The organism is Sorangium aterium, assembly GCF_028368935.1.
In the GTDB taxonomy this organism is placed as follows: domain Bacteria; phylum Myxococcota_A; class Polyangia; order Polyangiales; family Polyangiaceae; genus Sorangium; species Sorangium atrum.
Genome location: NZ_JAQNDK010000001.1, coordinates 2994232 through 3224917 on the forward strand (window position 1 = coordinate 2994232; position 230686 = coordinate 3224917).

Below are 230686 nucleotides of genomic sequence, written 5' to 3' on the forward strand. Positions count from 1 at the left end.
GGACAGACCCCGGGGGCGATGCGGCCGGCGGCGACAGCGCGGCCAGCGGCAGCGGGGCAGTCGGAGGAGGCGATGCTGTCGGCGGGGGCGGTGCTGTCGGCGGGGGCGGTGCTGTCGGCGGGGGCGGTGCGGCCGGCGGGGGCGACGCAGCCGACCCGTGCCATGACCCGAGCGCTCACACCGTGTCCTCCGAGCTCGATCTCAGCCTACCCGCCTATGGACCGCGGCCGGACGACGAGCTCACGCCCGCGCTGGGCTCGGACGGGACCAACTACCTGCTCGTCTGGGTCGACAGCCCCTCCGGGGACGACGGCGTGCGCGACCTCCTCGCCGCGCGCGTCGCGCCCGACGGCGCCGTGATCGACACCGAGCCCCTGGTCGTCGGCGCCGGCCCCGGCGACGAGGGCGTGCCGGCCGTCACCTTCGACGGGACCAACTACGTCGTCGTCTGGGCCGACGACACCGGGTTCTACGGGCCTCCGAACGCGCTGAGCGACATCCGCGCCGCCCGGATCAGCCCCGACGGCGTGGTGCTCGATCCGGGCGGGGTCGTCGTCAGCAGCGCCGAGCAGCCGGACTCCTGGCCGATCGCGGTCTCGATCGGCGCGACCACCGTGGTCGCCTGGGCCGCGGAGGGCGACGGCATCCGCTTCGCCCGCCTCTCGCTCTCCGGCGAGGTCCTCGACCCGGGCGGCGTTCCGGTCGGCTCCGGGCCGGTGAACGGCCGCCCGGCGCTCGCGACCGACGGCGAGGGCGCGCTCATCGCTTGGGAAGACGGCGACGTCCGCGCCGCGCGGGTGACCACCGGCGGCGCGGTGCTCGACCCCGGCGGCGTCCCGGTCGCGACCGGCGGCGGATGGCAGCCCGTCGCGGCCTTCGACGGCGAGCGGTACTGGATCGTTTGGAACGGCGACGCCGTGCGCGCCGCGCGCGTGACCACCGACGGCGCGGTGCTCGACCCCGAGGGCATCTCCGTCCACGAGGGCCCGACCGCGGAGCTCGACAACGTGGTGGCTGCCTTCGACGGCGAGGACCTCCTCGTCCTCTGGACGACGCCGCACCCGATCGAGCGCGCCAACGCCGTCGACGTCCGCGCCACCCGGGTGAGCCGCGCGGGGGACGTGCTGGATCCCGACGGCGCGCTCGTGGCGTCCGGCTCGCCCACGTACCATGAGGTCGCGCTCGCGGCCGGCCCCGGGGGCGCCTTCGCGGCCTGGATGCAGGGCGGCCTCTCGGCGCCCTGGGACGTCTTCGGGGTGGCGCTGCACGGCGCCACGCCGGGCGCGCTCCCGGCGCCGGTCGCCGTGGCTCCGGCCGATCAGAGCGCGCCGACCGTGGCCTTCGATGGGCGGAGCTACGTCGCCGCCTGGTCGGACAGCCGCACGGTCACGCGCAGCATCCGCGCGAGCCGCGTCAGCCCTTCGGGGGCTCTGCTCGATCCCGCGGGCATCCTCATCGCCGACACGCCCTGGAGCGACGTGCAGCCGCTCGCCGCCTTCGACGGCCAGAACACGGTCATCGTGTGGGAGGCCTTCGACTGCTGCGGCGCCACCGCGCTCCACGCGGCCAGGCTGAGCCCGGAGGGCGTCCTCCTCGACGCCGCCCCGATCGCGCTGCCGCTCCGCACGAACCTCGACTTCGAGGTCGACATGGCCCTCGCGTCGGACGGGCACGGCGTGCTCGTCGCGGTGGTCGACGAGCTCGGCGAGATCGAGCTCGTGCGCGTGGATCAGGCGGGGGACGCGGAGCTCTTGCCCGCGTCCCCCGCGGGGATCACCGGGAGGCGGGTCGCGCTCGGCTGGAGCGGCGCGAGCTATCTCGTCACCTGGGCGGCCCTGGACGAGGAGGGCGCGCTGCGCGGGGCGCGGGTGAGCCAGTCCGGAGAGTGGCTCGACGCGGCGGGATTCCGCATCTCAGGCGAGGGCGCGGTCGTGGCCCCTGCGGCCCTCGCGCCGCGCGGCGCGGGGAGCCTGGTCGTCTGGGAGGCGATGGACGCCGACGGCGTGGGCCTGTACCGCGCCGAGGTCGGCGCGGACGGGACCGTGAGCCCGCCCGGCGGGGCGCTGCTCGCGGCGGTCGCCGGGGCGGCGGCAGGGGAGCCGTCCGTGGCCTCGAGCGGCGCGCGCGCCGTGGCGGTGTGGCAGGACGACGGCGGGGCGGATCTGGACGTGCGCGGCGCGGAGCTTCCGAGCGGGGGCGCGGCGTCGGAGGTGTTTGCGGTCTCGGCCGAGCCGGGCCGGGAGGCGTCGCCGCGCGTGAGCACGTGCGGCCCGTCGAGCGCGTTCGTGACCTACACCCGGTCCACGTCGGCACGCACCTCCGACGTGCGCGGGCGGCTTTTCGGCCAGCGCTGAGCGGCTCGCCGCCGAAGTTGGTGCGCCGGAGCTGCGGACAATCCTGAAGATCGGCCCGCCCATCGCCGCCGCAGACCACGTTCTCTCTATGCCCGCACTCCAGCGGGACCCTGGCGCAGACGCCCATCGCCTCGCCGAGCCCACACCCGTGGTCGCGTGTGGGGGGCGAGGCGACGTTCGCCGTGAGCAAGGGGCCGGGGTGGCGGCCGTCGGCAAGCCCGCGTCGGCCTGACCGCCGGCGGTAGCCGAGATGGGCAGCGCGATCGAGGTGCTCGCCGCCGACCCCGATATGCCCGCCGCCTGCTCGGTCAGGCACCAGCCCATGTCCCGATATGCCCGCCGCCTGCTCGGCCAGGCACCGGCCCATGTCCCGATATGCCCGCCGCCTGCTCGGCCAGGCACCGGCCCATGTCCCGATATGCCCGCCGCCTGCTCGGCCAGGCACCGGCCCATGTCCCGATATGCCCGCCGCCTGCTCGGCCGGGTGGTGTCCTCGTTTGAGGATTCTTGTCCTAGTTTGACCCCGGGCTTCGCATTGCGGGCGACTCGTGATGGGGTCCTGACGGCGATCCACTGCACCGAGCAGAAGGCGCGCCTCGAGGAGGCGATCGTCCTGCGGTACGCCGGGGAGATCGGCGGCAGCTCGCGGAGCGGGGGTTATGTAGCCTGATTTTTGCCGTCTGGACGGTCGTGTCTGAGCCCAGGTCGCGGTGATGCGACGACGGCATTGCAATTGCGAACGGATTCGCATATCGGTGCACTATGGGAGACCATGTGCGCCTAGCGCTCTGGCGCTGCCGAGGTATTGGGCGATCGCGGGGGGTATCCAGACGACCGTGGGCTCTCAAGGGACCAAGTCTTCTTGGGAAGGGACAAGAATCATGAACCACCGAGCTCGATATACCCTCTCGGCGCTGATCGCGGCTGCCTCGATGAGCGTCGGAGGCCCAGCCTCTGCCGACGTGACCATCTGGGGAAATGTATCGCCTCAGAATCCAACGGACCCATGGGACCTCGGACTGGACCCGCTCCGCGTGGCATCCGGCGTGGTCGAGGTGACCGATGGCGGGACGTTGATCAGCCCCGGCGCAACCGTGCGGGGTAACCACGATCCCGGCATCGTCCTGGTCGACGGGTATGGCTCGACCTGGATCAACAACGGATCCATCGAGGTCGGCGACGATCTCGAGAGCCGGATCGTCATCCGTCACGGCGCCGAGGCGATCACCGATGATCTCGTGGTGGGCATCGGAGGCGACACGAAATCTGGCCGCGCGCTCGTCGAGGGGTATGACGCCACCTTGACGAGCAGGACGACGACCTACATCGGCACGCAGGGGCATGGAACCCTAGAGCTCAGGCAAGGAGCGAGCTTCTTCTCACACGACGTCTACTTCGGCGGCATCATCGGCCGCAGCTGCGGGACCTGCACCGGCGAAGCCATCATTACGGGCACCGCGACGAGGTGGGTGAGCACGGGAGCGTTCGTCCTGGGCATGAGGAGCCGCGGCCTGCTGGACATTCGGAGCGGCCAGCTCTCCACCGTGAACGCGCGCATCGGCGGCGATGGCTTCATGAACAGCCGCGCGAGCGTCAGCGGCTGGGGCGGCACCTGGACCAACCAGGGGCTCCTTCAGGTGGGATCGAACTACGGATATGGCACGCTCACCGTCGGCGCTTATGGGACCCTGACCACAGAAGATACCGAGATCCGCTCGGAGCTCGGAGGTGGCTTCGTCAAGGTGAACGACGTCTATGCGTCATGGCTGAACAGCGGCGGTGTTTCAATCTTCGCCTCTCTGTCGCAGTCTCCGTCGCTCCTGATCGACAAGGGCGCCTCCGTGACGATCGGCGGCCTCCTCCGGACAGCGCTGTTGTTCGGCGGCTATCCCTATCTGGGGCCCTCCGTGCGGCTCGCGAAGGGCGACCTCGTCGCAGGCGCGATCGACGTCGATGCGGGCGACTTCGACTTCGCCGGCGGGCGCCTCGAGACCGGCAGCTTCCTGGGCGATCTCTCCAACACGCAGGCCGGCGAGCTCTCCGTCGGAGAGGTCTACCCTTCGACCGGCATCGCCGGCACCTACAGCCAGGGGCCGGGCGCCGCCCTCCGCCTCACGGTCGCAGGCTCGAGCTCCTCGCCGCTCCTCCAGGTGGATGGGGACGTCAACCTCGACGGGGCGCTGGAGGTCCTGCCGGCCGCCGGGTCTGTGTCGTTCCAGGCCGGGGACACCATCGTTCTGCTCGGCTGGAGCGGTGACCTCACCGGGACGTTCACCTCCGTGAACATCGCCTTGCCGCTCGCCCCAGGGCTCGCCTGGGACACTTCCGCGCTGTACACGACCGGCGAGATCACCGTCGTAACCGCAACCTGAGCGCCGCTGGCTTTCGAAGCAGAGGCGCCTCTCCGCGATGTACCTCCCCGACGGGGAGACCTGGATCTCGGCGCAGGTGTTCTCCCGGCTGCTCACGCCCTCCGGCAGCGTCGAGACGGTCGCCACGGCGGAGAGAGACCGAGGTTGGTGACGAAGGCGTTCACCAGGGCAGCGGATCGTCCTTCAGCTCGCGCTGCCAGAGCGCGCGAATGGCATCGACGGTCTCGGGGGCAAGCCGCGCGTTTGCAGCGGCGAAGTTGTCGAGGGCCTGCTCGACGGACTTCGCGCCGGGGATGACGGTGGATACCTGCGGCTGGGCCAGGATGTACTGGAGCGCGGCGTGCGTCATCGAGGTGCCCGGGGGCAACAGGGCCGCGAGCCGCTCGACGAGCGCGGTGCGGCGGGCGAGGACCTCGGGTGACCAGCGGCGGCGCACGTCGGTGAACTCGGCGTCGCGGCGATACCTTCCGGACAGCCAGCCCGAGTCGAGCGGCACCTTCGCGATCAGCCCGACTCCCCTCTCTTTCGCCGCCGGGAACGCGCCGCCGGGCTCTTGGTGAAAAACGTTGTACAGGACTTCGAGCGCCTTGCTTCGGGTGGTCTCGACGACCGTCTCCGCGTCGACTCGCCAGTCCAGGGATACGCCATAGACCCTGAGCTTTCCTTCCGTCTTGAGCTTCTCCAGCTCCGCGTACTGGGACGAGCACCGGCCATCCATGAGCTCCCGGGGTGGGCTGTGGAGCAACAGGATGTCGACGTAGTCGGTCTGCAGGCGGCGCAGGCTCCCTTCGAGCGAAGGCCGGATGGCGCTGGTATCGAAGTTGGTGCTCCCTTCGGGGCTGCGACCGAACTTGGTGCAGATGACCACCTTCTGGCGGACGTGCTTCAGCGCCTGCCCCAGCAGCTCCTCGCTGAGCCCACGGCCGTGGGCGGCGTACGCGGGAGCGGTGTCGAAGAAGGTGCACCCGGCATCGAGCGATCGGTCGATGATGCGTAAGGCAGCCGCGCGATCATGGATGCCCCAGTCCGGGTTGGCGAGCTGCCAAGCGCCGAGGCCGATTTCACTTACCGATATGCCCGTATCGCCGAGGGGACGGCTGTTCATGGTCGGTCCTTTCTCGACAAGAGGCTAGCCGGCTTGTTGAATCGATTCAATATCCGACATCGAGGAACCGAAGCAACCGTCTGATATCGTTCAGTAACGACGGGATGCCTGGGGCCACCTCGATGAGCCGGCCGGAATGGTCGGTGTCGCGGTAGATGACGCGCGGCTCGCTCTGCTCGATCATCGCGTAGAGCGCCGCTTCGCCGCGCCGTCGGGCGCGAGGGCGCGCCGGAGGTGCTCGGTGAAAGCGCGCACCTTCGGCAGGACGTGGCGGGTCGGGAGCGATACGACCGAGATCGCGACCGCATCGCACGCGGTGTCCGGAAGCACTTCGACGAGCTTCCGCGCCTTGCCCGCGCGCGCCAGCATGAAGTCGCAGAGCCACGCGAGGCCGGCGCCCTCGATCGCCAGCTCGATCAGCGCCTCGCCGTCGTCGACGACGATGCGCCGCGTGGGCGCGATCTCGCGCACCTTCACGCCGTCGCGGAGGCGCCACGGGATGAGCCGGCCGTGCGCCGCGTACCCGAGGCGCACGTGGCGCTCGAGGTCGTCGACCGTGCGAGGCCGGCCGTGCTTGCGCAGGTAGCCGGGCGCGCCGCAGACGAGCATCCGAGAGCGGCCGACCGGGCGTGCGATCAGACCCGAGTCCGGCAGCGTGCCCAGCCGGACCGCGACGTCGATCCGCTCCGACGCGAGATCGGCCGGGTCGTCGCGCAGCACGAGCTCGACGTCGACGTCCGGGTAGCGCTCGGCGAAGCGCGCGAGCACCGGCACGAGCACGTGACGGCCGACCACCGTCGGCGCCTCCACGCGGAGGAGCCCGGCCGGTCGATCGCGCAGACCCGAGGTGGCGCGCTGCGCGTCGTCGAGCTCGCGCAGCGCGGCGCGGGCGCGCTCGAAGAACGCGCGCCCTTCGTCGGAGAGCGTCACCGCGCGCGTGGTGCGGTGGAAGAGCCGCACGCCGACCTCGCCCTCGAGCTGCGTGATGCGGCGGCTGACCGCGGACGGCGTGACGCGCAGCCGGCGCGCGGCGAGCGTGAAGCTCCCGAGCTCCGCGGCCTCGACGAACGCTTCGATCGCTGCGAGCCGGTCCATGTCGCACCTCGATTGATGCGTATCATGCACGAAAGTTGTTCGCCTTCGGCGATGGTTTGCGCTGCGCGCACGAGCCACGGTGCTCTGCATGAGCACCGTGAACGTCGGCGCCACCTCTCCCAGCCCGCGCGCCCGGGCGGTCATCCTCGGAGCGATCACGACGCTCGTCGCGACCGCGATCCACCACGTCTACGGCGGCGTTCGGTACGCGACGCCGTGGCGCCTCCACGGCGCCGCCGTCGCGCTCGCGCTCTGCGTCCCCATCGCGCTGGCGTACGCGGGGTACCGGCGGAGCCCGGGCACGCGCGCCGGCCGCATCTCCGGGGGCTCGCTCGCGGCGCTCGCCCTCGCGTTCCCGGTGACGTCGATCGGGCTCTTCGAGGGCGCATACAACCACCTCGCGAAGAACGTCCTCTTCTTCGCGGGCGCGCCTCGCGACCTGCTCCTCCGGATGTTCCCGCCGCCCACCTACGAGCTCCCCAGCGATGCCTTCTTCGAGATCACCGGCGTCGGGCAGATCGTCCCCGCGGCGATCACCGCAATCGCGGCCCTCGGCCTGATCGGCGACCTGCGCCGCCGTGTCACGAGGCTCGCGACCGGAGCCGTGCTCGGCGCGCGCGAGCTCGTGGGCGTCCACGGCGAGCGGATCCGCATCCCCGATCCCACGCGGATCGTGCACCTCCAGCTTCGTCGCTTCGCGGGCTGTCCGGTGTGCAACCTCCACCTCCGCTCGATCACCGTCCGTCACGACGAGATCGAAGCGGCCGGGATCCGCGAGGTGGTCGTGTTCCACTCGAGCGCCGACGAGCTCCGGCTCCACGCCGACGGGCTCCCCTTCGCTGTGGTGCCCGATCCCGAGAAGCGGTTGTACGCGGAGCTCGGCGCCGAGCCGTCGCTCCTGTCGGTGTTCGATCCGCGCGTGTGGCCCACCATCGTCCACTCGGTGGCGCGGAGCGCGATCGCGATCCTGCGCGGGCGCGAGCGGCCGCCCGCGCTGATCCCGACCGGCGGTCGCTTCGGGCTCCCAGCCGACTTCCTCGTCGCGCCCGACGGCCGCGTGCTCGCGAGCAAGTACGGCGAGCACGCGGGCGATCAGTGGTCGGTCGACGAGATCCTCGCGCTGACGCGTGCGCCTGCGGTGTCGAGCGTGCGCGCGGCCGCCGAGGTGTGCGCGCGGTGATGGAGCACCTCCCGGTGGCTCCGGTGACGAGGACACTCACGGCGGCGGCGGCCGAGGCGCGGTCGGCCTGACGGGACGCACCTCGATCTCCGAGCCGAAGGCCAGGTTCGGGTAACTCTTCGCTATCGCGACGGCGCGGTCGAGGTCGGCCGCGTCGACCACGAGCACCGCGGCGATCGCGCGGTCGGGCGGGATTGGGCTGACGCCGGCGTCCGAGACGACCGTTCCGGCGCCCGCGTCCTCGAGCGGGCACGCCAGGCGGAGCGTGCCCTCCTCGTGGCGCGCGAGCACCCAATCGCGCGCGGTTGCGTTGCGCTTCGGCAGCTCGGCCGCGCTCGTGGAGCGTGTGGGACGAAAGATCAAGACGAACTCGGGCATGGTGCCTTCCTTGGTAGAGTGAGGTTCGCGAGGCGCTCGGGTCTCGACGCGCTCACATTGGCAAGCCCGGTCCTGCCCGAATTGTACGAATTCATCGATCTGCTCGGCGGGCGCTCCCCCATCCGGTACGATCCATGGGTAATGAAGCTCGTCGCACCCAGCGCCGCGCTCGCGCCGTTCGTGCGCGCGTTCATGCTCGTGGAGGTCGACGAGGAGACGACGCACCTGCGTCTGCCCGAGCTGGGGCTCGTGCTCGGCGTGCGCGATCGCGGCGCCGCGAGCGTGCTTGACGGCGAAAGCGCCTCGCGCTTGCCGGACGCGATGCTCTCCGGGATGACGAGCACGGCGCGGCTCATGCGCACCAGCGCGCGCGGCCGAATCACGCTCGCGCTGTTTCGGCCTGGCGGGGCCGCGGCGTTCTTCCCGCAGCCGCTCCACGAGCTCTTCGGACAGACGTCGACGCTCCTCGACCTCGTCCCGCGCGCAGACGTCGAGCGCCTGAGCACGCGCATCGCGGAGGCGAGCGACGACGCCACGAGGGTCGCAGCCCTGGAATCGATGCTGCTCGAACGGTGCCAGACCGCGGTCCTCGATCCCGTCGTCGCTGCGGCCGTGCGCGCGCTCGAGGAGGCGCGGGGCGCGGTGCGCATCGGCGCCCTCGCGCGGCACCTCGGCATCAGCCAGGACCCCCTGGAGAAGCGGTTCAGGCGCGCCGTGGGCGCGACGCCGAAGCAGCTCGCGTCGCTGCTGCGCCTGCGCCACGCCCTGGAGGCTTGGAGGCCCGGCTCGAGCCTCGCCGAGCTCGCGCAGCAGGCCGGCTACTTCGATCAATCGCACTTCACTCGCGAGCTGCGCGCCGTCACCGGCCAGCCCCCCGGGCGCTTCCTGCGTTCCAGTGCGCGACGCTGAGCGCTCGCCAAGCCCGTCTCCGCTTCGATCCCGCGAGGAAGCCCGACAAGCGCACGGTCGAGGCGCGGGGGCGGACGTCATTCATTCTCCGCCGCGCCGTGCGCCAGCACCGTCTCTCCACCATCCTTGTCGAGCTCGATGAGCCGGCAGGGGGTCGCCTTCCGGATCCGCTCTGCCAGCGGGCGGGAGTGCGTCGTGATCCACAGCTGACTCCGGGATGCCGCGTGCACAAGGAGATCCCCGAGCGGCCCGAGCAGATCCGGATGCAGGCTCGTCTCCGGCTCGTTCAGCGCCAGCAGCAGCGGAGGCCTCGGGCTCAGCAGCGCGGCCAAGAGGCAGAGATAGCGCGCCGTGCCGTCCGAGAACTCGCGGGCGTCGAGCGGCCGCGACATCCCTGGCAACCCGAGCTCGACGCGGAACCGCCCCTGCGTCGAGGAGACATCGAGCGACGCACCAGGGAACGCGCTGGAGACGGCATCCTTCAAGGCGCCCCTGTCGCCGATATCGAGGATCGTCGCCAGCGCCGCGGCCAGATCGTGGCCATCGGTGCTGAGCACCGGCGTCCGCACCCCGACCTGCTCCACCCGCAACGGCGCGCCGGAGTCGGTGCGGAAGTGGTGATAGAACCGGAAGTTCATCAGCTGTTGCCGCACCACCGAGAGCAACGGAAAGCGGTGCGGCTCCACCACCTGCGCCAGCACCGACTCCGAACCCCAGAGCGAGAAAGGAAAGGTCACGCGGTGACCGTCCGCGTCGCGCACGAAGGCCGAGCCCGCGGCCCGCTCCAGCATCGGCAGGCGGCGGCGCTTGTCGAGCAACCAGAGGCTCTCTTCCTTGATGTCCGGGTCCAACTGGAACGGCCCTCCAGGCGGCGGCGTGAGCCCGCACTGAAGCTCGTAGACAAGCTGATCCAGCCGCACCCGCAGCGTCATCCGCACCGGGCCCTTGCTGCGCCCGCCAGCCCAGAGCACCGAGGGCATCCCGCCCTCCTCGGCCAGGGTGCGCGCGAAGCTCCCGCTCGCCGCGGCGCCGAGCAGCACCATGGTGCGATAGAGATTGGTCTTGCCGACACCGTTCGGTCCGACGATGACATTGACCTGCGCGAGGGGGAGGGTCAGCTCGCGGATCGAGCGATATCCCGCGACGTGGAGCTCCTGGACCGTCATCCCGCCCAGGATAGCCCAGACGGGTTCGTTTCGGCATCGACCGACGGATTCCTTCCCCCGTGCGTAATAGGGCGGGCTGACCGTCAGGTTCCGGGAGATGCAGAACAGCGTGCCTCCCTCGGCCCCCTCTCGCCCCTGCCTGTTCACGTCTCTGCGCGACGGGCTGCGCTCGCACGCGACGTCGTGCAGCCCAAATCGCGCGGCGGCCAGCGCGCTCTCGCAGCGACCTGGACCGGCGGCCGGCGCCAGCAGGTGGACGAGCACTCGAGCCGCGCAGGCAGCTGCGGACGCTGCACGCTCTGGACGGAACGATCCGCGTCCATTGTGGCCCTCTCGTCTGGATTCCGTTTGACGCCGGATCCCTATTATCAGAAGAATCGTCCGCGTCGCCACGTTGCTCGTCCGTTGTGGAGAGGGAAGAAGGGGACGATGGGCACAAGAAGCCGGCGGATCCCATGGGTGGTCCTGGTCGTCCCCCCGCTCGTCGTCGTACCGGCGCAGGGAGAGGCGTCCGAGTTGAGCGCCGGTGTGAGCCTCGGGTGGCTCCAGGCCGGTACCATTCCGCGCCTCGCGGTGGGACCGCATGCCGGCATGTCGTGGCCCATCCAGCGAGACATCCTGTTCACGGTGCACGACCTGTGCACGATCCTACCCCCGACCCAGGAGGACGGGCTCGGGGTCTACAACCAGACCTCGGTTGACATCGGGTACGCGTGGAAGGACGGCAACGTCAGCGCGGGGCCGTCTGTCGCGCTCTACATCATGCCAGCGTGTGGCGTCACCTTGTGCGGCCGCGTCGGTGGCTTGGCCGTAGGCGCCCACGCGCTGACCAACGCGTACATCGCCGGACCACTGGGGGTGTCGGTGAGCGTCAACGTGGATTGAGTCGGTCGGGGCAGTCTGGTGCTCCCGGGCTATGTGTCCGCCGTCGTTGTTGCTGGTCCTGTGCTTCGATGGAGTGAGAAGTGAACGTGAGAAAAATTCTACTCTTGATCTTGACCATCGCGGTTTGGGCGCTGGCGGCGTGCAACTGGACGATAGGAGACTGCTACCCTGTCGGGGAAAGAACTTCGGGTGCAGGTGCCGGTCCAGGCTCAGAGCCCCGCCCCATCTTCACCTCCTCCGCATCCGGTGACTTCGGGGCCGACCCGCAGGGGGGCGGCGAGCGCAAGATCGCGTGCAACGAGTCGGACCTCGAAGAGGAAGAGGAGAGGTCGAGCGACAGCGACAGCGCGGAGCGACCGACAGCTAGCCCGACGAGCCCGCCAGACCCCTGCCAGCAGAGCGGCGCTCCGACCATGGGGTGCACAGGCAAAAAACTGATCGACCCGCGGGCTTTCGATTTTGTTACCATCGTTGCCTACGATGGGGCAGTCGCGGGTGGTTGGCAGGAGGCAAAGGCATACCTGCTCTTCGGCCACAATCAAGAGGGCGACGATGCGTGCATGGTTCACATTGGGATGCCATTGCAAAGCGTGGTTTGGGGAAAGATCTCAGCGGAGAGGGCGGCCAATATCAGCGCTGATGTGGCGAATTGGTCAGCGGATGAAGCGTACAAAAAGGATGACGGCGAGAATCTCCCTCCTGGCATATTCTGCAGGACGTTCAAGGCTAGAATAACAGAGCAATTTGAGAGCGATTTTTACAAGCCCCTCGGCGCCAGACTCCAGAATCCATGAAGCACAGCGTTACCGAACTACTGGACATTGTCTACCGATACTACCCCCGTGGGGTTGGAATCACCGACGATGTCGACGAACAGCTCCGCAACAAGACCGAAGAGCACGCCCGGCTAGTGGCCGCGCGGATCCAGGCTTCAAAGGACGAGCGCTGGCACGCCATGCGGCGTCGGATCGGAGAACGCTTCCCCGGCATGCTCACGGATCAGTCGCTACATCTCCACAGCGGCGGCTGCGATGGCTGCTATTCCTTCACGATCAATCTGCCACAGTCTGCCGGCCGAGCGCTCTCGTTTGAAGTGAGCTTTTTGGCTCCTTACTACATCATCCACAGTCCGCGCACGATCGAAATAGTGAAGGAGCTAAGGGACTCTTTCACGGTCTCCTTTCGGGGCATGCTATTCATTGTGTCTCGAAGCCCGCTCGATCCCTGGCTCATCTCGAACCCGGACCATGAAAGCCCAAGGACCGTCACTATAACCCGGCGATACGTCACCTTCGATCTATCGCCTGACGAGCAGCCGTACGCGGACTGGATCGCCCACGAGATCGAAGCAACGTTTGGTTGCGAGCGCATGCCGCCAGAGGTCGGAACCGTACTCGTGCCGGAGGTGGCGACGAACCTGCGGATTCCGGGGGAAGTCAGGCTATACGACTGCCTGTTTTCGGATCGCTATACATGGGTGAAGCCATCACCGTCCGAAGTGCCGGCACCTCGCGCAAAGGTCGATGAGAGCAGCCTTACAGATCGGTTTGTTGCGGTGCTTACTGTGCTCCGGGCGCATCACCAGATTGGATTGACTCTCAGGTGGCCTGCGATGGTTAGAAGATTGCCGGAGTCAGATCGACAGTCGGCAGCGGTTTTTTTGTCAGCATCGACGGATGGCTTTCTGCACAAGGACAAGATGCTGGAGGAGCTTGCGCGCATGCGCTCGCACGACGAATCGCCGGAGACTCTCCGGGCCATGGCTGCCAAGCGCGAGCTCGAAGCGCTGGTCACTTCGTGGGACGGAGACGGCGAGCCGGCGGCCGCCATGGTTGCTTGGGCTTCCAGGTTCCTGGCGAGCTGGCCGTTCGACCCGAGACCCGGAGCTTCCTCGTAGCCGTCGTGGAGATTCGCGCCGCCGTCCGCATGTTGCCGAGCCCACCACTGAATGTATAGTACAGACACGTCGGTCCGAGGATTGTGCATCTATGAACCACAGCATTGATGAGCTGATCGATATCGTCTATCGATACTATCCCCGTGGAGTCGGGATTTTGGATGACGGCGATATCGACGTCCAGCAATACGCGGAGACCGAGGAGCACGACCGGCTCGTGCGCGCGCGGATCCAGGCATCGAAGGTCGACCGATGGCACGACCTGCTGCGTCGCATCCAAGACGGATTCCCTGGTAGGTTCATGAACCATTCGCTGCATCTCCCCGCCGGAGGCTGCGACGCCTGTTACTCTTTTTCGATCGACATGCCGGAGTCCACGGGTCGAACGCTGTGGTTCCATGTGAGCTTTCTGGTTCCTTACTACATCGTCCATAGCGAACGCACGATCGATATCGTGAAGCGAACGAGGGACTCGTTCTCGGTCAAGTTTTTAGGACTACATTTCATAGTTCCGCGCAGCCCTTTCGATCCGAGGTTCGTCGCTCGCCCGGACGATGGGCAAAAGTTTGCCATCATCGGGAGGGAATATGCCGCCTTCGATCTGTTGCCCGATGAGCAGCGATGCGCGGAGTGGATTTCCGGCGACATCGAAGCGACCTTCGGTTGCGAACGCATGCCGCCGGAGATCGGGACCGTGCTCGTGCCGGAGGTGATGACGAGCGTGCGTCTGCCCGGGGAGGTTAGACTCTACGACTGCCTGTTCACGGACTATCACAGGTGGGTGGAACCATCGCCGTCTGATGAGCCGGCACCGGGCGTCCAGGTCGAAGCGAGCAACCTGACACAGCCGTTCATCGCGGTGCTCACGGTGCTCACGGCGCTCTACGGCATCTTGTGGCCCCTGATGCCAGAGTTGCAGAGCGGTTCTTGCTACTGCGTGGTGGAGACGGATGGAGTCCTTCGCAAGGACGAGTTAACAGATAAGCTCGCGAAGATTCGCGTGCTCCTTGAGCCGCCGAAGACTTCATGGGGCATCGCTGCCAAGCGCGAGTTCGAAGCTGCTACGCGCGAGCTCGAAGCGCTGGTCGCCTCGTGGGACGGTGAAGGCGAGCCGCCGGCCGCCATGGTCGCCTGGGCGTGGAGCTTCCTGGCGAGTTGGCCCGTGAACTCGGAGCCCATAGCTTCGTCGTAGCACGACTGCTGGAAGGCGCCCCGATCAGCAGAAAAGCCGCCGAGATCGCCAAGAGGTGAGCGGGAGGGCCGTCCGGGCATGTCCCCTCCTACTATGGTTTCTTGGCGTCACGGCCGTTCGCTTCGCTGCCTGCCTTCCTGCAACCGTGGTAGCCATCGTGGAGGTCCGTGCCGTTCTCCCGTGACGTGACTTCGGCTATTCAGGAAACCGAAGCGTTTGGTGGGCCTCGCCGCTCGGCCCCATCGTCGTGGTGCCATCGTGGTTCCAGCTGGTGCCGCCCACGCCCGGCAGTCCCAGCTCGAAGGTGACCCCCTCCAGGGTGAGCTGGTCCTCGTCGAGGTAGGCGATGCCGATTGAGTCGCCGCCGCGCCCGGGGCCGCCGTAGCCGCCCTCGCCTCCGAGGCCGCCGCTGCCCCCCTCGCAGGACCACGTGCCGTCCCCCACGGCGCCTCCTGGTGCGCCTCGGCCGCCATAGCCGCCTTCCTCCGGCTCCCCGCCGTCGCCGCCTTTGCCCCCGTCGCGGGCGGTGATGATGCTATCGCGCACCGTCACCTTGGCGTGGAGCGCCACCATCGCGATGCTCGGTTGGCCGTTCTCGCCCCCTCGGCCGCCCCGCCCCCCGCAGCCGCCCGCGCCTCCGGAGCCGCCGCCGGCGCCCCCCTTGGAGGCCGCGTCGCACACAGCGAGCCCGCCCCTGCGGCCGCCGCCCCCGCCGCCGCCTTGGCCCGGCATCCCCCGGGCGCCGTCGCCGGCCCTGTCGGGGTGCCATCCGGTCTCATCGATTCGCCCGCGGCCCGTGCCGGGTGCACCGGCGACACCCCACATACCGCTCTTCCCGGCGACGCCGTTGCTACAACCACCGTCTGCCCGATTGCCACGTCCTCCTTCCCCATCGTAGTTGGGGTTCGGCTGGGGTACGGGCTCGCCGTCCGCCCCATCTCTAGCGCCGTCCGAGAGCCCGTCGCCTCCCTTGCCACCGGCGCTCGGGAGCCCTCCCTCGCAGGAGTTCACCGGCGGAGCCCCACCCGGAACCGTCGCTGCGGAGCACGCGTCTTCCCCATACTGCCCGTCCGGCCCCGTCGCTGCACGGCCCGGCCATTTCTCCCCATGGTAGCCCCTCAGTCCCTGCTCGGTTTCGATCGAGCTTCCGATGATCTCCACCGCGGCGCCCGACCGAACGATCACCCCGATATGCCTTGGACTGCGGATGAACATGTGATCGATGATCGAGACCCCGTCCGCAGCCCCCGTGTCGCCGGCCCGCGCCGGCTCGATGGTCAGCGGGGTGTGCCCAACGGGCCCAACGAGCTTGGCCGTGCCGTACACCGGATCTGAAATCTCGGGCGGCCGTTCCCATTCCAAGAAGTCGAAGCCTCCATAGAGATCCATCCCGGAGGGCAGCGTGATGGACTCCACGAAAGCATTGCGGGTGAGGAACACCCGACCGCGCCCGGTGCGCGCTAGCTCGATGGCGCGCGGCAGGGTAGTCACCGGCCTGTCCTTCGTGCCGGGATTCGCGTCGTCACCGCCGAGAACCGGATCGTTGACGAACACGCCGCAGCCGTCGATCGCCCGCCCCGCCGCGAGATGCTCCAGGCAGACCGAATCGGGGATCGGATCACCCGCACACGTCGACGGACCGCCGCACGGCGGCGCGCCGTCAGGGTCGTTCACCCCCGGCGCCGTGCCGCAGCCGGCCGCGGCGAGCGGCAGAAGAGGGACCAAGAGGATCGCGGAATTCAGGCGCATCGGCATCCCTCGCTGGCAGCGTCTCGCGAAGCGCGAGTCAATGGGGCGGCTCGCTTGCCGCACCGAAATGATAGAGCTCCCCCCACGGGCCGTCCTCCCCTTTGCCCACCTGGTCCCCCGGGCCGGCGTTCCCCGCGATGCCACCATTACCGGCGGGTCCGGCAACAATGTTGGTTCCGGGTCGAATGGCGAAGTTGGGCACGACGTAGGCAATACCGACGGATGCGCCTCCGAGCCCGCCGCCGGCATCACCTCCACGACCGCCGTTGCCTCCCCAACCGCCAGGGCACCCCGTCCACATGCGAGCGTCAGAAGTCCCGCCCCCATGACCACCAGACCAACCGAACCCCCCCGGTTGGCCCGTCCCGCCCACCCCGCCCTCGCCGCCTTTGCCCGTGATCACGTCGCTGGCCCCAATCGTCAGCTCCGCGCCGTCCAGCACGACAATGCCGATGGCCGCCCCGCCATAGCCGCCGCCATAGCCGCCCCGACCGCCACAGCCGCCGCTCCCTCCCGAGCCGCCGGCGGCGCCCCCCTGGGGCAGCCCAGCTCGGCACGCGACCATCTCCCCACGCGACTTGCTGCCGCCACCGCCGCCGCCCCCCTGGCCGGTGCCGCCCGGCTTCCCGTGCTCGCCCCGGACGCCGATCCATCCGTCCTTGCCAAGGTGGCCCACGCCTACCGCGCCGTCCGCGCGACCGGCGTCGGGACCGTCTGCGCCATCGCCCCCTTCGCTGCATCGCATGAGGTCCGCGCCGAGCCCCGCGTGGCCATCGCGCTCAGAAATCTGCGCGGGTGTCGGCATTCCCGAGGCCCCGTCGCTCCCCGATTCGAGCCCGCCGTCGCCACCATATCCACCGATGGACTCGGTGCCATCGTCGCACACGGTGACCACCGGAAGGGCGCCAGTCGGGGAGTCCGCAGTGCAGGCAGACACCCCGTCGTTGCCCTCAAGGCCGTCGTTGGCCCGCTCGGTGTCTGCGTCCCCGCCCGGCTCCCCATCCTTGCCGTTGCCCGCGACGATCACGCTGTCCTGCACGATCGCCGTGGCCCCCGTGCTCAATATTACCGCGATCGACGACTTTCCATCCGGCGCCGATGCGTCCGCCGCCACGACGCGCACGCCGGCAATCACCGACGTCGTGTCGTCCCCCGCAGGCTCCGCATCCTCCACCCCGAGGACCCTCAGCGGGATCCCCCCCGGCGGCGCGATGATCGTCGGGTGATCCGGCCCGCCGAACGACCCCTCGTACGACCAATCCCCGCCGTCACACCGACGCCCGCCCCAGAGGTCGACCCCCGAGGGCAGCGTGATCGTCTCCGCGAACTCCCCGCCGCACGCGTACACGCGCCGGGTCGCTTCCTCGCCGTCGCCTCGCCCATGCGCGGCGAGCCCGATCGCATGTTGCAACGTCCTCACCGGCGCGCCCTTCGTTCCGGGGCTGTTGTCGTCGCCTTGCTCGCTGACGAACACCCCGCATTCATCCAGCGCGGGCGCTGTACCAGGCGCTCCCTCGCACGGACCGGGCGGAGGCACCGGATCGGGTTCGCACGCCTCGACCTCCCAGCAAGGGTCGGAGTACGGGCACCCCGTCAGCATGCTCGCGCCGCACATGAAGATCGCGACAGCGACGACCGACCTCGCCACGCGCCGGCCTTCCTTCGAACGCATCTGCTCGGCCCCCGATGTCCTCACCACAGCCCCTCGATCATCACGCCGATCTCTCGCCCGGTCGCCACGGGCGAGGCGTGGATCCGATCCTGCGCCGGCGTGAGGCCCAGGAAGGAGAAGTCCGTGAAGAAGGACGCGGCGGTCGCTGCCCCGATCACACCGCCGGCGATGAGCATGGCCGTGCCCACGCCCGCAGACAGGTTGCGCTCGTCTCGGAGGCGGAGCAGGTCAGCGCACGCCGGGCGGTCCGCCGCTTGCCAGCACCTGGACCCGCTCGCCGTCGCACCGCCGTTGAGCCCGTCGCGCCGTTCGCTCAGATCGCCGTCGAGATTCGTGGCCCTGATCATGAGCAGGCTGCCCGCGGACAGGGTGGCCGTCGTGACGGCGATCCCCGCGATGCGCAGTGTCGTCGGCCACGACGCTGGCTGCCCGGGAGCCTGCGGGCGCGCAGGGGGCGATGCGCTCAGCGCCTTGGGCACCGCGGGCACGTTGTCCTTGGCGCTGCTCTCGGCCGCGCGTGGCAACTGGATCGTCATGATCGGCTCGGTCGCTGGCTGCGCGTCCAGCGTCTGGGAGCCTTCCTCGCGGCCCGGTGCTCGGGCCCGCACCATGTGCTTGCCAGGCTCGAAGAACAGTCTGTAGGTCCGCCTGGGTAAGCCGATGGGCTTGCCGTCGATGAGCACCTCGGCATCCGGCGGATCCACCGACAGATAGAGCGTCGCGACGAACGGAACGGCCTTGGCCAGCCCGTCCGCGAATCCCTTTTGCTGCTCAGGAGAAAGCGCCTTGCGCCGCTCAAGGCTCCAAGCCAGGTGCTCCGCTGCGTCACGAAACTTGCGTAACTTGAGCTCGCAAAGGCCCAGCTCTCCAGCGACCTCAGCGGATTCTCGCACTGTCACAGATGTCGAGTCGATCGCCTCGAAGGCCGCCTTGTAGGCGGCGTGTGCCTCGGTCCACTTTCCCGATGCCCGAGCTCGCCGGGCGCGGCGAAGATGGTCCTTTACGATCGAATCGTCGCTTCGTGCGGGGGCCGAATTCCGGTCCTCCGCATGGACCGGATGCGTAGTGCCGACCACGACGCCAAGCATCAAGGATACCCAGAGCGATTGCGCGACAAAACGCATGCACGGACGGTACTTACGCCAGCCGTGGCGCGTCAACGGCGCTGAAAGTGGCATGACCTGAACGTTCCGATGAGAAAATCCCGCCCGTTCGGGGAATGCGGCTATCCCCGCCTATGCTGTCTCAGGACCCGCGCCCACATGTCGCACTCCATCCGACCAATGCTGGAGCCGCCCTGCATTTTCTTGAAGCCCTCCAGACGGCTCAGGTGTTTTACCGGTTATGGGCGAGCCAGGCAGCACCCCTACCGGCTTCGAGTTCTTCCGGCGCCTCGCGCGGCGTTTCGGTGTCCCTGCGCGAGACGCGGAGGACCTCGCGCAGGACGCCTTGCTGCGGGAGCTGGAAGCGAATCAGCGAATCGAGCTCGGGGAGGCTCGGGCGGCCTACGGTGCCGCCATCGTCCGGAACCAGGCGCGGAACCACGTCCGGAACGCACGCCGTCGGGGGGAGGTCCTGACCTCGTTCGACGATCACGAGCCTCAGGCGGAGTGCCCGACCCCGGAAGAGATGCTCCGCAGGCAGCAGCGGGAGGCGCTCCTGCGCGACCTGATCAACCAGGTCGACCCCAAGTACCGCGACGTCTTGATCAAACACAGGCTCGACGAGGTGCCGCTCATCGAGATCGCCTCCGAGCTGGGGCTCAACCCGAAGACGGTGAGTACACACTACCTCCGAGCGCTCGAGGACCTCGAGGCGGCGGTGAAACGCCGGAGGGCGCGGCAACGCTCGCGCGGATGGGACGACGCTGCATGCGTCCCGTTCGCCTTCGATCTGCGGGACCGCGAGGGGTGGCTGAGCAAGCTAGGCCGCCTGAGCATCAAGATCCTGGTGCAGGGAACGGTCGTCGTGCTGACCGGCGCCGTCGTCGCGACGTTGCCGGACTCGCTCAGCCCGGAGTCGTGGTTGCGAGCGGCGGTGGTGCGCACTCCTGCGCCCGCACTTGCGGTGGAGGAGATCGCGCAGCCGCCCCTCCAACTTCCCACGCGCGCGGCCGCCGCGCCGACCGCGCCGACCGTCCAGGAGATCACGCAGCCGGTGCAGGACCGAGATGCACGGGGGCCCGCTCCGTCAGGTGCGCCGGTTCGTCGTACCTCGCTCCCCGTCCGCGCCGTGGTCCCAGCCGTCAGCGAGCGCGAGCAGAGCCTCATCGACGAGGCCCGAAGGGCCGTCGAGGAGCATAACGCGGTCGCAGAGGCAGAGGCGCGCCGCTTGCTTGAGACACATGCACGGGAATTCCCGCAAGGGCAGCTCGCCGCGGAGCGTGAAGCGCTCCTAACGCAAGTTCGCTGAGTCGTCGGCGTCCCTCCGACAGCCAGCGGGCAGTGATGCAGGTGGATTGGGAGGAGGCAGAGCGCTCTCCGCTGAACACGACACTCCCGGGAGTAGGAAGCCATGGGTGAGCGAAGCCGTGCATCGCATTTGGAGGACGTGGGTGTGCGACACGAGGTGCGCGTTTTATTCGAGCCATCGTGCAACACAGTTCCGTGCTCAGGGACAGGCTGCGCCGGCTCAAGGTTCCAGAGTGCGACCGGATGGCGAGCCGGTGCCGCATGTGTGCGGAGACGCGGCATCATCAGATTACGGGCGATTGCCCGCGGGAGGGGGTGAAGCCATGGGTCACCTGTCGAATGAAGACGAGCGCGCCGCCGCGTGCGCGCGCCTGTTTTGCCCGGCTGTCGTACGCGCCGTGCTGCGCTGGCTGCGGAGGCTGGGGGTCCCACTGTGCCATCGTACCGACGTCGCAGGCCAAGTCTGGCTCGACGCCTGGGAGAGCTGGCCCAGGTTCGATCCGAAGCGCGGCAGGCCTGAACGCTGGTTGAACGCGATCACGGTACACGTTGCCTCGCACTATCGCGAGCGTATGCAGTACCGCAGGGAGGAGCTCGTCGATTTGATCGATCTGCCCGATCCAGCGCCGGATGCCTTTGCTGCGATGGAAGCGGACAGCATCAGAACGGGAGCCGTCGACGCGGTGAACGAGCTTGACCCGCAGCTGCGCTTTGTTCTCAGGGCACACGATCTGGATGGGATCCCGATGGCCCAGGTGGCAGAAGACGCGGGGCTACCTCTCTCTACGCTCTACAAGCGACGAACAAACGCCCTCGGTGCGCTGCGCGACTGCCGATCGCCTTCTGCACGACATGAGCCGCAACGTGATCCCCGAGGACGACGGCGCGGCTGAGGGCGCTGGCGATCGTGATGCGCGAGCTCAGGGCGATTGCCCATCATCGCCCGGCTCGTCGTCTCCCGACTCGCCCGCCTCCGACTCGCCGTCTTCCGGCTCGGCCTCCTCCGGCTCGCCGCCGTCCTCTCCCTCCTCTTCTCCTCCGCCGTAGGCGCCGCGGGAGACGGGGAACGGCGCATAGTCCTTCATCTTGTCGGTGCCCGCGTACCAGTACTCCGCGGCGGCGCGCAGCCTCCGCTCGGCGTTCACGACGAGGGTGTACGCGGCGTCGCGGAGCTTGCGCGAGCGCACCGCCTCGAGAGAGAGCGTCTTGTCGGCGAGCATGCGCGCGAGCACCGGCGAGAGCTCGCGGAGGCGATCCGCCGCGGCAGCCTCGCCGCGAGGCGCCTTTTGAACGGCCTCCGCGTGCTCGGAGCAGAGCAAGAGGAGATCGGAGGCGTCCTGGACCAGGTCCGCGTCGCCGCTGCCCGCCCGGATCGCCATGAGCCGCTTTTGACCTTCGGGGCTCTTCTTGAAGCGGAGATCGAAGAAGCGGAGGAGCGATTGCTTGATCTGGGCGGCCTCGGCGGCCGGCTTCTGAAAGGCCGTGACGGCCCGCTCCTGGCGCTGCTGCGCCGCTTGCCAGCGCGATTGCACGACGCGCAGGAGCTCGATCTTTTCACGAAGCCCGCGGATCTCCTCTCGCGTAAGCTGGGGCTCGTCCTCGGCGAACGGAGTGCGCACGAGATCCGCCGCGTCGCGCTCGGCGGCGAGCTGAATGCGGCTCGCCCAGATGACGCGTCGAGCGAGCTTGCCTGGAAAGAGTGAGGCGTTATCGCCGAGCGACTCGGCTTCTCGGAGCAGCTCGGCCTCTCGCTCGGCGCTCAGCGTGAACTCGGGCGCACCGCCCGACGAGCGGTGCGCGCCTCCGGCGTCGCTCGAAGCGCGCGTGTTCTGGGCGTTCTTGGTCCTGGATGAAGCTGCGGTGGTTGCCTTCGGTGCCATGGCGATGAGATGTCTCCTTGTCGAGGTCAGCGCCCCTCCGAGCAGAGGCGCGGTCGCTCAATGAGGAAATCGGCGCCGCCGAGGCTTCGGGTCACCGGAGAGCACGATACCGACGCTTTCGTCGCAAGCTCGCAAGCGTAAGATCGCAAGGAGACAGAGGCGCCGCGCAAGCGGACGCCGAGGCTGCGCAGCAGCGCCGACGGCCACGCGCAGGCGTCGAGCCATGGTAACGCAGGGCACCAACTGGGCGCGCAGGAGGGCGCCGGGGCTACGCAGGAGCCACGTGATCGTACGATAGGACACCAAAGTGGCCGCGCAGGAGGGTTGCCGGGGCCGCGCAGGAGCCACACGATTGTACGATAGGACACTCGAATGGGTGCGCTGGAGGATCACGGGGGCTGCGCAGGAGGACGCCGAGGCCGCGCAGGAGGGCCGCCGGGACCGCGCAGCAGGAGCGCCGGGGCTGCGCAGGAGGACGCCGAGGCCGCCCAGGTGTACGAGCGGAGCCCTGGTACACTTCTGACCGGGAGCTGCGGTGACACTTCGTTGAGCCACGGGCCCCTGCTCCGGGAGGACTGGAAACAGGGACCGGATCCTCGTCGACGCGGCACCCTCGCCGCGCTTTCGAGCCTCCAGGCGGTCGAACAGGAAGGAAACAGCGCCGTCTCGTTCGCGGGGCTCCCCGCCGCTGCCCCCGGGCTGCTACTTTCCCCCCATGTCCTCCGTGCGCCGCTCTGCCGCCGAGATCCTCCGCATGGTGCCACCACGCGACCGAGCGGTGCTGCTCCGGCTCGGCCTCGACCTGAACCATCCAGCGGACGCGGCGCTCTTCGTCGACGGCGTCCGAGCCGCCGACGACGCCATCGCAGCGCAGGAGCGTTGGGAGCGCGCAGCGGTCCGCCGCTCGATCCACACGCGATCGCGTCCCTGATCAGGGAGCGAGCGTTCAGTCGTCGCCTGGCGCCGGAACGCGCGCTGCATGTCGCCGAGCCTCGCGGTGACATCAAGACCGAACCCCCGGAGTGCCCCGTTCCGCACTGCGTGCTGGTCGCGCTCGGCCCAGAGAACGCGCCGCTCGCGATCGAGCGGCCGTCGAACTCAGGAGGACGGAGCGAGGAGATGCGGAAGCAGAGCGCCGGACATCATCGTGCCCCCCGATCACGTTCGCGGGCAAGGTCGACCAGATCGGTCGCGGCCTCGCCCTGGGGAGCTGTCAAGCGACAGAACTTTGGCTCTACGGCGTACTGCAGTGCTCCAGCGGGCATGTAACGTTAGCACTGCTGGAGCTCGCTCGTTCGGTTCTGGACGAAGCGACTCTTGGACGCCAGAACGATCCTGCAACCGCTGAAATTCGTGCACCGCTCTGGCGCATCTCATCGCTCGAGGAAACGCTTACGAGTTGGGCTGAGATCGACGAAGAGGGTCACAAGCGAGTAGTTACAGTCCTGGACGCGATGGGCTCCAAGGACCCAGCCGCCCGCGTTCCTCACGCTGTTCTGGCCTGGGCCGCGCAAGTTTATAACCTCGCGAAGCGAGCTGGTGTGCACAGCTGGCATCGTGCCTCTGCTGTCGCGTTTTGTTCCGCCCGGCCCGTCAAGGTCAGCTGTGTGCTCGCACGTCACTTACTCGAATTATCGAGCTTCTGCGCATGAGCCACCTGAACTAATTACCTTAGCCCCCCTAAATAGGCGAACACGATTCGACAATGAACGAGCGGACTCAGGATTTTATGGAGTCCGGCCCTGGACCCTCCAGCTGCAGTTCTCGCGGCCACCAAGGTTCTACCCGCTGCCGAATCAGGATCGGCTATTTAGACCCACGCTCCGCCTGGCCTCTAAGCACCAGCGTTGTGGCGTCAACACCTCGCTTTATCCTCAGAACGGGCGTTTGTTCCTCCGGGATTTGCTGGAGCTTCAGCTCGGTGCACGCGAGCCGGAACGCTCTCGTAACGGGTTCGTGGAACGCGAGCGCCTGGTAGAAGGAGACGGCGAACGCGATCGCCGCATCGTCGCCAATAGGCTGCCGCATGCCAACGGCGCACTCGACGTGCTGCACCAGCGCCCTGGCGAGCGGCTCGGTGTCGCAGGCATTGAGCACCACGAGCCGTAGGCGGTGCTTGAGAATTCCGATCAGGTCGGCCAGTGCTTTCTTCGAGACAGGGGCGGCGTTCCCTTCGTCATCTTCGAGAAAGATCTGCCCGCGCGTGGAACCGTGGCTGGAAATGTGGAGCACGTGAGGCTTCTCTTCGAGGAGAAATCGCTGCAGCTCACTGCGCCGGACCGCCCATCGCGTCACGAGTTCAAAGGCGTCCCGGTGCTTGCCGACCCCGAGTCGCTCCTCGATCCGCCGCACCTCGCGGGCGAGATGGAGTTGGGTCGTCGAAGTCGGATTGGAGGCGAGGACAAGGATCTTGATGCGGTCGTCGGCCGGCGGTCTGACCGGCTCCGTGGCGGTGGCGGCCGGGGCCGTAGGAGCTCCGGTGCCGCCGGCGGCCGTACCACGTAAGGCGCCGGTGACCGATGCGCTGAGGACGTGCGCCGTCCCGGGCGCGTCGCTCTTGGCGGGGCCCGGAGTGAGCACGCGGCGCTGCCTGCTCACCTCCTTCGCATCGCGTACCGCGGCGGAAGGCAAGTCGAACGGGCCGCGCGCTTCCGCCGAAGGGAAGATCCAGTCGATGACATGGAGACTGCCGGCTCCGTCGCCAACAACGAAGGTATAGCCGTCGGGAGCGACGGCGCAGCTCAGGAGAGGTGCGTGCGCTTCAAGCGTGGCGATGCAGCTACCGTCTGCGAGATCCCAGACTCGGAGAGTCGTGTCCTCCGACACGGAGACCACTGAGCGTCCGTCCGGTGTGACCGCCACCCCGGTCACGGTGCTGATGTGGCCCGTGAGAGTGTACGTTTCCCGCCCCGTCGCGAGGTCCCATACCTTGAGCGTCTTGTCTTCTGACGCTGAGATGGCCAAACGACCATCCCGCGTCACCGCCACCCCGGTCACTCCCAACGTGTGGCCGGCAAGCGTGCGGACCTCACGGGTGCTCGACAGGTCCCACACTTTGAGCGTAGCGTCCTCGGAAGCGGACACGGCCAGACGACCATCCGACGTCACCGCCACTCCAGTCACTCCCAACGTGTGGCCGGCAAGGGTGCGAATCTCGCGGCCGCTCGACAGGTCCCAGATCTTGAGCGTGTTGTCCGACGAGGCGGAGACGATCCAGCGCCCGTCCGATATCACCGCCACCCCGGTCACGCTCCACGTATGACCGGCGAGCGTGCGGACCTCACGGCCGCTCGATAGCTTCCAAACCCTGAGCGTTTTGTCCTCCGACGCCGAAACCGCGAAGCGCCCGTCCGGTGTCACCGCGACCCGCATGACCAGGGAGGTATGTCCCGCCAGCGCGCGGACCTGAGCGCGGGTTGACAGCTCCCATACTTTAAGCGTTTTGTCCCAGGATGCCGAGACGGCGAGGCGACCGTCCGACGTCACCGCAACCCCGGGTACGGCGCCCGTGTGTCCTTCGTGCGCGCAGACCTCGCGCCCGCTCGACAGTTCCCACACCTTGAGCGTCTTGTCATGAGACGCCGAAATGGCGAGACGACCGTCCGGCGTCACCGCTACTTCCTTCACGGGCTCGGAATGCCCAGCGAGCGTATGGACTTCACGGCCGGTCGACAGTTCCCAGATCTTGAGCGTGTGGTCCGATGCTGAAATGGCGAGGCAACCGTCCGGCGTCACCGCAACCCCGGCCACCCAGCCGTCGCGACCGGCAAGCGTGCGGAGTTCACGGCCGCTCGACAGCTCCCATACTTTGAGCGTGCCGTCCGCCGATGCGGAGACCACGAGGCGCCCGTCGGGCGTCACCGCAACCTCCATTACCGAATCGGTATGGCCGGCGAGCGTGCGAACCTCGCGCCCGTTTGCGAGCTCCCACACCTTGAGTGTGCTGTCCTCCGAAGCTGAGATGACCAGGCGTCCCCCCGGCACCACGACCACCCCGTTCACAGGGAGAGCATGACCGGCGAGGGTGCGGACCTCACGCCCGTTTACGATCTCCCACACCTTGAGCGTGCTATCCGCCGACGCGGAGATGGCGAAGCGCCCGTCCGGCGTCACTGCCACTCCGTACACCGAAGAAGCGTGGCCGACGAGCGTGTGGCGCTCACGCCCGTTTGCGAGCTCCCACACCTTAAGCGTGCCGTCCTCCGACGCGGAGACGGCGAGGCGCCCATCCGGCGTTACCGCTACGCCATTTACCTCGGAAGCGTGACCGGCCAGCGTGCGGAGCTCGCAGCCGGTCGATATCTCCCACACCTTGAGCGTGCCGTCGTGAGAAGCGGAAATTGCCGAGCGCCCGTCCGGCATCACCGCGACGCCCCACACCGAGGAGGTGTGGCCCGCCAGCGTCCGCATCAGCGCGTCGGATTCCCGACTGGTGCGGAGCCGCTCGCGAAGCCACGTCCACCTCCGAGCCTTCAGCGTTATCTCGGCCTGCTCCTGCACTTCTTCGAGCCCCAGCTCGAAGCTGACGTTGCGGACCTGCTGTAAGAAGAAGCCGGGTTCCCGCGTCGGATCCCAGCGGCGCAAGCAGTGCGCCTCCCGATCCAGCGGGCGCAGCAACCGCTGGAACCTCTCCCGCCCTTCCGCTCCCGCGAGTTCTTCTCCGAGCCTCAGATCTGCGAGCACGGCGTCCAGCCCCCGGGCCCGGACCTCAGCGTCGAGCCGCCCCGCCTCGCCGAGCGCCTCGCCGAGCTGCCTCGCGCACACCGCGGCAAACGCCTCGCGCTGCTCGATCCGCGCCGCGGCGAACTCCCGCACAAGCGGGTGCAGCCGAATCGCCTTCTGCGTCAGCTCTTCCACAAGCGACCACTCTGAGAGTTCGTTCAGCGCCAGCTCGAGCGGCGCCGGATAGCCATCCTTCGCCTCGTCCGAGAGTCCGGTGAGGTGCGCGAGCGTCGCCCGCGACACGTGCGCCGCGTTGCGAAGCAACGCCGCCACCTTCAGCGCGTGCCGTGCCTCAGATGTCGCAAGCGCATCCCACTGAGCTCGCAGCGTCGCCTCTACCACGGCGGCGTGCTGTGTCGCCAGTCGGAGTGAATCCACCTTGGCGGTGTCGGTCGTTGTCAGCCCACCTTCCCGGCGCAGCCGCTGGAGGTAATCGGAGAGCGCGAGACCCGGTGACTTGCCGAGGTACGCGGCCGCCAGGACGATCGCCAGCGGAAGGTGGCCCAACGCGCCGCAAATCGCTCGCGCCGCCTGAATCTCATCCGCGCGACCGCCTTCGAGGAGCGACCGTCGCGCCTTGCTTGAGAGGAGCAGACGGAGGGCAGCGTCCTCGCTGAGCACGCCGACGGAGGCGGTCTCGAAAGGGGCATCAAAATCGCGCCGACGGGTGGTGAAGAGCAGGTCGCAAGGCAGCTCCCATGGGATGATGCCGGCCGTAGGCTCACGTAGCGAGAGCGGCTCTGCGACGTTATCGAGGATCACAAGCGCGCCCGGATGCTCCTGAAGGTATCGCTCGAACGCACGCAAGCGCTGCACCGGGCGCTCCGCCTCCGAGGGGGTGTCCTCGCGAAGCCCCAGCCTCTCGGCGAGGGCTCCGAGTTCGGCCACGAGGGGTGCTGCCGCATTCACCCAGTAAACGCCGCCTGGGTAGTCGCTCCGGCGGCGGTGGGCATACTCGACGGCGAGCTGGGTCTTGCCAACGCCGCCCATCCCGACGAGCGCCACGCGCCGGACGCCGGTGGTGCCGTTTTTCAGGAGCCGGTTGAGACGCTCGAGATCGGCATCGCGACCGACGAATTCCGGATCCATTGCAAAGGGCACCAGGAAGGGCGCCCTTTGCTCCGCGAAATCGCGGAGCACGGGGTTGTCGCGATTCCTCCGGCGAGCCTCTTCGAGCAGCCGCTCGAGCTTGCCTCGCGCCTTCGCCCACTTGAGAACCTCAAAGACCGCCGCCTGCAAGTTGGTCTCGGACGCGATCGCATCGAGGTCCTCATTGAGGCCGAACAAGATCAACCGTTCGAACTCGACGCGAGACGGGAACGCGTCGAGTAGCGCCTCCTGGAAGCTCTCCAACCGCGCACCGTCCCACTTCCCCGTCGTCCCCATGAGCACCTTCGCCAGATCGTTCCGCCGAGGCTCGCCGCGCCGTCGCCGGCAGAGCCCACCTTCCCTCACCGCGGCCGCCCTCACTCGAGACGAGCGCGCGAGGCCGCGGCGCGCCGGAGGACTTCCGCCTCATCGGGAGGCGACGCGGGGTGGTGCGAGAGACAGAGCGGCACTGCGATTTTGGTCGGCGCTGGCATCCCCTTGCCGGCCAGGTAGAAGCGTCCGGAGGCTAGCCGTGCCACATCGACCTTGGTGGCGCCACGCACACGGAGCTGCTCCTCCACCGTGTCGATCGCCGCCGGCGAACTCGCCTTCCCATAGAACTGGGTGCTCGCGTTGGCGATCACGTTGTGATCGATGCTCTTCGGCGCCTGGGTGGCGAACACCACGCCGAGCCCGTACTTGCGCCCCTGCGCGACCAGGCGGATCAGGCTCTCCTTGCAGGGGGTCGAGCCCTGAGAGGGCACGAAGTCCTTCGCCTCGTCGATGACCAGCAGACCGCGGAGCGGCCGGTCGCTGGGACAAGGGTTCTTCTTCACCCACGTGAAGAGAGCCATGGCGAGCTGGTTGACGAACTGGAGCGGCGCATCGAGGCCCGGCAGGCCCACCAGGCTGAGAACGGAGACACGAGCGCGTGCAGAACCCAAGCCGAAGAGGATGCCGGGATCGAGCGGCTCGCCCTCCTGATGGAGGAGGGGATTCGTCTGCACGGCAGCGCGCAGCGAATCGCAGAGGGCTGTCGCGACCTTCCTGGCGGTGGAGATCTTGAGGCTGGCCTCCTCGGGCAAGTCTCCGAGCAGGTCGAGGAAGGAGGTGAGGTCGCCGCCACCTTGCTGCGCGAAGACGCGGAGCGCGGAATCGAGGATAGCGCGCGCCTTATCGTCGGTCCTCTTGCCAGCCATCGCCGCCAGCGTGGACGCCGTCATCGCGACCGTCTGCGTGAACTCGTCAGGCTCGTGCGCGACGGCGGCGAAGTCAGGGAGCAATCCCAGGTACAAGGGGTTGCCGTTCGACCGCCCGGGCGTCCACACGATCACGTCCGTCTGTGCGTGGTAGCGGGCGGCCTTCTCGGTGTCCTCGTCCGTGAACGACGTGGGGCGCACGGGCCATGGCTCGCCTAGTCGGGCGAGATCGTTGGCACCGTCGACGACGATGGACGGGATGCGGAGCAGCGCGGCCTCCTCAATGAGCCGCCGGAGCAGCACTGTCTTGCCCGAGCCGGCGCCGGCGAGCACGACCACATGCTGTCTGAGATCCTCGGCGAAGAGCATCTGCGATGCGGCTAACCGCTCGCCAATGACCTGATGGCCGACAGCGATCACGGGCCTTGCCGCCGGGGTCGGCGCGGGTGCGGGCGATGCGGACGCCGGGTGGGGAGCGTGCGCGGTCGCCTGACGCACCGTCGAGGTCGGCGTGGGTGCGGGCACGGGCGACGCGGGGATCGGGTTGGGAGCCTGCACGGGCGACGGCGAGGGCTCCGCCTGCGGCGGAGAGGCAACGGGCGCCGTGGTCTGCGGAGAGCGCCCGAGCCAGTCGACCACGGGCTTCATCAGGGCGAGCTGCGAGGCGGGACGGCGCGCACGCAGCCACTGGTCGAAGGTCTCGCGCTTATCCCCCTGTGCTTCGCGCAGCCTGGCGAGCGCGACCAGAGCGCGGAGGTCGTCGTCGCTCGCCGGGATCAGCTCGGCTCCTGCTGTTCGCGCCTTGGTCATGAGCGCGGTCGTCTTGGCGCCGCCCGGCACCGGCGCGTTGCGCACGAGGAGCAGCTTGCGGAACTCGAGCTGGCGATCGATTCCCGACGCGGTCACGGCCGCGGTGAGCCGCGCCTGAAAAGCGATGGCATTGTCCTTCCATAGGGCGCGCAGGCAGAGGTGCCGCTCGCGGTCGTGCTGGGCGGTGAAGATCTGGCGCACGCGCGCGTGGAGGGCCGGGTAGCCGCGTCCCCCGCCGCTCTCGGCGTCAATCGAGAGGTGCACGGAGGGATCGTGCGCCTGCTCGGTGACCACGAGCTCGCAGCCAGTGAGCAGGAGCTTCCCCAGCTCGTCCTCACCATCCGTGGCGGGCGTGTCCTTGGGGACCTTGACCGACGTGCGGAGGCGCTCGAGCTGCGTGTCGAGCGCTTCGAACTCGGGGCGATGAGGTACGGCCGTCGGGTTCCGCGGTGGCTCCGTGCCCGAGAACGTGGCGAGCACGCTCACCCATCCGTCGTCGACGCACTTGCGACGGTGCTGCTCGCAGCGGAGGAGGAGTTCGCGGGGCGACTTCCCGGTCGCCGTGACGAACGCCGAAGGCGCAAACGGCCACCGAGGATACGGCGGCGTGAAGCCGATGCGTGAATAGCTCGGGTCCAGACGCGCGCTCACGATCTGCTCTGCCGTGACTGCGTCGCGCAAGTTATGGAGCGGGCGCTGATCTTCGTAGCGATGCGTCGACGACTTGAGCGCGGTGTCCTTGAGCTTGCTCCACGTCTCCTGCAGGCAGGAGACCACCGCCAGCGCGCGGCGCGTCACGTCGCGCAGCTCCATCAGCCCGCGGCCCACGCTGTCGATGATGCTGCGCGAGACGAGCTGTCGAGCGGTGTACTCTCCAGGCAGGTCGCTCGCCGTGGCGAGCACGTGGTGCTCGGTCACGATCGCGTCGAGCTGATCGAGGGCCACGACCATCGGGCATCGCAGGCTAATCAGCCACGAGAGGCCCTCGACGACGGCGCTTGGCCTCTTCTCGCGGATGTTGAAGCCGAACACCTCCATGGCGCTCTCGTCGACGCCGTAGCCCTGAAGCCAGGCGTATCCGAGGTTCGACAGCTCCATGTCGTTGGAGTTGAGCAGCACCAATGCGCGGAGCGTGTCGGCGTGCTTCAGCGTCTGGGCCCTGTGCGTGCGTCCGAGACGCTGCACCAGCTCATCCATCTCCCGGGCGAGCCTAGGCGGGCGAAGCGACGCGAGCTCGTGGGTCAGGGCGGCACCGTCGTCGCCTCGCGCCTGCGCGGCGATGTGCTGGACGACGAGCTGCGCTTGGGTGCGGTCCGTCGCGTCGGCAGGTCTCTGGAGAGAGTCGATGAAGCCTAGGAGCGCCGTCTCCCAGAAATCGCGGACGTCGCTCATGTCGACCAGGATGAAGCTCGCCGGCACGCCTAGGACCTCGCGCCGGATCGCGGACAGCAAGTGCGTCTTGCCGATGCCCGCGGGGCCGACGAACACCCAGCCGAGCGGCGAGCCCGTCTCCGTGCTCGCGGTCATCGACCGGACCTTGGCAAGCACCGCCTGCCGCTCCTTCTGGTGGAGCGAGGGGACGTCGTAGCGCGGGTCGTGCCAGACGCTGTCCATGCTCTGCGTCCACTGGAAATCGACCGCTTCGAACGCACTTAACGCATCCATCGGGTCACCCCTCGATACAAAGCAGATCACGTCGTTCGCCGGAGACCCGGAGCGCCGCGGCATCGTCCTCCGGGCGGATCCGCTGCGGGTCGTCGATCGGGTAGAGCACCGCGCCGCCCTTCTCCTGCATTCCGCGGAGCACCGCATCGACGGCCTCGACCTGCTCGTCTCGGAGCTGCGCGCGGAGGAGGGCGAGCCTGACGTACTGGTTGAGGGCCCCTCCCGTCACGTGCAAGTACGCGGCCCGGATCCGATCCTCGAGAGCGGCAGGAGCGGCTTCGCCGGGCGCGGTCGGAGCGCCTTCGCCCGGTGCCGGTCCGGTCTGAGGCGCGACCGCTGTCGAGGCTACCCCGTCTTGTTCCTTGTCGGCCGGCCGCGGTCGCATCAGGTGGGCGAGTGCGAGGTTGTGGTACTCTAGGTAAGCGCCAACCTTCGCAAGGAGCGCCGCGAGCACGGGCGCCGCGGCTTTGGTCTGCGAGAGGCGCGCCCCGAGTCCCTGGTGGTTCGCCCACTCCCACCCCGCGTCCGTAACGTGGAGCTTCGACCCCCACGTTGGGTCCTTCTTCCGTGGGCCCTTCTCGACCGTGATCAGGCGGGCGCTCTCCAGTCCCTTCACCTCGGACCTATCGAGCTCGACGGAGCGTTGGCTGGCGGTCTTCCCGTCGCCCATGATGACGAGCTCCCACAACGCGAGCGCCTGCTTCCCCGTCAGCCCTCCGTTCGCTTCCCGCGCGTCGACGCTTTTTTTTCGCTTCTTGGGCGCGCGACTTGTTCGTTTCCTGGTCGAGAGGTGCTTCTGCCCGTTGTCCTTTGTCGTCATGGCCCCTCGTGGTTCACGGTCTGCGGAAGGTCGAGCGCTCCGGTTGATCTTGGCCGGAGGACGCCATCGCCCAGATGGCGAACGAGCTCAATCCCCTCCGCAGCATCGCTCGGATGGCATGGAGACGACCAGAACAATGAGACCTCGTCGCGGGGGTGCGCGGCGGCGCGGCTCGCCGTCTAGGTGGGGGAGGCGCGCCGATCTCGACAGGAGCCCACGCGTCTTCCGCGGCGGTCAGAGCGCGCGGTGCTCGGCCAGCGCCTCAGGCGCTGGCGGCGGCCTCTCTCGTAGCCGGTCGAGGTCCACCGAGTACTCCGCCTGGAACCGCGCGAACCGATCGGGATGGCACGTGAGCAGGATGATCTGCAGCTCGCTGGCAGCGTCCCGGAGGATCTGCACCATCGACAGGAACCTTCCGTCGTCGGTCCATCCCATCGTATCATCCAGGATGAGCGGGAGCGGCCGCTTGTCCTTCGCCATCACGCGAGCGAGGCTCAGGCGGACGATCACCGAGAGCTGCTCGCGCGTGCCACCGGAGAGCTGGCCGAAGTCCTCCTCCGTGCCGCGGCGCAAGACTTTATCAAGCTTGAGATCCCGTGTCATCCGGATCTCAGTCCCCGGGCGCAGTTTGGAGAGGTACGGCGACGCCTCCTTCAGCACGGGCGCGAGGAAGAGGCGCTGCGACTCGGCATAGGCGTCTTCCACGACCGTGGACAGGAGGCGGGCGGCGCGGGCCTCGCGCTCGATCCGCGCGAGCGCTTCGGCGGCGTCAAGCTGCTCCACCTGCGCTGCCCCGAGCTCCTCGAAGTGCCCCTCCACGGCGGCCTGGTCGAGCAGCGTCTTCCGTTGCAGCATCTTGTCGTGCAGGTCGGCGATACGCTGGCGGTGCGAATCGATGGCTCCCTTGGCGCGCAGCACCTCACCGCGGAGCAGAACAGGGGCCGCCTCCTCGAGCTCGGCTGCAGCGCTCCGAGCGCTCACCAGCGCCTGTTCGAGCTCCCACTGTGCCGTCGTGTTCCGCTGCCAGAGGTTCGTGTCCGGCACGATCTCCCGCAGGGCGGCGAGCTTGTCGGTCACAACGTGAAGCCGGGCGACCTTCTCATGACGAACGGCCGCGGCCTCACCAAGAGAGCTCTCCAGCACGCGAAGCTCTCGTTCTGATCGATCCGCGGCCTCCGCCGCGCGCTCCGCGTTGGCCTCCCGCGTGCGCACCTCCTCACGCCCCTCGTCTATCGCGGTCTGCAGCGCGGCGAGGTCTGCTGGCACCTCCTCGCCAGCGGTCGCGGAGTGTGCCGCCTCGGCATTCCCGAACGCTGCGGCACGCGAGCGCAATGCGTCCAGCCCGTCCGGCGCCAAGCTCCTGAGCTGCTTGCGGAGCTCGGCGATCTGCACATCCAACGCCAATCGGGCGCGGAACCGCGCCTTCGCGGCATCGAGGTCGGCCACGTCCGCCCGCTCCAGCGCCTCGCGGAAGCGCCGCTCGAGCCCGTCGACGTCGAGCCCGCTACCAAGCTCTCCGGGGATGATCTCCCAGGTGAGGTTCTGCACCGTCTCGGGTCGCACGGCTCGCGTCACCGCCCACTCGCGCCGGGGACCCGCGGCGACCGGGCCGGTGATGGCACGAACGCGAGCCTGTAGCCTCTCGATCGCCATCTCTGCGTCGCCCAGCTCACGCTCGAGCGTCGCGAGCCGTGCGAGCGCGTCTCCGGTGACGCGGTTCTGCGAGAGCTCGACCTCGATCTGCGCGTGACGCGCAAAAGCGCTCCTCGCGTCAGCGAGGGCCGTCTCGGCGGCTAGGCTCTGGGCGCGAACCTCCGCCACCTCGGCACGGAGCGTCTGGACCCCCCGTGGGGCCACCTCGACGAGACGCTCCTCCGCCTGCTTCCGGGCCGCGTCGAGCCGGACCCAAGCGCGGGCCGCCTCCGTCGCGTCCGCCACGGTGCCGATCCCGAGACCCTGGAGGGTTGCCGCGAGGTCGCGCTCGGCGCGGTCGAGCCTGGCCCGCGATTCGGCGAGGTCCTCGCCGCGCGGTTCGAGCTTAATCTCCGCGACTTCGTCGAGGACCACGGTCGTGCCCCGCGTCAAGGTGAACGCCGTGCGCTGGCCCGTGATCAGCCGTTGCGATACCTCCTCACCCCCGGCGCGAATGCGCAGATCGGTGAGCGCGAGCATCTCCATGCGCGTGCCGATCGCGTCGCAGGCGGCGCGCAGGATGGCCACGTCCTGTTCTCGTTGCCGGAGCCCGTCCATCGCCGCCTCATCGAGGCGGTTGGCCGCGAGGCCGCGCAGGCTCGCCTCGCGCTCCCGGTCCGCCCGCGTGGCCTCGTCGAGCGCGGACTCGAGCCGCGCGCGCTCAGCATGGTGCTCTCTCACCTCCTGTTCGAGCGCATCCAGTCCCTTCGGGGCCAGCCTCCTCATCTCAGTGCCGAGCGCCGCCTCCTCACGCTCGGCCTGGATCCGCACCGAATGACGCGCCCGCGCCGCCGGCACGTCCGCGACGCCGAGCGCGAGGAGCGCCTCCTCGAGCTTCGTCCGCCGCTTCTCCGCATCCGCAAGCGCCTGCGCGAGACCGGGGCGAGCCGGTTCGATCTCGAGCATGCCGAGCCCAGGTACGTCGATCGTCGCCGGACATCCGGCCGAGCGGATGATCGCTTCTCCCTCGGCCGGGAACACGACGATGCGGGTTCCATCGGCATCGAGTCGAGCGCGGAGGGCGGCCGTCTTCGCAGCGAGGCATTCGAGCTGCTCGCACACGCGCTCGTCGATCGTCTCCGTCTCCAGGCGGCGCGTTGCCTCGGCGATGTCGTCGTCCACCTCTTCGGCCGCTCGCAGGTCCTTGGCTGCACGGGCGGCCTCGTCGCGCCGGCGTGCCCGGTCGAGGTCATCCGTCGCGGTGTGCAGTGCCGCCCGCGCCTCGAGGACCGCCGTCCTCGCTTGGCCGGCGACATCGCGGGCAGCGGCCGCCGCCTGCTTCGCGTCCTCCAATGTCTGCGACAGCTCGCCGGTGGCCTCATCGATCCTTTTGATCGCCGCATCGAGCTGCTCTGCCTCGCGCGCCAGCGATGCGCGGGCGTCGACCTCTTGCTGAACCGCCTGGACCACCGCCCTGGCCGCCGCAACGCGCGACTCGGCCTGGCGCAAGAGGCCCTCGAGCTGGTTCAAGCGGTGCTCCGCGGCGACTGCGTCGGAGTGCTCCCGCTCGAGTCCCGGGAGCTTGTGCTCGGCCTCGCGCAGCTGCTGGCAGAGCGCCCGGTGCTCCGCCGCCAGGCTCTCCACCGCAGCCCTCGCCTCCTCGATCTTCTTCACGCGAGCGTTGGCCGCCTTCAGCTTCTCCTCGGCTGACCGGTATTCGCCCGTCGTCGTGCCGGTCCTGTGTGTGAAATAGCGCGCGGCATGCTCGAGCACCCGTGTGCGCACCCGCTCGCCATGCTTGCCGCCCAGCACCTGTCCGACCTGCCTGCCGATGGTTTCGGAGAGCGTACCCCGCACGGTCTCGTCGAGGACATCGCCGGGATCGGTGTAAGCCGTCTCGTCCTGTGCGACCCACAGGAGCCCCCACAGCCCCATGTCGCTCCGCGTGCTCCCAGTCCTGCCTGGGCGCCGCCCGTCGAGCCGCGCCAGCAGGAGATCTTCCGCGTCCGCGCCGTGCACGACCGTACCCTCGCGGTGCAGGCGCACCTCGGCGAAGCGATTTTCGATGAATCGCTTGTGCACGCTGACGCGTTCGCCGCCGATATCCAGCTCGACCCAGATCTCGGGAGCGTTGCGCGTACCGTGCGTCTGGAGGGCTCTGATCTTCTGGTTCTTGGCGTCGTGCCGCTCGAAGAGCGCCGCCCGCAGGGCCTCGACGAGCGTAGACTTGCCTGCCTCGTTCCGGCCGCTGATCACGTTGATTCCGCCAGCGAAGGGCCCCACATCGAGGCGCTCGGTGAGAGCGCCGACATGCTGCACCGAGAGACGGACGAGCTTGATCCCGTGGTTCATGACACCGCCCCGTGAAAGTAGTGGAGCAGACGAAGCGCTCGGGAGCGCTCCACTTCCGATGTCCCTTCGATCTCGCCGCGGAGCCGTGCGACAGCCTGCCCGAGCCAACCTTCGGTGGGGAGGGTCGCCACATCGGCTTCGCCGAGGAAGGTCTGCAGCTGCTCGTCGCGCACCCGCAGGAAGCGGAAGCGGTCGCGCGCCTTGTCCAGGATTTCGGCGTCCAGACGGGCTCGCACCGACGCGTCGATCCTCCCCGTCAGCGTGAGCTCGAGCAGGGTGGTGTCCTTGCGGGCGAACCCGTCGAGGAGGCGCTGGAGGCTGGCGAGATCGGCATCTCCGTCGAGGCGGAGCTCGGCCTTCTTCCATTCGAGGCCGGCCACCGGGTGCGGTGTCACACGCGGCACCGCGCCGGGGCCATCGATCTCCACCTCCAGGACATTGCCTGGGTCCTTCTCCTTGAACCTCGTCGCCTCCGGCGTCCCTGGATACCACGTACGGTCGTCGATGCGCAGGAGCCCGTGCCAGTCGCCGAGCGCGAGATAGTCGAGGCGGGCGCGGGCGGCGCGGTCCGCAGGTATGGCGTTGTTGAGGGGCTCGCCGTCGCCCACCAGACGCTCGAGGACCTCCTTGATGCCGCCGTGCGCAACGCCGATGCGCACGTGGCCGCTGGGGCCGAGCTCGGGCGTGAGATGCTCGGTGGCGTCGCCGAGGCTTTGCCGTTCCAGGAGGGGACAACCGAGGAGCGCGACCCCCTCGCGAACGATCACCGGCTCGCGCGAGCCGAGGACGTGGACGTGGCGCGGGCACTCCCGTCGCCAGACGTCGCCGCGGTAGAGGGCATCCGAGCTGAGCGGATCGTGGTTGCCAGGAAGGAGGTAGATCGGCACGGAGATCTGGGTCATCGCCTCGAAGGAGAGGCGCAGAGTATCCGGGCGCAGGCCGTGGTCCTCGAAGACGTCACCAGCGACGATGACGAACTCGGCCTTGGTTTCGCGGGCGACCGCACCGATGCGGTGGAGCGTCCGGAGCCGCTCGTTGCGCACTATGGCGCCTGCGTCCCCGGGGATGAAGCGGGCGCGCAGGCCGAGCTGCCAGTCCGCGGTGTGGAGGAAGCGGGTGGAGGGAGGCATGGGAAAACGAGCAGGTGGTGATAGAGGCTGCTGGCAGTCCGAGGAGCCGGTGCCTCGCGCCTCGCTCAGTGCCCCCATGTTTGACCGCGATCGCTGGGCAGACGCCATCCGCAGAGTTGCGGACCCGCCCACGCGTTGCCTGGCGGGGCGCGATGGCGCCCTGCCGTTCGTGTCACGCGCCGCGTCTCGCCCGGTACCGGAGCATCTGGCGGCTTTCCACGCCAAGCTTCTCGAAGATGTGCTGCACGTGCTTCTTCACCGTGTTCAGGCTGCAGCCTAGCTCTTCAGCGATCTCATGATTGCTCAGCCCACGGATTATCGCGGAAACCACCTGGCGTTCGCGAGGCGTGAGACGTGCGTCCAGCACGGTGGGCACCTGTGGGGCGGGATGGACCATCTCAATCTGCTTGGCAGGACGCGCTTCCTTTGCGAACAACCAGCAGTTGCGGACAGCGTTGGCGATCGCTGGGGTGAGCAACTGCAACATCCTCTGCTCGCGCTCGGTGAACGGGCGCCGCCGCTTCCGGTACAGTGAAAGCCCGCTCTGAAGACCACCGCTAGCGTGCAGCATGACGGCGATCACCTGCTCGATCGGCGAGCCCAACTCGCGCGCCCGGTGGTACATCATGTTCCGCTCGAACGCCCGCCTGTCTATCATCTCGGAGTCGCACACGACGATTTGCATCTTCGCCTGCACCGAGCTGTGTACGAAGTCGTGCGGCGCCATGGCCTCGTAAGATCCGAAGAATGCCGGGGGCAGGTTCTCGGCGATCCACTCGTACTCGCCGGCGCGCTCCGACCAGGTCACAGCGAGCGCGCCATAGTCGGCCCCGACGAGCGGCAGGAGCAGGCGGTACGCATCTTTCAACACCGAGTGTAGGTCGAGCGACGCCCCGAGCGCGCCGTTCAGGTCCCACATCGTCTGCTGCTCGCGTTTTCCGAGCCCCATCCCCTTCCACATGGCGCCAGTCTACCATGAGACCGGGCGGCGGCAGCTCAGGGGCAGCCGAGAGAGCGCAGAAACGCCCTGGTGTGCACGACGTCGGCGAGCTCCACGACGAGCGGCAGCGAGCAAACGGTGTAGCCCCGTTCCCGTATGGGCCCCCCCATGTAACGCGCCGCGAGATGGGCGAAGGTCTCCAGCGTGCGCGGAAACTTCAGCCCCTGGAGGTCGCCAGCGCGTGCCCGGGCGCGCTCCGCCGGGGTGTAGAGCGGCCGCGTCGACGGTCCGTCCGCGTTCGCGCCAGGTCTCGGCGCGATCCGCCAGCGAGGGCTGACGAGGCCGCGGCGCTCTGCGATCCGGTACGCCACCTCCGCGTCCTCGAGAGCATCTGTCTCCGCGTTGCCCGCGCCAACCCAGTGCGTCAGACCAACGCGCAGGCTCTCGCGGTACATGGCGAGATAGAGCTCGCACAGCACGGCCGTTCCCCGGTGCTGCGGGACGATGCACATCCGCGACACCTCCGCGAGCGAGACGCCTGCCGCCACGAACGGACCGAGGTCGTAACGCGAGGCGAGATCGATGCCGAGCGGCTGCCCGATCGCTCGTGCCACGTCCAGGTTATGCCCGATGAGGCGTGCGGTCGCGACTGGGGCATCATCGACATAAGCGATGAAGTGAAGCGTCGTCTCAAGATCGTCGTAGATATCCATCTCCCAATCGATGGTGGCAGCCTCATAATTCAGGAGCCCCTTCTCTCTCACGAACACCTGATTTCGCACGCGCTGAGCTTCCGCGATCCTCGTCGGGGTATCAGCGACACTGACGCGAATTCTCTTCTTCATGGATCCTCCTCCAAAAAGGTCTGGTGAAGCGGGCAGACGGAGGCATAGGCGGCGCGCGCACCGCTCCTCGCAGCGTGCGCGCCGCTACCCCCGCTGCGGCCGCTCCTGGTGGTCGAGCGCTGCCGGTTCAGCGAGGTGACGAGAAGAATCCGGGGAAGTACAGCCGCGTACGGCGCGCCGAGCGGAGGATCGCTTCGCTGTCCTCCGGCGCAGTGAAGCCGCGCAGGATGGTGGCGAGCCGGGCGATGTGGCCATGGTCCGCCTCACCGTGTGCCCGCAGGAACGTCACGGCTCCCTCGATCCCCGGGATCCGGCTCCTCAGGAGGAGGTTGCGCACGGTGCTCGACGCCCTACGCGCAGAGAGCGCCTCGAGCACGTACGCGGTGCCGAGAAAGGCCGCACCGGAGCCCGTCTCCGCCTCAAAGCGGTGACCGAAGATGTACGCCTGGACGGCAACGTTAGGACCCGAGCTAGCTGCCCCGAATCCGAGCGCCGCGCGATCGTCGCGCGCCCAGGCGTCATGACCGGCTTCCTCCTCGGACTTTTCGATCAGCAGGCGCGCCAGGAGGGGGTGCCGGTGCATCGTGAGCAAGCGCTCGCCCGACGCGCGGAGCAGCTCGTGGGCCACTCCGACGTAATGATGCGTCTGCTCGAGATACTCCGCGTAGTGATCGGCGGCGATGGTCCCGGCGAAGAGCGTCCGCGCAATCGGGTGTTTATCGAGACTGTCGATCAGTTTGTCCGCCTCGCGGTCGAGCCTAAAAACGAGGTCTCTCATGGCCTGATGTCTCCTTGACGGCGGAGCGGGACGCCCCGGAGCGGGCCGTCGTCATCGCCGCCGCGGAGCCCCTCAGAGCAGCCGGCAGGCCAGCAACAAAATCCTGCAATATCGATATGTTACGCTTGCGGGCGGACGGGACTCGGAGCCCGATTTGCTGCAAACTGCGGCAGCACGAGGCGGGTCCACCCGCCCGCGCCCGTACTCCCAAAAGTAGTATTCCGCTCCTAAGCGGGCAGGTGCACGATGGGTGGTGAGAGCGGCACCGGAGGGTCGAGCATCCGGTGTCGGGGAGCGACTAGCCATGCGAGAGATGAAACCCCAGCAGATCTTCCACTCCGAACGCCTTAGCGACCTCAGTGACCTCCGGGCGCGCAGCGTCGAGCTATGCGCCTCCCAGCACGCGCCCGCGGAACGACGGACGAGCCCGGTGCTCACCCCTCGCCAGCGCGACGTGGCCGCGTTGCTCGTCGGAACAGGCCTGTCGTACAAGCAGATCGCCGCCCGGCTCGAGCTGAGCGAGGGGACCGTCCGGACGCACACGGAGCGAATCTATCGGGCTCTCGGCGTTCACTCGCGCCCTGAGCTTACCGTCGCCCTCCTGCCGCCGGGCCGGGGCTATCCGCTGGCACCGCTAGCCTGATCGAAACCATCGTACAGTCGGCTCGGCAGGAGCAGTTCAGCTCCTCTCCGATTCGGTAGGCTCGCTCTCGATCCGCAGGAGGAACATGGCGTACACGACCAGCCTCGACCTCGAGCCAGAGGTCGAGCAGCGAATCAAGCAGTTGGCCGATGTGGACGAAGACGTGCTCGTCACGGGCCCGAGCGGCTCAGGGAAGAGCGCCTTGGCCCGGCGAATTCACGATCTCAGCGTCCGCCGGCGCGGGCAGTTCATTCCCCAGAACTGCGGCGCGATCCCCGGGGAGCTGGCGGAGAGCACCCTCTTCGGCCACGAGCGCGGGGCGTTCACGACCGCGCACACGGCCGCGCCCGGCATCGTCGAGGCGGCGAACCAGGGAACGCTCTTCCTCGACGAAATCGGGGAGCTCCCGCTCGCCGTCCAGGCCAAGCTGCTCACCCTGCTCCAGGATCGCAGGTATCGCCCGCTGGGCAGCGTCAAGGATCGGCCCGCGAACTTCCGGCTCATCGCCGCGACGAACCGGGATCTGCTCGAGCGGTGCAATCAGGGGCTCTTCCGCGAGGATCTCTATCACCGGATCAACGTCCTCCCGCTCACGCTGCGCCCCTTGCGCGACGCTCCTGAGCGGGTGCAGCGGATCGCGGCCGAGGAGGTGAAGCGCTTGAACATGCCCGAGGAGCTCGGGAGCCAGGTGCTGTCCGTCGTGAAGCGCCTCACCCTTCACCCGGCGGCGTGGCCCGGCAACATCCGCGAGCTCCTCACCTTCGTGCGGCGCTGCGTCCTCGGCGTGGAGGCGGAGGAGCACCGGATCCTCGGTGAGTGGGCGCGCTGGCGGAGGTCCGAGAGCGCGGAGCGCCTCACGGCGCTCGCGCCGAGCGTCAGCCCGTCGCTGGCCGACCGAGAGCGCTACGCCGGGATGATTCATGAGCTCGCAGGGCGCGGGGCTCGCCCGAAGGCCGCGGTCTCCCGGAAAGGCTCCCTTGAGCTCGCGTCGCGCCTCCTCGACGTCTTCCCCGAGCCGCTCCCCATGGACGATGTCCAGGCCGTGCTGGGGGCGCGTGACCGACGCACGCTCACCGCCAACGTGGAACTGCTCGTGAAGCACGGGCTGGTTCAGGTCTCCGCCGGCGGTGTCGTGGCGTCGTGGCCGCCGGCGACGTCGGCGCTCATCGGGCTCCGTCAGAGCGAGAGGATCCCCGCCGGGCCCGGGGAGATCCTCTCGCTTGCCCGTGGCGATCGGATCCGCATCGAGATCACCTCGAAGCTCGCCGGGACGCTCGGCGTCATGCTCGTCACCCACGGGTCGGGAGGCACGTGGGCGCCGGAGGTGATCGTCGAAGGGAAGGAGCTGCGCGCGTCGAAGACGACGGCAATTGAGATCGAGCTCGACGGCGCCGGGGGACTCGAGCAGATCCTTCTACACGTCGGGCCGCCCGGGCGCCGCGGCGGGCGCCTGGTCGAACCTACGCTCACCGCGGTCATCATGCCCGATTCCGCGGCGCTGGAGCGAGGCCGACGGATGGCGCTCGAACGGTGGCACGACGGGTGGCTGGCCGAGCACCTCGTGTTCCACACACAGGGCAACTGAGCGAGGCGCGCAGCCAGGCTCACGGTGCTCCCCTGACGAGCGTACCCCGCCAGAACAGCGCGCGGCCGCACACACGCAGCAGAAAAACCGAGCTACCAACACTGAGCGAGAGTCAACATGGCAGCAAAAAAAACGGCGACGGCGGCTGCAAAGACGACCGGCGTCGGCGCCCACCGCCCCAAGGTCCAGCACCTCAGCGTGCTGCTCATGAAGATGGGCATCTCCTCGAAAGGGAACGCGCTAAAAGAACCGCAGTCTGTAACGTCGCACGCGATCGACACGAAGCTGCTTCCAAACAGCTCATTCTACACCGAGACGCAGCGACCCAAAACCCCGAAGTGGGTAGACTTCGTAGAAGAAGGCCTAAAAGGCAAGCTGTCCATCCATGGGACTACCGTATCGGCGGTCCTGTTTGTAGAGACCGGCGGACGGTGCTTCGCGTTCACCTTCGGCTTCGGTCGCAACCTGTTGAGGCCAGAGTCAATCGAGCGTGACTTTGGCCTAAAAGTCGTCCTCAACAGAGTCGACCCAGAGAATCTCAGAAGCATCGACCTCAAGAATTTCGAGGCGCTCACCATTCATACAAGGCGCCAGACCAGCCGAGGCTCGACGCTCGATACATTCGGAATTAACACGGCGCAGGATCTCCTTCGCTCTGTCACTGGAAACCCTGAGGATCAGAGGTTCGCGAAGCGCGTCGCTGGTTCGGACGGCCTCGCGCTCGCGGCGACGTTGACGCTCCAAGATCTTCCCCAGAAGTGCGCGCAGCTTCTCAGCGCGTACAATGACACCAGGTACAAACAAAGGTTTGAATTCGTCGATCAACTGAAGAGCATCCGCGATCCTAGCATGATCACAAAGCTCGATCAGGCGCTCGAGCAAAAGCTACATACCAAAGATTTCACAGGCATACACCTGGCCCCGCCAGAGCCCCAAGACTGGGAAAACGTCGAAAGCTTCAACTACTCATTCGATCGAAAACAAACATTCACGGATCTCGACATCGATGACTACATCTCGGTCGTCGGCCGACCTCCAACGGCCGACGAGCTGAAGAAACACGTCATTGGGGTCACCTACAAGGGTTCGAGCCACAGCGTCAGAAAATGGACAGTGCGTGACTCTCTGGTCTGCGAAATCACCATCAATGGGCAGATATTCGTACTGTCCAGCGGCGACTGGTTTGAGGTTGCGAGGGACTTCGCGGACCGCATCCTCAACAGGGTCAAGGAGCTCACAAGCTCGTTCTCGCTGCCCAAGGCGAAGCTCGGCGAGCGGGAGGCATCGTACAATAAGCGCGTGGCGAACCAAAAGAAGTACGCTCACATGGATTGCAAGCTGAACAATACCTACGGGACACCGATCGAAGTCTGCGACCTCTTTACGATTTCAAAAAAGTTCATCCACGTCAAGAGAAATCGAGTATCGGCCACACTCAGCCATTTATTCGCTCAAGGGGTCGTATCGGCGGAGGCATTCGCCTCAGACGAGCGTTTCAGACACGAACTGAGGCGCCAGCTCCGGTCCCTCGACGCGACCTTCCTCTCCTTCATTCCGGCAGCAGACGCTCGGCCTATCCCGTCCGAGTATGAGGTCGTGTACGCAATCATTACCAAACCAGACCCGAAGTGGCCTGCTTCTCTGCCGTTCTTTAGCCAGCTCAATCTGGTCAATTCGAGCGACCGCATCAGCAGGATGGGGTTCCGTGTTTCTCTGGTGAGAATTGACGCGACCTAGCTCCGCGGCTCAGAAATCTCGCCATAAAATCCGCAGCGCCACAAAGATTCACCTTGACTAACGCGAGAGCATCGCGCTTGCTCTAGATGCGATTCGACGATGCGGCCAAGGCGGAGGGAGGCAGGCCGAGATCGCGACGCCTGTACAGGGACCACGCTGCGAAGGGCAGCGTCCGATCATCCTCGCGTACCGCCAGCTCGAGCATGCGCGACTTATGACCAGCGCAGTAGTTCCGGCAGGTGTCCACGTCTCCGCAAGCCGCGGCACCGTCGCGACGAGAGCGCTAAGGGCTGCGCGCGCCGACTCGGCGTTTCGATAGGTTGCGGGACGCCCGTGGCGGCGCGACGCGTGTTCATTTGGCGATGTACGAGCGCTCACATGGGAACAAGGAGACCAAGGATGGAATCGTGGGGCTTCATCACGAACTCCTAGCAATCGCTTAGCGGCATGGCATCTGATGACAACGCCCCGGTGCTCAAGCCTGCGCGGATCTCACCGCCCCCTCCGCTCGCGCTCGCGAGCAAGGTCGAGCACTTCGGCCGCAGCCTCGCGCTGGGATTGCGTCAGCCCTCCGAGCAGCCGCCCGATCGCCTCATGCGCTACGCGCGCCGTCTCTACATCCCCCGCCACAATAGCCGCCGCCAGCCCCTCCCCGAGCTGCACAAGCAGCGTCGTCCTCACCGACGCCGCCCTCGCCCCCACCCCTTCCCCCCAACGCTCTTCCCCCGCCCCGCCTACCCCGATCGAATCGCCACGCGCCCCCTCCGAATCGCCACACCCTCGCTCCAACCGCGTCGATCCGTCGCCGCCCCCTCCGATTTCCCAAGCGATTTTGCCGGTTCGCCCCGTTCCCCCGCCCCAGAGCGCCTTCTAAATCCACCGCGTCCGCCATTTCGCCACGGGCCAAGAGGAGGCGCTGCGCCACTTCCTCGCGAACACGACGCACGACGTGATGACCTCGCTGACCGTGCTGCGACACCTCGCGACGCTCCGGCAGCGCGCGGCCGACGGCGGGCCTGTCGAGCAGTCCGGCCCGCGCGACGCTCGAACGCTCGAACGCCCGAGCGCAGGCGTGCAGGAATGCTGCTGCTGCTCGACCCGCCGACGATGAGATGCGCCGCGCGCCGTGCGCCGGCGCCGCAGTCACACATAGATCGCGAAATTGCCGCGCGCTCTTCACACAAGAGAGCGTACTGAAATGTGAGGCGATTCATGGTGCCGAGGCGAGCCATGGCCGGGAGCGGTTGTCGGGGAGCACGATCATGAGCGCGCTCCCGCGCGGCGCCGTGACGCCGCTGAAAGGCGCCGCGGCCGCCGCCATCGCCTGGCGCACGCAGGGCCGGCACTACATCACCGTCATCGCCAAGGCGAGCTTCGCCTTTGCGATCGATGCGGTGATGTGGCGGACCGATCCGCAGGAGATCCTCCCCGTCGAGGTCCACCATGGCAAAAACCCGGCGCGGAGCGTCCGCTGGAGCGGGGACCTCGCGCCCTACCTCGGTCGGGCCGATGTGGTCTTCACCGGAGATGCGCACGCGCCGCGCGGCACCGAGGTCCAGTCCTTGCCGGTGCGGCTCGCTGTCTACAGCGCGGGCGGCTGGGTGCTCGACAAGCGCCTCCTCGTCCGCGACAAGGGCCCTTTCCGGCAGATACCCCTCGTGTACGAGAGGGCGGTTGGCGGCGCGAACGGATGGGAGAACCCGTTCGATGGGGAGCCGATGGACGGCCCGGCCAGCATCCTCGACCTCCAGGATCCCGCACGCCCCGCTGGCTTCGCGCCGCTCGCGCGCGCCTCGCCGGTGCGCCGTCGGCTGCTCGGCAGCACCCCTCGCAAGGCGCTCGAGGGGCCGAACGCCGACATCCCCGCGGGCTTCGACTGGTCGTACTTCCAGGCGGCGCCTGCGGACCAGCGGATCGCATTCCTGCAAGGCGATGAGTGGATCGTGCTCGAGCACGTGAATCCGGCGGCTCCACGGCTCCAGATGCGCTTGCCCGGGGCGCGCGGGGTGGCGCGGCTCCGGGGGCTCGACGCCGCGTCCTCCGCCGCGGCAGACGGCGAGCTGCTCGAGCTCAACGCCGACACGCTTCGCATCGACGGCGTCGAGCAGCGCTGCACGGTCGTGTGGCGCCGGGTCTTCCCCGTCTCCGGTGAGGACGCCCTCGCGGCCGTGCGGATCGTGGCCGGCGTCGAGATCGAAGGCGAGGAGATCGCATGGCCCGACATGCCCCTCGAGGAGCAGGAGCGCGTGCAGCCGGCGCATCCGCCTTCCCTCCGCCTGGACTCCCAGGAGACCGCCCGGATCGAGGTCGCGCCCGACGGCGCGGGCGAGGCGCGGCTCGCCCCGGAGCTCCCGATCAGCCTCTCCGCCGAGGACGTCGAGCTCGTCGATCCTCCGCCTCCGTTGTCCGCCGCGTCCCTCTTTCGAACGCTCGCGCTCCCCCAGGAGCCGGACGAGCCGTCGATGCGCGCGCCGGCGCTCCCCTTCGGGCCCGCGGCCCCTGCGCCGGCGTCGCAGGACGAGCTTGAACCGGTCGCAGCTCAACTCCCTGCCCTCTTCACCAGCACGACGCTCCTGTCGCGCGAGGACGAGGCGCGGATCACTGTTCAGCCCGCGACGCCGTTTCCTGCCGCGCCGCCGCTTCCGCCGCGCCTCGCGCCCGAGCTGCCGATCCCTGGCGCGCCCTGGTCCGGCGAGCGCGCTGCGCGGGCGCCTTCCGCGCCCGTGGAGCCCGCGACCTCCGCGACCTCCGCGCCGACGGCGACCGCGTGCTTCGAGGCTCCCCTCGACACCACCACCACCGCCGTCCCGGGGCTCGTCTCGGAAGCGTCCGAGCCGCCGGCCGCGTCTCGCTTCTTTCACGAGCTCCGACGCGACGGCGACGGCGACGCAGTCCCGGAGCCGCTCCCGCCGCTCGGCGAGGGCGACGAGGTCAGCCTCGAGCGGTGCGCGATCGTCGCGGCCGAGCTCGCAGAGCGGCCGGTCCCCCGGGCCGACGTGCTCCGCGCGCACGGCCTCTCCGATGAGCGCTGGGGGCAGGCCGAGACGCGATGGCAAGAGGCGATAGCGGAGGAGGCCCGACGCCGCGAGCGACCGCTCCGCGATCGGTTCGATGCAGCCTATCTCGCCGCCTGGGAGGCCATCCGCGGCGTCTTGCATCCGACCGATTACGCGCGACTCGTCGTCGCGACCGAGCGCGACGGCGCGGCCGCGGCCCTCGACTCGCTCGCCATTCGACGCACCGTGTGGGCGCAAATGAAGCGGCTCTGGGCCAGGCGGCTCGCCGGCGATCCACGCCTGAGAGCGCACGTCGAGGCCGAGATCGCGACGCTGCGCGGAGCTCCGCGGCATTCCGCGGAGAGCAACGCCCCCGCGGCGCAGGCCGGCTGATGCGATACGATGTCCGCTGTGCGGATCGCACGACGGCGACACGCCGTCGTGACATACAATCATCGCTTTGCTTTCCAGAAATGGCCTCTATAGTCGACGTTCTTCCGGCGCCAGGAGCCAACGCGCACCGATAACGGGGAGTTACAATCATGCAAGATGCGTTCACCGTCAGCGCCAGCGCGCTCCCCGCCGCCACGCGGGTCATTGGCTTTCGAGGGGCAGAGGGGCTGTCGAAGCCGTACGTCTTCGAGATCTATCTCGTGATGACGAACTACGTGGGCCAGGATCTCGACCTCGCCGACGTTGTGGGTACGAAGGCGACACTCCGCCTCTCCCCGTCGGACGGCGGGGCTCCCTTCCTCGTGAACGGCATCTTCGCGACGATGGAGCTCATCCACGCGTTCGGCGAACGCTCCGTCTTCCGCGCCGTGCTCGTGCCGCAGCTCTGGAAGCTCACCATCTCCCTGCATAGCCGGATCTTCACCGACCAGACGGAGCCCGACATCATCAAGACGGTGCTCTCGGGCGCCGGGGTCTCGGACTACGAGCTCAGGCTGATCGGCAGCTACAAGCCGCAGGAGCACGTGTGCCAGTACCGCGAGAGCGACTTCGACTTCATCTCGCGGTGGATGGAGCGCGAGGGGCTCTATTATTACTTCGAGCAAGGGGACGGCGGGGAGACGCTCATCATCACCGACGACAAGGGCGTCCACGCCCCGCTCGGCCAGAAGGCGGTCCGGTATATCCCGCAGTTCAGCGAGCACAGGGTCAAGGGAGAGGTGCTCTGGACCTTCACGTGCCGGCACACGTCGATGCCGTCCAGGGTCCGCATGAGCGACTATGATTACAACAATCCCGCGATCGAGATCTCCGGCAGGGCGCCCGTCGCGGCGAACGGGCTCGGCGAGATCAGCGTCCACGGCGCGCGTTTCTTCACGCCGGCCGAGGGCAGCCGCCTCGCGGCCGTGAAGGCGCAGGAGCTGCTCGCGGGCCAGGTCGTCTACCACGGCACCGGGGCGGCCTTCACCATGCGCCCCGGGTACACGTTCGAGCTCGAAGAGCATCCGAGGCCGGCGCTCAATGCGGTCTATCTGGCCACCGAGGTCGAGCACTGGGGCAACCAGACGGGCTGGGCGCCCGAGCTGATGCAGATCATCGGGCTCACCTGGGACGATGTGTACCGGATGGAGGTCAAGGCCGTCTCCTCGACCGTCCAGTACCGGGCGCCGCAACGGACGCCGTGGCCTCGTATCTACGGGACCGAGCACGCCCTCGTCGACGGCCCGGCGGACAGCGAGTACGCCCAGATCGACCAGCACGGTCGCTACGCGGTCAAGCTGAGCTTCGATGAGAGCGACCTCCGGGGCGGCAAGGCCTCGACCTGGGTTCGCATGCTCCAGCCGCACGGCGGCGGCACCGAGGGGTTCCATTTCCCCCTGCGCAAGGGCACCGAGGTGATGTGCACCTTCCTCGGCGGGGATCCGGACCGCCCCGTCATCGCCGGCGTCGCCCCCAACGCGCTCACGCCGAGCCCCGTCACCTCCGCCAACAGGACGAGGAACGTCATCCAGACCGGGGGCAGGAACCGCATCGAGCTCGAGGACCAGGCGGGCTCGCAGCGCATCACCGTCAGCACGCCGACCGAGAACACGATGCTGCGCATGGGCGCGCCCAACGATAACCACAATTTCATCTCCAGGACGGACGGTACCGCCCTGATCAAGACGGGCAAGTCGCTCGAGATCCAGACGGGCACCTGGAGGAAAGACAACGTCGACGATCAGATGGAGACCGAGGTCGGCGGTTACCTGAAAGAGACCGTCACCGGCGCCGTCACCCTCGAGTACAAGGACATAAAGACCGAGACCGTCACGAAGGCCGTCACGGAGATTTACAAGGACACGAAGAGCGAGACGGTCACCAAGCCCGTCACGGAAAAATATCTGGACACCCAGACCACCACGGTCACCAACCTGCGCAAGTCCGAGCACGGCACCGAGGAGACGACCGTCCACGGGAAGGTCACGGAGAAGTACGAGGGCCATCACGAGACGAAGGTGACGACGGGCGGCCGGTACGAGGAGACCACCGGCCTTCAGCACGGGAAGTTCAACGACGGCTGGAAGGTCGAGATCCCGGGCGGCAACGTCGAGCACATCGCGACGGGTGACTACGTCATCCAGGCAGAGCACTTCAGAGCGAAGGGCAAATCCGACTACCGCGAGATTCAGGGCGTCAGGATTCAAAACACGTTCGGCGGCCTGATCAACCTCACCTACGGCTTCGGCACCCTGAACGTCGTCGCCCCGCAAAGGACGGAGCTGGTCGTGGGGTTGAAGGTGGATGTCATCGCCGGGCTCAAGGCGGAGGTCATCCTGGGCTGGAACTACAAGAATTCAAAAGGCAAGACGGACGTCACCTTGCTCGACATGAAGAACTCGGCCGTCAAGATCGGCACCTCGGGGATAACGCTCAGCAGGACTGCTGCGGCCAAGGTGACCTCGACGGGGGCTCACGTCTGGCAATCCTTCATTCACATGTTCCACTAGCCGCGGCGCCCAGCAGAAGACCGCGGGAGCCTGCAGCGAACCTCATGAAGACCATCAAGCCGAACCGGCTGGGGCTGCTCACCAAGGTGTTCGAGAACGACGGCGAGCCGTACCTCGTCGTCACGCTCCTCGTCTTCTTCCCGTTCGAGACGCCGAGGCACCTGCTCCATGAGCAGAGCCTCTGGAGGTTCGCCGGCACGGAGCTCGGGAGCGACGCCATCCTCGACGAGTGCATGCCGAAGCTCCGGGGAGAGCTGCTCGTGAACGGCCGCTGCTTCACCGCGGGCGCCGTGCCGCGCGCCGCGTGCTCGGTGCGGGTCCAGCTCGGGGCGATCGACAAGACGCTTTACGTCGTCGGAGACCGCCGCTTCGGTCTCCTGGGGATGACCGATCCGGAGCCGTTCACCGAGATGCCGATCACATGGCAGAACGCCTTCGGCGGCGAGGGCTACGCGCCGAACCCGATCGGCAAAGGCTTCGCGCCGGTGCGCGGCGAGAACGGCTCGGTGCATCCGTTGCCCAACATCGAGGATCCGCGCCGCCTCGTCCGGTCGCCCGGCGACCGGCCCCCGCCCGCCGGCTTCGGAGGTTACGATCCGACCTGGCCACAGCGCTTCTCCAAGGTCGGGACGTACGATGAAGCGTGGCTCAAGGAGCGCTTCCCCGAGCTCGCCAAAGACCTCGACTGGAGCTTCTTCAACACCACGCCGCCGGACCAGCAGATCGAGGGGTATTTCCGGGGCGACGAGGCGTTCGTCATCGAGAACATGCACCCCGGGAAGCCCCGGATCGAAGGGGCGCTGCCGGGGGTGGCGGCGCGGTGCTTCATCAACCAGAAGACCGGCGAGGGGGAATCCTTCCGGGAGATCGCGACCCGCCTCGACACGGTCCGGCTCTTCCCCCACCACGAGCGCGGGATCCTCGTCTATCGCGGGGTGCTCAAGATCCGTGAAGACGATGCGGCCGACGTGCTCCACATCGTCGCGGGCTGCGAGGCGATGGGCGAGCCCAGGCCGGTCGAGCATTACCGGACCGTCATGGCCCAGCGGCTGGACAAGGAGAAAGGGCACCTCTTCCTCCTGCGTGACGCGGATCTGATGCCGCCTCCGCAGCCGGACGCGGGGCCGCTGCCGGACGACCCTCAGGCCGAGATGACGAGGCTGCTCCGATCGGAAGGGCTCTTGCAGAAGCGCGCCCGCGCGAAGGCGGAGCGGCAGATCGAGGAGATCAAGGCGAAGATCCGGGCGCAGGGCCTCGATCCGGAGCCGCTCGTCGCCCCGCTGCCGCCGGACGACGACGCGATCGAGCCCAGCCTGGACGAGCTGCCGGCATACGTCGAGCGGGCGATGACCGAGGCCGAGAAGGTCAAGGCGGACGCGGAGGCGCGCCGCGCGGCCGAGGAGCAGAGGGCGCGCGCCGAGTGCGCGAAGCACGGATTCGATTATGACGCGATCATGGGCGAACGGCAGAAGGAAGCCGGCGGCCCGCCCCGGTTCTCGGCCAAGAAGGAGCTCGAGCGGCTCGAGGACGTCGCCCAGATGGCGCGGAACGGCGGAGTCGAATGGCCGGAGCTCGAGGCGCAGCTCGGTGACCCGGAGCTTGCGGCGCGCCTCTTCGAGGTGGAAGAGCAGATGCGCTCTGCCTACCGGAAGCTCGCTCACCACTACCCGGCCGCCTCCCGGCTGGGAGGCGAGGAGGCCACTCGCGTGCGGGAAGAGGTGATTGCCGGGCACCGGACCGGGGAGAGCTTCGCGGGGCGCGACCTCACGGGCGCCGATCTCTCGCACCTCGACCTGTCGGGCATCGATCTCGAGGGCGCGCTGCTCGAGGCCGCGGTCCTCACGGGCACCCGGCTGTGCGGCGCGAACCTCGCCAACGCGGTCCTGGCAAAGGCCAATCTCCTCGGCGCAGATCTCACCGGGGCGAACCTCGCCGGCGCGAACCTCGGCGGAGCGAACCTTTGCGACGTGAAGATGCGCGGCGGGCTCGACCTCACCGGCGCCGTGCTGGCCAAGGCCAACCTGTCGGGCGCCGACCTGACCGGCGCGCGCCTGTCGGACGCCGACCTGTCCCAGGCGACCTTCGACGGGGCCGACCTCAGCCGCGTGACCGCGCGCAACCTCGTCCTCATCAACGCCGACCTCTCCGGCGCCCAGCTCTCCGGCGCAGACCTCGAGAAGTGCACCTTCATCGAGGTCAACGTGGAGGGCGTCGACTTTCGCGGCGCGAACCTCCGCGCGTCGGTGTTCATCACCGGCAAGGGCGACGGCGCCGTCTTCCGCGGCGCCAAGCTCGACAACATCCGCCTCATCGCAGGCTCGTCGTTCACGGGCGCCGACTTCCGCGGCGCTTCGCTCGAGCAGGCCAATCTGAGGGGCACCTGCCTCCGAGGGAGCGACTTCACGGAGGCCAACCTGCGGAGCTCCGATCTCAGCGAGTGCGACCTCACGGGCGCTCGCCTGGATCGCGCCGTCGCGGTGGGCGCCATGCTCACGCGGGCAGACCTCTCGGGCGCCTCGCTGTCCGGAATCGATCTGATGGAGGCCGTGCTGCAGAAGGCGAAGGTCGACGACGCGAGCTTCGAGGGCGCCAACCTGTTCCGCGTCGACGCCGCGAAGATGCGCGGAAACGCCGCGACGAGCCTGAAGGGGGCCAATGTGAAGTACGTGCGCTTCGTCGCGCCGCCGGAGAACCATGGACAGAAATGATCTGGTCGAGCTGATCCAGGGCGGCGAGATCATCTCCGACGTCGACCTCTCGGGCGTCGACCTCTCAGGCGCCGACCTCTCAGGCGCGATATTCGACAAGGTGAGCTTTGCCGGCGCGAACCTCTCTGGCGTTCGGCTGAAGGAGTCGACCGCCACCGGCTGCTGCTTCAGCGGCGCGCGCCTGTCCGGCGCCAACCTGCACCTTGCGGCGATTGTGGACTGTGATCTCACGGGGGCGAAGCTGGACGGCGCCTCCCTTATCGCAGCGCAGCTCACCGGCGGCGATCTCTCCTGCATCGACCTGAGCGGAGCAGACCTGACCCTCGCGAGCGTGATCAACACGAGCCTCTCGGGCGCCCGGCTCGCGCGCGCCAACCTGGACCGCGCCGCCATCCTGGACGTGCGGACCGAGCGGCTCGACCTCTCGGGCGCCGTGCTGAAGCAGACGGCGCTCGTGCGCGCCGATCTCTCGAACGCGACCCTCGGCGGCGCCGTCCTGGAGCTGGTCGTGCTCGTGGAGGGGAAGCTCGCGGGCCAGGACCTGCGCGGGATGACGTTCACGATGACACAGTTCACGGGCGCCGATCTCAGCGGCTGCGACTTCTCCGGCGCGACGCTGACGCAGTGCGGTTTCAAGGACGCGAACCTCTCCGGCGCCAAGCTCGACGGCGCGCTCGCGGGCCGGGCGCTCTTCGTGAATGCCAACCTCACCCGCGCGAGCCTCGCCGGGGCCGTGCTCAAGGAGTCTGTCTTCGTGGGCGCTCGCCTCATCGAGGCCAACCTCGCCGGCGCCAACCTGGAGATGTGCATCCTGACCCGGGCCGCGTGCGCGGGCGCGCGCTGGAACGGCGCCAACCTGACGTACGCCGACCTCTCCCACGCCGACGTCTCGGCCGGCGACTTCTCGAGGGCGACCCTGTTTCGAGCGCGCCTCCATCGGATCAAGGACGAAGGGGCCCTGTGGTCCAACCGGGCGGCCGCCCTCGGCGACGACGCGGATCTCGCCGAGGCGGAGCAGTGGCAATCACGGGTGTTGAGCAGCAGCCGGGGGAGCTCGGAGACTCCGGCCATGGGTGTCGAGACGTCTACGCGTTGACGAGGGAATCATGCGCAATCTGGCGAGAAAGCAGGAGCCGAGGGCTCTGGTCACTCAGGAGTTCGGCACCGTGGTGCGCGCCGACGGCGCGGCGCTCGTCGTCGAGACCGACGCGGGCGAATTCAGGGCGAAGCGCGCCAAGGGGTGCCTCCTCGAGCCCGAGGCGGGCGACCTCGTGCTCCTTGCCGTGGCGACCGACGGGCGTTGCTACGTGCTCTCCGTGCTGGAGCGGGAGGACGGCGCGCCCGGGAGCATCGTCGCGGACGGCGACCTGAACATCAAGCTGCCTGCCGGTCGCCTCGGTGTCGCCGCGCAGGACGGCATCGGCCTGGTCTCGGCCAAGGAGGTGGCGGTGGTCTCGGCGGGCCTCTCGGTGAACGCCGTCGACGGGAATGTCGCGCTGCAAAGCCTCTCGTTCGTTGGGACGCTCCTCCGCGCGGAGATCACGAAGGCCAAGGTCTTTGCCGGGAGCCTCGACTCCGTGCTGGAGCGGCTCTCGCAGCGGGTGAAGCGCTCCTACCGCACCGTCGAGGAGAGCGAGCAGCTCCGGGCCGAGCGGGTCGATTACGTCGCGAAGAAGACGATGAGCCTGCGCGGCGAGAACACGCTGGTGACGGCGCAGGAGCTCGTCAAGATCGACGGCGAGCAGATCCACCTGGGTTGAGGAGGCATCATGTTCGCGAACACGCAGATGGGCGGGATGAACCTGGGGTTTCCGGACGTGTGCCTCACCCCGCCGGTGCCTGCCCCGATCCCTTATCCGAACATGTCCTTTGGCCCGGTGAGCGCGCCGGCCGCGTACAACGTGCTGTTCATGTGCGCGCCCGCGCATAACCTGCTGACGACGCAGCTCATCTCCGTCGGCGATCAGCCCGGCGTCGCCCTGGGGGTCGCGTCCGGCTCGGTCATGGGGCCTTCCCGCCACATCACCGCCGCGTTCACCTGCCTCGTCGGCGGCATGCCGGCCACCCGGCTGACCAGCATGAGCCTGCAGAACTCCACGAACTGCCCCGGAATGCGGATCGTGCCGAGTCAGGTCAAGGTGCTCATCCTGTCCCCCTGAGGGATCTGAGCCGCCTGGAGCCGGTCGTGCGATCTACGGCTGGGACACCGCGATGACGACGTGCCTCTCACCGCGCGCGGACTCGGAGGATCGATCTCAATCCGCGCAGCAGAGCACGCCACCGCCCGCCGCTCCAGGCTTGATGACCTGATTGGACTCGTTATAGCCGTCGCCCCCGCAGTCCCAGGGCCCTTTGAGGGCTTCGCAGAGATCGCCCGAGGTGCGGTCGAGCACGCCGCAGCTGGCTGGCCTCCTGCCGACGGAGCCGCACCCGAAGAGATCGTTTGCCGTGACTCTTGAGGTGGCACAACCGCGGGTGCAGCTCCCTCCGGTGCACACATCCGGATCCTCGTTGTCCCCCAGCGTGCAATACGCACAGCCGGTGCTCCCCTGGCGCGTCGCGAAGAACAGGCCGGGCTCGGCCGCCGCGCCGTCGCAGCCGGTAGGCGAATGGAGAGCGACGTCATCCGCGCCTTTGCAGATATGAAACCCCTTCGCGCACAGGTCGCTGGCGCTGCAGCCGAGGCCCTCGGGGTTCTGGCCGGTGTTGCCGCCGCCGAACCCACATCGAGGTAATGGATCGATCAAGATACCCGGTACGGTGAAGCCGCCTGCGCACCCGGCGATCAACGGATAAATGTCCTCCTCGACAAATGCCTCGCGCGTGCCGTCGCTGCAGCCGTTGGTCGCTGGCACGCAGCCCTCGTCAATCTTGCCGTCACAGTTGTTGTCGAGTTCATCGCCGCACACCTCGGGTACAGACCGTATATCGGGGATACAAGCGAGCGCGCCGTCCACACAAAACACGCTGCCGTTCGCGCAAGGGCCCGTCTGCCCCGTAAGGCAAGCGGCGCCGGAGGTGGGGATCTCTTCGTCGATCTGACCGTCGCAGTCGTCGTCGAGGCCGTTGCAGAGTTCCTCGGAGCAGGGCGCGCCGGCGCCGCTGGATGAGGCAGAGGACGACGACGACGCCGACGACGCGCCCCCCTCGCCCAGAGGTTCGAACTCCAGCAGGCTGGTGCGCGCGCCACAGGCGACAAGCGCAAAGGTAGGGACGAGGGCGAGCGTCTGAAGGAAGGGCGCGCGCATGGTGCTGATGCTCCGTTGCATGCTAGACACGACGTGCGCTCCGGTGCAAAGAAATCAACGACGGCGGCTCCGCCCCGACAAGCGGCGGGCCCCCAGCTCTCCGAGGTTCCGATGAGGTTTGCGCATTTCGTTTCCATCCTTGCCACCACGGTCGCGCTCGGCCTCTCGCACGCCCCCGCGGCGCTGGCCGACGACGCCGCCGACAAGGCCCTGGCAGCGACCGAAGCGGCCATGAACAAGGCCAAGACGCTCTACTTCGAATACGAGGCCAGGACGACGGAGAGCGGCAAACCCGACAAGACCGTCGGCCTCAATGTGTGGATGAAGGGCGAGAAGCGCCTCGCCGAGTTCACCGCACCCGCGGACCTCAAAGGCACCAAGGTCCTCATCCTCTCTCCTTCCGAGATGTACGTCTATCTGCCGTCCTTCGGCAAAGTCCGCCGCATCGCCAGCCACACGAGCGATCAGGGCGCCTTCGGCATGGCCTTCAGCCAGGAAGACCTGGCCACGCAGAAGTACGGCAGCTACACGCCGGCCGTCAGCTCCTCCAGCGGCAAGGAGGTCAAGCTCACGCTCACCCCCAGGAGCGGCCAGACGACCTCCTACGCCAAGATCGAGATGACGGTCACGAAGGACAAGAACGTCCCCAGCGAGCTCAAGTATTACAACACCGAGGGCAAGCTGGTGAAGACCGAGACCCGCAGCGGCTACTCGTGCGACGGCGACGTCTGCACCCCCGGCACCCTCAAGATGGTGGACCACACGAAGAACCTCACCACCACGCTCACGCGCAAGAAGGTGAAGGTGAACGAGTCCATCAACGACGACACCTTCTCCAAGCGCAACCTGGAGAAGTGAGCGACAGGGCTGTCGAAAGCCACCATCTCCCCCGCCCGCCTCTCCGCTTCAAAAGACTCATTCCCGGGCTTTGAAGCCCCTGAAAGTCGGTGCGCAGGAGGGCGCCGAGGCCGCACAGGAGGTCGGCCGGCTCCCCGACAGGGCCATGAAACGCTCCTATAGAAGCGATCGGCTCGACCCATCGGCTCCCAGCCAGTCCGGCGCAGCGAGAGGGCTCCTGAGAACATTTGGTGCTACCTAGGATCCAACACACCAAGCGGCGTTCGATCGCCTCACTCCTCACCTGGCGCCATCGGAGCGACCGCTTCCGATCGATGGATCGTTGTCTCGAACGAGGTCAGGATATGGCCGATTTGTTGCTCGTCGACGATAGCCACGACATCAACGAAGCCATGGAAATGCTGTTGACCGCCGAAGGGCACCGGGTGCGGATTGCCACGGACGGGAGGGCGGGGCTGCGCGCGCTGGAGGAGCGATTTCCGGATCTGATCGTCCTCGACGTGGAGATGCCGGATCTCGACGGTCCGGGGATGGCGTGTCGGATGCTCATCGAGAACAGCGGTCGAGAGAAGATTCCGATTGTCTTCGTCTCCGGGGCCGAGGGTCTCCACGAGATCGCGAGGCGCATCGGCACTCCTTACATGCTCGGCAAGCCCTGCGATCCAGACAAGCTCCTCTCGATGCTCGCTCGCGCCCTCGAGGAGCGGATCGCGCCGCGCCCACCGTAGTGATATCGCCGGGCGCGTATGGCTGCTTGCGACGCCCGACCGGCGTGGTCAAGCTCAGCGCCGATCATGAGCTCTCTGCCAGAGTGCACCTCGAGCTCGCCTGCCGTACGCTACGGCACAGCCCTGATTTCCGGCGTGCTCGCGCTTCTCCTTGCCACCCAGGTGCCCCCGGTGTGGGCCTTGAAGCTCCCGCTCGTCTTGTTCTACGGGGTGCTGATCATCACCAGCGCCTGGGTCGGCGGGCTGTGGCCGGGGCTCCTCTCGACGGTGCTCTGCATCGTGGGGGCCGTCTACTGGATCGAGCCCCATGGAACGTTGCGGGTCGGCCATCCCGCTGATGTCGTCGGCCTGGTCCTGTTCCTCTTGATCGGCGCGACGCTCAGCGCGTTCGGCGAGAGCGTGGCGCGGGCGGTACGCGTCGAGCGCGCCTCGCGCCAGGTGGCCGAGAACGCCGCGGCAGCGGAGCGCTCCGCCGCGCAGGTCAGGGAGCACACGCTCGCGATGGTCGCCCACGATCTTCGGGATCCGCTGGCCGTCATCGATCTGAACGCCGGGCTGATCACGAGGGCCTCGACCGCTGGAGCGGGCGTCGAGGTCTCGCGGCGCGCGGCCGTCGTGCACCGGACCGTGCAGCGGATGAACCGCCTCCTCCGCAGCCTGCTCGACACGGCCTTGATCGACTCCGGAGGGCTCGCGCTCGACCTCGCGCCCGAGTCCCCGGCGGCGCTGCTCGCCGAGGTGGTCGAGACCCACGCCGATGAAGCAGAGGCGAAGCACATCCAGATGCGCTCCGAAGCTCCGGCGGGGCTCCCCCCGGCGCTCTGTGACCGCGATCGGATCCTCCAGGTGCTCACCAACCTCACCGTCAACGCGTTGAAGTTCACGCCGCCCGGCGGGACGATCACCCTGCGCGCCGGCGTGTCAGGCCGCTTCGTACGGTTCAGCGTGACCGACACGGGGCCCGGGATCGACGCCGACAAGCTGCCCCGGATCTTCGAGCGCTACTTCGGCGAGCGACGCACGCAGAACGGCGGGCTCGGCCTCGGCCTCTTCATCGCGAAGGCGATCGTGGAGGCGCACCACGGCATCATCGAGGTCGAGAGCAGCGTCGGAGAGGGATCCTCCTTCGCGTTCACGGTGCCCCTCCTCCACCAGGCCTGCGCCACGGACCAAGGCCTCGGCGCAGGCTCGATCACCACGAGCGCGAACCACTCTCCCGCGGCGTGACGGCGCGAGACACGCGCCCGCCCAGCGTTCAGCCCCCGCCGCCGCCGACCTCGCGCCAGCGGATCTCCACCCGCTTCGCGCCGAGCTGCGTCGCGAGCGCCGTGATCTGCCGCTCGGCCTGCGCCTTCGCGCGCGCCATCACGTTCCCCTCGAGCGCGGCCTTCTCGATCGCCGCCGTCGCCTCCTTCCGGGCCCGCGCCTCGAGCTGCTCGTTGCGCCGTGCGAGCAGGCTGGTCGACCGCGTGTAGACGTACGTCTCGTCCTCGTCGAGCCGGGTCGAGAAGACCTCGGGCGCCGGCAGCGTGAGCCGCGCGACCCCGGTCTCCGGATCCATCGCGACGTCGCCCTCGCCGATCCGCGCGAGATCGACGCCGATCGTGACGTGGCCGACCGCGACGAGCAGGAGAGCGTCGGTGGCCTGCACCAGGCCGAAGAGGCGGCTCTGCCGGTCGGCCAGATCCACGACCTTCTCGACGTGCACCTCCGTGGTCTCGAGCCGCGCCAGGTCGCGGATCGCGATGACGAGCGCAGGGGACGGCCGCGCGACCACGCCGCTCGAGGGCGCGGGAGCGCCGAGGCGCGGCGCCACCACGAGCGCGCCGAATCCGACCGACGCGAAGAGCGCCACGACGAGCAGCGCGATCCGCGCGGCGCGGCCCGCCGGCGCGCGGGGGCGCGGGGGGTGAACTGCGACCGAAGCGTAGGGGTCCTGGAGCGGGCCTTCCATCGGGGTCTACCTTGGAGGACCACGGGCGCGCAGCAGGCGCCAGCGGCGGCTCGGCTGGACACACCGACCCGAGGAGCCGCGCGTCCTCTGGAGAGAGTACCGAGAACTCGAAGGCCGGAGGGCGAGAAGAATCGATCAGCCCGCCCGCGCGGCAACGGCTATGACGCCGCGGGCAGCCTCACGCCGCGCGCGCCGCTGACCGCGGCGGCGCCGCCGCCTGCTCCGACCCCGAGGACGAGAGCGCCTGCTCGAGCATCCAGTCGTCGATGTCGCCCTCGGCCGCGTGCTCCAGGGCGAGCCTCACGTCTCGGTTGGCGCAGCCCTCGGCCGCGATCCGGAGCCGCTCCTCGGTCTGGCCGTCGCGCGAGCCCGCGAGCGCGAGCGCGGCCCCGATGCGGAGCTCGGCCGGCGCGCCGCCGTCCTCGAGCACCGTGAACGCCTGCTCCCGCGTGAGCTTCGCCGTCCGGTAGTCGGCGCCGGCCTCGCCCACGAGGCGGCGCAGCGCCGCCCGCCAGGCGGGCGCAGGCAGGCCGCGGCGCCCGAGGAGCGCCACCGCGCGCCCCGCCTCGTCGGCGCCGCGCCCGCTCCGCTCCCGCAGCAGCGCGAGCAGGTGCTCGCGGCGCCGCTCCGCGAGCACCATGCTGAGCCCGGTCTCGCTGGGATCGCGCAGCAGCTGCGGCGGCACGAGGGTGAGCGAGAGCTCCTCGCCCCCCGCGAGCGCGAGCTCCACGCCGAGCGCCGTCTCCTCGACCCGCTCGATGCTGCCGAAGGAGATGAAGCGCTCGCCGGCGTCGTCCCGCAGCGAGAGCCCGTCGCTGCCCGCCACCAGCACGCGGCGCGCGGAGCCCTCCCTGAGCAGCGCCGCGAGCACCCACGCCGAGGCGCCCGTGACGACGCCGAGCGAGAGCGCCACGTCGAAGTCGAGCACCGACCAGCAGATCAGCGACATGAGCGCCGCGACCCCGACGAACAGGCCGCGCCGCGGCAGCGACGGCGCGTCTTCATAGAGCCGCGCGCTCCACGTGCCCCGCGCCCGCCCGGCGGCGATCACGCCGAGCAGCCGCTCCGCGTCGACCGGATCGTCGACGCGCACCCGGATGACATCGCCGTCGTCGGTCTTCAAGGCGACCTCGCCGCCGGAGCTCGAGAGCCGCGCGCGCGTGAGCGAGAGGAGCGGGAACGAGCGCCGATCGCCAGGGCGCTCGATCCACAGCGCGTTGCTCACCCGGACGACCGCCGCGCCGGACGAGCCCACCGCCGCCCAGAGCCACGCGATCGGCGTGTAGAGCAGGCACGCGAGGCAGAGCAGCGCGAGCAACGACCCGAGCAGCGCGAAGGGCACCATGACGGCCGCCACGATCGGTCCCGCGAGCGGCTCCACGAGCGACGCGACGGAGAAGACGACGAGGAGCCACGCCAGCGCCGACGAGAGCAGCCGGCCGATGGATCGAGCATCGGCGTAGGGCTGGATGAGGACCCCACACCGCTTGAACACGCCGTCGCTGCCAGCGGTCCCAGCCACCCCACCACGGTGAAGGCACGCGCCTGCGAGTTCAAGCGCACAGCGCAATTTCAACGCAGAAGGAATCCCTGCGCTGCCGTCCCGGCGACCGCGCTCAGTACGCGTCCGCGGGGGCGCGCGCGTCCGCGGGGAGCGTGAGCGGGAGCATCTCCACGGCCGCGTCCCCGCCGGCCAGCCACTGATACCGCGCCAGGTTCGAGAGGACGCGACCCACGTAGGTGCGCGTCTCGTCGTAGGGAATGCGCGCCACCCACACGTCGGTGTCCCGGTCGATGCCCCCATCGAGCCAGTGCGACACGGCCTTCGGACCGGCGTTGTACGCCGCCGCCGCGAGCGGCAGGCTGCCCTCGAACGTCCGGAGCAGCTTGCCGATGTAGAAGCCGCCGAGGCGCAGGTTGAGCGGCGCGCTCTTGAGCTGCCCGAGGTCGAAGCCGAGCGAGAGCTCGCCGGCCGCCTTCTCGGCCGTCGACGGCATGAGCTGCATCAGCCCGACCGCGCTCGCGGGGCTCACCACGACGGGATCGAACGCGCTCTCCTGGCGCATCAGCGCGTGAACGAGGCCCCTCGGCAGCCCGTGCTGCGCCTCGAGCGCGCGCACCTCGCCGGCGTACGGCTCCGGATAGACGCACTCCCACGCCCAGCGTTCGGCCTGAGAGGGCGCGCGCTGGAGCGCCGCGGCGGAGACCGCCTGCGTGCCCACGCGGTAGCGGCGCTTCGCGGGCGAGAGCATGCCGTACATCCGGCAGAGCGCCTCGCTCTCCTGCCCCGCATAGGCCGCCGTCGCCTCTCGCTCGTTCTCGGCGAGGTAGCTCTCGGCGTCGCCGTCGAGCCCCATCGACGCGAGGAGCGCCGCGGCCGGCGGGAGCTTCACCTCCACCGCCCGGGCGTCCCCGAGGGACGCCGCGACGAGCAGCGGCGGCATGGGCGCGCCCACCGCCGCGAGGCGCGAGCGCGAGAGCAGCGCGCCCCACGAGAGCGGCTGCTCCCGCATCACCTGCGTCCAGAGCCGCACCGCGCCGTCACGGTCGCCGCCGCGCAGCGCCGCGAGCCCGGCGAGCTCGCGCAGCCGCGCCGCGTCGGCCGGCCTCGCGTCCCGCGCGAGCTGCTCCAGCGGCCGCCGCGCGCGCGCGGCGCCGCCCGTCGACAGCGTCGCGAGCGCCCGCTCGTAGGCCGCGTCGTCGCGCCGATCGCTCCGCGGGTAGGCGTCGAGGAACCGGCCGTACTGCGCGACGGCCTCCGCGTAGCGCCCGACCTGCATGAGGAGCCGCGCGGCGAGCAGGCTCGAGAGCTCCCCCCAGCGGGTCTTCCGGAACCTGCGCGCGACGGCGAGGTGCCGCTCGATCGCCTCCGCCTCGCGCCGGAGCCGCGAGAGCGAGCGCGCCGCGAGGTGCAGCTGCTCCGCCTGGCGCGCCGACGGCGAGGCGGCGACCTTGAGGAACGCCGCGGCCGCGGCCTCGTAGTCGCGCGCCTGGTAGAGCGCCGTGGCCCTGCGGTGGTGGAGCTCCGACGCCGGCACGCCCGACATCTTGTCGAGCTCGGCGATCGCCTCCGCCGCGCTGCCCCCGGCGACCATGGCGTCGACCTTCTGGAGCCGCTCCTCCGGCGAGAGCTGCCCCGGCAAGGCGGCGAGGAGCGCCGCGGCGTCGCGCCCGTCGGGCGACGACGGCGCGCTCTTCACGATCCACCGGAGGTCGGCGTGCGCGAGGGCCGCCGCGGCGGCCTTCTCCGCCGGGCGCTCGGCGGCGTCGCGCACGCCGAGCAGGACGCGCGCCCGCGCCATCCGCGCCGCGGCCTCGTCGCGCGACCTGCGCGCGCGCTGCGCCGCGGCCACGGCCCGATCGGCGAGCGCGCGAGCCTGCTTGAGATCGCCGCCCTTCAGGGTGGCGAGCGCGGCGCGCGCGAGGCCGGGCGCGCTGCCCGAGCGCTCGAAGTACGCCGCCGCCACGTGGAACGGCCCCGCGACGAACGCCGCCTCCGCCCGGTAGCGGGCCACCTCGCGGGCGAGGAGCGGCAGCTCCTGCTCCAGGCCGTGGAGCAGCTCCACCGCCTTGCCGTGATCCCCGAGCTCGAACGCGACGCGCGCCCGCGCGTACTTCATCGAGGGCAGCGCGCGCTGCTCCATGGGCAGGGCGTCGAGCCGCTCCGCCGCCTCGGCCCAGCGCTCGAGCCGCACCGACTCGACCCAGGCGCCGTCCACCATGGGCGGCGCGGGCGACGCGAGGGCGAGGCCCGCGGGCGGCGCGAGGGCGAGACCCACCGGCGGCGCCGCGGACGGCGCGGCGCGCGCGGTGCTCTGCGACGGGGGCGGCCCTGCCGCCTGGTGCTCCGCGCACGCGGCGAGCGAGAAGCCGAGGACCCACGCGGCGGCCAGGCGGCGGCGCGCTCCCCCTGAAGACGGCTTCGGTGGCGACGGAGCCCGTTTCATAGCCGACCCGGCGCGGTGGACGACCCGCCGGCAGCGCGCCGTGAGGACGGAGCCCCGCGGGACGACGGCCTCCGCGCGCAGGCCGCCCGAACCGCAGCGCACGCGCTGCCGACCCCTCTAGCTAGCAAGCTTGGGCCCGGGGTCGCAAACAAAGTGTCGGGGCCGACGCGATCCACCGCTTCCCGATCTCCACATCCTCCTCGAACAGGAAGGCCGCGACCTCGTCGAGCGAGCCGGCGCGGTTCGGCGGCGCTCCCAGACGGAGCGCGGCGGCCTTGCCGAACGCGGCGACCACCGGGTGCGGCGAGCTCGCGAGCCGCAGGAGCTCGGGCACGAGCTCCACCGCCCCGAACGCGCCCGCGACGACCGCCGCCAGCGGCCGAGGATCCGCGGGGCAATCGTGGCTCCACGACAGCGCGGAGCGCAGCGCCGCGACCGTCTCGGGCGCCGCGGCGCGCGCCGCCGCCGCCGTGCGGTAGCCGCCCCCCGGCAGCGCCAGCTGCGCGTCGCCGCGGCTCGTCGCGCACATGCCGTCCGCCGCCTGCAGCAGCGCCGCGGCGATCGGCTCGGTCACGCCGTCGCCCAGCACCGTCAGCCCCTCGAGGTCGGCGGCGACGGGCCGCGACGCCTCTTGCGCATACCCCTCGAGGTTGGCGAGGAGCCGCTCCAGGTCCACCGCGCCCGCGGCGCGGCCCGCCAGCACGTCGCGCTCGGTGTGCACCGTCACGAGGCTCGACACGATGGCCGGCGTCCCGCCGCGCATCGTGTGCGACACGTCCACGCTCACCCGCTGGACGGCGGGCCACCGCAGCACCCGCGGCTCCGTGTCCGGGTCGACGACGATCCCCCATGGCACGACGGCCATCGTCACCTCGCGCGCGCCGCGCTGGATCGGGGGGCGGTGATCGGCGCGGACCAGCGCGAGCAGCCCGAGCGCGCTCCCCATCGCGATGAGCCCCAGCGAGAGCGCGTGGCCCCCGGCGCTCCAGACGGCCGCGGAGGCGCCCGCGAGCCCCGCGGTCCCGGCCGCGGCGAGCGCGCCGGTCGAGCCGGGCTCCGGGTGGAGCCACACGTAGCGGAAATCCGGCGGAGGCAGCTTGCGCAGCACGGTGACGACCCCGGACGACGAATCTAGGCTGCGGCGCCCCCGCGCGCCACCGGGTGCGCGGGGGCGCCCGCGCGCACCCGAGGCATGCCACGGCGCGTCGGAGGCGCTCGCCGCGCCGTCGCCGGCCGCTCGCGGCCGCGCGCCGACGTCCGCGCGCGCCACGCGACGGCGGCGTTCCACGCGCGCTGCGCGGTGGTAGCTTCGCGGGCGGTGCTGCTCTCCCGCGTCCGCCTCGTCCATGTCGGCCCGTTCGAGGATCTCTCGCTTTCGCTCGAGGACGCCGCCGGCGCGCCGCGCCGGCTCGTGGTCCTCTTCGGCGGCGACGGCGTGGGCAAGACCTCGATCCTGTCGGCGATCGCGTCGACCCGGCCCGGGTACGCGGTCGCGCAGCCGAGGCCGCGCGGAGACGACGGCTCGCAGCCGCTCGTGGTCGCCGACTGGATGCTCGGCACGGACGACCCGGCGCGCGCGCACCCGCTGCGGGTCACGAGCCCGAACGCGCGCCTCGACGAGCCCGAGGAGGCGGCGATCTTGCGGAGGAGGGAGCAGTCGCTGTTCGAGCGGCGCGCGGCCGAGGGCGGCTTCGTCCTCGTCGCGCTCTCGGGAGCGCGCTGGTTCTCCCGCAGCGCGATCGTGCTGACGACGCCCGAGCGCACCATCCTCCGCTACGACGTGCGCGCGGCCGCGAGCTTCGACGACGCGACGCGCACCGACCTCGCCCGCGAGGCGAAGCAGGTGCTCTCGTTCGTCCCGATCGCGGCGGCGATCGCGCGCGACGGCCGGAAGAGCCGGCCGGAGGCGCTCTCGGACGCCTGGCCGGGCGCCCAGGCAGAGCGGCTCGGCGCGCTCGATCGCGCGCTCAAGGGGGTGCTCGAGGCGCTGCTCGAGGGCCACGGCGTGACGTACGCCGGCGTCGATCCGCTCCGGCTCGAGCCGATCTTCGAGCGCGCGGACGGCCAGCGCGTCGACTTCGACGATCTCGGGCGGAGCGCGCGGCACACCGTCGCGTTCGGCGCGCTCGCGCTCCGCGCGCTCGCGTCCGCGCACCCGAGCGGCGATCCGCGCCTCGCCGAGGGCGTCGTGCTGATCGACGACATCGAGGCGCAGCAGCCGGTGCACCGCCAGCGATCGCTCGCCGCGCGCCTGCGCGCCGCGCTGCCCAACGTGCAGTGGATCGTCACGACCTCATCGCCGGCGATCGCGCTGGGCTGCGAGCTCGCCGACGTGATCGCGCTCCGCCGCGAGCCCTCGTCGGGGCGCGTCGAGCTGCACGAGGGCCCGGACGCCGTGCTGCACTGAGCCGCGCGGCGCGGCGCGCCTCCGGGCCGCGGGCGGCGCCGCGCCTCGCTGCGCGCGCTCCCAGGCTGCTGCGCCGCGCGCGTCAGGCGAGCGGCACGGCGAGGAGCACGATCTCCTTGCCGCGCACCTCGATCTTGTAGCGCATGGGCTTTCCGTGCTTCCGCCCGAGCTCCTGCTCGCTCGCCTTGAGGCGGGCGACGAACGCGTCGCGGGTGATGTGGTCCACCGGATCGCCGAGCGACTTCTTCGCGGCGATGTACTCGGCGAAGATGCGCGCGTAGTAGGCGTCCTCCGGCTCCTCGAGGAGCGCCTTGGCGTCGGCCGGGATCTCCTCCACGGACAGCGCGGCCATCCGCTCGTCGACCTCGAGGGCGTCCCGGAAGGACGCCGACGTCGGCGCGCGCGACGGGCGCCCCTCGGCGTCGGTCTCGTCCTCCTGCACCCCGAGCAGCTGGTTCAGGAGCGAGTTCAGCCGGAACACGAGCCCGCCGAGCTCGGCGTGCTCGATCTGGAACCGGAGGTCGGTCCGGCCGTTCATGATCGCGAGCAGGCCGTCCTCGATCTCGGAGACCGGCTGCGAGATGTACGCGTCCAGGAAATACCCGGCGATCACGACGAGCACGAGCCCGAGCGCGGCGACGCCGAGCAGCGGCCAGAGCAGCGCGCTCGCGAGCCCCGGCGTCCTGAGCTGCGCGATGCTGAGGAGCACCGCGCGCCGCCCGTCACCGTAGCCGTCGAGCGCGTGCCCGACGGCGCTGTACTCGCCGGCCAGCCCGCCGATGTCGACCGTCTGCCCGGAGCTCAGCGCCTTCAGGGCGCCGTCCTTCGCCGGCGACGCCGTGAGCGCCGCGACCAGCTGCGGGGAGGCGTCGCGCGATTTCGCCACCACGTCGAGGCCGTCGCCCGACTGCGTCGCGACGACGAGGACGCGCCCGCTCGTGCGCTCGCTCGCGTTGGTCAGCCGCTCGTCGTTCAGCGCGGTGCCCACCGCGACGGCGCCGATGATCTGCCCGGCGTCGCTGCGGATGGGCGCGTAGGACGCGAGCAGCTGCTCGTTGCGCGCCCGGCTCACCCACACGTCCGAGCCGGTCACTCCCTGCTCGATGGCGAGCTTCAGCGACGGGTAGACGGCGCCGAGGTTGTCTCCGCGCATCAGCGCGGAGGCGTTCCGTCCGAGCACCACGCCCTTCGTGTCCACCAGGACCACGAGGGAGGGCGGGGTCCTGGCGAGCTCGGGCGAGGCGGCGACCGCCTCCCGGATGGCGTTGGCGGCGCTGGTGGCCGCCTCGGCGCGGGCCGGGGCGGTGCCGGCGTTGAACGGCTCGCGCAGCTTCGGGTCGCTCGCGTGGGAGTCGAGCCACCGCTCCAGCACGAGGCCGTCCACCTGGAGCTGCGCCATGGCGGCCGCGAGCGCGCGCGGCGCCTCGCCGGGGCGCCCGATCTCCGCGAGGGAGGCGCGCGTGAGGGCGTAAAAAAGCCCTCCGACCATGAGGACAATCACGGCGAAGACTGCGATGATCTTTCCGCGCATCCTGCGTCTCCACTCCTTCTTTCCGGGGCTCAGGGCAAGCTACCATCCGCTGCGGCGCTGCTACAACTCTCCACCCAGCTCATGGTGCACTTGAATCAGCCGCACTCCGAAGCCCCGCGCCTCTACGTCGTCGACGACGCGCTGTTCGAGCAACATCGCTCGCGAGGCGCGCACCCTGAGCGCCCGGAGCGCCTCGAAGCCGCCCGCCGCGCCATCGAGCGCTGCGCCGCGGCCGGCCTCTCGCTGGAGCACGTGGCGTCGCGCGACGCCACCGAGGAAGAGCTCGCCCGGGTGCACGCCCCGCGGTACCTGGAGTCGCTCGGCCGGCTCAGCGGCCACTTTGCGGCGCTCGACCCCGACACGTACGTGGTCCCACGCTCGGTCGAGGCGGCGAAGCGCGGCGCGGGCGCCGCGGTGGCGCTTGTCGACGCGGTGCTCGCCGGCCCCGGCCGGCTCGGGGTCGCGCTGCTCCGCCCGCCTGGCCACCACGCCACGCGCGACGCCGGCATGGGCTTCTGTCTCCTGAACAACGTCGCCGTGGCGGCGCAGGCGGCGCTGAGCAGCGGGCTCTCGCGGGTGGCGGTCGTCGACTTCGACGTGCACCACGGCAACGGCACGCAGGACATCTTCTGGGACGATCCGCGGGTGCTGTTCTGCTCGCTGCACCAGTGGCCGTTCTATCCCGGCACCGGCGCCGCCAACGAGCTCGGCGGAGGCGACGGCACCGGTTACACGGTGAACGTACCGCTGTCCGACGGCGCGACGGACGCGGTCTACGAGGCGGCGTTCGACGAGCTCCTCCTTCCGGTGCTCGACGAGTATGCGCCCGAGCTGATCCTGGTCTCGGCGGGGTTCGACGCGCACGAGCGCGATCCGATGGCGGCGATGAAGCTGTCGCGCGCCGCGTACGCGGCGATGGGCCGCCGGCTCGCGGCGATGGCGACCGCGAAGGCGGGCGGGCGGCTCGCCATCTTCCTGGAGGGCGGCTACGACCTGACCGCGCTCGAGAGCTCGCTCGCGGCGGCGCTGCTCGCGGCGTCCGGCCGCGAGGCGGCAGACGACCCGGCTGGAGCGTCGGTGCCGCCGGCGCATCCCGCGCAGCGCGCGCCGATCTCGACCCGCCACCGCGCGGACCTGGACCGGGCCCGCCGGGCCGCGCTGCGCCGGTGGACGACGCTCTGAGCGAGGCGACCGGCGCGCGCCGGGGAACCGGGGCCGAGGCGTGAACGGGGCCGGCGCGGCGCCGGCGGGCCGCTGTCCCGCGGGGGCCCTCTGCTGGACGAGTGGAGGAGGCCGGCGCCTCCTTGGGGGTCAGGGCGGGAAGCCGGGGCGAGGGGCTCGAAAGGTGGCCGGTTCCAGGGGTGGGGGCTCGAAGAGCGACACGCGGTGCGTTTCCGTGATTGCACTCTGCGCGGAGCTGAGTATTCTGCCAGGCCTTCGCAGCCCCACGGGCCGCGAAGAACGGTGGGTATAGCTCAGTTGGTAGAGCACTGGATTGTGGCTCCAGTTGTCGCGGGTTCGATTCCCGTTACTCACCCCAGGTAGAACAGGCCGAGGCCGCCCAGCAGCGGCAGCCTCGGGGCCTCGGCTGCGCGAGAGCACGAAGACCGAGCGGCAGGCACGCTGATTCGTGCCCGCCGGGCTGCGCACCGGAGCTCCACGAGTTCGACCGCGGCGCCTCGATCGGGAGCGAGCGGCGACCGGCGCATCGCGAGAGAGCGCGACGTCGATGATCGCTCACCTGACGCGCGCCATGGCCTCGGGCCCCGAGCGCCGGCTCGACCCTGCCGAGCCGCCGCGCCCGCCCGCGGAAAGCGACGCGCGCTCTCCGCGCCCTTCCTTCCTCCAGCCATCCACGAACCGAAGGGCGTTCCCCCTGGCCGACGCCGCGCGAGCGCGACCCGATCCCGGTCCGAGGCCCGGCGCCGCGCCGCCCGAGATCATCCATGAGCGCGCCCGCGTGCCAGACCGCGAGCACGCTCGCACGCCATCACGAGCACGCTCGCTCACCACATCATGGACGAGCTCGCACGGCGTCGTGAATCGCTCATTTCGATAAGCGCTCTTCACGCCCCGGAGATATCGATTCATGGAGTTCTACCCACCACAGTGAGCCATTGACCATTCTCCCGGAGACAGCAAGTCTCATTTTTGTAACCAACTCGCCACAATACCCGCGTAGCGTCGGCGCGCATGAAAACCACCCTCCCTGGGAGCCGCGCGTCGACGGCGCGCCTCATCTCCGCCGTGTTCATCGCGATCAGCGCACCTCAGCTCGCGGCGTGCGCCGTGGATTCGAGCGATGCTGCGGATCCTACCGAGTTGCCGGCCCCCGGCACCGTCGATGTCGTCCGCCCGCTCACGCTCTCGGAGCGCGCTCGCGTGCCCGAGAAGGAGCCGGGGTTCGTCGCTGCAGCGCTCGAGGAGCACGAGCTCGTCATCACCCATGACGGCAGCATGGCGCCCTTCGCCGCGGGCGACGTGCTCGGCGGCACGCAGGGAGGCGGCTACCTCGCCCGCGTCGTGAGCGTGCGCACGATCGACGCGACGCGTGTGGCGCTCGCGACGACGCCCGCTCCTCTGACGGAGTTCATCACCGAGGGCCATTTCCACGTCCACTACGACGCGCGCGAGTATGCGCGCGCCATCGACGATCACGTCGCTCGCACCCGCGAGCTCGGCGTGGAGGACGACGAGCAGATCGCGAGCGCGGCGGAAGCCCTGAAGATCTCGTCCGGCGCCTCCATGAAGCTCCTCGAGCTCTCCTCGGCCTCGCTCCCGGCGTCGTGCGGGGTCACCGCGCACGGGACGGCGGCGCTCGACGTCACGGCCGAGCTCTCGCCGGCGCTCGACCTCGAGGTCCATGTCGGCCCGAGGAGCAAGCTCAACCCGGTGCCGGAGCTGAAGCAGCTCCGCCTCGTCACGTCGGGCCAGCTCGACGTGAGCGCCAGGCTCCAGGGCGCCGGCACGGTCACGGGGACCTGCTCGGTCGACCTCCTGGAGCTCGCCGGGGGCGCCCTGAGCATACCGCTGCCGACGCTGACCTTCTGGGTGGGCCCGGTCCCCGTCGTCGTCACGACGGACGTCGTGCCGAGAGCGAAGGCGGATCTCGGGCTGTCCTTCACGGCCGCCGAGGTGGACGCCCAGGCGCAGGCGACCGCCGAGATCGAGGCCGGGGTCGACTACCGGAATGGCAACTGGAGCACGATCTGGGAGCCGTCCGGCTCGGCCTCGGGCTCGGCCTCGATCGGAGCGCCCGGCCTGATCACGGCGTCCGGCAAGGTGAGCGCCGGCGCGGAGCTCCGGGCGCGCCTGTACGGCATCGTCGGCCCGAACGTCGGAGTCCAGGCGTACGCGCGCGTCACGGCGGAGAGCGCGCCGCCCTACTGCTCGTACGACGCGCGGGTCGACGGCGGCGTGCGGGCCTACGCCGAGGCGGTGGCAGGCGTGTCGGTCGGCCCGCTGGATCTGACGCTCAAGCGCCTCGAGCTCGTCGATCTCGAGCTCCTGCACTTCGACGGACCGCGCGCCTCGGGCCCGCTCCGCGACGCGCCCGAGTGCGACGCGGAGCCCTGATCGCGCCGCCCCTCCCCGCGCCATCCGTCCGGGAGGCGAGGCGCCCCCGCCTCCCGCGCGCGGGCTAGGACGCCGCGCTCAAGGGTCCGCGCACGCGACGTAATCACAGGACGCCTCGTTCACGCACTCCTCGGTTCGCTCCACGAGGTCATTCCCCTCGAGGCCAAGGCACGCGGTCTCGCAGCTCGTCTTGCTCGGCGGCGGAGTATCGTTTTCCTCCGCGCAGAGGATGCGGTGCTTGCAGAGCTCGCTGCATGCGTTCAGGATCTCTTCGTCTTTGCACCCTGCGGCCCCTGCGGCAAAGAGGCCGAGGACGGCGGCGATGACGGGCAAGATCGATCGGAGTTCTGCGTTCTTCATGGGCAGCTCACCTCGGTTGTGGAACGGCGACTCTCCCCGGTGGGCGACCCGCTGCCGACCGGCAGCCCGCGTCAGCGCACGAGAAGAAAGCGAGCGCGCGACCCGGCACGGTAGCAGCGCTTTGCAGGAGGCCAGCGCGCCTCACCATGAGGCCACGCCTCCGCGCCGAGCATAGACGAATCCCTGGCCGCCGCCCACCGCGCGACGGCGCGCGAAACGCCGAAACGCGAACACCTCGGCCCCGCGCCGACGTCATCTCGGTTCCCGCTGCCGCCCCCGCGCGCCCCGGCGCTGGCCCGATGCGCCGGGCGTGGTACATTGCGTCATCGCGGCTCCTGACGCGCCCTCCCCGATCGACGACGAATGCCCTCCAAGGAATCCGACACCCTGCTCGAAGCCGATCCAGGCGAGCGAGCGGATCGCGAGACGCCCGACTCCACGCGGCTTCCTCTCGTGCTCTTGGTCGACGGGGACAGGAGCATCTGGCAGCCGCTCGGCGCCCTCCTCTCGAAGCGATATCGCCTCGTCGTATGCTCCTCGGCCGTGGACGGGGTCGCCGCGTTCACCGAGGACACGTGCGCGGTGATCGTCGATGTGCGGATGTCAGGGCAGGAGGGGTTCTGGGTCTGCGACCAGATCCGCAAGTTGCAGCCCGAAGTGCCCGTCATCTTCTATTCGGCTCATCAGGACGAGAAGGACTCGTTCGAGGCCATCAACGCGCACCGGCCCTTCGCCTATGTCGATAAAGACGGCGCCGAGGAGAAGCTCCTCGACGCCCTCGAGAAGGCGACGCGGATATTTCAAAGCACCCTCCGCAGCAGGCGGATCATCGAGCGGCTGCAGCGCCGCCGGCTGGAGGCGATCTGACGCCTCGGCAGGGCGAGCCGCGCCCGCGCGGCGATCGGCGAGATCTGTGGCGCACGCTGATCCAGCTGGCGCTGAGCCTGTCCGCGCTCTTCGCGGGGATCGCGCTCGCGGCGCACCTCGCGCGCGAACAGCTCGACGCGCTCGGCCGCGGGTTCGTGGACCGCTTCGGCCTCGCCGGGATGTTCGTCGGCACCTTCCTCGCCGATGCGTTCTCGTTCCCGATCCCGCCGCAGTTCTACATGCTGACCGCGATCACGTCGGGGGGCTCGCAGGTCGCGCCCCTGATCGCCATCTCGGCCGCCTCGCTCGCCGGCGGCTGCACGGGTTACCGCCTCGCCGGCCGCATCGCGCGGCTCCGCCTCTTCGCGGCGCGCATCGAGCGGACGCGGCCCAGGATAGACCGGCTCTTCGAACGTTACGGGTACTGGGCGATCGCGATCGGGAGCATCTCGCCGATCCCCTTCTCGATGCTCTGCTACCTGTCCGGGCTGTACCGGATCCCGCTGCGCTACTTCTTGACCATGGTGCTGTTCCGGGTGCCTCGGCTCCTCCTCTTCTACGCGCTCATCCGGGCGGGATGGAGCCAGTGAAGCCGGCGGCGTGGGCGCTACCTGGGGCTGTCCGTCTCCTCGGACGACGGGTTCACCCTGACGCGCTCCAGGATCTGGTCGACCATGCCGAGATCGATCCCGGAGCGCTCCACGACGTTCCTTGAGAACAGCCGAGTCGCCTCCTTCGCGAGCTCCTCGTCCGGGAGGAACGGCCGCGCGGGCGACCGCGGCGCCGGCAGGCCGATCTCCTTCTCGAGCTCGGAGATCGCCCGGATCATCTCCTGGTAGCAGGCGGAGGCGATCTGCACGGCGAACGGGAACACCTGGACGTTGCCCCGGCCGGCGCGCACGGCGTGCAGCGTCGCGGCGGCCTGCTCGGCGAACTGGCGACTCCCGTACGCGTTGGCCATCTGCGCGTACATCGCGATGGACTCCTGGTCCGCCGCGAGGTCCTCCTCCTTCGTGCGCGGCGCTCCGGACGAAGGCACCGACGACCACCGGACGATCATCCGCGCGTAGTCGTCGAGCGCGCGCCGCTGGAGCGCCAGTCGCTCCAAGAGCGCTTCTCGCCGCTGTCTCTGGAGCTCCGCTCTCTCCTCGTGCTCGGCCCGCCGCTCCGCGCTGAGATCTGCCGATCTCCGCGCCAGGTAAGCGCCGATGAAGAGGGCGACGCCGTTGCTGACGGCGATGAAGAGCATCTCCAAGATCTTGGGATCCATGCCGGTGCCCACGACTTCTATCACGTTCGCGCTGAACGCAGTGATATGCCGCATGATGCGGAGAAAAGTTGGCCGCCGCCCTCCTCCCGTGCAGGTGCGCCGTCATCCCACAGGCGGCCGGGGCCCCGGCTCGGAGCCGCGCGGGCAGGCGTGATACGATGGTCGCATGACCGGTTCACTCGACGCCGGGGCCGGCCCGCACGTGGCTGTGCTCGCGGGCCCGCTGCGCGAGGCGCTGGAGAGGAGCCTCGCCGACCGGCTCGCGCGCTGCCACGGGGCGGAGCTCAACCTGGACAACGCGTTCTGGGGCGCCCCCGAGCCACGCGACCTCGGCGAGGCGCTCACCCGGTTCGGGCCGACATGCGTCAACGTCGTTGTGCGCATCTTCGAGCGACTCCGCGACATCGACCCAACGCTCGACCTGTGGAGGCAGATCAGGTATCTGCGCAACGTCTGGTGCGGGGGGAGCGCCGGTTTCAAAGTGGTCTACGTGGAGCCGGCGGCCATGCGCGAGCGCCTCGACCACCGCTTCGCGGGAGCGGGCGGCCGCCGCGTGGCGCGCGACACGATCCTCGGGGGGATCGAGCACCAGCGGGGCGCGCTGCTCGGCTCGCTCGCGGCGAGCGTCGCGGAGCTCTTCCGGGGCGGCGAGCCGCGCGACGCGGACAGCTGGCGCGAGGTGCACCGGCCGGATCAGGAGGCGGTCCACCTCTGCGTCGGCAAACACGAACCGCGGCCGCCGGAGCTCGACGACATCCACCTCGACTGGAGGTCGCCGGTGGTGGGCGTCGACGAGGAGAGCCGCCGCTGCCGGTACGGGCTCCGCATCGGCGTGGTCCACTGGGTGCAGGCGCGGTTCGGTCTCGGCAAGCCGGTGTTTCCGTTCCAGAGCATCGATGACAGGGTCGCCGCCCTGGCCGGGCGCCGCGAGGCGCCGGCGCGCTGGGCCGAGTTCGCGGCGCGCTGGCGCGACGCGCGGTGGCCGCTCGCCCTCCGCGGCGGCGACGGCGCAAAGGAGGCGCAGGCGTGGCTTCGCGAGTGCGACGAGCTGGTCGCTGCCCAGCAAGCGGGCGCGTGAGGGGCCACAGGCGGCCGGCATGCCCTACCCCGCTCCCGACGGCACCCAGCTGATCGAGCACCTCGGCGCCGGCGCCACGTTCGACGTCGCGCTTGTCCGGCTCGGAGGCTCGCCGCCCGGCCCCACGCTCGTGTGCAAGCGCCTCGTCCCCCGCGTCCTCCACGAGCGCGCGGGGCGGGCCGCCATGGTCCGCGAGGCGAAGGCCCTCTCCCTCGTCCGCCACCCTGCCCTGCCCGCGCTCGCGCGCGTCGGCGCCGATCGCCATGGCCCGTTCCTCCTCGAGAGCCGGCGCGAGGGCACCTCCCTCCGCGACGTGCTCGACGGATGGCGCGGCCGCGGCCGGCCGCCGCCCGCGTCGCTCATCACCCACGTCGCCAGGGCCGCGATCGAGACGCTCGCCGAGCTCCAGGAGCTCGAGGATGCCGGAGGCCCGATCCGCTTCGTTCACGGCGATCTCGGCCCCGATCACGTGCTGCTGGGCCCGCTCGGCGACGTCGGCCTCGTCGACCTCGGGGCCGCGCGGTTCCGCGACATGGATCCGGACCTCGAGACCGCCGACCGGGGCACGGTTCCCTTCGTTGCCCCCGAGATCGCCCGCGGCGAATCCCCGCCGACCCAGCGCGGCGACGTCTACTCCATGGCGGCGACCCTCGTCGCCTTCGCCACCGGCGCGCCCCTCACGCGCGCGCGCGAGCAGGCCGCGGCGCTCGTCGAGATCAGCGAATCCGGCCTCTGCCTCGATGCGCTCTCCGCCACGGACGCGCTCTCGCCGGGCCAGCGCCGGGCGCTCGCTCGCGCGCTCGATCGCGATCCGGAGCGCCGCGTCGGGACGGCGCGGGCGCTGCTCGACGCCTTCGACGCGGCCGCTCCGGATGGCCCCGAGGCGGCGCGCTGACGCGGCCCTCCTGCGCGCCAAAACCGTGGACGCACGCGGCGCATGAGATAAGTCTCGCCCGCATGAAGCCCCACCTAGGTCACGACAAGCTCGGCCTCGACACGCTCGCGATCCACGCCGGACAGCCGCCGGATCCGACGAGCGGCGCGGTCATGACGCCGATCGTCCTCTCGAGCACCTTCGCCCAGGAGCGGCCGGGCCACCACAAGGGGTTCGAGTACTCCCGCAGCGGCAACCCCACCCGCAAGGCGCTCGAGGCGTGCGTCGCCGCACTCGAGGGGGGGCGCCATGGCTTCGCGTTCGGCAGCGGCTCCGCGGCGACCGCGACCCTGCTCCACACGCTCCGCCCAGGAGATCACGTGCTCTCGGGCGATGACGTCTACGGCGGCACCTTCCGGCTCTTCGACAAGGTCATGCGGCCGATGGGCCTCGCCTCGACCTCGGTCGACATGAGCGACCTCGACGTCGTCCGCAAGGCCCTCACCCCGGCCACGCGGATGATCTGGATCGAGACCCCGACGAACCCCATGCTCAAGATCTTCGACATCGCAGGGCTCGCCGAGATCGCGCGCGCGCACGGGGCGCTGCTCGTCGTCGACAACACCTTCGCAACGCCGGTGCTCCAGCGGCCGCTCGACCTCGGCGCTCACGTCGTGGCGCACTCGAGCACCAAGTACCTGAACGGGCACTCGGACGTCGTCAGCGGCGCGCTGGTCACGTCCGAGGACGCGCTCGCGGAGCGGGTCGGGTTCCTGCAGAACGCGATCGGCGCCGTCCCGAGCCCGTTCGACTGCTACCTCGTGCTCCGCGGGATCAAGACGCTCGGCGTGCGCGTGCGCCAGCAGTGCGCGTCGGCCGCGCTCATCGCCGAGCGGCTCGCCGAGCACCCCGCCGTCCAGGCGGTGCACTATCCCGGCCTCGCCACGCACGCCGGCCACGCGCTCGCCGCGCGGCAGATGCGCGCGCCCGGGGCGATGATCTCGTTCCTCGTGCGCGGCGGCCTCCCCGTCGCCTCGCGGTTCCTCGAGCGGCTCGCGATCTTCGCCTGCGCCGAGAGCCTCGGCGGCGTCGAGTCGCTCGCCGAGCACCCCGCCCTCATGACCCACGCCTCCGTGCCCGCGGCGGCGCGGGAGGCGCTCGGCATCGCCGACGGCCTCCTCCGGCTCTCGGTGGGCCTGGAGGCCAGCGAGGACCTCTGGAACGACGTCGCCCAGGCGCTGGACGACGCGCGCGCGACGGGCACGTAAGCGCGCGTGAACACGCGCGGCGCGGCCGCCGTTTGATCGCGGGCCCCCGAGTACGATAGAAGCGAGGAGCGGCCTCGGGGCCGCCACCTACCACCGGAGCTTTCCATGCGTCTCGCTCGCCTCGGCTTCGTGCCCGTGCTCGGCCTCCTCCCCCTCCTCGGCCTCGGCTGCAGCGGCGCGGAGCCGTCGACCCCGCGCGGCGCCTACACCATGAACTTCGCCGACCCTGGCGCCGACTGCTCCGCACCGGGGCACCGGGCGATCCTCGGCGAGGTGTCCTCTGACCAGAAGGTCCGGCTGGTCACCGACGGAGAGGACGACGCCTCGGTCGACTGTTCCGTGTCCGGCTCGGGCACCTTCTCCGTCTCGGCGGTGGCCAAGAACCCCGCCGAAGCGGCGGAGATCCACGTCAAGATCGACGCCATCTCCCCCGCGGCGACCCAGGACGCGCCGGCCACCGGCAGCATCAGCTTCTCCTCGGCGAAGACGGGGGGCCAGACCTTCTACTCCGATACCGCGGCCCCGTGTAAGTTCTGGTTCGCGGGCAAGCAGGGGGTCGACGCGGGCAAGATCTGGGTCGGCTTCGAGTGCCCGGCGATGCTGAACGAAGGCGAGATATGCCAGCTCAGGCTGGGCGTCCTGGCCTTCGACAGCTGCGGAGGCTGAACGGCGCTGGCGGCTAGCTGTTGACAGGCGGCGCGCGGGGGGGCGCGCCCCGCGCGTCAGCTCTTCTCGGAGCGCGAGGCCGACACCGCGGGGACCGTCGACCGATCGCCCATGCTGACCTGCTGCGAGTCGGCGGGCGGGCCGATCGTCGCGCTGTTCGGGAGCTCGGCGTCGTCCTGCTCGTCGATCCGGATCACGAGCGCCGTGATGTTGTCCTCTCCGCCGTTCTCGTTCGCCTTGGCGATGAGGCGGCGGCACATCTCCGGGACCTCCTCGGTCGAGCTCACGATGTGGAGGATCTGGTCGTCCGAGAGCATCCCGCTCAGGCCGTCGGAGCAGAGCAGGTAGACATCGCCGGGCTGCGGCTCATCGCTGAGCAGATCCACGGAGACGCTGTCGTGCATCCCGAGCGCGCGGGTGATGACGTTGCGCGGAAGCTCGGCCCGCTGCTCCTCGGTGAGCTCGGGCATCGCCATGATGTAGTCGTTGAACAGCGAGTGATCGCGCGTCAGCTGGCTGATCGAGCCCTTGCGGACACGGTACGCGCGGCTGTCGCCGACGTGGCCGACGTAGATCCGGTTCTTCTTCTTCGAGAAGAGCGCCCCCACGACCGTCGTGCCCATCCCGGCGCAGTCGCGCGACCGGATGCTGCGCTCGAAGATCTGGCGGTTCGCGACCCGGATGCCCGCCTGGAGCCGGTTCTCCTCCTCCGACAGGCTGGTGTCGAAGTGGAATGGCCAGGTGGCGTCCTCCCGCGACGTGGACCGGAAGAAGTCCGCGATCGACTCGGTCGCCAGCTTGCTGGCTACGTCCCCCGCGCGGTGGCCCCCCATGCCGTCCGCGACGATGAACAGATCGTACTCCGACAGGACGGCGTAGCTGTCCTCGTTGTGGTCGCGTTGGAGACCAACGTCCGTCATTCCTGAAGCGATCGCTCGCATAACCTCGGGAATCCTTGAGACGGCTCCGGGCCTTCGGCTTCGAACACCAACCATTTCACGCTAGCGAAAACCTGTCAAGCAGGGCCTCTCGCACCCGAATGGGCGTCTTCAGAGCCTTCTCGCGCCTTCTTGTCACGCCCTCGCACGCCCACTCGCCGACCTTCCCGATCCTACCGACTCCGACCGGGGGGACCGCAAGCCTCTTTTTCACTTCTTTGCTTCACGGGACGGCCCATTGTGAGCTGGGCTGGTCCCGGGCGCGCCTCGCCCCGCGGCGCTCGGACGCGAGCGCCGGCGCGGGCACGGTCGCGGGTCACGCGAGCGCAGGACAGCGAGGCTGCGAGGCATCATCAGGCCGGGCCGGGCTCGGCGCGCGCGGCGTCACGACACGAAGGGCGCTGCCGGCGGGCGACGCCGCCCACCGCGCATCGCGCGCTCCTCGAAGCGCCTGGCCCCATCGCGCGCTGCGGGAGGGGCGGCCGCACGGGGCTCCGGCCTACCAGGCGTCGGTCGCCGACGCCCGCCCGGCCGAGAGCCCGCTCACACGTCCAGGATGTCCTTTTCCTTGCCGGCGATCACCGTGTCGACCAGCTTCGTCCCCTCGGCCACCACGTCGTCGACCTTCTTCTTGGCCCGGTCGGCCTCGTCGCCGCTGACGTCGCCGTCCTTCTCGAGCGAGTCGATCATCTCGTTCGCGTCCCGGCGGTGCTTCCGGATGGCAACTTTACAGTCCTCTCCGTTCTTCTTCGTCAGCTTCACCATCTCCCTGCGCCGCTCCTCCGTCAGCGGCGGGATCGGGAGTCGGATGAGATCCGCGTCCACCTGGGGATTCAGGCCGAGATCGCTCTCCCGGATCGCCTTCTCGATCGCCTTCACCTGGTTCTTCTCCCAGGGCTTGACGCTGATGAGCCGCGGCTCCGGCACGGACACCGTGGCCATCTGCACGATCGGCGTCGGCACGCCGTAGTAGTCGACGCGGATGCCGTCGAGCATGGCCGCGTTCGCGCGCCCGGTGCGCACCTTCGCCAGGTCTCGCCGGAGAGCTTCGATGGCCTTTTCGATCCCGTCGCGCAGCTCCTTGATGACGTCCTCGAGCATGATCCGGCTTCCTCCGTGTGGGGCTCGCCCAGCCCGCCCTCTTCGCGGGCGGGGGCGGAGCTTACCGCGTATTTCCGGGCCGGCGGAGAAATCGATCCGCCCGACCTCGCCGGCGTCGCGGTCGGAAGAGCGCTCGCCTCTGCCTGCCCGGGCGCACGCGGACGCGCGCGCGTCCGCGTGCGCCCGGGCGCCGCCGCGCCGCCCACCCCCGTCGAGCACGCACCTCCGCTGTCGCGATCGTGCCGAGCTGTAGTAACTCTGGGAGGCAGGGCGACCCGATGCGCGATCTGGACTGGAACAGCTTCGACGTCCTCGTCGTCGACGACGAGCAGGACAACCTCGACGCGTTCCGGTTCGCCTTCAGGAAGTCGTTCAAGATCCATTATGCGCTGGGCGGCGACGAGGCCCTCTCGCTCCTCGACCGCCTCGATCCTGCGGTGATCGTGGCGGACCAGCGAATGCCGGGGATGAGCGGTATCGAGTTCCTCAAGCAGGCGAAGGAGCGGCGGCCCGACGCGGCGGGCGTGCTGCTCACCGCCTACGCGGACATGACGGTGCTCATCGACGCGGTCAACTCGGGCGCGGTCGACCGCTACGTCCAGAAGCCCTGGAACTCGAAGGAGCTCGCCGTCATCCTCCGGCAGGCGATCGCGGGGGTCGCCACCCTCCGGGAGAACCGGCGGCTGCGCGAGCAGCTCGCGCAGTACGCGGGCTACCTCGAGCGCGAGCAGCGGGACCCGATCGATTTCGGCGAGATCGCCGGCGAGAGCGAGGCCATGCGCGAGGTCGCCGCCCGGATCGGCGAGGTGGCGAAGGCGGCGACGCACGTGCTGATCGAGGGAGAGGAAGGGGCGGAGAAGGAGGTCGTCGCCCGGGCGATCCACGTGGGCTCCCCGCGGGAAGAGCAGCCGTTCGTCAAGGTGACCTGCGCCGCGTTCCGGGGCGACACGCTCGAGCGCGAGCTGTTTGGCTGGCGGCGAGGCGCCTTCGACGGCGCGTTCGCCGAGCGCGCAGGCCGGCTCGAGCTCGCCCACCGGGGGACGATCTACCTCGACGAGCCGGCGCCGCTCACGCCCTCGCTCCAGGCGAGGCTGCTCCGCGTGCTCACCGACGGCGAGATCGAGCGGCTCGGGTCGACGGAGACCACGCGCGTCGACGTGCGCGTCGTGCTGTCGCTCACGCCCGGCATCGACGAAGCCTGGGCGCGCGCGGGCGTGCTGCCCGAGCTCGTCTCCCGGCTCTCGGTGTTCCCGCTCCGGCTGCCGCCGCTCCGGGAGCGGCGCGAGGACATCCGCGCCCTCGCCGAGCACTTCCTGCGCAAGGTCGCGCGGCGCAACGCCCGCGCGGCCACCGCGCTCTCGGACGAGGCGATCGCGAAGCTCGCGGCGTACGCGTGGCCGGGGAACACGCGGGAGCTGGAGAACGTGGTCGAGCGCGCCGCCATCCTGTCGCGCGGCGACGTGATCCTGCCCGAGCACCTCGCGTTCACGGCGCGCGCGCAGCCGGCCGAGCCGCCCGCGCGCGCGCCCAGGGCCGCCGCGCCGGCGGAGCCGGAGGCGGACCCGGCCGGAAAAGAGCCCGCCGCGCCGGCGTGCGTCCGGCCAAGGCTCGACCTGAGCTCCCAGCTCGACGACATCGAGCGGCGGGAGCTCCTCGCCGCGCTGGACCGCTGCGGAGGGAACAAGGCGGAGGTCGCGCGGCAGTTCGGCATGCAGCGCACGACCCTCTATTACAGGCTGAAGCGGCTCGGAATCGACAGTTGAAGACGGTTGAAGACGCCTGAAGACGGTCGATGACGGTCGACGCTCCCTGACGACACCCGACGGACGCTGACGGCCCCGCCGGGACGCCGCGGAGCGTGGCCGCGGCGCCTTGCCACAGTCGACTCCGGGGGCGACTTGCGGCAGATTGCGTCGGCATGCTGAAGGTCGGCGAGCGCGCGCCGGAGATCGACACGCTGGCCATCGACGGCCAGCGCTTCGTGCTGTCGGCGCAGGGTGGGCTCTGCACGGTCGTGTACTTCTTCCCGAAGGCCTTCACGCCCGACTGCACCGTCGAGGCCCAGCTCTTCCGCGACAACCACGCCGAGATCGCGCTCGCGGGCGCCAGCATCGTCGGCGTCAGCACCGACGACCACACGACGCAGTGCCGGTTCGCCGAGGCGCAGCAGGTCCCTTACCCGATGATCGCCGACCGCGATCGCAGCGTGTGCCGCGCCTACGGCGTCCTCTGGCCGCTCATCGGCCTCGCCCGGCGGATCACCTACGTCATCACGCCCGCCCTGGAGATCGCTGCGGTCTTCCACCACGAGTTCCAGGCCAGGAAGCACCGCGACGACGTGCTCTCGTTCATCGACAAGCGCTTCCGGGCGGCGCGCCCCCGCGCGGAATGAATGAGCGCGGAGCCCGCCGTGCGCCCCACCCCCGAGCCCAGCGAAGGCGCCGCGCTCCTCGACGGAGCGACGCCGCTGCCGCGTGACTTCTACGCTCGCCCCGCGCTCGTCGTCGCGCGGGCGTGCATCGGCAAGGTGCTCGTCCACACGACGCCCGAGGGCACCGCCGCAGGACGCATCGTCGAGACCGAGGCTTACCGCGGCCCGGAAGACCTCGCCGCGCACAGCGCGGGCGGGCGACGGACCGTGCGGACGGAGGTCATGTTTGGCCCGGCGGGCTATGCGTACCTGTTCCAGCTCTACGGCATGCACTGGGCGTTCAACATCGTCGTGGCCTCGGAGGGAGAGCCGCACGCTGTCCTCATCCGCGCCATCGAGCCGATGATCGGCCTCCCGCTCATGAGCCGCCGGCGGGGCGTCGCGCCTGGGCGGATCGAGCTCACCAACGGGCCGGGGAAGCTGTGCAAGGCGCTGGGGCTCGACCGCTCCGCGTACGGGATGGATGTCTGCGGAGCGCAGCTCTCGCTGCTCCCCGGGCTGCTGGACCCATCGGCAGGTCGCCTCGCATCAACGTCGACTATGCAGGTGCGTGGGCGAAGAAGCCGTGGCGATTCTACGAACGCGGCAATCGCTATGTCTCCGTTCCGCCTCGCCATTGAGAGGGCGTGAGGGCGCGAGCGCTCGAAGCGCTCGCGCCCGGGCCCAGGATCGCGCGACAATGGGCGCATGGGATTCTGGCCTTTCGGGGGGCGTGAACCTGCCAACGTCGAGAGCGCGTCGCAGGTCGTCACGGCGGACACGCATCGGGAGACCGTGCGGGGAAAGTTAACGCTCTATTTCAAGGAGCCGCAGACGCGGAGCGCCGCGGACAGGGCCGCGGAGCGGTGCGCGCAGCTCGCCGGAGACCTGCTGCGCGAGGCCGCAGAGCACCAGCCGCTCCTCGGCAAGGAGGCCGATCTCGCCGCGGCCATCGCGGACCGCGCGCCGCGCGGCATCCCGGGGCTCCGCGCGATCGAGCTCGCGGCGCTTCACGTTGTGACCGAGCGCACCACGCAGTCGCGGCGCGGCGAGCCGACGTCGGTCCAGGATCCCACGCGGACCGTGGGCGCGCGCACGCAGTCGAACAAGCCCTCGCCGGTCGGCGTGAGCCGGCCCACCGGCGTGTCGCCGGCCAGCAGCCGCGCCCTGTCGCAGGCTCCCGGCGCGCCGCCGGCCGTCGGTCGCAACACGCCGTCGAGCATCCCGCCGCCCATCAGCGTGCGCTCGCCGCCGAGCTCCGGCGCGCCACGCTCCCGCGCTGGCGGCGCGGGCGCCGCGCGGGGGTCGAGCCCGGGGCTTATCGGCTCGCCCCCCACCGTGATCGCGGCCGCGCTCGCGCCGCTGCTGCGCGACGCGTCCACGCGGCTGCTCCTCGGATGCCTGCGGGCGCACGACCTGATCATCGTGCGCCGCGTCGCGATCGATCCGGGCGCGGCCGATCAGCTGGCCGCGCTGTTGCCCGTCTCGGAGGCGCCGCCGGGTGAGTTCGAGGCGAGCCGGGCCGCCGAGCTCTCCCGCTGGCACACGGTGCTCGGCTCGCCCGTGATCAGCCAGCTGCGCACGGAGTCGTGCGCGATCAGCGCGCAGAAGGCCCGGGCCGCGCTGGGCGCCGCGAACATCGCGGCGGGCGTCGCGGGGGAGCTGATCGACGCGCTCTGCCGCACCGCCTTCCCGGGCCTCGCGCTGTCGAGCGCCCACATCGATCGCTACGCGGAGCAGGATCTGAACGAGCTGGCGGCCGAGAGCATGGCGCGCATCCTCCGGCACCCGAACTCGAAGCCGCTCCGCCTCGCGCTCGGCCCGCTGCTCGACGCGGTGCACGGCGATGTGGACGGCATCTCCCGCCTCGCGAAGGCCTCGCTCGGCAGCGCGCACTGAGGCCGATGCCGCCGCTCGGCACGTTCCCTTCTCGGCGAGCTGGCGCTAGGAGGCGTGGGTGCGACACCATGGTCTCTTCGATGAGCTCTCGTTCTCCCGCAGATCGCTCCGCGCCCACCTGCCCCTGCTCGTCGCGCTGCTCTGCGCGTGCGGGTCGACCGAGCGCGCCGTCCCGCCGCCCGTCACGAAGGCGGCCGTCGTGAGCCCGGCCGACGCTCGATCCGGCGAAGCGGGCGCCGAGCAGGCGCTCGCGGCCTTGTCGGCGCGCGTGCTCGAGGAGTACCTGCGCGACGAGCCGGTCCGCGCCACCGAGGCGGGGGACCACCGGTACGACGCCGCGTGGCCGGACGCCACCGAGCAGGGCGAGGCCTCGCGCAGGCGCACGATCGAGGCGGCGCTTGCCGAGCTCGGAGCGCTGCCCACGGCGAGCCTGGGCGTCGAGAGCCGCGTCGACGCGGCCATGATGGAGAACCAGCTGCGCTCCTGGCTGTTCGCGATCGACGAGCTCCGCGAGGCGACGTGGAACCCGATGGTGTACACGGGCCTCATCGGCGACGGGCTCGATCCCCTGATCACGAGGAGCTTCGCGCCGCTCGAGGAGCGCCTGCGGAGCCTCCGGGGTCGCCTCTCGGGCGTCCCCGCGCTCGTGCGGGCTGCGGAGCAGCGCCTCACGGCGGCGCCGCCGCGCATCCACACCGAGACGGCGATCGCGCAGAACAAGGGGCTCATCGCGCTCTGCAAGTCCGAGCTCCCGGCGCTGTTCGCGTCGGTCCCGGCGCAGCAGGCCGAGCTCGACGCGGCCGCGAGGGCGGCGGCGGCGGCGCTCGAGGGCTTCCAGGCGTTCCTCGAGAAGGACCTGCTCCCGAGGAGCAACGGCGACTTCCGGCTGGGGCGCGCGCGCTTCGAGAAGAAGCTCCGGTTCACGCTGGACGACGCCGCCATCGACATCGACGGCGTTGTCGCGAGCGCCCGCGCGCTGCTCGCAGCGACGCACGCCGAGATGCTCGAGACCTCGAGGGAGCTCTGGCCGGCGCTCTTCGGGAAGCAGCCCTTCCCGAGGGTCGAGGCGCAGGACGAGAAGATGGCCGCGATCCGGAAGGTGCTCGACGCGCTCGCGGCCGATCACCCCACGAACGCGACCATCGTGAAGGCGTCCGAGGAGCTCCTCGCGAAGGCGACCGACTTCGTCCGCGCGCACGACCTCGTGCGCATCCCGGAGGAGCCCTGCCGGGTGATCGAGATGCCCGAGTACCGCCGCGGCGTCGCGATCGCCTACTGCGACGCGTCCGGCCCGCTCGAGGCGAAGCAGGAGACGTTCTTCGCGATCGCGCCGACGCCGAAGGACTGGCCGAAGGCGCGCGTGGACTCGTTCTACCGCGAGTACAACTCGAGCATGCTCGCCGACCTCACCGTCCACGAGGCGATGCCGGGCCACTTCCTGCAGCTGATGCACAACAACAGGTTCCCCTCGAAGTTCCGCGCGGTCTTCTCGAGCGGCCCGTTCGTCGAGGGGTGGGCGGTCTACACCGAGTGGCTGATGGCCCACCACGGCTTCGGCGGCCCGAGGGTGCGGATGCAGCGCCAGAAGATGGTGCTTCGCATGTCGGTGAACGCCCTCCTCGACCACGGGGTGCACGCGGGCACCATGGGCGAGGAAGAGGCGCTCGCGCTCATGACGAAGGACGCCTTCCAGGAGGAAGGCGAGGCCGTCGGCAAGTGGCGGCGCGCCCGGCTCACGAGCGCGCAGCTCACCACGTACTTCCACGGCTTCACCGAGATGATGCGCCTGCGCGCCGAGCACGAGCGCAAGCCAGGCTTCACCGAGCGCGCCTACCACGACCGCCTGCTCAGCCACGGCTCGCCGTCCGTGCGGCACCTCCCGGCGTTGCTCGCGCAGGAGTAGCGGTGAGGCCGCGCGCGGCCGATAAGGGCCGCGCGCGGCGGAAGGTCACACTGGAGTGATCGAGCCGCCGAGCTCGACGAAGCGCGCCTTGGGGAACGCCTTCTGGCAGGCCTCGAGCTGCCAGTCGCCCTTGAAGAGCACGACGTGGTTCCCGTGCACGTCGAGGGCGCCGTAGCCGTAGAGGTTCGACTCGAGCTCCGCGAGGGGCACCGGCTCGCCCTCGACCCAGCGGGCCAGGCTGAACGAGAGCCGCTCGATCCGGGCGTCGACGCCGTACTCGGCCGCGAGGCGGTGCTTCACGACGTCGAACTGGAGCTCGCCCACGACCCCCAGGATCGCCTCGCCCTCCCGCCCCTCAGGCGGCCGGAAGAGCTGGACCGAGCCCTCCTGCGCGAGCTGCTCGAGCCCCTTCTTGAGCTGCTTGCGCTTCATGGGATCGATCATGACGACGCGGGCGAACTGCTCCGGCGGGAACTGCGGCAGCGGGGCGTACTTCACGGGCGAGCCGCTGCAGAGCGAGTCGCCGATGAGGAAGAGCCCCGGGTCGAAGACGCCGATGATGTCGCCCGCGAAGCCGTCCTCCACGAGCGTGCGCTCCTGGGCCATGAACTGCACCGGGTTGGTGAGCCGGATGTCGCGGTCGAGGCGCACGTGGTGCACCTTCATCCCGCGCTCGTAACGGCCGGAGCAGACGCGGAGGAACGCGATCCTGTCGCGGTGAGCCCGGTCCATGTTCGCCTGGATCTTGAAGACGAACGCGGTGAAGCGGTCGTCGTCCGGGGCGATGGGGCCCTTGTCGCTGCCGCGCGGCGCGGGCGGGGGCATGAGCTCGATGAAGGCGTCCAGGAACTGCGGCAGGCCGAAGTTGGTGATGGCGCTGCCGAAGAACATGGGCGTGACCTCGCCGCGGGCGAGCTTGTCGCGATCGAGCGCGTCGCCGGCGGCGTCGATGAGCTCGATGTCCTCGCGCAGCTGGCGGGCGCCCTCCTCGTCGAGCGCCTCGACGAGCTCGGGCGCGTCGAGCGAGACGACCTCCATCGGGGCGATCTCGGCGCCGTGCGCGACGAGCTCGAAGAGGAAGACCTGCTTGCGCTCACGATGGTAGACGCCGCGGAACTTGCCGCCCGCCGAGATGGGCCAGGTGACGGGGTAGACGCCGATGCCGAGGACCTCCTCGACCTCGCCGATCAGCTCGAACGGGTCGCGACCGGGGCGGTCGAGCTTGTTGACGAAGGTGAAGATCGGCATCTGCCGGAGCTTGCAGACACGGAAGAGCTTCTTCGTTTGCGTCTCGACGCCCTTCGCGCAGTCGAGGATCATGATGGCAGCGTCGGTCGCCATCAACGCGCGGTAGGTGTCCTCGCTGAAGTCGGCGTGGCCGGGGGTGTCGACCAGGCTCAGGAGGCGGCCCTTGTACGGGAACTGGAGAACGCTGGTCGAGATGGAGATGCCGCGCTCGCGCTCCATCTCCATCCAGTCGCTCACGGCGTGGGCGCGCGCCTTCTTGGCCTTCACGGCGCCGGCGAGCTGGATGGCGCCTCCGTACAGCAGGAGCTTCTCGGTTAGGGTGGTCTTGCCAGCGTCGGGGTGGGAGATGATCGCGAACGTCTTTCGACGGGCGATCTCGCGGGTGAGCATCGGGTCGGGCACAGCGGCGCGGCAGGATAGAGTCCGTGGGGGCTGCGTCAACCCAAGGGGCGACGGAGCCAGGGCGGGCGGTGGTGGTGCGCGAGCGGGCGGCGGGGGTCCCCCCACGAACTCGGGCCTTTTGGGGGGCTATGGGCGCGCTGGACGGGAGACTCGGTCAGAGAGGGGGCGCTGCGGGGCGGGCCGGCCCTCGGGGTTCGTGGGGCCCACCCCCGCCGCCCGCTCGCGCACCACCCCCGCCCGCCCTGGCTCTTTGTAAGGGGGCCTTTGGAAGGGGCGGGGCGGCCGATGGGGGTCGTGGTCCCGGCGGGGGTCGCGCGCGGGATGACGTGGCTCGGGTCTTTGTAAGGGAGCGTTATTTCGGGGCGCGAAGGGAGAGGGAGACGGTCACGCCTACGGGGTCGGCGCTGGGGGTGCCGATGGGCTTGTTCTTCAGGAGCTGACGGATGCAGCGCTGCGCGTCGGGGGTGATGCCCCGAGAGTCGAGGATCTCGACCCCCTCGGCGCGGCCGCGCACCCGGACGAGGAACTGGACCTTGATGCTGCCCGACGCGCCAGAGAGGCCGCCATTGTCGGCAACACACTTCGCCAGGTCGGGGGCGACCTTTTCTAGACGCTTGGCCACGTTCGGGACGTCGCCGTTCATGAACTCGGGCTCCTTGACCTCCACGAGAGGGGGCGGGGCCGACACGATCGATGCGTCGGGTACGCCGCCGTCGATGGGGCCGGCATCGCCGGGAACACCGCCGTCGGGAGGGAGGGCGCCGCCGTCAGGCGGCGGGGCGCCGCCGTCGGGAGGGGGCGGCTCGGGCTGCGGCGACGGGGGGAGCCAGCCGGCATCCGCCTCGCCCGGCTCTAGGCACCGCACGAAGCCACGGTGAGGATCCTCCAGCGCGCCGTGCGGACACCGCGGAGCGCCGCCGGCGTCAGGCGTCGCCGCCGTGATCCACCCCTGATCCGGCGGCTCCTGCCGCGGCGGCGCGCCGCCCTCGGCGACCGCGCCGACGCAGGCGCCGACAGCGCCCATCGACAGCGCCACAGAGATCGCCCACTGACCAAGACGCCCACCTGCTGCTCTCCACCGCATCGGCCGGTGTGATACTGCGGAACGGGCGCGCGTACAGGAGAAACCGCGGCGAGCTCGTCGAGGCTGCCGCAAGGCGCTCGCCCCCGGCGACGACCGGGGCCCCGAAGGCCGCGAAAGCAGGCTCAGAGGGCGATGTGGGCGAGCGATCCCGCCGAGGCGTCCCAGAGCGCCTGTGCCCGGGACAGGGCGTTGGCATGCGCCTCGGTCCCCGCGGCAGGCCCTGTCACGGAGATCACGCCGCCCGCGCCGAGCTCGATCCGCTCGATCCCTGCGTCCGGGAGCTCGTCGCGGAGCTCCCTGGTCATCCGCTCGCCGATGCGCTGGAGCAGGCGCGCGAGCCGCTCGGGCGTGATGTCCCGGAACACGAGCACCTGCGGGAGCGTGAGCTCCGAGACGAGCCGAGCGCGGTCGGAGAGGCCCTGCTCGCCGAGCCGCCTCTCGACGAGCGCCGCGAAGACGCTCCCGTACGCCCGGTCGACCTGCTCCCGCCGGAACCGCTCGTCGATGGCCGGTCCGAGCCGCGTCTCCAGCTGCGCAACGCCGTTCAGCCCGTTGGCGAAGCGCCCCTCGTTCTGCGCGAAGTACTCCCCCCGCGCGCGCAGGTCGCTCGCCAGCGACGCGAGGTGCTCGCCCATCGTCGATAGGGCGCGCAGCACGAGATCGGTGAACTTGAGCTCCTCCCGGATCCAACCCACGTCGGTCACCCGGTCGGCCATGAACGGCCAGACGACGAGGTTGTAGTAGTTGTTGAAGTCGAGGAGGTACTTCAACCGATAGAGCTCGAAGGAGCCGAACACCGGATACATGCGCTCATAGAGACGGAGCGTGCTGTCGTACTTGAACCGGTAGTACGCGTCGTAGGCCGCGACCCTCTCCTCGAACCCGGCGCGGTCGCCGCGGACGTCGGAGAGGATCATCTGCGTGATGAACTCGTTCGCGGTCGCGATGAAATCGGATCCGGGGCTGTAGAAGGGATCGGTGAACGCGCCGGCCTCGCCGGTGACGGCGTAACGGTCGGTCGAGAAGTACTGCTCGGCGTGGTACGGCAGGTGGGCATAGCTCTGGAAGTCCTCGAGCTCCGCCCCCTCGAGCAGGTCGCGCGCGGCGCGGTGGGCGCCCAGGAAGCGCTCGAACTCCGCGCGCGTGCGCGGCCCGGGCAGCGCCCCGGCCGGCGCGTTCCCGGCCGGCGTGTTCCCGGCGCCGATCCGGTCCTTGTCGAACACGACGCCCACGCTCATCAGATCGCCGGCGAGCGGGATGAACCAGATCCAGTACCCGTCGTACATGAAGTGGTTCGTCGACAGGTGGCGCGACGTGTACCGCGCGCGCGACCGCCACGCCGCGTCGGTGACCGCATCGAGCCCCGCGACGCCGCGGTAGCGGCCCCACGCGGCCGCCGTGTTGAGCCGCGCCTCCTTGTGCACCTTCACGCCGAGCTTGCGGAAGAGGACGTGCCGCCGACCGGAGGCGTCGCACACCCAGCGGCAGGCGACCTCGCGCCGCTCACCGCCCTGCTCGTAGACGACCGTGTGCCGCCCGCGCCCGTCGATCGCGACGTCGACCACCTTGGCGCCGAGCTCGACCTCGGCGCCCGCGGCGCGGTTCATGGTCACGAGATCGCGCTCCAGCCGCGCGCGCTCGAGCTGGAAGCTCGGGTGGAACGGCATGTGGTCGGAGCCGATCTCGCTCATCCGGGGCAGCGGGAGGTCCTTGCCCGGAGAGTCGAAGAAGAAGCGGAGCCCGTTCTTGGGGAGCTGGTGCTGGTAGAGGTACGTGCCGAGGTTCAGCCGGCGAACCATGTAGTTCGCCGCGACCTCCACCGTGCTCTCGCCGACCTTGTAATCCTCCATCGCCTCGGCGGCCTCGAGCACGAGGACCCCGAGGTCGGGGCACGCGAGGCGGAGCTGCCGCGCGAGGAAGCCGCCGGCGATGCCGCTGCCGATGATCACGATATCGAACGTGCGCATGACGAGAGCCCTTATACCGCGGCCCCGACCGGCGGCGCGGGCTCTCCGAGCAGCTCGGCGCGGAGCGCGCCGGGCATCGCTTCCACCTCGTCCGGGCGGAGCAGCCCGTCGCCGTGGATGATCGACGCCGAGAGGCGACCGCCGAAGCGGCTGAAGATCACCTGGAAGCCGGGCGGCGCGACGACCGCGGGCAGCGGGTACGCCGAGCGCACAGGGAGCCCCGCGAACCGCTCCACCGTCACAGCGCCGGGGTTCGAGACGATCAGCGAGGCGAGCTCTCCCTGGAAGGGCTGATCCCCCAGCCAGCGGTAGATCGGGCCGGGGAGCCAGCGGGCCAGATCGAGCGCGGCGATCATGGCGAGATCGAGCCTGTCGCGCACCACGGCGCGCTGCTGCTCGGCCAGGCGGGCCACCGCGCGCGCGTCGTCGTGGAGCTCGTCACGGCCGAGCGAGAGCAGAGCCATCGTGAGGTGATTGCCGAAGAGCCGCCGCGCGCCCCCCTTGGGGTCGAGCGAGAGGGGCAGCGGGATCACGTGGTGCGGCGGGGCGAAGCCGCGGGCCGCGAGCGCCCGGTCGGCGAGCCGCGTCGCCGCGATCAGCATGAGGCTCGTCTCGGCGAGCCGCGCTCGCTGGCGCGCCCGGAGATCGAAGGCGCGCGTCTCCTCCGCCGAGAGCGTGAGCCGGAGGACGCGAGAGGCCGAGGGCCGCACCCCAGGACAGGCGCGCGCGAGCGACAGGATGGGCGCGCGGCCGAGCGACAGCACGTGGGCCTTGTACGCGCGCGCCAGCGCGACCCGCTCGTCGCGGTCCATGGCGGCCAGCAGGCGCTCCGGCGCGTCGTGCCGCTCCTGCCGCGGCGGCGGGTCGTCGGGCGCGTCGCCGCTCCCGGAGCCCAGCCAGGCGACGAGCCGATCCGCGCCCCTGCCATCCGTCAGCGCATGGTGGTGGCGAAGGACGACCGTGTCGCCGTCGCCCACCTCGCGCACGACGTCGAGCGCCCACGGCCGCTCGGCAGAGGTCCGGTCCGCGAGCAGCGCCTCGATGCGCGCCGCGCGCTCGCGCTCGCCCTCCACCTCGTGGAGGCGCAGCCCTGGGGCGCGCCGGTGGTGATCGACGACCCAGCGGGGCCGCCCCGCCCGCCCGAGCACGCTGTTGTCCAGCCGGAACCGGAGCTCGGGGAGCGCCCGGGTCGCGCGCTCGAGCCGCACCGCGAGCCGCGCCAGGTCGAGGCGACCGTCGAGCTCGAGGACGAACAGGCAGTGGTTGCCCGCCTGGCCGCGCGATCGCATGGCGCGATCGTTCATGAGGTGGAAGAAGTCGATCCCCCCGAGCAGAACGGGCGATGTCATGGTCTCCGCGAGGCACCGCCGGTCAGGGACGAGCCGCGGGCGACCCTAGCAGCCACGCGGGCCGCACGACAGCGCCCACAGGCGCAGGATCACGCATCGTCGCCACGTCCGCCGCGCGCCCGCGCAAGATAACGAAAGTATCCACGCTGTGGATACTTTGTTCGTCTTATATTCCTGGAGTGAATCTTTCGGCGATCGACGTCAACCTGGTGATCGCGCTCGACGCCTTGCTGCAGGAGCGCAGCGTGACGCTCGCGGCCCGCCGGGTGGGCCTCAGCCAGCCCGCCATGAGCCACGCGCTGACGCGGCTGCGTGAGCTCTTCTCCGACCCGCTGCTCGTCCGGGTCGGCCGGCAGATGGCGCTCACCTCGCGCGCCGAGGCGATCACGCCGCAGGTCACCGCGATCGTCCACGATCTCGCGGGCCTCTTCGGCGAGACGGCGCAGGCCTTCGACCCGGCGACGAGCGATCGCACCTTCCGGATCGCCGCCACGGAGTACGTGGAGCTCGTCCTCATGCCGCGGCTCAACGCGGCGCTCGCGCAGGGCGGACCGAGGCTCGCGCTCCACCTGCTCCCGCTCGACGGCCGCGCCGTCGACGCGCTCCGGAGCGGCGAGATCGATCTCGCGATCGGCGTCTTCCCGCAGGAGAGCCTCCCCTCCGACCTGCGCCGCGCGCCCCTCTTCGACGATCGCTTCGCGGGGCTCGCGCGCATGAGCCACCCCACGGCGCGCGGGCACGTCGATCTCCAGACCTACGCGGCCCTCCCGCACGTCGTCGTCCCCAGGGGCGGCGCCCACGACGGGGTCGCGGACGATCTCATCGCGGCGCGCGGGATCGCGCGCCACGAGGCCATGACGGTGCCGCACGTGTTCCTCGTGCCGCACGCCCTCACCGCGTCGGATCTCGTGGCCACCGTGGCCACGCGCCTCGGTAGGGCGTTCTCCAGCCTGGTGCCGCTCCGCTCCTTCGACCTGCCGTTCGAGCTGCCGCCCATCGAGATCGCGATGGCGTGGAACAGCCGGACCGAGGGCGATCCCGCGCGGGCGTGGCTGCGCGGCGTCGTGACGGACACCGCCCCGACCCCGCGCGAGGCGGCCCGGCGCAAGCGCGTCTGAGGGGGTCGAGGGCGCGGCGAGGCGCGCCGCGCCAGGGGCTAGCGGCCGAGCGCCTCGGCGCGGTTCACGATGCGCGGCGTGAGGAAGATGACGAGCTCGTTCCGCGTGTCGCTCGCGCGGCGCCGCTGGAAGAGGAGGCCGAGGACCGGGATGTCCCCGAAGAACGGCACCTGATCGAGGTTCCGGCCGGTGTTGCGGGTGAAGATCCCGCCGATCACCGCCGTGTGCCCGTCCATGATCAGGAGGTCGGTCTCCGCCTCGCGCTTCAGGATGGTGGGGTCGCCGCGGGCCGACGTCTGGTTGAAGTCGGGCTCGTCGCGGTTGATCTTCACGTGCATCGCGACGCTGCCGTCCGACGTGACGTGCGGCTTGACGAGCAGCTGGAGCTTGGCCTCCTGGAAGGTCGTCTGCACGCCCTGGGCGCTGATCTGCGAGAACGGGATCAGCGTCCCCTGGCTGATCCGCGCCTCCCGGTTGTCGAGCGTGAGGATGCGCGGGCTAGAGACGACCCGCAGCATGCCGCTCGCCTCGGCCGCCGAGAGGCGGACGCCGAGGTTGACGGTGTTGTTGATCGAGCCGAGCGTGAAGCCGAGCGCGCCGCCAGATCCGGCGCCGACGACGGCCGGCAGGTTCACCGCGAAGTTCGGGTTCGAGACCTGGCTCGCGAACGGCGAGAGGCCGCCGGTCGGGCTGTTCGAGTCGGTCGCGCCGCCGGCGATGCCGATCGCCGAGGGGAAGACGAGCCCCGTCGGGTTGCCGGTCGCCGCGCTGAACGTCCCGTCGCCGCCCCACTGGATGCCGATGTCGCGCACGTAGCGGCTCGTCGCCTCCACCACGCGCGCCTCGATCAGCACCTGCGGCGTCTGCGTGTCGAGCGAGCGGACCAGCTCCTCGATCTGGTTCAGGTTCCCCGCGACGTCGCGCGCGATGAGCACGTTGGTCCGCTCGTCGACCGCCAGCGAGCCGCGCGGCGAGAGCATGTCCTTCGAGCGGTCCTGGAGGTCCTTGGCGTCCGCGTAGTTGATCGGGATGAGCCGCGTCTCGAGCGGGGCGAGCTGGAGCTCGCTCTTGCGCCGCGCGATCGCGAGCTCCCGCTCCTTGTTGAGATCGGCGATCGGGGCGACGCGGATCATGTTGCCCTGCCGGACGACGCCGAGGCCCTTGGCCTGGAGCACCGTCTCGAGCGCCTGGTCCCACGGGACGTTGCGCATCCGGATGGTGACCGTGCCGGTCACGTTGTCGGCGGTCACGATGTTGACCCGCCCCACGTCGGAGATCAGCCGGAGGACGTTGTGGATGTCCGCGTCCTTCAGGTCGAGGTCGATGCGCCGCCCCGTGAACCGCCGCTGCTGCCCGGCGATCGCGGGCATGAAGGCGCCGGCCTGGTCGGGCTCGACGAGCGACTCCTGGCTGCTCGCCGCGCCCTCGAACGAGGTCTCCACCTTCGGCGCCGCGTCGTCGAGGAGCGCCTCGCGCGCCACCGTGCGGGTCCGCCTCGCCGCGCCGCCGTCGGCGCCGATCCCCGAGAGCGCCGTGGGCAGCGCGCCCTTCGCGACGCTCAGCACGAGCGCGTTGCCCTCGCGCGCGACAACGCCCGAGGCGCCCTCGGCCTGCTCGACCTCGACGACGACCCTGGAGCCGTCGCTGTTGCGCCGGAACGTCGAGATGGCCCGCACCGGGCCGCCGAAGGCGCCGACGTCGAGCTTGCGCTGGAGGGCGTCGGGGAGCCGGACGCCGCTGAGCTCGATGACGCGGCGCCCCCCCTTGCCCGTCGACTCGCGGTAGCTCGGGATCGACGAGAGCTCGATGACGACCCGATCGAGCGTCGCCTGGTGCTCGAAGCGCACGTCGGTGATCGCCGCCGGCTCGCGCGCCGGCGCCGCCGCCGCGGGGCCGGCCGGGGCCCGCGCCGCCATCGGCGCCGTCGCGTCGGCGGCGGCGAGCTCGATCACGAGCGCGCCCTGCTCGGCGCGGATCCGGTAGGCAGCCGGACGCGCGAGCTGCACGAGCACCCGCGTCGTCCGCTGGGTCGCCTTGCCGAACCCCTGCGTCATCACCCCGGCCACGATCGCGTTGCCGCTCGTGATCGCGCCGGACGCCCCGCCATCCTCCGCGCCCTCGAGGTCGACGAGGAGCCGCTTGCCGCCGTCCGCGACCCGCGCCGAGAAGCGCGGCTCGCCGCTCGTCGCGACCACGATCTCGGCCTTGCCCTCGTCCGGCGCCGTGAGCCTCACGTCGCTGACCTTGATCGGGGCGGCGGCGTCTGCGTCTCCCGCAGGAGCGCCGAGGATCAACATCACCCCGAGTGCCGCAGCACGGCGAAGCGCGCCCCGCCTCGGGCGATAGTCTCGATTGCTCTTCATTGCACTCCCGCTTCGCGGTGACGCGAGATCTGCGTCACGCTGCCGGGAGGCTACTTCGGGTGCCCGGCGCGGGCCCAATTCGTGGCGGTCACGGGGCGCCGAAGCCCGACTCGTTCGCCTCGCCGAGCGGCCTCAGCGCGATCACGCGCGTGGTCGGCGGGATCTCCGGGTGCGACGGGTCCTCGCGGATGAAGACGACGTCCGAGTCGCGGATCCGATCGATGCGCCAGTTCACGGCCACGTCGACGCCCGTGGGGCCGCCGGCGTGCACGATCTCGGCCTTGCCGACGAAATCGCCCACCTTCACCACCCACCCGAGCCCCGTGGGATCGGTGAGCAGCGCGCGGGCGGGCGCGCGCGAGACGACGCCGACCAGCCTGAGCTCGTCGAGCGCGAAGCGATCCACGAGGACCTGGCGCTGGATCGTCACCCGACCCCGGGCCTGCGTCGCGAAGAGCGACTCGAAGCTCCGGAACGGGTCGCGGCTCCGGTCGCTCTCGGAGAAGTCGGCCTCCTGGAACTCCCGGAGCGGCAGCGGCGGCAGCTCCGGCGCGCCGGCGTCCGCGGCCGCGGACGCGGCGCCGGCCGCGGGCGCGCGCGGGGGCGAGGCCGAGGCCGGCGCCCCGGCCGGGCGCGCCTGGGTGGACGAGGTCATCGGCTCTTCCTCCCCGCACCCCGCGAGCGCGAGGGCCGCGGCGGTGGTCGCCCCGAGGGCGAGCAGCAGCATCCGGCCAGGCGTCACCGGACACCTCCGCTGCGCCGCTTCACGCCGCTCGTCGCGGTCTCCCCGGCGCGCACGGCGCGGAACGCGGTCGCGAGGCACTCCACCTTGATCTCCACGTCGGTCCCCACGACCTTCGGCTCCTTGATCTGGACCTCCTCGAGGTTGATGATGCGATCCAGCTGCCCCACGCCGTGGAAGAACTTCGCCACCTGGTGGAACTTGCCGGAGAGCGTCAGCTGCATCGGCACCTTGGAGAAGAACTCCTGCGGGATCTCCTCGGTGGGGCTCCATGACGTCAAGTTGACGCCGGAGACGGTCGCGACGCCCTGGATGGCGGAGAGGAAGGCCGGCGTCTCGGACTCGTCCGGGAGGATCTTCTTCTGCTCGCGGCTCATCTGCTCGCGGCGGGTCTTCTCGTCGAGGTCCTTCTGGTAAGCGGCCTTCGACGCCTGCGCCTTGGTGAGCTCCGCCTGGAGCACGCCCTGCTTCTGCACGGCGCCCTCGATCTGCGAGTCGACGTCGGCGTAGAAGCCGACGAAGTACAGGATGCCGACGAGCGCCGCGAAGAGCGCGCCGACGCCGAGCTTGGCGAGCGGCGGCAGCCGGTCGAGCGCCGAGCCGGCCTGCGCGGGCATGGGCTTCGTGGCCATCAGTACCTCACCTTCAGCTGCAGCGCGAACGAGACGAGCTCGAGCCGCGACTCCTTCTCGTTCTCCTTCTTCCCCGGGAGCAGCTGCACGTCGTAGAAGTACGAGGACAGCTTCAGCCGCTGGGCGAGCTCGTAGACGTCGGTGCCGTCGCGCGCGAGCCCCTCGATGCGCACGATCCGCTCGGACTCCACGTAGCTCGTGAGCCACAGCCGGCGGCTGTCCCAGGAGGGGTTGTAGACGGCGAGCGGGTTCTCCTTGCGGAGCTGCGCGAGCTTGTCCGGGTCGGCGGTCGGCCCCTTGCCGTTCGTGAGCAGCTGCGCGAGCTCGAGGAGCACCGCGGTCGGCCCGCTGCGCGCGGCCTGGAGCTTCGCGATCGCGTCCTCGCGCGCGCGCAGCACCTCGAGCGCCTTCTTGATCTCCTCGTGGTTCGCGACGAGCGTGCGGATGTCCTGGATCTGGCTCTGGAGCAGCGAGTTCTTCCGGTTCTGCTCGTCGAGCTCCTCGACCTTCGTCTGGTGGAAGAGGAAGAGCGCGACGATCTCGAGGATCACGACGCCGAGCGTGACGAGCAGCCACCGCTGGCTCGCCTGGGGCGCGGCCCCGCGCGTGCCGCGCCGCTGCGGGAGAAGGTTGACGCGAATCACGAGCGCTTCTCCCGGTCCTTGCGCATCGCGAGCCCGAGCGAGACGCAGAACTGCGCCGCCCGGAGCCGGAGCAGCTCCTGGTTGACTTCCTTCGCTTCCACGGTGATGCGCTCCATCGGCTGGATCAGCTCGACGGCCACCCGGGCGCGCCGCCCGATCGCGGCGGGCAGCGCCGGCAGGTTCGACGAGCCGCCAGTCAGGTAGATGCGGTGCATGTCGCCCTCACCGCTCGTGGCCAGGAAGAAGTCGAGCGAGCGCTGGATCTCCCCGGCGATGGAGTCGCACACCTGCTCGATGGTCTCGATGACCTGCGCGGGCACGCCGCCCGGCCCCGAGGTCACGCTGGCGCACTTGAACTCCTCGGCCTGCTCGAAGCTGATGCCGAGCTTCCGCTGGATCTGCTCGGTGATGTAGTTGCCGCCGTTGCCGATGTCGCGGGTGAACGCGCTCGCGCCGCGCGACACGATGTTGATCGACGCGAGGCTCGCGCCGACGTTGATGATGGCGAACGTCTGGTCCGGCGGGATGCCGCGGTTCACCTCGAACAGGTTCTGGACGGTGAACGCGTCGATGTCGACCACCATGGGCTTGAGCTTCGCCGTCCTGGCGATCTGGGTGTAGTCGTTGATCTCGTCGCGCTTCGCGGCGACGAGCAGGAGGTCCATCTGCCCGGCCTCGGGGCGCCGGCGCAGCACCTCGTAGTCGACGTGGACGTCCTTGATGTCGAAGGGGATGTGCTGCTCGGCCTCCCACTGGATCTGCTCGTCCAGCTCGGCGGCGGTCATGAGCGGCACCGTGATCTTGCGGATGATGACCGCCTGACCGCTGATGCTGAGCGCGATCTCGCGCTGGCGGATCTTGGCCTCGGAGAAGGCCCGGCCGAGCGCCTCCACGATGGCCTGCGCGTTCATGACGTGGCCGTCGACGATGGCCTGCGGCGCGAGCGGCGCGTACCCGAGCCGCACGAGGCCATAGCCTCTGCGGCCTTCCTTGATCTGAGCGATCTTGATCGCGCTCGATCCGATATCGACCCCGATCAAGTTCTTGCCTTCCGACATCCCGTCCGTCCTGCTCCGCGCCCGCCGTGGTGAAGCAAGGGAAGCCCGGGCTGCGTTGCCCGGCTCCCGGGCGCCCGATCCCCTGTGATCGCCTCTGGTCGCTTCTGGCGAAGCTTCGCACCACCGGGGATCGCTGGGCAAAAAACCGCTTTACGCTCGCCTCCTGCCCGCCTATCGAAGTTCGACACGCGGTGCTGCGCCGCCGGTCGGGCCGGCGAGCGCGCGCCAGCCCAGGGTAGCACCGTCCGGGGCTCGGTCGTCGGGCACGGATGACGTCAGGTCAGAGTCCCCTCATGCATCCGGAGTTCTCCCGTTTCTGCGGCATCGGCCCCCGCGCCGGGGCCGCGATGGAGCCCACCTCTCGGTCGTCGCGCCCATCGCGGCTGCGATGTGCGCTCGCCGCCCTCGCGGCGGCGTTTCTCCTGAGCGCCGCGCCCGGCACGGCGGTCGCCGAGGACGGCCAGCACACGGTCTACGCCGGCCAGACGCTCGGCAAGATCGCGAAGCGGTACCGCATCACGGTCGACGCGCTCCGCGAGGCGAACGGGCTCAAGCCTGGCCAGCGCATCCACCCGGGCCTCGTCCTCGTGATCCCGGAGCGGGGTGAGCCCGGCGCGCGCGCGCGGTCCACGCGCGCCGCGCCCGGCCGGGCCGCCGCGCTGCGCGACGAGCGGGAGCGGAGCCGCGGCGCCAGCGCGAAGGAGCGCGACGCCGAGGCCGGTCCCCGGGGGAAGGGGTCGGCGAAGAGGGACGCGGCGAAGGCCGATCCCCGGTCGATGCCGCCGAACAAGCGCTATGCGCAGCGACCCAAGCGCCCTGGGTGGGTCCGCCTGGCGCGAGGCGCCGAGCGGCTGGACCTCCAGCTGCTCACGCCGAAGGGGCGGCTCGTGCCCAAGGCCCTCCCCAAGCTCAGCCGGCTGATGCGCGCGTCCCCCACCGCCTCGATACCCATCGATCCCCGGCTCGCCACGCTGATAGCGATGGTGAGCGACCACTTCGGCGGCAGGACCCTCCGCGTCGTCAGCGGTTATCGCCCCTACTCCCCCACCCAGTACACCCCGCACTCCAACCACAACCACGGTCGCGCCGTCGATTTCATGGTCGAGGGCGTGCCCAACACCGTGGTCCGCGATTTCTGCCGAGGTTTCCGCAACGCAGGTGTCGGATATTATCCCAACTCTACGTTCGTTCACCTGGACGTCAGATCAGATAAAGTCTACTGGGTGGATTACTCGGGGCCTGGAGAGGCGCCGCGCTACGAGGGAGCGAAGGGTTCCGTCGCGGCCGATGAAGCGGCGCGCGATGTCCCTGTGTCCGCGGAAGAAGAGGTGTATGGGTCAGGCGAGCCCCGTGCCCCTCAGCCGCAACCCATGAATACTACAGGGACAAACTCGGACACGGCGCACAGCGGCGGCGGGACGGAGAAGGGCCTGGGGTCAGGTTCACCCACCCTTGCTCCTGAAACTTCGCCTGCGAAAAGGTGAGCTGTCGCGGCCGCTGGCTATAATCCACACACTGAACATCCGCACCAGACACAATTGCACGGCTCTGCCTTGCACGCTGCGAGAGTTGTGGCACCAATCCACCTCACGTGCAGCAATCGACCCGACTGCAGCGGGAGGGGCACGCTCCTCCCATGTCGCTCCCCGCATGCTGTGACGGGGGCGAGTTCGTCCAGCCGGTCGCCCTGGGCGCGACGTGTCCGGTCGTTCCGTGTGAGCACGCGCTGATCGAGGCGCCTTCTGCCCTCGGCCTCGATGGAGCGCCGAGCATCGCGGTGCAGGGGGCGGGCGCGTCGCTCGCCCACGAGCTTTGGGAGTCCGCGGAGGTCGCGTCAAGGTGCGCGCACGACATTTGGGAATCCGTGGAGGCCACGTCTGCCTGCGCCTACGAGGGTCCGTGGCGGTCGCTGGCGCCGGAGGGCGAGCCGGACAGCGGCTCGCATAGCCCGCCGCGCTGTACCGACGCGGCCTGCCCGGGCGGGCCGCGCGACCACGAGCCGACGTGCACGCCGCTCCGCCCGGAGGTGCTGCAGGGGTACTTCCCGCTCGTCCGCAAGCTGGTGCGGCAGGTGTCGCGCCACCTGCCGCCCAACGTGCAGCGCGACGACCTGCTCAGCGCGGGGATGCTCGGGCTCGTCGACTCGATCCGCAAGAACGGCGGGAGCGACGGCGAGACGTTCGCCGGCTACGCGAAGCTCCGGATCCGCGGCGCGATCGTCGATGAGCTCCGCGCGCAGGACTGGCTCTCGCGGCGAGCGCGCGAGGCGGTCGAGGCGGAAGCCGCCGGCAAGGTCGGCGGCGCGACCGTCTTCGTGAGCCTGAGCGAGGTGACCCCGACCGAGGAGTCGGTGCACATGTCCGGCGAAGACGATCCGATCGAGGCGATCTCGGCGCAGGCGACCCGGCGGGCGCTGTCCTTCGCGATCGCGCAGCTCCCGGAGCGGGAGCGGCGCGTGATCGGCATGTACTACTTCGAAGGGGCGAAGCTGAAGGACATCGGCGCAGAGCTCGGGATCGGCGAGCCCCGCGTCTCGCAGCTGCACACGCGCGCGCTCGGCATGCTGCGAGGCATGCTGTCCCACGCCTGACCGCCGCCCGCGCTCAGGGGGCGAGCCGGCGCGCCCGGCCGGGCATCGCGACGCCGACCGCGAAGAGCGCGGTCTCCTCGTAGGTCTGCTGCAGGGCGGGGTCGCCGGAGGCCCGGTGCACGAACGCGTTGCGGTGCGCGCCGCGATCGAGCGCGACCGCGCGGGCGCAGCCGAGGTCGAGCAACGCCTCGGTCGTCGCCTCGTCGCTGTCGAAGGTGGTCGTGGCCACGAGCAGCGTGCCGTCGTCGAGCACGCAGGCAGCGCTGCGGCGGCGCATGGTCCCGATCTCGCGCGCCTCCGGCCGCAGCCTGCCGTCGTCGGCGGTGAGCGGCAGCTCGGTCGCGTCCGCGCCCGGCGCGAGCGGGGCGCCGCCCGCCGGGCGGATCTCGATGCGGCCCTGGCGGACCAGCAGCAAGCCTCCCTCGCCGCGGAAGCGAAGGCCGACGGTGCCGCCCACGGCGAGCCCGCGCGGGCCCCGCCGCCGACCGGTGCCGACGCCGATCGCCGCGAGGACCTGCCGCCGCTCGTCGGCCGGCACCTCGGCGTCGAGCTTCGGCGCGCTCCGCGGCGAGATCTCGCGCGAGCCGGCGCGGAGACGGAACAGGAACCGGTCCGGAGCGAAGGCGTGGACGCGGACCTGCGCGCCGAGGTGCACGGTGTCGGCGGCGTACACCGCCGGGCTCCACGCCGGGGGCGGCTGCGCGCCGCCGTCCTCGGTCCAGCCCGCGCTCTCGCCCGGCAGCGACAGGTCCGGCGCGGGGGCACCGTGCGTCCAGCGCGACTCGAAGAAGAGAAAGGGGCGCGGCGACGCGGCCGAGGCGTGCTCCGGCGGCGCGATCGACATCGCGGGCGAGAGGCGCTCGGCGGTCAAGATGCCGTCCTGCTGGGGGCTCAGGAAGGCGACGCCGAGGGGGTCCGGCGCCCTGCCCAGCGAGACGCCGGAGAGGCACCCGGCGCGCTCGAGCGCCGCCCGGAGCGCGGCCGCGTCGAGGGCGCTGCCCCACGCGTGGACCACGAAGCCGCGGTCGGTCATGCACAGCGCCGCGCGCTCGACGATCAGGTCGTCGCCGTCGTCGGGTGAGAGCGCCGCGCTGGCGGGGGCGCGCTCCGCGGGAGGGCCGGCGAGGATGGCGAGCGGGGCCGCGGCGCTCCCTGCCTCGAAGAGCGAAGGGCCCTGCCAGAGCGCCCAGGGGAAGCGCGTGGATCCCTCCGCGCGGGGCGCGCCGGGGCTCGAGGCCGCCGGGCGCTGCCAGAGCGCCCAGGGGACGCGCTCGACATCCCCGCCCGACGGCCATGCGCCGAAGTACGGCCGGCCCGAGAGGTCGACCCCGAGCGTCGCCGCGCCGTCGCGCGGGGGCACGATCGCGCGGCCGCCGACGACCATGCCGAGCGCCTCCGCCCCCGCGCGGGGCGCGCCCGGCCCGCGCGGGGAGGCGCCGAGGCCGATGGCGCCGCGGAGCGTCGACGCGTGGGGGAGCTGCCCCGTGCCGCGCGGGCCGACGGTCGGCCTGGGCGCCTCGTATCCCGCCTGCAAGGTGAACCGGATGTGCCGCGTGTCGATCGCGAGCAGGTGGACGCGCAGCTCCGGCCGCCGCGGATCGGGCCGGAGGGTCGTCGCGGCGAACGGGCTGGAGGGGCGCTGCGGATCGTCCTCGACGCCGGGGAGCGCGCGCGGGAGCGAGGGCGCCACCAGCACCCAGGCGCCCTCCCCCGGGAGCGGGGGATCGACCGCCGGCGCGACCGGCGGCGGCGGCCAGAGCGAGGGCCACCCCTCCGGCGCGGGCTCGGGCGACGCGGGGCCTCGGGTCACGTACGCGGCGGCCTGCGCGGCGCGGACCCTCGCCGTCGCGCGGTCCGCGGCGAGCGCGAGCCGCTCGACCGCGGCCGCCGCCGTCGGACCGAGCAGGCGCTCGGCGGACGGCCCGGCGAGCTCCCCGAGCGAGGGGATGCGGCGCGGGAGGTGGTGCGCGCGGGCGACGAACGGATCACGTCCGCCCGTGTCGACCTCCCCGGTGCTGGCGTTGAGCGCCGCCGGGACCGCCTCCGGCCCGAGCGCCATCACCAGGCCCTCGTCGACGAGGTCGAGCCGCGCCGACGCGGGCGGGTTGTCGAACGAGATCTCGGTGCGCGACGCGCCGTCGACGCTCCCGGTCTCGAGCCAGCCGTCGATCGCCGCGCGGAGCCGCTCGCCGAGGGGCCGCGCACCCGCGCGCCCATCGCCGCCAAAATCGAGCTGCGTGATCCCCTGCACGACGCCGAAGGCGGAGGTGGTCACCGCGACGCGGCTGCCGCGGGCGACGAGGCCGCGATCATCGCCGAGGAACGTCTCGGTCAGGTTGCGCACGCCGTCCAGGCTCACCGGCCGGCCGGAGCGGGTGAGCCGCACGCGCGCGCGGTACAGGTCGGCGGCGCCGCGCCCGTCAGGCGCGCGCTCCGCGTCGGGCCCGCGCTCCGCGTCGCCCGGGCGCGGGACGCCTAGAAACAGCACCCGCCGGCCCAGGAGCGCGTCGGACAAGAACCCGCCGCGCTCCTCCCAGACGAAGTCGTCCGGGCCGACGGCGCCGCCGATCGCCTCCCCGAGCATCCCGGCGATGGCGTCCGCGGTCCGCGCCGGCGGGGGCGGCGCCGAGAGCCGCGCGACGGCCCCGAGAAGAGCGATGCCGAGCGCGATCGGGAGCCGGCCGCGCAGGTGATCGATCCAGGGCGAGAGCGGTCGGTCCGTCATCCCTGCGCGCGCGCGCTCCCTCCGGAAGCCGCGCCGGCCTGGGCCGCCGCGGCGCGCGGGCGGATCCCGAGCAGCTGGCGCGCGCGGTCCGGCTCGACCACCTCGCGGCCGACGCTCCGCGCGAAGGCGGCGGCGCGCGCGACGAGCGGCGCGCTCCCCTCGGCGAGCACGCCCTTGTCCAGGTAGATGTTGTCCTCCAGCCCAACCCGCGCGTGCCCGCCGAGCTGCATGGCGAGCTCGGTCATCGGGCGCTGGTGGCGGCCGACGGCGGCGACGCCCCAGGTGGCGCCTTGCGGGATCTGGGTGATCATGAACCGGAGCACGTCCTCGCGCGCCGCGATGCCGCCGGGCACCCCCAGCACGAACTGGAAGTGGAGCGGCTCCGCGAGGAGCCCCTCGGCGACAAGGCTGAGCGCCTCATGGATATGGCCGACCTCATAGCACTCGAGCTCGGCGACGCTCCCCCCCGCGCGGATGCGGGCCGCCATGTCCCGGATGAGGGGCCGGGTATTGTCGAAGATCCCGTCGCCGAAGTTGAGCGTGCCGCAGTTCAGGGTGGCCATCTCGGGGCTGCAGAGCAGCGGCTGGGCGCGCTCGTCGACGCCCATCCCGACGGCGCCTCCGGTCGACGTCTGGACGATGACGTCCGTCTTCTCGTGGATCGCGGCGATCGCCTCGGCGAACAGCGCGCGCGACTGGCTCGGCGACCCGTCCGGGTTCCTGACGTGCAGGTGGACCACCGACGCGCCCGCGTCGCGGCAGCGGGCGGCCTCGTCGGCGAGCTCGCGCGCCGTGATGGGGAGGTGCGGCGTCTGCGCCCGGGTCGTCTCCGCGCCGACGATCGCGGCCGTCAGGATGAGGGCGCTCTGCGGCGGCGTGACAAGGATCCGGGGGGGCGGCGTGATGATCGGCCGCGGCTCCGGGAGCTGCGCGTGGTCCGGGGGCGGCGCCGAGAGCGCCGGCAGGACGAGGCGCGGCCGACGCTGGAGCTCCTTCGGGACGACACAGGTGCCGAGCGCCCGGCACACGATGATCGGCTCGGCCAGCGCGTCGGCCGCCGAGGGCGCCACCCCCGCTTCGCGGACGCTGGCGACGACCTTGCGCGCCTCGAACGCCATCGCGCGCGACGTGGCGCCGACCTTGGTGACCACCCCGGTCGCCTCGATGAAATCGCCTGCTCGGACCGGGGCGAGGAACTCGACCGCCTCGTACGCGCGGAAGAGCCCCTCGTCGCCGTCGAGGCGGATCAGGAGCTCGGTGGCGACGTCTCCGAAGAGCGCGAGAATACGCGCTCCATCGCACAGCTCGCCCGCGTAATGTGCGTCGTGCGCGCCCATCCTGACGCGCAGCGTGACCGTGAGACCAACCCCTGTGCTCATGGGCGTGAAGACTCAACAGTCGACAGTCGGTAGTCAACAAGGGAAACTGCCCCCGCCGATGAACCTTGTAGAAGCCAGAAATCTCCCGCGCCACGTCGGAATCATCATGGATGGCAACGGTCGCTGGGCGGAGCTGCGCGGCGAGCCGCGCGAGGCCGGGCACAAGGCCGGCAGCGCGGCCGTGCGGCGGATCGTGCGCGTCTGCCGGAGGCTCGGCGTCGAGGCGCTGACCCTGTACGCGTTCAGCGAGCAGAACTGGGCGCGGCCCCAGAACGAGGTCGACGCGCTGATGGGGCTGCTGCGCGAGTACCTGATGAGCGAGCGCTGCGAGATCCTCGAGAACGACATCCGCCTTGTCGCGATCGGCGACATCAGCCGGCTCCCCGAGGGCGTGCGCGACGTGCTCGACCCGCTCCGGAAGGCGTCCGCGACGAACCGGCAGATGACGCTCGCGCTGGCGCTGTCCTACGGGGCGCGCGAGGAGATCGCCGCCGCGGCGCGCGAGCTCGCGATGGAGGCGGTCGCCGGCAGGCTCGATCCGGAGTCGATCGACGGGGAGCTGCTGGCCGCGCGGCTGCCGAGCCTGAGCGTGGGCGAGCCGGATCTCATCATCCGCACCGGCGGCGAGCAGCGGCTCTCCAACTTCCTGCTCTACGGGGCCGCATACGCCGAGCTGTCGTTCACCGAGCGGCTGTGGCCCGACTTCACCGAGGACGACCTGTTCGCCGCCATCGCGGTTTACCAGCGGCGCGACGGCGCCGCCCCGCCCGCGCACGACGGGGAGGGCGGCTCCGGGGGCGAGCCGTCGTCCACGTCGCGCGCGGATGCGCTCGACGCGGAGCGGCCGTGGCGCGCGCGCGAGATCGCCGCGCCCGCCTCGCATGCTTCCCACGACGGCTCACGGACGGGGGTCTGAGATTGGCTGCTTCCAACCTCGCGATGCGGGTCACCACCGCGATCGTGGCCGCTCCCCTGCTCCTCTCGCTGCTCTACCTCGGCCCGAGCTGGGGCTGGGCGGCGCTCGTCGCGGCCGCCTCCGCCATCGGCGCGCTCGAGCTCTTCGCGATGACGCACGCGGACGACCGCGTCGCGCGGGCCACCGGCGTCGCGCTCACCCTCGCCGTCCTCGGCGTGATCTGGCGGTTCAGCGGCTCGCCGGGCGCGCTGCTCGCGCTGATCTTCCTGCTCCCGTTCGTCGCGATGCTCGTCACGCTGGTGCGCCTCGGCGAGATGCGCACCGCGGCGCTGCGCGTGCTGGCGATGACCTTCGGCCCGCTCTACGTCGGCGGCGGGCTCGGCGCGCTGGCGCTCCTCCGCCGCGACGCGGGCGCCGACGGCCCCTCGTTCGTTGTGCTGGCCCTGCTGCTCTCCTGGTTCTCCGACACAGGCGCCTATTTCGCCGGCCGCTTCCTCGGTCGGCGCAAGCTCTACGAGGCCGTGAGCCCGAAGAAGACCGTCGAGGGCGCGCTCGGCGGCCTGCTCTTCGCCGTGATCGGCGCGCTCCTTGCCCACTTCTGGTTCCTCCGATCGCTGCCGCTCGTGGACGCGGTCGCGCTCGCGATCGTCGCGGGCGGCCTCGGTCAGGCCGGAGACCTGGGGGAGTCCCTGTTCAAGCGCTCCTTCGGGATCAAGGACTCTGGCGGGATCGTCCCCGGCCACGGCGGCATCCTCGACCGCGTCGATGCCCTGCTCGTCACCGGGACCATCACATATCTGTATGTCCTGTGGTCGAGGTCCTGAACGGCGTCGCGCGCCGTGCGCGGTGCGCGGTGCGCGGTTCAACGACCGCGCATCCATCGATGCGCGACACCCACATCGCACGCACGCGCCGCCTCGCCGCCCGACGCAGCTTCCCCGCCGTCAACGCGGCGCCTCCTCGCACACTGGCGGCCTGACGCATCGCCCCGCCCGTCCGGAACCACGATGACGCATCGCATGGTTGCGCCCGACGTTGAACGGAAGGGCTCGGCGCACTAGAAAGTTACATAGCCATGGAAGAACAACTCAGTACCAAGAACACGACTCCGCCTGTGAGCGTCCCTGCTGTTCCGAGCCACAGGCACAAATACGAGTTCTTCAAAGTCGTCCAGGGTTATCTCGACGAGGCTGCCCGGCTGATCGAGCTGCCGGGTTACATCACCACGATCCTGAGCCAGCCGAAGAACGAGATCATCGTCAATTTCCCTGTACGGATGGATGACGGCAGCATCCGGCTCTTCAAGGGTTACAGGATCCAGCACAACAACCTCCTCGGGCCGTTCAAGGGGGGCATTCGATATCACGAGACGGTGTCGCTCGACGACCTCAAGGCGCTGGCCGCGATGATGACGTGGAAGTGCGCGCTCATGAACCTGCCGCTCGGCGGTGGAAAGGGGGGAATCAAGTTCAACCCGAACGAGGTGTCGCGCGCCGAGCTCCAGCGGATCACCCGCCGCTTCTTCCATGCGCTCGGCGGAAACATCGGCCCGGAGACGGACATCCCGGCTCCCGACATGGGCACCGACGCAAAGACCATGGCCTGGGCCATGGACACGTACATGAACACCGTCGGACAGCTCTTCAAGCAGGCGGTGAAGGGCGTCGTGACGGGCAAGCCGGTGGCGTCGGGCGGCACGTACGGTCGCGAGAAGGCGACGGGCCAGGGCGTCGTCCACTGCATCACCGAGTGGGCCGAGGACAACGACGTGAACCTCGGCGGCTCGACGCTGCTCGTGCAGGGCTTCGGCAACGTCGGCTCGAACACGGCCGTGCTCCTGTCGAAGCTCGGCGCCTCGACCGTCGCGGTCGGCGATCACACAGGGTATCTCTACAATCCGGAAGGGTTCAATCCGCACAAGCTGCAGGACTACGTGAAGAAGAACCGCTCGATCGCGGGCTACCCCGCCGGCAAGCCGATCAGCCGCGAGGAGTTCTTCCGGCTCAAGGCGGACATCTTCATCCCGGCGGCCCTGGAGAACCAGGTCGGCGTGGAGGAGGCGAGCTGGCTGCAGGTCCGCCTCGTGGCGGAGGGCGCGAACGGGCCGTGCACGCCCGAGGGGGAGAAGATCCTCCTGGAGCGCGGGATCCATATCCTGCCCGACGTCCTCGCCAACTCGGGCGGCGTCACCGTGAGCTACTACGAGTGGGTGCAGAACAAGCGCTCGGAGACATGGACGCTCGAGGAGGTCGACTCCCGGCTCGAGAAGGCGATGAAGCGGGCCTACCGCGAGGTGACCGAGATGGCGCGGCAGAAGAAGTGCACGCTGCGCCTCGCCGCCTATGCCGTGGCGCTGCAGCGGCTCGCCGCGGTCTATGGAGAGCGCGAGATCTTCCCCTGAGATGCGCTTATCCGCGCTCCGCCGGCCCGCCGTCCGGCCGACGGCGGGGCGCTAGACCTTGGCCCGACCCGGCCCGTCCCCCGCCCTCGGCGCGCGCGTGATCTCGGCCGCCCGGCCGGCGACCCGGAGCGCCGTGCCCTGGACGGCGTGTTTGTATTTGACGTAGCCGAGCGCGAGAAGCCCTGTCCCGCGCGGATCCTCGACCTGGCTCGTGACGGCGCCGACGGCCGCGCCGTCGAGCAGCGCGATCTCCGCGCCCGCGGGCACGCCGCCCTCCCCCTCCACGGCGAGCTGCACGAGCCGCTTCTTGGCGTGACCGCGCGCCTGGAGCATGAACACCGTCTCCTGCCCCAGGTAGCACCCCTTGTTGAACGAGACGGCGCGCTCCTCGATCGACGCTTCCTGCGGGAAGTTCTGGTCGTCGAAATCGACCCCGAACCGCGGGACGTTGTTCTCGACCCGGAGCACCTCCCACGCCGCCGCCGTCACCGGCACGACCGGGCGGGCCTCGCCCCCGGCGAGGAGCGCCTCGAGGACGGCGCCCTCGGCCTGCCGGGGCGCCACGAGGAGCGCGCCCCCGAGGCCGGTCCAGTCGACGATCGCGGCCTCGGCGCCGGCCGCGCGCCCGGCCGCCGCGAGATCGGCGGACCGCGGGCCGTGGGCGAAGACCCAGGCGTGCTCGCCGGAGGCGTCCTGGACCTCGGCGTCCTCCATGATGAGGTAGCGGTCGAAGATCTCCCGGAGCTGCTCGACGCGCTCCCGCAGCGCGCCGACGTAGATGCGATCGGCCGCGATCACGATCCACACCTCGGCGAAGATCTTCCCGGTCTTCCCCACGTTGAGCCCGTAGGCGCCGCCCGCGGGAGGCGCGGCCTTCGCCCCGGCAGGCAGCGGCTTCTGCGGCGCGAGATCGCAGGTGACAAGGCCGTTCAGCCAGGTCTGCCGGTCCGATCCGGTGACGATCAGCGTCCCGAGCTCGGGCATGGCCTGCACGAGCGCCCCTTCGCGGAGCGCGCGCCGCCGCTCTTCCAGTTCGTGAGCGTTGCTCATCGAGGCCGGATCGTGGAGGAGGGAGCCGGCGCCGTCGAGGGGCGGCCCGAACTTTCAGCGCTCAGGGATCGACCTCGGCGACGAGCGCCGGGAACTGCGCCGACTTGTGGACGCCCGGCGGGACGATCGCCGCGTCGACGTGACCGACGAGGCGGCGGAGCGCGTCGGCGTCGGCCGAGAGCACCTCGGCGACGACGGTGAGCGCCCTCGGGAGCGACGCGACGGCTTCGATCACTTCGTCCGCCGACGCGCACCGGAGCAGGACCGCGCGCGCGCCGACCTTCGCGGCAGCCTCGGCCCCCTCCTTGCTCTCCGCCAGCGCGAGCGGGAGCATCCGCATCGTCCTCGCCCCCTTCGCGAGGCGGTCCCAGTCGTCGAGCGGCAGCGTCGCGTCGATGCAGACCCCGTCCGCCCCGTGGTAGCGCGCCGCGAGGGCGCCGTCGCGATCGCTCACCCGCGACAGGCAGAGCGACGGCACGGTCCTCGTCGCCCGCGCGGCCCCCTGCATGGCGAGCCCTGCCTCGGCGAACGCGAGCGCCGAGATGTTGAGCTCATGCAGCCGCGCCGCATCCTCCGCGGGCGCCTCCGAGCCGACGAGCCCGACAAGAGCCATGTTCTTCCTCCGGGTGGAGAGCACCTGGAGAAGATCGCGTGTGGACGGGACGATCGATCCTGCATCGAAATCCGACATGGGGAGGGCCGGTAGACGAGACGAACGCGCGGGTCAAGCGAGGGATCGCTCGGGGTCCTCGAGCGCGGGTCGGGAATCCATGGCTGGAACGTCCTGCACGCGCATCCACACGGCCGTCTGATCGCCCTCGTAGCAGACGCTGCCTTCGTGACGGAACTCGAACGAATAGCGGATCATGTGCCGCTTCACGCCGAGGCGGGAGCGCGTCGCCACGCACGTCGCCTCGATGGGCGCGCCCGGCTGGACCAGCTTGCGAAAGACCACCCGGTGGATGTTGGTGCCATAACCGATCCAGCCCTCGCGGTGGCGCAGCCCGAGCAGGTGGTAGGCGTGCACGAAGCCGAGCATCCCCGTCGCGTGCACCATGATGGCGCCGGCGACGTGGCGCGGGTGCAGCAGCGGGTGCGCCCGCTGCGCGTCGACGAGCGGCATCGGCCTGTCGGTCGGCATACGGCAGCGCACGAGGCCCTTCTCGGCGTCCACCTCGAGGAGCTCGTCGAAGAAGAGCACCGAGGGGTCGTAAGGGAGGTCCGCGAGGAACTCGGCATCGAACGGACCGAGCTTCACAGGAGGGGGCGCGCCGGTGGCCGCGCCGGGTGCAGAGGTCGTCATCGGTTGGCTCTGGGATCCCGAATCCCCCCGAGCCGGCTCCTAGCAGCGGCCGATCGCGTGGGCAACGCCGACCAGCGCCCCGCGGCGTGAGGCGCGGGGCCGGCGGCCTCGGCGATGCCTGCCGGCGGGCTCAGCGCACCGCGGTCGCGGCGCGCGGCGGTCGCGGCGCGATCGCTCCCTGGACGGCGCGGCGCGCGTGCGCGTCGTCGGCCGCGCGACGCCCGGGCGCACAGGCGTCCTTATTTGACGCGTTGCCCGACGTCGCGTAATCCACTCGGCCATGTCAGGCAGTCGTGGTCCTCGCGGGCCTGCGGCGCTCGCGCTCAGCGGGTCGCTCCTGGGACTCGCGTTCAGCGCCTCATCGACGTTCGATTACATCCGGCACCTCGACCGGCAGGTCCACGACCTGCACTGCAGCTTCATCCCGGGGCTCGGCGCGCAGGCGGGCGCCGACACCGCGTGCCGCGTGGCCATGTACAGCCCCTACTCCGCCCTGTTCCGCGAGGGCTTCTGGGGCGGTATCCCGATCTCGCTGTTCGCCCTGGGCGCGTTCGCGTTCTTCGCGGCGTTCGCGCTCTATGTGCTGCTCTCGGCCGAGCACGCGCCGCGGCGCGCGGCGCACTTCCTGTTCGTCGCGGGCCTCACGCCGCTCGCCGTGTCGCTCATGATGGCGATCATCTCGGCGACGCGCCTCGGGGTGTTCTGCAAGACGTGCGTCGGCATGTACATCTCGTCGGTCCTGCTCGCGGCCGGCGGCGTCTGGGCGTTCCTCGAGGACCGCAGGGCGGCACGCGCCGCGGCCTGGTCCAGCGCGGCGCCGCGCGCGGCTGCTCCAGCTGGCGCGGCCGGGGTGGGGCCCACCGTGCCCGCGGCGCCCCTCGGGGTCGACGCGCCGGGCGGGGCCGCCGCAGCGCCTGCCCAGCCCGCGCGCCGCATGGGCTCGCTGCTGCTCCTGCCGGGGTGGCTCGTCGCGCTCGCCGTGTGCACGGTGACGCCGGCGCTGCTCTACGCGAGCGCGCTGCCGAGCTACGCGAGCTACATGACCGGCTGCGGCAAGCTGGAGAAGCCGACCGAGCCGAACGGCGCGCTGCTCCACGTGACCCGCCCGGGCGCGGTGCAGCCGGCGACGATCTTCGTCGATCCGCTCTGCCCGACCTGCAAGGCGTTCCACCAGCGGCTCGTGTCCGAGGGGGTGTTCGACAAGCTCGACGCGACGCTGGTGCTCTTCCCGCTGGACAGCGAGTGCAACTGGATGCTCGACCGGCCGGTGCACCCGGGCTCGTGCCTCCTCTCGAAGGCCATCCTGTGCAGCGATCACCGGGCGATGGATGTGCTCGAGTGGGCCTACGAGAACCAGGAAGAGCTGCTCGCCGGCGCGAAGGCGGGGGCGGGCACCGCCAACGTCCAGGCGGCGATCCGGCAGCGCTGGCCGGGGCTCGACGCATGCATGGACTCGAAGGAGACGGCGCTGCGGCTGAACCGTATGCTCCGCTACATCGTGGACAACAAGCTCCCTGTCTCGACGCCACAGATGTTCCTGGGCACGACGCGGCTCTGCGACGAAGATACGGACATCGGGATGTCGTACGCGATAAGGCAGCTCGCGCCGGCGCTCCGGACGAAGTGAGGTGTTCATGAGAGGCGCAGGGATCATCGGGATCGTGGCCGGGTGCGCGCTTCTGGTCGCGTCCGGGGTGACGGTGCACAGCGAGGTGCAGGCCGCGTCGCAGCGCCTGAAGACGGGCCTGGCCGCGGCGGTGAAGCCGGCCGTGGCCATCGCCAACGACGCCGAGGCGCCGTATTGCACGCCCGCGTTCAAGACGGTGCTCCAGCGGGTGCTCAACGCGTGCGGCCTCGTCGGGGCGGAGGCGCGGCGCGGGTGCCAGCCGGCCGACGTGAAGACGCTCGCGTCGATCAGCGACGACGACTTCAACGCGCTCTTCACGCCGCTGAAGCAGCGCGGCGGGGTCGTGATGTTCGACGACGCCTCGGAGAAGCTCGACGACGACGGGAAGAAGATGATCGAGGAGATGTGGCTCGATCGGCGCGGCGCCCGCTATTTCTTCATCGTCGCCCGCGCGTCGAAGACGGGGGGGCCGGAGTTCAACCGGACGCTGTCGCACAAGCGCGCGAACAGCGCGTTCTTCGACATCTCCGACAAGTTCAAGGAGCAGGACCTGGACAAGAAGGTCGGGATGCTGTGGCTCGGGAACGAGTTCGCGCAGCTCGGCGCGGAATACTGCCAATGGAACGTCTCGCGCAAGAACAAGGCATGTACGGCGGAGGCCATCAACCGGAGCGCGTTCGTCTCGTGGGTGGACTGTCAGCTGTGAGCACCGCGAGGAGGAGCGGCGCCCTCCGGAGCGCCTTCGTGGCCCTCGCGCTGGCCGCGGGGCTCGCGGGCGGGTGCGACGCCGACAAGAAGGCCGATCTGCCGCCGCCTCCGACGCCCGGTCAGGGGCGGAGCAACGCGGTGACGGCGCCGGGGGCCGCGGCGCCCGCGAGCGCCACGGCGCCGGCGAGCGCCGCGGCGGAGGCGGCGCCGGCCGCCCCGCGGCTCCTGTGCGCGGGGCAGTCGCCGCGGCCTGCGCCCTCGTCGGGCGGGCTCACGGCGGTCGCCGCCGCCGGCGCGGAGAAGCTGCCGGCGCACATCGGATTCGGCGTCGGCAAGTGGGTGTGGGTGAACTTCTGGGCGGCGTGGTGCAAGCCGTGCATGGAGGAGATGCCACGGCTGCTCGGGTGGCAGCAGAAGCTGCGGGCGGCCGGCGTGCTCGTCGACCTGGCGTTCATCTCGATCGACGACGACGAGCGGCAGCTGTCGCGGTTCCTGGAGGCGCAGCCGGGCACCGGGGTGCGCGCCTCGTACTGGCTGCCCGACGGGCCCCAGCGGGCCGGGTGGCTTCGGGCGCTCGGCGTGAAGGAGACGACCGAGCTGCCGATCCACGCGATCGCGGCGCCGAGTGGGCAGGTGACGTGCGTGATCCAGGGCGCCGTCGAGGACAGCGACTATCCGACGATCGCGGCGCTGCTCGGCGGGAAGAAGTAGCCTCCTGCCAGCGGCAGCTCTCCTGGGCCGCGTGGGGCCGGGAGACCGCTCTTCCTCGAGGCCCGGAGCCTGACGGAGTTGGCCCTGGACCTCGGCTTCGCCGATCACAGGCCTTCCGAGCTGTTCCAGAGCGCCGCGCGGCAGCCAGATCAGATCACCTGCGGAGCCGATCCAGTGCGCCGCATGGCGGCCTGAGAGAGGCGAGCAGCGCTCTCCCACATATCCATCGCTTCCGCAGCGACCGCCGCTGCAGCGACGACCTCACCGGCGGCGGACATCGTTCCTTCCAACTCCCGCCTGACGCGGACGAGATCATGGTGCGTCGAGCGCGCCGAGCCCTCCATCGGCGCGTCCGGGATCATCGCAAATCAATCGGATCGATGCGGCAGCGCGTCTCGCGCGCTGCCCTGGTGAGGCGCAGCGGATCAAGCTGGCCCCCGCACACCTGAGCCGCCGATTGCCTCTGCCTCATGTTCAAGCGGAAAGCATCGTACCGTATCCTATATCCATACTGAGGCTATCACCACTTGACATGGCCCTGTCCGCGGCGGCGGCAACGGTGATCGACGCCCATCACCCCGAGGCCCGCGCGAAGCGATCGAGGGCCTCGCGCACGCTGCTCAACGTGGTCAGCCCCCTCACCTCGAAATCAGCGTGCACGATGGTCCTCGCCAGCTCGCTCCCGATCCCCGTCAACGCGCAGCGTGCGCCGAGCAGCTGCACCGCGCCGGCCAGCCGGAGCAACCACCGCACCGTGTCGATGTCCATTCCGCTCAGGCCGGTCACATCCACCACCACACAACGCGCGCCGCGCTCCGACACGGCCGCGAGCAGCGCGTCAAGCACCCCCTCGCTGCGCTCCGTGCTCATGATCCCCACGAGGGGCAAGCAGAGCACCCCACGTCCCACCTCGATGATCGGGCTGGAGATCTCCCGGATCGCGGCCCGCTGCAGCTCGATCGTCGTGCGCGCCTCCTCGAGCTCGTCGCGGTAGACCGCATTCCGGCGCCGCTCCCGGACGAGCACCTCGAGCATGGCGTTGATTCCTTCATGCACCGGAGCGAGCGAGTCGTCGGCCGGCAGCGCCTCGAGCCTCCCATTGTACGCGCCCTCACGAACCTCGGCGAGGAGCGCGAGAATGGACGCGAGCGCCTGGTGTCCCTTGTCATCTGCCACAGGAGAGCTCACCTTCCCCCCGCAAGCTTCCATGGCATACCACGGCGGGCGGTGAGCGGTCCACGGGGGCGGCGCGCGCCTGATCGGCTCCGACCGGCTCCGCCACGGCCCCCCGTTCGACCGCCGCGCTCCGCGCCGTGCGGCCGGCGCGCGTGACCCGGTGCACTCGGCCTCGACGATGCTGAGCAGGTATTGCTACGATGATCGTCCGGCCGCGCGGCTCGCGCCCGTACCGCCTGCCGACAGGGGGGCTCATGCAAGCGTTCAAGGCAATACGAGAGGATATCGAGGTGCGCGGCCAGGCCCTCGTCGGCCTGACCATGGCGACGGGCTCGTATTCTGGCCTGGCGCTCAAGATCCTGGCCAGGCACGGGATCCGGGAGATCGACGTCAATGCCTGGTACCCGCAGCAGGTCTGCCTCGACGTGTACCGGGACGTGCTCCGCGAGATCGGGCCGCAGACCATGTTCCAGATCGGCAGATACATCCCCGACAACGCCCTGTGGCCCGAGGAGATCAAGGACGTCGAGGCCGCGTTCCGCTTCATCGATATCGCTTATCACATGAACCATCGCCTGAACGGGGCGGCCATGTTCGATGTCCAGACGGGCGCCATGGCGGACGGCATCGGCCACTTCCGCTGCGCGCGCGTGGGCAAGCGCCGTATCGACGTGGTGTGCGACACCCCCTACCCGAGCGAGAACGACCGCGGCGTCATCGTCGGCTGCGGCCGCAAATTCGAGCCGACGCTCGACGCGGTGCTCGACGAGAGCCAACCTACGCGCCTGCGCGGCGCCAGATCCTGCACGTTCATCACGACCTGGTGAGCCCCCATCGCCGTCGGCAGATTGGTTGGCCCGTCGGCAGGTTTCGACGCACGCCGCACAGAGGACGCGCGCTTACACGGTCAAGGCCAACGTCGTTCGCGCTTGAGCTGCTCGCGCAGGGTGGAGAGCTCCGGTCCGGCCATGGCCTCGAGGGTCGCCTCGCGTTCCGGTGACAGGGCGATGCCGAGCACCTCGCAAAGATCCCGGACCGCGATTCGCAGCGCCTGGGTGTGCCCTTCTTTCCTGCCCTCGCTTCTGCCTTCTTCCCGGACCGCCTCGATGTCTTCATAGCCCCTGCGCTGGAGCAGGTTGCGCAGGGTCGCCTCGTGCGCGGCCTCGCGGTCGTAGAGCGCCTCGACGAGCACCGGGTTCTTCAGCACGCCCGGCGCGAGCAGCGCCTCGCCCGGCAAGGCCACCCGCGCCGGCAGGCGCCGGGGCCTCGGCGCGCCGGCGCTCGCCTGCGCCCTGCGCTCCGGCGCCTTCTGCCTGGCCGAGGTGGAGGCATCATAGACCTCGACGCGACGTGCGCCCTGAAGGCGCACCACCCAGATCCAGCGCGTGCCGGCCGCCAAGAGCTCGTCGATCTTGCTCTGCAGCTCCATCTCGTCCTGGCCGGTGTCCGCGTACTCGACGGCGAGCGGCGGCGCTTCGGTGGCCCAGCCGGGCTCGTCCGGGATGGGGCCGACGGCGATGTCGGGGGCGCGCAGCATCTCCGGCTGCGGCGAGACGCCGAGATCGACGGCGGCAGCCTCGGCGAGCGGATCGCTGTCGAGCACGCCGAACCCGGTGCCGTTGCGCCGGCCGCCGCGGCGACCGCTGGGCAGGCACTCGACCAGCTGGCCCTCCGACAGCTCGTAGGGGTCTCCCGGGCGGAGCTGGTCGGCGGTGACGGGGTGGCGGGGCGGTGCAGTCATCGGAATTCTCATGTGGATCTATTCCGGGTAGGGCCCGGCGTCGATCAGGCCGCGTGCGAGCCGGCGTGGCCAGACGTCTGGCTGTCCATGGGCAGACGTCTGGCTGTCCGCCTGCGTGGACGGACGCCGCACGGCAGCCGCGCGCTTACAGGGTGAAGACCAGCGTCGTTCGCGCATGAACTGCTCGCGCGGACCGGAGAGCTCCGGTCAGGTCATCCTTCCGCTTCATCCCCAACGGGTCTGCGCGTGCTTCGCGCGCGCTGTCAGGCGACGGCGCTCGAGGAACCGCCGAACGCATCATCACCGCGCTTGCGCACCTCGACACCTGAGCCGTGCGCCGGCAGACGTGAGCGCCACCTCGATCAGCGGGACATCGCCTCGCCAGCCCAGGGAAGCGACTATCCGACGATCGCGGCGCTGCTCGGAGCGAAGAAGCGGGCGCCCTCGTGCGCGAGCAGCCACCGCTTCCTCTCCAGGCCGCCGGCATAGCCCGTGAGCTCTCCGCCGGCCCCGATGACCCGGTGGCACGGGATGATCAGACAGATAGGATTCCGGCCGTTCGCCAGGCCGACCGCGCGGGACGCCGACGGCTGGCCGAGAGACACGGCGATCTCGCCGTAACTCCGCGTCGACCCTGGAGCGATGCGCCGGACCTCCGCCCAGACGCGGCGCTGGAAGACGGTGCCGCCAGGCTCGAAGGGGACGTCCGCGAGCGCGCCGAGGTCGCCGCCCAGATAGGCCCTCAACCGGCCGGAGAAGCCGCAGGGATCCGCGGCGCTGTGGAGCGCGACCGCGCCATACCGCGCCTCCAGCAAGCGGCGGAGGCGCGGCGCGCAGTCCGCGAAATCCAGCGCGTGAATCGCGCCGCCCCCGGCGGCCAAGAGCATGACCCCCATCGGCGACTCCACCTCATCCAGCGAGAGATCCATCCGATACCTCCCTCTCTGCGGGCCGCGCGCCCTGCGCGTCCGCCGTCCACAACAGCACCGCGGCGTAGGCGCGCCACGGCCGCCACGCCTCGGCCATCGCCGCGAGATCCGCGCCGGAGATGCCGCCGAGCGCGCGCCGCAGGCCGAGATCCGTCGCCGGAAACGCGTCCGGCTCGCGCAGCGCGCGCATCGCGATGTAGTGCGCTGTCCACGCGCCGACGCCCGGGACCGCGCAGAGCGCGCGCACCGTCTCCTCCAGGCCGCGCGAGGCGTCGAGCGCGACCTCGCCGGAGGCCACGCGCGCCGCAAGCGCCGTGATCGTCGCGGCGCGGGCGCGCGGCAGGCCGAGGTCCGTCAGATCGGCCGCGGCGAGCGCCTCGGGCGCCGGGAAGACGAAGCGGAGCCCCTCGGCGCCCTCGGGCAGGCCGCCGCGGACCGCGAGCGGCTCGCCGTGCCGCTCGACAAGGCGGCCCGCGAGCTGCGTCGCGGCGCGGACGCTCACCTGCTGGCCCAGGATCGCCCGCACCGCGAGCTCGAAGCCGTCCCACGCGCCCGGCACGCGCACGCCCGGCATCGCCAGGACCCGCGGGGCGAGCCGCGGATCGGCGCCCAGGTGCGCGGCGATCGCGTCGGGATCGGCGCCGAGGTCGAAGAGCCGCCGCAGCCGCTCCGCGCAGTGGATGAGCCCCTCGGTGCCGGGCAGCCGCAGCCGCGCGAGGAGGTACGGCTCGCCGGCCTCCGGGCGCACCTCGACGACGCCGTGCCCGCCAGCGACGCGCACCGTGCGGCGGTACGCGCCGGGCTCCGCCGACTCCACGCCGGGGATCGCGCGCGCCCCGAGGAAGCCCGCGAGCGCGCCCCAGTCGAGCGGCGGCCGGAACGGGAGGCGGAGCGCGATGTCCGGCGCGCCGCCCGCCCCTCCCCCGCCCCGCTTCGACACGGCCTTTCGCAGCTCGCGCGGCGAGCGCTCGTAGGCGGCGCGGATCGCGTCGTTGAAGCGGCGGACGCTCGAGAACCCCGACGAGAGCGCCACCTCGGTGATGGAGAGCGCTGTCTCGTCGAGGAGCTTCTTCGCGAAGAGCAGGCGCCGCGTCTGCGCCACCGCGAGCGGGGACGCGCCCACGTGCCGCAGGAAGAGCCGCCTCAGGTGGCGCTCGCCCACGCCGAGCCGCGCCGCGAGCGCCGGGGCGTCCGCGTCGTCGAGCGCGCCCTCCGCGATGAGCCGGAGCGCCCGCGAGACGAGGGCCGACGTGCCCAGCCACGCGGGCGTCCCGGGCGAGGCCTCGGGGCGGCAGCGCAGGCACGGGCGGTAGCCGGCCTCCTGCGCGGCGGCCGCCGAGGGGAAGAACACGCAGCGCTCCCGCCTCGGCGTGCGCGCGGGGCAGATGGGGCGGCAGTAGATGCCCGTCGAGCGCACCCCCGTGAAGAAGCGACCGTCGAAGCGACGGTCGCGGGTCTCGAGCGCGCGGTAGCACGCGTCCTCGTCGATGCGCATGCAGGCGTCGTAGCGCGGGTGCCGGCGCGGCTCTGGCGCTTTTCGGACCTGTGAGGGCGGACGGGCCCTGCCCCCCGGCCACCCCGGCTCGCCAGGCCGCCGCTGCGCGGGACGCGCGGGACGTCACGGAGCGCGCCGGCCCAGGGGGTCGCCGCGGAATGGTACGCTCGGCGCGGCATGAAGAGCGTGTTCGACACCCTTGCCGCCATGGGGCACGAGCAGGTGCTGCTCTGCGCGGACGAGCCCGCGGGCTACCGCGCGATCATCGCGATCCACAGCACCACGCTGGGCCCGGCGCTCGGCGGGACGCGGCTCCTCGGGTACGCGAGCGACGAGGAGGCGCTGGTGGACGCGCTGCGCCTGTCGCGCGGCATGACCTACAAGAACGCGCTCGCCGGGATGCACGTCGGCGGCGGCAAGGCGGTCATCCTCCGGAGCGGCGCGGAGCCGCTCGACAGGGAGCGGCTGTTCCGCGCGCACGGGCGCTTCATCGAGCGCCTCGGCGGCAGGTTCATCACCGGCGAGGACGTGGGCACCACCCCCGCGGACATGGAGCTCATCCGGCGCGAGACGCGCCACGTGAAGGGCCTCGCCGGCGAGGGCGGCGACCCGTCGCCGTGGACCGCGCGGGGCGTGCTCCGCGCGATCCAGGCCGGGGCCCGCCACCGGTGGGGCAGCGACGAGCTCGCCGGCAGGACCGTCGCGCTCCAGGGCTGCGGCAGCGTCGGCGGCCGGCTCGCGGCGGAGCTCCACCGGCTGGGCGCGCGGCTGCTCGTCGCGGACGTCGACCCGGATCGCGCTCGCCACGTCGCCGCCGAGCTCGGCGCCACCGTCGTGCCGCCGGGCGCGATCGCCTCGGTCCAGGCCGACATCTTCGCCCCGTGCGCGCTCGGCGGCGTCCTCGACGACCGCGCCGTGCAGGAGCTGCGGGCCGAGATCGTCGCGGGCGCGGCCAACAACCAGCTCCTCGAGCCGCGCCACGGCGACGCGCTCGCCGCGCGCGGCGTCCTCTACGTCCCCGATGTCGTGGCCAACGCAGGCGGCGTGCTGAGCGGCGGCGCGGATCTCTTCGGCTGGACCCGCGCCGAGGTCCACCGGCGCGTCCAGGCGATCTACGACACGGTCCTCAGGGTCCTCGAGATGGCGGCGAGCGAAGGCGTGTCGCCGCAGCTCGCCGCCGAGCGGCTGGCCGAGGCGCGCCTCCGGGAGCGCGCCGCGGCCGGGTGATCGCTACCGCGTCAGCGCTCCTGGTCCGGGCGCCGGCTCGGCGGCCGGGCCGTTCTTCAGCGCCTTCACCGACTCGACCATCAGCGACACAGCGAGCCCGATCAGCGCGAGCCCCACGACGCCGTTCATCGTCGTCGCGTTCAGCGCGAACCCCTCGGTTGCCACGGCGGCGAACGCGGTCCGCACCTGGAGGATGAGCGCCCACACCGTGATCGTCATGACGAACACCATCGGGATCGCCGTGTACCAGATGCGCCGCTTCTCGCGGTGCAGCCAGACGGTGACCGCGAGGAGCGTCAGCGCCGCGAGCAGCTGGTTGCTCGTGCCGAACAGCGTCCAGAAGTCGAGGTACGCGGGCCGCACGCCGGGCGCGGGCGGGCGCGCGGTCATGATGAACAGCGTGGGCGGCGCCAGCGAGATCGCTGTCGCGGCCGCGGACGCCGCGCGCCCCTTCCAGTTGAACAGCTCCTGGAGGATGTAGCGGCTGAGGCGCGTCGAGACGTCGAGCGTGTCGAACACGAACGTGGAGAACGCCATGGCGCCGAACGTCGCGGCGAACAGGAAGTGATCCTTGCCGATGATGACGGTGAGGAACCTGCCGATCCCGTCGCCGTAGATCTTGCCCGGCCCGGGCAGCTTCGTCCCCTGCGCCACGATGACGAGCGTCGCGAGCGCGATCAGCGCGACGAACGCCTCGGCCAGCATCGCGCCGTAGCCCACCGGGTGGGTGTGCGTCTCCTTCGAGATCTGCTTCGACGTCGTCCCCGAGCAGACCAGCCCGTGGAAGCCGGAGCAGGCGCCGCAGGCGATGGTGACGAACAGGAACGGGAAGAGCATGCCGGTCGCGCCGCCGGCGTTGAACGTGGTGAACGCGGGCTGCCGCAGCTCGAACTCCCCCGGGTAACGGAGGTTTCCAAAGAAGATCCCGATCACGCCGACCGCGAGCGCGATGTAGAGGACGAACCCGCCCAGGTAGCCGCGCGGCTGGAGCAGCAGCCAGACCGGCAGGAGCGAGGCGATGAGGCAGTAAACGAGGATGATGAGGCCGAACGCGCGCTGCGGGTTGTCGAGCGGCAGGACGAACGCTGTCGAGATCTTGGTGCCGAGCCAGACGACGCCGAGCGTCGCGGGCACGAAGATGAGCGTGGTGAGCCAGAGCGGCGGCTTGAGGTACTTCTCGACCACGCCCATGACGATGGAGAGGCCGAGGTAGGCGGCGCTCGCCGCGGCGACGGCGCCGCCGGGGTTGAACTGGAACGTGCCGCCCTCGAACTCCTCGGTCTTGCCGACGAAGGTGCTCGCCGTGATGTCCGTGAAGGCGACGATCACGTAGGCGAGCGCGAGCCAGATGAAGATCATCATCGACAGCCAGGCGCGCCGGCCGATGTGCCGCTTCGCGATCTCGGCGACGCTCTCGGCCTCGTGGCGGACGCTCGCGATGAGCGCCGAGAAGTCGTGCACCGCGCCGATGAACACGACGCCGATCGCGATCCAGAGGATGCACGGGAGCCACCCGAACGCCTGGCCGGCGAGGATGGGGCCCGCGATCGGCCCGGCGGCGGCGATGGCGCTGAAGTGCTGCCCGAAGAGGTAGAACGGCTTCGTGGGGACGTAGTCCTCGCCGTCGTTCACCTTCACGGCGGGCGTCACGGCGCCGTCGTCGAGCGCGTAGTTGCGCGCGACGATCCTCCCGTAGAAGCGGTAGCCAAGGCACAGCACGACGATGACGGTCAGAGCGAGCAGCGGCAGCACGCGGCGGAGTATACGCGCCTTCCGCGGGCGACGGTGATCCTGCAAACGAAGGGGAAGGGCGGCGGTGGGTCGCCGGACGGGCGCAGGCCCCCGCCCATCACGGCGCTTGAAGCGTCCGGACTCGACGCCGAGCTACACCTCCTCGGCGGCGCCTCGGGGCTCCGGGTCGATGCAAGCGCTGCGACGCCGGAGAGCCCGATGGCGCCCGTCCGGAGGAGCCCCCTCGGAGACGCGCGGCCTCAGAGGCTGGCGTTCATCGTGTCCCAGTAGCTGTGCAGGCCGCGGAGGTTGTTCCCGCCGTCGACGAACACCGTATCGCCGGTGATCCAGCGCGACTCCTCGCTGCAGAGGAACGAGACCACGGGCGCCACGTCGGTCGTCTCCCCGATCCGCCCGAGCGGCGTGCGCTCGAGGAACCTCTGGGCGCTGAGCCCCGTCGTGAGCCCGAAGTCGTCGACGAGCGGGGTCCGGATGAGCCCCGGCGCCACGACGTTCACCCGGATGCCGTGGCGCCCGAGCTCGGACGCGGCCCCCTTGGTGAGCTGCGCGAGGGCCGCCTTGGAGGCGCAGTAATGCGACAGGCCGTCGGTCGCCAGGACCTGGTTGATGGAGCTGATGTTGACGAAGGCGCCAGGCTGCTTCGCGGCGATGAGGCCGCGGGCGACCGCCTTCATGAAGAGGAAGGGGCCCTTCAGGTTGATGTCGATGACGCGGTCGAAATCCTCCTCCGGCAGGTCCGTCAGGAGCGCGAGCGTGGCGATCCCCGCGTTGTTCACGAGGATCCCCGGCAATCCGAACGCCGACGTCGCCGCCTCGACGGCGCGCGACACGTCTTCTGCGCGGGACGCGTCGCCCGGGAAGGGCAGCGCGCGTGCCGGGCCGTCGGCCGCGCGGTTCAGCTCCTCGGCCGCCGCCTCGACCTTCGCCGCCGTCCGGCCGAAGAGCAGCACGTTGCTGCCCCGGCTCATGAGATCTCTCGCGATCTCGAGGCCGATCCCCTGGCCAGCCCCGGTGACAATTGCGCTCTTGGAAATAAGCTTCATCTCGACCTCCGTGGATGCGGAAAGCAAATCTGACGTCCTCGATTGCCTAGCAGAACTTCGGCCGGCCGAGCGCCGATCTCGCTCAGGCCGTCAGCATCATCGGCGCGCGCACCTTCGCGGCGATCTCCTCGCCCCGGAGCCGCGCGACGAGCGCGAGCGCGAACGCCATCGCGGTGCCCGGCCCCTGGCTCGTGACGAGCAGCCCGTCCTCGACGACCGGGCTCGCGAGGAGCTGGCCGTGCGCCGACACCACGTCGTTCACGGACGGGTGGCACGCCATCCTGCGGCCCTGGAAGAGCCCGTGCGCCGCCAGCGCGATCGGCGCGGCGCAGATCGCCGCGACGACCCGGCCCGCCTGCGCCTGCGCATGAAGGCGCTCCCCGACCGCCGGCGAGCTGGCCAGCCGGTCGGCCCCGCCCTTGCCGCCCGGGAGGACGACCACGTCGAAGTCGCCCGTCACCGCGGAGAGATCGGCGTCCGGCACGAGGCGCACGCCTCGGCTGCAGCGCACCGGGCCCGGGCCATCGAGCCCGGCGAGGACGACCTCGACCTCGGCGCGGCGCAGGACATCGACGATGATCGTCGTTTCCATCTCCTCGGCTCCCTCGGCAAGGATCACGAGCGCTCGCGGCGTCTTCATGAGCGTCGGCATGGGGCCGCGGGCCGCCGGATGCAAGCCGGACGCACCCCGGACGCCGGGGGGCGCAAGCCGGACGCAGGCTGAGCGAGCGGATGCAAGCGAATGCAAACGAATGCGAGCAGATGCAAGCCCATGCATGCAGATGCAAGCCGCGCGAGCGCGTGCGCGCGCCGGCGGAGACGGGCGGCGCGGAAGCCCCTTTGCCTGGGCACGGCGACGCGCTAGGAGCGGGGCATGGCGGAGCCGTCCGACGATCCGTTTGGCCTCTCGGGGCAGACCATCGAGGGGAAGTACCGCGTCGCCGCCGTCATCGGCGACGGCGGGTTCGGCGTCGTCTACCGCGGGATGCACGAGGGCTTCGGCGAGCTCATCGCGATCAAGTGCCTGAAGCTGCCGGCCTCGCTCGACGCCGCGGAGCGGGACGCGCTGCTCGAGACGCTGCGGGGCGAGGGGCGGATCCTGCACCGGCTGTCGCGGGCCACCTCGGGCATCGTGCAGGCGCTCGACGTCGGCGCGTTCACCACCCAGGCCGGCGTGTGGGTGCCCTACCTGGTGCTGGAGTGGCTCGAGGGCCAGACGCTCGGGCAATACCTCCGGGAGCGCCGCGAGCGGGGCGAGGCCGGCATGTCGATCGCCGAGGCGATCCAGCTGCTCACGCCGGCCGCGCGCGCGCTCGCCGTCGCGCACGCGCACAAGGTCGCGCACCGGGACGTGAAGCCGGCGAACCTGTTCCTCACCCAGGTCGGCGGGGCGCGGACGCTGAAGGTGCTCGATTTCGGCATCGCCAAGGTGCTGTCCGATCACCCGACGTTCACCGAGGCGCTCGCCGCGACCCGGCAGGGGCCGAGCGCCTTCACGCCGCGCTACGGCGCGCCCGAGCAGTTCAACAAGGCCCGCGGCGCGACGGGCCCGTGGACCGACGTGTTCGCGCTCGGGCTCATCTTCGTCGAGCTCGTGAGCGGCAGGCGCGCGCTCGAGGGGGACGACCCCACGCAGCTCTACGTCGCCTCGGCCGACCCTGCGGTGCGCCCGACGCTGCGCGCGCGCGGGCTCCCTGACGCGCCCGAGGCGATCGAGCGCGTGCTCGACAAGGCGCTCGCGATCGAGCCCAAGCACCGCTTCACGAGCGCAGGCGAGTTCTGGGACGCCCTCTCGGCCGCGGCGCACGGCGAGCGCGCGGGGTCCTTCGCGGGTCGGGGCGGTTCCTCCCCGGAGCAGGCGGCGGGGCAGTCGACCGCGGAGTACGCGGCAGCGCAGGGGCTCGGCGTGGCCGTCGGGCCGAGCGAGCCGACGATGCTCGCCGACGCGCACGCGCCCGCCCCGGCGCGGCCTGCCGTCGTCAAGGTGAGCCAAGGCGCGAGCGGGCCGCAGGCCGCCGGCGCGAGCGGGCCGCAGGCCGCCGGCGCGACGGGCGGCGCGGCGCCTCGGGCGCGAGACGGGGCCGGCGCGCTGGCGACGGGGGGCTCCAGGACCGCGCAGGTCGAGGACTCCATGATCGAGACGGTCGCGCCGGCCAGACCCCCTGCGGCCGGCGCGGCCCCGCATCTCGGCGCGGCCCCGCATCCCGGCGCCGCCCCGCACCCCGGCGCCGCCCCGCACCCCCAGGCCGCGGCGGGCGGGCCGCCGCACGCCACGCCGCCGCCGCACGCCGCGCCACCGCACCGTCGCAGCACCGCGCGCGCGGCGCTTCCCTGGTTCGTCGCGGCGCTCGTGCTCGGGGGCGCCGGCGCGACGGCGTATGTCCTGACGCGGGCGCCCGACAAGAAGCCGGCGAAGGCGCCGGCCGCGCGCACCACCGCGGCATCGTCCGCCGGGCGTACCGCGCCGGCCGCGGCGGGCGTGCCGGCGCCCGCCACCGCCGCGCCGACGGCGAGCGCCTCGGCCGCGGCGCCTTCCGCCGAGCCCGCCGCGCCCGCGGCGCCGCCGGCGGACATGGTCTTCATCGGGCCCATCTCGACCACGATCGGCGCCGCGGGCGAGGCGCGCCAGGTGACGCTCACCCGCGGGTTCTACATCGATCGCAACGAGGTGACCGTCCGCGCCTACCGGGCCTGCATGCAGCAGCGCATGTGCTCCACGGCCGATCACGTCTCGCTGACGCCCGAGCTCCTGCCCGGCGCGCAGGCGCCGGTGGGGCCCGAGGAGCAGCGGGAGGTCGAGCTCTGGACGCGGCGCTGCAACGAGCCCCGCAACGCGACCGGGCACCCGATCAACTGCGTCGACTACTCCCAGGCCGAGAGCTACTGCCGCTTCCGCGGCCGGCGGCTGCCCACCGAGGCGGAGTGGGAGGTCGCCGCGCGCGGCGCGGCCGGCCGGGCGTTCGTCTGGGGCGACGAGGCGCCGGCCTGCGAGCGCGCCTGCTACGACCGCAACGAGGGCTGCCTGGCGCGCGGCGCCGACGTCTCGACGTGCGCGTCCGGCGCCCACCCGAGCGATCGCACCCCGGAGGGCATCTACGATCTCGCCGGCAACGTGTCCGAGTGGGTCTCGGACGGCCTCGTCTTCCCGCCGCCCGGCGGCGAGAACCCGCAGGGCGACCCTTCTTTCCCGCTGAAGGTCGTGCGCGGCGGGAGCTTCCTGGACGGCCCCGAGAAGCTCTCCGCCACGTACCGCACCGCCGCGGCGCCCGTGACGGCACACGCGTGGATCGGCTTCCGCTGCGCCATGGATGCGCCGGCGCAGGACGGCGCCGCCGCGCAGCCGCCCGCCCCCGCGCCGCAGGCTGCGCCGGCCGAGCAGGGAGCGGCGGCGCCCTGAGCTGAAGCGCTGAGCCCTCGTCCTCCCGCGCGGCATCGCCGGATCCGGTGCCGGGAGTCCGCGGATCATCGATCCGACAGCGCCCGGGCGGGGCGTTTAGCTCGATTCCTGAGCGCTTTTTCTGGATCCTGGGTAGATCAATCTGGTTCCCAGAGTCGATTCTCTCGATGTGGCTTTCGATCACCTGGATCCTAGAGAATTAATTCTGAACGGAGCTTTCATTTAGCCAGGATGCAGAGTTAATTTTCTAGATTCCGCCTAGATTTAGTTAGTTTCCTGGCTGAGATGCCTCGGTGCCGCTGATCCCGGGGCCCCGCCAGGCCAGCGCCGAGCCGCCGCCCAGCTGACCGACCACGACGAGATCCGCTCCAAGAGCGTCGAACAGAACCTCCCGTCACCACGCAATCGAGGAGCTACTACTTCGCCCAGAGGACCGAGAGGTCGAGTTCGATCGCCTCGAAGGGGGCGACGCGAACGCGGGCGGCGTCGCGGTGGATCGGACCGCGCTCCCAGCTTCGACTGGACACGAGAGAGAGCACCTCGAGCGTGCGCGCGATCGGGTCGACCAGCCACGCGTACCGCACGCCCTCGCGCGCGTAGATCGGCATCTTCTCCGCGCGGTCGACGTCCTCGGTCGACGGGCTCAGGAACGTGCAGCGTGCCGCGAACGAGCTCCGCCACCTTGTTCGGCGGGACGGCCTCGAGGTCGGCGTACGTGGCGCGGCGCTGCTTCTCGGCGGGCTCGCCCATGGGCGAAGCCTGCCCGGGGCGGGACGGCGGGGCAAGGCGGGGCAACGTGGTGCGCAGCGAACCGAAGTGGCGGGACCGCGCGCGTCGCGACGCCTCGTTCATGGGTCGAAAGAGCGGGGCGAGCGCGGCGCAGAGCGCGAAATGGGGCGCATCGGCGTGCCGCGGGCACACGTCGCCCTCCGGGCGTTGGTCCGGCCCGGGATGCTCTTGCGGCTACGCCGCTTCCCCGAGCGCCTTGCGGCGCAGGACGGTGCTCTTCAACGCTCGGGGCTCCGGGTCGCCTACGGCGCCCTGCGCCCCGAACCCACAGTACGGCGGTCCTCGGTTGGGTGAGCGGCCTGGAACGTCGGTCGGCTCGCCGAGCGCGGTGAGGAAGCGGGCGATGTTGCTCGGCGCGGTGATCATGACGACGAGCTTCATCCTGCCCTTGCAGGCCGGGCACTCGAGGACATCGATCGCAATCGTGCGGCGCAGACGCTCGGCGCGGGTCGTCGACCGCCCGGTAGCCGCCCCGCTTGCGTCTGCTCTCCGCATCGGACGTCGTCGAGCGCACCGTCACCCTCCGCCGTCAGGAGGTCACGGGGATGCCTCCGAAGTAGAGACTCCGAGCGTCGCCGGCGGCTTGTCGCACGCACGCCGCGCGCCGGCCGGGCCCAGAAAGAGCGAGCCGGTCGGAGGGGGATGCGCCCCTGGAGGCCCGGACGGAAGCGCTGCGCGGAGGGTTACTCCAGCTCGATGAGCCCGCAGGCGATGCGGCCGCCGGCTTGCGGGTCTGCCGCGGCGTGCACCACGATCGCGTACTTCGTCACGTCGGTGGCCTCGTCGCCACCGACGGTCCAAATATCGGTCCCGCGCTTGACCCTATGCGTGCCCTGGCCAGCCTCATCGCACTTGAAGCTGCCGAGCCCTTCGCCGTTGGGGATCCAGTGGGCGCCCGCAGCGTCACCGTTGTTCTCGCAACTCTTGTTCTGGTGGATGTGCGCGGAGTGCTCGCCGGCAGGGCAGCCGGACACCGTGATGGTGAGCGTCACCTCCTCTCCGGCCTGCGTGAACGTCGCAGTCCCGGTCAGACCGCTCGAGTTCAACCCCTGGAGCTCCGCCTCGGCCCGCAGGGACTCGCCGCCGCCACTCCCGCCATCGCCGCCGCCACTCCCGCCATCGCCGCCGCCGCTCCCGCCGTCGCCGTCGCCGCCGCCGCTTCCGCCGTCGCCGCCGCCGCTTCCGGACGCAGAGGTGCTCGTCGAAGCGTCGCCGCCGCCCGAGCCGCTCGCGGCCGACGTGCTCGCGCCGCTGCCGGAGCCAGCGGACGACTCACCGTCATCCCCGCACGCGGCCAAGAGAGCACTGGCACCAAGGGCGAGCAACGAGAGCTTCAACCATCGTGACATAAGTCTCCTTTCCTCAGCGCGACCCGAGCGGGCAGGCAATTGCCCCCGGATGCGGCCAAGCCATCGAGGGGACCAGTATGTCCCAACACGGCGAGCGTCCAAGCAGCTTTGCTACAAAAATCACGCATCGATCGACTTTTCGGCGGGAGAATTGCGCTGATGGTAGAAATATATAGTCCTGCTTACCGAGCTCGGCGCTTGAGCTCGCCGTGAGCGCTATCCAGCCTTGAGCGCCCCGGTGAAGGAGGCTGTCCTGGCAGCGAGGCGATCGCAACCTGCGCCGCCCAGCGATAGCGCATAGGTAAAGGAAGCGCCCGCCGCAGTACCGGCCGAAGATCGCGGTGTCGATGGTCCCGGGGCTCGGAAGGCTGGCAGGGTTCGGCCAGCTCGTGTCGTCGTCGCGATCGACGACCCCGGCGGCCAGGCATGCCCCGCCGCGCTCGTCGATGCCCAGGTCGCAGGCGTCGCCGGTCTGATTGCCGTTCAGGTCGAGGATCGAGCGAGCGAACCGATCTCACCGGCGTGGAGCTCAGCCAGCGTCAACCCGCAGCAGGATTGACCTCGCGGACGCCAGGTTCCTAGGATGCCTGGCCCCTGAAATTTCAGGAGGGCCATCCATGACATTCATCACGCTGGCACATTCCTCGGGCAACCGCCCGCCTCTTTACATTCGACCTCTCGCCATCGAATCTCTATTACGAGAGGAGAAGGGAACGCTCCTCAATGAACTTCATGGGCGACGCTACCTGGAAAGTCGCATGGTCGAATCCTTGTCAAGTACCATCCAAGGAGACGACCCATTCGCAAAAATTCCATTCTCAAAGAACTCGATACGCACATGGGGACATATTCGCCTCAGCGCAATCGAGTACATCACGAGCATCAACGACGCAACGACGGTCCACACGTCAAGCGGCCGAGATTACATGGCCGCAGAGTCGCCGAGCGAGTTGATGGCCAGGTTCCCCGACGAGACATTCGATTGCATGCACAGCAACGAGGGACAAGTCATTTACTTTCGTCGCGAGCGATTGCTCGGAGCGTCTCCCCTCGAGGCTTCGTCCACCTACGTTTACACCTTCGACAGCCGGGAGAGCGTGCACAGCGACCAGCTCGAGCCGAACTGGACGACGAACATGACAGTCGCTCAGGTCAAAGGCGGTCGAGCATTCTTCCGGGCGAACCGGATAAAAGGATTCCGGACGGACCGAAGCGGAACCATTGAATTACACGGCGCAGTCAAGCTTGCAGGCCTACCGGCCGAGGCTGTGCTGAAAGCATGCCCGATCGCGCACCCGGTGTCTTTCGCGCAATGCGCCGCCGGACAAGGCGGATCGGAACATCGATACGATTGGGTGCTGGATCGGGACACGATCCACGCGATTGTCCCGAGAAATCTGGGGTTGGGCCTGGACACCCACATCGGCACCCCATTTCTAGGCCTCGACACGGTCGATCCGATCGACAAACTCATAGCTCAGCTTGATTTGACGCCATTCATTCGACTGACTCGCAATTCGGACGGACGCGGCACGAACGTTCCATCAGACTACAACAGGCAGCATCCGTGGGCCTACTATCGCCCGGAATCTATCCTGGCCATGGAAGCGAGAGGCCATGAAACAGCAATCACGACGAGCACCCATTCGCACGTCGTCGACGAAACACCGGAGGAAGTTCTACGCTCATTCATTCATCCAGAAAGGCGATAGAACGTCTTACAGCTCGAACGGCCTGGCCTCCGGCAACGGCGTGCTCGAGGCGACCTGTATGTGCGGCTCTGGACGCGCGCCCGCGACAAGCAGCGTTCGCTGGAGGAGGCCGGGCTCGCCGACCCCGACCTGGCCACGGCGCCGCTGTCCCGAGAGGGGCTCCTCCGATGGTACGTCGCGTCTTCGACACATCGAGGGCCCGGGTCGAGCCGCTGCTGGCCGAGGAGCCGAGCAAGCCCGCAGAGGACCGCTCGTCTGCCCGGCTGAAGGCGGTTTACACGACCATCGAGGTCCACGATCCCAGGAACGCCGACGGCTCGCCCGCAGAGACGGACGGCATCATCTCCGCGTCGGTGCGTGTTGATGATCGCGGCAATCCGCGGGGGTTCGGTGAAGTTCACCGGTGAAATCCGCGCCCGGTGTCGGTGAAGTTCACCGGTGAAGAGGCGGCTCAGTGCTTCTTGGCGCGGCGCTGCTTGATGCGGGAGGCGCTCAGCTCCTTGGCTTCCTTGAGCCGGTAGCTCTCGGCCTCGATCTCGATCACCTCGGCCCGGTGCACGAGCCAGTCGACGAGCGTGACGACGCAGGCGGCGTGCTGGCCGCGCGTGACGGGGCGGCCGTTTGGACGAGCTCAATAGTGTACAGCTATACGGTAGGATGCCTTCCGCTTGGTGCCAGTAGTGTACAGCTATACGGTAGGATGCCTTCCGCTTGGTGCGACGTCGCGGTAATCGCAGGCGTTTCACGAGTGGAAGGCCTGTCTGATCGCATAAGGCCCGTTCTGTCGATAAGCTCGTACAGTCGGACTGCACGAGCCAGGAACGGCTCCGAGAATCTTGACTTTGCGGAACGCGTTTGCTTGTCCTATCCGCCAAAGCGCTTGACGACGCTGAGCGGCTGGGCGAGGACAGAGTCACCATGAGGCGTTGGCTACTGGCTTTGGGCGTGTGCGTTTCCACCGCGGCGTGTGGTAACGGATCGGATGGGGACGCTGCCGCGAGCGGGGGCGCGGTTGGCACGGACAGCGGTGCGACGGGCGGCGGGGGCACGGCCTCCGGTGGTGCGACGGGCTCTGGGGGAACGGCCGAAAGCGGCGGCGCATCCAGCGGCGGCGCATCCAGTGGTGGGGCTGGCGGCTCGGCGCCGGGCGGCTCGAGCGGGGCCACGGGTGGCGCGGCTTCGGGCGGGCAAACGGGCAGCGGCGGCCAAGGAAATGCCGGAAGCGGCGGCTCGACCGGTAGCGGCGGCTCGACCGGTAGCTGCGTCGGCGACCCGTTCCCCACGGCCGATCCTACCAAGACGGGCCCCTTCTCGGTCACCGCAGACAAGAACGTCGGCCCCCTCGCCGGCGTCGTTCCCGATCCGATCTATGGGGACGAGCAACAGCGCTTCAACGTGTACCGCCCGAGCAATATCGCAACCAGCGGCCACTGCCATCCGATCCTGATCTGGGCCAATGGCTACCGGGACAATCCGGAGCAGAAGCCACCGAAATGCGTCGTCAACTCCGGCAGCAATCAGTGGTGCGGACAATACGGACCGATCGTCAACCATCTCGCGTCCCACGGTTTCGTCGTGGTGGCTTCTCTCAGCACCGCGACCGCCGATGGCGATCCTCTTCCCACGACCGCGGGCCTCGATTGGATCTTGGAACAAGCCGAGGATGCGAGCAGCCCGTACTATCACGCCCTCGACACCACGAAGATCGGCCAGCTTGGCCATTCCTATGGGGGCATGTCGACTTGCAAGACGGCCTCCGATCCCCGTTTCTCGGCCCTCGGCACGATTTGCGGCACCACTGCCCTCAAGGGAGTGCACACCCCCATGTTGTTCTTCTGCGGGGGGAACGACTCCACGGTGAAATGCAGCGGGGTCCACGATGTCTTCAAGACAGTCACCGATCAGCCCGCGTTTTTCCTCAACGAGCTCAAAGCGGATCACGGTAGCTGGGTCTATCAGGGCGCAAATGGCGTGTCCCTGTCGTCGGCCGCGGCCTGGTTCCGCGTTCATCTGATGGATGACACAGCGAACAGGAACTTCTTCTACGGCGACAACTGCAAGTTCTGCACCGATGGCCGCGCGCAAGCAGAGCAGAACGCCCTGATGAAGGTCCCCTGAGCGACGGGGCCGATCTGGCTAGGCTTCACTGACTCACGAACGTCGTCACGCTCATGGCTTCGAGGGCCATCGGGAGCGTGGCGTCCGTTACGGTGACGGGAGTTCCTTCGGCCCAGTTCTTCGAAGCGGCGGTCACGAAGGGGACCATCGCGCTTGGCGCGGTGCCGCCTGCGAAGGCGAGCGCGGCCCAGATCGGCGTGGGTGCCGGCGGTGAACGGTGAACGCTGCCGATCATGGGGCCGCGGTCTTCACCGATCGGACGCGGGACGCGATGATCACCGACAGTGCGTCCCGAGACCGACTGACAGGCCCGCCGGGCGGTTCGGGCGTGGCGCATCGCCCCCGCGGGGCGCCGGCACCACCGGCACGAGGATTCCGCTGCCATCATATCATCGAGAGTCGTCTCGCCTGCGGCTTCGCCTCCGTGGGCCTCATCGCCTCCGTCTCCCGGCTTGCCGATGCCACGTAGTGATTTCGGAGCAATTCATCCCTGGGTCTCAGCGCCAGGGAGATGAAGTGGCCTTCCACCTCGAGCGCGAGGCGCCGCTCGACGAGCTCACCGAGCAGCCGCAGGACCTTTTCCTGCTGGAGCCCGGCGGCCGCTGCCGCTCGCCCTGGCTCCATGCCGGCGTGGCACAGATCATAGATGCACGCCAGCTCCCCATCGAGAACCGTCTCGACGAGATCCCCGGAGCGCTCGTCCCTGATGAGCAGCTCGCCCGGGCTCACCCGGTGGACTTCCATGGCCGGGATCCCACGCTTCCACTGGACGTGCTCCTCGTACCACCCGGCAAAGCTACGCCAGCCTTCCATCACGCCGGGCTCAAACCATCCCTCGGGCGCGGAGTAGCCGTAGTATGGCACGAGGAATCGCTCGACGCCCTCCAGTCCTTCCAGATAGGTATCGGGCCTGAGCCGCGCCATCTCATCAGGACCGAGCTGGTTGAAGAGAGGGCTTCCATAAGACAACGTATAATCCGACAGGCTGTAGCTCCCCAGGTGAGGCGTCTCCTCGATGATCCGCTGTGTCTCGGCGATATCATCCATCGTCGAGCGGGGGTGCCCGATGATCAGGTTCGAGAGCGAGCGGATGCCCAGCTCCTTCAGCCACTTTTGAACGAGGATGTTCTGCCGCGCCCTGGTCCCCTTGTTCATTCGTCGGATCAGCGACGAGGACAGGGACTCGATCCCGACCTGAGCAGCATCGACCCCGGCCAGGGCCAGCTTTGTCCAGAACCGTTCAGGGTGGTGCGCCCGGAGCTCCATCGTCGCTGGAATCTGGATGTTGAGCCGTATCAGCTCATCGGCATAGCCCTCCGCCCACGTGTCGCAGACGTTGTCCATGAACAGGATACGTCGCACCCCGTAGCGCTTGATCATAGCCAGCACATCCTTGACGATGTCCCCCGCGAGCCGCTTTCTGAAGCCCTCCCAGTTGACGTTGATGCCGCAAAAATCGCACTTGGCGAAGCATCCCCGGCTCCCCTCGACGGGAAGCAGCACGTTCTTGCTGAACGGTCGGATCGCCTCCGCGCCCCGGAACACCCTCCTGATGGCCCGGAAGTACTCCTCCAGATCCGGGACGCCGAGGTCTCGGATGGATACGAGCTGCGAAGCGAAGTTCGCCGGATCTCTCTTGAAGAGATCCATCTGGTTGGTCTGGATGTCATAGATCCCCTGCACCTCGCCGGGGATGCTGTCGTGGAGACGCTCCATCTCGCTCAGGGGGGTGCGCAGGTAGGCGCCCGCGAGCAGCTCCAGCTTCTTCTCCCCCTCTCCGAGGACGCCAAACCCGCGGATACCTAGCCGCTTCAGCACGTCGGCGACGCTGGTCGCCGCCGCGCTCGCCCCGCCGAACACGAAGACGCACCTGTGATCCGGGTACCTCTGGCCCAGGTAGAGGGCGCAGTAAATGGACGAATAGACCTGGTTGTAATTGAGCGTGAAGCCGACCAGGTTCACGCCGTTCCGGATGAGCTCCGGCCCCAGCGCGGCGTCGATGTACCTGTGCGTCGCGCTCCTCAGGCGGGTCAGCGAGCGCTTCGTGAGCTTGACGCGACCGCGCTTCGGAGCGTTCACGATCGAGAGCAGCTCGTCGAGGGAGGGGGCCCCCTCGACGGACCCGCGCGGCCTGATGAACCGCTCCAGAGCGAGGAGGAAGTACGGGAACTCCCTGAACTCCGAGAGCTCGGAGTACAGGTCCGACTCGCCGGCGTCGAGGAACACCGAGCAAAATGCAGAGTATGTGTTGGTCGTGAAACGGCCGGGGAACGCGACATCGAGGTGCGCCTTCAGCGCGCCGAGCTGGACCGAGGGAACATAGACATCGGCCCACGGCATCGACACCAGGTGTGTCTTGATCCTCATGGCGACCCCCCATCGATTGAATTCTTGTTTCCCGTGCCGCGAATCGCCGCTCTCTTCCTGAACATAGCGCCTCGATCACGCATCTCGCGGCCTGCTCGATCGAACCTGCCGGGCGTCCTTCGCGGACGGCGTATACTTCATGGCCAGCGTGAACCGCGACACGGGGCACACCCTGCTCGGAATGCCCGCGCAGTGCCATGTCGCGCCCGGGAAGATCAAGACGCGCCCAGGGGCCGGCAAGACAGCCAGGTTGAAGGCCCCCGAGTCGTCGTAGAGCATCGTCTCTCCCCCCCATTCGCGGTCCCAGCGCGGGTTGGCGTAGTAGAGCACCGTCACGTCTCGGCGACGCGGCTTGCAGTCGACGTGCGGGTAGTTGACGTCGCCGTAGGACGTCTGGTTGACGTACGCCTTGTAGAGGTGGTGGGGCACGTCCGCGCAGCACTGCTTCATGAGGCCGAAGACGTCCTCGTAGAAGAAGAGCGACTGGAACGCCTCGAGGTCCACGAAGTGCGCCACCATCTTCGGGAAATGATCCGCGCTCGAGCTGAGCTGCCCTCGGTAGTAGACGTAGGACTCCGAGAGGGTCCGGTAGACCTGCTCGATCTTCTTCTTGCGGAAGAGGTGATCCACGAGGATGACCTTGCGTCCGTTGACCGTCGTTTCTTGTATCTTCATCGCCCGCGATGTCTCAGGGAACAGAGGCCAGCATCCGGGAGGGGACGGGGAGCGCCGTGAAGCCCTATGCGCTGACGAATCCATGGAACATGGTATGTAGATCCTCCATGTACTCGTCGAAATCCTCCCACATGCGCGAGAGGAGGAGGCCACGACGGCCGAGCTCCTCCGCCTCCCTGGGGTTGCGCGCGACCCATTCGAGCTTGCTGGCCAAGGCTTCGTGGTCCCTCGGATCCGGCACGAGGAGGCAGTTCTCTCCGTCCACGAGGCCCTCCTTGTAACCTCGTTTCTTGTGGATATCACCCGACAGGACGAGGCAGCTGCCGCACGCGAGCACCTCTCTCGGTACGCCCGGCGTGTGGTAGTCGATGAAGAAGTCTCGCTCCAGGAAGCACGTCGCCGTGGTGGCGTTGATGAGGCTCGGGATCACCCAGTTCGGCATGAACGGGAGCAGCCAGACGTTCTCCTCCACCCGGTTTTCGCGGATGAACGCGGCGAGCTCGCGGCAGCTTTTCTCGGCGCCGCCGCACATCATGATCGCCTGGACGTCGACGCCCCGGCGCTGCACCATCCCCAGCGCCCGGATGAAGTCGAACATGCCCTTCGCATGATCGATCTTGCCGTACATCCCGAGCGTGGGGACACGGGGATCGAACGTCTTCGGGGCGGATTCGCGGAAGCACGCATGGAGCCAGTCGTGGCCGGCGAGCGCCTCCGCCAGGCGCTCGTTCACGTCGAGCCTCGGCGCGCCGGGGCGGAAGCAGTGCGTGGGGAGGGAGTCGGAGCCGAGGTGGTAGAGCCGCCTCTTCTTCACTCCGAGCCCCACGAAGAGGTCATCGAAGTGCTTCGCCGTCACGACCCTGTGCGCCCGCTTCAGGATCTCGGCGTAGGAGGTCCTCAGCCACGGCCTCGTCATCAGGACCGAGATGTCGCTCCCCGCGTGCGCCAGGACGCAGGGGACCCCCGTCCATTGCGCCGCGAGAGATGCAGCCATCCCGTACGGTTCCAGGTAGTAGGCGTAGATCAGATCGCAGGCGTGCTCCCTGACGATGTCCGTCGCCATGGAGGCCAGCTTGGTCACGTACGGGTTCGCCCAGGGGACGTAGAGGTCGTACGCAGGGCGCTCCGACGAGACGCAGCGGACGGAGCCGCCGTTCGCGAAGCGGATGTGCAGCCGCCGCTTGTCGGATGGGGTCATGACCATCCGGTAATCTGCCTCTGCTTCGTCGGCGTTCGTGACGACCCAGACCTGATTGCCGCGCTTGGCGAGCGCATACGCCATCCAGTAGGTCCGGGTGCTGACGCCCCCTTGAATGGGTGGGAACTTGCTGATGATGCAGATCTTCATCGCGCAAATCTCCTCGCTGCAGGCGCAGGCGTGCCCGGCGTCCGCCTCAGCTCAGCTCGCCTCTCAGCAGATTGCAGGGATCCTCGGCGGCTTGCTTCGAGAGCCGGTGCGTCATCACGCTCTGCCTGTCGCGGGAGTAGTAGATCGCGTAGATGGATTCTCCTCTGCCCTGAAGGACGCTGATGCGATCGATGGCTGGATACAGGTCCATGACGTTCGAGGCGAGCTTCATGCAATAGAGGTGGCCGCTGTCGTGGATCCCGAAGCGGGAGGTGTCTACCTTGAGGCGCCCCGTGATCCGGGGCCGCGCCTGATGAAACTGCGCGAGGGCGACCGCCCGCTCCACCCTCAGGAGGTCTTTGTACAGACATGCGCCGTCCAGGCGCTCCGCCCATGAATACAGGACGCCGAAGATCTTCTTGATCATGGCGCCTCGATCGGTATCCATGCTCACTTGAGAATAGAGGCAGTCCCAGAGCCGCCGCCTCCTCGCCGTGAGGCCGCAGAACACCGGGTAATGGCTCTTGACCGAGCGCTGTATCGAAGCCCTGAACGACGTGGCGATGCTCGCCAGGCACGACTCGCTGTACTGGGATAGCTCGTCGCCGAGCTCAGCTCCCTCGACAGGCCCACCCTGGACGAGGCTCCTCAGGTAGCGCTCCTGCCAGCGGGCGACGCTCGCGCGGCTCATCGCTGGCACATCCCTCGAATCCGGACGAGATCATCCCACACCCTGGGCAGGTCCTTGAAGCGCGCCTCGCGCTCCAGGATCACGGCCTCCGGGGTCACCCGTGTCAGGAGGTGCTCCAGCAGCTCGAAGACGACCTGGGGGACCTCGTGGTCGTGGCCATCATAATAGTAACCGTCGTGCGAGGAGCCTCCGGCGAGGTGGAGCTGCCTTATACGGTGCGCCGGCATGCGATCGATGAACGCCCTCGCGTCCAGCCCGTGGTTGAGCTGGTCGGCGTACAGGTTGTGGAGGTCGAGCAGGATGCCGCAGTCGGCCATCTCGACGGCCCGGGCAAAGAAGTCGTCGTGGGCGATCGTCGATCGCTTCAGCTCCCACATCGTGGCGATGTTCTCGAGCAGGAACGGCGCAGCGAGGCCCTCCTGAAAGAGCTTTATGTTCTCCACGAGGATCTGCAGCGTCTCGTCGGTCCGCAGCAGCGGCAGGTTCTTCTCGAGGTCGAAATCGCCGATGCGGCAGGACGTCATGTGATCCGAGCACCAGCGCGGGGCCAACCGATTGACGATGTCGCGACGCTGCCGCGCGTTGCGGTCGAGCCGATAGTCGGCGCTGCCCAGCGAGTTGCAGGCGAAATGAAAGCAGTACGACGTGCCGAAGTCGGAGAGTAGCCGCTTCATCTGGCCCCTCTCGAAGTGACTGTAGATGTATCGCTCCGGCTGTATTTCCAGGAAGTCGACGAGCCCCTCATCCCTGGCTCGCCACAGCAGGTCGTGAAGCTCCGGATGGTAGCTCATGCCGATGTGAACAGCCATCGGATCACTCCCGTGAGGAGGCCGCTGCCGCGGGCGATGAGACGTTCCTCGGGTCCACGACGTCTGCCCGAGAATCCGTGAATCCGGCTCGCCCGTCGCCGTGCGACGACATGGGTCGGGACGGGCGAAATCGCGAGGTATGCAGGGGGAGTCCTTGCAGGCGGTCGTCCCCTCCGGGGCGTGTCGTGTCACCCAGCGGCCGGAGGGAATGGCGACGCACCTCCAGCACTACGGCTAAATTTTGGTCTTCTTGCTCGGCGTCGGGTCGTGCCGGCAAACGTGGGCGCTGGCGGCGGGCTTCGGGATGCTGATCTTCCGCGTGATGGGCGTCGGATCATGTCGGCAAACGTGGGCGCTGGCGGCGGGCTTCGGGACGTTCACCTTCTTGGATCGGGGCGTTGTAGACATCCGAGGTCTCCTTGGAGCAATGGGCGATGAGCAGTACGCGGCGGTGCAGCGGCCGCAGGAGAGGTGGCCCTCACAAGTTACCGAGAATCCGCATCTGTCCGCAAGAAGAAGCGCCTCGCGCGAGCGGGCCCGGGGCTGGCCCCTAGCTCTCTTCCTCGTCGGTCGGCCCGTCGGCCGGCTCGGTGAGGGACTGGAGCACCTCCGCTGCATCGATCTCGCGGAGCCGCTTCACCAGCGCCTCGACGCGGGGCGCGATCCCCTCTCGGACGGTTGCAGCAAGGTGCGCCCCCCCTGCGGGGCAGTCTCCCCGGAAGGTCAGGTCCTCGGCGCACTCCCGCAGCGCGTCAGCCACCATCACCTCGACGAGGCGGTGCCAGGTGATCCGGTGGATCCCGGTGGAAATGTGGAGCGAGGGGCCCTCGACAGCGGTCGCCTCGTGGAGATAGCCGCGGGGGATGTACAGCGCTCCACCCGGCTGCATTTCGATCTCGCCCCAGCGCGGGGTCATCTCGCGGAGCTCGGCGGTGCGGCAGGCGTGGTGGCGGTGCAGCGGCGCCTCGAGGAGGGGCTCGTAGATGGTCCACCGCTTGCGCCCCTCGAGCTGGAGCACCACCACGTCGTGGGTATCCCAGTGGCGGGGGAAGGTCTGCGCCCCGCCCGGCGTGAGGTAAAGGTTCGTGTTGGCCTGGGCCAAGAGCGCTCCGGACAGGGCGCTTGTGAGCGCACCGACGGCCGGGAAGCAGTCCTGCACCCCCGCGAGGAGCAGGCTACCCCCCTCCACCTCGAAGAAGCGCCGCACCCCCGCGCCGTCGAGCGCAGCGTCGGGCTCCGCCCGGAGGAAGCGTTTGGCGTCCACGTACTCCGACGTCGCGTCGATGAAGAACACCTTCTCAGGATGCACCCGGCCTTCCGCTATCGCGTCCAGCACCGCCTCGACGGTGGGCAGGTCGGCGAGGCCATCCCCGCCCTTCGGCGGTGAGGCGAGGGGCCAGTTCGGCGAGCGCCCGGAGGTGCGAGCGCCGCGGAGGAGATCGTCGAGCGAGCCGGGGATCAGCGACTCCATGGGGCAAGGCATGAAAAACGCCGCGGAGGACAGGAGACGCCAGGGCGGTCGTTCCTGTCAAGCACGGCCTGCCCGTGGGACCTCGGGGCGACAGTCCCTTCGCGCGCCTCCGCCGCGATGATCCTCAGCCAGCCACCCGCACCGCCAGCGTCGCTCCCTCAGCGCTCGCCAGCCGGGCCAGCAAGCGCTCCTTCACCGCAGCCCATTCGCTCGCCAGGATCGAGAACAGCACGCTGTCACGCAGGCTGCCGTCGGCGCGCCGCATGTGCGACCGCAGCCCCCCCTCCCGGGTCCCGCCGATGCGCTGGATGGCGGCCTGGGAGCGCAGGTTGCGGACATCGGTCTTCAGCTCGATGCGCTGGCAGCCGAGTTGCTCGAAGCCATGCGTCAGCTGGAGCAGCTTGGCCTCCGTGTTGACGCGGGTGCGCTGCCACGCTGGCACGATCCAGGTGCCGCCGACCTCGACGGACGGCAGCGCGGCGTCCACCCGGCGAATGCTGGTGCCGCCGACCAGCTCGCCCGTCGACGCGAGGCGGGTTCCGAAGGAGATCGCTTCTCCGCGGCTCTGCATCGCGAGCGCAAGGCGGATGACCTTCTCGACGTCCGCCGCATCGCGCATGGAGTAAGGGATGAACCGCCAGACGTCGGGAGCGGACAGCGCGGCCCGCTTGATCTCGGGCAGCTGATCTTCGGACAGGGGCTGGAGCACCACGGCTTCGCCGCGGAGCGTGCTCGGGGTGAGGTGCATGTGGGTTCTTTCCGGGAGGCCGACCCCACCAACGAGCCGCGCCTCTCCCGGATGTTTAGCGCAGGCTGGTTGCAGCATTTCGTCCAGATGTGCGTTTATACTTCGACCAGATGGGTCCCTCTCCGAAGCCGCGCAGCGCCGTCTCCCGCGACGGTCGGCGCACGCGCTGGGTGCCCGTCGCGCAGGCGCTGCGCCGGGCGCTGGCGAGCGGCAGCCGCGTGGCGGGCGAGCTGCTACCGTCCACGCGCGAGCTGGCGAGCACCTATGGGGTGCACCGGCAGACGGTCATGGTGGCGCTGGACGCGCTATGCGCGGAGGGGCTGCTGTGCGCGGAGCCGCGCCGTGGCTATCGCGTCGCCCCGCCCGAGCCCGGGCCGCCTGCGCCGCGGCACGAGGAGCGCAGCGCTACGCGCTACCAGTTTCGCGTCGTGCGCGACCCCGGGCCGCCCCCCGCGGCGCTCGGCCAGGTGCGGTATCCGCTGCACGCCGCGACGCCCGATCCGGCGCTGTTGCCCCTGCGCGAGCTTCGGGCATCGTACGCGCACGTGCTCGCGCGGCGCGGCACGAGCGCGCTGCATGCTGCCGACGTGGACGGTAATCCGGCGCTCGTGCGGGAGCTGCTCGCCTACTTGCGGCGCGCGCGGGCGGTGCAGTTCGAGCGCTTGCTGGTCACGTGCGGCTCGCAGGAGGGCATCGCGCTCGCCGCGCACACCTTGCTCGGACCCGGCGATGTCGTGGCCGTGGAAGATCCAGGATACTTCCCCGCCTGGCGGGCGTTTCGAGCGGCGGGAGCCGAGGTGGTGCCCGTCCCGGTGGACGCGCGAGGCCTGCACGTCGGCGCTCTCGAGCGGCTGCTGCGGCGGCGGCGCGTCCGGCTCGTGTACGTGACGCCGAATCATCAGTATCCGACCACGGTCACGCTCTCGGCGCCGCGCCGCCGCGCGCTGCTCGACCTCACCCTCGCGCACGGCGTGCCCATCCTCGAGGACGACTACGATCACGAGTACCACTATCGCGGCGAGCCTCAGCCTCCGCTCGCCGCCAGCCCGTCAGCGCCGCACGTCCTGTACGTCGCCAGCCTCTCGAAGCTGGTCGCGCCGGGCGTTCGCGTCGGCATGGTGTGCGGCAGCAGCGAGCTGCTCGACGTGCTCGCGCGGCAGCGCCAGAGCAGCGTCAGGGCGGGGGACGGCGTGACGCAGGCAGCGCTCGCCGATTGGATCGCGGAGGGAGGCTTCGAGCGCCACGTGCGGCGTGCCCGGCGCGCCTACGCCGAGCGCCGCGACGCCGCGCTCGAGTCGCTGGCGCGCGCGGCGCGCAAGGTCCCTCTCGAGGTCACGCCTCCCGACGGAGGCCTGGCGGTCTGGACGCTCTGGCCCCGGCACCCGATCGTGGAGCTGGCGCGCCGCGCCCTGGTACGCGGCGTCGCCGTCCTGCCGGGCCCGCTCGCCACCCTCGAAGCGAGCAGCGCGGGCATGCGGCTCGCTTACGGCCGGGTCAGCCCCGCGCAGTTCAGCGCCGCGGTGAGCATCCTGGTCGACGAGGCAAAGCGGATGTGATCGGTGGCTCCCGAGGCACTCACGTGCTGAATTCCTGCATCTCCGTACTACGAGCCTACGGTTCGCTCGAAAGAAGAGGGCTTACCTTCATCGTCAGGAGGGGGATAATCTCTCGGATCTTGGGGAGCTGCGTTCTATGCGCCGGGAAGACGAGGTGGACCGGAATAGGGCCGCTCGACCAGTCCGTGAGGACCTGGGTGACCTTCCCGCGGCTGATGGCTTCCCGGATGAGGTTCTCGGGGACGAAGCCGATTCCCTCGTGGGCCTTCATCAGCTCTTCCATCGCCCCGAACGAATTCGTGCTCGTGGTGATCTTTGGTTTGGCTTTGGCCTTCAGGCCCGAAGCCGTCTGCAGGTTCCAGACGGTTTCGGAGCCGGCCTTGTCCGAGGAGAGAAAACCCAGGCACGAGTGCGCGCGCAGATCCGCCGGACCGGTGATCCGGGCGGACTGCCGCAGGTATTTCGGGCTCGCCACCAGGATCAAACGGCCGAGGCCCAGCCTCTTCGCTTTGAGGCTCGAGTCCTTCAGGTGGCCTCCGCGGATCGCGATGTCGACGCGGTCCCGATGAAAATGGACGAGATCGTTCGCGATGAGGATCTCGACGTTCATCTGCGGAAATCTCTTTCGGTACTCGACCACGGCCTCGGCGATTTCCCGCGAGGCGAACTCCGCGGGACAGGCGAGGCGCAACGTTCCGCTCGGCTGCGCCTGAGCTCCGTGCGTCTCATCGAACACGTCGACGAGCTGACGGACCGCGGGCGCGCTCTTGTTGAAGTACTCTTCGCCCGTGTCGGTCAGGCGCAGGCTTCGCGTCGTCCGCGTGAGCAAGCTCACGCCCAGGGCCTTCTCCAGGGCGGCGATCCGGTCGCTCACCGTGGAGGCGGGCATTTCCAAGCGCTTCGCGGCCTCGGTGAAGGAGCCCGCGGTGACGACCTCGACGAAGATCCTCGCGGCGTTCAGGTCCAAGCTCATCATCCGCTGCCCCGTACAGACTATCCGGATTGTCCGACCTGGTCAACTTCGTTCGCCGCGACGATAATGGAGCCAACGGGAGATGACACATGAAGAAGATCTTGGCGCCTGATGCCCTGGAGCAGCTCTTCACCGAGGCGCGCTCGTATCACGATTGGACGGACCAGGACGTGACCGAGGACGATCTCAAGACCATCTACGAATTGTTCAAATGGGGACCGACATCGGTGAACTCGATGCCGGCCCGCTTTCTCAACATCCGCTCGAACGAAGCGAAGGAGAAGCTCTACCCCGCTCTGATGGAGACGAACAGACGTCAGGTCAAACGCGCCCCCGCGACGATCATCGTCGCCTACGACGAAAAGTTCTACGAACGGCTCGACGAGCTGTGGCCCGCGTTTGACGTCAAACCGTACTTCACCTCGAATCTCCAGATGAGCCACGAGACGGCTTTCCGGAACAGCTCGCTGCAAGGGGCTTATCTCATGCTGGCCGCACGAGCGCTCGGGTTCGACGTCGGCCCTCTCTCGGGATTCGACAACGCGCTCGTCGACGAGCTCTTCTTCAAGGGCACCTCGCTGAAGTCGAACTTTATCTGCATGATCGGCCACGGAAAACCGGAAGGGCTCTACCCGCGCGGCCCCCGGCTCGATTATGAGACATCAGTGAAGACAGCTTGAACTTCGATTTTTTCGCACGCGAGCTGGTCGGTGTGTAGATGGGCGCGTAGGCCGCCGGAAGCTTGGCCCACGGCGCAACGTGCACCGCGCCGGCTCCAGCAGAAGCAACAGAAGCGGCACCCGAAGCCGACATGGCCCCACGACCGGGCGGCGCTCGTGCCAGCACGCACCAGCCCCTTCGCCTCCGCCCCCGGCGGGGCCGGCTTCACGTACGATGGCGAGCGCCATGAGCAACCCGGAGATCGAGGCAGCGCTCGCGCTCGCGCTCGAACGCTGGGAGAAGATGTTCCCCGTCGAGGACGAGCGCGCGAAGCTCGCGAGCTGGGATCCGCCGCACTTCGTGCCGGGGCTCGGCCTCGTGGCGGCGTTCAGCCTCTTCGAAGCGCGCACGAACCGAGGGCCGTCCGGCGAGCTGATCGTCGTGCCGCTCGCGCGGATGGGCGAGCCCGCGGCGGCGCTCGACGAGCTCGCCGCGACGCTCGAGGGGCTCAGGTCTCGCGGCGTCGCCTCGCAGCTCGACGCGCCGCTCGAGGCGACGGTGGGCCTCGCGCCGGCGCGTTACACCGAGGGCATGTTCGCGACCGACGAGCTCGGGGCGCGCCGCCGCGCCGAGGCGCTCGCGTCGATGAACGCCCGCTTCGAGGCCGTGGCCACACGAATGAAAGAGGTCTATGGCCTGCGGCTGCCGCGCTACCTCGCGACCTTCGCGGCGTTCTGGCGCAGCCTCGACGACATGGAGCGGCAGGGGATGAGCCACCTGGGGCGCTCGCCGGGCGGGATCATGATCTGGTTCGAGGACGGCGGGCTCGAGCGGAAGACGCGCGGCAGGCTCGACCCGCGGCTCGAGTGCCGGTTCCGCGCCGACCCGCCCGAGCTGGTCACCGTGATGTGGGGCGACTCCGACGGGCTGCACCATGGCCTGTGGTACGACGACCCCGCGGATCCGCCGACGTGCATCGCGCACAACTACGCGCGCGACTCCGCGGAGACCTGGAGAGACAGCGAGCCCACGCCCCTCGCGGTGCTCGCCGCCCGCGCGCGCGAGCTCATCTCGAGCCCTGACGAGGAGGAGCCGGCGCCGCTGCAGGTGTACGCCGCGCTCGCCGCCATCGAATGGTTCGAGGAGGCCGACCGCAAGGCCCTCGCCGAGGACCCGCCCGCGGAACGCTGGCTCGAGGCGGATCGCATCCCGACCCTCGGCACGTTCGGGCCCGCGCTGCCGCCCGGCGCCGGGAGCATCCGCGTGGGCTCGCCCGACGAGCGCGTGAAGGCGTGGAAGACGCAGCCGCCCCGCGTGCAGAAGTGGATCGAATCGGCGAAGCGCGATTGCGCCGAGGGGCGGCCCGCGGCGGCGCTGACGTTCGGGCTCGACCTGCACTGGCTCGATAAGGAGGAATACCGCGACGCCGCGCTCGAGCTGCTGGTGATGGCGTACGAGAAGCTCGGGCGGCGCGCGCACGCGGAGACCGTGAAGGTGCATTATGCGCACCGCGATCTCCGGAGCGTGGGGGTGTTCCTCCGGCCGGGCGAGGAGGACGGCGCACCTTAGCGCTGCGAGCCGCTCCGAAACGCGCGGGGCGCGTCGCCCGCGGGACAGGCGTGCTGGCGAGGCCGGCGATGCGATCGAGCAAGCGATCCATCACGTCTCGGATGACGTCATGTCCGACGCCATGGTGTCGAGCGATGCGGTGAATGTTCACGCGACCCCGCGCAACGAAGGCCGCGGAGGCCAAGAGGACCATGCGATCGACTTGGAGATTCGGAGCCGCCCTCACGTGCGGGATCGTGGCGCTGCCCGCGGGCGTCGCGTGGGCGGCCAGCACGCCGTCCTGGGAGGCCGTTCCCTCGATGATCACCCCTCGGGCCGAGCACTCGGCCACGGTGCTTCAGGACGGCCGTGTGCTCGTCGTGGGTGGATTCACGGAGGTGGACGACGGGTCGCCGGACGCAGCGCGCACGGCGGTGGGCCTCGCGGCGGTCGAGATCTACGACCCCGCGACCAGGACGTGGTCGCCTGCGGCGCCGCTCTACCAGGGTCGGCACGGTCACGCGGCCGTCCTCCTGCCGGACGGACAGGTCCTCGTGGCGGGCGGCCGGATCAGACGCGAGCAGAGCGGGACAGAGCTCAGCTCGGCGGAGCTGTATGACCCGACGAACGACACCTGGACCAAGGTGGGGTACCTGGCCAAGCCCCACCCCGCGCCCTCGATGGTGCTCGTCGACGGCAGGCCCGTGCTGGTCGGCATGGCCTGGTCCAACTCGCTGTTCATCGACGAGCTGAACGCGGCCGTCTACGATCCGACGTCGCGCTCCTGGACGCCAACGGCCTTGTGCCGCGAGTCGACGATCAACCCGGTGAGCGCGACGCTGCTCCATGACGGGCGGGTGATGTCGGTCGGGAGCAGCTGCAGCATCTATGACCTGGAGACCCGGCTCTGGACCAACGAGCGCAGGCCTGTCCTGTCGACGTCGAGGTACAGGTACCCTGACGCGATGACGCTCGCGAGCGGCGGTGTCCTCGTCACGGGAGGCACCCTCTCCGGTCCCGACCCGGCGGTCCACGCCTTCTCGCAGGTCTACTTCCCCCAGGAGGACCGCTGGGCGGCGACGTCCGGGTCCTATGCTCCGGCCTCGTCGTGCGGGACGGCCCCGAGCTCGAGCAGCATCCGGGGGACGCGCACATCGCTGCTCCCGAGCGGGAAGGTGCTGCTGACCGGAGGCCTGGAGACCTGCGGCACGTACACGTTCTACGGGACGAAGGCGCTCTTCGACGAGGCGACCCTCGCCTGGTCGAGCCTCGACCTGGAGTCGCCGGCCACCCTGGCGCGCGCGTTCCACTCCTCGACGCGCCTCGAGGACGGCAGCGTGCTCCTCGCCGGCGGGTACGTCGGCGCCACGACCCCGACGGCGTCGGCCGTGCTCTTCCACGAGCGCTCGCCGCTCGGCGCGGGCTGCGCGACGGACAGCGACTGTGGCAGCGGCTCCTGCGCGGACTCGGTGTGCTGCGACGCGCGCTGCGACGGCCCCTGCGACGCCTGCGCGGCCGCGTCGGGCGCATCGCAGGACGGCGCCTGCACGCCGGTCACGGGCGCCGCCTGTGACGACGCGGACGCGTGCATCGCGGGCGGCGTCTGCGAGGCGGGCGCGTGCGTCGGGGGCGCGGCGGCGCCGGACGGGACGCCATGCAGCGACGGCGACGTGTGCTCGACGGCGAGCGCCTGCGTGGCCGGCGCCTGCGAGGGGTCGAGCCTCGCGGTGTGCCTGCCCGCCGACGAGTGCCACGAGGCGCCGGCGTGCGACCCCGCGGCCGGGTGCGCGGCGCCCGGACCCGCGCTGCCGGACGGCACCCCCTGCGCTTTCCCGGGCGCCGAGGATCGGTGGCAGGAGACGGCGCGGATCGACGCCTCCATCCTCCCCGGGTTGCAGACCACGGTCCTCCTGGACGAGACGGTCCTCGTCATCGGCGGGGCCCCGGTGCCCGGCCGGAACCAAACTCGGCGTGTCTGGACTCGCTACGATCCGAGCACGGGCGCGTGGGCGCCGACCGCGACGATCGACGGCCTGCGGAGCGCGCAGACACCCACATTGCTTCCGGACGGGACGGTCCTGGTGATCGGCGACAGCCCGTTCGTGAGCACCGACTTTGGCCCTGCGCCGACGAGGCGATTCGACCCGGCGACGGGCGTGTGGACGCCGGCCGCGTCCACGGTCGCGCCGCGCTTCTTTCACACCGCCACGCTGCTTCAGGACGGCCGGGTGCTCGTCGCCGGCGGCGACAAGCCCGGCGGTGCCGGTGGTGTCCTGGTCGAGGTCTACGATCCGGTCGTGGACACGTGGACCGCGAGGGCGCCCATGAACGTCGCGCGCCAGAACCATTCGGCGACGCTGCTCCAGGACGGCCGGGTCCTCGTCGCGGGCGGCGCTGACGGGTATCCCCCCGAGAGCCCGGATCACCACCTGACGAGCGCGGAGACGTACGATCCGGCGACCGACACGTGGACGCCCGTCGCCTCGATGCGCTGGGCTCGCATGCGGCACACGGCGACGCTGCTTCCGGACGGCCGGGTGCTGGTGGCCGGAAGCTGGGGTACCGAGAGCGGCAAGACGGTCGAGATCTACGATCCTTCGAGCGATACGTGGACCTCGGCGGCGGAGATGACGACGGCGCGGAGATCTCCTGGAGCGGCGCTCTTCGCCGACGGTAGGGTCATGATGGCGGGCAACTCGCATGACGAAAGCGACGGCGCCCTCGCCGCCGAGCTCTACGATCCGGCGAGCGACACCTGGGCGCTCGGGCCGGCGCTGGACGTGATGGTCAACGACCACGCGACGGCGCTGCTCAACGATGGCCGTGTCCTGATCGCCGGCGGCAACGCCGGTTCTGTGGTCGCGCCTTACCAGAAGATCGACCATGCGTGGCTCTACGTCCCGGCGCAGCCCGCGTCGCGCGGGGCGTGCCAGGCGGGCGCCTGCGTGCCGGGTGGAGACGGCACAGGCGGAGACGGCGCGGGCGGCGGCACAGGCGGCGACGGCGGGGCGGGCGGCACGGGCACAAGCGGTGATGGCGGTGGAATCAGCGCTGGCGTCGGCGGCGACCCAACCGGCGGAGGCGGCGCGAACAGCGGTAACGGCGGCGACCCAACCAGCGGTGGCGGCGGCGCGAACAGCGGTAACGGCGGCGACCCGACCAGCGGTGGCGGCGGCGCGAACAGCGGTGGCGGCGGCGCGAACGGCGGTAACGGCGGCGACCCGACCAGCGGTGGCGGCGGCGCGAACGGCGGTAACGGTGGCGACCCGACCAGCGGTGGCGGCGGTAGCGCAACCGGCAGTGCCAGCGCAAATGCAACCAGTGGCGCCGGCGGCGATGCGACCAGCGGCGTCGGCACCGGCGCAGCCGCCGGTGGCGGTGGCGAAGGCGGCGCTGCCACCGGCGGCGACGGCGGAGGTGCCAGCAGTGAAGTTGGCGCCACATCCACCACGACCGCCGCCGGCGGCGATGACGCCAGCAGCGCCGGCACCGGCGCAACCGGCGCGCAGAGCAGCGGCGGCGGCGACCTCCCGAGCGCAGGAGGGGGCGGCGGCTGCCACATGACGCCAGGCAGCCAGGGCGCGCCGGCCTGGCTGCTCGCCCTCGGGGCGCTCGCCACCGCGCGGCTGCGCCGGCGCCTCGCGAGGTCCAGCCGCACCTGAGTGGCGGCCGGCGATTCAACCCGGGCAGTGATGCAAAAGTGGTGCGCCCCGCGTCGCCCGCCCCGGCGCCCGCTGGCGCGATCGCCATGGAGGCGCACGCGCCACGATCGAGCTCGTCAGACGTCCACGTCCTCGAGGCCGCGCGCCGCATCCGAGCCCGCGCCGCATCCGCCTTCACGATGGAAATCTCCCGCCCCACGATATTTATTCTCGCGGTGAGCCGGTTCGAGGGCGCGCCGCTACTGCCTGACAGACGTGCGCCTGGCTGGCTGGGTCGAAGGACCCACCGAGTTCCTTGCGGCCCCCGCGGACATCCGTGGCGGTCGCCGTGCCGGGATCTGGGCAACGCAGATCGTGGGCGTCCGATGTGATATTGACTCCACTCCAGGTCATCTGGTGGGCCGTCGCCGCAGTCCGGGTGTACAGGGACCTCGCTGCCCGCTGCCTCGCGCGGCTCACTCCGAGGGTGTCGGCGACGATCGCACCACACCCCGCGCTGGGGCCAGCGCAGCTTGCCGGAACGACCCCCCCGGCGGCGCGCGCTGACCGCCTTGCGCCGGGAACCTCCGCTCGGTACTGTGCTCGCTCATCACGACTGATCTGCGAAGTCACGAGCCCTCGGAGCGATGACGTCGTGCGTAGAGCCAGCCTTGCCATCGCTCCGTCAGAGCGTGGCGGTACTGACGCAAGTGAGGTGGCTCGCGCGCTCATCGAAGGGGAACCATGGGCGGCAACCGCGGTGTGGAACGCACATGCGCCCAAGGTGTTCCGGATCGTCGCGCGCGTGCTCGGGCCCGGCGCGGATGCAGAGGACGTGACCCAGGAGGTCTTTGTTCGCGTGTTCTCCAGAGTATCCGGGCTGAGAGACCCCGATGCGCTGGGGAGCTTCGTGTTCTCGGTGACCGTTCGACTCCTGAAATGGGAGCTCCGCCGCAGGCGCGTGAGGCGCATCCTCCAGCTCACGGACACTGCCGAGCTCCCGGAACAGGCGGTCGAGCCGGCGGACAGCGAGGCGCGCGAGGCGCTGGGCCGCCTCTATGCGATCCTCGACACGCTGAGCGCAGACGACCGGACCGCGTTCGTGCTCCGCCACATGGAGGGGATGAGCCTGCCGGAGATCGCGGAGGCTACAGGGATATCGCTGGCCACCGTGAAGCGCAGGCTCAGCCGGGCAACGGAGCGCGTGTCGTCCCAGGTCGAGAAGGACACGTCCCTCGCCGCTTACTGCATGAGAGCGGAGGCGCAGGATGACTCTTGACGAGGAGAAGGACCCGGCGCTCGGCCCGGAGGCCGCGCGCGCGGTCGAGCTGGCTCGCCGGTCGCTCGGCGCGATGTCGCCCCAGCAGCGTGTCCAGGGGCTGCTCCGCGTGACGGAGCGGACGGCGAGGCGCCCGGGCTTCCGCCTGTCGCCCCTCCGGGCCGGAGCGCTCGCGCTCGCAGCGGCCGCCGCGGTCCTTCTCGGCGTCAACGTGTGGCAGCGAGGAGCGCGCTCCGATCGGCTCTCCTACGAGGTGGAGGGCGGCGCCGTGCAGCAGGACGGCTCCGTCCAGGCGGACACGTCGAGCCGTCCGAAGGTCCGGTTCTCCGATGGCACCGAGGTGCAGCTCGCCGAGATGGCGCGCGCGCACATCGTGTCGGTGGACGAGCAGGGCGCCAGGGTCGCCCTCGACCGGGGAGAGGTCCACGCGCGCGTGGTCCATCGGTCGGAGGCGCAGTGGCTGTTCGACGCGGGGCCGTTCCTCGTGACTGTGACCGGGACGGCCTTCGCGCTTTCCTGGGCGCCGGAGGACGAGCGCCTCGATCTGCGGCTCGAGAACGGCGCCGTCATCGTCAGCGGACCGCTGTCCGGCAAGCCGATCGCGGTGCGCGCCGGGCAGTGGCTGACCCTGCGGCAGCGCACGGGAGAGGTCCTCCTGCGCGATCTCGATCTTCAGCAAGGCGCGGAGGCGTCGCCGGCGCCCGCCCCGGCGCCGCCCGACCGCGCCGAGGAGCCCAGCGCAGCGCCGGTTCCGGATCCGCCCGGGACCCCCGCGGGCCCGACCGCGGCGGCGCTCTCGGCCGAGCCGAGGCGCGACTGGGCCGGGAAGCTCGCGGCGGGGAAGCTCGACGCCATCGTCGACGAGGCGCAGCGCCGCGGGCTCGGCGTCTCGCTCGCGGAGAGCAGCAACGAGGAGCTCTCGGTCCTCGCGGACGCGGCGCGGTACACGAGGCGGAACGACGTCGCGCGGCAGGCGCTCCTCGCCCAGCGCCGGCGCTTTCCGGCGACGCAACGGGGCAAGGAGGCGGCGTTCCTGCTCGGCCGCCTCGCGGAGGCCCAGGAGGGAGGCGCCGCGGCGCTCGCCTGGTTCGAGACCTACCTCAAGGAGGCTCCGCAGGGGGCTTATGCCTCCGAAGCGCTCGGGCGAAAGATGGTGATCGTGCAGCGGCTCCACGGCGACGCGGAGGCCGAGGCCGTCGCGCGGGCGTACCTGAGCCGGTTCCCGGGCGGAACCTACGCGCAGGCGGCGCGGGCCCTCGCTCGAACGCCGTGAGGCTCGCGCGGGCGCAGGCGCTGGCCGGGGCCCTCGCGCTCCTCCTCTGCGCGGCGAGCCCCGCGGCGTCGGGGGAGCCTGCGCGCGTGGTCCTCGTGCGGCCAGGCGCCGCCGATCCGTCGATCTCCGAGGCGCTGATCCGCATCCGAGGGGAGCTCGTCGCCGACGGATTCGACGTGGAGGTCCTCGATGCGCAGTCGGCCTCCGCCCCCCGGCCAACGATGGACGACGCCGGGCAGCAGGCCGGCTCTGCGGCCCTGATCGGGCTGTTCCTGGCGCCGGATGGTCAAGCCGCCGAGCTCTGGGTGGTCGACCCGCGGACGCACGAGACGCTCGTGCGGCGGATCGACACGCGCGGCGAGGCGCGGGAGCACATCGTCGAGGTGCTCGCGGTGCGCGCCGTCGAGCTGCTCCGCGCGAGCCTGCTCGAGCTCCTGATGTCCTCGCAGCGCGCGCCCGCGCCCGCGCCCGCGCCCGCCGCCGCGCCGCCCCCGAGCAAGGTGAGCGAGCAGGTGCCTCGACAGGCGGAGGAGCCGCGCGTCCACGCGTCGCGCCGATCGACCTGGGGCGTCGAGCTGGGGGGCGGGCTCCTCGCGAGCCCGGGCGGCATCGGCCCGGCGCTGCTCCTGGTCGCGCGTCTGCGCTTCGCGCCGATCGGTCCGCTCGAGGCGCGCCTCTCGTTCGCCGGGCTCGGGACGGCGCCGCGCGTGGTCGGGCCGCAGGGCAGCGCGACCGTGCAGCAGCGGTTCGGGCTCGTCGAGCTCGCGGCGCTCCCCTGGCCCGAGCTGCGCTTGCGCCCGAGGTTCTCGGTGGGCCTCGGGGCGTTCCACGTCGCCGTCGACGGCGAGGCATCGTGGCCGTACCGGGGGGTCCACAGCGCGCAGTGGGCGTTCGCCGCGGACGCCGGCGCCGGCGTCGAGCTCGGGATCGTGAGGCGGCTCCACGTCGTCGCCGAGGCGCACGCGCTCGTCGCGCACCCGTATCCGGTGGTCCGCTTCGTCGAGACCGAGGCGGCGCGCGGCGCGCGCCCGGCGCTGCTCGGCAGCCTCGGCCTCGTGGGGTGGCTTTGATCGAAGGACGAGCGGCGTCACGGCTCCGGTTCGCCGGTGGTGCCCGCACCGGCGTCGGCGCCGGTTCCGACCGGGTTCAGCGTGAACAGCTGGCTGCTGCCGCCGCTGGAAGCCGTCTGGAAGAGGGCGGTGCGGTCGGTCGGCGGGGAGCCGTGAGCGTCGATGACCTTGCCGCTGAGGCGCGACGTGATGCGGACGGCACCGCCGCCGAGATCGGTGACGGACCATTGCTGGCCGGGATTGCCGTTGCAGGTGAGCTGGACGATGAACGCGCCGTCGGCGGTCGACCCGCCGCGGACGTCGAGGCACTTGTCGCTCCTGACGCTGCGGATCCGGTAATACCCGCCGTCCACCGCCTCGAAGCGGAAGTGCTGGTTGGTGCCGCCGTTGCAATCCCAGAGCTGCAGGACGAGGTCGTCGGCCGTATCTACCGCGGCGTCGACGTCCACGCAGCGCCCGCTCTGGACGCCGACCAGGGTGTAGCTGGTGCCCGTCGAGAGGTCCGCTGCGTCTGGCACAACGGCTTCACGCCCGACCTCGAGGCGTACGTCGACAGGTATCTCCTTGGTAAGGAGGACGTCGACACGGACATCCTGCGCTCCAAGTTCACGATCGACACCGACACCTGGATTCCCTGGGAAACGCCTACACTCCAGTAGTCGTGCTCGTCGCGAGCCGCGCCCGCAACCAGCCGCGCCTCGCCAAGAACGCCGGACAGAGCCAGGCGGTCGAGGGTGGGTGCAGCGCCAGGCGCGACGAGGAGCAACGACGCGATCGAGACAGCTCAAGGACCCGCGTCGCGCGCGCGGTACTCGGCGATCATCTCCTTCGTCACGTCGTGATCATAACAGAGAGGCGCTGAGCCTCCCGGCCGCGAATAAGCGCTGCGCTTGCCGCATTGCCTGCCCGCTCGATCGGTATCGTAAGGACACGGGCAGCTCCCGCTGTACGCCGCTCGTGACTCGGCGATGAGAGCCTTCCGGATCGCGGCGTCCGTCTTCGGGGCATCTGCCTTGGCCGACGACGCTGCAAACATCGCCATTCCAACGATGAGCCAGTACCCATGCCGCGTAAACTGGCATCGTACCGACCCTCCGGAACCTCACAACACGTTCTTTCGTTCAGGTGCCCCCGTGTGTTCACATCGGCTGAACGGCTCCCTCGTGGGGCCGTCACCGCCCTCTGTGCCAACGTCGGTTGAGACAGGCTCCCACTGGAAATCTGTGGTGAGAGGGCGGAGAATGGACCTGACCCGCGCCGAAGAACACCAGGCGATCGACGCGCAGCGCCTTCGCCTCGTTCTCGTTGCCAGACGCCCGGGTTACCCAGCGTGCGATCGACCTGCTCGACGCCACTCTTCACCGTGATCTTCGCCAGATTCGCGTAGAATCGAGCGGAGTGAACAGGTCGTCGACGTCATGTGGACCTCTCATCGATGCACCGCAGCGGTCGCTCACCCAGGCCGGTGAGCAGCTCGATCTGCGCGCGGGCTGTCAGGTCGTCGAGGCGACGGTGGATGTCGCGGTAGGGTATTGGAGCTCCCTGGCCACCGCGGTCTGGATGAAGACGACCCACCCGCACCACGCCGCCTCCCTGAGGGCGGCGATCGTGGGGGCCCAGGCAAGCTCCCCGTCCCGCAAGGTGTGGCTGCTGCAGATCGTGGCCCCTGAAGCCATCGTACCCGACACGCGCAGCCGCAGCGCTCTCGCCGGGATGTTGTGTTCGGTGGATGGCATCGTGTCCCACTCGGCGGTGATCCACATCGGGTCGGGCTTCCGCGCGTCCATCGTGCGCAGCATCGTCACGGGGCTCAACGCCCTGGGACGCCAGCAGTTTCCACATTGTGTCTTCGCCACCCTCGAGGAAGGCGTTGCCTGGCTGGCCACCCACGGCCTGCCGGACCGCGCGGCCGCCCATCGCGACCTCTCGGCGTTCCATGAGGCCGCGGTCGCGGGCCAGCTCACGAGCGTTCGGACGTGAGCGCCCCGCCCAGAGCATCGTGACCTCGAGCCTCGCGTTCCCGCGCGTCCGCGGCGCCACGTTCTCGACCGATCGAGAGACGTCTCCTCGTCTTGACGGGCGCGCCGCGACCAGGGATCCTCGCTGGCATGCGTTTCGCCGCGTTCGGGGTGATCCTGTTGCTCGTGGGCAACGCGCACGCCCAGTCGACGGCGCCGGCGCCCGCCGTCGACACCACGCGGCGCGACGTGGGCACCGGCCTCTCCGTGGGCGGGCTGGTCCTCGGCTCCGTCGGAGCAGGCATGTTCTTCCTCACCCGAAAGAGCGGCGACGATTCCTGCGGTTGCGCGTCTCGCGCATGGGTCTTTCCCACCGTGCTCATGAGCGTCGGAGGCGCGATGACCCTCACGGGTGTACCGCTCTGGATCACGGGTCAGATCAAGCTCGATCGCGCCACGACCCAGGCGGAGCTGCAGCTCGGTCCGCTCGGCGGAAGCGTCCGGCTCCTGTTCTGAAGGCGCGCGACGCTCGCCCCGCCGCCTCCGCCGTCACGTGACCGCGGGTCCCGCGGCGAGCCCGCCGCTCACCGCTCCACCGGCGCCCCGTCGCGTATCCCGAGCGTCTCCTCGCGCGCCGACAGGCACGCCTCGCTCCCCACGACGAACGCGCGGCAGTTGTCCGGCCTGATCTCGTAGATGGCGCAGCGCCGGTCCTCGCAGAGGTGCTGGCACCGCCCGCTCGCCGCGAAGCGCAGCGTGATCTTCCCGTCCCGCGCCCGCCGCACGTAGGTGCGCCCCGTGAGGTCGCCGCGCCCGGCCTCTCGGAAGCGCGCGAGGTCCACCTCGTCGAGCACCACGTTGGCGTCGTGGCAGCAGGCGCCGCACGCCAGGCAGTCGAGCGCCACCTCGCGGAGCGCCCCGGGGTGCGTGCTGTCGCGCTCGCACCAGTCGAGGACCGAGCCCTCGTACTGCCGCTTCACCCGCGCCGTCGCGAGCCCCTTGGCGGGCCCCTCGCTCACGCGGCGAAAGCGCTGCTGCTCGATCGACAGGAGCGACCACAGCCCGAGCTCCGTGAGCTTCCCGTCCTCGCCGATGGAGAGCAGCAGGTCCACCCGTTCGTCCGGCAGCACGATGGCGGCGTGCCCGCCGGCCCTCACGTGCGCCGCTGCGCGGCTCAGGAAACGCGGGCGAAACCGCCGCCAGACGGGGCGAGACACGACGTACGCGGACATCGGGGCGCATCTTCGCGCTCCAGCCCCGCGCTGCCAAGCCCCGCCCTCGCTCGACGGCCGCGCTGCGCTATGTTGGAACGGTGCGACATCGCAAGAAGATCGTCATCGTGAAGACCGGTGAGCCCGTCCCCCCGGTCCTCGAGCGGCGCGGTCAGTTCTCCGTCTTGATCGAGCAGACGATCGGCGCCGCCTGGAGCGGCGGGTACGCCACCGTCGACGCCCGCACGGACGAGCTCCCCGCCCCCGACGCCCCCGAGACCGCCGCCTTCGTCGTCACCGGCTCGTCGGCCAACGTCCCCCACCGCGAGCCCTGGATGCTCCGCTGCGAGGCGTGGCTGCGCGGCGTCGTGCAGGCCGGCACCCCGACGTTCGGCATCTGCTTCGGCCACCAGATCCTCGCCCAGGCCCTCGGCGGCGAGGTCGTCCGCAACCCGCGCGGCCGCGAGATCGGCAGGATCCGCGTCCAGCGCCGCGCCGACGACCCCCTCTTCGACGGCCTGCCGTCGAGCTTCGAGACGCACGCGACCCACGTCGACACGGTCGGCACGCTGCCCGAGGGCGCCACGAGCCTCGCGTTCACCGAGCTCGACGACCACCAGGTCATCCGCTTCACGAGCGCCTGCTACGGCGTGCAGTTCCACCCCGAGATGGACCACGACGTCATCGCCGGCTACATCGCGTGGCGGCGCGAGATCCTGCAGGCCGAGGGCCACGACGTCCCGGCGCTCCTCGCTCCCATCGCGCCGGATCAGCTCGGCACACGGACGCTGCACAATTTCATCCGGCACGTTGTCGTGCGCGGCGCTTGATCCCTACGCTGCCGACCTGACCGGGGTAGTCCATCCCCTGACTGACGCGCCGGTCATCTCGACCTGACGCGCCGGTCAGTCCCCGCGCGACCTGGCCCGCCGACCGCGCGGCGGGCTCGCCCGCTCCGGCGCCTCGCCGGGGGCGTCCCTCGCCGCGGGCGCGGCGCGCTCGCCCTCCGGGCGCCGCGCCTCGAGCCCGGCCGCGGGGTCCATCCGGAGGTAGCCGCGCCGCAGGAAATCGTGGAGCGCCGTGACGATTCGCTCGCGCGGGCGGGCCTGCTCCTCGAGGGCGTTCTCGAACAGCACCTCCTTCAGCGCGCCGATCGTGAACGTCGCGTAGAGCTCGGTGTCCCCCGGCTCGATGACGCCGAGCCGCTGCCCCTCCGCGAGGCTCTGCTGCAGCAGGAGCTTCACCTCCTGCCGGAAGGCCCGCAGCTCCTTGACGAACGCCGGGTCGAGCCCGGCCGCGTGCGACAGGAGGATGCTCGTCAGCGCCGGATCGTCGAGCAGGACGGCCACGATCGCGCGGATGTTGTGCTTGACCTGCGCCTCGACGTCCGCCGACGGGTCCACGCGCAGGATGGCGCCGCCGAGCCGCGAGAAGAGGCCGCGCACGAGCTCGCCGAACACCGAGCGCTTGTCGGGGAAGTAGAGGTAGAACGTCCCCTTCGCGACCTTCGCGAGCGCGACGATGTCGTCGACCTTCGCCTCGTGATACCCCTTCTCGGAAAACACGGTACGCGCCGCGCGGAGGAGCGCTTGGCGGCGCTCGGCCTTGTCCATGGGCCGGTCGCTTTACCATCACCGGCCCGCCATCTGGGGATCGATGTCTCCCCTCCGGCGTCGAGCAGGCCCGCCGCCTGAAAAGTTCCGGAAAGTTCGCGGCACAGCGCACGACACGCGGACGCCGAAGGGAACGGCGCGCAACCAAACGCAACCAGCCGCAACCGCCCGCCATCGAGCGCCGCGTCGGAACCTTGCACCCTGGACGCAGCGACGGCCCGAGATGGCCGAAGAACAGCGTTGCGCGACGACCAAGACGCACCGGATTGCTTGATTTCCAGGGCACCCCGTTGTAGCCATCACGACTGACCAGCCAGTCAGTCGGACGCTGGGGACCGGCGACGGCGGTGGGAGGAGCCCCGATGGGAAGGCAGATCCAGGAACCGGTCGTGGTCGGCATCGACGTCGGCTCGACGACGGTGAAGGCCGTCGTGCTCGATCCGCAGACGCTCGAGATTCTCTGGAGCGACTACCAGCGGCATCAGACCAAGCAGCCGGAGAAGGTGCTCGAGCTCCTCGAGACCATCGAGGCGTCGTTCCCCGCGTCGCCGAGGGACAGCTGGCGGGTGTTCATGACGGGCTCCGGCGCCGCGCCCCTCTGCCCGGGCCTCGGCGCCAAGTTCGTCCAGGAGGTCAACGCGGTCACGCTCGCTGTCGAGAACCTGCACCCGGACGTGGGCAGCGTCATCGAACTCGGCGGGCAGGACGCGAAGATCATCATCTTCCAGCGCGACGAGAAGACGGGCGACAAGACCGCCGCGCCGTCGATGAACGACAAGTGCGCCTCCGGCACGGGCGCCACCATCGACAAGTGCATGATCAAGGTGGGCCTCCCGTCGACGGAGGTGGTGAAGATCCACTTCGACGACTCGAAGCTCCACCACGTCGCCGCGAAGTGCGGCGTCTTCGCCGAGACGGACATCGTGAACCTCGTGAAGAGCGGCATCCCCTCGACGGAGATCCTCTGCTCTCTCGCCGACGCGATCGTCCTCCAGAACCTGTCGGTGCTGACGCGCGGCTCGACGCTGAAGCACAAGGTGCTCCTGCTCGGCGGCCCCAACACCTACCTCCCCTTCCTCCAGGAGTGCTGGCGCAAGCGGATCCCCGAGACCTGGGACGAGCGCGGCTACAGCTGGCCGAAGGACCGGCCGGTCGAGGAGACGATCTTCGTCCCGGAGAACTCGCAGTACTACGCGGCGTTCGGCGCGTGCGTGTACGGGCTCAAGGAGGCGCCGGAGGTCGGCCTCTACGCCGGCAAGGCGGGGCTCATCGAGTACATGACGAACGGCAGGAAGGCCCGGCTCGGCGAGAGCGCGGGCCCGCCGCTCGTGAAGACCCGCGACGAGGTCGACGAGTTCCGGAAGCTCTACAGCATCCCGAGGTTCACGCCGATGAAGCTCGCGCCCGGCCAGGTGGTGCGCGGGGTCATCGGCCTCGACGGCGGCTCCACCTCGTCGAAGGCGGTGCTCATCGACGAGGACGGGAGCATCGTCTGCAAGGCCTACCAGCTCTCCAAGGGCAACCCGATCCAGGACGCGAAGGAGCTCCTCTCCCAGCTCCGGCAGTACGTGCTCGATCAGGGCGCGACGCTCGAGGTGCTCGGCTTCGGCGGCACCGGGTACGCGGCCGACGTGCTCCAGGAGTGCATGCGGGCCGACGTCAACATCGTCGAGACCGTCGCCCACATGATGAGCGCGGTGAAGTTCTTCGGCGACGTCGACGTCATCTGCGATATCGGCGGACAGGACATCAAGGTCCTGTTCATGAAGAACGGCGATATCGCGAACTTCCGCCTCTCCAACTCGTGCTCTGCGGGCAACGGCATGCTGCTCCAGGCGATGGCCGACCAGTTCGGCCTGAAGGTGACCGACTACGCCGACACGGCGTTCGGCGCCGAGCTCGCGCCGAAGTTCAGCTACGGCTGCGCCGTCTTCCTCGACACGGACCGCGTGAACTTCCAGAAGGAGGGCTTCTCGAAGGAGGAGCTGCTCGCCGGCCTCGCCCAGGTGCTGCCGAAGAACGTGTGGCAGTACGTCGTGCAGATCCCGCGGCTCGCGGCGCTCGGCACGCGCTACGTGCTGCAGGGCGGCACGCAGTACAACCTCGCGGCGGTCAAGGCGCAGGTCGATTACATCAAGGAGCGCGTCCCCGGCGCCGAGGTGTTCGTCCACCCGCACACCGGCGAGGCCGGCGCGCTCGGGGCCGCGTTCGAGACGCTCCGGGTCGTGAAGCGCAAGGGCCAGTCGACGTTCATCGGGATCGACGCGGCGATCGCCCTCGAATACACGACGAAGAACGACGAGGAGACGGTCTGCCACTTCTGCCCGAACGAGTGCAAGCGGACCTTCATCGACACGAAGCGGCCTGACGGGACGACGAGCCGCTACATCTCGGGCTTCTCGTGCGAGAAGGGCACCGTCGAGAGCGAGCAGGCGATGCTCGCGCTCGTCGCCGAGCGGAAGAAGATCGCGAAGCAGTTCCCGAACCTCGTCGACTACGAGTCGAAGCTCGCCTTCCGGCACTTCTACGCCACGGCGCCGCTCCCGGAGGACGGCGCGCCGGTGAAGGACACGGTCGTCAAGAAGGGCTTCCTCGGCATCCGCCGGGTGGAGACGACGCGCCCGTTCCGGCGGAGCGGCATCGAGGTGCGCGAGCGCCTGCGCCGCGTCCGCATCGGCATCCCGCGCGTCCTCAACATCTACTCGACCGGCCCGTATTACCGCGCCTACTTCGAGGCGCTCGGCGTCCCCAAGCAGAACGTCGTCTTCAGCGACGCGACGAGCGAGGAGATGTGGGTCGAGGGCGGCAAGTACGGCTCGATCGATCCGTGCTTCCCGTCCAAGGTGGCGCAGGCCCATATCCACAACCTGCTCTTCCACCACCACTCGGACGAGAAGAAGCTCCATTACATCTTCTTCCCCATCCTCACCCATGTGCCGAGCTTCGGCGAAGGGGTGATGGACAAGACGAGCTGCCCGATCGTCGCGGGCGTGCCGGACGTCATGAAGGCGGCCTTCACGAAGGAGGTCGACTTCTTCAAGACGCGCGGGATCGAGTACCTCGATCCCGCGCTCACGTTCTCCGAGATGACGCTGACGGCGCGCCGGATGTTCGAGACCTGGGGCCCGCGGCTCGGCATCACCGAGGACGAGAGCGATCACGCGCACCGCGAGGGGATGCGGGCGCTCTCGCAGTTCGAGCGCGACCTCCAGGACAAGGGGCGGGCGATCCTCGAGACGGTCGAGTCCGAGAACCGGGTCGCCATCCTGATGATCGGGCGGCCGTACCACTCCGACCCGGGCCTGAACCACGGCATCCCGGAGGAGTTCCAGGTGCTCGGCTATCCGATCCTCTCGGTGCGGTCCGTCCCGCGCGACATGGAGTACCTCGCGAGGTACTTCAAGGACGAGATCGCGACGGGCCAGCACCCGCTCGACATCAACGACGTCTGGCCGGAGAACTACTCGGCCAACAGCGCGCAGAAGGTCTGGGCGGCCAAGTTCGCCGCCCGCCACCCGAACGTCGTCCTGCTCGATCTCTCGAGCTTCAAGTGCGGCCACGACGCGCCGACGTACGGGATCATCGACAGCATCGTGAGCTCGAGCGCCACGCCGTACGCGGCGCTGCACGACATCGACGCCAACAAGCCGGGCGGCTCGATCAAGATCCGCGTGAAGACGTACGCGCACAGCCTCAAGCTGCACGAGGAGGCGCTCGAGGACGCGGCGAAGAAGAAGGCGCAGCTGGTCCAGCGCATCGAGGAGAAGCGGCTCGAGCTGCTCCAGCTGAAGCGCGACCAGCAGGCGGCGCGCAAGATCACGGATCCCGCGCTCGAGCGGGAGATCGCGGCGCTCGCCGAGAAGGTCCGGAGCTACGTCGCGCCGGTCTCGCCCCCCGAGGCGCAGAAGACGGGCCTCGTGCAGCTCAAGAAGAAGCAGTCCGACGGGACCGTCGTCCCCCTGGAAGCCTGAACCACGTCGAAGGTCGAGGGGGGGACGGCGGGGCCGCCCCTTCCAGCATCCAAGCGAAGGGAAGCCACGCCATGCAACACACGAGCACGACGAGCACGACCACCACGCAGAAGACGCGCCTTCCTCTGGTGGGCGAGGCGCGATCCACCAAGACCGACGTCGACATCGAGGCCGAGCTCAGGGCCTTCGAGGAGGCCGAGCGGGAGCGGCTCGGGCTCAAGGCCGAGCGGCGCCAGTGGGTCGACAACATGCTCAAGCCGAAGATGACCAAGAAGGAGCGCGACAACGTGACGCTCCTCATCAGCGGCCTCACCGCCGCGCAGGACTTCCTGTGCGAGGGCGCGCTGAAGGGCCTCGGCTACAACGTCCACTACTTTGGGATGAGCGACAACGCGGGGCTGCAGACGGGCAAGGAGTTCGGCAACCGCGGCCAGTGCAACCCGACGTACTTCACGGTCGGCGGCCTCGTGAAGTACCTCATCGACCTGCGCGACAAGCAGGGGATGTCGACCGAGGACATCATCAAGAACTACGTGTTCCTGACGGCGGGCGCGTGCGGGCCCTGTCGGTTCGGCATGTACGTGACCGAGTACAGGAAGGCGCTCCGCGACGCCGGCTTCGACGGCTTCCGGGTCATGCTCTTCCAGCAGACGGGCGGCCTCTCGCAGGCGACGGGCGACGACGTCGGGCTCGAGATGAACCCCGCGTTCTTCATCGCGATCATCAAGGCCATCGTCTGCGGCGACACGCTGAACGCGCTCGGCTACCGGATCCGGCCTTACGAGGTCGAGCCGGGCGCCACGAACCGCGCGATGGAGAGCGCGAAGCGCATCCTCTACAAGGCGCTCTTCGAGCAGACGAACGTGTTCAAGGCGCTCTACGAGGCCCGCAAGGAGTTCGAGGGCGTCCGGGTGGACAAGCTCCGGCCCAAGGCGAAGACGTCGATCATCGGCGAGTTCTGGGCGATGACGACCGAGGGAGACGGCAACTACGCCCTGCAGAGGTTCCTCGAGAGCGAGGGCGGCGAGAACGACATCCAGCTCACGACGGCGTGGCTGCTCTACAACATCTGGGAGTGCGCCCGAGACACCCGCGAGCGGCGCGACCTGCGCGGCGCCGACGAGGGCAACTACGGCCTCGCCGGCCTGGACGAGTTCGGCGTGGCGAAGCGCCTCGCCACGATGCGCCTCGCCGAGGGGGCGCTGCGCGTCGGCTTCCAGGCGTTCGCGCTGCCGCTCGGCCTGCTCGACTACCACCTTCCGGACATGGATCTCGTGGCGGAGGTGGCGAAGGACTACTACTCGAACGACCTCCGCGGCGGCGAGGGGCACATGGAGGTCGGCAAGCTCATCGTGAACGCCGTGAAGTCGAAGGCGCACGTGACGGTGAGCGTGAAGCCGTTCGGCTGCATGCCCTCGTCGGGCGTCTCCGACGGCGTCCAGTCGCTGATCACGTCGCGCTACCCCGGGACGATCTTCTGCGCGGTGGAGACGAGCGGCGACGGCGCGACGAACTTCTACTCCCGCATCCAGATGTACATGTTCAAGGCGCGCATCCTGGCCGAGCAGGAGCTCACCCGCGCCTACGAGGAGGCGGGCGTCACGGAGGCCGAGGTGCGCGCGTTCCTCGCGAGGAACCCGAAGTACGCGAGCCCGCTCCACCACGCGCCGCACCGCGTCGCCGGCTCGGCCGCCAACCTTGTCTACGAGGTGGCGCCGCTCATCAAGCAGACGGCCGCCGAGCGCGCGGTGGGCAAGGCCAAGGCGGCGGCGGGCGCGCTCCGCGACGCCGTGATGGCCGCCCCGGCCAAGGCGAAGGCGGCAAAGGAGTTCCTCACGGACCCGGAGACGCTCGCCCGGGCGCGCGAGGACGTCGCGCTGCTCCGCGACATCGTCGGCGGCAAGGCCGCGGAGCGGTTCAGCCCGCTGGTCAAGCGCCTGGCCGGCAAGGCGTACTTCGAGAACAACCCCGAGGTGAGCCACGTGAGCCACGCGGCGAACAGCGTGGAGCCCATCGCCGCGGAGTGAGGCGGACGAGGCGGACGCCGCCGGGCGAGCTGCGCCCGGCGGCTCCCCCGGCCTCTCGCGCCTCTCGCGCCTCTCCGCGCCTCTCCCCGATCGACGCACCGCCCCACCCCCCGCGCGCCGTCCGGCCGCGACGCACGCGCGAAATTCTGCTAGATATCGCGCGCCATGACCGAACTGCGCTCGTTGTCTCCCGATGCTCTTGCCTCGCTCACCCGTGAGCTCGAGGCGCGTTTCGCTGCCTTTGAAGCCCGCGGCCTCAAGCTCGACATGACGCGCGGCAAGCCGTCGTCCGAGCAGCTCGATCTCGCGAACGGCATGCTCGCGCTGCCCGGCGCGGGCGACCTCATCGCCTCGGACGGCTCGGATACGCGCAACTACGGCGGCCTCGACGGCCTGCCCGAGATGAAGGCCATCTTCGCCGAGATGCTCGAGGTCCCCTCGGAGCAGGTCATCGTCGGCGGGAACAGCAGCCTGACGATGATGCACGACGCGGTGGTCCGCGCGCTCGTCCACGGCGTGCCGGACGGCAGCGGCCCCTGGGCGAAGCAGCCCAAGGTGAAGTTCCTGTGCCCGAGCCCCGGCTACGATCGTCACTTCGCGATCTGCGAGCACCACGGCATCGAGATGATCACGGTCGACCTGCGCGACGACGGGCCGGACATGGATCAGGTCGAGAAGCTCGTCGCCGAGGACGCGGCCATCAAGGGCATGTGGAGCGTGCCGAAGTACTCCAACCCCACCGGCACCACGTACAGCCCCGAGGTCGTGCGCCGGCTCGCGGCCATGAAGACGGCGGCCCCGGACTTCCGCCTCTTCTGGGACAACGCCTACGCGGTCCACGACCTGTACGCCGAGGGCGACAAGCTCGCGAACATCGTGCCGGCGTGCCAGTCCGCGGGCCACCCCAACCGGCCGTTCGTCTTCGCCTCGACGTCGAAGATCTCGTTCGCCGGCGCCGGCGTCGCCGCCATGGCGTCCAGCCCCGCGAACGTGGCGGACGCGAAGAAGCACCTCGGCATCCAGACCATCGGTCCGGACAAGGTGAACCAGCTGCGGCACGTGCGGTTCTACAAGGATTACAAGGGCCTGCTGAGCCACATGCAGCGGCACGCCGAGCTCATGCGGCCCAAGTTCGAGGCGGTGACGACCACGTTCGAGCGCGAGCTCGGCGGTAAGGGCATCGCCAGCTGGACCTCGCCGCGCGGCGGCTACTTCGTCAGCCTCGACACCCTCGACGGCTGCGCGAAGGAGGTGGTGCGCCTGGCCAACAAGGCGGGCGTGAAGCTGACCGGCGCCGGCGCGACGTACCCGTACGGCCGCGATCCTCGCGACCGCAACATCCGGGTCGCGCCCTCGATGCCGCCGCTGGATCAGATCCGCGTCGCCATGGACGTCGTCGCGGTCTGTGTCCAGCTCGCGAGCGTCCGCAAGCTCGCTGGCTGATCTCCGTCATCGCCGTCATCGTCGCTCGCCTGCATTGCGATCGACGCACCGCAGTGCAAGGGTGGGCGCTCCCTCCTCCTGGAGCGCCTCACCATGCAGCAACTCACCGTCGAAGGTCAGCAGAGAGTTTCCGACCTGTCACAGCGCTATTTCGTCAGCACCGACGCGGTGATGACGCTGTTGCAGGCGCTCGTGAACGGCCATGGAACGATGGCGCAGTTCTACCACCCCGAGCTGGGCGGCGGAGGGCAGTGGATGCAGGGCGGCATGACCATGGTCGGGGACATGTTCAACAACGGTCTCAAGGCCAAGGTGGACGGCCTGTGCTCCGAGCTGTCCAGTCTGCTGGCCAACCAGCCCTTCGTTCCAGCGCCCGCGAGCTATCCATCGCAGGGCGGTCAGCAGCAACAGCAAGGTGGCAGTGGGGGTTTTGGGGGATCGCCGGTCAGCCTGTTCGTCCCGGGGTCGGGAGGGGGCTCGGGCAGCTGGTGGCCCGGGGAGCTCGGCGTGCCGAGCTCCAGCGGATCGCAGAACAACGTCCGATATGCCTACTTCCCCGGCGCGCGGCGCCTGGCCGTCGAGGTCAACGGGCGCGTCAGCGTCTACGACACGCTCGATCACCAGATCGGCGGCGTGTCGCAGCAGCAGGGATCAGGGTCGTCGGTGACGTTCACAAGCCAGTACGGCGTGGTGAGCGTGCTGAGCTTACCAATCATCTCCGGCGACCTTGCCGTGAAGCAGGCGCCGATCGCCCCGGCCGCTCCGGCGCAAACGCCCGCTCCGGCGCAGGCGGACGCCGCCCTCCCCCGCCCTGCTCCCGCGCAGGAAGGGGATATCTTCGCCGCCATCGAGCGACTCGCCGATCTCCGGCAAAAGGGGTTCATCACCGAGCAGGAGTTCGCTGCAAAGAAGACAGAGCTCCTCAGCAGGATCTGAGCGCGAGGAGAGGACGGTCGCCGAGGGCGACGAGGAGCGGGCGGCGAGCGCCGGAGAGGAGCGCTCGCCATGCTCCGTCATCCCTCACCCGCCGTGACAGACCGCTTCGACGTTGTGACCGTCAGGATCGCGCACGAACGCACCGTAGTAGCCAGGGTGGTACTGCGGCCGCGGCCCCGGCGGACCGTTGTCGACGCCTCCAGCCGCCAGCGCGGCCCGGTAAAACGCGTCGACGTCGGCCCTTGTCTTCGCGACAAAGGCGACATGCAAGCTGCCCTTCAGGGGGGTTCCCGTGCCGATCCAGAAGTCCGGCTTCCCGTCGGCCCCCAGGCCGGCGTGGCTGCCCGCGCCCCCGGTCATCTCCGGCGTGATCTCCATCAGGAGCCCGTAGCCAAGGGGGGCCAGGGCCGCCTGATAGAAGGCCTTGCTCCGCTCATAATCCGATACTGGAAAACCGATGTGGTCGATCGCCATACGCGCCATCATCGCCCAAACGGGCGCGCACCGGCCGAAGAAATGGGGCTGCTGCTCCTTCTCCCTCGTACCGAGGCACGCTCATCCAGCGCTCTGCGCGCCATTGCGATAGGCCACCTCGGATTGCCGTCTTCGGCAAGAATTCGGCGCTGCGCGCCACGGCCGCCCGGACGTCGCCCCCATTGTCCGCCCGGCGCGACGTTCAGCGGGCGGCACGCAGCCGGGCTTACCGCGCGGGCCGCGCGCTCGCGCGCTCGAGGCCGCGGAGGACCTCCTCGAGCGCTTCCTGGGTGATGAGACCCACATGCCGGAATACCTCCCGACCCCCTGCGTCCAGGACGACGACGCTCGGCACGTGGTGCAGCCCGGCGAAGGGCCCCTCTCCGGCGATCGTCGGGGCGTCCGCGAGCGCGACCGGGTACGGGAGCTTGAGCGCCGCGACGAAGGCCTCGACGAGCGGCCGGTTCTCGCTCGCCTCGAGGACAAGGAGCGCCGCGTTGACGCGCGGCGTGTGATCGCGGAACAGCCCCGCGAGGAACCGCGCTTCCGCCTGAGACGCCACATCGTAGGTCGCGACGAAGCCGATCACGCTGAACCTGCCCGAGAGCGACCCGGTCGAGAGCTCGCGGCCGTCGAGGGTCTCGTACGAGAAGCTCCGCACCGGGCCGGGCGCCGGGGCCGCCGCGGCGACCGGCGGCCCCGCCGCTGGCTCCCGGACGGCGTCGCCGCCCCCGCCGCAGCCGATCGCGATCAGCAAGAGCGGCGTGCAGACCGGCGCGAGCGGCCTCATGGCAGCGGATCGCCCTCCAAGTGCGCGTCGAAGAGATCGGCGCAGAGCTGCAGCGAGGGTGGGAGCTCGGCGCCCTTGCGCTGCTGCGCCAGGACGGCATGGCACAGCTCCTCGATGACCAGCTTGATCGGCGTGGCCTCGAGCTGCGCGCCGTCGAGCAGGATCCCCGGACCCGGCGCGTCCTCCGCGCGGACGATGGGATCGTGCCGCGCCCAGGCGATGCCGTCCTCGGGGAGATAGCGGCACCAGAGCACCCGGACGAAGCGCAAGTAGAGCGGCGTCACAAGCGCCACCACGCGATCGCCCCCCGCGGCGACGCCGCGCAGCGCGAAGCCGCTCGCCGGACGCGGAGCGCGCTCACCTTCCCCGATCGCGACCTCGATCCGCTCGCGGCGCCCGGCGTCGCTCTCGACCGACAGGAGCGGGGCATAGATCGCCACCGCAGGGACCTGCAGCTTGGGCGCGTCTTCGGCGAGGACGTCGAGCCACGCCTCACGCGCCTCGGGGCCGAGCTCCCCGTACACGTGGGCCGCAGCGATGGCAGCCTCGGCGTCGGTCGCGAGCGCGGCGAGCCACTCCCGCCAGGCAGCGAGGATGCGCGGGTCGAGCAGCGCGCCCGACGGCGCGGGTAGGCCCTGCGCCGCTCCGTCTTGAGCGGCAGCGTCCAGCGAGGGCTCCTCGACGAGATCGACCGAGCTCGAGTCGCGGCGCTCCGTCATGCCACCCTCAGCGCAGCGCGTCGCGGCGGCGCGCCCCGACATCGCGCTCGAGATCGAGCAGGAGCTCGGCGAGCTCGTCGCCCCGACCGAGCGGCGCCGCGAGCGTGATCTCTCCGCCGCGATCCGCGAGCAGGAGCGCGACGCCGTCGCTCGCCTCGACGATGCTCTTCACGAACACGACGTCCGCTGGATGGACAAGGACGTGCTGCACCAGCATCCCGGCGCTCGCATCCGCGATCGAGAGGGGGCCGCGCGCGGGCCCGAGCTGCCCCGCGGCCCCCGAGGGGTGCCCGCCGGCCGGAGACGCGGATGCGACTCGCCTGGAATTGCTGTCGTTCCGGCCCATGGACGGCGGAGCTAAGCACCGCTCGCCGGAGGGATCCAGCGGGCACACCCGGCGGGGATGGCCAGCCTCCTCGCCGCGTCAAGATGCCGCGTCCCTCCCTCGATCCGCGGGCGCCGTGGCGTTCTCGAGCCCGCCAAAGCGCAGCGAGATCGTCGGGCCGCTCACCTTCACCCCTCCATGATCCGCGCCCGCGGCTCGCCGGCGGCGCCATCGGGAGCGTGACGGGCCGCGGGCCCGAACCAGACGAGAACCGACGAGAACCGACGAGAGCCGGCGAGAGCCGCCGCCGCGAGCCGGGGCGGACGGGCTCTGGGGCCCACGGCGCGCACGAGGATCGCCGCGCGGGGCGAAAGCGCCGCGAGGGGCGCTACACTCCCGCCGATGTCAGCCTCACGAGCCTGCAGCGAGCGAATGGAGGAGCGCCGCGAGACGTGCCCGGCGCCGCAGCCGAAGACCGCCGTCGACGACGACGAGCGCGAGCACGACGAGAACGACGAGAACGACGGCAAGCTCGTCGACCTGCCGCCGCTCGGGCACGATGAGGAAGAAGGGGGCGACGAGGGCTTCGACGACCTCCTGCAGACGCTCGACGACGCGGAGCAGGGGCTCGACGACGCGAACGCGAGCGACCTCGAGATCGGCGTCGAGCTCGCCCTGGACGACAGCGGGACCGGGGAGGACGAGCCCGCGGAAGAAGGCGTCGATGTCGGGGCGCTCCACGAGGGGATCGCGGACGCCGACGCGGGCTCGTGGCTGTCCGATGAGGCCGTCGAGCAGAGCGACGCCGAGCAGGACGATCTCGACGATCACGGCGGGGCGCACGGCGACGACGGCGGCGCGGAAGGGACGGGAGACGACCCGGCGGACGACGTGGACGAGGGGGAGCTGCCCGCGCTCGACGCGGACCAGGACGGCGCCTACGAGGGCGAAGATCTGCTCGCAGAGCTGCCCGATCTCCCGGACGACCAGGCCCCCGTCTGGGATGCGCTGCCCTGGGTCGTCGTCGAGGACGCGGGCGCCGCCGTCCCGTGCAGCACGCTCGCGGTGACCGGCGGCTACGTCGTCGCGGGCAGCGCCGGCGCAGAGCCCGGGCTGACGGGCGAGCCCGCCGCGCGATCGGGAGGCCGCTCGCGCCGCGCGGAGCGAGCGGGCGCCGATCGCGGGACCGTGCTCGTCGTCGACGCGGGGGCGCTGTCCGCGCGCCGCGCCGGCATCGACACGTCGGCGTCCTCTATCGCTTTGTCGGACAGCGCGATCCTCATCGCCACGCGCCGCGGCAACCTGCTGCGGAGCGACGACCGGGGGAAGAGCGCGAGCCCGCTCGGCGCGTGGGGCTCGGGCGGCGCGCCGGTGACGCTCGCGACGACGCCGGGGCGCTTGTGGGTGCTGGCCGGCAAGACGCTGTGGTCGCCCGCGGCCGGCGCGGTCGTCCCGCCGCCGGAGACCGGCTCCGCGGCCACGGGCTCGCCCCGCCGCGACGGCGCGCCGACGCCGTCGAAGGGCGCGCTCTCCCTGACGCCCGGGCCCGCGCTGCGGGACGGCGTGCTCCGGATGAGCGCGAGCGAGGGGGTGATCGTGGCGCTCACGAGCGCGGCCGAGGGACCGCAGCTCGAGCGGCTCCGCGGCGACGACGAAGGCTCGCCGGTCGTGCCGCTGTCCGGGGCGGCGCGGCGCGCGGCCGAGGCCGACGACTGCCGGCTCGCAGCGGCGGCCGGCGGTCGCTCGATCGCGATCTCCGGCGCCGGGCTCCTCTGCGTGTCGCGCGACGGCGGCGAGACGTTCCGCGTGCTGGAGGGGCTCGCTATGGTCGTCGCCCTCGCCTTCGCGGGCGACCACAAGGCCTCGCCGCTGCTCGCGCTCGTCGCCCGCGAGGGCGAGCGCCGGGCGCAGCTCGTCCACGTGCCGTCGAACGCCGCCCCGACGCTCGTCGCCGAGCTCGGGGCGACGCCCCCCGGCGCCCCCGAGGAGGAGGCCGCGTCGATCGGACCTGCGGCGATCGCCTGGGACGCGTCGCGCGAGATCGTGTGGGTCGCGTGCTGGGCGGGGCTCGTCGCGCTCACGCGACAGAGAAAGCACTGACGGTCGTCCTCCGCCTCGCGAGCGGCGACACGAGCGCCGGCTCGCCGCGCTCACGCGTCGCTCGCCGAGCGTCGGCTCGCCGCGCTCGCACGTCGCTCGCCGAGCGCTGGCGGCGCGCTCAGCCGCCGACGAACGACGCGTGCAGCAGGCGCTGCGCGGCCGCGACGTCCGCGGCGTCGACGAGGGCGCCGAGGCGCAGGGGGCCCGCGACCGTGAAACGCGGCGCGATGCCGGCGCGCCCGAGGACCTCGACGAAGCGCGCGAGCGGCTCCGCCGTCGCGGAGAGCCCGTCGCCGACGACGCTGACCGCCGCGAGCCCCTCGACGAGCTCGAGCGACGGCAGCAGCGCGGCGAGCTTTCGCCTGGCCCCCTGCCACTCGGGCACGTTGAGGAGCGGGATCACGAGCGCGCCGCCGCCGTGACCGAAGGAGAGATCCCGGAAGCCCAGCCCGAGCTCGCCCGCCGCGCGGAGGACCTCGTCGAGCCGGAGCCCGCCGTGAGCCCGCGCGAGGACGACGTTGCCCTCGGCGACGATCGCGCGCGCCGCGAGCGCCTTCGGCGCCGAGCCCGGCGCGAACCGGCGCACCACCGTCTCCCGCGCGCCGGGGCCGGTATCGAAGGTCGACCGCGCGTACAGGGCCACGCCGGATCGCCGCGCCCACTCGACCGCCTGGGCGCAGACGACCTTCGCGCCGCACTCGGCCATCTCCTGGAGGACCGCGCAGTCGAGCTCGGGCAGGTGGCGAGCGTCCGGGACGACCCGCGGGTCGGCCGAGTACACGCCGTCGACGTCGCTGTAGATCTCGCAGCGCTCGGCGCTGAGCGCCGCCGCGAGCGCCACGGCCGTCGTGTCGGAGCCCCCGCGGCCGAGCGTCGTGATCTCACGGCGGTAGCTCATCCCCTGGTAGCCGGCGACGATCACGATGCGACCGCGGGCGAGCTCGTCCTCGATGCGGAACGGGCGGACCTCGATGATCCGCGCGTCGAAGTGGCGATCGTTCGTGAGGATGCCGGACTGGGAGCCCGTGAACGAGATCGCCTCGAAGCCCCGCGCCTGGATGGCGATCGAGAGGAGCGCCATCGAGACGCGCTCGCCGGTCGAGAGCAGCATGTCGAGCTCGCGCCGGGGAGGATCCGCGGCGGCGCTCGCCGCCTGCCGGGCGAGCGCGAGCAGGCCGTCGGTCGTCTTGCCCATCGCGCTGACCACGACGACGACGTCGTTGCCGGCGCGCTTCGCGGCGACGACGCGCTCGGCGACCTTGCCGATCCTGTCGACGTCGGCGACCGATGAGCCGCCGTACTTCTGCACGATGATCGGACGGCCCGCCCTCGCGGGCGGGGCGCCCGGCTCGCACGGCGAGCCCTCCTGCTGGGCGCGGTTCGACGGCTGCTCGGCCATGCTGCACCTCCAAGCGCTGCGCGCGCTGCGCAAGAGCTCGGGCTATCACGGGCGCGGCGCGCGGGCCAAGCGCGCGGCTCGCCGCGAGGGCGCGGGCCGTGAGGGAGCGATCAGGCGAGCTCGCTCTGGAGCAGCATCTCGTAGAGCTCCGCCTCCGAGGCGCGCCCCTCGGCCCGCGCCCTCGCGGCGAGCCGCGCGAGCACGCTGCGTCGCCGCGGCGCGACCTCCTGGCGGACGGCGGCGTCCCCCTCCTCCATCCGCGCCGAGAGCAGGGCGAGGAGATCGAGATCGCGACCGAGCCGCTCGAGCGCATCGGCGAGCGCCATCGCCACCGCCTGATCGGCGGGATCTGCGCGGAGCCGATCGGCGAGCCGCTCGGCCAGGAGCTCGTCGTCGACGCCGAACGCGCGGGCCAGCGGCACCTGCCCCTCCGCCAGCGTGACGCTGCTGGGGATGGGCGCCGTCAGGTCGGTCGACGTGTCGGTACCATCGAGCGTGGGCATCTCGTCGATGATCCCGGGGTCGACCGGCGCGGCCTTGGGCGGGGCGGCCGGCGCGCGGGGGCCAGGGGGAGGCTTGTTCGGCGCCGGGGCGACCACCACGGGCTCGGGCGGGAGCGTGCGCCGGCGCGGGGCGGCGACGTGGACCTCGATCCGCTGCTCGGCCGCGCTGGGCCGCTGGACCGGGACAGGGGGCGCCGCCGGGGCAGGCGCGATCGGCCGCGCGATCTCGCCGGAGACGCGGCGGAACGCGGCGGTGATGCCCGGATCGCGCGGCCGGAGGCGCAGCGCGAGGCCCAGGTGGCGCTGCGCCGCGAGGAGATCCCCCCGGGATCGCTCCTCGATCTCGGCGGCCTCGGCGAGCAGGGCCGCGACGGCGGCGGCGCCGTCGCCGAACGGCGCTCCCCTCGCGCGAGCGGGGCCCGCGTCGTCGGCGCGGCCCTGGAGGGCGAGCTCCACCGCGTCGCGCAGCCGCCCGAGCGCGACCGACGCTCCGCCGAGATCGCCGAGCCCGGCGCACCAGCGGCCCTCGAGCAGCCGCGCCTCCAGCGCCTCCGGCACGCCGGGCGGGACGCCCCGCACGCGCGCGATCGCCGCCGGCAGATCCCCCGCGATCTCCGCGAGGCCGCGGCCGAGCTCCAGGTCGAGCGCGCACGCGGGCGCGCCGCTGCGCGCGGCGAGGGCGCGCGCCCGGGCGAGGAGGTCGAGCGCGCGCCTCCCCTCCCCGGCGGCCCGCAGCGAGCGCGCCAGGCCCGCGACGACGTCGGGGCTCTCCGGCGCGTAGCGCAGCGCCCGCTCGAAGAGCACCCGCGCGTCGGCGACGTCGCCCCGCGCGAGGAACGCCTCCGCGGCCCTGCGAGACACGGCGTGGCGCGCCTCGGCGCCGCGCGCGGAGGCCTCGAGGTGCTCGGCGTCCGCGAGCGCGCCGCGCACGTCCGCGACGTCGAGCCGCGCGTCGAGCCGCGCCCACCGCAGCGCCTCGATCCCGGGCGCGCGCGCGACGCCGAGGTTCAGCGCGTCGAGGCGCACGTCGACAGCGTCCGCGAGCGCCGCCGCGCGCAGCCATGCGAGCGCGGCGAGCGGGCCGTAAGGCTCGGCGTGCGCGGCGCGGGCGAGCGCGGAGAACGCGCCGTCGCGATCGCCGACCGCCTCGAGGAGCGCGCCGCCGAGGAGGCCGGCGTCCACGGCGGGCATGGCGTCGACGACGGTCGAGAGGGCCCCCTCGGCGCGCTCGCCGATCACGAGGTCGAGCCAGGCGAGGCGCGAGGAGATCTCGGGGTGCCGCGGGGCGCGCTCCAGCGCGGCGAGGTAGGCGCGGCGCGCCTCGTCGAGCCCGCCCGCGGACGCGAGCTCGTCGGCGGCGCCTGCGAGCTCGGCCACCTCGAGCGCCCTGAGCGCGCGGTCGCCAAGCGCGGGAGGCGCCGCGCCCAGCGCGCCCTCGGCGCAGAAGCGGCCGGCCTCCGCGCTGACCACGGCCCACTGCACCCCCTCCACCGCGGGCGCCCTCGCGCCCGCCGCGGGCAGGAGCAGGCGGACGATCCGCTCGACCGCGGCGTCCAGAACGATCGCGCCCTCGACGAGGCGCCCGTGCGCGCCCGCCATCATCGACAGCGCCTGGAGCGCGAGCGCGTGCGGCGGGGCGGCGAGGCCGATGCCGCGGGCGCGCTCCGGCAGGAGCCTGAGCGCGCGCTCCGCCGGGGCCACGGCGACGTCGAACGCGAGCGCCGCCTCGCCGGATCGCAGCGCGACCAGCGCGCCGTCCTCGATGGGCGCGATGATGAGCTGCGGCGCGCCGTCGCCGAGGAGGCCTCGGAGCCGCGGCGCGGCCCAGCCGGCGAGCTCGGTCCCCTGCGCCTCGACGGAGAGCCGGACGAGCTGGCCGCGCCGGTGCCGGAAGCGCGCCACGCCGCCGGAGAGGTCGACGGGGAACCGGATCCCGGCGAGCCGCACCACGAGCTCGGTGACGCGGAGCGGACCGAGCGCGAACGGCTCCCCGAGCTCGATGGCGAGCGCGCCCTTGCTGACGGCGAGCCGGAGGACGGGACGGTCGTCGGGCGGGCGCGGGGCCGCGCCGCCGCCGGGCGCGAGCGCGCGGATCGACGGCGCAAGGCCCAGCGCGCGCGCCGACCGGCCGCGCCTCTGTCCAGCAGCCATACCCGCCAAGGGTATCAACCCGGCGGCATTTCAGGCGAGTTCACGGCGATCGCGCCGGACGAGGCGCGGCGGGGCGGGTCAGACGTCGCCCTTGGCGAGCTTGTCCTTCATTTTCTGGATGAGCGCCGGGAGCCCATCCTTCTTGATGATCTTCGTGAACTGGGCGCGGTAGCTCCCCACCAGGCTCACGCCCTCGGTGACGATGTCCTGCACGAGCCAGGCGCCCCCCTTCTGGGAGAGCTTGAAGGCGATCTCGACCGGCTCCTCGCGCGCGTCCTTCTTGGAGACGGCCTTGGTCTTGACCGTCATGACGCCCTTGCTGTCGGTCTCGCCGAGGTACTCGACGTTGAAGTCGAGCGTCTTCTTCAGGTTGCGCTCGTAGGCCTTGCGCACGAGCTGCTTGAGGAGCTCGCTGAACTGCTTCTTCTCGGCGTCGGTCCGCGCGGCCCACTCGCTACCCAGCGAGGCCTCCGCCAGCGCCGAGTAATCGAGCATCTCGTCGAAGACCGCGCCCACCTTCTTCTGGTTCTCGACCCCCCCCTTCTTCAGGAGGTCGAACAGGGCCGTCTGCCTGGCCTTGACGACGTCCGTCGCCGGCCCGGCGCTGGCGAGGCCCACCGGGCCGAGCGTGAGCGCGAGCAGCGAGAACGCCGCCGCGAAGAGATGGTTCATCCTGCGTGTCACGTATGGTTCTCCTTCTGTGCCTGCGGGCCGCGAGCGCGCCTCGGGACGCTTCTACTGCTCACCCTGTCCTTCGGCAAACGGCATGGCAAACGGCCTGCCAGGTCGGACGCAGGCCCCGGTGGCCCGGCGACGTCGCATCCCTGCTCTCCATGAACACCGCGAAGAGAGACAGCAATCCGCCTGCACTGGCCCGCTTCCCAGGGGCAGACGGCGGCCTTCGCGGCCTATTCACGCGCGGAGGCGGGCTCGGCCGCGATCTCTCGGCCGGGCGCTCGGGAGAAGCCGCGCGCGGCGGCGGCGCGGGGCGTGAACGGAGCGCCACGCGTCCCCTGTGACGATGACGACGCAGCGGGCGCGATCGTGGGGCGAGCTCCGCGTCAGCCCGCCGGGCGCGATCGTGGGGCGAGCTCCGCGGCGACGGCGAGGCGCTCGGCGTGGCCTGCGTCGGATGGCCGATCCGGGATCCTCACCCGGAACGCGGTGCCCTCGCCCTCGCGGCTGTCCACCTCGATCGCGAAGCCGTGGTCGTCGAGGATCCGCTTCACCACGGCCAGGCCGATGCCCATGCCGTGCGTGCGGGTCGTGAAGAACGCGTCGAAGAGGCGATCGCGGGCGCCCGCGGGGATGCCTCGCCCCTGGTCGCGGATCTCCAGGAGCCACGCGCTCGCGTCGCGCCAGAGGCGCACGGTCACGACGGCGCCCGCGGAGCTCGCCTGGATCGCGTTCCGCACGAGGTTCCAGACGACCTGGCGCATCTGGGCTGCGTCGGCGGTCACGGGCGCGGACGACGGCCCATCGAAGCGGACCTCGACGTCGACGCCGCGGCCCGAGCGCCCCGCGAGCACGACGACGTCGCGCGCCGTCGCCGAGAGGTCCACGCCCTCGAGCGTGGGCACCCGCGGGCGCGACAGATCGAGCATGTCGCCCACGAGGTCGTTGAGGCGCGCGGTCTCGCGCTCGATGATCTCGCAGAGCTTGCGGTCCTCGTCGGAGAGCGTGCCGCCCGTGCGGAGGAGCTCGATGGATCCGGCGATCGAGCCGAGCGGGTTCCTGATCTCGTGGGCCAGCCCCGCGGCGAGGCGGCCCAGCGCCGCGAGCCGCTCGGCCTGCTCCGCCCGCGCGGTGGCCTGCACGAGCCGGCCGCCCGTCGCGCGCAGCCGCTCCGCCAGGTAGCTCGCGAGCAGCGTGACCACCACGATCGCGAGCAGGTTGACGAACATGGGGTACCGCAGCTCGCCCCACTGCGTCGCGTACGCCCCGGCGGGCTGGTCCGGCGGCACCCCGACGAGGTGCAGCCCGAGCGCCGCGCACAGGACGAGGTACGCCGCCGCCCCCGACGCCGCGGCGACGATGGCGCCGGGGAGCCCGAGGAGGATCGCCCCCGTGAGGCAGGTGAGGCCGTAGAGCGACGTCGCGCCGCTCGAGGCCCCGCCGGTGATGTACACGAGCGCGGTCCAGGTGATCTGATCGGTCACGAGCTGCGCCCGCGCGATCGCCCGGAGGGCGCGGTTCATGCGCAGGAACACGGCGTAGATGCCGGAGACGCCGTACGCGGTGGCGACCGTGACCAGCGCGACGTTGCTGGAGAAGCTCCCGGGGGTGAAGCCGCCGAGGTACACCGCCGCGGTCACGACGAGGAAGACCGTGAGCACCGCGAGGCGCAGCGCGATGAGCCAGGTGAGCCGGCTCGCGAGCGGCGCCTCGGCGCCGGCGGGAGCGCCGGACGGGAGCAGCATCGCCGGCGTCGAGAGGCGGGCGTCGCGCGACGGCCCGGCCTCGGCGTGATCTCGCGGCGCCCCGGCCTCGGCGCCCGGGCTCGCCGGGGAGGCCGCGGGCGACATCACTCCGCCTTGATCTTGCCGGCGAGATCGAAGATCGGCAGGTACATCGAGATGAGCACGACGCCCACCATGCCGCCGACGATCACCATGAGGAGCGGCTCGAGCAGCGACGTCAGCGCGGCGACGGCGACGTCGACCTCCTCTTCATAGAAGTCGGCGATCTTGTTGAGCATGGTGTCGAGGGCGCCGGTCTGCTCGCCGACCGCGACCATCTGCACGACCATGCCAGGGAAGACGTTCATCTCGCCGAGCGGCTCGGCCATGTTCTTCCCTTCGGAGATCTTCTGGCGGGAGTACATGAGGCCCTCCTCCACGACGACGTTGCCGGCCGTCTTCGCGACGATGTCGAGCGCATCGAGGATCGGCACGCCGGAGCCGAGCAGCGTGCCGAGCGTGCGCGAGAACCGCGCGACGGCGATCTTCTGCATGACCGGGCCGATGATGGGGAGCCTGAGGATGAGGCGGTGCACCATCCGCTTGCCGGCCGGCGAGCGGTAGAAGTAGGTCGCGCCGAAGGCCGCGGCCGCGGTCAGGACGACGATGAGCGGGAGGTAGGTGACGAACGTCTTCGAGACCGCGATGACGATCTTCGTGAGCTGCGGGAGCGCGTCCTTCGCGCCGAACTCCGCGAACATCGTCTCGAAGGACGGGATGACGAACGACATCAGCACGATCATGACGACGACCATGATCACGATGACGGCGATCGGGTACGCGAGCGCGCCGCGCACCTGGCGCGCGAGCTTCACGCGCTTCTCGATGTAGATCGCGAGCCGGTTCAGGATGCTGTCGAGGATGCCGCCCACCTCGCCGGCCTGGACGAGGTTGACGAACAGGTCGTCGAAGATCTTCGGGTGGCGCCGGAGCGCGTCGCTGAACGTGGCGCCCTGCTCGACCGTGTTCTTGATGTCCTTCAGCGCCGCCTGGAAGACCTTGTTCGGCTCCTGGTTCGAGAGGATCTCGAGGCACTGGACCAGCGGGAGGCCCGCGTCGATCATCGTCGCGAACTGGCGGATGAACTTGACGAGGTCCTTCGCCTCGACGCCCGAGCCGAAGTTCAGGTTGAGGCTGAACTGCGCCCCCTTCTTCTTGACCCGGGTGGGGTTGAGCTGCTGAGCGCGGAGGCGGTTCTGCACCGCCGCCTCGTTCTCGGCCTCCATGGTGCCCTTCCGGATCTCTCCGGTGCGGCCGCGCGCCTCCCAAACGAACTCCGCCATAGTGCTCCCGGTCTTCTCCCTGGTCCACGACGGGCGAGCCGACGCGCCGGGGCGGCCCCGCCTCGGGGGAGGCCAGGATAAAGTTCCAGGCGGTCCAGGGTCAAAGACGGTGGGGCGTTCTCTGATCCGGCGGGCGGGGCGACGCGACGGGGAAGGGAGGGGGGAAAGAGAAGAAGGGAGAGGGCGCCGCGCCGAGCGGCACGCGCCGGCGGGGGTCTCCGCGCGGCGGGGGCGGGCGGGCGCTCGGCCATCCGCCAAGACCGGAGCGGGAGAGCTTGCGCTGAGAACACCGCCCGGCATGTCTCCCTTCGGGCCATGCCACCTGGAACGTTTCGTCGCGCGCCACACAAGGCGCGCCTGAGACGCCGCGCCTCCTGAGACCGGATGGCACCTCGGTCGGTGCTCGCCGCGCCCACCCGCCCCCGCCGCGCGGAGACCCCCGCCGGCGCTCACCTCGATCCAGCCCTCGCGCTTCCATCAGAACGGGTGGCCCTGAGCCATGGGCCCGGATCGCCGGGGCTCACCCACGGACACGAGGGTGTGCCATCTGGACAGGGGGTGGGTCATCTGGACATGAGGATGTGCCATCTGGACAGGGGGGTGGGTCATCTGGACATGAGGGTGTGCCATCTGGACAGGATGATGGGCCATCTGGACAGGGTGTGTGTCACACGGACGTGGGACAGATCCACCCGGACGGCACAGGTCGCCGGCGCGGGATCGTGAGATGGATCTCCTTGTCCGGAGGGCGTGGCGGCAGGTCCGGAGGGCGTGGCGGCAGGTCCGGGTGGGTCACCACTGGCCGGACGCAGAGGCTCCGCCGCGCTCCACGAGCGGCACGAGATGCTCCCTCACCTCGCGCACGAAGCGTGCGAGGCCACACGCCGCGCCGCTCGCTTCGAGGCGCTCAACGAGCACGTCGGCCCAACGCGCGTCCGCATCTCGCCCCGCGATCGTCAGCATCGCGAGGACCCGCTTGGCATCCTTGCGGTTCGCTTCGTTCTTCGAGGTGAGTCGCTCGGGCTGCACGCAGGGGTCGAAATGGAGCTCGCGGCGGAGAGCATCGAGCCGCTGGCGTTCCGAGTCGTCCTCGGGGACCCACGCCGCAACCAACCAGGCTTCGATCTCGGGCTCTGGAAGGGCGCCGAGGACGACATCGAACGGCCAGCTCCCAGCCGCTACCGCTTGGGCGAAGCCCTCGGCGCGCTCCGCCCTGCCGTCCAGGTCCCGCGCGATCACCACGGCTACGGGAGGCTCGACCTCCTCCGCGAAGAGCAGGAGCGCGGCTCGGTGCATTTGCGCATCTTCCTCGGCCCGCTCTCCTTCGAAGGAACCATAGATGCGGAGGCCGCGCTCCCGAGCGCGCTTCCACGCGCCGTGGAGGTCGAGCCAGCCGAAGCCCTCCACCCCCTGCCAGCTCCGGCACGGTGAAAGGGGATCCGTCATCGAGCCTTGACACGCCTCGACGGTCTCTTTCACCCACGCGATGCGGTCGATGAGCATGCGGTCGATGAGCATGCGGTCGACGAGCTTCTGGATGATCCGCGTGTCGCCGGCGCTCTCGGCGGCGATACCGATGCCGACAGCGCTCACTCTCGCCCCTCGCTCACCCATCCCTCGCCGACGAGGCTCCACAACTCACCCGGGCGAAGATAGGCGCCCCGCTTCTGCGCTGTCGGGTGCTCGTCGAGCCGGCGCAGCAACGAGCCCCGCGCTCCGCGGCTCATGACGAAGACCTCCTCCATCCGCAGCTCGTCGAGAAGGAACGGCGAGTGGCTCGTCGCCACGATCTGCAGGTGAGGCGTCGCGTCGAGGACGCCACGGAGGTGCGCGACGAGCTTGCGCTGCGCTACCGGGTGCAGCGCCTTGTCCAGATCGTCGAGCAGGACGAGGCGCGGCGCGTCGAAGCGCACCACCGTGATGAGGCCGAGGGCAAGCAGCGTCCCCTCCGAGAGCTGACCGGCCGGCACCCACCCCAGTCCTTCCCACTCGACCTCGAAGCGGGCGCCGGTGACGTCGCGCGACTGCTCGGCCCAGAAGTCCTGACCATCGAGGGATATCCGTTGCTTCTCCCGGCGCCGGACGCGGGCGGGAAGCGCGCGGATACGCCGCGCACCGGGGACGATGGTCGCCAGATCCCGCTCGATCGCTTCCAGAGTTCCGTCACGCAGCCCCTGCAGGTACTGCAACACAGAAGCCAGACCCTCACCGTCGTGTCCGACGCCCGGGATCTCCTCTTCCGAGTAGTGCTCCGCAGCCAGCGTCTCGGCGTGTAGCTTGAGACGGACGACCGATCCGAGCTTCGCCTCGCGGGGGCCCCGAAAGAAGAGTCGTTCTTCCTGGTCGTTGCTGGGCGGAACGAGCTGTATCTCATGCCCTTTCTTGCCGAACCACAGGTGGAACCGCTCAGGTTCCGGCTCGTCCTTCGCGACCCCTGCGCGAAGAGCGAACCGCCTTCCGTCCTCCAGGACGGCTTCCAGCTCGAGCTCGGTGGCGTCCGGCTTCGCAACCAGGTCATCCACCGCGCCCTTGCCCCTGAAGAGCGCCTCCGAATGGATGGTCGCCGACCCCCCAGGCTTCGCGGCGGCGAGCTGGAGCAGGTAGTGCATTCCCTCCAGCACGGTGCTCTTGCCCACGGCGTTCGGGCCGACCAGCACGTTGAGCCGACCGAGAGGCAGGCTCACGTCTCGAAGCAGCTTGAAATTCTTGAAGGTTGCTCCCGTCAGCATCGCCGCTTTCTCGTTAACCCGAGATCGGGGCCGGGTACAGGAGCCTACCCGCGCCCGCGCTCCGCCACGTAGCGGACCGCGCCGTGCACCTCGCGGAGGAGCGCGCCCTGACGGCGCTCGACGCGCACGAGCTCCTGGTGGCCCTCCCACGTGCCGACCGGCGCGACAAGGACGCCCCCGTCGCTCAGCTGCGCCTCGAGCGCCGTGGGAGGCTCGGTCAGCGCGTAGGTCACCGCGACCTTCCAGGGCCGCTCCGATGACGAGGTCGGCCAGCGCGCGAGCACGCGCTCGGCGAGCGAACGCCCGTCACCGCACAGCAGCGTGACGCCCGCGCCCTCGTCCGACGGCCCGGCGGCGCTGGCCGCGAGCGCATCGTCGCCGCCCTGGCGATCGGGCCGCGCGCCGAGCAGACGAACCGCGCGCGCGTGCAGCATGGCGTCGATCTCGATCGAGGCGACGTGCCCGGTCGGGCCGACGATGCGCCGCGCGAGCGCCGCCCCGTAGCCGGTGCCCGTGCCGAGCTCGAGCAAGCGATCGCCCGGGCCGAGATCGAGCAGGCTGTACGTGAGCAGGTACGCGTGCGGCGCGCTCACGGTCGCGTGCCCCGCGCGGTCGAGCGGAAGCGGGGTGTCGTCCGCTGACGCGGCGAGATCCTCCGGCAGGACGAAGCGCTCGCGCGGCACGAGCAGGATCGCGTCCAGGTAGTGGGCGAGGAACTCGAAGCGGCGCGCGAGCTCCGCCACGAGCGGCGCCCGCGCAACACGCCCGGCCTCGGCGAGCTCGACGTCGCACGCGATGGCCGCGTCGAGCCGCTCGGGGACCGGCTCCCAGCGATCGGGCCGGCGATCGTCGTACCTCGCCGCGAGCGCGGCGAGCGGCGCGACGGCGGCGCGTGTTTCGGTGCCCACGGGAGAAGCCACGGGGAGATCCTGAAGCAGGACCGGCCGTGCGGCTCGGTTTTTCGGGGAGCGCGTCGCGATTGTCCATGCGTCGTCCGGCTCATCCGCCGAGCCATCCGGCCGGCCACCAGAGCTCGTTTGACACGGGCGCCCTGCCCTCCTCATCCTCGGCCATGACCCCCGTCGATCTCACGGCGATCGCAGCGCTCGCGATCGAAGCGCATCGGGCCGCGCCGTGCGCGTGCGTCGCAGCAGCCGTGCGCACGCGAGACAACGTCCGGTACGGAGCGGGCGCCGCGGGACGCTTGTGGCTGGAAGACAGCCCGCCGGCAGGCGCCGGCGGCGCGACGCCGGCCGCGGCGACGGGTGATGCGATCTTCGATCTGGCGTCGGTGACGAAGCCGTTCACCGCGCTCGCGTTCGCCCGGCTCGCCCGCGCCGGCAAGGTGAGGTTCGACGAGCCGCTCGGGCAGGTGCTGCCAGAGCTCGCCGGTACGCGGTCGGCGCGCGTGCCGCTCGAGCTCCTCGCCGCCCACCGCGCCGGGCTCGAGGCGCACCGACCGCTCCATCCGCCCGGCGACGACGCGCCGATCGATCCCCTCGGCGCGCTGCTCGCCTGCGCGAACGGGCGCCGCGCGGAGTGCGAGGGCGACCCGCCCGCCGGCGGGTTCCCGCCGGTGTACAGCGACCTCGGGTACCTGCTGCTCGGCGCAGCGGTCGCGCGGCGCGGCGAGGCCGAGCTCGACGAGGTCGTCGCGCGCGAGGTGACGGGCCCCCTCGGGCTCGCGGTCGCGCCGGTCCGCGCGCTCCGGCGGCGCGATCCGCGGTTCGACGAGCGGGTCGTCCCCACCGAGGACGTCGCGTTCCGCGGGGGCATGATCCGCGGCGCGGTGCACGACGACAACGCGTGGACGATCGCGCGCGACGGGATGGCCGGGCACGCGGGCCTCTTCGGCGACGCCATGTCCGTGGCGCGGCTCGGGGTCGCGCTGCTCGAGGCGCTCGCGGGCGAGCGCCCGGAGTGGCTCTCGCGCGACGAGGTCCGGCGGCTGATCGCGCCGCGCCCGGGCGGGTCGCTGCGCGCGGGGTTCGACGGCAGGAGCGGCGAGAGGCCGAGCTCCGGCGCGCGCTTCGGCCCGCAGACCTTCGGCCACCTCGGCTTCACCGGGACGAGCCTGTGGATCGATCCGGAAGCGGAGCTCGTCGGCGTGCTGCTCACGAACCGCGTCCACCCGACGCGCGCCTCCGACGCGATCCGTCGCGCGCGGCCCGCCGTCTATGACGCGATCGCAGAGGCCATGGCGCAGGCGCGATGACGCGAGGACGGATGGCGCGCCGCATCGCTCCCGCGTTTTCGCGGGCCGGCGCGGAGCGATGCTAGGCTGCCGCGGTGTCACACGGCGCCGTCCCCGAAGAGCTGGGCCCGTCCTCCGGGCTGGTTCGCTCGCCCGCAGAGCCGCCGCGCGCGCCCGGCGAGCCGCACCCCGGCGTGGTCCAGCGCGAGCACGATGCGGACGGCGCGCCGAGGCCTCCCGACGCGGGCCACGCCCCGCCGCCCGGGTCCGCCAGGGCGCCGCGGCGCGCGCAGACCCCCGCCGCGACGCCGAGCTCGCTCCGACAGAACGCCGCGCAGAGCGGCCGCTTCATCCGCGCGTACCTGACGACGTTCACCGTCCTCGCGAGCTACCTCTGGTTCTTCTTCCTCCGCCGCCTCTTCGGGGAGACGTGGGCGAACAACCGCGTGGACGAGGTCCACGCGAGGAACGCCCGCCGCATCGAGCGCACGATCGTCGAGCTCCAGGGCCTCTTCATCAAGGTCGGCCAGATGCTCAGCATCATGGCGAACTTCCTCCCCGCGACGCTGCGCGCGGGGCTCGAGGGGCTGCAGGACCAGGTGCCGCCGCGCCCCTACGAGGAGATCGAGGCGCGCATCGCCGAGGAGCTCGGGCGCCCCATCGGCGAGGTCTTCGCCCGCTTCCACAGGGAGCCGCTCGCGAGCGCGTCGCTCGGCCAGGTGCACGAGGCGTGGCTCATGGACGGCACGCGCGTGGCCGTGAAGGTGCAGCACCGCGACATCGACGAGATCGTCCGCCTCGACCTGCGCACCATCCGCCGCATCATGGCGATCGTCGCGCAGTTCGTGCCCGTGCAGGGGCTCGACGCCTACCACCACCAGATCCGCTCGATGATCCTGGAGGAGCTCGACTTCGTGCGCGAGGCCAGGAACATCGTGCGCATCGCCGACAACTTCGCGAAGCAGCCGCAGGTCCGGTTCCCCCGGCCCATCGAGGCCTACTGCACGCGCCGGGTGATGACGACGACGTTCGTCGAGGGCATCAAGGTGGGCGACGTCGCGGCGCTCGACGCGCACGGCGTCGATCGCAAGGCGCTCGCGCGGCAGATCGTGCAGGTCTTCTGCCAGCAGATCTTCATCGACGGCATCTACCACGCGGATCCGCACCCGGGGAACATGCTGGTCGGGCCGGGCGGGGAGCTCATCCTGCTCGATTTCGGCGCGGTCGCCGAGCTCTCCCAGGAGATGCGCGAGGGCATCCCCGAGTTCCTCGAGGCAGTGATCCGCCGCGACACGGAGGGGATCATCAAGGCGCTGCGCAAGATGCGCTTCTTCTCGCGGCGGGACGCCGTCGACGTCAGCGAGAAGGTCGTCGAGTTCTTCCACCAGCGCTTCCAGGACGAGGTGAAGCTCGAGTCGTTCAACCTGAAGGACATCAAGCTCGACCCGCAGAAGGGCATCGAGAGCCTGATCGACCTCCGGCGCATGAACATCGGCCTGAAGGAGCTCTCCGGCGCGTTCCACGTGCCGCGCGACTTCGTGCTGCTCGAGCGCACCCTCCTCCTCTTGACCGGCGTCTGCACGCAGCTCGATCCCGACCTGAACCCGATGGACGTCGTGCGCCCCTACCTGCAGGACTTCGTCCTCGGCAGCCGCGACTGGGCCCAGATCGCCCTCGAGGCGGCGAAGGACATGGGGATCAAGGCGCTGACGATCCCGGACGACCTGCGCAAGTACCTCACGCGCGCCAACCGCGGCGAGGCCGAGGTGAAGATCCGCGGCCTCGCCCAGGCCGCGTCGCTCGTCTATACGGGGGTGCGCCAGCTCATCTACGCGGCGCTCGCGATCGCCGCGGGCTTCGCGGGGCTGCAGCTGTACCTGGCTGGCCAGGCGGCGCTCGCGCGCTATTGCCTCTACGGCGCCGCTGCGGCCGGGGCGCTGCTCGCAGGGAGCCTGCTGTTCACGAACCGAGGGTGACGACACGCCATGAGCTCGATCGATCTGTCCCAGTACGAGGCCGACGTCGCGGCCGCCGAGGCCGAGGTGACGCGGATCAGGGAGGAGAACGCGGAGCTCGCCGAGGAGTACCGCGGCGTCCCAGCGGAGGACGCGCGCGAGATCCTCCGCCGCGGCGCGGCGTCGCTCGCCGCCGCGCGCGACCGCTGCGAGGCGGCGCGCGTCGCGCTGAAGCTCGCGCAGACGACCGGCTCGCCGCACGGGCTGCTCGCGAAGGGCGGGGTCGTCGCGGGCTCGGTGGCCGTCGCCATCCCCGCCGGCTCGTCGAGCAGCGAGCGGGCCCGCCTCGTCGAGGAGGCGCTCTCGGTCGAGCTCGCCGGCGCCGCGCGCGACCTCGGCGTGGTGCTCGCCGCGCCCGCCGAGCGCTACACGCGGGAGCGCCCCGGGCGCGACGCGGAGGGGCGCACCATCCTGGACGTCTCCGGCCACGTGGAGGGCGACCTGCTGATGCCCGCCGTCTCCAAGGCGGCCAAGAACGCGCGCAGGAGCTGAGCGCGGCGCACGAGCCGAGCGCCGCGCACGCGAGCCGAGCTCCTCGCATGCTCCACGCGCTGTGCTCCGCGCGCTGTGCTCCGCGCCGCGGCGCTCAGGCCTTGAACGCGGCGATGATCGCCGCGGCCCGCTCCTCGACGCGCCCGCGGAGCGGGGCGAAGCGCGCGTCCGCGCGCGCGCCGTCGAGCACAGCGCAGCGCTGCATCCAGAACGCGTCGAAGAGCCCCGCGTCCACCGCGCCGGCGAGCACGCGGAAGAGCGCGTCGTCCTCGCCGAGGAAGGCGAGGATCTCGGCGTACATCTGGAAGAAGAGCGGGCGCAGCCGGCTGCCCGGCTCGGAGCTGTCCGCCTTCGCGCTCAGGAACGCCCGCTGCTCGTCCGAGAGCCGCGACGTCGCGAGCACGTCGCGGTAGATGCGCGCGTACTGGATCGGGATGGTCTCCGTCGCGAGCGGCAGGTCGTCGATGGAGAACGCGGCGCCGCGCCACAGCCCGAAGCGGGCGCGCATCACCGCCTTGTGAAAGCGGCTCGACGGGTCCTCCGCCGGCAGGTCGAGCAGCACGCCGGCCGCCGGCCAGTCGCCGAGCAGCGCGCGGCCGCGCGCCAGCTCCCAGCGCGGGAACGGCTCGCTCGGATCGAGCGCCAGCGCCGTGTCGAGCCGGAACATCGCCTCGTCGACGAGCCCCGCCTCGAGGAGGATGCGGCCGAGCAGCTCGTGCGCCTTGGCCAGGCTCGGCGCGCACTGGAGCGCCTTGCGCAGCGCCGGGACGGCGCCGACCGGATCGCCCGCGCTGAAGCGGACCGTGGCGAGGGCCACCCACGGCTCGCCGAGCGCGGGGGCCAGCGCGATCGCGCGCTCGGCGGCCTGCTGCGCCTTCGCGAACTGCGCCGCGCCTTCGCCGCGCGCGCCCATCAGCCGCGCGAAGGCGATCGCGTAACCGGACAGGATGCTCGGATCGTTCGGGGAGAACGACAGCGCCTCCTCGAAGAGCGCCACGGCCGGCGCGGCGTCTCCGTACCAGAGGCGACGCATCTGGTGGCGCGCGCGCAGGTAGAGATCGATCGCGCGCGGGTCGCTCGGCGACTCGCGCTCGCGGCTCGCGGCGTCGACGGTGAGCGCCGCGGCGATCGCGCCCGCCGCGTCGTCGCTCACCGTGAGCAGCGCCTCGGGTGAGCTGTCGAACCGCTTCGCCCAGAGCTGAAACCCGTCCTCGACGCCGATGACACGCACGGTCACGCGCACGCCGCCAGGCGGCATGCGCGACCCCGGCCGCGAGTACGGCGCAGGGGGCTGCGAGCGCGGCCCATCGGGCCCGTAGCCGCCGCCGCCGGTGCGGCGGATCGAGCCCTCGACGACGACCTGCACGCCGAGCTCGCGGCCGACATCCCTGGGATCGCGGCCGTCGAGCCGCACCCGTGAGACCGCGGCGCGCGGCCGGACCTTGAGGCCGGCGGTCATCGACAGGGTGTCGGTGAGGTCCTCGGTGAAGCCGTCGGCGAGGTATTCGTCGTCCGGCGCGCCGACGTTGCGGAACGGGAGCACGGCGACCGTCTTCAGCGACGACGTCGGCGTCGGCGCGGGCGTGGGCACGGGCGCCGCCAGCGTGGGCGAGTTGAGGCGACGCTGCGGCGCCGTGACCTCCTCGACCGGCGCCGCGGCGACCCGGGTCGGGTTCTGCTCGATCGGCTGCGGCGCCGTCGGCGCAGCCGTGGCGGCGGACGCGGCGATGGCGGACACGAGCGACTGCGCCGGCTGCGGGGCGATCGACAGGCGCGAGCGCGCGAGCAGGAGCGCGCGGTGGGCCTCGGCCGCGCTGGCGTAGCGATCCTCCCGGCGTATCGCCATGCACCTCAGCACGACGTCCGCGACGGCGAGGGGCACGTCCGGACGGACGGAGCGCGGGTCGGGCGGCGGAGACTTCAGCCTGGACATGGCGGCCGCGATCGCGCCGGCGCCCGGCCACGCGCGGCGGTGGGTGAGGCACTCGAAGAGGATCATGCCGAGCGCGTAGATGTCGGTGCGCGCGTCGAGGTCAGGCTCGCCGGTCAGCTGCTCCGGCGACATGTACGCGGGAGAGCCGAGCACGAAGCCCTGCGATTCGCCGGCGCTCGGCCCGGACGAGGTGCGCGCGATGCCGAAATCGGTGATGACGACGCGCCCGTTCCTGTCGATGAGCACGTTCTCGGGCTTGAGGTCGCGGTGCACGATGCCCGCCGCGTGCGCGGCGCCGAGGCCGTCGCAGAGCGAGCAGCCGATGCCGATGGCCTGCTGCGACGGCATCGGGCCCGTCCGCGCGAGGACGCTGTGCAGCGACTCGCCCTCGACGCACTCCATCGTGAGGAACTTCTCGCCGTCGTGGTCGCCGAAGTCGAACGTCCGCGCCACGTTCCTGTGCGTGACGCGGCGCGCGAGCTTCACCTCTTGCCGGAAGCGCTCGATCATGCCGGCGGAGTCGGCGAGATCACGGCGGAGCATCTTGAGGGCGACGATCTCGTCGAGCTCCACGTCGCGGACGCGGTACACGCTGCCCATGCCGCCGGTGCCGAGCAGGCCGAGGATCTCGTAGCGCCCGGCGATGCGCTGAGGCGCCGCGACGAAGCCAGACCCATGGCTCGGCTCGCTGCGCGGCTCGGCGCGGGGCGTCGGCTCGGAGGCCGTAAATCGCCTGTCGCTCACCCGCTCAGTCTACCCACGCTGAAGGGCAGAAGTCAGCGCGAGCGAACCACCGGACAGAAAACATGAAATTCGCCGAGTCCCGCTCACCTCGACATACCTTCTTCCCGCTTCCGCTCCTGGCGTCGCTCCGTTATATGTATGCGCTCCGCGGGTGGATGAATGCAGCATCGCACCAAGCATGAGCCGTCGTCCTCGCTGCTGGAGGTGAGCCTCGATCCGGGCGAGGCGCTGCTCGCGGAGGCGGGCGCGATGGTCGCGCGGTCGCCGAGCCTGCGGACGGAGGTCCGGCTCAACGCGGGCCGCGGGGCCGGGCTGCTCGGGCGGCTCAAGGCGTTCCTCGTCGCGCTGCTCCGGAAGCTCGCGGGGGGCGAGACGTTCTTCGTGAGCTGGATCGAGGCGCCGGAGGGCGGGTGGGTGTGGCTCGCCCCGCCGCTCAGCGGCGGCATCAAGCACGTCCGCCTCCAGGGAGAGACGCTGCTCTTCAGCGCGGGCTCGTACCTCGCGAGCGCGGGCGACGTCGACGTCAAGGTGCGCTGGGGTGGGCTGCGCGCCATCCTCGCGCGGGAGGGCGTCTTCTTCATCGAGGCCTCCGGCGTCGGGGATCTCTGGATCACGAGCTACGGGGCGATCGAGGAGCTCCCCTGCGACGGGTCGCTCGTCGTGGACAGCGGGCACCTCGTCGGGTTCGACGCGTCGCTGGCGCTCAAGATCAGGAGCCCTGGCGGCGGGCTCACGGGCCTCATGGTCTCTGGCGAAGGCGTGGTGTGCGAGCTCTCGGGCACCGGCCGCGTGCTGATCCAGTCGCGCAGCGCCGGCGCGCTCGTGGGGTGGCTCGCGCCGCTGCTCCCGCCCTGAGGGAGCGGCGGAGACGTCCGATGCAGGTGAATCTCCTCTACCGTCCCTCCCAGGCCCTCGCGCAGTGCTGGCTCGAGCCGGGCGAGCGCGTGTTCGCGGAGAGCGGCGCGCTCGTGGGCATGTCGACGAACGTGCGCGTGGAGACGCAGTCGGGCGGCATCATGTCGGGCTTGAAGCGGATGCTGGCCGGAGAGTCCTTCTACAGGAACGCGTTCGCCGCGGAGGGCGGGCGCGGAGAGGTGCTGTTCGCGACACCGCTGTCCGGGGACATGGCCGTGCTGGAGGTGGGTGACAGGCAATGGTGCGTCCAGAGCAGCGCCTATGTCGCGTCCAGCCCCGATGTCGACGTGAGGACGCGCTCTTCCGGCCTGCGCGGCTTCTTCTCGGGGGCGGGGCTCTTCGCGCTGGAGACGGCGGGGCAGGGTCAGATGATCATCGGCGCGTTCGGCGCGCTCGAGGAGCTCGAGGTGAGAGGCCACGTCGTCATCGACACGGGGCACATCGCAGCGTGGGAGTCGACGCTCGCCTGCCGGATCGGCAAGAGCACGTCGACGTGGCACGGCACGTGGCTCTCGGGCGAGGGCCTCGTCTGCCACGTCGAGGGGAACGGCAGCCTGTGGGTCCAGTCGCGCAACGCCGGCAGGTACGGCGCGGCGATCGGCGCGCGGCTCGCCCCGCGGCAGCCCTAGAGATCGGGGGACGGCGTGCGCGACGAGATCCGAGGCAACCCCGAGTTCGGCGTGCTCCACGTGACCTTCGAGCACGCCGGCGAGCAGATCGTCGCGGAGAGCGGCGCGATGGTCGCGCGCGACCCGGCCATCGACGTGAAGACCAGCCTGCAGGGCGGGCTCGCCAGCGCGCTCAAGCGCAGGATGACGGCCGGAGAGAGCCTCTTCCAGGACACCTTCACGGCGACGGCGCCCATGCAGTCGATGCGGCTCGCGCCGGCCCCCGAGGGCTCGATCGAGCGCCTCGTGCTGCGCTCGGGCATGGAGGTGTTCCTCCAGTCGGGCGCCTATCTCGCCTCCACGCCCGGCATCACGCTCGACACGACGTGGCAGGGGGCCAAGGGCTTCTTCGCCGGCGGCCTGTCGCTGCTCCGGGCGTACGGCGAAGGGCTGATCTGGTTCTCGAGCTACGGCGGTATCCACGCGATCGACGTCGGCCGCCAGCACGAGGGATATCTCTGCGACAACACCCATCTGCTCGCGTTCACCGAGGGCCTGAGGTATCAGGTGCGCAAGCTGGCCGGCCTGAAGGGCCTGTTCCTGTCCGGCGAGGGGCTCGTCTGCGAGTTCCGCGGGCACGGGAGGCTCTGGCTGCAGACCCGGAACCCGGGGGCGCTCTCGGCGTTCCTCCATCCGTTCCGGCCCGTGGGCGGCGGCCACTAGCTCCGCCCGCCAGAAGGCCGGCCAGTCCTTCCGGGCTCGCCGCGCGGGCGGGCGGCCTGCCTGGCCCGCCCGGCGCTCGCTGCGCGCGTGCCCCGGCGCGCGCCTCGGAGCCGCGCGCATGCCCCCTGCGCGCGCGAAGGTCCGAGGAACGCTCGTGGATTTCGGCGCCGGCGACGGCGCGGTCCCGGCCGCCCGCCGTGGGCCGGCGCGCCGTCATTGCCTTCCCGGAGGCGGACTCGCTAAAGTAGTCCCGCCTCGCTGAGGAGGCTCGTACGGCGAGCGGTGGTTGCCACGGATCCACAGGGGCTCGCGGGGCGAGCCTGGCCCCGCCTGAGTACCCCGAACCCGCTATGTGGAAGCTGACGATCGAGGATGACGAGGGGAAACAGACGGGGCTCCCCCTCGCCCATGAGGAGTACGCGCTCGGACGCGGAGAGTCGAACTCGATCCGGCTGACCGATCGCAACGTCTCGCGCACCCACGCCACGCTGGCCAAGAACGGCCAGGGCTGGCTCATCCGGGATCTCGACAGCTACAACGGCACGTACGTCAACGGCGGGCGCGTCCAGGGTGAGCAGCACCTGCGCCACGGCGACCTCGTGCAGCTTGGCGACTACCGCATCGAGATCGTCGATGAGGCGCTCTCGTCTGCCGTGACGAGCCCGACGCCGCCGCCGGGCAGCCGCAGCACGGCGCACCTGCCGCTCCACACCCGCCCGAACCGGCTCGTCATGGTCGTCGGCCCGACCCCCGGCGCGGAGTTCCCGCTCGACGGCGAGCGCTCCACGATCGGGCGCTCCGAGGACGCGACCATCTCGATCAACCACAGCTCCGTGAGCCGCCTGCACGCCGAGCTCATCAGCCTCGGCAGCGGCCGCTACGAGGTCGTCGACAAGCAGAGCGCGAACGGCGTGCGCATCAACGGCGTCGAGCTCAAGCGGGGCCTGCTCGAGGCGGGCGACGCGCTCGAGCTCGGCGACGTCCGCCTCCGCTTCGTCGCTGCAGGCAAGATCTTTCGCGCGGGGCCGGACGGCGGGCCTGGCGTGGCGCCGGGCGCCTACGGGAGCGTGGCCCCTTCCGCGCAGTCGTCCCGCTCGCTCGGCGGGGCGAGCAAGGCGATGGGGCTCCTGCTCGCTGTCGCCTTGATCGTCGTCATCGCCGTGATCGTGGCCACGCGCGCCCGGTCGCACGGGTCGACGACGCCCGAGCCGGACGTGAGGCCCGCGGCGCCGGCGCTGGCGGGCAACGACGCGCAGATCCTCGACGCGGCGCAGGAGCACCTCCTCTCGGGGAACATCGACGCCGCGCACCGGAAGCTGCAGGAGATCGCCGAGACGTCGCCGGTCCGGGAGACGCCGCGCTTCAAGGAGATCGAGGAGCGCTGGGCGGAGGGGATGTTCCGGCAGGTCGAGGAGGCCGGGACGAAGGCGGAGAAGCTCGCGCTGCTCAACGAGATCGCGAAGACGACGGGCGTCCCGACGGCGCTCCGCGCGCGGGTGGCCGAGATGCGGCGGCAGGTCGACCCCGAGGCGCCGCCCGAGCCGGAGCCGGTACCGGCGCACGTCGGCTCGCCGCCGTCCTGGCTGCCGCAGCAACCCGCGCCCACGCCTGCGCCTGCGCCCACGCTCTCGGCCTCGGCGCCCGCGCCCTCGGCCTCGGGCGCCGCGCCGGCGAGCTCTGCCCTCGATTCGAGCTCGTACCCCGCGCAGCGGCGGGCGCTCGAGCCGAAGGTCTGGAACGGGAAGGCGTCGGCCAGCGAGATCAAGCTGCTGCGCGCGATCTGCATCCACCAGGGCGACGCCGTCTGCCGCGACAAGGCGACCGCGGCCCTGGACAAGCTGGACAAGAAGGGCCTGTAGCCGCCGGGCGCTTCCATTCTCCTTTCCGCGTGCGTCGATGACCTCCAGGAGCAGCACCAGGGCTCACGAGCCGGCCGTCCGCGAGCCGGATGTCCGTGAGGCACACGTCCACGAGGCGCCGGAGCCTGGCGGGCGTGATGTTCCTCCCGCGGAGCGCGGCGGAGGCGCCGTGCGCCCCGTGCGCCCCGTCCCCGAGGCCTCGCCGGCGCGGAACGGGCTCGCGTCGCCGGCTGCGCGGGCGATGGCGACGCTCGCCCTGCTCGTGCTCGTCCCCTACGCGCACCCGAGCCTGTCGCGGCTGCGGGTGCTCACGCCGCTGCCCGAGGGGGAGGGGCTCGTCGTGGTCCCGGCGCCGGCGCCGGTGGCGTCGGTCGGCGAGACGACGCTCGCCACCGAGACCACCGAGCAGGCCGAGCTGCGCCAGCCCGAGGAGGTCGCGCTGCCGGCCGCGGCCGCCGAGCTCGTGCCGGCCGCTGTCGCCTCCGAGGGCAAGCCGCCGCGGCCGATCGAGGACCCGAGCGGCAAGGCGATGACGCCGTTCTTCCGCGCGCTCGCGGCGGTGGAGCGCAAGGCGCCGCAGTCGATCGCGCGCATCACCTACTTCGGCGACTCCATCGTGGCGAGCGACTTCGTGACGGCGACGCTGCGGCGCAAGCTGCAGAAGCGGTTCGGGGACGCAGGCCACGGGTTCATGCTGATGGCCAACGCCTGGCCGGGATATTTCCACAACGACGTTGTCCGCTTCGCCGGCCCTGGCTGGCAGGTGAGCCGCGTTGTGGGCCCGTTCGCCAAGGACGGGCTCTACGGGCTCGGCGGCGTGTCGTTCCGCTCGCAGGGCGCGGGGGTGTTCTCGCGCTTCGGCACCGCGGAGTCCGGGACCTTCGGGCGCGCGGTCTCGCGGTTCGCCGTCGATTACCTGAAGCACCCCGAGGGCGGGCGGATGGAGATCAAGATCGACGGCGAGAGCCGCGAGATGATCGACACGCGGGCCGACGCGGCCACCTCGGCGATCGCGACCTACGAGGTCCCGGACGGGCCGCACGCCATCGAGGTGCGGGCGCACGGCCCCGGGGTGCGGGCGTTCGGCGTCTGGATGGAGCGGGACACGCCGGGGGTGGTGCTCGACGCGATCGGCATCCAGGGCTGCCGCATCCGCTTCCTCGACAAGAGCGACGACGCCCATTTCGCGGAGCAGCTGCGCGCGCGGAGCCCGTCCTTGACGGTGTTCCACTACGGCATGAACGAGAGCGAGGACGGCGAGCTGTTCCCGCTCGATCAGGTCGAGTCGACGATGAAGGCGGTGCTCGAGCAGGTGACGGCGGCGCTGCCCGGGTCGTCGTGCCTGCTCGTGGGCCCGATGGATCGCGCCGACAAGAAGGGCGAGGTGTACCGGAGTCGACCGGTGATCCCGAAGCTCGCGGCGATCCAGCGCAGGGTGGCCGGGCAGGTCGGCTGCGGCTACTTCGACACCTTCGGCGCCATGGGCGGCTCCGGCTCGATGGGGATCTGGGTCCAGCGTGGGCTCGGCGGCGCCGATCTCGCGCACCCGTCGGGCGCGGGGGCCGAGGTCATCGGCCGCTGGCTGTACCTGGCCTTGATGGAGGCCTACGAAGGCTGGAAGGCGAACGCCGCGCGGCCCTGAGGCTACGCGGCTTCGCGGTCGCCCGACTTCGGCGCCGCCGGCTCGTCGGCGGCGCGCCGCCTGTGCTCCCGGGCGATGCCGGCCACGACGCCGAGCCACACGAGCGCGAGGGCGATGTTGACCATCGCGAAGTGGCGTGTGGAGAGCGCGAGCACCTGGCCGGCGATCACCCCCACGGCGGCGAGCACGTCGCCCGCGCGGACGACGAAGGTGTCGATGGCCGCCTTGGCGCTGTACTTGGCGTCGCGGCCGACCGGCAGGAAGAGCGCCTGCCGCGCGGTGTTCTGGATGGAATAATCGGCGCTGTTCTCCGCGATCTTCGCGACGCGCACGACGGCGAGCGCCGGCAGGACGGCGAGGGACGCGTAGCCGAGCAGAGCGATGGCCGGGAGGATGAACAGGGCGAATCGCACGCCGAGGTACTTGAAGATGCGGGAGACGAAGAAGAGCTGCAGGACGACGCCGAACGTGTTGACCCAGTAGAAGAAATCTCCCTTGAAGGTCCCGATGATCGCGCCGAGCGCCGCCTTTTTCCCCTTCTCGGTGCGCGGGTGGACGAGCCCCGCCTCGGCGCCCTCGACGATCTTGCCGCCGGCCTCGACGTCGAACGCGCCGCCCTTGACGGCGGCGATCTTCCCTTCGAGCAGGCGCGACGCCTGCGGATCGACGAGGTAGACCGGCGCGCCCGCCGCGAGCGGCGCGCCCGGGGCCGCGCCGGCGGGGGCCGCGTCCGCCGCGCCGCGCTGCTCGCTTCTCGGATCGAGCGCGCTCGTGGCGGACTCGATGAGGGTGCGATCGAGGATGTACTCGCCGGTCGAGTTCACCCAGTTGAGGACGAGCGTCAGGCCGGCGATGAGGAGGAGATAGCGGTCGCGCGCGATGATCTTGAAGCCGCCCGCCGCGCCCCCGGGCGGCGCGTCGGCCTTGTCCGCGGCGCCCTTCGAGCCCGCGAGGTCGTCGCGGTGGACGAGGTAGGTGAGCCCCAGGCAGGCGAGCAGCACGCCCGCCGCGAGGAGCATCATGTTGTACGGGCCGATCGGCACGTAGACGCGCTTCGCGATCTGCGCGCCGAGCATGGCGCCGAGGGAGCTCCCGATGCCGACGATGGCGAAGAGCCGCTTGCCCTGCTCGGGCGTATAAACATCGTTGGCGAACGACCAGAACTGCGCGATCACGGTGAGGTTGAAGCAGCCCACCCACAGATAGAAGGGCACCCCGAGGGGGACGCCGAGGCGCGCGAGGACGAAGAAGAGGACCAGGTTCGCGGCGAAGAAGAGCGTGAGCGCGGTGGTGAGCTGCATGCGCCCGAAGCGCCTGGCCAGGGCGCCATAGGCGCGGACCACGCCCACGAGGAGGAGCGCCTGGCCCGCCGCCGCGTAGGCCTTCACCTCGGGGCCGTCGAGGTCGAGCCGGCGCCCGCCGATCTCGAGCCCGCCGCCCGCGAGGATCAGCGGCTCGCGGACCACCTTGAGGAGATAATAGCCGGTGAGCAGGAGGAATACGTTCAGCGTGAGGACGAGGACGCTGAAGCCCTCGCGCGGCTTCACCTCGGCGAAGATCGAGAGGAGCCTGTGAAGCACGCCCCGGGACCGTGTCTCGTTCTCTCCTGTGCTCGCCACCCGCCGCTCCATCCCGGGAAACCCGCCGTCCTGGCGGCACCGGAACCGGAACAGGACCGATCCCGAGCGCGCGAGGCTATCGAGCCTGGTCCCGGCCGGCAACCTCCCTCTCGCGGCCGGGCGTGTGAACCGCCGCGTCCGCCGCGTCCGCCGCGCCGTCGCGTGGACGCTCGACAGGCGCGCGCCGCGCAGACAGGCGTCTCTCGGGTCGTGAACTCCGCTATGCTCCCGCGCCGCGACGTGTTTCCGTGCGAGAAGCGAGGCGGATTGGGCACCAACGAAGAGGGACCGACGCGCGCGCTCGGCACGGCCTTTCGGCGACGCGCGGCCGCGCTCGCGAGCTGCGCCGCGCTGTCGCTCTGTGCCGAGGCGCAGGCCGCGCCGCAGGCGGAGGGCGCCACACCGCCGCCCGTGCTCCCGGGGGCTCCGCCGGCGGCTCCTCGCGTATCGGCTGAGCCTGCTACTCCGCCGCCCGTGCTCCCGGGGGCTCCGCCGGCGGCTCCTCGCGTATCGGCTGAGTCTGCTGCGCCGCCGCGGCCTCTTGCGGCGGCGCCGCCGGCGTCCGGCGCGAAGCGCCCTGTGCCGGATTACGATGGTCGCCCGGACGAGGCGACGAGCGCCGGCGACGTGCTGCTCTGGGTGCCGCGGGTCGTGTTCTTCCCCGCTTACCTCGCCAGCGAGTACCTGGTTCGGCGGCCGCTCGGCGTTCTCACCGTCGCGGCGGAGCAGGGCGAATGGATCAAGGAGCTCAAGGACATCTTCACCTTCGGGCCGAACGACAACATCGGCATCGTCCCGACGGCGCTCTTCGACTTCGGCTTTCGCGCGAGCGTCGGCGTTTACTTCTTCTATGACGACCTGTTCGTCCCCGGCAACGAGCTCCGCGTCCACGCCGCGACCGGCGGGGTCGACTGGTGGAGGCTCACGGTGGCCGACCGGATCCCCCTCGGCGGGCGCGCTCACCTGAAGCTCCGCGGCGAGGGGGACATCCGGCCTGACTGGCTGTTCTCCGGGATCGGCCCGAGCTCGCTGGAGCGCGACTGGGCCCGCTACAACGCCCGCAGCGTCGAGGGGACCGCGACGCTCCACGCCGATTTCGGCGCGTTCAGCTTCGTCGAGGCGACAACCGGCGCGAAGACCGTCGACTTCCACGACATCTGCTGCAAGCCGACGGTCGGCTTCCGGGTCGCGCACGGCCGTTATCCGATGCCCCCGTCGTACGACACGGGGTATACGGCCTACCGGATCGGAGCCCGCGCAGGCCTCGACTCGCGCCGGCCGCGCCCTGCGCGGGGCAACGGCGTCCGGCTGGAGCTCTCCGGAGAGCACGCCGCCGACCTGGAGCGGCCGCTGGAGAGCCGGTGGATCCGCTACGGCGGCTCGCTGGGCGGGTTCGTCGACCTCACCGGACACGATCGCGTCGTGAGCCTCGTCCTCTCGGCGGCCTTCGCCGACCCGCTCGGCCCCGCGGAGGTCCCCTTCACCGAGCTCGCCGAGCTCGGCGGCGACGCGCCGATGCGGGGCTTCCGCGAAGGGCGCCTCCGCGGGCGGAGCGCCGCCGCGGCGACGCTCGAGTACCGTTATCCGATCTGGGCGTTCGTCGATGGCACGATGCAGGTCGCCGCGGGCAACGTGTTCGGCGAGCACCTCCGCGACTTCGATCTCGACCTGCTCCGCATGTCGTTCGTGCTCGGCCTGCGCACGAGCGGCGAGCGCGACCACTCCATCGATGTCCTGATCGGCTCGGCGACGGAGACCTTAGAGCAGGGGGCCGGTCTACAGGAGCTGCGGTTCATGGTCGGCGCCACCCACGGCTTCTGAGCGAGCGGCGGTCACCCGCTTCGGATACGGGCCCATCTCGACGTTTTCGGTGCTCAGCGCACCGGAACCGCCGCTCGGCAGGGCGTGTCCCGGGGGAAGCTCAGTTGGGCGGCTCGGCGTCGTCGGGGCGCTCGATGCCGACGAGCTTGTAGCCGCGGCGGGGACCGAGGTCGTAGAGGTGGGCGCGCAGCGGACCGGGCGCCTGCCCGTTCAGGACATCGATGATGGCATAACGCGAGGGCGCGTCGTCGGGCGCGCCGCCGTCCGCGGCGATGTGGGGGAGCGAGAGGCACACGCCGCCGTCCGGCGAGGGGCGCACGACAGGCCGCGTGTGCAGGGCGAGCGACTCGCCGGCGTACATCGCGGCCTCGTAGCGGAGGTCTTGCGGGCGCGCGACGCCGGTGCGCCGCGCGAGATCGACGCCGCACAGCGCCACCGGCGAGGCCAGGGCGACGTCGGCGATGGGCGACAGGCGCGTCAGGTACCGCGCCATGATCGCGCGCTGTCGCGCGAGGAGCTTGCCGATCAGGAACGCTGTGTGGCGCGGCGCCGTGAAGTCGCCGGTCCGCACGGCAGCCTCGATGAGCTCCGGCGTGAAGCGCGCGAGCGCCCGGGCGGCCCAGGCGCCGTCGAGCTCGGTCATCCGCCCGAAGGCCGGGTTGGGGTAGCCGCCGCGCCAGGCTTCCGGCCGGAAGTCGCGATCGCTGAAGAAGCCGAAGATGTCGCCCTGCGGGTCGTGGCTCGCCCGGTCCCAGGGCCGCTCGGGGATGCCGAGCGTCACGAAGTCGAGGAGCGCGTACTCGGCGTCGAAGTAGAACGCGTGGCCGAGGCGCTTCGAGATCTCCTCCCACTCCCACTCGCTGCCGAAGCAGTCGCCGAGATCGATGTAGTAGTGGCGCACGTGGCCTGGCGACGCGTCCTTGTCCTTCGGGTCCTCGGCGAGCCAGACATCCATCGAGTTCTGCTCGCGCGAGTCGAAGTGGTTGAGCCAGGCGGCGAGCAGGCGCCCCCCGCGCAGGTCGCGGCGGTCCTCGTGCGGGATCACGTCGTTCGGATCGTCCTCCCGGGTCCCCTCGTACCTGAACGGGCCGATCGCGCGGCCCGGGAGCCAGCGCGAGGCGACCATGCGGACCCGGTCGCCGCGCTTCGAGGCCTTGGCGAGCACGCCGTCGAGCGCCGCCTGATCGAAGGGCCTGGCGACGCCGCTGTTGTCGGTCACGGTGAGGCCGGGCGACAGCTTCAGGCTCGACGGCTTCAGGTAGACAACGCTGTCGCACGGCGCCCAGAAGCCGGCGGCGTGGTAGAGGCGCGCCGCGATGGCGGTCGCGCCGGTGGCCCGCTCGGGCTGGTCCGAGGGGTCGGCCTTCAGCATGAACTTGCCGACGCCCTCGACCTTGATCCGGAAGCCGGGGTTCGCGCCGTTCGGCTTGCCCATGTCGATGACCCAGGACCCGTCCGGCGCCTCGGGATCCAGCGTCTTGTCGCCGCACGGCCCGCGCACGAGCTCCTCGACGGAGAGCGGCCGCTTGCCGATCCGGTTCGTGAACCAGCTGGAGTCCGGCACCTCGTCGACGCTGTTCACGTTGACCGCCTCGCCCCCTGGATCCACGGCGAAGAACCGCGTCACCGGGCGAAAGACGAGGTTGTCGGCGGCGTCCCACGCGAACGAGGACTCGTAGGGCGCGGGCGAGCAGAGGCGGTGCTGCGGATCGTCGCTGGGCGCCTCGGGATCGGGCCGGCAGGGCAACGAGACGGGGCTCAGGTCGGCGTCGCGCCAGACCGGATCGCGCAGGGGGAACCGGCGCACGTCGCCGCTGCACGCCGCGCTGAGCAGGGCGAGCAGCGGGAGCGAGCAGGTGAGCGGCGCCTTCAGCATCGGCGGGTGATGGTAGTGGAGAGGTCGCCGCTCGGGGCGGTTTTCGGCGGAGCGAGCGCGGGCGAGCGGCGAGCGGCGAGCGTGGACGACGGCGGGCTCGTCAGAAGCCTTCTTGCCGGAGCCGCGCGATCACGGAGCGGTAGAAGTCGAGATAGAGCCAGGGGTTCCCGTCGCCCGGACTCTGTCCGAAGAGCTGGCCTATCTCGTCGAAATGGTCGGCCGGGATACAGCCCCAGAAGTCCCCCCATCGCGCGTCCCGCGCGCGCACCAGGCCGTCGTTCGGGAACGACTCGCCGATGCCGCCGTCGAGGAGGGTCTCCGTCAGCGACAGCAGCGGGTGGACCGGGTCGAGGCCGTCGTCGAACTGCGCGACGAAGGGCGCTGGATTGAGCGTCGAGCAGTCCCTGCCGCCGCGCGCGCGGTTCGTCCGCCCGCCGAAGGAGGCATAGTACACCCCGGGAGAATCGGTGAACCTCGCGTTGAACTCCGCGATGCCGGGCGTCGAGAACTGCTCGAGCGCCGCGAAGACGCTCGTCTCGTTGCCTATCTGATCGTAGAGCGGCGCGCCGATGGCGTTGATGAGATCGTCCAGGATGTCCTGCAGGCGCTCATCGGCGACGAGCTCGAGCGCCACGTCGGCGACCTTCGAGCCCAGGTGCGGTGTGGCGACGGTGACGATGGAGGCGACGAGATCGGGCCGATCATGCGCCACCACGCGGGCGTCGAGCCCCCCCTGCGAGTGGGCGATGATGTTCACCTTCTCGTGGCCTGTCGCCGCGAGGATCTGCTCGATCCGCGCGAGCAGCTGCGCGCCGCGGACCTCGGAGCTGTTGAACGGGTCGACGGAGGGCGTGAAGACCGTCTCGCCGCCCTCGGCGAGGGCCTCTTTGAGGTTGTAGAAGTAGCTGACGTATCCCGCGCCCGCGAAGTCCTCGAATCCGAAGAAGCCGTGAGCGAGCACGATGGGATACGGCGGGCCGAGCTTCCCTGACGGCCAGCCGCCGCCGGCTTCGCCCGGGTCGTCCGGCGAGCCGGACGAGCCCGACGAGCTCGTCCAGACGCCCGAGGCGGAGCCGCCGCCCGCGCCCGTGAGCACTTCGCCGGTGCTCGCCGGCGGATCGAACTGCTCCCCGGCCGCGCTGCAGGCCGCGAGGAGAGCACTGGCGGCGACCATCACACACCCTCCGAGAGCAGCGGACACTCGCCGTCGCCTTCGACGAGCACCCGTGTGAGACTTGCACTTACGCGAACCCCCAACACACGATGACGAGAATGCCGACGAAGAAAGATCCAGCACGACCACCTCCTGCCGGAATCAGCTCAGACTCTGCTGATGGGATGCTGATGTCAAGCGCTGTCGGAAATTTGAATCCTTCGAGGCGTGCAGCGCATTGCGTCGCGGGCAGCGGGGGGCCTTCTGCCAATGCACCACGTGGTTTGACGCCGTGGTGGCGCATTGCGTCGCGGGTCGACGTTGTTTTTCCATGCGGAGGGGCGGGCTGGCTCCGGTAGGTTCGTCGGCCATGCGATCTGTCCAGAGCTCGTTTGCGCTTGTCCTGATGGGTACCCTCGTCGCTTGCGGTGGCGCGGCGCCTCCTCCGTCGGAGCCGGATCGTGCGGAGGCCGAGGCGGCATCTACGGCGCCGGCTGCGAAGGACGGCGGCGAGGCGGCGGAGGGTGAAGGTGGGAAGAAGGAGGAGGACGCGGCGGCCGAGGCGTCACGGCAGATCCCGACGACGTGCGAGCAGCGGGGCAACGAGTGTTTGCCGCCGGTGGCGTTCGTAAAGCGCCTCTGCAGCGGGTTCCATCCGGACGTGGCGCTCACCCTGTTCGCGAAGGGATCGCCGTTCACGCGCGGGTACCTGACGCGGGACACCGACGCGGTGAACGCCTCTGGCGGGTCGTCCTCGAACGACAAGCTGGTCTTCGATGAGGAGGTGCTGATCCTCTATCACCGGGAGCCGGAGACGGGGGGCATGGTCGTGAGCGGAGCCGGGGGCGGATACGAGGTCCTGCGATGGGACGGGACGTGCGCCACGCTGATGGCGGAGGAGGTCCGGCAGCACGTGCCGCCGAAGCCGAAGTTCGCGGCGATCCCGTGGAAGAGCCTCGATCAGAAGACGCGCGACGCGTTCCTGGCCGACGAGAAGACGGGCAAGCTCATCATCGAGCGGAAGAGAGAGTGCAAGGGCGCGACGATGGGGGCGGTCACCGCGAAGTGCGAGAAGGTCGACAAGCAGATGGCGGCGGCGCTGATCGAGTACGTGCGCGGCGGAGGGGCGTTGCCGACTCCGGGTCCGCTGCCCTGAGGGGCGGAGGGGCAGCGGCCCTGGGGTTAACCAAGAGCGCGCTACATTCTCCTACATCCGAACGTTTACGTGAACGTTTACGTGGTCGTGAACGTTTACGTGGACGTGGTCGTGGTCGTGGTCGTCAACGATAGGCCGTGAACGACCACGACCACGACCACGACCACGTCCACGTTCACGTCCACGACCACGTCCACGTTGGTGACCGGGGGCGGGTGGGACGGCTGCCGGGCAGAGCCGCGGCGGGCGGGTCGGCTACTCCGGCTTGTCCTTGGGCGCCACGTAGTCGGGCGGGAGCTGCGCGGCTTCGTTCCCGCCGGTGAAGAAGTACTTGTCGAGCTCGGTCATCCAGATCCGCTGGCCGGCCTCGGAGATGAGGTCGAGGCGGTACTCGTTGATGAGCATCTTCGAGTGCTCGAGCCACATCCGCCACGCCTCCTTCGAGACGTTGTCGAAAATCCGCTTGCCCAGCTCGCCCTTCAGCGGCGGCTTCTCCAGCCCCTCCGCCTCACGGCCGAGCTTCACGCACTGGACCATCCTCGCCATAAGTTGCCCGACTCCTTTTCGCGGGCTTCTTAGCCGAGCCGCGAGGAGCCGTCGAGAGCGGCAGGCGCACAGGCGAGGTCAGCGGGGGGCCAACCTGATAGCCGAGCCCGAGGAGCCGTCGACCGCGGCAGGCGCGCGGACGAGGCCAGCGGGGGGCCGAGCAGGTAGCGGCCCGACCAGAGCGGCAGGTGGGGCCAGAGCGGCAGGTGGGGCGAGCGGGCGGGCAGGCGGCAGCAGACTGAGGCCGGTGCAGGAGGGCGAGGAGAGGGCGGAGGCCAAGGCCGGTGGAGGCGCGTGGTGGCAGCAGCCGCCAGGAAATCCGGAAGAATCGAACGGGAACGGCCTCGACCGGCGCACGGCGCCGTCCGCGACGGCGGCAGCGACGGAACGATCTGACACCGAAGGGTTGACGCCAGCACGGTTTCTAGCAATATTCGGTCCGTCTGAACGAACCACGAGGGGGCGATCGGCTTCGACGTGGGGACTGAAGGTCTGTCTGCGTGCTGGCGGCTCCTGCTCCGCCTATCAAGCGGGACGTTACAAGTGCGAACGACAACGCATACGCTGTCGCGGCCTAATAACCGCTAAGCCATCCGAGGAGAAGGTCGTCCTAGTACTCTAAGGGTGTCAACCACAGGGCTGGGTCGCGTGAGGACGCCCTCGATAACGCGGCCGAGATTCAGTGAGGGATAGGTCGTAGCCGAATCTACGAACGCCGTCGCCGGCGCATGGCGACTACGCACGTGAACGAAGGTAGACTGGATGCCTTGCGGACCCGGGTTCGATTCCCGGCGCCTCCACCAAGAAGACACGGCGAGAGCCGTGTCTTCTTGCTTTTGTGGGATCTGCGTGTGACCTGATAAAATTTGGCGGGGGTCTGGGCGGGGCTGGACGGTGTGAAGCAGGGCACCGGTAGCGGATAGCCATAGCCGAACTGGCGGAACGGAACGGGGCGGGATGGCCGACTCGGGGCCCGCGAGCCGGATCCCGAGTCCGCCCTACTGGAAGCCGGGACCAGTGGAGCAGGGCCGGATGCAGGTGGACCGGCGGTGACCCCGATCCCCCAACCTAGCCGAGACGAAGCTGCCGGGCGGGCTCCTCTTGACACGAGACGGTATCTCCGCTGACCTCGCAGAGGGAGGTGGCCATGGGGGTGGCTGTACGCGTTCGGTAGAGCACATCCTGAGGGTGGATCGAGCGGTAATCAGGACCAGAGAGACGCTATCTCGGCGCGGACCGCACCGACCGGCGAGTGGGGTTGCGCCGCCCGGTCGTCTGTCAACGAGACGGTCGTCTCGTTGTCAGTCTTCGCGAACGCTCTGGACTCCAAGCATGACGACGACGCCCGTACCCTCCACAGAACGCTCCAGCGGGAAACCATCGCGCTTGGCGACCCTGGAGTATCTCGACCGCGACGCCGCCCTCGCCCCCACCAGGTAGCAGGATCCGCGGGGTTGCCGATGCCCCGCCCTCGCCGGGTCTCCGCAGCGGCGGCCTATCTTCGGAGATGCGCAGATAGGTCGCGGAAGTCGCTGCCTATTCACGGGAATACGCAGATATGCCGCGGAGCGTCGCGACCTATTCGCGGGAATACGCAGATATGCCGCGACGCTTCGCCGCCTACATGCTATAACCCGCCGCTAGGCCCTGCGACGCAACTGATTGCGACGTTAGGCGAGTTGTAGCCGCCGCCGAGCCACATCACCCGCAACGCTCGCACAGATGAAGATCTGATAGGAGGCAGCATGGTAGGACGACGGGGCAAAAACTTGCGTGAAGGCGATCTGGCAGAGGGAATTGGAATCGAGCTTCTGCGGACCTTCTCTGCGGTTGCGCCCGTCCCTCGCACGGAGGACACAGGGATAGACGCGATATGCACTCTTCTTCGCCCTGAAGGACGCTTTCTGGTCGCCGAGGATTCCTTCCTTGGACAGATCAAATCTGCCTCTGTACGCAAGCTTGAATTTGAGACTGAGTCGTACGCCTGGCTGCTACGACTCAACCTGCCGCTCTATATCGCGAGCGTGGAACTCAAGTCTGCAACAATCGAGCTATTTACCATGCAACGCGCCGTGGACCGAATAGACGACGGATGGCATGGTGTCGTCGCATATCTCGACGCCGTGGAAGGTGACGATGGCGAGGACTACGACCACGGCCCAATCGTCCGGGACGGCGTTCACCACGTCTGCTTGGGCCCTCCCATCCTTCGTTGGTCAGCAATGGACGCCGCTTCTAACGAGTTCCGCAAAAACGCGTACGACGTGACCAAAAGGTGGATCGAGTTGGAAGCCATGAACATAGCACTTCGACCTTACAGGTGCTGCAATGTTCCGCGGTGGAGCACGAATGGGCGCCCGGAAGTGACGTATTCGCGCTATGGCGCCCAGCTCGATTCGCCGCTCGTGGAGGACTTTGGAAAGCGCGTTGGAGCGGTGTTTATGAAGCTGGCAAACGACTCTAGCCCGTCCGATTCCGCAGCACTTCTTGCCACAATCCAAATTCTTCGTCGCAACGGATTCGGTGGGCGTGAAATTCAAATCGCTGAACTCGTCCTCCAGCGAACCGTCGGTAACCGTGAGCTTGTCAGTGAGTGATGCATTTGCAGATACTCAACGGGTGCAAGCGCGGTTCAGCTTGCTCTGTGCTGCAGACCGACAAGCATCGCCTAACTCTCGGATGGATCCGACGGCGCTTCGCACCGCGGCTCATCCGTGCGTTAGGCCGCTTACGCGCCGGAGTGCTCGACCTCCTTGTCTCTGCTGCAGCGAGCAGCCGCCCGATGGTCTCGTGGGCGATGCGCGGCCTCGACGTCGCCCGCCGCGAGCGCGAGCCCAGCCGGGGCTACCCGCCGCGCCGGCTGCGCTCGGCAGCGAGGTCGATGACGCCGGCCGCATCGGCTCCCGGCGCGCCGAGCAGCCGCCCGATGGTCTCGTGGGCGATGCGCGCGGCCTCGATGTCGCCCGCCGCGAGCGCCGCCCTCATACCGTCCGCGAGCTGGCCCAGCAGCACCGTCCGCGGGTCCGCCGGTTTCGTCTGTGATTCGTCCGGCTCACGACGTTCCGCGCACTTAGCCGCCGTCGATGGCACGCTTGCCGCTCCCGTCGCATGCGGAAACCTACGCGATCCCTGCGGATCCCTACCCTCGGCAGGCGTTTCGATTCCCGGCGCCTCCACCAAGAAGACACGGCGAGAGCCGTGTCTTCTTGCTTTTGTGGGATCTGCGTGTGACCTGACGAATTTTGGCGAGGTCTGGCGGGGCTCGACGGTGTGAGACAGGGCACCGGCAGTGGGTGGCGATAGCCGAACGGGCGGAACGGAACGGGGCGGGATGGCCGACTGAGGGGCCTGCGATCCGGATCCCGGGTCCGCCCTGCTGGAAGCCGGGACCAGTGACGCGGACGCGGAACCGGTTGTAGGTGGACCGGAGGCGACCCCGATCCCCCTACCTACCCGAGACGATGCAGCCGAGCGGGCGCCTCTTGACACGGGACAGTAGCTCCGCTGACCTCGTAGAGGGAGGTGGCCATGAGGATGGCTCGACCGGCCATGAGGGCCGGAGAGACGCGCTCTCGGCGCGGACCGCATCCGTCGGCGCGTAGGGTTGTGCCGTCGGATCTTCTGTCAACGAGACGGACGTCTCGTTGACAATCTACGCGAGCGTTCTGGACTCCAGGCATGACGACGCCGCCCTCGCCCCAGGTAGCAGGATCCGCGGGGTTGCCGATGCCCCGCCCTCGCCGGGTTTCCGCAGCGGCGGCCTCTCTTCGGAGATGCGCGGATAGGTCGCGAAAATCGCTGCCTATTCACGGGAATACGCAGATGTGCCGCGGAGCATCGCGACCTATTCGCGTGAATACTGAGATTGGCCGCGGCGCCTCGCCGCCTACATGCTATAGACCGCCGCTAGGCCGCGCAACGCAACTGATTGCGATGTTGGGCAGGCAACGGGGCAGCTATCTACTTCGGGTGACGTATGACTCACACCAAGGTCCTCCTCAGTTACATCGCAGCGGCGCTTGCATCGAGCCTTGTATCGGTTTCCTGCTCGCGACGCGAACAGTCGGAACCCGGACGAGACGAATCAACTGCTCCGTCGCACGCGCCTTCCGTAGCGAGGTCCGCGATCTCGGATCCCGTGGAACCAAGCCCGGAGCCCACGCTTCAGCCACAAGCCGCGAACGACTTACCTCAACCTACGCCTCGCTCCCCTCCGATCCTCGAGGCGGACCCGAATTCGAAGGGAGTGAGAATGGGCAAGCCGCTTTTTTCCTGCTACTACGTGAGTTTTGCCTGGGGCCTTAGTAAGCATCACGGGCACGTCATTGATGATCAGGGCCGGATTTGGTTCTATGACCTGGGAAGGACCTGGGATCCCCAACCCGCCGGGGACGGACTCTATCTTGAGACCGGGCTGAGAGAGCGATTCAGAAATCCCGTCCTCCAGTCGCGCCGCGTTCCTCCTGCGCAGCTGGCCGACATGCGGAAGAAGGCGGAGATCGCTCGAGGCGGTCTAATCGAGAAGAAGTCCATGGCGCGTGATGCGGGCAGCGCCGGCTGCGAGGCCTACCTGTGGGAGAGATCCGACGCGTACCGGGAAGTTAAGCTCGGCACCAGTGGCGGCTATGAGATTCGCAACTCCAGCTTGGAGGCCGGCCATCTCCAAGAGTGGCTACGGGAAGAAGTCGGCATCGGCATCCCTCCGCAGTCCCGGCAGAAGTAATGGCTCCGAAGCGTACACGAAGCTGCCCAACGAGGCCATGCACCCGACCGGCGCGGTCGCTCGCCTCCGGCTCGCTCGCGCGACGGCGGGTGATGGCCAAGTCGTTAGGCCGCTTACGCGCCGGAGTGCTGGACCTCCTTGTCTCTGCTGCGCCGACCAGCCGCCCGATGATCTCGTGGGCGATGCGAGCCGCCTCGACGTCGCCCGCGGCGAGCGCCGCCCCGTCCGGCGCTACCCGCCGCGCCGGGTGCGCTCGGCGGCGAGGTCGATGACGCCGGCCGTGTCGGCCCCCTGCGCGCCGAGCAGCCGCCCGATGGTCTCGTGGGCGATGCGAGCCGCCTCGACGTCGCCCGCGGCGAGCGCCGCCCCCATGCCTTCCGCGAGCTGGCCGAGCAGCACCGTCCGCGGGTCGGCCGGTTTCGTCCGCGATTCGTCTGCCTGACGCGGTTTCGCGCACTTAGCTGCCATCGACGGCACGGTTGCCGCTCCCGTCGCATGCGGAAACCTACGCGATCCCTGCGGATCCCTACCCTCGGCAGGCGTTTCGATTCCGGCGCCTCCACCAAGAAGACACGGCGAGAGCCGTGTTTTCTGCTTTTTGTGTGCCCTGCGTGTGACCTGACGAATTTTGGCGATGCTGGATTGCTGCGTGGCTGAATGTAGGTGGGACCATCCGAAACGGGCGCGGCGGGTAGCGCAAGGGCACGGGCCTTCACAGAACTCCACCGCGGGCACCAGGCCGGCGGGGTGAACCCCGGTCCGCGCCTGTGATGCCGGACCCCCGGACCCACCAGCGAGGCTGAGTGAACGGACGCCGTCCGGTGTCCGTCCAAGTTCAAATAAGCTGAGTAGCCTTCGGCTCGCCGAATCGACCGCTAGATCGCCCGCCCAGACCACTGCGCCAGGTATGATGGCGACATGACACAGCGCGACATCTCGCTTGCACTCAGCCTCGCCCTCGCCCTGGCCGGGTGCAGCGGCACCGGGGAAGACCCAAGCTCTTCAGAGGCACAATCCGGAGTGGCCATTGCTTGTGATGCTGTTACCTGCGAACAGGTTTGCTGTCCTTTATCGGGGAATTGCGCTGAAGAGACAGGCATATGCTTGGACCCAACAACCGGCCACGGCGTCTACATGAAGTGCGACGGGCCAGAAGATTGCACCAATGGGAAGGTATGCTGCATCGGCGTCGGAGCCGCTTTTTACGGCAGCACCCAGTGCATCGCCCCCTCCGAGTGCTCCGAGTCATTCCAGCAGATCGCGTGTCATGGTGGAGGGGACTGCCCTACAGGAACGATCTGTCAGCCAGCCGAGAGCGCAGATATATTTGTGCCGACACTACTCGGCTGTCAGTAACTGGCCTGTGTGGCTTGGTACCCGGGACGACTCCCAATGCAAGGCGGGCCGACTCTGCTTCAGCCAGTCGCGCCCTCCCCGGGAGGAGGCCGAGCAGGCAGATGCTGCCGCACGGTTGCAGGCGGCGCTGGATCCTGCCCTGACGTCCTGCTCATCCTCTGCCCCTTGCATTACCGCGCCCTCTCATGCCGGCGCACGTCTATCATGGTGCCATTGGCCTAGTCCTGAAAGCCCATCGAGACGGCTGCGGCACCGGGTTTGCCCGGGTTCGCGTTCAGATCGCCGGCGCCTCCACCGTCACCAGGGATGCCGAACTTGATCGGAGAGTCGGATTCGACGTTGGGGCCCTGGTCGGCGGTATGGGCCACCGCAAGAGAGTGTCCTCCGTGGCCTCCACCGCCCCGGCCGCCGTTGCCGCCTTTCCCGCCATCACCACCACGGCAGCCTGGCTGCGACCCAGCCCTGTTGCCTCCGCCAGTGCCGCCGTACCCACCCACGCCGCCGTACTGGCCCTTTCCGCCTCGCCCGCCGTTGCCGCCGCGACCCGTGATGATACTGGTTTTACTCACGTGGACGCTGGCGTGGTAAGACAGAATCCCGATGCTGGATCCGCCTGGACCGCCGCCCTTGCCGGGCTCGCCGCCGCAGCCGCCAGCACCGCCGGAACCGCCCGAAGCGCCGCCCTGTGCCGCTCCTGTGCCGCAGAACATGGCTCCGCCGCGCGAGCCGCCCCCACCGCCGCCGCCGTAGCCGTGCTGCCCCGTCTGGCCATTCTCGCCAGCGCTGCCTTCTAGCCCTGTGTCTGTGAGCCTCCCCTGCCTGACGCACCGTTACCGTTCGCGCCGTCATCCCCCACCAGGCCGCGCGTTCCATCTGTGCAGGACATGACGTCTTGCCCAGTTCCACCCAGGCCGTACGCCATCGGGTTGGTGACTGGCACAGGGTCGCCACTCTCGCCGTCGCCACCATCGCCCTTGGTACCGACGCCGCCCATCCCGCCTGAGGAAACGCCATCGTCACATGAGGTGGTGACCCGCGCCCCTCCCGTCACGACGTCCGCAGAACACGCCACGGCTCCCGGGTTCCCTGGTGCGCCCTCCCGTGCTGATTCGGCGCCTCCGTCAGCGCCGATGGCCCCATCTGCACCGTCCCCAGCCACGATCTCGCTCAGGCGCACGTCCACCGTCACCCCCGGCAGGGCGCGCATGGCGATGGAAGAACCACCCGGAACCGTGGCGTCGTGTGCGACCATCCGCATCCTGGTGAGCGTCGTGGCGACGGAGCTTCGAGGTTCGGACTCGGCCGCGTCGTCCGCAAGGGTGAGCGGGATCCGGTTCGGTCCTGGAGCGATCGTGGTGAGCTCGCCGAGCGGATGCAGCGGCCAATGTTTACGGGGATCGCGACAATCGAGCCCACCCCATACCTCCATACCTGCTGGCACGCGCACTTCCACGTTGAAAGGATCGGCACACACGTAGACGCGCATTCCATGGTCGCGGGCGAGATCGAACGCACGCGCGAAGGTGGCCACGGGATTCTCTCGCGTGCCCGGATCATCGTCGCGGCCATCTACGGTTAGATAGATACCCTCGCAGTCGACCGGCCGGCTGGGATTACCGTGATCGGCATTGCAGTCTACCACCGGTGTGCACGTGAGCGTTTCCTCGCAAGGTTCCCACGCTCCCGGATCAGCACTGCACCCGAGCGTCCCGATCCCCGCAGACATGGCGACAACAAGCAGCCGAGGCCATTCCTCGGACGCTCCATGCCACCGGTTGCGCCTCGACAGTGAGCTCATCATCCTCTCTCCTCGTATCGATGCCGCTTACTCTGGCGCAGCGGGGTTCGGGTCGTTCGGATCGTCGGTAACGAAGGGAAGAAACTCGGCTACCACGCCATCGTCACCCGCGCTCTCGGTGGCGTCTGGGTCGCCACCAGGTCCACCCTTGCCCGCGGTTCCGAGCGCGAACGTCGCCTCGACCTCCTCCCGCGTCACGTCCGTGGCCCCTAGATACGCGATGCCGACCGAATGGCCGCCGAGCCCACCGCCTCCGCCGCCCCCGGGCCCCCCGTTGCCGCCATCGCCGCCGCGGCACCCTGGAAGTGTGTCGGGCACCGCTCGTCCGCCATCGCCGCCGGGGGCTCCGCTACCCCCCGGCAGCCCCGCCCCGCCCGCCCCACCCCGGCCGCCGCGTCCCGTCTCGATCGTCGTCCCGCGGATCTTGACCTTGGACCCCCTCGTGGCGATACCGATGCTCGCGCCCCCGGCAAAGCCACCTTTCCCCGGCTTGCCGCCGCAACCGCCAGAGCCGCCAGAACCGCCGAATGCACCCCCGATCGGGCCTGCACCGCAGGCCATGGAACCACCCCTCGCGCCACCGCCCCCACCGCCCCCCTGGCCAGGGCGCCCGAATTTGCCGTCCTGTCCCTTACCCAGAGTAACCCCCCACCTGACGGCGCCTGGGCGCCTCCCTCCTTGACCCTGCGCACCAACGGCACCGTCGAGGCCGCGCTGCCCATCGCTGCACGCCGTACTTCCCAGCTGGCCCACGCCTCCGGCACCGGCGCCGGTCGGGTTGGGATCTGGGAGAGGCTCCCCGTTCCCAGCTCCGGAGCCCCGATCCACGAGCCCGAGGCCGCCCTCGCCGCTGACCGATCGCCCGTCGTCGCACTCGGTTGTAACGGCCGGCGTCCCTGCGATGGCGTCCGCCGTACACGCGTCTGCCCCCGGGCGTCCTGGCGTTCCATCGGATGCTGCCGCGCCCTCAGCCGCGGCTCCAGGCTCGCCGTCTGCTCCGTCTCCAGCGACGATGCGGCTGTCGATCACTTCGATCTCACTGCCATCACGGAGGTAGATCGGAATCGAGCTTCCGCCCGGCTTTCCACCACGCCCAGTGATGACCTCGCTCGCCACGAGCTTGAGCTGGACCCCTTTGAGGGTTGCTATCCCGATGGATCCTTTTTGGACGTGGTCCACATCGTTGCCGTCGGGGGCCAGGAACCGCAGGTTGGCAAACGTAAGTCCCTGTCCGCCAAACCGCACCACCTGCGGGACGGGCCCCTCCGGAGCAACGACAGTCCTCGCGCTGGCACCGAGGTGCCGCCAGCCGTTCGCGCAGTCGAACCCGCCCCAGATGCTTATGCCGTAAAACCCAAGCGTTTCTTCGAAAGTTTCCGCGCACGCGTAGACGCGGTGGCTGCCCATGTCTGCAAGTTCGAGGGCTTTCGAGAAGGTCTTCACCGGCGCCGCGCGGCTGCCGGGGTTCGCGTCGTCTCCCAGGCTTGAGCTGACGAAAATACCGCATCCGTCTTCCGGCGTTCTCACCAAGGGGTCATCGTCGCAGACGGGTACCCTATCCGGACCGGAGGAACACCCGCACAAGAAGGCAGCGATTCCGTACGCGAGCGCGATGGGCACCATGATAGCCACCCCGCGCCGACTTTTCGATGAGGTATCCATGACCTGGAGCTCCACATTCGTTACCATGCACCGATCATTATCAGCCCCGCGTGCTGTCCGCTCACCGTGGGAATGACACGCACGCCATCGCTGGGCGGCGAGGTTCGGTCCACGAGCAGAGACGCGAGCGTCAGCACACCGATCGCGCTGCCGGACGCAAGGGTCACCCAGCCGGCTTTCTTCAGGAGATCCCGCTTCCCTTGCAGGTCGCGCAGCTCCGAGCACGCGCGCGGCGCGTCCGGGCGGGCACATCGGCTCGCGTCCTCATCCGCGCCACGCAGCGCGGTAGCTCGATCGTGGAGCTCATCCTCGGCGTAGGCACTCCAGATCAGCAACCCGCCGCCGGCTGCCATGGTTGCCCCCGCCACGACCGCGCCGCCGATGCGGAGCGTCGACGCGGTGGAGGACGGCTCCACGGAAGACGACGCCTGCGCTCCTCGCGCGAAGCTCTTGGTTGAGGTTCCCTTCGCAGGGGTGCCCGGCGCTACGGCGCGCGGTACCTGCAGCGAGATGGTCGTCGGCTTCCCGGCCTGCGCGTCGAACGACGCGAACGCCTCCTCATGGCCTGCCAACCGGGCCCGCACCATGTGCTGACCGGGCTCCAGGAATAGCCTGTAGGTCCGTGCAGGCGCGCTGATGGGCTTGCCGTCGATGAGCACCTCCGCGTCCGGCGGGTCGACGGACAGGTAGAGGGTCGCGACATGCGACGCTGCCTTGCGCTGCCCGGCGTCGAACCGCAGCTGTAGTTCAAGAGGCAGGACGCTGCGCTGCTCGAGACTCCAGGCGAGATGCTCGGCAGCATCACGGTACTTGCGCAGCTCGAGCTCACACAGGCCGAGCTCTCCGGCGATCTCCGCGCGCTCCTTCTCCGTGTTCGACGCCGGGTCTGTCGCCTCGAGCGCCGCCTTGTAGGCCACGTGTGCCTCGGTCCACCGACCTGCGTCACGGGCTCTCTGCGCACGGCGAACATGGTCCTTCACCGTCGAGCTGCCGCTTCGCTCCAGCGTCGAATAGATGTCCTCGGCGCTGGCGGGGCTCGTGTAGGCAGCGGCGGCACCAAGCATCAGGCAGAACAACAACGAAGGCGCAACGTCACGCATGCGCGGAACGTACTTACGCCCGGCGCGCGACGTCAACGGCGACAAATTCGCAGGGAACGGACGTTTTGCCAGGCAAAGATCGGCCCGACGACGCAAAGGAGCTCGTTGACCCTCCGAGCAGTGGAGCTGCCCAGGTACGCACATCACAAAGCGCACATTATCCTACCAAAGTTGATCGACCCTTCTCTTTCTTGAACCCTTCCGGCCAGCTCAGGGGTGCTACCAGCTGTGGGCAAGCCAGCACGAACTCCCCCCCACTTCGAGCGCTTCCGCCGCCTCATCAGGCGGGTCGGTGTCCCCGCGCGACACGCCGAGGACCTCGCGCAGGAAGCGCTCCTACGGGACTGGGAGGCGAGAGGGCGGCTCGAGTCGGGCGTGGATCCAGCGCCGTACTCCGTCACCATCACCCTGAACCTCGCCCGCAGCCACCTACGGGACGCGAGCCGTCGGGGTGAGGTCCTGACCCCGTTCGACGAGCACGACTTCCGAGGGGACCAACCGAGCGCGGAAGCTTTGCTCCGCAGGCAGCAGCGGGAAGCAACCATGCGCGACCTGATCGAGCAGGTCGACCCCAAGTACCGCGACCTCTTGGTCAAGCACGAGCTCGAGGAGAAGTCCCTCGCCGAGATCGCCGCCGAGCTGGGGCTCAAGCTGGCCACCGTGAGGAGCCAGCACCGCAGGGCACTCGAGCAGCTCGACGAGGCAAAGCGGCGCTGGATGGCGCAGCAAGAATTCCGAGGCTGGGACAAGGAGCCCTGCGTCCCAGTGGCGTTCGGCCTGTTCCGTCGCCCGCGGTGGACGACCGCGCTGCACCTTCAGAAGGTCGGGGCGAAGGTCCTCGCGCAGGCGACGCTCGTCGTGCTGGCGGGCGCCGTCGTCGCGACAGCTCCACGCTCGTCAGGCTCGGCCAGCACGACCCCGTGGTTACGGCCGGCAGCGATCCACGCCGGTGCGGCCACGCCCCCGCAGCAGCACACCACACCGCCCCTCGACCAGCCAGACGCACGCCGCGCGGTCGCCGCAGCCTCGCCCCCGGTGCAGGGCGGCATCCCGGCCCCCGGCGAGAATGCACCGGCCGCAATGAACGGCAAGCCTGCTTCACCTGCCGCAACAGCTGTACGTTCCTCACCGCCCGTCCGCGCCGTAGGCACGGTCGCGAGCGAGCGCGAGAAGGACCTGATCCTCCAGGCGCGCAAGGCCATCGAGGCCTACAACGCCAGGGCTGACGTCGAGGCGCGACGCCTGCTCGACATGCACGCCATGGAGTTCCCTCGGGGTCAGCTGGCCCGGGAGCGCGAGGCGCTGCTGCTGCAACTTCGCTGAATCGGCGGCCGCCTTGGCGACAGATGGCCAGTGGTGGAGACGGCGGCGTCCTCGAGCGACGCTGTTACTGAGCGCCGTCGTTGATGCCGATGGCGCGCCTGTCGATCCAGCTCTTTGATGGCGGGGTGCTCGACCCACCGGCGAGCGCCACGCCGGCCGGCGCTACCCGCCGCGGCGAGCGCGCTCGGCAGCGAGATCAATGACGCCGGCAGCATCGGCTCCCGGCGCTGTCAAGCGACAGTACCTTTGGCTCTCCCGCACTGTTGCTGAAGCAGGGGCTCGGCGTCTACCGGAACTACCGCCGCAGCGCACGACCGGTGCCGGACCGGCTGGCAGTCATCAATGTCGGCTGACTTTGGCCTCGAGGACCGCGCTCGGAGCTTCACGCGTTGGACGCAGGCGGGGCCGAGGCCCACAATCGCCGTCCTACGCCGCGAGGAGCAATCGTTGGCAGAGTGATCACGATGCGCTGCTCCGAGCGATCACGACGCGGTGATCTCGGTGATCACGATGGCGTGAGATCCGCAATCCGGTCCTTCGTGCAAGGCCGTTCGGGTGACTCGCCGACGGTGCAGACGCTTGTGCGCGGACATTGGAAGCAACAGCCTCATGGTCCTGGGTCTCAGCTGCGCAAGCTAGTCCACGTCGAACCCTACTGGCGCGGCCCGGATGACGCACCGATCGGTGTTCGCGCTCACCGCGTGCGCGGCACGCGCAACGAGTGAGCGCGGCGCGGCCGCGTGGGGGGCCGTGCGCCCCGGTGGGGCTGGACGCAGGGGCCGAGCGGCGCGAGGTCGACCAGGCGGAAGCCGGCGCCACACCCTGCGCCGCGCCGGCGTCCACCGGGCGCACCACCCGCGCGCCCGCGTCGGGTTGTTCGCTGCGCAACGCACGGTCGACGCTCGCCTGACGGCGTCGCGCTCGCCCTGGTGGACATCGACACCGGCGCGCTCGGGATGCTCGCGCGCCAGGATCTGAGCAGCGGCCGTGCTCCAGGGCGCCGGCGCGCGCGACGAACGCGCGCACAGCGAGCGATTAGAGGTGCCCGCGGCGGTTCTTCGCCTCCGTGGCCGCTCGCCTGGAGCGGCCTCCGCCGCTGGCAGCCTCTCGACACGGAAGTACAGTCCACGCCATGAGCAACGAGGAGCGGACCGAGGCGGAAGAAGACTTGGAAGAAGAGCTCGCATGGGCGGTCGATGCCCAGGTCTTCGCCATGGGCTATATCTACCTTCTGGCCTGCGCGCTGAAGCGCGGTGACGCTGATCTAGGGGTTGATCCATCCGCGTGGGAGAACACCATGGGCGCCGTCGAGCGGGCGATGATGGAGCATGTGGACGGGCGCATTCAGGGCCCCACGACCATCACCCTGGAGGACGTCGAGCGGATGCGCCGGCTTCACACGATGGGCTCCACAGCGCTGGCCGGAGGGGAGCGGCCGCCCGAGCTGTACCAGCTCTCGCTCCAGTGCATGGAGGGTCTGTTCGGTTCGGACTGGGAGCGAGCGGCGCGCGAAGCCGCCCGCAGCTTGCGCGATCCAGATCAATAAACTTCGCCATCAGTCGTTATCAACGCGACAGAACGACCTCCACAAGACAAAGACACAGAGCTGACCATTTGGGTAGTGATACCAACAACTGTTGACGACGCTTCTCCTTCTGCACTGCCCAAGCTCTCCGTCTCCGACGTTGTGATCTGTTGGATGAGGTCGCTTCGCTGCACACGAGATCCCCTCGTCTGCACACTTCATCATGCATGGAATGCCACGATCGGATTTCTTGCAGCGGACGATTTTGATACCCCCAATCGCATCCAGTGATTCTTCTATGGATTCGTCCACAACTTCGCCATCCATCGTCTCGGCCGCTTCTGGATCGCTCGTAGCGCCTTCCTCCGATAGCGCCATGTCGGCGGCTTCTGACTCGTTCGCAGTGCCTTTGGTCTCCAGGATCGCTTCCGAGGGCATCCAGCATGAGGCGACACAGAGAGCGAACCACGGGAGAGAAGCAACCGCGAAAATGAGCCGACCGTGCAGCATGATGTTTGAGGAATGCGAGTCGCGGGCCAAAGCCGATTGAGCGTGGATGGGCCATGCGAGACTCGGCGATGAGGCGAGCGCCGCACGAACGCGCCTTCTGACGGGGGAATTTGCGGGCCAGATACTGGAGGACCGGGCTCGATCCGCCGATCGATGTTTGTTGACATGAACAAAAGTCGACAAATCTGACACAGATCGAACTCGATCCATTAACTGGAATCACAATCAACTAAAATATCAACAAATAAGGAACGTCGTTTTCCTGCTTTTGCTCAGGGGCGTCCTGGTGCGCGATAATGGACGATTATCGCGCACCAGCCCTCGGATTGGCCCGTCGCTGGTTTGGGGAAGGTGCCCTGTGGGAGAGATTCTCGGGTGTCATACGCAGTAGGCAGTCAAAACGTTGACACATGGCATCGATGTAGGTGCGGCTTCCATCCTTGCCCGATCCAGCGCTCAAGAAGCGCTCGACTTCACGCTCGCCCCCCGGCGTCCGTTCGCCTTGATCGGCGCGGCGCGGAAGGCGCGGCGGTACGCCTGCGGGCTCGTGGTCACGAGCCGCTGGAAGTGCTCGCGAAAGGCGGCCGGCGAGCCGAACCCGACCCTCGCCGCGATCGACTCCACCGAGTGCCCCGTCGTTTCGAGCAGCTGCTGCGCGCGGCGCACGCGGGCCCGGAGCAGCCATTGGAGCGGCGTGGTGCCGGTCTGCTCGCGGAAGCGGCGGCTCAGCGTGCGCACGCTGAGGGCCGCGCGCCGCGCGATGTCCTCGAGCGTGAGCGGCTTGTCGAGGCTCTCCTCGATCCACCGCAGCAGCGGCTCGAGCGACGAGCCGTCCGGCGCGGGCGGCTCGTGGAGGATGAACTGCGACTGCCCCCCGTCGCGCTCGAGCGGCATCACCGAGAGCCGCGCCGTGTCCGCGGCCACGGCCGAGCCGTAGTCGAGCCGCACCATGTGGAGGCAGAGGTCGAGCGCCGCCGCGGCGCCCGCCGACGTCAGAAACTGCCCCTCATCCACGTAGAGCACCTTCGGGTCGACGCGAATGGCCGGGTGGCGGCGCGCGAGCTCGTCCGTCGCGAGCCAGTGGGTCGTGGCGCGGCGCCCGTCGAGCAGCCCGGTCGCGGCGAGGAGGAACGCCCCCGTGCAGATGGAGGCGACGCGGGCGCCCGAGGTCGCCGCGGCGCGGACCGCGTGCAAGAGCGCGTCCGGGACCGGGACGCTCGCCTCGGCGACGCCCGGAAGGATGATGGTGTCCGCTCGCGTCAAGCTCGTCGAGGCCGCAGCGCACCCGGAGATCGAACGCTCCGGCGCTCACCTCGCGCGTCACCCCGCAAACACGGACTTGGTACCCGGCCCGACCCCCGGGCAGCCGGACACGCCCGAACACCTCGCAGGGCGTCGACAGGTCGAAGGGGACGACCCCGTCCATCGCGACCACAGCCACGACGTGCATGGCTGAAAGATGCTTGATTATCCACTTCATGCCAACGGTTTTATGATCCGGCGCGGGTTCGGGACGTCGAGCTGGCCAGAAGTCGTCGAAGATTGGCACGAACGCCCCTCGCGGGGCCGTCCCGGCAGTGCCATATCCCAGCCGTGCCTTATGCCGAGCGATGACGGCTTGATGCCACCGGCATCCGGGTCATCCCCTCGTTTGCGAGCCCCTCCGACCGTCTCACGTCTCGGAGTCGTCGTGGTCATCCCGAGAAGGCGAACCGTGAAGAGCGCCTCGCGTCGCGCCATGGATCCCCCTCATGCCCGCCTACCAGATACTACGGTTGATCAAGTTCTTGGGCGTCATCCTGTACGCGGGCGGCCTCATTGGCAGCTTCGTCGCCACGGTGCACGCCGATCGCAAACGCGCCGTCCACGCCGTGGCCTCCCCAGGGCTGGTCGTCACGTGGATCGCGGGATACCTGATGACCACGCAGCTGCAGATTCCTTTGATGGAGCTCTGGGTCATCGCAGGGCTCGTCCTGTCGCTGGTCTCGCAGCTCGCCCTCGTTCGCAGCGTCGCGCGCGACCGGCGCACGCTCGGCGCGTTCGTCTCGACCTTTGCCCCTCTCTTCGTGGTGCTGCTGATGATGGTCTTTCGGCCCACCTGGTCTGACGTCCGATCATGAGCGCGCTTCGCACCCTGCGCGTCGTCGGCTTCCTGGAAGGGCTGTCGTTCCTGGTTCTCCTCGCCGTCGCGATGCCGCTCAAATACATCTTCGGCCTGCCGATCGCGGTCCGGATCGCCGGCAGCGCCCACGGGCTCTTCTTTCTCCTCTTCGTCTCCGCGCTGTTTCGCGCGGCCACCGAGCGTGACTGGCCGCGTCGCCGTTCGCTCATGGCGCTCCTCGCGTCGCTCGTACCGGGCGGGACCTTCGCGCTGGATCGGGCGTTGAAGCGCGAGATCGAGGGCGACGCGAGGACTGCGCCCCATGGCTGACGCCACGGCATCGGGCCTTTTGACGATGGCCACGGCAGCGCGCTCTCCTCGACGAGCGCCCGCCGCGAAGGCGGCCTTGGCGCTCTCTGCGGCGCTCGTAGCGACGCCTGCTTGCGCCCACTTCCAGAGCTATCGCCAGTGCTCGGAGATCTCCGAGCAGAGCCTCTCGCAGGTCCCATCGAGGCTCTCGGAGACAGGCCTGTTCGCCGACGTCCAGACCGAGGAGCTCGCCGAGGGCGTCGTCGCCTTTCGGCCTCGGTTCGAGCTGTGGAGCGACGGGGCCACGAAGCGGCGCTGGGTGTTTCCCCGATCTCTCGCTGCGCGTCGATCGGCTCGAGAAGCCCGAGCTCACGCCGGTCTACCGGACGGCGGTGGGTCGGTTCGTCAGGCCGGGCGATCCCGAGGCGAGCCCGCTGTTCCGCCGGTTCCACCGCGACGGGGTGTTCTTGGCGCGGATGCCGCCGGTCGCCACGGAAACCGTCGATCCAGCTGGGATTTCCTTGCTTCGACGCTGGATCCAGGGAGTGTGATGCACCGACGGTCTGCCAAGGGGCTTGCCTTTGCCCACCATCTCTAGATTTCACCTGAAGGCGCCGGACTCCCCTACCCGCACCCGGACGCCGAACGGCTTCGTTTCATGGTAGAGGGCTTCGGACATGCCCACGAGCGCAGATCGTGGGTCTCTCGTGGGCGATGCGCGCCGCCTCCACGTCTTCCGCCGCGAGCGCGGGCCCAGCCGGGACTACCCGCCGCGCCGGGTGCGCTCGGCGGCGAGGTCGATGACGCCGGCCGCGTCGTAAGCGGCCGAGGTGTGACGCCTCGTTCACGCGTCGCGTCTCGCGCTGCGATTCGGACGGAAAATCCGCATGGATCGGGAAGGTACGAGCTTTGCTGCTACCTCCGTCATGAGGAACTACTTTCGTTCGCTGGTTCTCGTGGGGGCTCCTTTCATCTTCGTCGCGGGCTGCGGCGGATCGGACGGCGACACGAGCGCCGAGCCCACCGAGGCGCCGGCAACCCCGTCGACTCCGGCGGAGGTAGACACCACCTATGAACAGATCGGGCGCGGCTGCGGTGACAGCGGCTCCCTCGTTCGCTCGCTGAAGCACGTCCCTGCGCTCACCACCAACAACCTCTGGATCGCCCCAAACAACGACGCCGCCGGCCTGGCCGCGTCCAAGAACGACAATGGCTGGGGAGCGAGCGTGGGTGTCTACGAGCTCGGGTTCGAGTCGAGCGGGGACAACATGGAGAGCCACTCCGCCGAGCAGGCCGCACGCTGCGACGCGGTCAGCGAGATCTTCGACCCCGCCGGGGACGGCGCGCGGCAACGCTTCCTCAACGTCCTCGTCTACGCCGGCGATCACCCGCACGCCGAGGCGATGCCCGCCGAGGGTCTCCCCGCCGCGGTCGAGGCGCCGGTCCGCCTGAAGGGCTATCTGGACGTGGCCGAGGGCACGCGCGAGGAGATCGAAGACGGCGTCGTGTACCGGGACGCGCAGCACCAGTACCTGCCCATCTACGTTCGCTGCGAGGAGCCCATGAAGATCACCTACGAGGAGCGCCTGTTTTCGCGCGCGGAGGTCGAGGTGCTGAAGATCGACACCCGCATCTGTCGCCCCGTTGCCGACGACGGCTACGGCTGCCTCTCCGAGCGCCCGCAGCCGATCGAGGGTGCGTGCACCTTCGTGGCGGCCGACGCGAAGTACGTGGCGACGAGCGGCGAGGAGCACAACCTATCGCTCGGTGGCCGCATCGAGCGCGGCGAACAACTCAGCTACAAGATCACGGTCGACCGCTTCGCCTTCCACTGAACGAGGGTCCTCGGTCAGGGAGCGTGACGTCGGAGCGCGTGCACGTGCACGGGGATGCCCTCGAGGGCGCGCCGAGCAGCCGCCCGATCGTCTCGCGGGCGATGCGCGCCGCCTCGACGTCGCCCGCGGCGAGCGCCGCCCGCATGCCTTCCGCGAGCTGGCCGAGCAGCACCGTCCGCGGATCCGCCGATGCCTTTCGCGCGACCTACGACGCTGACCCGAGCCCGAGCGTCTGCTGGATCATCGCTTCGATGGCCTCGAACGGCTGCGCGCGGCGAGCGGCCGCCACGGCCTGCGCGTCGGCGCCAACGGGTTGCTGGAACGGTGTCTCCGGTTCGTGCACCGCGCGCCAGATGGCCTCGATCACGAGGCTTTCGTCCGGCGACGGTGCGGCCTTCTGGAACGAGCTCATCGCCGACGCGAAGGCGTCCAGGTGGGCCTGGTAAGGAGATCCGAAGTGACGCGCCGATCCCAGAGCCTTGCGCAAGATCTCCGTCGTTGGAAAGGCGCCGGGCTCCACGACCCGTACGCGGACGCCGAACGGCTTGGCTTCATGGTAGAGGGCTTCGGACATGCCCACGAGCGCAAATTTGGTCGCGGCGTAGATGCCGTGCCCCGGCATTCCGAGGAAACCGGCGACGGAAGACACATTGACGATCACCCCTTGTCTTCGGGCGCGCATCGAGGGCAGCACGGCCCTGCTCATCCGCAGCGGACCGAAGAAGTTCGTCTCGAACATGCGGTATGCCAGGGCGTCCGAGGTCTCCTCGACCGCAGCGTGCAGGAAGATCGCCGCGTTGTTGACCAGCGCGTCGAGCGGGCCTGCCGCCAGCACCTGGGTGACACCGCGCTCGACAGCCACGTCGTCGGTGACATCGATCACGACCGGCGTCACGCCGAGCTCCCTCAACTCGCCGACGGTTCTTCCGCTCAAGTCGCGCACGCCGGCGAACACCTCGTCCCCACGAGCTCGGAACGTCTTGGCTGCCTCGAAGCCGAACCCGCTGCTGCACCCGGTAATCAATACCCTTGCCATAGGATTCCTTTCTTGTCGTGACCGGCATTGTCCAGCCAGCCGCCGACGGTCTGACACCGCTCGAAGCTGAATCAGAAGCAAGCCAGCGCCGCCGCGCGCCGAGGTGCCATGGAGGGTCTCATGCGCTGGCATCGCGCGATCGTGAGCATCCGCCGCCAATTCAGACGTGGCCGCCTCGGCCAAGCGGTTCGGCAAGGTCGATCCAAACGGAAGCTGTAAAGGCGCGCTGAGCCCCCTTCGATCGCAGGATCGTGGAGCGATCAAGCACCGGAACGGGACTGGAAGCAGCTACCCAGGAAGAATAGCTACTCAGTGGCATTTGTCAAGAAGGCGCACTTCCTCTCGCGAGCGCTCCTCGCCGGCGGACGGACCGGCGGCGCGCCTCAGGCGGAGACGACCGAGCCGGCGCTCATTGCGGCGAGGTGCCGCTCCCACCGCGGCCGAACTCGCGTGCAAGCGTCCCGAAGGCCTCGTCCACGAGCTCTGGCAGGTCGTCGGTGGCCCCGCGCGCGACCCACGCGTCCATCGCGGATTGCACGACCGCCATCGCGCAGCTCGCCAGCACGCGCGGCGCGAGATCGTGCCGCGCGTCCAGGCCCATGCGCTCGGCCAGCGGCTCGCAGATCTCCTCCCCGCAGTGTCCCAGCCGCTCGCGCTGCCTCGCGCGGATCGCCGGCGTCCGCGCGACGAACTGCTGGATCAGGGCGAAGCGGGGCAGATCCCCCTCGTGGAGCTTCACGATCGTCTTGAGGGCGTTTCGCAGCGCCACGACGGGCGGCTCGCTCCGCGGGCGCGCCCGCACCGCCTCGCGCGCCGCCTCGATGAACTGGTCCATCCACGCGATCACGAGGTCTTCCTTCGACTCGAAGTAGCGGAAGAACGTCCTCCGCGAGACCTCGACCACCCCGAGCACGTCATCGAGGGTCGTCTGCTCGTAGCCGTTCTTCAAGAAGAGCTCGATCGCGGTCTCGATGATCTGCGCGCGCGTGCGCTCCTTCTTGCGTTCCCTGAGCCCCGACGCGCCGGCCTCCTTCATGCGGGCCAAGGTACCACGCACACGCTCCGGGTGCTCCTCCCTGACAAACGCGACCGAGGAGCACATTGTTCTTCGCCGTGCCCCGCCGTGGGTGGGGGCCGGACGAAGAGGCTCGCGCGCGAGGCATCGCTGCTTGCCGCGCATCACCGCCTTGGCCGCCACGGAGGCCCGGCGATGGGTCCAGCGCGTGACAGCGCGGCGCCGCAGGGCGGCCGCTCACCCCCGCCGCGGGCATTGGACCCAGGAGACGAGACCATGGCTGTTCATGAGAGGCAAACGCGTGCTCATCAGGGGCGCGACGTCCGACATCGGCAAAGAGACGGCGCGGTCCCTGGCGATGCTCGGCGCCGACATCGTGCTCATCAGTCGCAACGCGGCGAAGAGCGCGAGCTACGGCTCGGCCTGCCGACAGCCTCGGCGCACGCCTCGCGCGAACGGGTAGGGCGTGTCACCTTCTACCGGGAGGCCTGTCAGACATTTGAAAGCATCGAAGGAACCAGGTGCCATGAGAGAACCGGAAGTGAGGAGGTTCGAGGTTGAAGATGCCGAAATCGCGGCCCGCCTGGCGGGCGATCGGGAGAAGCCGGCGCTCCTCCTGATCCACGGTTTTCCGAGCTCCTCGGAATCATTCCGCAACGTGATCGGCATCCTCGCGCGGGACTGCTTCGTGATCGCCCCGGACCTTCCGGGGTTCGGCGGCTCCGAGCCGGTCGAGCGCCCCTCATTCTCGCGTTTCGCGGACATGATCGAGGCGCTGCTCGCACGGCTCGGAGCCGGGTCCTTCCACCTCTACCTCCACGACTATGGAACGGCGGTAGGACTTCATCTCGCCACGCGCGCGCCGCGCAGGATACGCAGCCTCATCGTCCAGAATGCCAATGCCCATGAGAGCGGGATGGGGCCGCAATGGTCGGCGACCAGGGCCTATTGGGACGATCCCACGCCGGAGCGGGAAGCCGAGGCGACCGCGCACCTGACCTTCGAGGGGACGCGCGACCAATATGTGGGCGGCGTGCCCCGGGACATCGCCGAGCGCATCGATCCCCGGCTGTGGGAGGAGGACTGGCGGATCATGTCGCTCCCCGGCCGCCTCGAGATGCAGCGTGCGCTGGTGCTCGACTATCGCAGCCATGTCGCGCGGTTCGGGGAGATCGCCGAGTATCTCGAGCGCTGGCAACCCCCGGCGCTGATGCTGTGGGGGCGCCACGATATCTTCTTCGGCCTCGAGGAGACCCTCTCCTGGATGAAGGCGCTCCCGCGCATGGAGGCGCACATCCTCGACGGCCCGCATTTCCTGCTGGAGACCCATCCGGCCGAGTGCGCTGCGTTGATGAGCGCCTTCGTCAGGCGCGTGGAGGGGCATGGAATGAATCGAGGGAACGAATGAACGAAGGAGACCAGATCGCGAGGGCCGTCGGAGCGATCGTAGACTCTGGCGCGCTCGCCAACGCAGCAACGATGGCTAACAAGCCGTTGCGGCTGCCGGGGACGCGCGCTGACGCAAGCATCCCCGCAGCTGAACGGCCAGACGTCAGACCTCGCGCAGGCCCACACGCTTCAGGAGAAATCATGTTCGATCACGTCAAATTCGGAGTCAGCGACTATGCAGCGAGCAAAGCGTTCTTCCTCAAGGCGCTCGAACCGCTCGGCGTATCTGTTGTCTCGGAGGGGCCGCCGACGTACGGCGTCGAGCTTAGCCCGAAGGGTAAGGCTTCATTGTGCCTGTTCCAAACCGAGGAGAAGCCGGCGCATCTTCACCTGGCCTTCACCGCCGAGAATCGTCAGCAAGTCCAGGATTTCTATCGCGCGGCTCTGGAGGCGGGTGGCAAAGACAATGGCGCGCCTGGTCTGCGCCCGCACTACCACGCGAACTATTATGCGGCTTTCGTCATTGGTCCGGACGGGCACAACATCGAAGCGGTTTGCCACGACCCCGAGGCCTGACCCTTCGTCGCGCCCGACTCGCTACAGCCGCGAGGGCCGGTCGCTCGTCGCGCCGGCCCTCGGCGCGCCCTCGCAGCGCTCCTAACGGATCATGGAACGAGACGAAAACGTTGGTTGTTGCCGCCGTTGCATCCCCACTGCTGGATGGTTGTCCCAAAATTCCTGCTGAAGCCCGGGACATCCAGGCACAGGCCGCTGTTCTCGGAAACGATGTAATAATTATCGCCGCCTGCGCTCACCAGCGAGAACCGCTGATTGCTGCCGCCGTTGCATCCCCACTGCTGGACGGTCGTCCCGAAATTCCTGCTGAAGTTCGGGACATCCAGACACAGGCCGCTGTGCGTGGCGACAATAAAGTAATTGCCGCCGCCCGCGCCCACCAGCGAGAATCGCTGGTTGTTGCCGCCGTTGCATCCCCACTGCTGAAGAGTGGAGCCAGGACTCGTGCTGAAGCCCGGGACATCCAGACACAGGCCGCTGTTCTCCGAGATCACCTGAACTGGTCCACTCGGCACAGATTGGGCCAGACCGTGAGACGCGAACAAGAAGGCGACACTGGCAGCGGCCATGCCCGCCGACCGGTACACGAGAAATTGCATAGGACCCCCTCAAAGAGAGCCAGCAAATGAACTGCAGGCAGCGCTCTCTTCGCCGGTCTCATAAAGCGGCCTTCAGACTTCCGGAAGCGGCGCCGCACGACTCACGGATGTGGCCGCGAGCTGCCGTTAAATTGGTCGTGGTAGGAAGCGCCTTCTCAGCGCTGACCGGCGTGAAGGTGGGAATTGGGGCACCTCCAGGAACCTGCTCGCCTTTCTGTAAAATGATCGACGCGGCGCCCGTGAACGGCGGGAACGCCCCGTCGGCATCCCAGGCCCAGTGTCCGGCGCCGCGCGCGTACGCGTAGGCCCTCCGATCGTCGAGGCGCTCGATCGGAGCGCGCGCGACGAAGCACTCGCCCGAGAGGACCCCGCTGCCCCTGCAGCCCTACGCGCCGTCGTGCCCTCGACCGGCACGGCCTCGCCGCACGCCGGCCGATCGGCGGTCCAGCGCAGCGCGTCGCCGGCGACGTGGCGGCCGCTCGCCGCGTCGAAGCGCGCCACGCCCACGCCTCGCCGGCTGGATCCACGCGCTTGACAATCAATAAGCCGTGGCTTATAAGTCGTCCATGCAGAGCGCGGCCGTGCTCGAAGACAAGATCTTCCAGGCGCTGGCGGACCCCAGCCGCCGGGCGATCTTCGAGTCGCTCACGCGTGGCGAAGCGGCCGTGAAGGACCTCACGGCGCGCTTCGACATCTCGCAGCCGGCGATCTCGCAGCACCTCGCCACGTTGAAAGACGCCGGCCTGGTGAGCGGCCGGCGCGAGGGGCGCTGTGTCTACTACCGGGTGGAGCCGCGCGGGTTGAAGCCGCTCGTCGACTGGATCACGCACTACCGCGCCTTCTGGACGGAGCGCGTCGATCGCCTCGAACAATTGCTGGAGAAAATGGACGAATGAACCTCACCGACACGACCGCTCAATCGCAGACCGAAGCCATCTCGTTCGAGTTCGATTTGAAGCATTCGCCGCAGAAGGTGTGGCGCGCGCTCACCGAACCGGCGCTGCTCGCGGAGTGGCTCCTGCCCACCATCGGCCTCCAGCTCGAGCCGGGGGCGGCGTTCACGCTCAAGACGCAGCCCTACCCCGGCTGGGACGGCACCGTGAATTGCCGGTTCGTCGAGATCGAAGCACATCGGAAGCTCAGCTACACGTGGAGCGTCCCCTTCCTGGAGACCGTCGTGACCTTCACGCTCACGCCAACGGCGTCGGGCACGCGCCTGTCCCTCGTGCAATCGGGCTTCAAGCCGGACCAGAAGCAGAACTTCGCCGGCGCGCGCTACGGCTGGAAGATGATGGGCGGGAAGCTCGTCGACCTGCTCGAGAGGGTCTCATGAGCCGGGCAAGGCTCGTGGCCTACTGGGCGACCACAGGCCTGGTCGCGTCGTCCATGGTCTCCGGCGGCGTGGCGCACGTCCTCCACGCGCCAGCGAGCGTCGACGGCTTCGTGCGCCTCGGCTACCCGCTGCACTTCGTCACGTTCCTCGGCATCTGGAAGCTCCTCGGCGCGCTCGCGCTGCTGGCGCCGAGATTCCCGCGCTTGAAGGAGTGGGCGTATGCGGGCCTCGTGTTCGACCTCACCGGCGCCGCCTTCGCCTGGGCCGCCGTCGGCGCCAGCGACTCCACGAGCAACGCCGGCCACATCGTCGCGCCGCTCGTGGTCCTCGCGCTGGCGGTGACGTCGTGGGCGCTGCGGCCGGACTCGCGCCGATTGCCGGAACCCCTTCACAGACCGTCGGTGTTGGTGACATGATCGCGGACATGGCCTCCTCCAGACAGCACGCCACAGACAGACAGCGCGCCGCAGACAGCCACGACTTGATCCGCGTCCAGGGCGCCCGGGAGAACAACCTCAAGGACGTCAGCGTCGAGATCCCCAAGCGGCGGCTGACCGTGTTCACCGGCGTCTCGGGATCGGGCAAATCGTCGCTGGTGTTCGGCACCATCGCGGCCGAGTCGCAGCGGCTGATCAACGAGACCTACAGCGCGTTCGTGCAGGGGTTCATGCCGACGCTGGCCCGGCCCGAGGTCGACGTGCTGGAAGGGCTGACGACCGCGATCATCGTCGACCAGGAGCGGATGGGCCAGAACTCCCGCTCGACGGTCGGCACGGCGACCGACGCCAACGCGATGCTGCGGGTGCTGTGGAGCCGCCTCGGCAAGCCGCACATCGGCTCGTCCAACGCCTTCTCCTTCAACGTCCCGTCGGTCCGCGGGGTCGGGGCGATCTCGATCGAGAAGGCCGGCGGGAAGAAGACCGAGAAGCGCGAGTTCGTGGTCAACGGTGGCATGTGCCCGCGATGCGAGGGCATGGGATCGGTCTCCGACTTCGACCTCTCCCAGCTCTACGATGACAGCAAGTCGCTCAACGAGGGTGCGCTCACCATCCCCGGTTACTCGATGGATGGATGGTACGGGCGCATCTTCAACGGCTGCGGCTTCTTCGACCCGAACAAGCCGATCCGCAAGTTCACGAAGAAGGAGCTCCACGACCTGCTCCACAAGGAGCCGACCAAGATCAAGGTCGAGGGCATCAACCTGACCTACGAAGGGCTGATCCCGAAGATCCAGAAGTCGATGCTGTCGAAGGACGTCGACGCGATGCAGCCGCACATCCGGGCGTTCGTGGAGCGCGCGATCAAGTTCTCCACCTGTCCCGAGTGCGGCGGCACGCGGCTCAGCGAGGCGGCCCGGTCCTCCAAGATCAAGGGGATCAACATCGCCGAAGCCTGCGCGATGCAGATCAACGATCTGGCCAAGTGGGTGCGCGATCTGAACGAACCGTCCGTCAAGCCGCTGCTGGCGACGCTGCGGCACACGCTCGACTCGTTTGTCGAGATCGGGCTGGGCTACCTCAGCCTCGACCGGCCGTCGGGCACGCTGTCGGGCGGCGAGGCGCAGCGCACCAAGATGATCGGCCACCTCGGGTCGTCGCTCACCGACGTCACCTACGTCTTCGACGAGCCGACGGTCGGGCTGCACCCCCACGACATCCAGCGGATGAACGAGCTGCTGCTGCGGCTGCGCGACAAAGGCAATACCGTCCTCGTGGTCGAGCACAAACCCGAGACGATCGCGATAGCCGATCACGTCGTCGACCTGGGCCCCGGCGCCGGTACCGCCGGCGGTGAGGTGGTCTTCACAGGCACCGTCGACGGGCTGCGGGCGAGCGGCACGCTCACCGGGCGTCACCTGAGCGACCGGGTGTCCCTGAAGCAGTCGGTGCGGAAACCGTCCGGTGTGATGAAGGTGCGTGGCGCGCGCGCGCACAACCTGAAGAACGTCGATGTCGACATTCCGCTCGGCGTGCTGGTGGTGGTGACCGGCGTGGCGGGCTCGGGCAAGAGCTCGCTGATCCACGGCTCGGTGTCCGGCCGTGACGGGGTGGTGTCGGTCGACCAGACCCCGATCCGCGGCTCGCGGCGGAGCAACCCGGCGACGTACACCGATCTGCTGGAGCCGATCCGCAAGGCGTTCGCGAAGGCCAACAACGTGAAGCCTGCGCTGTTCAGCGCCAACTCCGAGGGTGCCTGTCCGACCTGCAACGGCGCCGGGGTGATCTACACCGACCTCGCGATGATGGCCGGCGTCACCACGGTCTGCGAGGACTGCGAGGGCCGGCGGTTCCAGGCGTCTGTGCTGGAGTACCGCCTCGGCAAGCTCAACATCGCCGAGGTGCTCGACCTGTCGGTGACGGAGGCAGTCGGCTTCTTCGGTGCTGGCAAGGCGCATACGCCGGCCGCGCACGCGATCCTGCAGCGCATGGCCGACGTGGGGCTCGGCTACCTGCGGCTCGGCCAGCCGCTCACCACGCTGTCGGGCGGCGAGCGGCAGCGGCTCAAGCTCGCGACGTACATGGGCGCCGACGGCGGCGTCTACGTGCTCGACGAGCCGACCACCGGGCTGCACCTGGCCGACCTCGAGCAGCTGCTCGGGCTGCTGGACCGGCTCGTCGACTCCGGCAAGTCGGTCATCGTGATCGAGCACCACCAGGCGGTGATGGCGCACGCCGACTGGATCATCGACCTCGGTCCGGGCGCAGGCCACGACGGCGGGCGGATCGTGTTCGAAGGCACCCCGGCCGACCTGGTGGCGGCGAAGTCGACGCTGACCGGCGAGCACCTCGCGGCGTTCGTCGGGAGCCAGCCGAAGGCTGCCCGAGCTGCGCGATCTCGCTGAGCGAGGCCGCGTTACCCACCCGCCGGCGCCCCGAGCGCGCCGGCCGGGAACGCGATGGTTCTCATCAGGCTGACTGGGGCTCCCCTGCGGGCGCGTCACCCGCGAGGCCTCGCCGATCTCCGGATCATCCATGTCGGACAACTCGCAGCGATCTTCGCGGCGGGCGCGCTGTCCATTGCGCTTCACCCAAGGCTCTGGCTCACCCGCATGCGCGTGACCGTGCTAGGAGCGATACTCGCCTTCTGGCTGGTGTCCTGGTACCGAAAATTCCGGTACGACTGATGGTGAGCCAGCGCGAATCGTTTGGTCTGATCGGAGGTCGACGTGGAGCTACTCGAGAATTTGCTGTGGCTGTGCAGGATCCCCTCGCCCACCGGTGAGGAGCGCGACCTGGCCGACGAGCTGGCTCGACGTCTCGCGGCGCTCCCCTTGGCTTCACCGCCGCGCCGCTACGGGGACTCCCTGGTCGCGCCGCTGACGCGCGGGTCGGGAGGCCCCAAGATTCTGCTCGTCGGGCAGCTCGACGTGGCGAACCCGGGGCAACGAGGGGAGGCGCGGACGGAGAACAAGCGCGTGCTCGGCGCTGGAGCCGCCGAGAAGAGCGGCCTCTGCCTGATGCTCGATCTGGCCGAGCGCCGGCCGCAGGTACACGCCGATATCACCCTCGTGTTCCACGCGCGCGGAGCGTGCGGCTTCGACGCGAGCGAGCTCAGGGTGGTCATGAAGCAGGATGCCGAGCTCCGGGGGGCCGACTTCGCCCTGGTGCTCAAGCCCACGGACAACAAGCTCCAGCTCGGCTCGGGAGGCTCCACGCACGCGACGCTGGCCTTTGCAGGCCGTACGGGGCACAGCGGGCTGCCCGGGGCCGGCGTGAACGCGATTCACAAGTTCGCGCGCGTGCTCTCTCAGCTTGTCGCGTTCGAGCCCGTACCCGACGTCGTCGACGGCCTCACCTGGTACGAGATGATGAACGCCACCTCGGCGCACGGGGGCCGCTCCGGTAGCGTCGTGGCGGACCACCTGGAGGTGAACGTGCACCACACGTACGGTCCGAGCACGAGCTCCCATGCATCGCAAGAACGACTGATGGCGCTCGTGGACCGCGTGGGAGCCGTCCGGTTCGAGGAGCTCTCCCGTCCGGCGCCGCCGAACCGGAACCACGCGCTCATCGCCGCTCTCGAACAGAGCGGCGTTCAAGGCGTCGAGGCGCGGCAAACCTGGACGGAAGTGGCAAGCTTCACGACGCTCGGGATCCCGGCGGCGAATTTCGGACCGGGCGCGGAGCGGACGATGCACGCTCTGAACGAGGTGACGGAGCTTTCGGAGCTCGCGCGGGCGCAAACCATCCTCGACAGCTGGTTCGCCAAGATGACGTGACTGTTGTTGGCATCTCGAGAGAGAAAATTGAACAGGGAGGAGGGGAGAGTCATGGGACTTTACTCCCCTTCTCCCGATCGCCGTTGCGGCTGGACAACAAGCGCCGAAGCCCGTCCTGGAGACTCGCGACGATGGGGACGCCATCGAAGCCGAGATCGCAGTCGATCAGCAATCTCGCCATGGCCGGCGAGATGCCCGCGACGATGCACTGCGCCCCGAGCAACGAGGAAGCGCGCACCGTATTGCCGAGGTGGCGTGCCCCTTCGGCGTCCATGAAAGGCACGCCGGTGACGTCGAGGATCACATGCTCCGCCT

General features: G+C 70.1%; 185 protein-coding genes, 1 tRNA gene and 1 other RNA gene (2 of these 187 running past the window's edge). 95 read left to right on the forward strand and 92 right to left on the reverse strand.

The genetic code is table 11. The annotated features are described in order from the left end of the window. The 3 genes from POL72_RS10980 to POL72_RS10990 all read left to right on the forward strand — a co-directional run. Positions 1–2354: the 3' portion of a hypothetical protein gene (locus tag POL72_RS10980; protein ID WP_272095049.1), read on the forward strand. Its footprint begins 85 nt before the window's first position; 2354 of the gene's 2439 nt are visible here — the last part of the coding sequence; its start codon lies beyond the left edge, outside the window; the stop codon is at positions 2352–2354. Between the two features lie 517 nt (positions 2355–2871). After that, positions 2872–3024 carry a hypothetical protein gene (locus tag POL72_RS10985; protein ID WP_272095050.1) on the forward strand — a complete coding sequence of 51 codons (153 nt, stop codon included), beginning with the start codon at positions 2872–2874 and terminating at the stop codon, positions 3022–3024. Positions 3025–3388: 364 nt separating this feature from the next. Beyond that, the gene (locus POL72_RS10990) at positions 3389–4726 is read left to right on the forward strand and encodes a hypothetical protein (protein WP_272095051.1); all 1338 of its coding nucleotides are present in this window, start codon (positions 3389–3391) and stop codon (positions 4724–4726) included. A 160-nt stretch (positions 4727–4886) separates the two neighbouring features. Here the strand turns inward: POL72_RS10990 and POL72_RS10995 are convergent, their stop codons facing one another. From POL72_RS10995 to POL72_RS11005, 3 genes are read right to left on the reverse strand one after another with little or no spacing between them, the layout of a single operon-like run. Beyond that, complete coding sequence (locus POL72_RS10995; RefSeq protein WP_272095052.1) at positions 4887–5831, reverse strand: aldo/keto reductase; 945 nt, start codon at positions 5829–5831, stop codon at positions 4887–4889. Positions 5832–5877: 46 nt separating this feature from the next. Then, positions 5878–6015 (reverse strand): hypothetical protein, encoded by a 138-nt coding sequence (locus POL72_RS11000; protein ID WP_272095053.1) that lies wholly within the window; start codon positions 6013–6015, stop codon positions 5878–5880. Further along, positions 6012–6926: a LysR family transcriptional regulator gene (locus POL72_RS11005; RefSeq protein WP_272095055.1), complete on the reverse strand. Its 915-nt coding sequence runs from the start codon at positions 6924–6926 to the stop codon at positions 6012–6014. The genes POL72_RS11000 and POL72_RS11005 overlap by 4 nt, the downstream gene beginning before the upstream one ends. Before the next feature lie 88 nt (positions 6927–7014). Here POL72_RS11005 and POL72_RS11010 point away from each other — a divergent pair, with 88 nt between their 5' ends. Beyond that, complete coding sequence (locus POL72_RS11010; protein WP_272095056.1) at positions 7015–8106, forward strand: peroxiredoxin-like family protein; 1092 nt, start codon at positions 7015–7017, stop codon at positions 8104–8106. Between the two features lie 36 nt (positions 8107–8142). Here the strand turns inward: POL72_RS11010 and POL72_RS11015 are convergent, their stop codons facing one another. Further along, positions 8143–8484, reverse strand: coding sequence for a YciI family protein (locus POL72_RS11015; protein WP_272095057.1), 342 nt, complete (start codon positions 8482–8484; stop codon positions 8143–8145). 141 nt (positions 8485–8625) lie between these two features. Between POL72_RS11015 and POL72_RS11020 the strand changes: the two genes are divergently transcribed. Next, positions 8626–9393: a helix-turn-helix domain-containing protein gene (locus tag POL72_RS11020; RefSeq protein ID WP_272095058.1), complete on the forward strand. Its 768-nt coding sequence runs from the start codon at positions 8626–8628 to the stop codon at positions 9391–9393. 77 nt (positions 9394–9470) lie between these two features. Here POL72_RS11020 and POL72_RS11025 read toward each other — a convergent pair whose 3' ends face one another. Beyond that, complete coding sequence (locus POL72_RS11025; protein ID WP_308738112.1) at positions 9471–10952, reverse strand: AAA family ATPase; 1482 nt, start codon at positions 10950–10952, stop codon at positions 9471–9473. Positions 10953–10988: 36 nt separating this feature from the next. Here POL72_RS11025 and POL72_RS11030 point away from each other — a divergent pair, with 36 nt between their 5' ends. The 4 genes from POL72_RS11030 (at position 10989) to POL72_RS11045 (ending at position 14533) form a co-directional block, all read left to right on the forward strand. After that, positions 10989–11444: a hypothetical protein gene (locus POL72_RS11030; RefSeq protein WP_272095059.1), complete on the forward strand. Its 456-nt coding sequence runs from the start codon at positions 10989–10991 to the stop codon at positions 11442–11444. Positions 11445–11524: 80 nt separating this feature from the next. After that, complete coding sequence (locus POL72_RS11035) at positions 11525–12238, forward strand: hypothetical protein (RefSeq protein ID WP_272095061.1); 714 nt, start codon at positions 11525–11527, stop codon at positions 12236–12238. Next, positions 12235–13341 (forward strand): hypothetical protein, encoded by a 1107-nt coding sequence (locus POL72_RS11040; protein WP_272095062.1) that lies wholly within the window; start codon positions 12235–12237, stop codon positions 13339–13341. Before POL72_RS11035 ends, POL72_RS11040 begins: the two co-directional genes overlap by 4 nt. A 91-nt stretch (positions 13342–13432) precedes the next feature. Continuing rightward, positions 13433–14533 carry a hypothetical protein gene (locus POL72_RS11045; RefSeq protein ID WP_272095063.1) on the forward strand — a complete coding sequence of 367 codons (1101 nt, stop codon included), beginning with the start codon at positions 13433–13435 and terminating at the stop codon, positions 14531–14533. A 195-nt stretch (positions 14534–14728) separates the two neighbouring features. On the opposite strand, the gene POL72_RS11050 is transcribed toward POL72_RS11045, so the two are convergent. The 3 genes from POL72_RS11050 to POL72_RS11060 are packed head-to-tail and all read right to left on the reverse strand — an operon-like array spanning position 14729 to position 19078. Further along, positions 14729–16282 carry a hypothetical protein gene (locus POL72_RS11050; protein WP_272095064.1) on the reverse strand — a complete coding sequence of 518 codons (1554 nt, stop codon included), beginning with the start codon at positions 16280–16282 and terminating at the stop codon, positions 14729–14731. Positions 16283–16319: 37 nt separating this feature from the next. After that, positions 16320–17954 carry a hypothetical protein gene (locus tag POL72_RS11055; RefSeq protein ID WP_272095933.1) on the reverse strand — a complete coding sequence of 545 codons (1635 nt, stop codon included), beginning with the start codon at positions 17952–17954 and terminating at the stop codon, positions 16320–16322. 20 nt (positions 17955–17974) lie between these two features. Beyond that, positions 17975–19078, reverse strand: coding sequence for a peptidase associated/transthyretin-like domain-containing protein (locus POL72_RS11060; protein ID WP_272095065.1), 1104 nt, complete (start codon positions 19076–19078; stop codon positions 17975–17977). Between the two features lie 220 nt (positions 19079–19298). On the opposite strand from POL72_RS11060, the gene POL72_RS11065 reads away from it, so the two are divergent. Continuing rightward, a complete protein-coding gene (locus tag POL72_RS11065; protein ID WP_272095066.1) occupies positions 19299–20366 on the forward strand; it encodes an RNA polymerase sigma factor in 1068 nt (355 codons plus the stop codon). A 322-nt stretch (positions 20367–20688) separates the two neighbouring features. Beyond that, positions 20689–21258 carry a sigma-70 family RNA polymerase sigma factor gene (locus POL72_RS11070; RefSeq protein ID WP_272095067.1) on the forward strand — a complete coding sequence of 190 codons (570 nt, stop codon included), beginning with the start codon at positions 20689–20691 and terminating at the stop codon, positions 21256–21258. Positions 21259–21285: 27 nt separating this feature from the next. On the opposite strand, the gene POL72_RS11075 is transcribed toward POL72_RS11070, so the two are convergent. Then, on the reverse strand, positions 21286–22245 hold the full coding sequence (locus POL72_RS11075) for an ATPase (RefSeq protein ID WP_272095068.1): 960 nt from the start codon (positions 22243–22245) through the stop codon (positions 21286–21288). Positions 22246–22960: 715 nt separating this feature from the next. On the opposite strand from POL72_RS11075, the gene POL72_RS11080 reads away from it, so the two are divergent. Continuing rightward, positions 22961–23176, forward strand: coding sequence for a hypothetical protein (locus POL72_RS11080; RefSeq protein WP_272095069.1), 216 nt, complete (start codon positions 22961–22963; stop codon positions 23174–23176). Positions 23177–24051: 875 nt separating this feature from the next. Here POL72_RS11080 and POL72_RS11085 read toward each other — a convergent pair. The 8 genes from POL72_RS11085 to POL72_RS11120 form a co-directional block, all read right to left on the reverse strand. Beyond that, positions 24052–28353, reverse strand: a complete 4302-nt coding sequence (locus tag POL72_RS11085; protein WP_272095070.1) for an effector-associated domain EAD1-containing protein — start codon at positions 28351–28353, stop codon at positions 24052–24054. Positions 28354–28433: 80 nt separating this feature from the next. After that, positions 28434–31760 carry a hypothetical protein gene (locus tag POL72_RS11090; protein WP_272095071.1) on the reverse strand — a complete coding sequence of 1109 codons (3327 nt, stop codon included), beginning with the start codon at positions 31758–31760 and terminating at the stop codon, positions 28434–28436. After that, positions 31735–32550 carry a hypothetical protein gene (locus POL72_RS11095; protein WP_272095072.1) on the reverse strand — a complete coding sequence of 272 codons (816 nt, stop codon included), beginning with the start codon at positions 32548–32550 and terminating at the stop codon, positions 31735–31737. Before POL72_RS11095 ends, POL72_RS11090 begins: the two co-directional genes overlap by 26 nt. 234 nt (positions 32551–32784) lie before the next feature. After that, the gene (locus POL72_RS11100; protein ID WP_272095073.1) at positions 32785–36534 is read right to left on the reverse strand and encodes an AAA family ATPase; all 3750 of its coding nucleotides are present in this window, start codon (positions 36532–36534) and stop codon (positions 32785–32787) included. Next, complete coding sequence (locus POL72_RS11105) at positions 36531–37664, reverse strand: metallophosphoesterase family protein (protein WP_272095075.1); 1134 nt, start codon at positions 37662–37664, stop codon at positions 36531–36533. The genes POL72_RS11100 and POL72_RS11105 overlap by 4 nt, the downstream gene beginning before the upstream one ends. A 172-nt stretch (positions 37665–37836) precedes the next feature. Beyond that, positions 37837–38625, reverse strand: coding sequence for a LuxR C-terminal-related transcriptional regulator (locus tag POL72_RS11110; protein WP_272095076.1), 789 nt, complete (start codon positions 38623–38625; stop codon positions 37837–37839). Positions 38626–38660: 35 nt separating this feature from the next. Beyond that, positions 38661–39449 carry an N-acyl amino acid synthase FeeM domain-containing protein gene (locus tag POL72_RS11115; protein ID WP_272095077.1) on the reverse strand — a complete coding sequence of 263 codons (789 nt, stop codon included), beginning with the start codon at positions 39447–39449 and terminating at the stop codon, positions 38661–38663. 127 nt (positions 39450–39576) lie between these two features. Then, positions 39577–40227 carry an iron-containing redox enzyme family protein gene (locus POL72_RS11120; protein ID WP_272095078.1) on the reverse strand — a complete coding sequence of 217 codons (651 nt, stop codon included), beginning with the start codon at positions 40225–40227 and terminating at the stop codon, positions 39577–39579. Positions 40228–40540: 313 nt separating this feature from the next. On the opposite strand from POL72_RS11120, the gene POL72_RS51640 reads away from it, so the two are divergent. From POL72_RS51640 to POL72_RS11160, 9 genes are all read left to right on the forward strand, one after another. Beyond that, positions 40541–40870, forward strand: a complete 330-nt coding sequence (locus POL72_RS51640) for a response regulator transcription factor (protein ID WP_373372193.1) — start codon at positions 40541–40543, stop codon at positions 40868–40870. Between the two features lie 85 nt (positions 40871–40955). Next, positions 40956–42455, forward strand: coding sequence for a sigma 54-interacting transcriptional regulator (locus POL72_RS11125; protein WP_272095079.1), 1500 nt, complete (start codon positions 40956–40958; stop codon positions 42453–42455). 117 nt (positions 42456–42572) lie between these two features. Then, positions 42573–44192 (forward strand): DUF6119 family protein, encoded by a 1620-nt coding sequence (locus POL72_RS11130; protein WP_272095080.1) that lies wholly within the window; start codon positions 42573–42575, stop codon positions 44190–44192. Between the two features lie 1262 nt (positions 44193–45454). Continuing rightward, positions 45455–47581, forward strand: a complete 2127-nt coding sequence (locus POL72_RS11135; RefSeq protein WP_272095081.1) for a DUF2169 family type VI secretion system accessory protein — start codon at positions 45455–45457, stop codon at positions 47579–47581. A gap of 149 nt (positions 47582–47730) precedes the next feature. Further along, the gene (locus POL72_RS11140) at positions 47731–50130 is read left to right on the forward strand and encodes a type VI secretion system Vgr family protein (RefSeq protein ID WP_272095082.1); all 2400 of its coding nucleotides are present in this window, start codon (positions 47731–47733) and stop codon (positions 50128–50130) included. A 44-nt stretch (positions 50131–50174) separates the two neighbouring features. Then, positions 50175–52838, forward strand: a complete 2664-nt coding sequence (locus tag POL72_RS11145; RefSeq protein ID WP_272095083.1) for a DUF2169 family type VI secretion system accessory protein — start codon at positions 50175–50177, stop codon at positions 52836–52838. Continuing rightward, a complete protein-coding gene (locus tag POL72_RS11150; protein ID WP_272095084.1) occupies positions 52825–53934 on the forward strand; it encodes a pentapeptide repeat-containing protein in 1110 nt (369 codons plus the stop codon). Before POL72_RS11145 ends, POL72_RS11150 begins: the two co-directional genes overlap by 14 nt. A 10-nt stretch (positions 53935–53944) precedes the next feature. Continuing rightward, on the forward strand, positions 53945–54598 hold the full coding sequence (locus POL72_RS11155; protein ID WP_272095085.1) for a DUF3540 domain-containing protein: 654 nt from the start codon (positions 53945–53947) through the stop codon (positions 54596–54598). A gap of 9 nt (positions 54599–54607) precedes the next feature. Then, positions 54608–54997 carry a DUF4150 domain-containing protein gene (locus POL72_RS11160; RefSeq protein WP_272095087.1) on the forward strand — a complete coding sequence of 130 codons (390 nt, stop codon included), beginning with the start codon at positions 54608–54610 and terminating at the stop codon, positions 54995–54997. A 96-nt stretch (positions 54998–55093) separates the two neighbouring features. Here POL72_RS11160 and POL72_RS11165 read toward each other — a convergent pair whose 3' ends face one another. After that, positions 55094–56107, reverse strand: coding sequence for a MopE-related protein (locus POL72_RS11165; protein ID WP_272095088.1), 1014 nt, complete (start codon positions 56105–56107; stop codon positions 55094–55096). A gap of 90 nt (positions 56108–56197) precedes the next feature. Between POL72_RS11165 and POL72_RS11170 the strand changes: the two genes are divergently transcribed. The 3 genes from POL72_RS11170 to POL72_RS11180 all read left to right on the forward strand — a co-directional run bounded on the left by POL72_RS11170 (position 56198) and on the right by POL72_RS11180 (position 58899). Continuing rightward, positions 56198–56944 (forward strand): outer membrane lipoprotein-sorting protein, encoded by a 747-nt coding sequence (locus tag POL72_RS11170; RefSeq protein ID WP_272095089.1) that lies wholly within the window; start codon positions 56198–56200, stop codon positions 56942–56944. Between the two features lie 344 nt (positions 56945–57288). Next, positions 57289–57672, forward strand: a complete 384-nt coding sequence (locus POL72_RS11175; protein WP_272095090.1) for a response regulator — start codon at positions 57289–57291, stop codon at positions 57670–57672. A 66-nt stretch (positions 57673–57738) separates the two neighbouring features. After that, positions 57739–58899, forward strand: a complete 1161-nt coding sequence (locus POL72_RS11180; RefSeq protein ID WP_272095091.1) for a sensor histidine kinase — start codon at positions 57739–57741, stop codon at positions 58897–58899. Between the two features lie 28 nt (positions 58900–58927). Here the strand turns inward: POL72_RS11180 and POL72_RS11185 are convergent, their stop codons facing one another. The 4 genes from POL72_RS11185 to POL72_RS11200 form a co-directional block, all read right to left on the reverse strand. Next, positions 58928–59626, reverse strand: coding sequence for a DUF4230 domain-containing protein (locus tag POL72_RS11185; RefSeq protein WP_272095092.1), 699 nt, complete (start codon positions 59624–59626; stop codon positions 58928–58930). A gap of 178 nt (positions 59627–59804) precedes the next feature. Further along, complete coding sequence (locus tag POL72_RS11190) at positions 59805–61148, reverse strand: hypothetical protein (RefSeq protein WP_272095093.1); 1344 nt, start codon at positions 61146–61148, stop codon at positions 59805–59807. Positions 61149–61242: 94 nt separating this feature from the next. Next, the gene (locus POL72_RS11195; protein ID WP_272095094.1) at positions 61243–63573 is read right to left on the reverse strand and encodes a transglycosylase SLT domain-containing protein; all 2331 of its coding nucleotides are present in this window, start codon (positions 63571–63573) and stop codon (positions 61243–61245) included. A 121-nt stretch (positions 63574–63694) separates the two neighbouring features. Continuing rightward, complete coding sequence (locus POL72_RS11200; RefSeq protein WP_272095096.1) at positions 63695–64681, reverse strand: hypothetical protein; 987 nt, start codon at positions 64679–64681, stop codon at positions 63695–63697. 84 nt (positions 64682–64765) lie between these two features. Between POL72_RS11200 and POL72_RS11205 the strand changes: the two genes are divergently transcribed. Continuing rightward, complete coding sequence (locus POL72_RS11205; RefSeq protein ID WP_272095098.1) at positions 64766–65980, forward strand: hypothetical protein; 1215 nt, start codon at positions 64766–64768, stop codon at positions 65978–65980. Between the two features lie 82 nt (positions 65981–66062). Here POL72_RS11205 and POL72_RS11210 read toward each other — a convergent pair whose 3' ends face one another. Beyond that, complete coding sequence (locus POL72_RS11210) at positions 66063–67511, reverse strand: MXAN_5187 C-terminal domain-containing protein (RefSeq protein WP_272095099.1); 1449 nt, start codon at positions 67509–67511, stop codon at positions 66063–66065. 81 nt (positions 67512–67592) lie between these two features. Here POL72_RS11210 and POL72_RS11215 point away from each other — a divergent pair, with 81 nt between their 5' ends. The 3 genes from POL72_RS11215 to POL72_RS11225 all read left to right on the forward strand — a co-directional run bounded on the left by POL72_RS11215 (position 67593) and on the right by POL72_RS11225 (position 71087). Continuing rightward, positions 67593–68693, forward strand: coding sequence for a histone deacetylase family protein (locus POL72_RS11215; protein ID WP_272095100.1), 1101 nt, complete (start codon positions 67593–67595; stop codon positions 68691–68693). A 282-nt stretch (positions 68694–68975) separates the two neighbouring features. Next, positions 68976–69051, forward strand: a tRNA-His gene (locus POL72_RS11220). Positions 69052–69704: 653 nt separating this feature from the next. Next, a complete protein-coding gene (locus POL72_RS11225; RefSeq protein WP_272095101.1) occupies positions 69705–71087 on the forward strand; it encodes a hypothetical protein in 1383 nt (460 codons plus the stop codon). A gap of 78 nt (positions 71088–71165) precedes the next feature. Here the strand turns inward: POL72_RS11225 and POL72_RS11230 are convergent, their stop codons facing one another. Next, positions 71166–71447, reverse strand: coding sequence for a hypothetical protein (locus tag POL72_RS11230; protein WP_272095103.1), 282 nt, complete (start codon positions 71445–71447; stop codon positions 71166–71168). Between the two features lie 363 nt (positions 71448–71810). On the opposite strand from POL72_RS11230, the gene POL72_RS11235 reads away from it, so the two are divergent. Both POL72_RS11235 and POL72_RS11240 read left to right on the forward strand, forming a co-directional pair. After that, positions 71811–72314, forward strand: coding sequence for a response regulator (locus tag POL72_RS11235; protein ID WP_272095104.1), 504 nt, complete (start codon positions 71811–71813; stop codon positions 72312–72314). A 155-nt stretch (positions 72315–72469) separates the two neighbouring features. Next, positions 72470–72904 carry a YqaA family protein gene (locus POL72_RS11240; RefSeq protein ID WP_272095105.1) on the forward strand — a complete coding sequence of 145 codons (435 nt, stop codon included), beginning with the start codon at positions 72470–72472 and terminating at the stop codon, positions 72902–72904. Between the two features lie 17 nt (positions 72905–72921). On the opposite strand, the gene POL72_RS11245 is transcribed toward POL72_RS11240, so the two are convergent. Next, positions 72922–73638, reverse strand: coding sequence for a hypothetical protein (locus POL72_RS11245; RefSeq protein WP_272095106.1), 717 nt, complete (start codon positions 73636–73638; stop codon positions 72922–72924). A 112-nt stretch (positions 73639–73750) separates the two neighbouring features. Between POL72_RS11245 and POL72_RS11250 the strand changes: the two genes are divergently transcribed. From POL72_RS11250 to POL72_RS11265, 4 genes are all read left to right on the forward strand, one after another. Continuing rightward, positions 73751–74662, forward strand: coding sequence for an acyl-CoA synthetase family protein (locus POL72_RS11250; protein WP_272095107.1), 912 nt, complete (start codon positions 73751–73753; stop codon positions 74660–74662). A 19-nt stretch (positions 74663–74681) separates the two neighbouring features. Then, positions 74682–75557 (forward strand): protein kinase domain-containing protein, encoded by an 876-nt coding sequence (locus POL72_RS11255; RefSeq protein WP_272095108.1) that lies wholly within the window; start codon positions 74682–74684, stop codon positions 75555–75557. Between the two features lie 62 nt (positions 75558–75619). Further along, positions 75620–76804 (forward strand): cystathionine gamma-synthase, encoded by a 1185-nt coding sequence (locus POL72_RS11260; protein WP_272095109.1) that lies wholly within the window; start codon positions 75620–75622, stop codon positions 76802–76804. Positions 76805–76909: 105 nt separating this feature from the next. Further along, complete coding sequence (locus tag POL72_RS11265) at positions 76910–77470, forward strand: hypothetical protein (protein ID WP_272095110.1); 561 nt, start codon at positions 76910–76912, stop codon at positions 77468–77470. A 56-nt stretch (positions 77471–77526) separates the two neighbouring features. On the opposite strand, the gene POL72_RS11270 is transcribed toward POL72_RS11265, so the two are convergent. Next, positions 77527–78390: a Stp1/IreP family PP2C-type Ser/Thr phosphatase gene (locus tag POL72_RS11270; protein ID WP_276596419.1), complete on the reverse strand. Its 864-nt coding sequence runs from the start codon at positions 78388–78390 to the stop codon at positions 77527–77529. A 561-nt stretch (positions 78391–78951) separates the two neighbouring features. After that, entirely contained in the window at positions 78952–79509 is a 558-nt protein-coding gene (frr, locus tag POL72_RS11275; protein WP_272095113.1) for a ribosome recycling factor, read from the reverse strand. A 278-nt stretch (positions 79510–79787) separates the two neighbouring features. On the opposite strand from frr, the gene POL72_RS11280 reads away from it, so the two are divergent. The 5 genes from POL72_RS11280 (at position 79788) to POL72_RS11300 (ending at position 85721) form a co-directional block, all read left to right on the forward strand. Then, the gene (locus POL72_RS11280) at positions 79788–81272 is read left to right on the forward strand and encodes a sigma-54-dependent transcriptional regulator (RefSeq protein ID WP_272095115.1); all 1485 of its coding nucleotides are present in this window, start codon (positions 79788–79790) and stop codon (positions 81270–81272) included. Between the two features lie 155 nt (positions 81273–81427). Then, on the forward strand, positions 81428–81901 hold the full coding sequence (locus POL72_RS11285) for a peroxiredoxin (protein ID WP_272095116.1): 474 nt from the start codon (positions 81428–81430) through the stop codon (positions 81899–81901). Positions 81902–81919: 18 nt separating this feature from the next. Beyond that, positions 81920–82570 (forward strand): DNA-3-methyladenine glycosylase, encoded by a 651-nt coding sequence (locus POL72_RS11290; RefSeq protein ID WP_308738113.1) that lies wholly within the window; start codon positions 81920–81922, stop codon positions 82568–82570. A 57-nt stretch (positions 82571–82627) separates the two neighbouring features. After that, positions 82628–83818: a hypothetical protein gene (locus tag POL72_RS11295; RefSeq protein WP_272095117.1), complete on the forward strand. Its 1191-nt coding sequence runs from the start codon at positions 82628–82630 to the stop codon at positions 83816–83818. A gap of 58 nt (positions 83819–83876) precedes the next feature. Then, entirely contained in the window at positions 83877–85721 is a 1845-nt protein-coding gene (locus tag POL72_RS11300; RefSeq protein WP_272095118.1) for a DUF885 domain-containing protein, read from the forward strand. Between the two features lie 45 nt (positions 85722–85766). Here POL72_RS11300 and POL72_RS11305 read toward each other — a convergent pair whose 3' ends face one another. The 4 genes from POL72_RS11305 to POL72_RS11320 form a co-directional block, all read right to left on the reverse strand. After that, on the reverse strand, positions 85767–87359 hold the full coding sequence (locus POL72_RS11305) for a peptide chain release factor 3 (protein WP_272095119.1): 1593 nt from the start codon (positions 87357–87359) through the stop codon (positions 85767–85769). Positions 87360–87723: 364 nt separating this feature from the next. Then, complete coding sequence (locus tag POL72_RS11310; RefSeq protein WP_272095120.1) at positions 87724–88395, reverse strand: hypothetical protein; 672 nt, start codon at positions 88393–88395, stop codon at positions 87724–87726. A 182-nt stretch (positions 88396–88577) separates the two neighbouring features. Further along, positions 88578–90422, reverse strand: a complete 1845-nt coding sequence (locus tag POL72_RS11315) for an NAD(P)/FAD-dependent oxidoreductase (protein WP_272095121.1) — start codon at positions 90420–90422, stop codon at positions 88578–88580. Positions 90423–90433: 11 nt separating this feature from the next. Next, positions 90434–91771, reverse strand: coding sequence for a condensation domain-containing protein (locus POL72_RS11320; protein WP_272095122.1), 1338 nt, complete (start codon positions 91769–91771; stop codon positions 90434–90436). Between the two features lie 179 nt (positions 91772–91950). On the opposite strand from POL72_RS11320, the gene POL72_RS11325 reads away from it, so the two are divergent. Further along, positions 91951–92889 carry a LysR family transcriptional regulator gene (locus POL72_RS11325; RefSeq protein WP_272095123.1) on the forward strand — a complete coding sequence of 313 codons (939 nt, stop codon included), beginning with the start codon at positions 91951–91953 and terminating at the stop codon, positions 92887–92889. A gap of 38 nt (positions 92890–92927) precedes the next feature. Here POL72_RS11325 and POL72_RS11330 read toward each other — a convergent pair whose 3' ends face one another. The 5 genes from POL72_RS11330 to pilM all read right to left on the reverse strand — a co-directional run bounded on the left by POL72_RS11330 (position 92928) and on the right by pilM (position 98328). Next, on the reverse strand, positions 92928–95252 hold the full coding sequence (locus POL72_RS11330) for a type IV pilus secretin PilQ (RefSeq protein ID WP_272095124.1): 2325 nt from the start codon (positions 95250–95252) through the stop codon (positions 92928–92930). A gap of 88 nt (positions 95253–95340) precedes the next feature. Further along, complete coding sequence (locus POL72_RS11335) at positions 95341–95994, reverse strand: pilus assembly protein PilP (RefSeq protein WP_272095125.1); 654 nt, start codon at positions 95992–95994, stop codon at positions 95341–95343. Then, on the reverse strand, positions 95991–96626 hold the full coding sequence (locus POL72_RS11340; protein WP_272095126.1) for a type IV pilus inner membrane component PilO: 636 nt from the start codon (positions 96624–96626) through the stop codon (positions 95991–95993). Before POL72_RS11340 ends, POL72_RS11335 begins: the two co-directional genes overlap by 4 nt. Continuing rightward, complete coding sequence (locus POL72_RS50935; RefSeq protein WP_272095127.1) at positions 96626–97270, reverse strand: PilN domain-containing protein; 645 nt, start codon at positions 97268–97270, stop codon at positions 96626–96628. Before POL72_RS50935 ends, POL72_RS11340 begins: the two co-directional genes overlap by 1 nt. Further along, positions 97267–98328 carry a type IV pilus assembly protein PilM gene (pilM, locus tag POL72_RS11350; RefSeq protein ID WP_012238809.1) on the reverse strand — a complete coding sequence of 354 codons (1062 nt, stop codon included), beginning with the start codon at positions 98326–98328 and terminating at the stop codon, positions 97267–97269. The genes POL72_RS50935 and pilM overlap by 4 nt, the downstream gene beginning before the upstream one ends. 293 nt (positions 98329–98621) lie before the next feature. On the opposite strand from pilM, the gene POL72_RS11355 reads away from it, so the two are divergent. Both POL72_RS11355 and POL72_RS11360 read left to right on the forward strand, forming a co-directional pair. Then, positions 98622–99812 (forward strand): peptidoglycan L,D-endopeptidase MepK, encoded by a 1191-nt coding sequence (locus tag POL72_RS11355; RefSeq protein ID WP_272095128.1) that lies wholly within the window; start codon positions 98622–98624, stop codon positions 99810–99812. 152 nt (positions 99813–99964) lie between these two features. Beyond that, the gene (locus tag POL72_RS11360; RefSeq protein WP_272095129.1) at positions 99965–100918 is read left to right on the forward strand and encodes a sigma-70 family RNA polymerase sigma factor; all 954 of its coding nucleotides are present in this window, start codon (positions 99965–99967) and stop codon (positions 100916–100918) included. Between the two features lie 13 nt (positions 100919–100931). On the opposite strand, the gene POL72_RS11365 is transcribed toward POL72_RS11360, so the two are convergent. Together POL72_RS11365 and kal/cle are read right to left on the reverse strand one after the other, a co-directional pair. Continuing rightward, positions 100932–103643, reverse strand: a complete 2712-nt coding sequence (locus tag POL72_RS11365; RefSeq protein ID WP_272095130.1) for a hypothetical protein — start codon at positions 103641–103643, stop codon at positions 100932–100934. Continuing rightward, positions 103640–105022: a bifunctional 3-aminobutyryl-CoA ammonia lyase/3-keto-5-aminohexanoate cleavage enzyme gene (gene kal/cle / locus POL72_RS11370; RefSeq protein ID WP_276596421.1), complete on the reverse strand. Its 1383-nt coding sequence runs from the start codon at positions 105020–105022 to the stop codon at positions 103640–103642. Before kal/cle ends, POL72_RS11365 begins: the two co-directional genes overlap by 4 nt. A gap of 58 nt (positions 105023–105080) precedes the next feature. On the opposite strand from kal/cle, the gene uppS reads away from it, so the two are divergent. The 3 genes from uppS to POL72_RS11390 all read left to right on the forward strand — a co-directional run bounded on the left by uppS (position 105081) and on the right by POL72_RS11390 (position 108339). Beyond that, entirely contained in the window at positions 105081–105938 is an 858-nt protein-coding gene (gene uppS, locus POL72_RS11380; RefSeq protein ID WP_272095131.1) for a polyprenyl diphosphate synthase, read from the forward strand. A gap of 2 nt (positions 105939–105940) precedes the next feature. Next, positions 105941–106762 (forward strand): phosphatidate cytidylyltransferase, encoded by an 822-nt coding sequence (locus tag POL72_RS11385; protein WP_272095133.1) that lies wholly within the window; start codon positions 105941–105943, stop codon positions 106760–106762. Between the two features lie 251 nt (positions 106763–107013). Continuing rightward, the gene (locus POL72_RS11390; protein ID WP_272095135.1) at positions 107014–108339 is read left to right on the forward strand and encodes a Glu/Leu/Phe/Val family dehydrogenase; all 1326 of its coding nucleotides are present in this window, start codon (positions 107014–107016) and stop codon (positions 108337–108339) included. 51 nt (positions 108340–108390) lie between these two features. Here the strand turns inward: POL72_RS11390 and ygfZ are convergent, their stop codons facing one another. From ygfZ to POL72_RS11405, 3 genes are all read right to left on the reverse strand, one after another. Further along, positions 108391–109389 carry a CAF17-like 4Fe-4S cluster assembly/insertion protein YgfZ gene (gene ygfZ / locus POL72_RS11395; RefSeq protein WP_272095136.1) on the reverse strand — a complete coding sequence of 333 codons (999 nt, stop codon included), beginning with the start codon at positions 109387–109389 and terminating at the stop codon, positions 108391–108393. A gap of 61 nt (positions 109390–109450) precedes the next feature. After that, complete coding sequence (locus POL72_RS11400; RefSeq protein WP_272095137.1) at positions 109451–110002, reverse strand: hypothetical protein; 552 nt, start codon at positions 110000–110002, stop codon at positions 109451–109453. Positions 110003–110113: 111 nt separating this feature from the next. Then, positions 110114–110692: a hypothetical protein gene (locus tag POL72_RS11405; RefSeq protein ID WP_272095139.1), complete on the reverse strand. Its 579-nt coding sequence runs from the start codon at positions 110690–110692 to the stop codon at positions 110114–110116. Between the two features lie 280 nt (positions 110693–110972). Between POL72_RS11405 and POL72_RS11410 the strand changes: the two genes are divergently transcribed. The 3 genes from POL72_RS11410 to POL72_RS11420 are packed head-to-tail and all read left to right on the forward strand — an operon-like array spanning position 110973 to position 113738. Next, positions 110973–112319: a vitamin K epoxide reductase/DsbA family protein gene (locus POL72_RS11410; protein WP_272095140.1), complete on the forward strand. Its 1347-nt coding sequence runs from the start codon at positions 110973–110975 to the stop codon at positions 112317–112319. A 7-nt stretch (positions 112320–112326) separates the two neighbouring features. Further along, the gene (locus POL72_RS11415) at positions 112327–113025 is read left to right on the forward strand and encodes an OmpA family protein (RefSeq protein WP_272095141.1); all 699 of its coding nucleotides are present in this window, start codon (positions 112327–112329) and stop codon (positions 113023–113025) included. After that, a complete protein-coding gene (locus POL72_RS11420; RefSeq protein WP_272095142.1) occupies positions 113022–113738 on the forward strand; it encodes a TlpA family protein disulfide reductase in 717 nt (238 codons plus the stop codon). The genes POL72_RS11415 and POL72_RS11420 overlap by 4 nt, the downstream gene beginning before the upstream one ends. A 149-nt stretch (positions 113739–113887) precedes the next feature. On the opposite strand, the gene POL72_RS11425 is transcribed toward POL72_RS11420, so the two are convergent. Next, positions 113888–114100, reverse strand: coding sequence for a hypothetical protein (locus tag POL72_RS11425; RefSeq protein ID WP_272095143.1), 213 nt, complete (start codon positions 114098–114100; stop codon positions 113888–113890). Between the two features lie 211 nt (positions 114101–114311). Next, a complete protein-coding gene (locus POL72_RS11430; protein WP_272095144.1) occupies positions 114312–114914 on the reverse strand; it encodes an STAS domain-containing protein in 603 nt (200 codons plus the stop codon). Between the two features lie 290 nt (positions 114915–115204). Here POL72_RS11430 and POL72_RS11435 point away from each other — a divergent pair, with 290 nt between their 5' ends. Beyond that, positions 115205–115741: a hypothetical protein gene (locus POL72_RS11435; protein ID WP_272095145.1), complete on the forward strand. Its 537-nt coding sequence runs from the start codon at positions 115205–115207 to the stop codon at positions 115739–115741. 80 nt (positions 115742–115821) lie between these two features. Here POL72_RS11435 and POL72_RS11440 read toward each other — a convergent pair whose 3' ends face one another. The 3 genes from POL72_RS11440 to POL72_RS11450 all read right to left on the reverse strand — a co-directional run bounded on the left by POL72_RS11440 (position 115822) and on the right by POL72_RS11450 (position 119079). Beyond that, the gene (locus POL72_RS11440; protein WP_272095146.1) at positions 115822–116667 is read right to left on the reverse strand and encodes a Uma2 family endonuclease; all 846 of its coding nucleotides are present in this window, start codon (positions 116665–116667) and stop codon (positions 115822–115824) included. A gap of 386 nt (positions 116668–117053) precedes the next feature. Next, complete coding sequence (locus tag POL72_RS11445; protein WP_272095147.1) at positions 117054–117584, reverse strand: methylated-DNA--[protein]-cysteine S-methyltransferase; 531 nt, start codon at positions 117582–117584, stop codon at positions 117054–117056. Beyond that, positions 117565–119079 carry an AlkA N-terminal domain-containing protein gene (locus POL72_RS11450; RefSeq protein WP_272095149.1) on the reverse strand — a complete coding sequence of 505 codons (1515 nt, stop codon included), beginning with the start codon at positions 119077–119079 and terminating at the stop codon, positions 117565–117567. The genes POL72_RS11445 and POL72_RS11450 overlap by 20 nt, the downstream gene beginning before the upstream one ends. A gap of 177 nt (positions 119080–119256) precedes the next feature. Here POL72_RS11450 and POL72_RS11455 point away from each other — a divergent pair, with 177 nt between their 5' ends. Next, positions 119257–120306, forward strand: a complete 1050-nt coding sequence (locus POL72_RS11455) for a Leu/Phe/Val dehydrogenase (protein ID WP_272095151.1) — start codon at positions 119257–119259, stop codon at positions 120304–120306. Positions 120307–120309: 3 nt separating this feature from the next. Here POL72_RS11455 and POL72_RS11460 read toward each other — a convergent pair whose 3' ends face one another. The 3 genes from POL72_RS11460 to POL72_RS11470 form a co-directional block, all read right to left on the reverse strand. Then, positions 120310–122058, reverse strand: coding sequence for a carbon starvation CstA family protein (locus tag POL72_RS11460; RefSeq protein WP_272095153.1), 1749 nt, complete (start codon positions 122056–122058; stop codon positions 120310–120312). A 239-nt stretch (positions 122059–122297) separates the two neighbouring features. Continuing rightward, entirely contained in the window at positions 122298–123101 is an 804-nt protein-coding gene (locus POL72_RS11465) for an SDR family NAD(P)-dependent oxidoreductase (RefSeq protein ID WP_272095155.1), read from the reverse strand. Positions 123102–123183: 82 nt separating this feature from the next. Continuing rightward, positions 123184–123741 (reverse strand): DJ-1 family glyoxalase III, encoded by a 558-nt coding sequence (locus POL72_RS11470; protein WP_272095156.1) that lies wholly within the window; start codon positions 123739–123741, stop codon positions 123184–123186. 234 nt (positions 123742–123975) lie between these two features. Between POL72_RS11470 and POL72_RS11475 the strand changes: the two genes are divergently transcribed. Further along, the gene (locus POL72_RS11475; RefSeq protein ID WP_272095157.1) at positions 123976–126498 is read left to right on the forward strand and encodes a bifunctional serine/threonine-protein kinase/formylglycine-generating enzyme family protein; all 2523 of its coding nucleotides are present in this window, start codon (positions 123976–123978) and stop codon (positions 126496–126498) included. A 416-nt stretch (positions 126499–126914) separates the two neighbouring features. Here POL72_RS11475 and POL72_RS50295 read toward each other — a convergent pair whose 3' ends face one another. The 3 genes from POL72_RS50295 to POL72_RS11490 form a co-directional block, all read right to left on the reverse strand. Next, entirely contained in the window at positions 126915–127106 is a 192-nt protein-coding gene (locus POL72_RS50295; RefSeq protein WP_276596423.1) for a Uma2 family endonuclease, read from the reverse strand. A gap of 355 nt (positions 127107–127461) precedes the next feature. Continuing rightward, entirely contained in the window at positions 127462–127668 is a 207-nt protein-coding gene (locus POL72_RS11485; RefSeq protein ID WP_272095159.1) for a hypothetical protein, read from the reverse strand. A gap of 302 nt (positions 127669–127970) precedes the next feature. After that, a complete protein-coding gene (locus POL72_RS11490) occupies positions 127971–128636 on the reverse strand; it encodes a superoxide dismutase family protein (protein ID WP_272095160.1) in 666 nt (221 codons plus the stop codon). Between the two features lie 617 nt (positions 128637–129253). Here POL72_RS11490 and POL72_RS11495 point away from each other — a divergent pair. The 3 genes from POL72_RS11495 to POL72_RS11505 all read left to right on the forward strand — a co-directional run bounded on the left by POL72_RS11495 (position 129254) and on the right by POL72_RS11505 (position 132466). Next, entirely contained in the window at positions 129254–130348 is a 1095-nt protein-coding gene (locus tag POL72_RS11495) for a hypothetical protein (RefSeq protein ID WP_272095162.1), read from the forward strand. Between the two features lie 167 nt (positions 130349–130515). Next, a complete protein-coding gene (locus POL72_RS11500) occupies positions 130516–130755 on the forward strand; it encodes a hypothetical protein (protein WP_272095163.1) in 240 nt (79 codons plus the stop codon). A gap of 511 nt (positions 130756–131266) precedes the next feature. Then, the gene (locus tag POL72_RS11505; RefSeq protein ID WP_272095164.1) at positions 131267–132466 is read left to right on the forward strand and encodes a poly(ethylene terephthalate) hydrolase family protein; all 1200 of its coding nucleotides are present in this window, start codon (positions 131267–131269) and stop codon (positions 132464–132466) included. 25 nt (positions 132467–132491) lie between these two features. Here the strand turns inward: POL72_RS11505 and POL72_RS11510 are convergent, their stop codons facing one another. The 9 genes from POL72_RS11510 to POL72_RS11550 form a co-directional block, all read right to left on the reverse strand. Further along, entirely contained in the window at positions 132492–132701 is a 210-nt protein-coding gene (locus POL72_RS11510; RefSeq protein ID WP_272095166.1) for a hypothetical protein, read from the reverse strand. A 149-nt stretch (positions 132702–132850) separates the two neighbouring features. After that, positions 132851–134833, reverse strand: a complete 1983-nt coding sequence (locus POL72_RS11515; protein ID WP_272095167.1) for a radical SAM protein — start codon at positions 134831–134833, stop codon at positions 132851–132853. A 75-nt stretch (positions 134834–134908) separates the two neighbouring features. After that, positions 134909–135508, reverse strand: coding sequence for a 2OG-Fe(II) oxygenase (locus POL72_RS11520; RefSeq protein ID WP_272095168.1), 600 nt, complete (start codon positions 135506–135508; stop codon positions 134909–134911). 64 nt (positions 135509–135572) lie between these two features. Continuing rightward, complete coding sequence (locus tag POL72_RS11525; RefSeq protein WP_272095169.1) at positions 135573–136856, reverse strand: glycosyltransferase; 1284 nt, start codon at positions 136854–136856, stop codon at positions 135573–135575. A 46-nt stretch (positions 136857–136902) separates the two neighbouring features. Next, positions 136903–137547: a hypothetical protein gene (locus POL72_RS11530; protein WP_272095170.1), complete on the reverse strand. Its 645-nt coding sequence runs from the start codon at positions 137545–137547 to the stop codon at positions 136903–136905. Beyond that, positions 137544–138356 (reverse strand): multinuclear nonheme iron-dependent oxidase, encoded by an 813-nt coding sequence (locus POL72_RS11535; protein ID WP_272095171.1) that lies wholly within the window; start codon positions 138354–138356, stop codon positions 137544–137546. Before POL72_RS11535 ends, POL72_RS11530 begins: the two co-directional genes overlap by 4 nt. Before the next feature lie 234 nt (positions 138357–138590). Beyond that, positions 138591–138764: a hypothetical protein gene (locus POL72_RS11540; RefSeq protein ID WP_272095172.1), complete on the reverse strand. Its 174-nt coding sequence runs from the start codon at positions 138762–138764 to the stop codon at positions 138591–138593. Positions 138765–138906: 142 nt separating this feature from the next. Further along, a complete protein-coding gene (locus tag POL72_RS11545) occupies positions 138907–139827 on the reverse strand; it encodes a JmjC domain-containing protein (RefSeq protein WP_272095174.1) in 921 nt (306 codons plus the stop codon). Between the two features lie 124 nt (positions 139828–139951). Beyond that, positions 139952–140575, reverse strand: coding sequence for a GNAT family N-acetyltransferase (locus POL72_RS11550; protein WP_272095175.1), 624 nt, complete (start codon positions 140573–140575; stop codon positions 139952–139954). Between the two features lie 110 nt (positions 140576–140685). Here POL72_RS11550 and POL72_RS11555 point away from each other — a divergent pair, with 110 nt between their 5' ends. Continuing rightward, complete coding sequence (locus POL72_RS11555) at positions 140686–142131, forward strand: aminotransferase-like domain-containing protein (protein ID WP_272095176.1); 1446 nt, start codon at positions 140686–140688, stop codon at positions 142129–142131. A gap of 55 nt (positions 142132–142186) precedes the next feature. Here the strand turns inward: POL72_RS11555 and POL72_RS11560 are convergent, their stop codons facing one another. Then, positions 142187–143107, reverse strand: a complete 921-nt coding sequence (locus POL72_RS11560; protein WP_307730551.1) for a LysR family transcriptional regulator — start codon at positions 143105–143107, stop codon at positions 142187–142189. 86 nt (positions 143108–143193) lie between these two features. Here POL72_RS11560 and POL72_RS11565 point away from each other — a divergent pair, with 86 nt between their 5' ends. The 6 genes from POL72_RS11565 to POL72_RS11590 all read left to right on the forward strand — a co-directional run bounded on the left by POL72_RS11565 (position 143194) and on the right by POL72_RS11590 (position 152575). Beyond that, on the forward strand, positions 143194–143784 hold the full coding sequence (locus tag POL72_RS11565; protein ID WP_272095177.1) for a malonic semialdehyde reductase: 591 nt from the start codon (positions 143194–143196) through the stop codon (positions 143782–143784). A gap of 226 nt (positions 143785–144010) precedes the next feature. After that, positions 144011–145333 carry an ADP-ribosylation family protein gene (locus POL72_RS11570; protein ID WP_272095179.1) on the forward strand — a complete coding sequence of 441 codons (1323 nt, stop codon included), beginning with the start codon at positions 144011–144013 and terminating at the stop codon, positions 145331–145333. A 191-nt stretch (positions 145334–145524) separates the two neighbouring features. Further along, the gene (locus tag POL72_RS11575; RefSeq protein WP_272095180.1) at positions 145525–148974 is read left to right on the forward strand and encodes a Kelch repeat-containing protein; all 3450 of its coding nucleotides are present in this window, start codon (positions 145525–145527) and stop codon (positions 148972–148974) included. Between the two features lie 739 nt (positions 148975–149713). After that, the gene (locus POL72_RS51185; protein WP_272095181.1) at positions 149714–150232 is read left to right on the forward strand and encodes an RNA polymerase sigma factor; all 519 of its coding nucleotides are present in this window, start codon (positions 149714–149716) and stop codon (positions 150230–150232) included. Further along, positions 150222–151505 carry a FecR domain-containing protein gene (locus POL72_RS11585; protein WP_272095182.1) on the forward strand — a complete coding sequence of 428 codons (1284 nt, stop codon included), beginning with the start codon at positions 150222–150224 and terminating at the stop codon, positions 151503–151505. Before POL72_RS51185 ends, POL72_RS11585 begins: the two co-directional genes overlap by 11 nt. Then, complete coding sequence (locus POL72_RS11590; RefSeq protein ID WP_272095183.1) at positions 151502–152575, forward strand: hypothetical protein; 1074 nt, start codon at positions 151502–151504, stop codon at positions 152573–152575. Before POL72_RS11585 ends, POL72_RS11590 begins: the two co-directional genes overlap by 4 nt. A 17-nt stretch (positions 152576–152592) precedes the next feature. Here POL72_RS11590 and POL72_RS51190 read toward each other — a convergent pair whose 3' ends face one another. After that, entirely contained in the window at positions 152593–153093 is a 501-nt protein-coding gene (locus tag POL72_RS51190) for an RICIN domain-containing protein (protein ID WP_272095184.1), read from the reverse strand. 787 nt (positions 153094–153880) lie between these two features. Here POL72_RS51190 and POL72_RS11600 point away from each other — a divergent pair. Both POL72_RS11600 and POL72_RS11605 read left to right on the forward strand, forming a co-directional pair. Next, positions 153881–154555 carry a hypothetical protein gene (locus POL72_RS11600; protein WP_272095186.1) on the forward strand — a complete coding sequence of 225 codons (675 nt, stop codon included), beginning with the start codon at positions 153881–153883 and terminating at the stop codon, positions 154553–154555. 128 nt (positions 154556–154683) lie between these two features. Further along, positions 154684–155049 carry a hypothetical protein gene (locus tag POL72_RS11605; protein WP_272095188.1) on the forward strand — a complete coding sequence of 122 codons (366 nt, stop codon included), beginning with the start codon at positions 154684–154686 and terminating at the stop codon, positions 155047–155049. Between the two features lie 68 nt (positions 155050–155117). On the opposite strand, the gene POL72_RS11610 is transcribed toward POL72_RS11605, so the two are convergent. Further along, complete coding sequence (locus POL72_RS11610) at positions 155118–155765, reverse strand: YkgJ family cysteine cluster protein (protein WP_272095190.1); 648 nt, start codon at positions 155763–155765, stop codon at positions 155118–155120. An 80-nt stretch (positions 155766–155845) separates the two neighbouring features. Here POL72_RS11610 and POL72_RS11615 point away from each other — a divergent pair, with 80 nt between their 5' ends. After that, positions 155846–156574 (forward strand): glutamine amidotransferase, encoded by a 729-nt coding sequence (locus POL72_RS11615; protein WP_272095191.1) that lies wholly within the window; start codon positions 155846–155848, stop codon positions 156572–156574. A gap of 75 nt (positions 156575–156649) precedes the next feature. On the opposite strand, the gene POL72_RS11620 is transcribed toward POL72_RS11615, so the two are convergent. Further along, positions 156650–157357, reverse strand: a complete 708-nt coding sequence (locus POL72_RS11620) for a TetR/AcrR family transcriptional regulator (protein WP_272095192.1) — start codon at positions 157355–157357, stop codon at positions 156650–156652. 362 nt (positions 157358–157719) lie between these two features. On the opposite strand from POL72_RS11620, the gene POL72_RS11625 reads away from it, so the two are divergent. From POL72_RS11625 to POL72_RS11640, 4 genes are all read left to right on the forward strand, one after another. After that, positions 157720–161328 carry a BadF/BadG/BcrA/BcrD ATPase family protein gene (locus tag POL72_RS11625; RefSeq protein WP_272095194.1) on the forward strand — a complete coding sequence of 1203 codons (3609 nt, stop codon included), beginning with the start codon at positions 157720–157722 and terminating at the stop codon, positions 161326–161328. A 71-nt stretch (positions 161329–161399) separates the two neighbouring features. Next, positions 161400–163355 carry a 2-hydroxyglutaryl-CoA dehydratase gene (locus POL72_RS11630; RefSeq protein ID WP_272095195.1) on the forward strand — a complete coding sequence of 652 codons (1956 nt, stop codon included), beginning with the start codon at positions 161400–161402 and terminating at the stop codon, positions 163353–163355. 165 nt (positions 163356–163520) lie between these two features. Then, positions 163521–164798, forward strand: a complete 1278-nt coding sequence (locus POL72_RS11635; protein WP_272095196.1) for an aspartate aminotransferase type Ic — start codon at positions 163521–163523, stop codon at positions 164796–164798. Positions 164799–164891: 93 nt separating this feature from the next. Next, positions 164892–165734, forward strand: coding sequence for an SHOCT domain-containing protein (locus POL72_RS11640; RefSeq protein WP_272095197.1), 843 nt, complete (start codon positions 164892–164894; stop codon positions 165732–165734). A gap of 84 nt (positions 165735–165818) precedes the next feature. On the opposite strand, the gene POL72_RS11645 is transcribed toward POL72_RS11640, so the two are convergent. The 4 genes from POL72_RS11645 to POL72_RS11660 form a co-directional block, all read right to left on the reverse strand. After that, positions 165819–166208, reverse strand: coding sequence for a VOC family protein (locus POL72_RS11645; protein WP_272095198.1), 390 nt, complete (start codon positions 166206–166208; stop codon positions 165819–165821). Between the two features lie 226 nt (positions 166209–166434). Beyond that, positions 166435–166998: a TlpA family protein disulfide reductase gene (locus POL72_RS11650; RefSeq protein ID WP_272095199.1), complete on the reverse strand. Its 564-nt coding sequence runs from the start codon at positions 166996–166998 to the stop codon at positions 166435–166437. Beyond that, positions 166995–167717, reverse strand: a complete 723-nt coding sequence (locus POL72_RS11655; RefSeq protein ID WP_272095200.1) for a hypothetical protein — start codon at positions 167715–167717, stop codon at positions 166995–166997. Before POL72_RS11655 ends, POL72_RS11650 begins: the two co-directional genes overlap by 4 nt. A gap of 7 nt (positions 167718–167724) precedes the next feature. Continuing rightward, positions 167725–167934: a DUF4911 domain-containing protein gene (locus POL72_RS11660; protein WP_272095201.1), complete on the reverse strand. Its 210-nt coding sequence runs from the start codon at positions 167932–167934 to the stop codon at positions 167725–167727. 540 nt (positions 167935–168474) lie between these two features. Here POL72_RS11660 and POL72_RS11665 point away from each other — a divergent pair. Beyond that, positions 168475–170142 (forward strand): hypothetical protein, encoded by a 1668-nt coding sequence (locus POL72_RS11665; protein ID WP_272095202.1) that lies wholly within the window; start codon positions 168475–168477, stop codon positions 170140–170142. A 118-nt stretch (positions 170143–170260) separates the two neighbouring features. Here the strand turns inward: POL72_RS11665 and POL72_RS11670 are convergent, their stop codons facing one another. The 8 genes from POL72_RS11670 to POL72_RS11705 form a co-directional block, all read right to left on the reverse strand. Beyond that, on the reverse strand, positions 170261–171541 hold the full coding sequence (locus POL72_RS11670; protein WP_272095203.1) for an aspartate kinase: 1281 nt from the start codon (positions 171539–171541) through the stop codon (positions 170261–170263). Between the two features lie 110 nt (positions 171542–171651). Then, a complete protein-coding gene (locus POL72_RS11675) occupies positions 171652–174195 on the reverse strand; it encodes a tetratricopeptide repeat protein (protein ID WP_272095204.1) in 2544 nt (847 codons plus the stop codon). Between the two features lie 78 nt (positions 174196–174273). After that, positions 174274–174867, reverse strand: a complete 594-nt coding sequence (locus tag POL72_RS11680) for an MlaC/ttg2D family ABC transporter substrate-binding protein (protein WP_272095205.1) — start codon at positions 174865–174867, stop codon at positions 174274–174276. 389 nt (positions 174868–175256) lie between these two features. After that, a complete protein-coding gene (locus tag POL72_RS11685) occupies positions 175257–176720 on the reverse strand; it encodes a sensor histidine kinase (protein ID WP_272095206.1) in 1464 nt (487 codons plus the stop codon). Further along, on the reverse strand, positions 176720–177937 hold the full coding sequence (locus POL72_RS11690; RefSeq protein ID WP_272095207.1) for a type II secretion system F family protein: 1218 nt from the start codon (positions 177935–177937) through the stop codon (positions 176720–176722). Before POL72_RS11690 ends, POL72_RS11685 begins: the two co-directional genes overlap by 1 nt. A gap of 792 nt (positions 177938–178729) precedes the next feature. Continuing rightward, positions 178730–179530 (reverse strand): hypothetical protein, encoded by an 801-nt coding sequence (locus POL72_RS11695; protein WP_272095209.1) that lies wholly within the window; start codon positions 179528–179530, stop codon positions 178730–178732. Then, positions 179527–180666 (reverse strand): AAA family ATPase, encoded by a 1140-nt coding sequence (locus POL72_RS11700; protein WP_272095210.1) that lies wholly within the window; start codon positions 180664–180666, stop codon positions 179527–179529. Before POL72_RS11700 ends, POL72_RS11695 begins: the two co-directional genes overlap by 4 nt. A gap of 44 nt (positions 180667–180710) precedes the next feature. Then, the gene (locus POL72_RS11705) at positions 180711–181586 is read right to left on the reverse strand and encodes a protein-L-isoaspartate O-methyltransferase family protein (protein ID WP_272095211.1); all 876 of its coding nucleotides are present in this window, start codon (positions 181584–181586) and stop codon (positions 180711–180713) included. Positions 181587–181738: 152 nt separating this feature from the next. Here POL72_RS11705 and POL72_RS11710 point away from each other — a divergent pair, with 152 nt between their 5' ends. The 3 genes from POL72_RS11710 (at position 181739) to POL72_RS11720 (ending at position 185367) form a co-directional block, all read left to right on the forward strand. Beyond that, on the forward strand, positions 181739–182881 hold the full coding sequence (locus POL72_RS11710) for a serine hydrolase domain-containing protein (RefSeq protein WP_272095213.1): 1143 nt from the start codon (positions 181739–181741) through the stop codon (positions 182879–182881). A 74-nt stretch (positions 182882–182955) separates the two neighbouring features. After that, a complete protein-coding gene (locus POL72_RS11715) occupies positions 182956–184836 on the forward strand; it encodes an ABC1 kinase family protein (RefSeq protein WP_272095214.1) in 1881 nt (626 codons plus the stop codon). A gap of 9 nt (positions 184837–184845) precedes the next feature. After that, complete coding sequence (locus POL72_RS11720; protein WP_272095215.1) at positions 184846–185367, forward strand: hypothetical protein; 522 nt, start codon at positions 184846–184848, stop codon at positions 185365–185367. Between the two features lie 94 nt (positions 185368–185461). Here POL72_RS11720 and POL72_RS50940 read toward each other — a convergent pair whose 3' ends face one another. Continuing rightward, complete coding sequence (locus tag POL72_RS50940; RefSeq protein ID WP_272095216.1) at positions 185462–188044, reverse strand: serine/threonine-protein kinase; 2583 nt, start codon at positions 188042–188044, stop codon at positions 185462–185464. Between the two features lie 159 nt (positions 188045–188203). Here POL72_RS50940 and POL72_RS11730 point away from each other — a divergent pair, with 159 nt between their 5' ends. The 5 genes from POL72_RS11730 to POL72_RS11750 all read left to right on the forward strand — a co-directional run bounded on the left by POL72_RS11730 (position 188204) and on the right by POL72_RS11750 (position 193791). Further along, positions 188204–188899: a TIGR00266 family protein gene (locus tag POL72_RS11730; RefSeq protein WP_272095217.1), complete on the forward strand. Its 696-nt coding sequence runs from the start codon at positions 188204–188206 to the stop codon at positions 188897–188899. Positions 188900–188919: 20 nt separating this feature from the next. Then, on the forward strand, positions 188920–189588 hold the full coding sequence (locus POL72_RS11735; RefSeq protein WP_272095218.1) for a TIGR00266 family protein: 669 nt from the start codon (positions 188920–188922) through the stop codon (positions 189586–189588). A gap of 15 nt (positions 189589–189603) precedes the next feature. Next, positions 189604–190290: a TIGR00266 family protein gene (locus tag POL72_RS11740; RefSeq protein WP_272095219.1), complete on the forward strand. Its 687-nt coding sequence runs from the start codon at positions 189604–189606 to the stop codon at positions 190288–190290. Between the two features lie 350 nt (positions 190291–190640). After that, complete coding sequence (locus POL72_RS11745) at positions 190641–192149, forward strand: FHA domain-containing protein (protein WP_272095220.1); 1509 nt, start codon at positions 190641–190643, stop codon at positions 192147–192149. Between the two features lie 169 nt (positions 192150–192318). Further along, positions 192319–193791 (forward strand): GDSL-type esterase/lipase family protein, encoded by a 1473-nt coding sequence (locus tag POL72_RS11750; protein WP_272095222.1) that lies wholly within the window; start codon positions 192319–192321, stop codon positions 193789–193791. A gap of 2 nt (positions 193792–193793) precedes the next feature. On the opposite strand, the gene POL72_RS11755 is transcribed toward POL72_RS11750, so the two are convergent. After that, positions 193794–195410, reverse strand: coding sequence for an NTP/NDP exchange transporter (locus POL72_RS11755; RefSeq protein WP_272095223.1), 1617 nt, complete (start codon positions 195408–195410; stop codon positions 193794–193796). A gap of 579 nt (positions 195411–195989) precedes the next feature. On the opposite strand from POL72_RS11755, the gene POL72_RS50945 reads away from it, so the two are divergent. Beyond that, positions 195990–197231 carry a BamA/TamA family outer membrane protein gene (locus POL72_RS50945; RefSeq protein ID WP_272095224.1) on the forward strand — a complete coding sequence of 414 codons (1242 nt, stop codon included), beginning with the start codon at positions 195990–195992 and terminating at the stop codon, positions 197229–197231. Positions 197232–197331: 100 nt separating this feature from the next. Here POL72_RS50945 and POL72_RS11765 read toward each other — a convergent pair whose 3' ends face one another. Further along, a complete protein-coding gene (locus POL72_RS11765) occupies positions 197332–199107 on the reverse strand; it encodes a hypothetical protein (RefSeq protein ID WP_272095225.1) in 1776 nt (591 codons plus the stop codon). 100 nt (positions 199108–199207) lie between these two features. Then, positions 199208–200281, reverse strand: coding sequence for an esterase/lipase family protein (locus POL72_RS11770; protein ID WP_272095226.1), 1074 nt, complete (start codon positions 200279–200281; stop codon positions 199208–199210). Positions 200282–200630: 349 nt separating this feature from the next. Here POL72_RS11770 and POL72_RS11775 point away from each other — a divergent pair, with 349 nt between their 5' ends. Continuing rightward, positions 200631–201416: a hypothetical protein gene (locus tag POL72_RS11775; protein ID WP_272095227.1), complete on the forward strand. Its 786-nt coding sequence runs from the start codon at positions 200631–200633 to the stop codon at positions 201414–201416. 255 nt (positions 201417–201671) lie between these two features. Here the strand turns inward: POL72_RS11775 and POL72_RS11780 are convergent, their stop codons facing one another. Then, positions 201672–201962 (reverse strand): oxidative damage protection protein, encoded by a 291-nt coding sequence (locus tag POL72_RS11780; RefSeq protein WP_272095228.1) that lies wholly within the window; start codon positions 201960–201962, stop codon positions 201672–201674. Between the two features lie 458 nt (positions 201963–202420). Between POL72_RS11780 and ssrA the strand changes: the two genes are divergently transcribed. Beyond that, positions 202421–202765: a transfer-messenger RNA gene (gene ssrA, locus POL72_RS11785) on the forward strand. A gap of 942 nt (positions 202766–203707) precedes the next feature. Further along, positions 203708–204559, forward strand: coding sequence for a hypothetical protein (locus POL72_RS11790; protein ID WP_272095229.1), 852 nt, complete (start codon positions 203708–203710; stop codon positions 204557–204559). 247 nt (positions 204560–204806) lie between these two features. On the opposite strand, the gene POL72_RS11795 is transcribed toward POL72_RS11790, so the two are convergent. Further along, the gene (locus tag POL72_RS11795; protein ID WP_272095230.1) at positions 204807–204974 is read right to left on the reverse strand and encodes a hypothetical protein; all 168 of its coding nucleotides are present in this window, start codon (positions 204972–204974) and stop codon (positions 204807–204809) included. Positions 204975–206214: 1240 nt separating this feature from the next. Between POL72_RS11795 and POL72_RS11800 the strand changes: the two genes are divergently transcribed. Further along, the gene (locus tag POL72_RS11800; RefSeq protein ID WP_272095231.1) at positions 206215–206685 is read left to right on the forward strand and encodes a hypothetical protein; all 471 of its coding nucleotides are present in this window, start codon (positions 206215–206217) and stop codon (positions 206683–206685) included. A 231-nt stretch (positions 206686–206916) separates the two neighbouring features. Here POL72_RS11800 and POL72_RS11805 read toward each other — a convergent pair whose 3' ends face one another. From POL72_RS11805 to POL72_RS11820, 4 genes are all read right to left on the reverse strand, one after another. Then, positions 206917–207084: a hypothetical protein gene (locus POL72_RS11805; protein WP_272095232.1), complete on the reverse strand. Its 168-nt coding sequence runs from the start codon at positions 207082–207084 to the stop codon at positions 206917–206919. 1747 nt (positions 207085–208831) lie between these two features. Continuing rightward, positions 208832–209683 (reverse strand): hypothetical protein, encoded by an 852-nt coding sequence (locus POL72_RS11810; protein WP_272095233.1) that lies wholly within the window; start codon positions 209681–209683, stop codon positions 208832–208834. A 183-nt stretch (positions 209684–209866) separates the two neighbouring features. Continuing rightward, a complete protein-coding gene (locus POL72_RS11815; protein ID WP_272095234.1) occupies positions 209867–211528 on the reverse strand; it encodes a hypothetical protein in 1662 nt (553 codons plus the stop codon). Continuing rightward, positions 211522–212697, reverse strand: coding sequence for a peptidase associated/transthyretin-like domain-containing protein (locus POL72_RS11820; RefSeq protein WP_272095236.1), 1176 nt, complete (start codon positions 212695–212697; stop codon positions 211522–211524). The genes POL72_RS11815 and POL72_RS11820 overlap by 7 nt, the downstream gene beginning before the upstream one ends. A 132-nt stretch (positions 212698–212829) precedes the next feature. On the opposite strand from POL72_RS11820, the gene POL72_RS11825 reads away from it, so the two are divergent. Continuing rightward, positions 212830–213924, forward strand: a complete 1095-nt coding sequence (locus POL72_RS11825; protein ID WP_272095237.1) for an RNA polymerase sigma factor — start codon at positions 212830–212832, stop codon at positions 213922–213924. Between the two features lie 1132 nt (positions 213925–215056). Beyond that, the gene (locus POL72_RS11830; protein WP_272095238.1) at positions 215057–215470 is read left to right on the forward strand and encodes a hypothetical protein; all 414 of its coding nucleotides are present in this window, start codon (positions 215057–215059) and stop codon (positions 215468–215470) included. Between the two features lie 945 nt (positions 215471–216415). On the opposite strand, the gene POL72_RS11835 is transcribed toward POL72_RS11830, so the two are convergent. Then, positions 216416–217222 (reverse strand): GlxA family transcriptional regulator, encoded by an 807-nt coding sequence (locus POL72_RS11835; protein ID WP_272095240.1) that lies wholly within the window; start codon positions 217220–217222, stop codon positions 216416–216418. Between the two features lie 488 nt (positions 217223–217710). Here POL72_RS11835 and POL72_RS11840 point away from each other — a divergent pair, with 488 nt between their 5' ends. From POL72_RS11840 to POL72_RS11850, 3 genes are all read left to right on the forward strand, one after another. Further along, positions 217711–218079 carry a hypothetical protein gene (locus POL72_RS11840; protein ID WP_272095241.1) on the forward strand — a complete coding sequence of 123 codons (369 nt, stop codon included), beginning with the start codon at positions 217711–217713 and terminating at the stop codon, positions 218077–218079. Then, the gene (locus POL72_RS11845; protein ID WP_272095242.1) at positions 218076–218390 is read left to right on the forward strand and encodes a DUF3817 domain-containing protein; all 315 of its coding nucleotides are present in this window, start codon (positions 218076–218078) and stop codon (positions 218388–218390) included. The genes POL72_RS11840 and POL72_RS11845 overlap by 4 nt, the downstream gene beginning before the upstream one ends. 866 nt (positions 218391–219256) lie before the next feature. Continuing rightward, entirely contained in the window at positions 219257–220204 is a 948-nt protein-coding gene (locus POL72_RS11850; protein WP_272095244.1) for a hypothetical protein, read from the forward strand. Between the two features lie 205 nt (positions 220205–220409). Here the strand turns inward: POL72_RS11850 and POL72_RS11855 are convergent, their stop codons facing one another. Together POL72_RS11855 and POL72_RS11860 are read right to left on the reverse strand one after the other, a co-directional pair. Continuing rightward, positions 220410–221240, reverse strand: a complete 831-nt coding sequence (locus tag POL72_RS11855) for an SDR family oxidoreductase (RefSeq protein ID WP_272095245.1) — start codon at positions 221238–221240, stop codon at positions 220410–220412. Positions 221241–221649: 409 nt separating this feature from the next. Next, positions 221650–222297, reverse strand: coding sequence for an acyl-CoA-like ligand-binding transcription factor (locus POL72_RS11860; RefSeq protein WP_272095246.1), 648 nt, complete (start codon positions 222295–222297; stop codon positions 221650–221652). 244 nt (positions 222298–222541) lie between these two features. On the opposite strand from POL72_RS11860, the gene POL72_RS11865 reads away from it, so the two are divergent. The 3 genes from POL72_RS11865 to POL72_RS11875 all read left to right on the forward strand — a co-directional run bounded on the left by POL72_RS11865 (position 222542) and on the right by POL72_RS11875 (position 224220). Then, a complete protein-coding gene (locus tag POL72_RS11865) occupies positions 222542–222718 on the forward strand; it encodes a hypothetical protein (protein ID WP_272095247.1) in 177 nt (58 codons plus the stop codon). 36 nt (positions 222719–222754) lie between these two features. Then, entirely contained in the window at positions 222755–223663 is a 909-nt protein-coding gene (locus POL72_RS11870; protein ID WP_272095249.1) for an alpha/beta fold hydrolase, read from the forward strand. Positions 223664–223845: 182 nt separating this feature from the next. Beyond that, complete coding sequence (locus tag POL72_RS11875) at positions 223846–224220, forward strand: VOC family protein (protein ID WP_272095250.1); 375 nt, start codon at positions 223846–223848, stop codon at positions 224218–224220. A gap of 89 nt (positions 224221–224309) precedes the next feature. Here POL72_RS11875 and POL72_RS11880 read toward each other — a convergent pair whose 3' ends face one another. Continuing rightward, a complete protein-coding gene (locus tag POL72_RS11880) occupies positions 224310–224819 on the reverse strand; it encodes an RICIN domain-containing protein (protein ID WP_272095251.1) in 510 nt (169 codons plus the stop codon). A gap of 548 nt (positions 224820–225367) precedes the next feature. Here POL72_RS11880 and POL72_RS11885 point away from each other — a divergent pair. The 5 genes from POL72_RS11885 (at position 225368) to POL72_RS11905 (ending at position 230371) form a co-directional block, all read left to right on the forward strand. Further along, positions 225368–225715 carry an ArsR/SmtB family transcription factor gene (locus POL72_RS11885; protein WP_272095252.1) on the forward strand — a complete coding sequence of 116 codons (348 nt, stop codon included), beginning with the start codon at positions 225368–225370 and terminating at the stop codon, positions 225713–225715. Further along, positions 225712–226152 (forward strand): SRPBCC family protein, encoded by a 441-nt coding sequence (locus POL72_RS11890; protein ID WP_272095253.1) that lies wholly within the window; start codon positions 225712–225714, stop codon positions 226150–226152. Before POL72_RS11885 ends, POL72_RS11890 begins: the two co-directional genes overlap by 4 nt. Beyond that, positions 226149–226568 carry a DoxX family protein gene (locus POL72_RS11895; RefSeq protein WP_272095254.1) on the forward strand — a complete coding sequence of 140 codons (420 nt, stop codon included), beginning with the start codon at positions 226149–226151 and terminating at the stop codon, positions 226566–226568. Before POL72_RS11890 ends, POL72_RS11895 begins: the two co-directional genes overlap by 4 nt. Before the next feature lie 8 nt (positions 226569–226576). Further along, positions 226577–228994: an ATP-binding cassette domain-containing protein gene (locus POL72_RS11900; RefSeq protein ID WP_272095256.1), complete on the forward strand. Its 2418-nt coding sequence runs from the start codon at positions 226577–226579 to the stop codon at positions 228992–228994. Between the two features lie 324 nt (positions 228995–229318). Continuing rightward, the gene (locus tag POL72_RS11905) at positions 229319–230371 is read left to right on the forward strand and encodes a peptidase dimerization domain-containing protein (RefSeq protein ID WP_272095257.1); all 1053 of its coding nucleotides are present in this window, start codon (positions 229319–229321) and stop codon (positions 230369–230371) included. A gap of 49 nt (positions 230372–230420) precedes the next feature. On the opposite strand, the gene POL72_RS11910 is transcribed toward POL72_RS11905, so the two are convergent. Then, on the reverse strand, positions 230421–230686 hold the 3' end of the coding sequence (locus tag POL72_RS11910; RefSeq protein WP_272095258.1) for an STAS domain-containing protein. It continues 697 nt past the right edge of the window; only the last 266 of its 963 coding nucleotides appear in the window; the start codon falls outside the window, past its right edge; its stop codon occupies positions 230421–230423.

Bases quoted from the DNA above. Each gene is read 5' to 3' on its own strand.
- POL72_RS10995 (WP_272095052.1), bottom strand. From the start codon at position 5,831: ATGAACAGCCGTCCCCTCGGCGATACGGGCATATCGGTAAGTGAAATC.
- POL72_RS11000 (WP_272095053.1), bottom strand. From the start codon at position 6,015: ATGATCGAGCAGAGCGAGCCGCGCGTCATCTACCGCGACACCGACCAT.
- POL72_RS11005 (WP_272095055.1), bottom strand. From the start codon at position 6,926: ATGGACCGGCTCGCAGCGATCGAAGCGTTCGTCGAGGCCGCGGAGCTC.
- POL72_RS11010 (WP_272095056.1), top strand. From the start codon at position 7,015: ATGAGCACCGTGAACGTCGGCGCCACCTCTCCCAGCCCGCGCGCCCGG.
- POL72_RS11015 (WP_272095057.1), bottom strand. From the start codon at position 8,484: ATGCCCGAGTTCGTCTTGATCTTTCGTCCCACACGCTCCACGAGCGCG.
- POL72_RS11020 (WP_272095058.1), top strand. From the start codon at position 8,626: ATGAAGCTCGTCGCACCCAGCGCCGCGCTCGCGCCGTTCGTGCGCGCG.
- POL72_RS11030 (WP_272095059.1), top strand. From the start codon at position 10,989: ATGGGCACAAGAAGCCGGCGGATCCCATGGGTGGTCCTGGTCGTCCCC.
- POL72_RS11040 (WP_272095062.1), top strand. From the start codon at position 12,235: ATGAAGCACAGCGTTACCGAACTACTGGACATTGTCTACCGATACTAC.
- POL72_RS11045 (WP_272095063.1), top strand. From the start codon at position 13,433: ATGAACCACAGCATTGATGAGCTGATCGATATCGTCTATCGATACTAT.
- POL72_RS11050 (WP_272095064.1), bottom strand. From the start codon at position 16,282: ATGCGCCTGAATTCCGCGATCCTCTTGGTCCCTCTTCTGCCGCTCGCC.
- POL72_RS11055 (WP_272095933.1), bottom strand. From the start codon at position 17,954: ATGCGTTCGAAGGAAGGCCGGCGCGTGGCGAGGTCGGTCGTCGCTGTC.
- POL72_RS11060 (WP_272095065.1), bottom strand. From the start codon at position 19,078: ATGCGTTTTGTCGCGCAATCGCTCTGGGTATCCTTGATGCTTGGCGTC.
- POL72_RS11065 (WP_272095066.1), top strand. From the start codon at position 19,299: ATGGGCGAGCCAGGCAGCACCCCTACCGGCTTCGAGTTCTTCCGGCGC.
- POL72_RS11070 (WP_272095067.1), top strand. From the start codon at position 20,689: ATGGGTCACCTGTCGAATGAAGACGAGCGCGCCGCCGCGTGCGCGCGC.
- POL72_RS11075 (WP_272095068.1), bottom strand. From the start codon at position 22,245: ATGGCACCGAAGGCAACCACCGCAGCTTCATCCAGGACCAAGAACGCC.
- POL72_RS11080 (WP_272095069.1), top strand. From the start codon at position 22,961: ATGTCCTCCGTGCGCCGCTCTGCCGCCGAGATCCTCCGCATGGTGCCA.
- POL72_RS11085 (WP_272095070.1), bottom strand. From the start codon at position 28,353: ATGGGGACGACGGGGAAGTGGGACGGTGCGCGGTTGGAGAGCTTCCAG.
- POL72_RS11095 (WP_272095072.1), bottom strand. From the start codon at position 32,550: ATGACGACAAAGGACAACGGGCAGAAGCACCTCTCGACCAGGAAACGA.
- POL72_RS11100 (WP_272095073.1), bottom strand. From the start codon at position 36,534: ATGAACCACGGGATCAAGCTCGTCCGTCTCTCGGTGCAGCATGTCGGC.
- POL72_RS11105 (WP_272095075.1), bottom strand. From the start codon at position 37,664: ATGCCTCCCTCCACCCGCTTCCTCCACACCGCGGACTGGCAGCTCGGC.
- POL72_RS11110 (WP_272095076.1), bottom strand. From the start codon at position 38,625: ATGTGGAAGGGGATGGGGCTCGGAAAACGCGAGCAGCAGACGATGTGG.
- POL72_RS11115 (WP_272095077.1), bottom strand. From the start codon at position 39,449: ATGAAGAAGAGAATTCGCGTCAGTGTCGCTGATACCCCGACGAGGATC.
- POL72_RS11120 (WP_272095078.1), bottom strand. From the start codon at position 40,227: ATGAGAGACCTCGTTTTTAGGCTCGACCGCGAGGCGGACAAACTGATC.
- POL72_RS51640 (WP_373372193.1), top strand. From the start codon at position 40,541: ATGAAACCCCAGCAGATCTTCCACTCCGAACGCCTTAGCGACCTCAGT.
- POL72_RS11125 (WP_272095079.1), top strand. From the start codon at position 40,956: ATGGCGTACACGACCAGCCTCGACCTCGAGCCAGAGGTCGAGCAGCGA.
- POL72_RS11130 (WP_272095080.1), top strand. From the start codon at position 42,573: ATGGCAGCAAAAAAAACGGCGACGGCGGCTGCAAAGACGACCGGCGTC.
- POL72_RS11135 (WP_272095081.1), top strand. From the start codon at position 45,455: ATGAGCGCGCTCCCGCGCGGCGCCGTGACGCCGCTGAAAGGCGCCGCG.
- POL72_RS11140 (WP_272095082.1), top strand. From the start codon at position 47,731: ATGCAAGATGCGTTCACCGTCAGCGCCAGCGCGCTCCCCGCCGCCACG.
- POL72_RS11145 (WP_272095083.1), top strand. From the start codon at position 50,175: ATGAAGACCATCAAGCCGAACCGGCTGGGGCTGCTCACCAAGGTGTTC.
- POL72_RS11150 (WP_272095084.1), top strand. From the start codon at position 52,825: ATGGACAGAAATGATCTGGTCGAGCTGATCCAGGGCGGCGAGATCATC.
- POL72_RS11155 (WP_272095085.1), top strand. From the start codon at position 53,945: ATGCGCAATCTGGCGAGAAAGCAGGAGCCGAGGGCTCTGGTCACTCAG.
- POL72_RS11160 (WP_272095087.1), top strand. From the start codon at position 54,608: ATGTTCGCGAACACGCAGATGGGCGGGATGAACCTGGGGTTTCCGGAC.
- POL72_RS11165 (WP_272095088.1), bottom strand. From the start codon at position 56,107: ATGCAACGGAGCATCAGCACCATGCGCGCGCCCTTCCTTCAGACGCTC.
- POL72_RS11170 (WP_272095089.1), top strand. From the start codon at position 56,198: ATGAGGTTTGCGCATTTCGTTTCCATCCTTGCCACCACGGTCGCGCTC.
- POL72_RS11175 (WP_272095090.1), top strand. From the start codon at position 57,289: ATGGCCGATTTGTTGCTCGTCGACGATAGCCACGACATCAACGAAGCC.
- POL72_RS11180 (WP_272095091.1), top strand. From the start codon at position 57,739: ATGAGCTCTCTGCCAGAGTGCACCTCGAGCTCGCCTGCCGTACGCTAC.
- POL72_RS11185 (WP_272095092.1), bottom strand. From the start codon at position 59,626: ATGGAAGGCCCGCTCCAGGACCCCTACGCTTCGGTCGCAGTTCACCCC.
- POL72_RS11195 (WP_272095094.1), bottom strand. From the start codon at position 63,573: ATGAAACGGGCTCCGTCGCCACCGAAGCCGTCTTCAGGGGGAGCGCGC.
- POL72_RS11205 (WP_272095098.1), top strand. From the start codon at position 64,766: ATGCCACGGCGCGTCGGAGGCGCTCGCCGCGCCGTCGCCGGCCGCTCG.
- POL72_RS11210 (WP_272095099.1), bottom strand. From the start codon at position 67,511: ATGCGCGGAAAGATCATCGCAGTCTTCGCCGTGATTGTCCTCATGGTC.
- POL72_RS11215 (WP_272095100.1), top strand. From the start codon at position 67,593: ATGGTGCACTTGAATCAGCCGCACTCCGAAGCCCCGCGCCTCTACGTC.
- POL72_RS11225 (WP_272095101.1), top strand. From the start codon at position 69,705: ATGAAAACCACCCTCCCTGGGAGCCGCGCGTCGACGGCGCGCCTCATC.
- POL72_RS11230 (WP_272095103.1), bottom strand. From the start codon at position 71,447: ATGAAGAACGCAGAACTCCGATCGATCTTGCCCGTCATCGCCGCCGTC.
- POL72_RS11235 (WP_272095104.1), top strand. From the start codon at position 71,811: ATGCCCTCCAAGGAATCCGACACCCTGCTCGAAGCCGATCCAGGCGAG.
- POL72_RS11245 (WP_272095106.1), bottom strand. From the start codon at position 73,638: ATGCGGCATATCACTGCGTTCAGCGCGAACGTGATAGAAGTCGTGGGC.
- POL72_RS11250 (WP_272095107.1), top strand. From the start codon at position 73,751: ATGACCGGTTCACTCGACGCCGGGGCCGGCCCGCACGTGGCTGTGCTC.
- POL72_RS11255 (WP_272095108.1), top strand. From the start codon at position 74,682: ATGCCCTACCCCGCTCCCGACGGCACCCAGCTGATCGAGCACCTCGGC.
- POL72_RS11260 (WP_272095109.1), top strand. From the start codon at position 75,620: ATGAAGCCCCACCTAGGTCACGACAAGCTCGGCCTCGACACGCTCGCG.
- POL72_RS11265 (WP_272095110.1), top strand. From the start codon at position 76,910: ATGCGTCTCGCTCGCCTCGGCTTCGTGCCCGTGCTCGGCCTCCTCCCC.
- POL72_RS11270 (WP_276596419.1), bottom strand. From the start codon at position 78,390: ATGACGGACGTTGGTCTCCAACGCGACCACAACGAGGACAGCTACGCC.
- frr (WP_272095113.1), bottom strand. From the start codon at position 79,509: ATGCTCGAGGACGTCATCAAGGAGCTGCGCGACGGGATCGAAAAGGCC.
- POL72_RS11280 (WP_272095115.1), top strand. From the start codon at position 79,788: ATGCGCGATCTGGACTGGAACAGCTTCGACGTCCTCGTCGTCGACGAC.
- POL72_RS11285 (WP_272095116.1), top strand. From the start codon at position 81,428: ATGCTGAAGGTCGGCGAGCGCGCGCCGGAGATCGACACGCTGGCCATC.
- POL72_RS11295 (WP_272095117.1), top strand. From the start codon at position 82,628: ATGGGATTCTGGCCTTTCGGGGGGCGTGAACCTGCCAACGTCGAGAGC.
- POL72_RS11305 (WP_272095119.1), bottom strand. From the start codon at position 87,359: ATGCTCACCCGCGAGATCGCCCGTCGAAAGACGTTCGCGATCATCTCC.
- POL72_RS11310 (WP_272095120.1), bottom strand. From the start codon at position 88,395: ATGGGCGCTGTCGGCGCCTGCGTCGGCGCGGTCGCCGAGGGCGGCGCG.
- POL72_RS11315 (WP_272095121.1), bottom strand. From the start codon at position 90,422: ATGCGCACGTTCGATATCGTGATCATCGGCAGCGGCATCGCCGGCGGC.
- POL72_RS11320 (WP_272095122.1), bottom strand. From the start codon at position 91,771: ATGACATCGCCCGTTCTGCTCGGGGGGATCGACTTCTTCCACCTCATG.
- POL72_RS11330 (WP_272095124.1), bottom strand. From the start codon at position 95,252: ATGAAGAGCAATCGAGACTATCGCCCGAGGCGGGGCGCGCTTCGCCGT.
- POL72_RS11340 (WP_272095126.1), bottom strand. From the start codon at position 96,626: ATGGCCACGAAGCCCATGCCCGCGCAGGCCGGCTCGGCGCTCGACCGG.
- pilM (WP_012238809.1), bottom strand. From the start codon at position 98,328: ATGTCGGAAGGCAAGAACTTGATCGGGGTCGATATCGGATCGAGCGCG.
- POL72_RS11355 (WP_272095128.1), top strand. From the start codon at position 98,622: ATGCATCCGGAGTTCTCCCGTTTCTGCGGCATCGGCCCCCGCGCCGGG.
- POL72_RS11360 (WP_272095129.1), top strand. From the start codon at position 99,965: ATGTCGCTCCCCGCATGCTGTGACGGGGGCGAGTTCGTCCAGCCGGTC.
- POL72_RS11365 (WP_272095130.1), bottom strand. From the start codon at position 103,643: ATGACGGACCGACCGCTCTCGCCCTGGATCGATCACCTGCGCGGCCGG.
- kal/cle (WP_276596421.1), bottom strand. From the start codon at position 105,022: ATGAGCACAGGGGTTGGTCTCACGGTCACGCTGCGCGTCAGGATGGGC.
- uppS (WP_272095131.1), top strand. From the start codon at position 105,081: ATGAACCTTGTAGAAGCCAGAAATCTCCCGCGCCACGTCGGAATCATC.
- POL72_RS11390 (WP_272095135.1), top strand. From the start codon at position 107,014: ATGGAAGAACAACTCAGTACCAAGAACACGACTCCGCCTGTGAGCGTC.
- ygfZ (WP_272095136.1), bottom strand. From the start codon at position 109,389: ATGAGCAACGCTCACGAACTGGAAGAGCGGCGGCGCGCGCTCCGCGAA.
- POL72_RS11400 (WP_272095137.1), bottom strand. From the start codon at position 110,002: ATGGCTCTTGTCGGGCTCGTCGGCTCGGAGGCGCCCGCGGAGGATGCG.
- POL72_RS11405 (WP_272095139.1), bottom strand. From the start codon at position 110,692: ATGACGACCTCTGCACCCGGCGCGGCCACCGGCGCGCCCCCTCCTGTG.
- POL72_RS11410 (WP_272095140.1), top strand. From the start codon at position 110,973: ATGTCAGGCAGTCGTGGTCCTCGCGGGCCTGCGGCGCTCGCGCTCAGC.
- POL72_RS11415 (WP_272095141.1), top strand. From the start codon at position 112,327: ATGAGAGGCGCAGGGATCATCGGGATCGTGGCCGGGTGCGCGCTTCTG.
- POL72_RS11425 (WP_272095143.1), bottom strand. From the start codon at position 114,100: ATGATCCCGGACGCGCCGATGGAGGGCTCGGCGCGCTCGACGCACCAT.
- POL72_RS11440 (WP_272095146.1), bottom strand. From the start codon at position 116,667: ATGAGAATTCCGATGACTGCACCGCCCCGCCACCCCGTCACCGCCGAC.
- POL72_RS11445 (WP_272095147.1), bottom strand. From the start codon at position 117,584: ATGGATCTCTCGCTGGATGAGGTGGAGTCGCCGATGGGGGTCATGCTC.
- POL72_RS11450 (WP_272095149.1), bottom strand. From the start codon at position 119,079: ATGCGCATCGACGAGGACGCGTGCTACCGCGCGCTCGAGACCCGCGAC.
- POL72_RS11455 (WP_272095151.1), top strand. From the start codon at position 119,257: ATGAAGAGCGTGTTCGACACCCTTGCCGCCATGGGGCACGAGCAGGTG.
- POL72_RS11465 (WP_272095155.1), bottom strand. From the start codon at position 123,101: ATGAAGCTTATTTCCAAGAGCGCAATTGTCACCGGGGCTGGCCAGGGG.
- POL72_RS11470 (WP_272095156.1), bottom strand. From the start codon at position 123,741: ATGAAGACGCCGCGAGCGCTCGTGATCCTTGCCGAGGGAGCCGAGGAG.
- POL72_RS11475 (WP_272095157.1), top strand. From the start codon at position 123,976: ATGGCGGAGCCGTCCGACGATCCGTTTGGCCTCTCGGGGCAGACCATC.
- POL72_RS50295 (WP_276596423.1), bottom strand. From the start codon at position 127,106: ATGCCGATCTACGCGCGCGAGGGCGTGCGGTACGCGTGGCTGGTCGAC.
- POL72_RS11485 (WP_272095159.1), bottom strand. From the start codon at position 127,668: ATGAAGCTCGTCGTCATGATCACCGCGCCGAGCAACATCGCCCGCTTC.
- POL72_RS11490 (WP_272095160.1), bottom strand. From the start codon at position 128,636: ATGTCACGATGGTTGAAGCTCTCGTTGCTCGCCCTTGGTGCCAGTGCT.
- POL72_RS11495 (WP_272095162.1), top strand. From the start codon at position 129,254: ATGACATTCATCACGCTGGCACATTCCTCGGGCAACCGCCCGCCTCTT.
- POL72_RS11500 (WP_272095163.1), top strand. From the start codon at position 130,516: ATGGTACGTCGCGTCTTCGACACATCGAGGGCCCGGGTCGAGCCGCTG.
- POL72_RS11505 (WP_272095164.1), top strand. From the start codon at position 131,267: ATGAGGCGTTGGCTACTGGCTTTGGGCGTGTGCGTTTCCACCGCGGCG.
- POL72_RS11510 (WP_272095166.1), bottom strand. From the start codon at position 132,701: ATGATCGGCAGCGTTCACCGTTCACCGCCGGCACCCACGCCGATCTGG.
- POL72_RS11515 (WP_272095167.1), bottom strand. From the start codon at position 134,833: ATGAGGATCAAGACACACCTGGTGTCGATGCCGTGGGCCGATGTCTAT.
- POL72_RS11520 (WP_272095168.1), bottom strand. From the start codon at position 135,508: ATGAAGATACAAGAAACGACGGTCAACGGACGCAAGGTCATCCTCGTG.
- POL72_RS11525 (WP_272095169.1), bottom strand. From the start codon at position 136,856: ATGAAGATCTGCATCATCAGCAAGTTCCCACCCATTCAAGGGGGCGTC.
- POL72_RS11530 (WP_272095170.1), bottom strand. From the start codon at position 137,547: ATGAGCCGCGCGAGCGTCGCCCGCTGGCAGGAGCGCTACCTGAGGAGC.
- POL72_RS11535 (WP_272095171.1), bottom strand. From the start codon at position 138,356: ATGGCTGTTCACATCGGCATGAGCTACCATCCGGAGCTTCACGACCTG.
- POL72_RS11540 (WP_272095172.1), bottom strand. From the start codon at position 138,764: ATGTCTACAACGCCCCGATCCAAGAAGGTGAACGTCCCGAAGCCCGCC.
- POL72_RS11545 (WP_272095174.1), bottom strand. From the start codon at position 139,827: ATGGAGTCGCTGATCCCCGGCTCGCTCGACGATCTCCTCCGCGGCGCT.
- POL72_RS11550 (WP_272095175.1), bottom strand. From the start codon at position 140,575: ATGCACCTCACCCCGAGCACGCTCCGCGGCGAAGCCGTGGTGCTCCAG.
- POL72_RS11555 (WP_272095176.1), top strand. From the start codon at position 140,686: ATGGGTCCCTCTCCGAAGCCGCGCAGCGCCGTCTCCCGCGACGGTCGG.
- POL72_RS11560 (WP_307730551.1), bottom strand. From the start codon at position 143,107: ATGATGAGCTTGGACCTGAACGCCGCGAGGATCTTCGTCGAGGTCGTC.
- POL72_RS11565 (WP_272095177.1), top strand. From the start codon at position 143,194: ATGAAGAAGATCTTGGCGCCTGATGCCCTGGAGCAGCTCTTCACCGAG.
- POL72_RS11570 (WP_272095179.1), top strand. From the start codon at position 144,011: ATGAGCAACCCGGAGATCGAGGCAGCGCTCGCGCTCGCGCTCGAACGC.
- POL72_RS11575 (WP_272095180.1), top strand. From the start codon at position 145,525: ATGCGATCGACTTGGAGATTCGGAGCCGCCCTCACGTGCGGGATCGTG.
- POL72_RS11585 (WP_272095182.1), top strand. From the start codon at position 150,222: ATGACTCTTGACGAGGAGAAGGACCCGGCGCTCGGCCCGGAGGCCGCG.
- POL72_RS11605 (WP_272095188.1), top strand. From the start codon at position 154,684: ATGCGTTTCGCCGCGTTCGGGGTGATCCTGTTGCTCGTGGGCAACGCG.
- POL72_RS11610 (WP_272095190.1), bottom strand. From the start codon at position 155,765: ATGTCCGCGTACGTCGTGTCTCGCCCCGTCTGGCGGCGGTTTCGCCCG.
- POL72_RS11620 (WP_272095192.1), bottom strand. From the start codon at position 157,357: ATGGACAAGGCCGAGCGCCGCCAAGCGCTCCTCCGCGCGGCGCGTACC.
- POL72_RS11625 (WP_272095194.1), top strand. From the start codon at position 157,720: ATGGGAAGGCAGATCCAGGAACCGGTCGTGGTCGGCATCGACGTCGGC.
- POL72_RS11630 (WP_272095195.1), top strand. From the start codon at position 161,400: ATGCAACACACGAGCACGACGAGCACGACCACCACGCAGAAGACGCGC.
- POL72_RS11635 (WP_272095196.1), top strand. From the start codon at position 163,521: ATGACCGAACTGCGCTCGTTGTCTCCCGATGCTCTTGCCTCGCTCACC.
- POL72_RS11640 (WP_272095197.1), top strand. From the start codon at position 164,892: ATGCAGCAACTCACCGTCGAAGGTCAGCAGAGAGTTTCCGACCTGTCA.
- POL72_RS11645 (WP_272095198.1), bottom strand. From the start codon at position 166,208: ATGGCGATCGACCACATCGGTTTTCCAGTATCGGATTATGAGCGGAGC.
- POL72_RS11650 (WP_272095199.1), bottom strand. From the start codon at position 166,998: ATGAGGCCGCTCGCGCCGGTCTGCACGCCGCTCTTGCTGATCGCGATC.
- POL72_RS11655 (WP_272095200.1), bottom strand. From the start codon at position 167,717: ATGACGGAGCGCCGCGACTCGAGCTCGGTCGATCTCGTCGAGGAGCCC.
- POL72_RS11660 (WP_272095201.1), bottom strand. From the start codon at position 167,934: ATGCTGGTGCAGCACGTCCTTGTCCATCCAGCGGACGTCGTGTTCGTG.
- POL72_RS11665 (WP_272095202.1), top strand. From the start codon at position 168,475: ATGGAGGAGCGCCGCGAGACGTGCCCGGCGCCGCAGCCGAAGACCGCC.
- POL72_RS11670 (WP_272095203.1), bottom strand. From the start codon at position 171,541: ATGGCCGAGCAGCCGTCGAACCGCGCCCAGCAGGAGGGCTCGCCGTGC.
- POL72_RS11675 (WP_272095204.1), bottom strand. From the start codon at position 174,195: ATGGCTGCTGGACAGAGGCGCGGCCGGTCGGCGCGCGCGCTGGGCCTT.
- POL72_RS11680 (WP_272095205.1), bottom strand. From the start codon at position 174,867: ATGAACCATCTCTTCGCGGCGGCGTTCTCGCTGCTCGCGCTCACGCTC.
- POL72_RS11685 (WP_272095206.1), bottom strand. From the start codon at position 176,720: ATGTCGCCCGCGGCCTCCCCGGCGAGCCCGGGCGCCGAGGCCGGGGCG.
- POL72_RS11690 (WP_272095207.1), bottom strand. From the start codon at position 177,937: ATGGCGGAGTTCGTTTGGGAGGCGCGCGGCCGCACCGGAGAGATCCGG.
- POL72_RS11700 (WP_272095210.1), bottom strand. From the start codon at position 180,666: ATGCTGACGGGAGCAACCTTCAAGAATTTCAAGCTGCTTCGAGACGTG.
- POL72_RS11710 (WP_272095213.1), top strand. From the start codon at position 181,739: ATGACCCCCGTCGATCTCACGGCGATCGCAGCGCTCGCGATCGAAGCG.
- POL72_RS11720 (WP_272095215.1), top strand. From the start codon at position 184,846: ATGAGCTCGATCGATCTGTCCCAGTACGAGGCCGACGTCGCGGCCGCC.
- POL72_RS11730 (WP_272095217.1), top strand. From the start codon at position 188,204: ATGCAGCATCGCACCAAGCATGAGCCGTCGTCCTCGCTGCTGGAGGTG.
- POL72_RS11735 (WP_272095218.1), top strand. From the start codon at position 188,920: ATGCAGGTGAATCTCCTCTACCGTCCCTCCCAGGCCCTCGCGCAGTGC.
- POL72_RS11745 (WP_272095220.1), top strand. From the start codon at position 190,641: ATGTGGAAGCTGACGATCGAGGATGACGAGGGGAAACAGACGGGGCTC.
- POL72_RS11765 (WP_272095225.1), bottom strand. From the start codon at position 199,107: ATGCTGAAGGCGCCGCTCACCTGCTCGCTCCCGCTGCTCGCCCTGCTC.
- POL72_RS11770 (WP_272095226.1), bottom strand. From the start codon at position 200,281: ATGGTCGCCGCCAGTGCTCTCCTCGCGGCCTGCAGCGCGGCCGGGGAG.
- POL72_RS11775 (WP_272095227.1), top strand. From the start codon at position 200,631: ATGCGATCTGTCCAGAGCTCGTTTGCGCTTGTCCTGATGGGTACCCTC.
- POL72_RS11780 (WP_272095228.1), bottom strand. From the start codon at position 201,962: ATGGCGAGGATGGTCCAGTGCGTGAAGCTCGGCCGTGAGGCGGAGGGG.
- POL72_RS11790 (WP_272095229.1), top strand. From the start codon at position 203,708: ATGGTAGGACGACGGGGCAAAAACTTGCGTGAAGGCGATCTGGCAGAG.
- POL72_RS11800 (WP_272095231.1), top strand. From the start codon at position 206,215: ATGGGCAAGCCGCTTTTTTCCTGCTACTACGTGAGTTTTGCCTGGGGC.
- POL72_RS11815 (WP_272095234.1), bottom strand. From the start codon at position 211,528: ATGGTAACGAATGTGGAGCTCCAGGTCATGGATACCTCATCGAAAAGT.
- POL72_RS11830 (WP_272095238.1), top strand. From the start codon at position 215,057: ATGAGCAACGAGGAGCGGACCGAGGCGGAAGAAGACTTGGAAGAAGAG.
- POL72_RS11840 (WP_272095241.1), top strand. From the start codon at position 217,711: ATGCCCGCCTACCAGATACTACGGTTGATCAAGTTCTTGGGCGTCATC.
- POL72_RS11845 (WP_272095242.1), top strand. From the start codon at position 218,076: ATGAGCGCGCTTCGCACCCTGCGCGTCGTCGGCTTCCTGGAAGGGCTG.
- POL72_RS11850 (WP_272095244.1), top strand. From the start codon at position 219,257: ATGGATCGGGAAGGTACGAGCTTTGCTGCTACCTCCGTCATGAGGAAC.
- POL72_RS11855 (WP_272095245.1), bottom strand. From the start codon at position 221,240: ATGGCAAGGGTATTGATTACCGGGTGCAGCAGCGGGTTCGGCTTCGAG.
- POL72_RS11865 (WP_272095247.1), top strand. From the start codon at position 222,542: ATGAGAGGCAAACGCGTGCTCATCAGGGGCGCGACGTCCGACATCGGC.
- POL72_RS11875 (WP_272095250.1), top strand. From the start codon at position 223,846: ATGTTCGATCACGTCAAATTCGGAGTCAGCGACTATGCAGCGAGCAAA.
- POL72_RS11880 (WP_272095251.1), bottom strand. From the start codon at position 224,819: ATGCAATTTCTCGTGTACCGGTCGGCGGGCATGGCCGCTGCCAGTGTC.
- POL72_RS11890 (WP_272095253.1), top strand. From the start codon at position 225,712: ATGAACCTCACCGACACGACCGCTCAATCGCAGACCGAAGCCATCTCG.
- POL72_RS11895 (WP_272095254.1), top strand. From the start codon at position 226,149: ATGAGCCGGGCAAGGCTCGTGGCCTACTGGGCGACCACAGGCCTGGTC.
- POL72_RS11900 (WP_272095256.1), top strand. From the start codon at position 226,577: ATGGCCTCCTCCAGACAGCACGCCACAGACAGACAGCGCGCCGCAGAC.